We start from the raw sequence: 228819 nt of genomic DNA, 5'->3' as shown, positions 1-228819 counted from the left end.
GCGGCCACCCCGGCCACGCCCAGGGCGACCGAGGAGACGAAGCCGCCCAGGGCTCCGTACCAGGTGAGCGAGCGCAGCGAGGTCGTCCTCGGCAGGTAGCGCGTGTAGTCGGCGGGCATCGGGACGTACGAGAACGGCCCGGCCAGCATCACGACGAAGGCGAGACTCCACCCGGAGGCACCGGGGTGGACCGCCGCCCCGCCGGTGTCGGCTCCCGGCAGCAGGAACACGAGGAGTGCGGCGAATCCGACGGCGAGTGCGTACGCGATCCAGCGCTCGGCGAGCTGGACGGTGGCATGGCCCCAGAGGGCGACGAGGAACGTCAGCGCGAGGGTGATCAGCAGGGCGAGGGCCCGCCCGGTGTGGCCGGAGATCCATCCCAGGTCGGCGAAGAACGCTTCGAGGGCGAGCGTGCCGACGACCGTGTTGAGGATGGTGTAGCCGATGCTGACCACCCAGTTGAGCATTCCGGCGGGCCAGTTGCCGCGGACGCCGAAGGGCGCCCGGGAGATCACCAGGGTGGCGGTGCCGGTGCGTACGCCGCTCAGCCCGGCGGCGCTGATGGCGAAGAACGCCAGTCCGCCGATGACGACGACGCCGGTCGCCTGCCAGAAGGAGAGCCCGAAGGCGACGGCCAGGGCGCCGTTGATGACGTAGGTGAAGGTGAGGTTGGATCCGAACCAGAGCCAGAACAGATCCCTCGCGCCGCCGTGGCGCTCCTCGTCGGGAATGGGGTCGATGCCGTGCGTCTCGACCTGGAAGGCCTGGTCGGTGGCCGCGGTCCCGCCGGGCGCTCTCGCGGTCGTCTCCTGCTGCGTCATGCGGCCTGCCCCTCATCCGTGCGTGCTCCGGGAGCCCCGGAACAGTACTTTGAACGCCGTTCTAAAAGTTAGAACGGCATTCAAGATGTGTCCGCGGGGGCCCGTCAAGACCTCCGCCGAAATCGGCGGGCCGGAGCCGTCCCGTAGGGTCGTCGTGGAGTCCACGGAACAGGAGGGGTGGCGTGGCGGCGACGGCGCGACGGCGGGACGGGCATCTGGCCCGGGAACGCATGCTGGAGGAGGCGATGACGGCCATCGCCGAGGACGGCCTGGCCGGACTGACCATGTCGGCACTCGCCAAACGCCTCGGCACCAGCGGCGGCCACATCCTGTACTACTTCGGCAGCAAGGACCAGCTGCTCCTGGAGGTGCTGGGCTGGAGCGAGAACGCGCTCACCGAGGAGCGCCGGACGCTGCTGGCCGGCCGGGCCGGCGCCGGACGCAAGCTCGGCCAGTTCATCGAGCTGTACCTGCCTGTCGGGCCGCGCGACCCGCGCTGGACGCTGTGGATCGAGCTGTGGGCGCGCACGGCGTCGAACGAGCCGCTGCGACAGGCCCAGGCCGAGATCGACCGCGGCTGGCAGGAGGACCTCGAATCGCTCCTGGCCCAGGGCGTGCGGCAGGGCCGCTTCGCCGAGGACCTGGACACGGCGGCCCGTGCTTCCGAACTCCTGGCCCTGCTCGACGGGTTGAGCACCCGTGTGGTCCTCGGCCAGCGCGGCGCGGACCGGGCGAGCGCACTGCGCATGGCGCTTTCGGCGACCGAGCGGCTGGTGGAGCGGGGTTAGGCTCTCCCGTTCACGTCGCACCGGGCACCCTGGACCCGCCGGCGGCTCGCGCCCCGGGCCTGGGATACGGTTGGTCCGCAACACGGCGTGGAGGGGACCACATTGACGCGGGTTGCGATTGTCGGCGGCGGGATCGGCGGCCTGGCCGCAGCGTTGTTCCTGGGGCGGCGGGGTCATCGGGTGACCCTCTTCGAACGGGACGGCCACCGCCCGGGAACGGATCTTGACCGGGACTTCTTCGACTGGCACCGCCCCGGTGTGCCGCAGGCGGTCCAGCCGCACGGACTCCTGGCCCCGGTCCGGACCGTGCTCGACACGGAGGTTCCGGACGTGTACCGCGCGATGCTGCGCAGGGGCGCCCGGGAACGCAACGAATTGGAGTGGTTCGACGATCGCGGGCCCGCCCGCCCCGGCGACGAGGACCTGGTGACGATCCAGACCCGGCGCATCGTTCTGGAGGCCGCCCTGCACGATGCGGTGCACCGCGAGCCGGGCGTCGAGGTACGCCTCGGGGAGCCCGCCGAGGGGCTCCTGCTCGACCGACGCGGTGACATCCCGCAGGTCACGGGGGTACGGTCCGCTTGCGGGACGCACGATGCGGATCTGGTGCTCGACGCCGGGGGCCGCCGCTCGCCGGTGCCCCGCTGGTTGTCCGGGGCGGGCTGCCGGGACGCCGTCGTGGAGAACCACCGCGTCCCGATCGCGTACTTCTGCCGTTGGTACCGGCTGCGCCCCGACGGGCCGCGTGATGCCGGACGCGTCAAGGCGGGTTCGTCCTCGGCGTTCGCGGTCGGCGGGGTGTTCCCGTCGGACAACGGCATCTTCGCGGCCTCCTTGACGGTGTCCACCGCCGATCCGACCCGCGCGGCGCTGCGGGACCCGGCGGTGTTCGAGCGGGTCGCCCGGTTGTTTCCCGCCATCGCGGCCTGGCTGGCGCTGGAGCCCGAGCCGGTCTCCGGGGTGCTCGCGATGGGGGGCCTGCACAATCGCTGGACCACACCGGCCGACGCCGACGGGCCCGTGGTCACCGGCCTCGTCGGCGTCGGGGACTCGGTCGCGTACACCAATCCCACGATGGGCCAGGGAGTGGCCATGGCCCTGGAAGCGGCACAGTGGGTGGCCCACAACGCCGGAGCCGCCCGTGACCCGGCGGCGTTCACCGGCGCATACCACGCATGGCTGTCGCAGACCCTGCGCCTGCGGTTCGATGCCCAGGTCGCCGCGGACCGGGTGAACGCGGCTCAACTCGGCGATCCCGTACGGGTGTCCACCGATCCCCCCACCGCCGCCGCCCGCGAGCGGGCCGCCCTCGCCGCCTGCGCGTTCGAGGACCCCTTGGTCATGCGCGCACGCGCGAAGGTCCGCCACCTCCAACTCACCGCCGATCAGGCGTACGGCACCGAGGAGGTACGCGCACGGCTGGCCCACTGGCTCGGCCAACACCCGGACTTCGCACCCCGGTTCGACGGCCCCGACCGGGCGGAATGGGAGTCGGCAGTGGGCCGGACGGAGAACGCCGTGGAACAGACGCAGGACATCGACCGTGCCCTGCGCGCCGCCCCGCCCGGCCGCTGACGAGCGCCGGAGGCACCCGGAACCTTTTCGTACCATTTTTACACTGTTATGACCCGTACGGGTGGTGTATCACTGGGGGTGGCCATATGGTCGTCTCAGGGACGACGGCTGGAAGAAGGGCCCACGACCGACGACTGTGCCGGTCGGCGTGGGCCCGGCCTCAGGCAGCCGAGGAGCCGATATGCACACACGCAAATTCAGGACAGCGCTCATGCTGTGCGCCGCCACGGCACTCGCGGCGGCGGTTCCCGTTCCGGCATCCGCTTCCACGCCGGCATCCCCCACCACGGAGTCCCGCCCGTCGGCACGCGTGGTGGCCGTCGACTGCTTCTCGAACCCACAGGTACGGCCCGGCGACTTCCTGCTCGCCTGCGGCGACGGCAACAACCGCCTCATCGACATCCAGTGGTCCCACTGGGGCTCGAATTCCGCCGTGGGCAGGGCACTTGACGCGGTGAACGACTGCGATCCGTACTGCGCGGCCGGCAAGTTCCACACCTATCCCGTCATCGTCCGGCTGGACCGCCCGAAGTCCTGGACGGCCCATCCCGAACTGCGGCAGTTCACCCGCCTGCAGCTCGTCTACACCGAGGGCAGGCCGGCGTACACCGAGCGGGTCGCGACGCACGAGCTCTGGGACTGACCGCTCCCGGGCCCGGCCGCGCCGGAACACCGGCCGCGAGGTGATGTGCGTGAATGCTCGCGAGTGCACAGGGAACACCGGCGGCCGGTGGCGGCCCGGGTACGTGGCCGCCGCATCGGTGTTCGCCATCGGAATGGCCGGCACCACCCTGCCCACCCCGCTGTACGGGCTCTATCAGGAACAGTTGGGGTTCTCGGAGCTGATGGTGACGGTGGTCTTCGCCGTCTACGCGCTCGCCGTGATCACGGTGCTGCTGGTGGCGGGGAACTACTCCGACGAGGCCGGCCGAAGACCTGTGCTGCTGTGCGCACTGGGCCTGTCGGCGGCGAGCGCGGGGTGCTTCCTGGCGGAAGGAGGTCTGCCGCTGCTCTTCGCGGGGCGGCTGCTGTCCGGCTGCGCGGCCGGTCTGCTGAGCGGTGCGGCGACGGCGGCCGTGATCGAACTGGCGGGCCCCGGGCACAAGGCCCGTGCGGGGTTCGCCGCCACCGCGGCGAACATGGGCGGTCTGGGCTGCGGCCCCCTGCTCTCCGGGATCCTCGCGCAGTACACGCCCTGGCCGCTGACGCTTCCGTTCTGGGTCCATCTGGGCCTGGTGACCCTGGCCTGCGGGATCACCTGGCTCCTGCCGGAGACCGTCGCCGAGCCGAAGCACCTGCCACGTCCGAGACCACAGGGGCTGTCCGTCCCCGCCGAGGTGAAGGGGGTCTTCCTGCCCGCCTCGCTGGCGGCCTTCGCCGGCTTCGCGCTGCTGGGCCTGTTCACGGCGGTCGCACCGAGCTTCGCCGCGCGGACGCTCGGTATACACAATCTGGCGGTCTCGGGCGCCGTGGTCTTCTCCGTGTTCCTCGCTTCGACGGTCGGACAGTCCCTGTCCCAACGGATCGGCGCACGACTCGCACTCCCGGTCGGCTGCGGCATCCTCGTCGCCGGACTCCTGCTGGTGGCGTCCTCACTGATCGCCGAATCCCTGCTGCTGCTCGTCCTGGGCGCCCTGTGCGGCGGCACCGGCCAGGGGCTGGCCTTCCGTGCCGCGCTCACCCTGATCAGCGGCGCGGCCCCGGCACGCAACCGCGGCGGCACCATTTCGGCGTTCTTCGTCGTCGCGTACGGCGGGATCTCACTGCCGGTGGTGGGCGTCGGCGCCCTGGCGACCTGGCTCGGGCTGCGCCAGGCCGGGCTGATCTTCGCGGGCTGCGTGATGCTGCTGGCGGCGGGTGCGGGCACGTACGCGGCGCGCAGGCTGCCCCGGGGGCCGGATCTGCAACCGGGCCCACCGCCCACGGCGTCCTCCCGGTTCTGAGTACGGGAAAGCCCCTGCCCGGCCGGAACGGGCGCCGAGGGCCCGTACTTGTATAAGGTGCCGATTCGATATCGGCGTTCTGCGTGGGAGACGTTAGTGATGAGTGGTCAGCAGCCGGACCCGGGAAGGGCCTCCCAGGTCTTCCAACCGCTTGAGGGAGACGACCCGACCACCATCGCCGGATACCGGCTCGCCGCCAAGCTCGGCGCGGGCGGCATGGGCAAGGTGTACCTGTCGTACACCCCCGGCGGGCGGCCGGTGGCCATCAAGGTGATCCGGCCCGAGTTCGGCGAGGACGCCGAATTCCGCCGCCGGTTCGCCCAGGAGGTGAAGTCCGCGCAGCGCGTGCAGGGCCTGTTCACCGCGCCGGTCATCGACGCGGCGACGGACGCCGCGCACCCGTGGCTGGCCACCGCGTACGTGCCGGGTCCCTCGCTCGCCGACGCGGTCGTCGCGCACGGGGCGCTGCCCGTCGAGACGGTGGTGCTGCTGATCGCGGGCATGGCCGAGGCACTGCACGTCATCCACGGCGCGGGCATCGTCCACCGCGACCTCAAACCGTCCAACGTGCTGCTCGCCGCCGACGGCCCCCGCGTCATCGACTTCGGCATCGCCCACGCCGCCGACGCGACCTCGCTCACCGGCAGCGGCGTCACCATCGGCACCCCCTCGTTCATGGCGCCGGAGCAGGCCGCCGGGCGCAAGGTGACCCCGGCCACCGACGTCTTCGCGCTCGGCCAGGTGGCGGCGTACGCGTCGACGGGGACACCGGCGTTCGGCGAGGGGACCTCGCACGGTGTTCTCTACCGGATCGTCCACGAGGAGCCCGACCTCACCCAGGTCCCGCCGCGGCTGATGGAGCTGGTCAGCCGCTGCCTCGCCAAGGACCCGGCGGCCAGGCCGTCGATCGCCGAGGTCATCGCGCTGTGCCAGTCCGCGAACGCGGAGACGGTGCTGCGCCGCCCCGAGGACTGGCTGCCCGCCCCGGTCTCCGCCGACATCACGGTACGCGCGGCCGCCCCGGCCCCGGTCCAGACCCCGCCGCCTCCGGCCGCCGCCCCGCCTGCGGCGTACTCGCCCACCACGCCCGCGAGCCACTCGCCCACCGCGCCGGTGGCCCCGGCGACCCCGCCTCCGGGCTACGGCCCGCCCGTGGCGCAGCAGCTCACTCAGCCGGCTCAGCCCTCTCCCGTCCCGCCCCAGCCCCAGCCTCCGTACCAGGTGCCCCATCCGGCCCAGGGCCAGGCGCACGCCAACGCGTACGCCCCGACCCACTTCCCGACGCAGGGGCAGGCGTACCCCGGCACCCCCGTGCCGCAGGCGCCCCAGCGCCCCCAGGGCTCCGGCAAGCGGCGTGCGGTCACCGCCATCGCCGCCGCGCTGGTCCTCGGTGTCGTGGCCGGCGGCACACTGTACTTCCTGCTCAAGAACGACGATCAGAAGTCGCAGGCGGGCGGCTCCTCGGGCGGGAGGCAGACGAGCGGCACGACCGGCGACCAGAAGCCGAGCGCGGACAAGGAGACCGACTCCAAGCCGAGCACCAAGCCCCGGCCGGAGCCTGCCGAGTTCCAGGGCATCAACCTGCCGGCCGGCTACCACCTGACGCTCGGGGACGACGACGTCCGGCCCCAGAAGGGCGAGGACGGTGAGTACGAACTCTCCTACGACACCGGCGGGTACCTCGACTCCGAGACCACGGGCGGCACTCTCGTGCTGCTCGATCCGGGGCAGGTGGGATCGCTCGACGTCTGCCTCGCGGAGACCCGGTTCACCGAGACCATCGAGCTCAGCACGCTCTCCAAGGGCAGGCAGATCTGCGTCACGACGGGTACCGGGCACATGGGCCTCGTGACGGTCCAGGGGCTCCCGAGCGAGGATTCGCCCAGTGAGTACATGACGCTGGACCTCACCGTCTGGCGCAACGCCGCCGGGTCCGCCGCCGGCGGCTGAGCCCTCCGCAGTACGGTACGTCGCCCCGGCCTCCGGCAGGACAGGGATGCCGGGGCGACGTGCCGGGTACGCCCCGGACAACTCCGGTGTCCTCCCGGTGGCAGGGCCGGCCGGGTCCGGGTCAGCATGGACCCATGTCGCTCGATCAAGGAGACCTCATGCCTACAGCGGTACTCGGCGCAACCGGTGGTCAGGGTGGCGCGGTGGTCGCCGCCCTGCTGGAGGCGGGGCGTGCCGTGCGGGCCGTCGTGCGCGATCCCGGCAGCGGGCGGGCCCGTGCGCTGGCGGCGGCCGGAGTGGAGGTCGTGCCGGGCGATCTGTTCGACGCGGCCTCGCTCGCCGAGGCGTTCCGCGGCGCGAAGGCCGCGTTCGCCGTCACCACCCCGTTCCAGGACGGCCTGGACGCCGAGGTCGCCCAGGGCGCGGCCATCATCCGGGCGGCCGCGGACGCCGCGCTGCCCCATCTGGTGCTGGCCTCCGTCGCCAGTGCGGACCGGGACACCGGCGTACCGCACTTCGAGACCAAGGCCAGGACCGAGGAACTGCTGGCCCGCTCGGGGCTGCCGGCGACGGTGGTGGCACCGGCCTATTTCTACGACAACGCCCTGGGCTCCCGGGACGAGGTGGCCGCCGGTCTCCTCACCATGCCGATTCCCGGTGACACTCCCCTCCAGCAGGTCGCGCGGCAGGATCTGGGACGGGTCGTGGCCGCGGTCGTCGCCGATCCGGACCGCTGGACCGGGCAGCGGATCGAAGTCGCGGGCGACGATCCCACACCGGTCCGGATGGCCGAGGAGATCGGGCGGGCCGCGGGTGGCACGGTGGCGTTCCACCAGTCGTCACTGGAGGAACTGCGCACCGTGAACCCCGACATGTTTGCCATGTACAGCTTCTTCGCGAACGGCGGTTACCAGGTGGACATGGCGGCGCTGCGGGCACAGTTCCCCGCCGTCCCCTGGACCTCCTACGCCACGTGGGCGGACGCCCAGGACTGGCCCGAGCCGCGGGGGTGACTCCCCGCACCCCGGACGCGTGCGCCTACCAGGTCACGGCGATCCGCTGCGGGCTGCGGGAGGTGGTGCCCAGGTGCCATTCGACGCTCTCCGGGGGCTGGGCCAGCCGCAGGCCGGGAAGGCGCGCTGCGAGCCGGTGCAGGGCGAGCCGGAGTTCCAGTCTGGCCAGCCAGGCGCCCAGGCAGTAGTGCGCGCCCGCTCCGAACGCCAGGGTGGGCGCCGCCAGGGGTGCGAACAGGTCGTCGAGCGGCCGGGGCGGGAACACCTCGGGATCGCGGTTGGCCGCGCCGCAGTCGGCGAGCACCACCGCCCCGGCCGGGATCGTCACGCCGCCGACCTCCGTGTCGGTCGCGGCGTGGCGTGCGGTCCCCCGGTCGTCGCCGAGCGGAATCAGGTGCAGCAGGCGGTCCGCCAGGTCGCCGGCGGCCCGTTCGTCCGCTCCGAGACGGGGCCAGACCTCCGGTCGCTCGCCGAGCAGATAGAGCAGTGCATTGCCGAGCATCGTCATCGTGCTGTCATGGCCGCCCACGACCAGCCCGCACACCAGGTCGACGAGTTGACTCTCCGGGATGCCGCCCTCCTCGTCGGCCGCCTGAACCAGCACACTGGGCAGGTCGTCGCCCGGCTCCTTCCGCCGCTCGGCCAGCAGCGCGGCTCCGAAGGCCGCGAACTCCGCCAGCACGGACGCCATTTCCTCCTCGGGGTGGGAGCCGTCCGAGAACGCGTACTGGCTCCAGTGACGCAGCGGCTCCTGGGCTTCGCTGTCGAGGCCCATCACCCTGCTGATCACGGCGACCGGAAGCGGAAGGGTGAAGCCGGACACGAGGTCCGCCGGACGTGCGCTGTCCGCGAGTTCGTCCAGGCGCTGTTCGACGATGTCGGCGATCCAGGGCCGCCAGCGGGCTACGGCCCTGGGCGTGAAGGCGCGCCGCATGGTGCGGCGCAGCCGCAGATGGTCCTCGCCGTCCTGATTGAAGATCAGGTCGATGCTGCTCACCAGGCCGGATTCGCCCGACAGGGACGGGGCGTCCGGCGGGTGGAGCTCGGCGCGTCCGAACCGGCTGTCGGTCAGCACCGTGCGGACATCGGCGTATCGGCTCACCAGCCAGGCCTGGGTCCCGTCGGGTAACACGACGGGCCGGGGCGGGCCGGGTGGGTCGAAGTCCAGCCGGTGCAGCGGGGGCAGGGGCGGACCGGGGCGGGTGTGGGCGTCGGCGGGGCAGGACACGGGGCCTCCTGGCTTGCACGGGTGCGGCGAACTGCTGGGCGCGGGCGGGTGCGGGTGTTGCGCCGGGCCGGGGGTTCAGAGCTCGACGAGCACCTTGCCCCGGTTGGCCCCGCTGTCCCGGTAGAGGCTCCGGTAGGCCTCCGGGATGTTCTCGAAGCCGTGGTGGAGGGTGTGTCCGCAGCGCACCTCGCCGCGCCGGACCAGGCCGCCGAGCTCGTCGTGGAGCGCGCGCCAGTTCTGTTCGGTGAACCATTCCAGCGAGAAGATGCCCCGTACATGTGCGCGCGGGAACATGATGTAGGGCAGCAGTCGCGGTCCCGTGACGTCGCGGCCCACCTGGGTGGCCCACTGCCAGCACACGGCCACCTGGCTGTCGATGTTGAGCATGGAGAACACGGCGTCGGTGACGGTGCCGCCCAGATTGTCGAAGTACTTGTCGACACCGTCCGGCGCGGCCCACAGCAGCGCGTCCCGTACCGCCTCGCTGTTGTCCCCGTGGCGGTAGACGACGACCGCGTCGAACCCCAGCTCGTCGAGGTAGTCCGCCTTCTCCGGCGTCGATGTGGTGCCCACCACCCTGGCCCCCGCGAGCTTGGCCAGCTGGCCGACCAGCGAGCCGACGGAGCCGGAGGCGCCGCTGATCACGACGGTGTCCCCCGGGCGGATCGACATGAACTTGGTCAGGGTGCCCCAGGCGGTCATGCCGGGGCCGCCCATCACACCGAGCGCGGTGGGCAGCGGCAGCACCTCGTCGTACCAGTCGGGGTCCAGGCGGCGGAAGGCCGGGAAGACCATCGGGAACGTGCCGGTCTGCCAGGGGGTGGCGGCGCCGTTGCTGACGAGATGGGTGCGCCAGCCGCCGAACCCCTGCACCAGGTCACCGGGGCGGTGGGCGGCGAGCGGACCCGCCTCCAGTACTTCCATGATCGAGTCGGCGCCCATGTGCGCGCCGAGCGGGGTGTCCAATGCGATGCCCTGGAGGTAGGGGTCCACCGATACGTAACGTGTCCTCAGGAGCATCTCGTCCGGAGCGAGTTCGGTGTCGATCTCCTCCTCGACCTCGCCGTAGACCCGCTCGACGTCGGGGATGCCCTCGATGTGCTCGCGCACGACCCATTTCCTGGCCCTCATCCCGCTACCTCTCTCCCGACGGGGGCCGGTCGGCCCTCCGCGAGGGGCCGCGGCACCGGCCGGGGCCCCACCTCGATGACCCGATGGGTCGGTGCCGGACCGCTTTCGTCGATGGACGCGGTGAACGCGCGGCCGTCGTCGCGGCAGACGAACTGCATGACATGCCGGCCTGCCGCCGCCGCGCGGATCAGGCCGCCGGTGGTCGCCCATACGCCGGACTGGTAGAAGTTCCGCAGCCCCGGCAGGCCGGGGCCGTGCCGTTTCACGAGCTTCTCCAGCGTTTCCCCGCTCTCCACGAACGGCTGCCAGCCGAGGACCGTGCCGTCGTAGTTGCCCGTGTAGCGGACCTGGGTGAGCGGGCTGGACACGTCACGGACGGCGATCGCGTCGGCGATGCCGGGGTGCTGCCGCTCCAGGAACGCGACGAGTGTCTCGCGGGCCCGGCGCTTGGCCGCGTAGTACCCGCGGCCGTGGCGCACCGGGAGCGTGTGCAGCTCCTGCCCGCCCCGGCTGCGGGTCGCCTGTTCCGGGCCTTCGTCCAGGGCGCGCCAGGGGGCGATGTCGCAGAAGTAGGTGACGTACGCGACGCTCGTCCCGGGTGGAGAGAGCTCGGGGTAGTGCTGATTGCGGAACTGGACGTTGATGCTGGGGTGCCGGATGCCGGTCAGTGCGGCCGCTTCCGTCTCGTCGAGCAGGTAGGTGGTGCAGGGGTCGGCGTCGGGGAAGTCGCGGCGCAGGCCGAGGAAGAGCGTGAAGTAGCCGGGGAACACCATGCCCGGTTCCCGGATGGTGCGGGTGTAGAGGCGCCGGTACTCCTCGTTGAGGTAGCGCCCCTTCAGCAGGTCCATCATGGTGGTGCGTCCGTCGCAGGCCGAGACGATGATGTCGGCGCGCAGTTCACGGCCGTCGCTGAGCCGCACCCCGACCGCGCGGTCGTCCTCGACCAGTACTTCCTCGACCTTGGCGTTGTAGGTCACTTCGCCGCCGAGCGCACGGTAGCGCCGTTCGATCGACTCGGCCAGCCCGAGCGAGCCTCCCTCGGGGACGCCCGCGGAGAGGTTGGCGTGCGAGGCGAGCTGGAAGTGGAACGGCAGCACGGGGAAAGCCGGATGCTTCTCGTACAGGATGAAGTTGAACGCCTCGCGCAGCAGCGGGTCCTTGAACCGCGCCGAGAAGTCGGTCATCAGTACGCCGATGGATTTGCGCACGACGTTGAAGTACGGGATGAAGGAGGCCAGCATGCGCCAGCGTTCCGTCGTCGGCATCAGTCCGACCGGCCTGAGGAACGGGTAGACGGCCAGGCACTTGCGGAAGGCGCGCAGTTGCTTGCAGAAGTCCCTGATCAGGGCCGAGTCGGCGGGCGAGAGCTCGGTGAGGTGGGCCTGGAGCCGGTCGGGGTCGGAGTAGAAGTACACGGCCCGGCCGCAGCGGCCGCGTACGACGTTGAACACGTCGAAGTGCCGGATCTCCTTGCCCTGCAACGCGCCGAGCTCCAGCCAGATCTGGTGCATCTCGTTGCCGGGACCGCTGCCCAGGAGCCAGCTGACGCAGGGGTCCAGTCTGAAGTCGCCCCGGTCCCAGGCCGTGCAGCAGCCGCCGGGCAGTTCATGCATCTCCAGGACCTGGGTCCGGTAGCCGTTCATCCGGGCGTAGCACCCGGTGGACAGCCCGCCCAGCCCTGCGCCGATGATGATCATCGACTCTCGTTCGGAACGCGGCATGAACCTGTTCTCCTCGGTACTCATGTGCGGGTGTCACCACGCATGAGCCAGTTGTCGAGCTGGGGCAGCCGGCCCAGCTTGCCTGGGTGCCAGGGTTCGGTGCCCCGGCTCTCGGACGCCGTGAATCCGCGCCCCAGTTCGTCGCAGAGGTACTGGATGACGAAGCGCCCGGTGGACGCGGCGCGGATCAGTCCGCCCATGCCGACCCACTGACCGGCCATCGAGAATCCGCCCAGGCCGGGCAGGCGCATGCGGTCCTTGCCGACCAGCTTGGCCGCGATGTCGTCGGCCTCGGAGAACGCCTTCCAGGCCAGGATGGAGCCGTCGTGGTTGCCGGTGTAGCGCCGGGTCGTCGCCGGGGAGGCGACATCGACCAGTTCGATGCGCTCGCCCGTGCCCGGCAGCCGGCGTTCCAGGAACCTCCTGACGAAGGAGGCCACTTGGCGCTTCTTCTCCCGGTATTCCTTGCGGTCGGCGGCGCGCAGTTCCTTCCAGTACGCGAAGTCGCTGAAGTAGGTGCAGTGGATGACCGATCTTCCGGGCGGCGCGAATCCGTCCGAGTAGTCGGAGCGCATCTGCACCACCACGCTGCTCTGCAGTGCGCCGGGCAGCTGCTCCGCGTCCTGCGGGTCGAGCAGGTAGGTGGTGCTGTGGGCCCGGTCGGGGCCCAGCTCGCCCCGGACCCCGACGAAGGCGGAGACCACCGCGGGGAACAGTGTGCCGGGGCGGTGCAGCAGTTCGTCGTAGAGCTTGTCGATCCGCGGTCCGGTGTACCGGCCCTGCAGCAGGCCGTGGATCGCGGTGTGGCCGTCGCAGGCCGCGACGACGTGGTCGGCGTAGTGCCGTCTGCCGTTGCGCAGCTCGATCCCGACGGCGCGCCCGTCCTCGACCAGGATCCGTTCGACGCGGGCCCGGTAGCTGATCTCGCCGCCGAGCCCGGCGTAGCGTTCCTCGATCGACCGGGCCAGACCGAGCGAACCTCCTTGCGGGAAACCGGCGTTGTCGTGGTGGGCGCCTGCCATGTTGAACAGGTAGGGCAGGAGCGGGAAGCCCTCCGGGTCCTGGAAGAAGATGTTGCGGAACGCCCTGCGGAGCAAGGGGTCCTGGAACCGGTCGGCGAATTCGTGCATCGGTGTGGCCGCGGTGCGCCAGAACAGGCGGAACGCGGGCAGCACGGTGCGCAGCAGCGCCGCTCTCTCCCGTACGGTGCGCAGCGCGGGGGCGGTCAGGAACGGGTACAGCTCGATGTCGGTGAACCGGCGCAGATCACGGCAGAAGGAACGGATGAGCCGGGCGTCGGCGGGCGAGATCTCCAGCAAGTGGTGTTCCAGCCGGTCCGGATCGTTGTAGAAGGTCACCGAGCGCCCGTTCTCGTCGACCACCCGGTTGAACATCTCGAAGTTGGTGATGGTCTTGCCGTCGAGCGCGCCCAGTTCTCGCCACACCTGGTTGGCTTCGTTACCGGTGGCCGTGCCGATCAGCCATTCGATGCAGTAGTCGAAGATGTAGCCGTCGCGCGACCAGGCCGTGCAGCAGCCGCCGGGCAGCACATGCTTCTCGAAGATACGCGAGCGCATCCCGTTCATCTGCGCGTAGCACCCGGTGGACATGCCCGCGACGCCGGCGCCGATCACGATGACCCGGGGGCTGCCGTCCTTCTCCCGTCCGGGGACGCTCCAGTCGTCCTCCGTCTCATCGGACATCGGCGCCGCCCTCCTGGAGGATGCCGCGCACCAGCTCGGCGTTGCGGGCCGCGTGCTTGGGGTCGAGCATGTCGGCGTGGATCCCGGAGCCGCGCAGCAGGGCCGTGGCCGTGGTCGAGCTGCCGTGCCAGGTACCGGACTCGCCGGCGGCGTAGAGCGCCGTCTTCTCCTGGTCGGTGATCACGCTGACCGTCGCGGACACCGTGCCGAGGTTCGGTGTGCGCCCGCAGAAGGCCAGGTACTCCGCGGCGTGGTCGAGGGTCTCGCGGGCCACCGCGTCCGATCCGGTGTGCTTGCGCAGGTGCTCGGCCAGTTCCGCCTCGAAGAACTCGATGTGCTCGGGGCCGGCTTCGTACGGTTCGACGATCCGGTGCGAGTCCAGCACGATCACATGGGCGACCTCGCGTCCCCGGCTCTCCAGTTCCTTGGCCACCTCGAAGGCGAGGTTGCCGCCGAGCGAGTAGCCGAGGAGCAGGCATCTGCCCTCGGGCCGGTGCGACTCGACGAGGTCGGCGTAGCGGGCCACCTTGTCGGCACCGGGGACGTAGTTGAAGGCGATCAGCCGGTACTCGGGCAGTGCGGTGGCGAACCCCCGGTAGACGAGTCCGTGGCCGCCGGCCGGCGGGAAGCAGAACACGGTCCGTTCGCGCTCGCTGTTGAAGGTGAGGCAGGGCAGGTCGTCGGCGATCGATCCGGTGGCCAGGCGTTCCAGTGTGGCGGCCATCCCGTGCAGGGTCGTGACCCGGTACAGCTGGCTGACGGGGATGCCGACGCCGAATTCCTTGCGCAGCCGGTGGATCAGCTCGATCAGTTTGATGGAGCTCCCGCCGGCCTCGAAGAACTCCTGCGTCAGGCCGGCCCTCTCCAGTCCGAGCAGTTCCTCCCAGTGCCGGGCCATGCTCAGCTCGAAGGGTGTGCGCGGCGTCTCCTCGGGTTCGTCGTCCGCGTCGAACCGGGGCGTCGGCAGGGCGGTGGGGTCGACCTTGCCGTTGGCGGTCAGCGGCAGGTGCGGCAGTACGACGAAGTGCGCCGGAACCATGTACGCGGGCAGCCGCTCCCCGAGGAACCGGCGCAGCGCGCGCCGGTCCGGTGCGGCCCCTCGGGCCGGGACGCAGTAGGCGACGAGCACGTCCTCGCCGCGGGCGTCGGGGCGCACCGTGACGACCGTCCGGGCCAGCTCGGGCCGCTGGGCGAGGTGTGCCTCGATCTCGCCGGTCTCGATCCGGTGGCCCCGCAGCTTGACCTGGCCGTCGCCCCGGCCGAGCAGATGGACCCGGCCGTCCGCGTCCCAGCGCGCTGCGTCGCCGCTGCGGTAGAGGCGTACGGGGGCGGCGCCCGGCTCCCGGCTCAGGGTCCGGGTGACGAAGCGCCGGCCCGTCAGCGCGGGGTCGCCGGCGTAGCCGAGGGCGACGCCCTCGCCGCCGATCCACAGCTCGCCGGGCACACCGGGCGGCACCGGTTCGCCGTGCCGGTCGAGCACATGGAGCATGCTGTTGCCCAGGGGCCGTCCGATCGGCACCGTCCGGCCGGGTTCCAGGTCGTCGACGGGTCCTTCGAAGAAGGCGCTGTCGATGGTCGCCTCGGTGACCCCGTAGGAGTTGATCAGCCGGGTCTGCGGCCCGCACAGGTCGTGCAGCCGTCGGTACTCCCCTGCCTTCCACACGTCGGACCCGACGACCAGCAGACGCATGAAGTCCAGGCGCAGGTCCCGGCGTTCGCAGTGGTCCATCAGTCCGCGTACGACGGCGGGCACGAACTCCGCACAGTCGACGCGCTCCTGGCGCATCGTCATGTACAGGCGCTCGGTGTCGAAGAGCAGATCACGGTCGACCAGCACCAGGCTGCCGCCCGAGCACAGCGCCCGCACCACGTCGCCGGTGAAGACGTCGAACGACGGGGCGGCCATCTGGAGGTGTACCCGGACGTCGCGGTCCAGCCGGTATTCCTGGAGCCAGGCCGCGTAGGCCGAGGCGAGGTTGCGGTGGCTGACCTGCACGGCCTTGGGGAGGCCGGTCGAGCCGGAGGTGTGGATGATGTACGCGGCCGAGTCGGGGCCGGTCGGGTCCTCGGCTCCGGCCCGGCCCGCGCTCCGGCCGTCCGGCCCGGGAACGGCCTCCGGGTCCGCCTCGTACAGCTCCCGCAGCGTGCGGGCCGGGACCGGCAGCCCTGCCATCCGGTCCCGGCACGCCTCGTCCTCGACGACGACGAGGGTGGCGCCCGCGGTCCGTACGGTGTGGGCGGCACGGTCGGCCGGGTGGTCGGCCGGGATCGGGAGATAGGCGCCGCCGGCCTTGAGGACCGCGAGCAGTGCGACGACGAGGTCGGGCGACTTCTCCATGCAGAGCGCCACCACCGACCCGGCGCCGGCCCCGAGCGCGCGCAGCCGCCGGGCCAGCTCGTCCGAACCGCGGTCCAGTTCCGCGTACGTCAGCCGGCGCGTCGGCCCCTGGAGTGCCGGGGCCGTGATGGCCACGGCGTCCGGGCAGCGGGCGGCCCTCTCGCTGATCAGCCGGTGCACCGGGCGGAATCCGTCCGTCCCGTCCTCCGCCGCCGCCGGGGGCAGGGCGATGCGTCCGGCGCCGCTCCACTCGCTGATCAGCCGCTCGCGCTCCTGGGCGTCCAGCATCTCCAGGCGGGAGGTGGGCCGGTCGGCCGGGGCGCGGGTCATGCTGTCGAGCAGCGCGGTGTAGTGCGCCGCCATCCGCCGCATGGTCTCCGGCAGGAACAGGTCGGTGTTGTACTTCAGGACGCAGTGGAAACGGCGTTCCGCCTCGTCCTCGTAGACCGACAGTGTCACATCGAACTGCCCCTCTTCTTCAGGGAGTTCGATGTACTGGAGCCGGTAGCCGTACTTCTCGGTGGCGACCTTGTGGGTGAGCAGGATGAACATGGCCTGGAACACCGCGGAGCGGCTGGGGTCGTGCTGGAGCCCGAGTTCGTCGACCAGCAGCACGAAGGGGTACTCCTGGTTGTCCAGGCCGCCCAGCACCGTGGTGCGGACCTCCTGGAGCAGCCGGGCCACCGACGGGTCGCCGGAAAGATCCGCGTGCAGCGGGAGCGGATTGACGAAGTAGCCGTAGACGGAGGCGAAATCCTGCTCGGTCCGGCCGGTCACCGGGCTGCCGACGATGACCTGGTCCTGGCCGGAGTAGCGCTGCAGCAGCAGGTAGTAGGCGCTGAGCAGCACCATGAAGGGGGTCACGTCGTGCTCGCGGGCCAGGGTGTGCACCCGTGCGCTCAACTCGCCGTCCAGGACGAAGAACTCCGAGGCTCCGTTGTGCGTCTGCACGGCGGGGCGGGGTTTGTCGACGGGCAGTTCCAGGGTCGGCACCTCGGCCGGCAGGTGCGAACGCCAGTAGTCGAGCATGCGCGGTGCCGTGGGTCCGGCCAGGAAGCGGTTCTGCGCGTTGAGGAAGTCCAGATAGCGGGCGGTGACGGGCGGCAGCGAGGGGTCCTGCCCCTGGCGGAGCCCCTCGTACACCGCCAGGAGCTCCTCGATGAAGGTGAACGTCGAGATGGCGTCGGAGACGATGTGGTGCACCGCCTTCATGATCACCCAGCGGTCGGGGGCACGCTTGAAGAGGCGGAAACGGAAGAGCGGGTCGCTCTCCAGGTCGTACGGCTTGCGGTACTCGGCGACGATCGTGCGGTGGATGTCCTCCCACTCCTGTTCCTGCACGTCGAACAGTGCGACGTCCGGGCTCGCCTCCGGCGACACCTGTTGCAGCGGCACGCCGTCCACCGTGCGGAAGTTGGTGCGCAGGGCGGGGTGTCGCGCCACCATGCGGCGCACGGCCTCGAACATGAGGTCGGGATCGAGGGAGACCCTGACCTCGACCGCGCCGCCGATGTTGTACGCGTATCCCTCGGGGTTGAGCTGCCTGAGGAACCACAGGGCCTTCTGGTTCTGGGTCAGCGGGTGGCTGAGTTCGTCCTCGAACACCTCCACCTCGCCGGCGTCCGTTCCGCCGCCCTCGTGGGCCACCAACTCTACGAGGGTGTCGTGGAGTTGTGTGATCAGTTCGGCGACCGGGGTACCGCTCAGCAGTGCCACCACCGGCGGGGCGACGCCGAGCTCGGAGCTGATGCGGGCACGCAGCTCCATCGCCAGGAGCGAGTCGAGGCCCAGCGCGTTGAGCCCGGCCTGCGGATCGATCCGTTCGGGGCCGGTCCGCAGCACCGATGCGGTCAGTTCGACGAACCGTCCGGTCACCAGGGACAGGCGCTGCGCCGTGTCCGCGTGACGGAAGGTTTCGAGGATGCCCTCGCCCGGCCCGGTGGCCGTCCTGGAGGGGGCAGCCGCCGCCAGCTCGGCGACGAGCCGGGGCGGGGAGGCGTACCAGGCCTGGAACACCGGCCAGTCGACGACCGTGGCGACGAGCAGCTGGGCGCGGTCCTGGCCGATGACGCGTTCCAGCACGGCCATGCCGACGTCCGGTGCGAGCGAGCTCATTCCCCGGTTGTGGAGGTAGTGGTCGACGAGCCCCAGCTCCTCGATCATGCCGGTGGCCCAGGGGCCCCAGTCCACGCTCAGCCCCGGCAGCCCGAGTGCCCGGCGGTGCTGGGCCAGCGCGTCCAGGAACGCGTTGCCCGCGGCGTAGTTGGTCTGGCCCGCCGTGGTCAGCAGCGAGGCGATCGAGGCGAACAGCACGAAGTGGTCCAGCGGTTCGTCCCGCAGGTGGCGGTGGAGCAGGTGGGCTCCGATGGCCTTGGGGTCGTGGGCCTCGGCGAACGTCCGGTGGTCCATGTCCTCGACGAGTGTGTCGCGGACCTGACCGGCGAGATGGAACACGCCGCGAACCGGCAGCGGATCGGTGCGCCGGTGAGCGTCCAGCCAGTTCGTGAACGCGGCTTCGTCGGTGATGTCGAGCGGTGCCAGGACGACCCGTGCCCCGAGCGCCTCCAGTTCCTTGACGAAGGCGGTGGCCCGGCCCTGGGCGGTGTCGGGGTCGAGCTCCCGCCAGGTGGAGCGCTCCGGCAGTGCGGTGCGTCCGACCAGGATCAGACTGCGCGCGCCACGCCGGACGAGCGTCCGGCACAGCAGCCGACCGAGCGCTCCGAAGGCGCCGGTGACCAGGTAGTTCGCATCGGTGCGCAGGCGCAGCGGAAGGGGGTGTGTCAGTTGTTCGGCCCGTCGGATGCGGCTGGTCCGGCGGGCCGAACCACGGAGCGCGATCTCCTCCTCGTCGTCGGTCAGGAGTTCACGCAGCAGCGCACGGGCCTCGGCCCGGCACTCCTCGTCGCCCGGCACCCGGGGGCCCAGGTCGATCAGTTTGCCGGGGTGGGAGGTGAGTTCCTGGTGCCTGAGGACCCGGCCCACTCCCCACGCCGGTGCTCCCAGCGGCTCCACGGTCTCGCCGGGCTCGACGCGCTGGGCACCGCGGGTCACGATGTGCAGCCGGCCGGCCTTCCCGCGGCGGAGCAGCGTGCGGGCGAGCGCGATCAGTGAGTAGGCCCCGGCGGCGCTGGTCCGTACGAGGTCCTGCGGTGAGGCCTGGGCGAGCGGAGGCAGGTCGAGGTTCCACAGATGCACGATGGGTCCGACGCGCCGCGCGTCGCCCGCGCCGCCGCCGTGCTCGTCCGCCCTGCCTTCGCCCAGGTCGGTGAAGAGCCGCTCCAGGTCGGTGACGGACCCCGGGACGACCGTGAACCCGTTGTCCTCGCCCCCTCGCCGGTACGTGTCGCCCGGACGCACCAGGTGGCAGCGCTCGCCCCGGGCGGCCAGCAGGGCGCTCAGGGCGTCGCCGACGCCCTGGCTGTCGGCGAACACCAGCCAGTCGCCGCCGGTGGACCCGGTGGGGCTGCCTGCGGCGTCGGTGGCAGTGCCCTGCTCGGCCTCGTCCGTGGCGGGGGCGAGGGGGCTGTCGATCCAGACGGTCTCGGCGAGCCAGGAGTCGATCGTGCCGAGTCCGACCGTGGTGGACGCCTTCTCCACGTCGGCGGCGCGGAAGCCGTTGATGCCGCCGAGGGGTTCGCCGCTGTCCGCGTAGACGGCCATGTCCCCGACGAGCTCGTCCGCGCCGTCGCGGGTCACCGTGGCGTGCACCCAGATCGGCCGGTCTCCCACCGGGGCCAGGCGCAGCTCGTCGATCGACAGCGGCAGCCGGATCCCGGTCGTCCGCCGTTCCGGTCCACCGGCAGCCGTGCCGGTGCCTTCGGTTTCGGTTTCGGTTTCGAGCAGCTGTGTCGTCAGCAGCGACTGGAAGCAGGCGTCGAGCAGTACGGGATGGATGTGGTGTCCGGCCGCGTCGTCTCCGATCGCCGCGGGCGGGCGGAGTCGGGCGAGTACTTCTCCGGAGCCGATCCACACCTCGTCGATGGCTCGGAACGCGGGCCCGTAGTGGTAGCCGAGCGCGGCGAGCTCCGCATAGCAGTCCTCGCCTCGCAGCCGGCGCCGGGCGCGGGCCCGAAGGGCTTCGGTGTCGGCGGGGGGCCCGGCCGGCCGTGGCTGCCCCGAGCGCACGACTCCGCTCGCGTGCACCGCCCTGCCGCCCTCGTCCGGCCCCTTGGACGCGATCGTGAACGCCGCGTTCTGCGAGGAGAGGGTCAGCCGGACGGCCCGGTCCTCGCCCTCCGGCAGGAACAGCGCCTTGCGGAACTCGATGTCCGTCAGCACGACATGGGTGCCGCCGGTCAGGGCTCGGACCGCCTGCGTGGCCATCTCCAGGTATCCCGCGGCCGGGAAGACCACCGTGGACTGGATGCGGTGGTCGTCGAGGTAGGGCAGCCGCTCGGTGTCCAGGGCGGCGTCCCAGGTGGGTTCGGTGTCCGCGGTGCGACGGCCCAGCAAAGGGTGGTCGGCGTGGCCGAGACGGACCTGGGCCACCGGTGCGGGTTCCGTCCAGTGGCGGTCGCGCCGCCACGGGTAGCGGGGCAGGACCACCGGTCTGCCCGCCGGGTGCAGGGTGTCCCAGGCGATGGGGACGCCGAGGTTGTGCAGCTGGGCCAGCGAGGCGGCGAAGCGCTCCGGCTCGTTCTCCTGGCGGCGGATCGACGGCAGGGTCCGTGCGGCCGTGCCCCGGTCTTCGAGGCACTCGCGGATGGAGTGGCCGAGCACCGGGTGCGGACCGATCTCCAGGAACAGTCCGTACCCGTCGTCGGCGAGCCGGTCGACGGCCGAGCGGAAGCGGACCCGGTGGCGGACGTTCTTCCACCAGTAGCTCGCGTCCAGCTCGCTGCCGTGCGCCGTGCCCTCCTGCCCGGTCAGGTACAGCGGAATCGTCGCCTCCTGGGGAGCGAGATCCTCCAGCGAGGCCAGCAGTTCGTCCTTGATCACCTCCATGCCCGCGCTGTGGTACGGAACCTGCACCGTGAGGAACTTGGCGAAGATCTGCTCGGCGTGGAGCCGGTCCGCCAGCTCGGCCAGTGCCTCGCGCTCGCCTGCCAGGGTGACCGCCGAGGGGCTGTTGACCGCGGCCACGGACACCCGGTCCCCGAACGCGGCCACCCGGGCCTGCGCCTCGTCCTCGGGCAGGCTCACGGCGAGCATGGTGCCGGTCCCGGTCAGCTTCTGCTGGAGGCGGCTGCGGTGCAGCACCACCTTCACCGCGTCCTCCAGGGAGTAGACCCCGGCCTCGTAGAAGGCGGCGACCTCTCCGGTGCTGTGGCCGACGACGGCGTCGGGCCGCACACCGTACTGGCGCCACATGGCCGCGAGTCCCACCTGGACGGCGAAGTTGGCCGGCTGTGCGAGCCAGGTCTCACCCATGCGCGACCCGGCTTCGTCGGCCCTCATCTCCTCGATCAGGGACCAGCCCGCGATCGACCGGACGACCCGGTCGCAGCGGGTCACGGCTTCCCGGAACACCTCGTCGCCGTCGAGCAGTTGGCGGCCCATCCCCCACCACTGCGGCCCCATCCCGGTGAAGACCCAGACCAGGCCGCGCTGTTCGGTTTCGAGCTGCCGGTCGTGGACGACTCCGGGGTGCGGCTCGCCGCGCAGGTAGGCATTGAGCGCCTCGTCCAGTCCGGTCCGCGAGGAGTACACGACGGAGAGCCGTGACTCCAGGTGCTGGCGGCGGTGGGCCAGTGTGTAGCCGAGGTCGGGGAGCGACGCCCGGGGGCCGTGCGCCCCTGCCAGCTCGCGGCGGATTCCGGCCGCCACCTCCGGCAGGGCTTCCGGGGCACGGGCGGTCAACGGGAGGATGTTCCAGGCCCGTTCGGCGGGCGGGGCCGACGGCGCGCTCCGCTCCGGTGCCTGCTCCAGCACGACGTGCGCGTTGGTGCCACCGAACCCGAACGAGTTCACCCCGGCCCGTGCGGGCCCCTCGTGTGCGGGCCACCGGGTCGGCTCGGTCGGGATGCGGTACGGGGACGTCCCCTGGTCGATGGCGGCGTTCAGCTGCTCCAGGTTGATGTGGGGCGGGATCATGCGGTGCTTGAGGCAGAGCACGGTCTTGATCAGACCGGCGATACCGGCCGCCGATTCGGTGTGCCCGATGTTGGTCTTGACGGAGCCCACGTAGCACGGTGCGTCCGGTCGGCGGCCCTCGGCCAGCGCCCGGCTCAGCGCGTTCGCCTCGATGGGGTCGCCCACGGGCGTGGAGGTGCCGTGCGCCTCCACGTACTGGAGGTCGCCGGGCGTGATGCCGGCCTCGCCGCAGACGCGCCGGATGAGGGAGACCTGGGCGTCCGCGTTGGGCACGGTGATGCCGTTGGTCCGGCCGTCCTGGTTGACCCCCGCGCCGAGGATCACCGCGTGGATGGGGTCGCCGTCGCGCAGGGCGTCGTCAAGGCGTTTCAGCGCGACCAGGCCGACGCCCTCGGCCCGTACGTAGCCGTTGGCCGTGGCGTCGAACGCGCGTGAACGGCCGTCGGGCGACAGGAATCCGCCCTTCGTCTCGGCGATGGTGTACTGCGGCGCCATGTGCAGCAGTACGCCACCGGCCAGCGCGAGGTCGGTCTCCCGGTTGTTGAGGCTCTGGCAGGCGAGGTGCACGGCGACCAGGGAGGAACTGCACGCGGTGTCGAGCGACAGGCTCGGTCCGCGGAAGTCGAAGCAGTACGAGAGACGGTTCGAGACCATCGTCATCATGGTGCCGGTGGCGGTGTGGGCGGCGAGTGACGAGAAGCCCAGGTCGGAGAATTGCAGGATCTTGTAGTCCAGCGTGAACGCACCGACGAACACTGCGGTATTGCTGCCCGCGAGCTCCGCGGGCCGCTGCCCACCGTCCTCCAGCGCCTCCCACGCGACTTCCAGCAGCTTTCGCTGCTGCGGGTCCATGTGGTCGGCCTCGCGCGGGCTGATGCCGAAGAAGGCGGGGTCGAATTCGTCGAAACCGTCGATGTATCCACCACGGCCGCCGATCAGACGCCCCGGTTTCTCCTTGTGTCTGCTGCCGAGACTGCCGACGTCATAACGATCGGCCGGCGTCGGTGTGATGCAGTCCTTGCCCTCCATGAGGTTCTGCCAGTACGCGCGGTGGTCCGACGCACCGCCGGGCAGTCGGCACCCCATGCCGATGATCGCTACTTTTTCGCTCACGGAGGCACTGTTCACGTCGGGCAAGGCTGTAACTCCTCAAGTCGTGACGCCGAGGACCGGCATGGAAGGGCAGTTCAGACAGAACCGGTCCCGGGCCCCTTCGCACGGCGCAAGGGGTGGAGAAGGCTGGCGACGATCTCCCCGGTACGGGGGAAGGCCGCGGGATCGCCGAGCCCGACCGCGACCGGTTCGCGGCCGGGCCGCCAGGTGTAGCTGTCGAAGGCGTGGTCCCAGATCGACAGGTCCGAGCCGTAGTGGCCCGCCTCGGACAGGTCTGTGCTGTGGTGCAGTCGGTGTTGTTCGGGGCTGGCGAGCACATGGTTGAGCCGGCCTATGCGCACGTCGATGTTGGCGTGGATGAAATAGCCCTGGGCGGCCACAAAAAGTCCCACGACGAACACGGATTCCCGGGAGAATCCGACCAGTGCCAGAGCGAGCTGAACGGTTCCCTGCGCGAGAACGATATCGAGGACGTGGTTGACGCCGTTATTGGCGACATTGACCTTTTCCGGCACATGGTGAACACCGTGCAGGCGCCACAATATCGCATTGGTATGACCGAGCCGATGCACCAGGTAACTGGCCAGAGAACCGGTCAGCAACGCCGCCGGTATTTCTGCCCAGAGATTGAGATCCGGCTCACTCGGCGACACTTCGGAAACCACGGTGGAGACAAGGTACTGCGCGAATGCGCTGGAAACCAATGTCAGCACGAAATAGACCCCGTACCAGCACCATTCACCGGCATTCGGATGCCAGGCCCGACGGTGCGGAATCACTCGTTCGAGCACGGTGAAATAGGTAATGACACCGAGCAGGAAGAGCGGGCTCACACGGTCGGGGTCCCAGTCGAGACACAGCGCCGTCGCAGCCACCGTGACCGCGCCCGTCAGCAGGAACGGGTACGCCGCCACACGCAGCACTGCGCGCATGGCGGGCACCGGGGCACCCTTCCCTCCGGCCCGGCCGGAATCCACCTCCGGATCACCGCCGGGCAGCGGTTCACGATTTTCCACTCACAGCACCTTTACGAAAGGAACTGGCACAGCGGAGCGCACTGGCCAGGAAAGAGATACTGATGACCGCATGCGGGCGCACGGGACCGGCACACCGGTCACCACGTGCCAAACGCAAGAAATATGTGCTGGAGCGCGAGAGGGATCGCCTGATGGACCCCACGGACCCGAGAACCCACGCCGGGCCGGCCCGCTCTACTAATTTTTCCCCACCCACCGGCCTCAACCGTCGAATTCAAGCCGCATACTGATACCGGGCGGCGGTCGTGGCGAGAACGGTCGGCGAGGACCGCACCACCGGGACCGCCCGAATCGCCCCGCCCACTTCGCCTGTCCAGTCCGCCATGAATATGAATTACTAGTAATACAGAAACAGGGGGCGACCGCCCGAAGGGGCGCTCAAGCCACCAGGGGGCGGTCGTATGGTGCGATCGGCGCCGGAAGCACCGTGGAGCCGGTCAGATAGCGGTCCGTCGCGGCGGCGGCGGACCGCCCCTCCGCGATGGCCCACACCACGAGGGACTGGCCGCGTCCCGCGTCGCCGGCGATGAAGATCCCGTCCGCCCCGGCTCGGGCCGCCCGCCCGGGCGGCTCCGTCGTCTCGGCCTGGAAGCAGGTGTTCCGGGCGAAATTTCCGCGGCTGTCCAGGGTGAGCCCGAGCTGCCGCATCAACCCCGTGCCGCGTTCGGGGCCGTAGAAACCGAGGGCGAGCAGGACCAGGTCCGCCGGGATCCCCCGCTCCGTCCCGGGGCGCACCCTTCTGGCCTGCGGTTCCACCTCCGCGAGGCGCAGGGCGTGCACCCGCCCGGTCCGGTCCCCCTCGAAGCGGAGGGTGGCCGAGGAGAAGACCCGCGGATCCGTTCCTGCCCGCCCCCGGGCCTCCTCATGGGCGTGGGAGATCCGGTAGACCTTGGGGTGGACGGGCCAGGGCTCGCTCTCGGGACGGTCGTCGCCGGGCTCCGGATTGATGTCCAGCTGCACCACGGACGCGGCCCCCTGGCGCAGCGCGGTGCCCATGCAGTCCGATCCGGTGTCCCCTCCCCCGATGATCACCACACGCTTGCCTTCGGCGGTGACGGCCGGGGCTTCGCAGTCCCCCTCGGTAACCCGGTTGGCCAGGGTCAGATAGTCCATGGCCTGGTGGATTCCGCGCAGTTCACGACCGGGTACGGACAACTCCCGTTGCCCACGCGCACCGACGGCGATGACGACCGCGTCGTTGCGCTCGGCGAGCTCGGCGGCGCCGAGGTCGTCGCCGATGTCCACGCCCGCACGGAATTTGGTGCCCTCGGCCCGCATCTGCTCGATGCGGCGGTCCAGGTGGCGCTTCTCCATCTTGAACTCGGGGATGCCGTAGCGCAGCAGTCCGCCGATACGGTCGGCGCGCTCGTAGACGGCGACAGTATGGCCGATTCTGGTGAGCTGCTGCGCCGCGGCCAGGCCCGCCGGACCGGAGCCGACGACGGCGACGGTCTTCCCGCTGAGCCGCTCGGGCGGCCGCGGTGGGGCGTATCCGCGTTCCCAGATCTGGTCGGCGATGGCCTGCTCCACGTTCTTGATGGTCACCGGGTCGGCGTTGATGGCCAGCACACAGGCGTCCTCGCACGGGGCCGGGCACAGCCGCCCGGTGAACTCGGGGAAGTTGTTCGTCGCGTGCAGCCGCTCGGCAGCGGCGCGCCAGTCCTCCCGCCCGGCGTACGTGTTCCACTCGGGGATGAGGTTTCCCAGCGGGCAGCCGCTGTGGCAGAACGGGATGCCGCAGTCCATGCAGCGGCCGGCCTGCTCGGACACCAGGGGAAGCCGCGCCTGTCCCGCGTAGACCTCGTTCCAGTCGTTCAGCCGTTCCTGGACGGGGCGCGGCGGGACGGACCGGCGGGGGAACTTGAGGAAGCCGTGCGGGTCGGTCATGGGGCCGCCTCCATCGCTCACTCGCGGTGCACAGGCGTTTTTGCCAGCGTACGCCTGCTTTGTCCACCGGCCCACCATGGCGACGGGGCTCGCCCGGCCCGATCGCGGCCGCCATCGGGCCGACGGCCGGCGGCGCATTACTGGTATGGACATGACCAATCGCCCTGGCTAGTCTCGGAGTTGGTCTAGACCTAGTGGGGTGGAGCGCGCCCTCCCCACTCGTCACGCAGCGCCCCACACCTCCTCCAGGAGCGAAGCATGCGCAGAAGGATCACCTCGTTCGTCCTCGGCCTCGGCATCGCCGGGGCCTCCCTCCTCACCACCACGGGCAGTGCTCAGAGCCACGGCTACACCGACGCCCCGGTCAGCCGTCAGCAGCTCTGCGGCATCGGCACCGTGCGCAACTGCGGCCAGATCCAGTGGGAGCCGCCGAGCGTCGAGGGCCCGAAGGGCTTCCCCGCGCGCGGCCCGGTCGACGGCACCATCTGTGCCGGCGGCAACGGCCGGTTCTCCGAGCTCGACGACCCGCGTGGCGGCGCCTGGCCCGCGACGAAGGTCACCGGCGGGCAGAGCTACACCTTCCGCTGGCGCATCGAGGCCCGGCACGCCACGACCGATTTCCGCTACTACATCACCAAGGACGGCTACGACCCCGCAAAGCCCCTCACCAGGGCCGACCTGGATCCGCAGCCGTTCCTGACGGTGCCCTTCGGCGGCCGTCTGCCGGGGTCCACCGTGACCCACGACGGGATCCTGCCGCAGAAGTCGGGCAAGCACCTGATCCTCGGCGTCTGGACGATCGCCGACACCGGCAACGCGTTCTACGCCTGCTCGGACGTCACCTTCTGATCCCGTTCCGATCCGGTCCGCACCCGGTCGACTTCCGCTGCCCTGCACGGGGCCCACCCCGGGTGGCGGAAGTCGTCCGGCGGCGCGCCGGGCCTCCCGGGGAACTCGTCAGCCGATGAGGGCCTCGGTGATCTGGCGGGTGGTCTGTTCGGCGACCCCGGGGTGGTCGGCGGCGTACGCGGTGTAGGCGTTCAGGCCGGTGGCCAGTGCCCAGCCCCGTCCCCTGGTCCAGGTCGCGTCGTCCACGCCCAGCACGTCGCGGAAGACGGCCCGGGTTCCGGCGGACATCAGGGTGAAGGCGACGGTCAGGTCGCAGGACGGATCGCCGACGCCGAGTTCGCCGAAGTCGATGACCGCGCCGAGGCGGCCGTCCGCGGTCAGCAGGTTGCCGGTGTGGAGATCGCCGTGGAACCAGACCGGAGGGCGGTCCCATGCCGGCGCGCCGAGCGCCGCGTCCCACAGCTCGGTCATGGCCACCGCGTCGAACGTGCCGTCCACCGCCGCGATGGCGGCCCGCGTCGCCCTGTCCCGGTCGGCCAGTGACCGTACGGACAGACCCTCGCGGTCCTCGCCCGGCGCGACCCGCTGGAGAGCGGCCAGGAATCGCGCCAGACCGACCGCGGCGTCCGCCGATTCCTCCAGGCCCTCGACGGTCGCCACCTCGCCGTCCAGCCACCGGGACACCGCCCAGGGCCACGGGTAGCCGAAATCCGGCTCCCCCACCCCCCGCGGCACCGGGACGGCCAGTGGCAGGTGCGGGGCGAGCCGGGGCAGCCATGCCGCCTCCTTCCGGGCCTGCCCCATGGCGCCCTGATGGCGGGGCAGTCGGACGGCGAGTTCCTCGCCGAGCCGGTGGATCACATGATCGGAGCCGGCCCGGTCGAGCCGCTTCAGCGGCAGCCCCGCCCACCGGGGGAACTGCGTGTCGACCAGCCGCCTGACGAGTGCGGTGTCGATCACGGGGTGGATGTCCGCGGTTCGCTCCTCGGTCAAGAACGGCTCCCGCCTCCGGCCCGCTCGCAGCGGCGGGCAGTACCGGCCATCACACCCTGCCCGGCACCCGCCTGTCGACGCGTTTTCCCGACCGCCCCGTCAAGGAGTCGCCGCTCCGACTCCGGTGACGGGACCCTCGACGAACACCGGGGACGGGCCCGCCGCCGACGTGAAGCGGCCGTCCGTCGGCTGTCCGACCGGGCGCCGGCCCCAGGAATCGACCAGCGTGACCGGGCCGGTCGCCGAGATCGTGAGGTCACGGGCGGTGGTCGCCCACACCACGCGGGTCGTGCCGCCGCCGGTGAATCGTACGGGGTGGGCCGGTGCGGCAGGCCGTCGTCACCGGCGTACGTCTTGCCACCGAGCAGCCGGGCCACCACCGCCTGGGCGACCGCGGCCGGATTCGGGGCGCTGGCGGTGACCGGGACCGGATTCTCGACGGAGACGGTCACGGGCTGCCGGAGCATGCCGAAGTCGTGCTCCCCGTTGCTCGGCCCGTTGCCGTCGTTGATCAGGTCGTACCAGTAGTAGCGGGCGATGCCCGCGGCCTTGGCCTACAGCAGGGCGCGCTGGTGGTCGGCGCGACGACGGCCGGACCGCAAGCGGAGGGCTGTGCCGGTCCGCCCGGCGGCCCCGCGTTCACTCGGCGGCGGCGAGCCGGGGGCGGGCTGGACGGTGACGAGGGCGATGCCCCCGCAGCACACGGCGAGGAGCAGCAACTCGGCCGCGGAGGGGGCGGACGCGGTGCCGAGCGCCCAGTCGCCCAGCCGCACGGTGAAGGGAACGGCCAGTTGCACGGCGGCCGTGAAGACCGGCCCGCGGAGCAGGATGAGCCGGTGCTGTACGAGGTAGGCGGGCGCGTACACCGCCGCGCCCAGCACGACCGTGCCGCCGATCGCGGCCGGGGTCGGCGGGTGGGAGATCAGCGCGGGCAGCGCCATCGGGAGCAGCAGGCAGGTGGCGGCCGCGAGCAGTACGGGCAGCACCGCGAGGGGCGGGAGCTCCGAGAGCCGCTGCCGGTACAGGAACCCGTATCCGGCGAAGGCCACGGTCGCCGCGGCGACCAGCAGCAGTCCCGGCCCGTCCGCATCGCCCGCGTCCGCGCCGAGCGCCGCGTATCCGACGGCCGCCGCGCAGGCGAGTACCGCCCCCGCCGCCTTGCGCGGCCCGGACCGTTCACCGAAGAACAACGCGCCCACGGCCACCGAGGCGCACGGCATCAGCGCGACGACGAGATTGGTGAGCGAGGTCCCGATCCGGGGGATGGCGAGGAGGGTACCTGCCGCGTACCCGGCGAAGCCGAGCAGGCCCAGCAGCCATACGGTGCCCGGCCTCGCGGCGGCCCGGCGCAGATCGGCCCTGCCCTCGGCGGTGGCCGCCGCGACGGCGGTGAGCACCAGACAGCACACCGCGGTGCGGCCCACGGCGACGATCAGCGGATCGGTCCCGGTGACCAGGGCGCCGGAGAGCAGCCAGGTTCCGGCGAGCAGCAGTACGAGGACGGCCGGCATCGCTCGCCCCTTCCGTGGACGGTGGAGGAACGGGCGGCGGACGCGGAGCCGTTCGACCCCGCACGGCCACTTTCCTGCAGATGCCAACCATAACGACGGGGCGCTCCACCGGAGCGATGAGGTCCGCTCGCCGTCGTCACTCCGGCCAGGCGGAATCAAGGATGGTGTCCACGAAGTTGCCCCGTTCGAACCCGCGCACGTAGCGCTCCAGGACATCGGCCTTCACATTGCCGAACGTGGTGTCCGGCTTGGGTTCGATGCCTTCGGTGAAGGCCTTGAGAATGCGCCGCTTGAAGTCGGGGCGGGGGTGCAGGGCGACGATCGCGGCACGGTCCGCCTCACTGATGTCGTCGTACCCGATGCCCAGTACGTCGTACTCCACCCCCGCCGTCACGAGTGCGACCTCCGGCTCCATGAACGACGGGATCCCCGGCGTCGTGTGGAGTGCGATCGCCGTCCAGACGCGGCGGATGCTGTCCTCGGGCACACCGTGGCTCTGCAGGAACCGCCGTGCCTCGTCGGCGCCGTCCACCTCGAACCGGCGCCCGCTCGTACGGAACTCCTCGCCCAGGCCGAGATCGTGGAACATGGCCGCGACGTAGAGCAGTTCCGGGTCGAAGCCCATCCCCCTGTTGTGTCCCTGGAGACCGCCGAAGAAGTAGACGCGGCGGGAGTGGTGGTAGATCAGGTCGTCGGTGGTGTCCCGGACCAACTGGGTGGCGGCCGAGGCCAGTTCGGTGTCGGGGACCGTCACGGTGGTGGGGGCGGGGAGATCGGCGCTGCCGGCCATGGGAACTCCTTCGGCGTGAGGGACGTAGCGAATCGAATGTAAGGAACCTCGGCGTACGGGACATCGGTGCACGAGGCTTCGGCGCACGAGGCTTCGGCGTACGGGGCTTCGGCGTACGGGGCTTCGCCCTTGCGGCCCGGTTTCACGGGCGGGATCCGGGTGGTGCCGTGTCTGGTCGGCCGCCCTCGGCAGCGTCCCGGTCCGCGGGGGACAGATGGAGGTGGGCCAGGTCGTGCGGGACCGGTCCGTCCGGGCGGAAGAGCGGCGCGCTCGCGCCGTCGGCCGCCGTGGCCGGAGCGTCGGTGAGACGCAGGCGGGTGCGCAGCCGCCCGTAGAAGTCGTGCGCGCCGAGCCTGATGACGCGGAGGCGGTGCGGTGCCGCGTACACCCCGATCCAGTCCCCGGCGTCCAGTACCCCGCGCAGCTGGCCGTCGATGGTCACCGCCCCCTGCCCCGAGTGCGGCAGCACCCGGACGGCGATCGGTTCGTCGGCCGCGGCGACGACGGTACGGTCGAAGGTCATGTGCGCCGCCACGGGCGTGAAGAGGACGGCGTCCATGCGTGGCGAGACCACCGGACCGCCCGCGGCGAAGCTGTAGGCGGTCGAGCCGGTGGGGGTGGCCATGATGACCGCGTCGGCGGAGTACGAGGCGAGGAGCCGGCCGCCGATGTAGACGCCGAGGCTGACCTGGCGGTCGCGGGCGAGCTTCTCCACGACGACGTCGTTGAGTGCGGTGACGTCCAGTGCCACGCCCCAGTCCGCCGCCGCGGCCTCCGCTTCGAGGTCGACGTGCGGGGGCGGCAGCATCGGGCGTCGCCCGTAGGCCATCAGGGCGTCGATGTCCTTGGGCACTTCGAGTACGCGGGAGGCCCGCATCGTCAGGGTCATGCGCTCCTCGACCGCCGCCCGGCCCCGGTGGACGGCGTCGAGCGCCCGGACCACGTCCTTGGCCGGGACCTCGGTGAGGAAACCGACGCGTCCCAGGTCGATCCCGAGGACGGCACCGTCGTTCTTGGCGGCGATCCGGGCGCCGCGCAGGAACGTCCCGTCGCCGCCGAGCGTCACGATGAGATCGGGATTGCCCGCGACATCGGCCTCCTCGCGCCCGCCGCGCCTGTGCCCGTCCTCGCGCCACACGTCGATGTCCGTGCAGGGGATGCCTTCGCGGGCACACCAGTCGCGCACGACGCCCGCCGCGACGACGGCCTCGGGACGGCCCTGGTGTACGACGACTCCGACCCGTGCCACGCTCATCCCGCTCCGACTCCCCGTGTGGTGACGACGGCCTGTCCTCACCCCACTGTGCGGGTGCCGGGGGTGGATCCGCCCGTCGTCGGGCCGTCACCGCGCCCGGTCGGGCGATCCGGCCCGCGGCGGCGGCCCGGACGGACGCGTGCCCGGCGCGCCCGCGGATGGTCTCCGCCGACGGGCCGGGCACGGCACGGAACACGTCCGGGTCAGGACCGCGCGTCCTCCGGAATGCTGACCAGCCAGCGGGTGTCCTTGCGGGGCCGCAGGTAGAACGCCCAGTAGAGCGTGGCGACCGCCGTGATCCCGCCGGTCCACAGCAGGTACTCGGTCTCCTGCTGGGTCAGGATGTACGCCAGCACGGCGATCAGCAGGACCGGGACGGCGGGCCACAGCGGCATGCGCCAGGCCGGCGCCTCGCGGTGCGCGCCACGGCGGCAGAGCAGCGCGGCGACGGCGACCAGCAGGTACATCGCGGTGACGGAGACGCCGGTGACGCCGTACAGGGTGTCGAGGTTGACGAAGCAGAGCGCCGCACCGGGAACGCCGACGACCAGGGTCGCGACCCACGGGGAGCCGAACCGGCCGAGCCGGGACAGGGCGTTGTTGACCGGCTCGGGCCATGCCTTGTCACGGGCGGAGGCGAACAGCACCCGCGAGTTCTGGATGACCATCACGATGCCCGCGTTGATGATCGCGAGGGCGACGCAGAGGCTGACGAAGGTCCCGACGGCCGAGTTGGACCAGGCGGCGACCATGGTGTTGAGGTCGCCCGAGGTCAGTGCCGCCAGGTCGGGGGCGCCCAGCGTGATGGCGATGACCGGGACGAGGATGACGGCCGTGGAGATGGCGAGGGTGGCGAGCACGGTGCGGGCCACGTTGCGCCGCGGGTTCTCCAGCTCCTCCGAGAGGTAGACGGCCGTGGAGAAGCCCTGGGTGATGAAGAGCGCGATGGCGAGCCCGGAGACCACCATCATCGCGGTGACGGTCGAACTCCCGCCGCCCGACGAGGCGACCGAGCCGTGCACCAGTGCCGAGGCACCGCGCTCGGAGTGCGCGAAGCCGAGTACGGCGACGACGGCCGCCGCGATCACTTCGAGGACCAGGAAGATGCCGGTGATCCACGCGTTGGCACGCAGGTCCAGCAGACCGGCGAGGGTGGCGAGCACCATGACGCCGGCACCCGCGACGGAGGCCGGAATGTGCACGAGGGGAGCGAGGTAGTCGGCCGTTCCCATGGCGATGACCGGGGGCACGATCATCACGACCAGCAGCGAGAGCACGAAGACGAGCCACCCGGCGAGCCGCCCCGCCATCGTCGACACCATGGCGTACTCGCCCCCGGCGCTCGGAATGAGCGTGCCCAGTTCCGAGTAGCAGAAGGCGACCGCGATGCAGAGCAGCGAGCCGATGGCGATGGTGAGGGCGGTGTACGTGCCGAGGCTGGAGAACAGGTCCGGTACGACCACGAAGAGGGTCGAGGCGGGCGTCACACAGGAGAGCGTGAGCAGTGTTCCGCCCACGACGCCGATGGAACGCTTGAGCTTCTGTGGAGTGGGGCCGGTCGCTGGTGCGAGCGCCTGGGGAGCGCTGAGCGTTTCGGTCATCGTGCGGTTCCGATCGACAGGTGCGGTGTCTGAGCACGGGAGCGGTATCGCCTCCAGACGAGGACGTGGTGAGTGGTTTCGTCGCTCCCAGCGCGACATGCAATACCGACGTGTTCCGCAGGTCAATAGGCGTTAACCTTCGGAATTCGTCGTCCCGAAGGGCTGATTCGACGATTTGGCGCTAACAACGCGTCAATGCACGGGGATCGGCGGGTGCGGGAACCGCAGCCGGGCCCGGTGGAAAGTTTCCCCCATATCCAGCATCCGGAAGGGCGGGGCGGCCGGACCGGGGCCGGAGTGCGGAGCTCACGGGTCGCGCATCCGCCGCCCTGGTGCCAGCCTGGAGTCATGGCTTGGGCGTCGTGGACGACTTGCGGTGTGTTCTCGGGACGCGGTGGCGTGCTCACGGACGAGGTCGGTGTGCTGTCCGGGGACCTGACGGTTCACACGACCTGGGCGGATGACTCGGCCCAGGTCACCGTGCAGTACAGCGGTGCGATCGACTGGTACACCATGTCGGGCAGTCCGGTGCGGTGCTGTTCGGAGGAGGACAGCCGTCGCCTGCACGACGCGGCGGTGCAGGCGGTCCGGAACGGGGAGGCGGCGACCGTTCCCGTACTGCCCCGCCGGGAACCGCGGCGACAGGCGGCGGAACCCGCCCAGGAGTGACGCGGCCCGGCATCACCCCGGGGCGTCACCGTCACGCCCCCCATGTGAGCCGGGGCCACGAAGGGCCGTGGCGACGAGGCCGGAGATCTCGTCCCTCGGTACTTCCCCGCCGCCCACCAGCCGGTCGAAGACCAGCCCGTCCACACAGGCCAGCAGCGTGAGCGTGCGGCCCTCGGCGTCGGCCACCCCCCGCGCACGCAGGAACGCCCGCACGGCGTCACGGGCCGCGTTCTCCCGCGGCACGAGAATCTCGCGCAGCTCCGGGTGGCGCACGCTCTCGACCGCGCACGCGTAACGGGCGAGCGAGCGCTGCCGCCCCGCTCCGGTCAGCCGCCGCTCGACGAAACCGGCGAGCCCGTCCACCAGTTCACCGGCGTCGCGCATCACCGGCGCCCGCTCGCCGGCCGCCTGGAGTTCCGCCTGGTCGTGCGCGACGAGCCGCCTGACGAGCGCGGTGAGCAGGGCCTGACGGGTGCGGTAGTACGCCGAGGTGGTGCCGGGCGGCAGGCCGGCCGCCCGGTCCACGGCCCGATGGGTCAGGCCCCGCATCCCCTCCTCGGCCAGCACCTGGATGGCGGCATCGGCCAGGACGGTCCGTCGATCTGTGGTCATCACCCCTTTCTACACCTGTAGAGACGACGTAGTACGCTCTTTCTACAGCTGTAGAAGGTCGAGGCAGGGCACGAGAGGGGACCCGGCATGGGCAACGGCGCGGTGGTGGTCGGCGGCGGCATCGGCGGGCTGGCCGCCGCGATCGGGCTGCGGCTCATCGGCTGGGAGGTGACGGTCGTCGAACGCGCCCGCACCCTCGACGACGCGGGCGCGGGCATCTCCCTGCACGCCAACGGCATGCGCGCGCTGGACGCCCTCGGTGTCGGCGCGGCGGTGCGCGCGGCCGCGCGGCCGCAGTACACCGGTGGCACCCGCACCCCGGACGGCCGCCTGCTGGCGCGCATGGACGGTGCGGCACTGGAACGTGAGCTGGGGACCCCGATCATGGGCATCCCCCGGGCCGAGCTGCACCGGTTGCTGCGCGCCGCCCTGCCCCCCGAGTCCCTGGTCATCGGGTCCGAGGTGACGTCCGTCGACCGCTCCGACGCCTCGCGGGTGCGGCTGGCCGCCGGTGACACCCGGCTGGAGGCGGACCTGGTCGTGGCCGCAGACGGGATCAGCAGCCGGTTGCGCGGCCTGCTCTTCCCGGGGCACCCCGGTGCGGCGCACAGCGGGTCGACGGTGCTGCGCGCCATCACGGAGTCACCGGTCGACCTTCGTACCGACTTCGAGCTGACCTGGGGACCGGGGGCCGAGTTCGGTCACATCGCCTTCGCCGACGGCCGGGCCGAGTGGCACGCGGTGCTCAACGCGCCCGCCGGCGTGCGCCACCCGGACCCGCTGGCGGAGGTCCGCCGCCGGTTCGACGGCTGGCACGACCCCATTCCCGCCCTGCTGGCGGCGACCCGGCCCGAGGCCGTCCTGCACCATGACGTCCACGAGCTGGTCGTCCCGCTTCCCTCCTACGTGGCGGGCCGGGTGGCCCTGCTCGGCGATGCCGCGCACGCCATGACCCCGAACCTCGGCCAGGGGGCCTGCCAGGCGCTGGAGGACGCGGCGACACTGGCCGCCGCACTGTCCGGCGCAGCGACCGTCGAGTCGGCACTCGGCCGCTACGACGCGGAGCGCCGGCCCCGCAGCCAGTCGGTCGCACGGGCCGCGCGGCAGGCCGGCCGGATGGGTCAGCAGCTCTCCCACCCGGTGGCCGTCGCGCTGCGCAATACGGCGATGCGTCTCGCGCCGTCCCGTGTCACCGTCCGCGCGGTCCTCCGCCACGCCGACTGGACGCCCCCGGGGCCGGGCTGACCCCGGGGGCGGAGCCCCGGCCGTGCGGCGGTGGTGTCGCGTGCGTCAGTACGCCCCGAAGACGTTGTCGATGGAGCCGTACCTGGCGGCCGCGTAGTTGCACGCGGCCGTGATGTTGGCGACCGGGTCGTAGCTGTCCATCGAGGTCCCGGGCACGTGGTAGGCCCGGAACGTCGGATCGATGATCTGGAGGAGGCCCTTGGACGGCGTCCCGGCGGCGGCGTTCGAGTCCCAGTTGTTGATGGCCCGGGGGTTGCCGGACGACTCGCGCATGATGTTGCGGTGGATGCTGTCGTAGCTGCCCGGGATGTTGTGCTCGGCCATGACGGCCAGCGACTCCTTGATCCAGCCGTCCAGATCGTTGGTGTACGTCGCGGACTGCGCGGCCGGTGCGGCGGCGGACTGCACCGGAGCCGCCGAGGCGGTGTGGGCACCGAGCAGCGGCAGCAGGAGGGCGGCGGCGCCCGTGCCCACGGCTATGAAACCGCGGGTCAGCGGGGTGGACTTGCGACGACGGTACGTACCCGTTGCGGACATGGTGGATTCCTCTCCGTCGCCTGCGAGGTGAGCTGTCGGGTTCAGGCTGGAGATGCCTGGCCGCACACGAGCGCGGCTTCACCCCGAGCCGTTCCGGGTTCCGGACCGGCGGCTTACCTGGGTCCCCCGCTCCTGCCGTACATGAGTGGTCGGATTGCCGGACGGCGGCAGGATTCGGCGTTCCGTCCGGATTGACGGTGACCGTAGGCGAGGAAAGCCGAATGGGACAAGACCCCAATTTCCGAATGCAATTCACCCACAAGATCGATTAACGGGAATTTCGGTAATCCACCTCACACCGCACACCCCACTCCCCTTGTGCGGAACGGGAACCCATTCACGGGGCACGGCTCCCCACGGGCCGAACGTGACTCGCGCCACGAATTCACAAAAGCGGGCATTTCGCCCCGCGATCGCCGAGGCCGGGTGACATTGCCACACCTCCGCCCGGCCGTTACAGTTTTGATGTCCTGTTGTCTCCGATCGAGGTGGACGTTGCGCATCTGAGGTTCGCGAACATCACGCCGTACGGCTTCGCCCGTACGCCCGTCACGCCGTAGCAGTGCTTCGCGCTGCCCGTGACCCCGCGTGGATGCGACCTCGGTGCAGGAGCCGTCCCTCGATCTTCAGGACCGCCGCACCTCCTTCCGCTGCCCGGTCGCCGCGTGGTGCTCGCATACGAAGCCCCCCTTCACTGCGCTTGCGAATGCGAGGAACACCATGGCGACACCCACCACCCCCCACGCCTCCCTCACCTGCTCGGCCCTGGCCTTCCGGTGGCCGGACGGCACCACCGTCTTCGACGGGCTCTCGCTCAGCATCGGCCGGGGGCGCGTCGGGCTCGTCGGCACCAACGGCGCGGGCAAGTCCACCCTGCTGCGGCTGTTCACCGGTCGACTGCGCCCGTCCCAGGGATCGGTGAGCGTCGGCGGTACCCTCGCCCACCTCCCGCAGGACATCACCCTCGACACCACACTGCGGGTGGACCGGGCCCTGGGCATCGCCGAGCGGCGCGACGCGCTGCGCGCCATCGAGACCGGGGACGTCGACGACAAGCACTTCGAGACGATCGGCGACGACTGGGACATCGAGGAACGGGCCCTGGCGACACTGGGATCGCTCGGCCTCGGCGGCATCGAACTGGACCGCACCGTGGGGCAGTTGTCCGGAGGGGAGACCGTTCTGCTCCGGCTGGCCGCACTGCTGCTGGAGCGCCCCGACGTCCTGCTCCTGGACGAACCCACCAACAACCTCGACGCGTTCGCGCGCCGCAGCCTCTACGAAGCCGTCGACTCCTGGCGCTCGGGCGTGCTCGTCGTGGTCAGCCACGACCGGGAACTGCTGGAGCGCGTCGACCGCATCGCCGAGCTGCGCACCGGTTCGGTGAACTGGTACGGCGGCTGCTGGTCGGCGTACGAGGAGGCCGTGGCCGCCGAACAGGAGGCCGCAGGACGGATGTTGCGGGCCGCGGAGGCCGATGTGCGCCGCCAGAAGCGTGAACTGGAGGAGACCCGGGTGAAGCTGGCGCGGCGCCAGAAGAACGGCCGGAAGGCGGAGGCCGAGGGCGGCCTCCCGAAGATCCTGGCGGGCCGCCGGAAGCGAGCGGCGCAGGAGTCGGCGGGCAGGCTTCGCGGCGTCCACGAGGAGCGCCTCAGCGAGGCGCGCGAACGCCGGGAGGAGGCCGCCGACGCGATCCGCGACGACGCCGAGATCCGTGTGAGCCTCCCGCACACGGCGGTGCCCACCGGGCGCACCGTGCTGCGCCTGAGCGAACTGCGCCCCCGGTTCGGCAGGCTGAGCGAGGGCGCCCTCCAGGTGAGCGGACCGGAGCGCGTCGCGCTCGTCGGCCGCAACGGCGCCGGTAAGACGACGCTGCTGCGCACGCTCACCGGTGAGCTGCCCCCGTTGTCCGGCGAGGCCAGGACCTTCGTGCCGGTGCGGTTCCTGCCGCAGCGGCTCGATGTGCTGGACGACGAACTGAGCGTCGCGGCGAACGTGGCCCGGATGGCGCCCGGGGTCACCGACAACCACATCCGCGCCCAGCTCGCGCGCTTCCTCTTCCAGGGCAAGCGCGCGGAACAGCCGGCGGGCACGCTGTCGGGCGGGGAACGCTTCCGTGCCGCCCTCGCGGCGACGATGCTCGCCGCACCGGCCCCGCAGCTGCTGATGCTGGACGAGCCGACCAACAACCTGGACATCGCCAGTGTGCGGCAGCTGACCGGTGCGCTCGACTCCTACGAGGGCGCGCTCCTGATCGCCAGTCACGACCTGGCCTTCCTCGAATCGGTCGGCATCACCAGGTGGCTGCTGGTCGGGGAGGAGCTGCGGGAGACCGACGCGGAGGAGGTGGCGGAACTGCTACGGAGCCCGATCGACTGATGCCGGGGCGATCGGCCCCGTCCGCTTCACAATCGCCGGACGCGCAGCACGCCGGTCAGCATCGGGAGCGTGAACGCGCCGCGGGCGGTCTCGGGCCGGCTTGCGAGGAAGGCGCGGATCCTGCCCAGCAGTGCCTCCCGCTCCTCCTCCGGCATGACGAGCACCCCCGCCCGCGTCCCGATGGTCGCGACGAGGGAGTCGGCGGTGCGGTGCTGCCCGTGCGGGAACTCGGCCTGCTCCGGGGAGCCGAAGCGGGCGGCCCCGCCGGTCCTCGGAAGGTGCATGTCCGCCGTCTCGACGCGCCAGCTGGTGGGCGTGTCCCTCGGGCCGACGGCCGCGCTCCCGCCGATCCGTGCCAGCCCGGCGACCCAGTCGACCCGGTCGTCCATGAGGTTCCACAGGCCGGCCAGGACGCCGCCGGGTGCGAGGACCCTGGCGATCTCGGGTCCGGCGACGGCCATGTCGAACCAGTGCATGGCGTTGCCGGCCAGCACGGCATCGACGGAGGCGTCCGGCAGCGGGATCGACTCGGCGCTGCCCCGCAGGGCACGGACATCCGGCAGCGAACGGCGCAGCTCGGTCAGCATCGCCGGGTCGGGCTCGACCGCGATCACTTCGGCACCCGTCGCGGCCAGGGTGGCGGTGAGTTTGCCGGTTCCGGCGCCGAGGTCGAGCACGCGTGGGCCGGGCGCGGGTTCGAGCGCCCAGCCCACCGCGTCCTGAACGTAGTCCGGGCGGTGCTCGGCGTACGCGACCGCCGCCGCGCCGAACGACGAGGCGTGCAGCAGCTGTTCGTCACGGTTCATTCGGTCACGCTAACCACGCTGTCGGCACTCGGCCACCCCCTGGCCGCAAGTCCGGCGGCGATTCCGGTGGCCGCCGACCGGGCGTCGGTCGGCGGTCGGTCGGCAGTCGGCAGTCGGCGGTCAGCGGTCAGCGGTCAGCGGTCAGCGGTCAGCGGTCAGCGGTCAGCGGTCAGCGGGAAGTGTCCGTACCGGCCGGACCGGGAAAAGGGGTGCGGGCCCCGTGTGCCGACAGCCCGCACCCCTGCCGGGGTCAGAGCCTGTCGATGATCTTGTTCATCTGCTCGATCTCGGCGGTCTGGGCCGTGACGACGGCACCGGCGAGCTTCTTCGCATCGGCGTTGTCGCCGTGCTTCTGCTCGTCCTCGGCCATGGTGACGGCGCCCTGGTGGTGCCCGATCATGAGCTGGGCGAACTTCTTGTCGAAGTCCTTGCCCTTGGCGGCCGTCAGATCGCTCATGTCCTTGTCGGACATCATTCCGGGCATTCCCGAGCCGTCCGAGCCGTGATCCATCCCGGGCATGTCACCCATCGAGGACGAGGGCAGCGGCTTGCCCCACGACGTCAGCCAGCCCTTCATCGTTTCGATCTCGGGGTCCTGGGCCTTCTCGATCGCGGTGGCCAGCTTCTTGATCTCGGGGTCGGCGGCGCGGCCGTCGGCCAGCTTCGCCATCTCGATGGCCTGCTGGTGGTGCGGGATCATCTGCTGCGCGAATTCGACGTCGGCGTCGTTGAACTCGGCGCCGGGGGTGGCCGGTGCGGAGGCTCCGGCCGAGCCGTGGTCCATGCCGGGCATGGACGAACCGTCGGGCTTCGAGCCGTCGGAGGAGCCGCAGGCGGTCAGTGCCAGAGCGAGGGCGGCGACGGTGCCGGCGGCCGCGAGGGTGCGGCGGCGGGCGGCAGAGCAGCGGGAAGCGGACATCAGAGGTTCTCTCCAGATGGATGCACCACGTCCGTGGCGCGCGAATGGGGCAGGTTCGTCCGGCCGGTCCGGCCTCGAAGGGCCGTGGACCGGCGGATTCCTGTCACGTCCGCGCGATGCACACCTGGAGCAGCAGCCCCCTGCCGGCCAACGGCGGTCCCCGCCGGGCCGGTCCGCGTACGGCCGTACGCCGCCCGGCGGGTGCCCGAACGGCCAGGAGCACCAGGCCCAGCGCCATCAGCAGCGGCAGCACCCGGTCACGGGCATGGGTGAATACGCACGACTCGCCGTTCATCCCGGGCATGGCGGCAGCCGCCCGAGCGGAACCGTGCTCGGCCCGCACGGCCGCGTGACCGGCGGTCGCCGGCATGCCCTCGTGACCGGCGGTCACCTGCACGGGCCCTGGCGCGGGTGCGGCCGCCGTGACGGTCATCGCGTCGTGGCAGCCCTCCGCGGCGCTCGCGGGTGCTCCGTGCATGAGGAACAGCCCGAGCAGGACGGCACAGAGCACGAGCAGCCGGGACGCTCCCGGTGTGCGTGTCCGTCCGCGTTCCACGGCTGCCTCGATTGCTCGCTCGTGCGGGTCGACGGGTCCTGTCGTGCGTGCCCGACGATACCCCCACCGGGTTTCCCCAGCCGTACTGCCCCGCCCCCTGCCGGACACCTTGCCCGGCTACGGTGCCCCCGACTGTGTACCTGTGGCGGCTGGAGCGGACGATGACCACATCGACGACGCCGGCGGCGACGGGCGGGCTGAGACGCCGTCTCGGTCTGTTCGACGCCGTGGTGATCGGCCTGGGTTCGATGATCGGAGCGGGCGTCTTCGTCGCGCCGTCGCCCGCCGCGGCCGCGGCCGGATCCGGGTTGTTGCCGGGGCTGGGTCTGGCCGCGCTGGTGGCCTACTGCAATGCGACGTCCTCCGCCCGGCTGGCCGCCCGCCACCCGGAGTCCGGCGGCACCTACGTGTACGGCAGGAAGCGGCTCGGCGAGTTCTGGGGCTGGCTGGCCGGCTGGGCCTTCGTCGTCGGCAAGACGGCCTCCTGCGCGGCGATGTCACTGACCGTCGGTTCCTACGTGTGGCCCGGCCAGGAGCACGCGGTGGCCGTCGCGGCGGTGGTCGCCCTGACCGCGCTCAACTACACCGGCGTGCACAGGTCCGCCCGGCTGACCCGGGTGATCGTCGCGTTCGTCCTCGCCGTCCTCGCGGCGGTCGTCACCGCCTGCCTCGGCAGCGGCACCACGCAGGCCGGGCGGCTGGCCATCGGGGCGGACGTCACCGCCGAAGGTGTGCTCCAGGCCGCCGGTCTGCTGTTCTTCGCGTTCGCCGGTTACGCGCGGATCGCCACGCTCGGCGAGGAGGTCCGCGACCCGCGACGCACCATCCCCCGCGCGATCCCGCTCGCGCTGGGCATCACGCTGCTCGTCTACGCGGCCGTCACCGTCACGCTGCTCGCCGTCCTGGGGCCCGACCGTCTCGCCCACACCCCGGCCGCGCTGGCCGAGGCCGCACATGCCTCCGGGGTCACCGGTCTCGTGCCCGCGGTCCGGACCGGCGCGGCCGTCGCCGCGCTCGGCTCGCTCCTCGCGCTCATCCTCGGTGTCTCACGCACCACCCTGGCCATGGCCCGCGACCACCATCTGCCCCGCGCCCTCGCCGCGGTCCACCCGCGCTTCGGGGTGCCGCACCGGGCGGAACTGGCCGTGGGCGCCGTCGTCGCGGTCCTGGCGGCGACGACGGACGTCCGCGGGGCGATCGGCTTCTCCTCGTTCGGCGTCCTCGCGTACTACGCCATCGCCAACGCCGCCGCTCTGACGCTCGCCCCGGACGAGGGCCGTCCGCTGCTCGCCGTGCCCGTCGTGGGACTGGCCGGCTGTCTGCTGCTCGCGTTCGCGCTGCCGTCGGCCTCGGTCGTCTCCGGGGCCGCGGTGCTCACGGCCGGTGCGCTGGCCCACGGCGTACGCAGGGTGCTGCGCCGCGCACGCCGGCAGCAGTCGTCCGGCAGACCGGGAGCATGACCGTCCGGCTTCAGCCGTCGCTCCCGGCGCGCGTCCAGGCCGCTTCGCGGAGCAGGCGCAGGCCGTTGAGGCCGACGATGACGGTGGAGCCCTCGTGCCCGGCGACGCCCAGCGGGAGCGGCAGCGTACCGACCAGGTCCCAGACGACAAGTCCGGTGATGAAGACGGCCGCGATCACCAGGTTCTGCACGACAAGGCGGCGGCACCGCCGTGAGAGCGCCACGGCGGTGGGCACGGTGGCGAGTTCGTCGCGGACGACGACGGCGTCGGCGGTCTCCAGGGCCAGGTCGGAGCCGGCCCTGCCCATGGCGATGCCCGTGTGGGCCGCGGCCAGGGCCGGGGCGTCGTTCACCCCGTCCCCGACCACCAGCACCTTCCGTCCGGCGCTCGCCAGTTCCTTGACCGCGTGCACCTTGTCCTGCGGCAGCAGACCGGCCCGTACGTCGGCGATGCCGGCCTCGGCGGCCAACCGGGCGGCCGCACGCGGATTGTCCCCGGTGACCAGCACCGGTGCGCCGCCGGTGAGTCGGGTGAGACGGACGACGGTGGACCGGGCGTCGGTGCGCAGCCGGTCCGCGATGCCCAGGACGCCCACGGGAGTGCCGTCGAGCACGACGAGGACGGCGGTGCGGCCGTTCTCCTCCAGCCGCGCGGCGAGTCCGGCGGCCGCTTCGGCGTCGCCGGTAGGGGTGGCCGGCAGGCGGGCCGGGCTGCCGACGCCGACCGTGCGGCCATCCACGGTGGCGGTGACGCCGGTGCCCGGGGTGGAGGCGAAGTCCGCCACCGGCGGCAGGGTGAGACCGCGGGTCCGGGCGGCTTCGAGGACGGCGCGGGCGAGGGGGTGTTCGCTGGGATGCTCGGTTGCCGCCGCCAGCGTGAGCAGGGCGTCCTCGCTCAGGCCCGAGGAGGCGAGCGGACGGATGTCGGTGACGCGTGGGGTGCCTTCGGTCAGGGTGCCGGTCTTGTCGAGTGCGACGGCGTCGATCTGACCGAGGCGCTCCATCACCACGGCGGACTTGATGAGCACACCGTGCCGTCCGGCGTTGGCGATCGCGGACAGCAGCGGTGGCATCGTGGCCAGCACCACGGCGCACGGCGACGCCACGATCATGAAGGTCATCGCCCGGAGCAGCGTCGGTTGCAGTGCCGCGCCGAAGGCCAGGGGCACGGCGAACAGGGCGACGGTGCCGGCCACCATGCCGATCGAGTACCGCTGTTCGACCTTCTCGATGAACAGCTGGGTGGGGGCCTTCGTCCCCGATGCCTCCTCGACCATGGCGACGATCCGGGCGATCACCGAATCGGACGGGTCGCGCTCCACGGCCACCCGCAGCGCCCCGGTGCCGTTCAGGGTTCCCGCGAAGACCTCGTCGCCGGGCTCCTTGGCCACCGGCAGCGGCTCGCCCGTGATGGTTGCCTGGTCCACCTCGCTCGCCCCGTCGAGGACCCGGCCGTCGGCCCCGACGCGTTCGCCGGGGCGTACCAGGATCACGTCCCCGAGCGACAACTCCTGGGTGGGCACGGTCTCTTCGGCACCCGCTTCGCCGAGCCGGGTGGCCGTGGCGGGTGCCAGGTCGAGCAGTTCGCGCACCGAGTCCGCCGTCCGCGCGGTGGCGAATGCCTCCAGGGCGCCCGAGGTGGCGAAGATGACGATCAGCAGGGCACCGTCCAGCACCTGCCCGATCGCCGCCGCGCCGAGAGCCGCGACGACCATCAGCAGGTCGACGTCGAGCGTCTTCCCCCTGAGCGCCTTCAGCCCCTCCCAGCCCGGCTCCCAGCCGCCCGTGACGTACGTCAGCGCGTACAGCGGGCCCCAGGTCCACCACGGGGCGCCGAGCAGGTGCAGGGGCAACGCGGCCAGGAACAGCAGCAGCGCGGCAGCGGCCCAGCGGGCCTCCGGAAGAGCCAGGATCCGGGTGCGCCGCCCAGGGCCTCCCGTCCGGACCGGGCCGGCGGGCGCGACCGGGCGGGTGAGGGTCGAAGACATGGGCGTGATCCTTCACGCGAGAGGGCGGAGTGGTGCGACCCCCGCACCATACAGGATCACATGAACACGCATTCATGTATACATCTCCGTAGGATGAGGGCATGGGCCACGGAGTTGACGCGAAGACCGCCGCCACCGCGCGCGAGCGCCTGGACGCGGTGGGGGCCACCGACGTGGCGTCCACCCTTCAGGCTCTCGCCACCCCGTCCCGGCTCCGCATCCTGGCCCGCCTCCAGGAGGGGCCCTGCCCCGCGACGGAGCTCGCCGAGGCGGTCGGGATGGAGCAGTCCGCCTGCTCCCACCAGTTGCGGCTGCTGCGCAACCTCGGCCTGGTCACGGGCGAGCGCCGGGGTCGCTCGGTGATCTACGCGCTGTACGACAACCACGTGGCCGAACTTCTGGACCAGGCCCTCTTCCACGTCGAGCACCTGCGCCTGGGGCTGCACGACACCCCGGCGCGGGTCACCGCGGGGGCCGACGACGCGGTGGCCGCCGCCGGCCGCTGAGGACGGTTGCGCCCTGCGGGGCGGCTACGGCCGTTCCGCAGGGCGGGTACGGCCGCCCTACGGCGCGGGCACCGCCGCCAGGAAGTCCCCGAGGATCCGGCTGAACACGTCCGGCTTCTCCATGTTTGGGTAGTGGGCGGTGCCCTCGACGAGTACCTCCCGCCCGTCGGCGACCGTCCGCACCAGGCGCCGGGCCAGGGCGAGGTGATCCGCCGCGTCGATGGAACCGTTGACGGCCAGGACCGGAACCGCGATCCCGGCCGCCCGCGCCCAGGTGTCGGGAACGGGCACTCTCGGATCGGCTTCGCCACCGCTGTGCTTGGACAGCGTCCGGGCCGCCATCTCGCGCACCCTCGCCACCACGGCTCGGTCGACGTCGTCGAGCGTGCGGTGCGGGCCCGCCACGAAGAGCACGAAGGCGTCGATCCAGCCCTCGATGTCACCCGCACCCAGGGCGCGGGCCTGCGCGGCCAGGACCCCCTGGGTCCAGGGGTTGTCGAATTCGGGCTCGCTCGTCCCCGCCCCGCCGACGACCAGCGCACGCACCAGATCCGGGTGCTCCAGTGCGGTGTCGACAGCGGTGGCCGCACCCATCGACACTCCGGCCAGGACCGCGGGCCCCGCGTCGAGGTGGCGCAGCAGGGCGGCCAGGTCGTCGGTGTGCCGGAAGGGCCTGGTCGCATTGGCCGATCCGCCGTGTCCACGGGCGTCCGGCACGATCACCCGGTGATGGCGGGACAGTTCCGGCACCTGGTGGTCCCACATCCCGTGATCCAGGAATCCGCCGTGCAGCAGCACCAGCAGTGGGCCCTCGCCGGTGTCCCGGTGGACGAGGCGACCGTCCTCGGTCTCGAAGAATTTCAGCTCGGAAGCAGCACTCATGACAACCAAGGTGCCATCCCCTGGCCACATTGACAACCAAGGTGTCATGATTGCGGGATGACCGATATCGACCCGCCCCTGCCGCCCGAGGAACTGGCCCACCGGCTCACGGAGGTCTTCGCCCTGGTCGGCCCGCTCTACCGGCGCGTGCAGCGCAAGGTGGAACAGACCGCGCCGATCGAGGGTCTGTCCGTCGGTGTACGTGCCGTACTGGATCTGCTGCGCGGGAACGGCCCCATGACGGTCCCCCAAATGGGCCGGGCGCAGGCACTGAGCCGGCAGTTCGTGCAACGGATGGTCAACGACGCCGCGGCCGCGGGACTGGTCGAGATCATCCCCAACCCCGCACACCAGCGGTCGTCGCTGGTCAGGCCTACCGCGAGCGGCCGGGCGGCGATCGACGCCGCTCTGGCCCGCGAGCAGTCGCTGCTGCGCCAGGTGGACGGGGACCTCACCGATGGCGATGTGACGGCGTGCGTACGGGTGCTCGGGCGGATGCTGGAGCTCTTCGACCACGTCGACGTGGACTGAGACCGGGCACCGTTCCCACCCCGGGAGGGGGCGGGAACGGTGTGTATGCCACCGAGTGCGGATCCAACTGCCCCCGTCTACGCTCAAATCTGGATCCATGCCGCAAGAGGTTGTGAATCGACAGGAAGCGAGACCCCATGGGGCGGCTCAAGCATTCGGGGCTCGCCGGGGAACTCTCCGCGGAGTTCCTCGGCACGATGATTCTCATCCTCATCGGTTGTGGTGTGGTGGCCCAGGTCGTCGCGGGGGGTGCGCTCACCGATCCGCCGGGCGGGCTCGGGAATCACGACAGCATCGCCTGGGCCTGGGGGCTCGGAGTCACCCTGGGCGTCTATGTGGCGGGCCGGCTCAGCGGAGCCCATCTCAACCCCGCCGTGACCCTCTCCCTCGCCGCGTTCAAGGACTTCCCCTGGAAGAAGGTGGCGCCGTACTCCCTCGCCCAGGTCGCGGGGGCCTTCGTCGCGGCGCTGCTGGTGCGGTGGAACTACACCGAGGCGCTGGCGAAGGCGGACCCGGGGCACACGATCAAGACGCAGTTCGTGTTCTCCACACTGCCCGCCAACGGCAACCCCGCCCTTCCGGTCCACGAATGGGGAGCGTTCCGGGACCAGGTCATCGGTACCGCGATTCTCGTACTGCTCATCTTCGCGGTCACCGATCTCCTCAACACCCCGCCGGGCGCCAATCTCGGCCCGTTCATCGTGGGCCTCATCGTGGTGGCCATCGGCATGGCGTTCGGCACCAACGCCGGATACGCCATCAACCCGGCCCGTGACCTCGGCCCCCGGCTCGCGAGCTTCCTCACCGGTTACGGCGAGGCGTGGCGGGATCAGTACGGGAACTTCTACTTCTGGGTGCCGATCGTGGGCCCGCTGGTCGGCGGACCACTGGGGGCGTTCGTCTACAAGGTGTTCATCAGCCGCTTCCTCCCCACGGCGGAAGAGGAACCGGAGGGAACCATCCCCGTACCGACGGAGACGTGACGCCCGGTCCCATCACCGAGCCCGGACTCAGGAGAGGCAGCACGCCATGGCGGACTTCATCGGCGCAGTGGACCAAGGCACCACCAGCAGCCGCTTCATGATCTTCGATCATGACGGCAACGAAGTGGCCAGACACCAGTTGGAGCACGAACAGATCCTGCCCCGCCCCGGCTGGGTGGAGCACGATCCGGTGGAGATCTGGGAGCGCACCAACTCGGTGATGCAGAACGCCCTGCGCACCGGTGGTCTCCATGGCACGGATCTCGACGCCATCGGGATCACCAACCAGCGCGAGACGACCGTCGTCTGGGACCCCCGTACCGGCCGTCCGTACTGCAACGCCATCGTGTGGCAGGACACCCGCACCGACTCGATCGCCCAGGCCCTGGAGAAGGAGGGGCACGGCGAGGTCATCAGGCGCAAGTCGGGGCTTCCTCCGGCCACTTACTTCTCCGGCGGGAAGATCAAGTGGATCCTGGAGAACGTCGAGGGGGTCCGCGAGGCCGCGGAGCGGGGGCACGCGGTGTTCGGGAACACGGACGCCTGGGTGTTGTGGAATCTCACCGGCGGCCCCGACGGGGGCACCCACGCCACCGATGTGACCAATGCCAGCCGCACGATGCTGATGAACCTGGAGACGCTCGACTGGGACGACGAGCTGCTGGACATCTTCGGCATCCCCCGGGCGATGCTCCCCACCATCAATCCCTCCTCCGACGCACAGGCGTACGGTCACACCCGCACCTCGCGTCCGCTGCGGGCCGCCGTCCCGGTCACCGGGGTGCTCGGCGACCAGCAGGCGGCCACCGTCGGGCAGGTGTGCTTCGAGCCGGGCGAGGCGAAGAACACGTACGGCACGGGCAACTTCCTGCTGCTCAACACCGGTACGAAGCCCATCCGGTCGCAGCACGGCCTGCTCACCACGGTCGCCTACCGGTTCGGACAGAGCCCGGCGGTGTACGCCCTGGAGGGTTCGATCGCGGTCACCGGGTCCGCCGTGCAGTGGCTGCGGGACCAGATGAAGATCATCACCGATGCGGCGGAGAGCGAACGGCTGGCCCGGTCCGTCGCGGACAACGGGGGGATGTACTTCGTGCCCGCCTTCTCGGGGCTCTTCGCCCCGTACTGGCGCTCGGACGCCCGCGGCGCCATCGTCGGTCTGGCCAGGTACAACACCAGCGCCCATCTGGCGCGGGCCACGCTGGAGGCGATCTGCTACCAGAGCCGGGACGTGGTGGAGGCGATGGAGCAGGACTCCGGTGTCCATCTCGACGTGCTGAAGGTCGACGGCGGGGTCACGGCCAACGACCTGTGCATGCAGATCCAGGCCGATGTGCTCGGTGTCCCCGTCAGCCGCCCGGTCGTCGCCGAGACGACCGCGCTCGGCGCCGCCTACGCCGCCGGTCTCGCCACCGGATTCTGGCGGGACCAGGGCGAGTTGCGCGAGCACTGGCAGGAGTCGAAGCGCTGGGAGCCGCAGTGGAGCGAGGAGCAGCGGTCGCAGGGGTACGCGGACTGGAAGCGGGCGGTGGAGCGCACCCTGGACTGGGTCAGCGTGGGATGACGGTCCGACGCGGTGTGCCGGCGTGGGTCCGGCCGCCGTCGGGGCGCGCGGCGCGGAGCATCGCGAAGGGGACGAGCGCGCCGAGCAGCAGCACACCGGCGAGCACGATCCAGCCGGCCGTACCGAGTGCGAGCACGACACCGGTCATCAGCACCGGGCCCGCGACCCGGTTGGCCACGGTGCGGCTGGTGTTGAACAGCACCAGGTAGGCGCTGCGCGCCCGTTCCGGTGCCAGGTCGAAGGAGAGGGTCCACGAGGCACCGACCTGCAGCAGCTCGGCGAAGGTCAGCAGGACGACGGCCGCACCGAGCACCAGCAGGGCCCGCCGCGCCCCGAAGGCGGGCGCGGCGGCGAAGGCCAGGGCGCCGCAGCCGAGCAGCAGTGCTGCGGCCGCGTACGAGAACCATGCCCGGCGGGTGGTGCTGTAGCAGCGGTTGAGCGGGTACTGGAGGGCGATGCACAACACGGTGTTGACGGCGTACAGGATGCCGACGTAACGCTCCGGTACGTCCGTCCCGGTGACGAGCCAGAGCGGGAAGGCCACGTTGAGCACCGGCATCCAGAGCGACACCAGTGCGTTGTACGCGGTGAAGCCGAGCAGGCGGCGGTCCCTCAGCAGCTCCGCCACCCGGGCTCCGGAGGCCGCCGCCGGGGCTTCCTCCCGCCGCGCGGTGGCGTACACCGCGGCCACCGCCACATAGGCGAGCGCGCCGCCGATGAGCAGTGGCCGGAAGGCTCCGGGGGCGCCGGATCCCAGGGCGATTCCGGCTATCAGCCCGCCCAGGCTGATGCCGAGGTTGACGACGGTGCGCTGCACGGCCATGACTTTCGCGCGCAGGCTCACCGGGGCGCGTGCGCCGACGTACGACTGGACCAGCGGGGGTGAGGACTGCTCGGTGACGGCGATGGCGGCGACCACGAGGAGGAAGCTCCACCAGCCGTCGACCCACAGGTAGCCCACGGTGGCCAGTGCGCGCAGCAGCATCACAGCGATCAGCACCGGCTTGGGACCGAAGCGTCCGGCCAGCCGGGCGATGGGTACGGCGGCGGCGATGGCGACGGCTCCGCCGATGGTCAGGCCGGTGCCGACGGACGCGGTACTGAGATGGGCGACCTTGACGAAGTAGATGGTCGAGACGGCGAGGAAGAGGCCCGTTCCGGTCCACTCGATCAGCGTCGCGCCCTGGACCAGCGGCAGGAACTCCCGGGGACCGGGGCGGGTCCGCGGCCGTGCTGGGGTGCTGCTGGTGCCCATGGTCGGTGCTCCTGGTGCTCCCGGTGGAGGAAGAGCCCTGCGGCGCGCGAGGGCGGGCCGCCGCAGTGGAGGGTTTCGCGGTACTCGGTGCCGTCGGCCCGGCTGTGCGCTCTCAAACCTTAGGCCGGTGGCCCCCGTTGTCACCAGGGCGCCGCCGCACGGATGTCGGGCCGGTTCGCCGGAGACCGGCACGACCTCTCCCGGGGGCCTGTTATCTTTACGTGACTTCGCGACAGAACTCTCGGTCACGCTTTGGCCTTTGATCTGTTGGCGTCGATGTGCCGACGTGTGGCGACGGACGTTCAATGACCACTGCACGGGCACGGCCGCGGTCCGCGGCCGGCCCGGCCTGTCCTGGCTGGACGAAATGACACAGCACAACAGATTCAGCAGGGCGGCGCTGGCCGCGCGAGCGGTGCTGGTTCCGGGTACGGGGCGCCGGAAGCAGACGAAGCGCCCGCGCGCCCGCCGGCTTCGCAGACCGGACTACCCACGCTCGGGACGGAGCGGCTGGCGACGATGGGTGCCCTCGTGGCGGCTGGCCCTGGGCTCGTTCCTGATGTTCACCACGACCCTGGCGACGGTGGTGGGCATCGCCTACGCCCGTACGGACATACCCGAGGACCTCAACGCCTTCGCCACCCAGCAGGACACCGTCTACTACTGGGCCGACGGCACGCCGATGGCCCGGACCGGCTGGGTGAGCCGCCAGGAGATGCCCCTGTCGAAGATCCCCGACCATGTCCGATGGGCCGTACTGGCGGCGGAGAACGCCGACTTCTACTCCGACCACGGCATATCGACGCAAGGGATCACGCGCGCGCTGTGGCGCACCGTCGGTGACGGTGACACCCAGGGCGGGTCCACCATCACCCAGCAGTACGTGAAGAACGTCTACCTTTCGCAGGACCAGTCCTTCTCGCGGAAGTTCACCGAGATGCTGCTGGCGGTCAAACTGGACCGCCGCCTGAGCAAGGACAAGATCCTTCAGGAGTACCTGAACACCAGCTGGTTCGGCCGCGGCACCTACGGTCTCCAGCGCGCCGCGCAGGCCTACTACGGCAAGGAGGTCACCCAGCTGAACGCCAGCGAGGGCGCCTTCCTCGCCTCCTTGCTCAAAGGTGCCTCGCTGTACGACCCGGCCGTCAATCCCCGCAACCGTGAACGGGCCGTCGAGCGGTGGCGGTGGACGCTGGACCGCATGGTGAAGATCGGCAAGCTGAGCCCGGCCGAACGGGCCACGTACACCACCTTCCCCGAGCCGAGACCCCCGCACCGGCCCAACAGCGCGGGCGGGCAGGACGGATATCTCGTACAGCTCGCCGAGTCGTACGCCAAGCGGGCGGGCCACATCTCCGACGCCCGCTTCGACCTCGGCGGCTACCAGATCTACACGACGTTCGAGAAGCCGCGGATGACCGCCCTCACCCGGGCCGTCCGCGATGCGCGCGGCGCACTCGATCCCAAAAAGCGCAAGGCCGACCGGTACGTCCGGTTCGGCGCCTCGACCGTCGCACCGGACGGCCGGATCCTCGCGGTGTACGGCGGACCGGACTTCGAGCGGCAGGCCTTCAACGAATCCAACGCGGGCACCGTTCCGGCCGGTTCGGCGTTCACCCCCTTCGTCTACGCCGCCGGCCTCCAGCACGGTGTGACACACGAACGCAACGGCCCACGTTCCACCGTCACACCGGCGACCGAGTACGACGGCGACGACGGCATCCCCGTCATGACACCCGAGGGCCCCTACTGGGACCGCAGCGGCAGGATGGTCAAGGGCAACAACGACGGCGACAAGTCCTTCGGCCGGATCAGCCTGCACGACGCCATGACGAAGTCCGCGAACTCCCCCTTCCTCCAACTCGGCATGGACACGGGGCTCAAGCTGGTCCGCAGCACCGCCGAGGCATCGGGGCTGCTCCCGGCCAGCTTCGGCCCGCCCGTCCCGGCGTTCGCGATGGGCAACTCCACCCCCAGCGCCATCCGGATGGCCGACGCGTACGGAACGTTCGCGGCCCGCGGCGTGCACACCGATCCGTACTCGGTCCGCAAGGTCACCCGCAACGGCGAGCCGGTCCGGCTCGACCTGCCGCGGCCCAGGCGCGCCGTACGGTCCGACGTCGCCGACGCGATCACCAGATCGCTCACCCGGCCCGACGAGAGGGGGGTCGCCCTGGCCGCCCCGGTCGCCACCAAGGCCGGGACCACCGAGGACGACACCGCGCGCTGGTACGTCGGATACGGCCCGGCCGCGTCCACCGCCGTCGTCGTCTATCGCATGGACCTGACCAAGAGCCTCGCGCCGCTGCCGCTCAAGGGGCTGGCCGGTGGTCCCGAGGACGACGGAGAGCTCCCGGCACGGATCTGGAACACCTACACGGAAGCCACGACGAAGTGACGGATAACAGAGTGAAGTCCACCGCGGCCCGAATACGGGCCCGTCTCACCCCCCGTATCGTCCTGGGGCTCGCGGCATGTCTCGTGGTGTCGGGTTCCGCGGCTCTCGTCCCGCTGCTGTCCGAGGACGCCTCGGACGCCCGGACCCCGCAGGAGGGCACGCGCACCGTCGCCGCGCCGACGCCGACCGCCCGGGAGCACCGCGGGGGCGGCGGGAGCACCGAGGAGGAGGAGTGGGACGGGAAGGTCAAGATCCTGGGGGACGGCTCCACGTCCTACACCGGTCCGCAGCCGGGCCAGTTGAAGGCCGAGCGGCTCAAGCCGGGTGAACGGCCCCCGCAGTTCGTGGTGTTCTCGTGGGACGGCGCGCTGGAGGGCGACGACCGCATGTTCTCGCGCTTCCGCCGTGCGGCGAAGGAGAGCAACGCGCACATGACGTTCTTCCTCACCGGCATCTATCTGCTCCCGAAGGAGAAGCAGGACCTCTACCGGCCGCCCCAGCACAAGAAGGGCGCCGCCGCGATCTCGTACCCGACACGCGAGCACATCCGGATGACGCTGGAGCAGCTCGGTGGCGCCTGGCGGGAGGGCAACGAGATCGGGTCGCATTTCAACGGCCACTTCTGCGAGAAGAAGGGCGGTGGGGACTGGAGCAAGGACGAGTGGATCAGCGAGATCGGCCAGTTCTACTCCTTCGTGCAGAACTGGAAGACGAACACCGGCTTCAAGGACCTCGACCCGCTCCCCTTCGACCCCACCCGCGAGGTCGTCGGCGGGCGGGCCCCCTGTCTGGAGGGCCAGAAGAACCTGCTGCCGGCGTCCAAGCCGTTCGGCTGGCGTTACGACGCGAGCTCCCCGGGCGACTTCCAGATCTGGCCGTCCAAGAAGAACGGCATCTGGGACCTCCCGCTGCAGATGCTGCCGTTCCCCGGCAAGGACTTCCAGGTGCTGTCGATGGACTTCAACTTCCTCTACAACCAGTCCGAGGGCAGCACCGAGGGCGATCCCGCGAAGTACCCGACGTGGCGCGAGGAGGCACGGAAGGCGTACGTGGCGGGGTTCGACCGGGTCTTCCACGGCAGCCGCGCACCGCTGTTCATCGGGAACCACTTCGAGGACTGGAACGGCGGCATCTACATGGACGCCGCCGAGGACACGATGCGGGAGGTCTGCCCCCGCAAGGAGGTCCGCTGTGTGTCCTTCCGTGAACTGACCGACTGGCTCGACGCGCAGGACCCCAAGGTCCTCGCGCAGTGGCGGACCCTCGACCCCGCCCAGCCCCCGAGCTGGAAGCAGTAGACGGCGCACCCTGTCGGCGCGGCTCCCGGTGGACGGGAGTCGCGCCGCAGCCATGCGCGGGGATGTTGTGGGCGGCGGCGGTCAGTTCGCCTTCTCGACGAACTCCGTGGTGTACGTCTTGGCGAGGTCCACCTCGGCGTTCTTCAGGTTCGGGTTGAAGGCCTTCAGGACCCGCTCGACGGTGGCGGGGCCGTCCGCGGGCATGACGCCGTCCTTGGTGAACATGGGCAGTGTGCTCTTGATCGCCTGCGCGTACAGGGCCTTGCCGCCGCCCTGGGCGTAGTCGGCGGGCATCTTCGCGGCAATCTCGTCGGCGCTGTGCGTGGACATCCACTTCAGCGTCCTGACGAAGGCGTTGGCCAGCTTCTGGACGGTCTTCTTGTGGCTGTCGACCCACTCGGTCTGCATGTAGAGGCTGGACGAGGGGTAGAGCCCGCCGAGCGCCTGCTTGGATCCCTCCGGGGTCCGCATGTCGATGAGGATCTTGCCGAGCTTCTTGTCCAGGATGGTGGCGACGGTGGGGTCGGTGGTCATGCCGCCCTCGATGGAACCCTGCTGGAGTGCGGAGATGAACGTCTGCCCGGCTCCGACTGCCACGGGGGTGAATTCGCTGGTCTTCACACCGCTGCTCACGGCGAGGTACTTCGTCAGGAAGTCGGTCGAGGAGCCGATGCCGGTGACACCGAGCTTCTTGCCCTTGAAGTCCTTGGCCGAACGGACCTCCCCCGCCGCCTCGTTGGAGACGATCTCGACCTCGCCGGGGGCCTGGGAGAACTGGACGACCGACTCGACCTGCTTGCCCTTCACCTGGAGATCGAGGGTGTGGTCGTAGAAGCCCACCGTGCCCTGGACGTCTCCGGAGACCAGTGCCGTCTCGGCCTGGACTCCGGCGGGCTCGGTCAGGAGCTGGACCGACACCCCTTCTTCTTTGAAGTAGCCGAGCCGCTCGGTCAGCATCGCGGGCAGGTAGATGACCTTGTCCAGGCCCCCGACCATGATCTTGACCTTGTCGTTCTTGTCCCCGGAGGCCGAGGTGGAATCGCCGCCACAGGCGGTGAGGCTGGTCAGGGCGAGTACGCCGGCGATGGCGAGGGCCGGGATCCGGGTGGATGCACGCATCTGATTCACGTCCTTGTGAGGAAACAGAAGAAACAGTCGGGGACAGTCGTGGTGACGGGGCGTCGGTGGAAGGTGCCGGCTCAGCGGGCGGTGCCGGAGTCCGCCGGCTTCCAGCGGAAGAGCCGCTTCTCCAGGAAGGTCAGCAGCCCCTCGGCCAGCAGCGCGACGATCGCGAGGATGACCATCGCGGCGTAGACACCGGCGGCGTTGAACGTGCCCTGGGAGGCGGCGACCAGCAGGCCGAGTCCCTTGGTGGCGCCGATGTACTCGCCGACGATCGCGCCGATGAGTGCGAAGCCGAAGCTCACATGCAGGCTGGTGAAGATCCACGAGGTGGCGGAGGGGATGACCACCTGCAGGGTGACCTGGCGGTTGCCGGCGCCCAGGATGCGGGAGTTGGCGACGAGGTTGCGGTCGACCTCCCGTGCGCCCTGGAAGGCGTTGAAGAAGACGGGGAAGAACACCAGGACGACCGCGGAGGCCACCTTCGACGCCGGGCCGAGACCGAACCAGATGAGGAAGATCGGCGCGAGCACGATCCGGGGCAGCGCGTTGAGCACCTTGATGTACGGGCCGAGGACATCGGCGGCGAACCGGACGCGGCCCAGGGCGATCCCGAGCAGCACTCCGGCGATCACACCGATGACCCAGCCGAGCAGCGCTTCGTAGAGCGTGTACCAGATCTGTTCCCAGAGGGATCCCTGGGCGGTTCCGTCGACGACCCAGGTGCGGATCTGGTCCCAGATCCTGGACGGCATGGAGAAGTTGAACGGGTCGATGACCGCCGTACGGGCCAGCCATTCCCACAGTCCGACGACCGCGAGGAGCACCGCGATCCGGCTCGCCGTCACCAGGTACTTGCGGTTCCTGGCGGCCCTGGCCCTGGCCCGGGTCCGCTCGGTCTTCGTCACGGCGGCGCTCGCGGTGATGGTGTCAGGCGACATCGAGGGCACCCCTCTCGCGGGTGATGCGGACCTCTTCGCCGAGCGAGGACCAGATCTCCCGGTAGATCTCGACGAACCGGGGCTCCAGCCGCACCTGCTCGACCTTGCGGGGACGGGGCAGGTCGATCTCGAAGACCTCCTTGACCGTGGCCGGTCCCGCGGTCATGACCACGACCTTGTCGGCCAGTGCGATGGACTCCTCCAGGTCGTGGGTGACGAAGACGACGGAGGCGCCGGTACCGGCCCACAGCTCCAGCAGTTCGTCCGACATCAGCGCCCGGGTCTGCACGTCGAGCGCGGAGAAGGGCTCGTCCATGAGCAGGATCTCGGGGTCGTTGACGAAGGTCGCCGCGAGCGCGACGCGCTTGCGCTGGCCGCCGGACAGCTGGTGGGGGTAACGGTCCTCGAAGGAGGAGAGGCCGACCCTGGCGAGCCACTCCCGGGCCCGCTCCTTCGCCTCGGGCCCCGGCACACCGCGGAAGCGGGGCCCCGCCATCACATTGGACAGCACGGTCCGCCAGGGGAAGACGGCGTCCTGCTGGAAGACGAAGCCGACCTTGTCGCCGATGCCGCGCACCGGCTCCCCGGCCACCAGCACCTCGCCCTCGGTGGGCTCCTCCAGTCCGCTGACCAGGGTCAGCGTGGTCGACTTGCCGCATCCGGTGGGACCCACCACGGCGACGAACTCACCGCGCCCGATCGTGAGGTCCAGATCCCGTACGGCGGTGTGGAGCGCCCCCGACGGAGTCCGGAACGCTTTGCTCGCCCCCCGCAGTTCGATGGCGGGGCTCGTTTCGCTTTTCATGGAGCGGGACGCTAGAGGCGCCCCGGAGAACCGGGCACCCTTGCGCCCACAACTCCGGGTTCTGCTCATAACCAGGGGTTCTGCTCGTTCTGCTCGCGCCCCGGCAACGAATGCGCCACGAGGACTGGTCATCGGCGACCACGACGTTTACGTTGCGTTCACACGAGGACGAAACGGAGCAACATGTTCCTGGCGGGCGGAAGGCAGAGGGCGAGCAGATGCGCATTCACTGGCCGCGCCGTGTCTTCGCCCAGGTCCTCCTCACCCAGGTGGTCATCACCACCGGCGTGATCATGCTCGTCACGGGGCTCTTCCTCGCCCCGCTCAGCCATCAGCTCGACAACCAGGCGATGCACCAGGCCCTTTCCATCGCCCAGACCACCGCCGCCGAACCCGGACTGGTACGCGATCTGAGGAGCACCGGCCCCAGCCCCGGCGGACCGGTGCAGGCCGAGGCGGAGCGGATCCGGCGGGCCACCGGCGCGTTGTACATCGTCGTCATGGACACCCGCGGGGTGCGCTGGTCGCACACCGACACCGCGCAGATCGGCAGGCATGTCTCGACCGACCCCAGCACGGCGCTGGGCGGCCGGGAGATCATGCAGATCGACGACGGGACCCTGGGCCGGTCGGCACGCGCGAAGGTCCCGCTCCGCGACCGGGGCGGGACGATCGTGGGCGCCGTTTCGGTGGGCATCGCCTACGACAGCGTCCACGACCGGCTGTTGGGAACCATTCCCGGTCTGCTGCAGTACTCAGGAGCGGCGCTCGCCGTGGGCGTGCTGGCGGCCCTGGCCGTCTCACGGCGGCTCCAACGCTCCACGCACGGGCTCGCCTTCGCCGACATCTCCGCGTTGCTGGACGAGCGCGAGGCCATGCTGCACAGCATCCGTGAGGCGGTGCTCGCGCTCGACGCGCGGGGCCGGATCCGGCTCCTCAACGACGAGGCGCAGCGGTTGCTGGAGCTGGACCAGGAAGCCGTCGGGCGTCCACTGGGCGAGGTGCTGCCGCCGGGCCGTACGGCGGAGGTGCTGACGGGGCGGGTCGACGGCGCGAACCTGATCACCGTCTGCCGGGGCCGGGTGCTGATCGCCAACCGCATGCCCACCGGCGACGGCGGGGCCGTGGTCACCCTGCGCGACCGTACCGAGCTGGAGCTGCTGGGCCGTGAACTGGACTCCACGCACGGCCTGTTGGACGCGCTGCGCGCCCAGGACCACGAGCACGCCAACCGGCTGCACACCCTGCTGGGGCTGCTGGAGCTCGGCCGGCACGAGGCCGCGGTGGAGTTCGTCGAGGAGGTGACCAGCGGTCACCGGGCTTCGGCGGAACAGGTCGCGGAGCGGGTCAACGACCCGCTGCTGTCCGCGTTGCTGGTGGGCAAGTCGGCCATCGCGGCGGAGCGGGGCGCGTCCCTGCGCATCTCGCCGGGCACCCTGCTCCCGGACGTGGTGGTGGACCCGCGCGATCTGGTGACCGTGCTCGGCAATCTGATCGACAACGCGCTGGACGTCGCCACGCTGATCGAGGTCGAACTGCTCGCGGAAGGGGGTACGGCGGTGCTGCGGGTCAGCGACAACGGTCCGGGGGTGCCTCCCGGGATGCGTGAGCAGATCTTCACCGAGGGCTGGTCCACCAAGGAGTCCCCCGCGCACCGCGGACGCGGTCTGGGGCTGGCGCTGGTGCGCCGGCTGGCCGAGCGCTACGGTGGCGCGGCCCGCGTCACGGCCCGGGCCGGCGGCGGCGCGGTCTTCACCGTCGTCCTGCCCGAGGCGCTCACCGTCCGGCCGCTGACAGAAGTGGGAGAGTCGCGATGATCGATGTCCTGGTGGTGGACGACGACTTCCGGGTTGCCGAGATCAATGCCGCGTACGTGGCCAAGGTCCCCGGCTTCCGGGTGATCTCCCGTGCGCACACCGCCGCCCAGGCCCTGGCCTTCCTGGAGCGCGACCATGTCGATCTCGTCCTGCTCGATCACTATCTGCCGGACGAGACGGGGCTGACGCTGGTGCGGCGGCTGCGCCAGCTCGGCCACCCCGCCGATGTGATCATGGTGACCGCGGCCCGGGACGTGACGACCGTCCGGACCGCCATGCGGTACGGCGCGCTCCAGTACCTGGTCAAGCCGTTCAGTTTCAGCGGTCTGCGGTCCAAGCTGGAGAGTTACGCGGCCCTGCGCCGGGCCCTGGAAGGCGTGGGCGGCGGCCGGGGCGAGGCCGGGCAGGAGCAGGTCGACCGGATCTTCGGCGCCCTGCGCACCACGGCGTCCGGCTCCGCGGCCGGGCTGCCCAAGGGCCACTCCGCCCCCACCGCCGACGTCATCCGCCATGTCCTGTCGGCCGCCGAGGGGCCGCTGTCCGCGCACGAGGTCGCCGCCCGGGCCGGCCTCAGCCGCTCCACCGCACAGCGCTACCTCAAGTATCTGGAGGGCGCGGGCCGCATCAGCCTGAGCCTCAAGTACGGCGACACGGGCCGCCCCGAGCACCGGTACGCGTGGGCGAAGGCGAGTTGAGGAACGCCCGGGCCGCCGCGGCCGGGAACTGAACCCGGTGCGCCTCAGCTCGCGGCGAGCGTCCGGTCCGCGAGCGTCTCCAGGGCCGACCTGATCTCGTCGACGCCCCGCCCCCGGTCCCGTTGGTACGCGAAGAGCTCGGGCGCCAGCGGGGCCAGCAGGATGTCGGCGAGCGCGTCGGGGCCGGGGACGCCCGCCTCCTTGACGAGCATGCGGACATGCGCGCGCCAGAAACCGTACGCCCCGGTGGCGAACCGGGCCGAGCCGGACTCGGCGCCCAGCGTGAGATGGATGTGCTGCTCCAGCAGGTCGGTCATCGCCGCGTAGAAGGCGGCCAGCCGCCGCGCGGGCGGCGCACCCGGACCCAGCGGGGGCTCCCCCCGCAGCAGCCTTTCCTGGAGCGAGCGTTCGTGTTCGTCGAGGAGCGCCGTGGCGATGGACGGGATGTCGGGGTACCGGCGGTAGAGCGTGCCCCGCCCCACCCCGGCCTCCCGGGCGATGGCGTCCATCGTCACCTTGCGCGGATCGCCCGCGGCGAAGAGCCGGTTGGCCGCGGCGAGCACCTTGACCCGGTTCCTTGCTGCGTCCGCACGTTCCATGGATCCCACCGTACAGGAATAAGTGGACACGACGTCCGGTTACTCTGGTCGAGCTAACCGGACACGATGTCCACTTACCGATTCCCAGGGGGCACCCATGCCTGTACTGCTGCACATCGCCGCGAGCGCGCGGCGCGACTCCTACAGCCGCGAACTGGGCGACGCCTTCGCCGCCGCCTGGCAGAGCACGCACCCGGCCGGCACGTACGTGCTCCGCGATCTGCGCACCGACCCGGCGCCGCAGATCGACGAGGCCTGGACCGAGCTCTGCGACCACGTCCTGCGGCACGGCATCACCGACATCGCCCGGTACGAGGAGGCGGTGCGCACCCCGGACCAGGCACGGGCCTGGGAGGTGCTGCGGCCGCTGCTGGCCGAACTGGTCGCCGCGGACGTCGTACTGATCTCGACCCCGATGTACAACTTCTCCGTCCCCGCCTCCCTCAAGGCGTGGATCGACCAGGTGACGTTTCCCAAGATGTCGCTGGCGGGGCGCCGCTTCGTGATCGCCTCCGCCCGGGGCGGGGCGTACGGCCCCGGCACCCCGCGCGAACCGTACGACCACGAGGAGCGGTATCTGCGGGACTTCCTCGCGGGCCACTTCGCGATCGACGACCCGGTCTTCCTCGCGACCGAGCTGGTGAACTCCCGGATCGATCCCTCGCTCGCCGCCCGCCGCACACAGCACGACGAGTCGCGCACGGCCGCCCTGACTGCCGCGCGTGAACTGGGCGGAGGCATCGGATGAGCTGGCTGCTGCTGATCTGCGCCGGGCTGGTCGAGATCGCCTGGTCCCAGAGCATCAAGCCGACGCAGGGGTTCACCAGGCCGCTGCCGACACTCGTGTGCGCCGTGCTCATGATCGGCGCGGTGTATCTGCTCTCGCGGGCCATGGAGGGGCTGCCGGTGGGCACGGCGTACGCGGTCTTCACCGGCATCGGGGCGATCGGGGCCATCGCCCTGGGGATCCTCGTCCAGCACGATCCGGTGAGTCCGGGGCGGCTGGCGGCGGCCTCCCTGATCGTCGGCGGGGTGGCGCTGGCACGGCTGACGACACCGTCCGCGTGACCGGCGGGTGCCCGCCCCCGGGGAGGGCGGGCACCCGGCTCCCGCGCGCGGCGGCTTCAGGGCTTGAGACTGCTGACGACGTCGGCCGTGGCCGCCAGGCCGTCCTGGATGGTCGGCGCCATGCTCGTACCCGCGAGGAAGAACCCGAGCATGGCGCAGACCAGCGCATGCGAGATCTTGAGCCCCCCGTTGCGGAGAAAGATCACCGCGAGGATCAGCAGAAGCAGCACCAGTGAGATCGAAATGGCCATGGCCAACCTCCTCCGCCGCGCCGGAATGCGGCATTCGGCCGCCAGTGTGGCGCAGCGGAGGAGCCACCCGGACAGCTGGCGTGTCCGCCATCCGGGTGTTGACTGGCTGTCACGCTCGGGGCGTCACGTCCGGTCGACCACGGGGCCGGACGGCCTCGCTCCGGCCCTACCGGTCGTGGGTGCGCAGAAAGCGCTCCAGACCGGCCAGATCATCGGTGTTGAGGTGGTCGACCCCGGCGGCCAGCAGCTCCGTCCAGAGCGCCTCCCGCTCCGGTCCCGGCGTGTCGGGAGTGGCCCAGAAGCGAATGCGCCGGCCGCTCCGGTGGGCCGTGGCGACGAGCGCGTGCAGTTTGTCCCGCTCGGCCGCGGGGAAGGGGCCCGCGCCGAGCCAGCTGAAGCCGTCGGTCCAGCTGCTGCTGATGAGCGGGACGAACGTGGCGTCGGCCGCGCCCCCGAGGTCCTCGGGCCGCCCGTCGTAGAAGGCGTACCGGGTGCTCTGCGCCTCCATCGGGGCGCGGGCGGCGCGGTCGCCGGAGATGACGGGGGTGATCGCGCCGGCCCGCACCCGGCCGCGGTGGTACGAGGTCAGCATCCGCCGGTAGCTCCAGAGCTGCCGGTCCAGTTCGAGATAGGCGGCGGCTCCGTCCGTCTTGATGTCGATCAGCAGCTGCACGGGTTCGCGGTAGCCGGGGTGGACCGTGCCGTGGTTGGCCCGGACCCTCGCGAGCAGCGGGTCGAGGTAGAGCGAGGCGAGGGTGCGGGTGGGGTCGAGGCCGGTCGCCTCGTGGGCGACCAGCAGCTCCCCGTCCACCAGGAAGATGTCGGCCTCGACGCTGGTGAAGCCGTGCGCGAGCGCGTCGTGCAGCGGGCGCGGGTGCAGGTAGTCGTTGTGCGCGTGGGCCCTGGGCAGGGCGCGGGTGCGGTGGTGCCGCGCGGCCGGGGAAACGACGGCCGCTTCGGAGGCGGCGGCCGTCCGGAAAGGCAGGAACGCGGCCGCGGCCGCGGTGGCGAGCGCGGTGTTGACGACGGATCGGCGGGTCGGGAACGCCATGGATTCTCCCGGGACTCGATGGTGGACCGGACGGGCGGACGCGACCGAGTATGCGACGGTGATCACCTCAACGGGCAGACCCCGCACAAGAGTTGGCCCGGTCGTCGTCCGTCCGTCGGCTGCCGTTGTCTCGATCAGGCCGGGAGCGTCCAGCGCTGGTTGGCTCCGCCGGTGCAGGTGTAGATGCCGAGCGGGGTGCCATTGGCACTGCCGCCCCCGTAGGCGTCGAGACACTTCCCGGTGGCGGGATTCACCAGAGCCGCTCCGTCGGTCCGCCACTGCTGGGCGGCCGAGCCGTCACAGGCCGCGGTCCGCACGGTGGTGCCGCTCACCGCCATGCAGTGGAACTGCGCGCGAAGCGTTCCGTCGGCGGCCCGTACCCAGTTCTGGTTGTTTCCGCCGTTGCAGCTCCAGAGGTTCAGCTGGGCGCCGGTGGTACCGCCGGGGATGTCGACGCAGGCGCCCCCGACGCCGGTGAGGGAGCCGGAGGACGAGTTGCCGATGCCGTCCTCGTGCACGCTGCCGCCGCTCTGGCCCCGCACCGCGGCACCGCTGGAGCACGTACCGCTGACGCTGGTGTTGCCGAGGGCGGCGGTGACGGTCGCGCTGCCGGCCGTACCGGCGGGCAGGTCGAAGAGGGCCTTGGAGTACGGCGAGTCGGCGCAGGTCGCGGCGTTGTTGTTCCAGTCGAAGTACTCGACCCAGTCGACCATTCCGCCGGTGGCGACCTTCGCGCCGGTGCCGGTCTGCAGACTGCCGAGCACGAACGAGGTCCCTGCCGTGGCATCGGTGATCGTGGCCCGGTACCAGCCGGCCGTCGGATCCGGTGCGATGTGGAACCGGTAGTGGTGCCCGGCCGTGAAACGCTCACCGAGCCGGCAGGTGTAGCCGCTGCCGCCCTCGGTGAACGTCTGGCAGTAGGTGCCCGTGCTTCCCGGCCTGCCTCCGGTGGAGTCCCAGAGCGAGAAGAGGAACAGGCCGCCGCCGGAGCGGTTGCGCTGCATGCCGATGTAGCCGCCGACCCCGTTGGTGAAGCCGAACTGATGGGACCAGAAGACGTTGGCCCGGCCGGGGTCGGTCTGGACGGTCGTCCCGAAGGTGACCTCGTCGAGAGCGCTCGTCCCGGCCGGGAACGTGTAGTTGCTGTAGGAACCCGGGGTCTGGCCGGCCGCGGCGGACGGCCCGGCCAGGCCCAGACAGGCGGCGAAGGCGAGGATCACCACCATGACGGTGGCGCGTGCTCCGTGCATGTCCCACTCCTTGTCCGGACGGGCCGACAGGCCGGCGGGGCGACGGGGCGACCCGTCGGTCGGCCACGGACCCGCCCTTGGTCATGGACTTGCCCATTGGTCATGGACTCGTCAAACAGGGTGGGGGCGGTCGACCGCCAGGGGCATGGACTTATCCGGTCGGGCTCATGGACTCCTGCGCCGTGCCGCCCGCCCCGCACACCGTCGCCCAGCCCACCGTCCGGTCGCACCAGCGTTCGAGCAGCACCCGGTCGTGGCCGACGGCCAGCAGTCCGGCCCCGGACTCCCGCCGGTAGGTCTCCACCACCGCGACCAGCGCGGCCGTCGTCGACGCGTCGAGCATCGCGGTCATCTCGTCGCAGATCAGCCACCGCGGCCGCAGGACCAGCGCCCTGGCCAGGCAGGCGCGCTGCAACTGACCGTCGCTCACCTCGTGCGGGCGCCGGCCGAGCAGTTCGGCCGTGAGTCCGACGGCCGGCGCCAGTTCGGCCACCCGGTCCGGCACCTGGGCCCGGCGGCCGGTGGCCCGCAGCGGCTGGGCGATGAGTTCGCGCAGGGTGAGCCGGGGGTCGGCGGCGAGCCGGGGCTGCTGGAAGACGACACCCACGGCGGTGCGCTGCGCGCGCGGGGCGGCGTGCCGCCAGCCGCGTACGGGTTCGCCGTCGAGCACGACCGTGCCCGCGTACGGGCGGTGCAGCAGTGCGGCGACCCTCGCCAGGGTGGACTTGCCGCAGCCGCTCGGCCCCAGCAGCCCGACCGACTCCCCCGCCGCGAGGCTCAGCGACGCCTCTCGGACGACGGGGTCCCGGGGCTCGTATCCGGCGGTGACGCGCGTGAGTTCAAGCACGGACCGGCTCCTCCCCGTCCACCCGCACCGCGTGGTGACAGGCGAGACGGCCGTCGAACGGGGGCGGTTCGGCGCACCGGTCGTCGGCACGGCCGCACCGGGCGGCGAACGCGCACCCCTCGGGGAGCGCCCCGAGTTCCGGCGGCATGCCGGGGATCGGCACGAAGGCGCGCTCCGGCAGGGCGTCGAGAAGGCCGCGCGCGTACGGGTGGCGCGGTCCCGGCTTGCCGAAGAACCCGGCGGCGTCGGCGAGTTCGACGATGCGGCCCGCGTACATCACTGCGACCCGGTCGGCGATCCGCTCGGCCGCCGCGAGGTCGTGGGTGATGAGCAGCAGCGCACGGTCCCCTTCGGTGTGGCGGCGCAGTTCGTCGACGGTCCGCTCGACGAGGTCGCGGTCGAGTCCGGTGGTGGGTTCGTCGGCGAGGAGCAGGGGCGCGTCGCCGATCAGGGCGAGCGCGGTCGCGGCACGCTGGGCGAGGCCGCCGGAGAGTTCGTGCGGGTAGCGATCGAGGTGCCCGGCCGGGAACGAGGCGCGTGCGGCGGCCCGTTCGGCGGCCGGGCGCAGGGCGGGTCCGCGGGTGCCGGTCAGTTCGCGCAGGGTCTCCTCCAGCTGGGCGCGCACGGTACGGACCGGGGTGAGGTGTGCGGCGGGGCTCTGGGGTACGAGTCCTACGCGGCGGCCCCGTACCGTGCGGGCCAGGGTCCGTTCACCGGCGGTGAGGAGTTCGGTGCCGTCGCCGAGCAGCGCGGAGCCCGAGGTCCGCGCGTTGCCGGGGAGCAGTCCCAGCAGCGCGGAGGCCAGTACGGATTTGCCGCAGCCGCTCTCGCCGACCAGGGCCAGGCACTCCCCCGCCGCGAGGTCGAAGTGCGCGTCGTCGACGGCGGCGATGTGCCGCCCGCCGCGCATCCGGAAGCGCACGGAGAGTCCACGGACACGGAGCACCGGCGTCTTCGGGCCGGGGGTGGTCGTCACAGCATCAGCTCCGATCGGCGGCGCGGGTTGATCCGTTCCCGCCAGGCTCCGGCGAGGCCCGCCAGGGCGAGGGTCGGGACGATCAGGAAGAGGCCGGGGAAGAGCGTCGGCCACCAGTCCCCCGCGAGCAGCGAACCGCGGGCCGTCTGTACGAGATTGCCCAGGCTCGCCTGATGGGTGGGCAGTCCGAGCCCCAGGAAGGAGAGCGCCGACTCGTGCCACATGGCGTGCGGCACCATGAGCACCGCGGCGAGGCCGGCCTGCGGGAGCACGGCGGGCAGCAGGTGCCGGGCGACGACCCGGCAGCGCGAGGCGCCGCCGGAGACCGCCGCGTCGATGAACGGGCGGGAGCGCAGCGACAGCACCTCGGCCCGGACGATCCTGGCGGTCGAGAGCCAGTGGGTGAGGGCGACGGACACGATCACCGGGCCGACGCCGGGCCGGAACATCGCGACGATGAAGATGCCCAGCAGCAGATGCGGCACGGACGAGAAGGTGTCCACGAGCCGCATGACGACACGGTCGGTCCAGCCGCCGAAGGCCGCGGCCAGTGCGCCGACCGCGGTCCCGATGACGGTCGCGGTGAGCCCGGCGACGACGCCGACGAGCAGCGAGACACGGAGCCCGTACACGCAGCGCAGCAGCAGGTCGCGCCCGACGTCGTCGGTGCCGAACGGGTGCTCCCAGGACGGTGGCCGGAGCTTGGCGGCGAGGTCGACGGCCTGTTGGTCGAGCTGGACCAGCGGCGGCACGAGCAGGACCGCGAGCAGGACCGCGCCGGTGATCCCGGCGGAGGCGATCACGCGGATGCGGCGGGTGGTGCGACGCGCGGGTCCGAGGTCGGTCTCAGCCATCGAAGCCCACTCTCGGGTCGGCGATCGCGTACAGCAGATCGGAGAGAAGGTTGCCGAGCACCACGGCCGCGGTGGCGAGCACCGTGAGCGCGGCGAGCAGCGGGAAGTCGACGGAGGTCGCGGCCTGCACGGTGGCGGCGGCGATGCCGGGCCAGCTGAAGACCGTCTCGACGAGCAGGGCGCCGGTGATGAGTTCGGGGACCCGGGAGCCGACGAGGGTGAGCATCGGCAGCATTCCGGAGCGCAGTGCGTGGCCGAGCAGTACGGTGCGTTCGCGCAGTCCACGGGCGCGGGCGCCGCGCACCGGGTCCTGGTCGAGGGCGTCCGCGACGCCCTGGCGCACGTAGAGGAAGAACCACGGCAGCTGGGAGATCCCGAGCACGGCCGCGGGGAGCACCAGATGGGTGGCGACCTGCCCGGGGGTGACGGTGTCGCTGGCCGCGTCGGTGAGGCCGCCGGCCGGGAGCACGTCGAGTTCCAGGGCGAAGAGCCAGATGGCGAGCAGGCCGAGCCAGAAGGCCGGGGCGGCTTCGAGGGTGTACGCGGCGGCGCTTGCGCACCGGTCGAGCAGGCGTCCCGGCCGGCGTGCCGCCAGCACGCCGAGGCCCGTGCCGAGAACCACGGCGACGGCGAAGGCGGTCGCGGCGAGCAGTACGGACCAGCCCAGGCGTTCACCGATGACGTCGGCGACCGGCTGGCGCATGACCGCGGAGTCGCCGAGGTCGCCGCCGAGCGCGGAGGTCAGCCAGTTCCACCAGCGGCTGACGAGCGGCTGATCGACGCCGAGGTTGGCCCGCAGCTGGTCGAGGTTGTCCTGCGAGGCGGTGAGGCCGGCGGTGCCCGCGTACGCCTTGACGGGGTCGAAGGGGGAGGCGGCGGCGACGGCGAAGACGCCGAACGTCACGGCGGCCAGGACGGGGACGGCGAGCAGGGCCCGCCGTCCCGCCATCCTGCCCATCGGCCCCCAGGGGAGGCGGTGGTTCACTTCTTCGGCGTCCAGTCCTCGACGTTCCACCAGGGGCCGGAGGCCAGTCCGTGGTCGTGCGGTTCGACCTGGGTGGTGAGGGTGCCGAAGCGGTCCTTGACGACGTAGAGGTGGTCGATGTGAGTGAGGAAGGTGTAGCCGGGGTTCTTCACCAGTTCGCGCTGGACGGTGTCGTAGGCGGCCTTGCGGGCGGCGCGGTCACCGCTTCTGCGGCCCGCTTCCAGGGCCCGGTCGACGGCCTTGTTGTCGTACCACGCCATGTTGTTGAAGCCGTCGCCCGCGAGCGAGGACTTCAGCAGGGTGTACTGGTCGAAGTCGGGGTCGGCGGGTGATCCGCCGCCCGCGAGGACCGCGTCCTGCTTCATGCGGGGCTCGATGACCTCCCAGGTCCCGGCCTCGGTGGTGATGTCGATGCCGGCCTTCTTGGCGTCGGAGGCGTAGGCGAGCGCGTGGTCCTGGCGCAGCTTGTCGCCGGTGAGGTACCAGAGCGGGAAGGCGGCGCGCACGCCGTCCCTGGTGCGGATGCCGTCCTTGCCGGGCTTCCATCCGGCGTCGTCGAGGATCTTCTTCGCGGCGGCGAGGTCGTGGGGGCGCTCGGTGCCCTTGGTGAACCACTCGCTGTCGGTGGGGACGGGTCCGTAGGCGGGGCGGCCCTCGCCGTTGAGGAGGGAGTCGACCATGGCCTCGCGGTCGACGGCGACATCGAGGGCGCGCCGGACGGCGATGTCGCCCGTGACCCTGTTGTGGGTGGGCAGGGTCACGGTGCGGTAGTCGTAGGTGGTGGCGGCGTACGTCCGGGTGCCGCCGGTGCGGGCGAAGCCCTTGGCGAGGTTGGGCGGCAGGATCGCGCCGTCGAGTTCACCGGACCGCAGCCGGGTGGCGCGTACGTCGTCGTCCTTGATGATCGCCATGGTGAACTTCTTCACCTTCGGCGCGCCGCCCCAGTAGCCGGGGTTGGCCTTGAAGGCGATCTTCTCGCCCTTGGACCACTTGGTGAGCAGGTACGGTCCGGTGCCTATGGGGTGGGTGGTGAAGTCGCCGGTGTTGACGTCCTGCTTGCCCGCGATGTGTTCGGGTGCGATGGGCAGGACGGTGCGCTGGGCGAAGGGCGCGTAGGGGTACTTGAGTGTGAAGACGACGGTGTCGTCCCCGGCCGCCTCGACGCTCTTGACCGCGTCGAGTTCGGTGCGGGAAGCGTTGTTGGTCTTCTCGTCGAGGATGGTCCGGTAGGTGAAGACCACGTCCTTCGCACCGAACGGCTGGCCGTCGCTGAACTTCACGCCCTTGCGGAGCCGGTAGGTGTACGTCAGCCCGTCGTCGCTCACCTCGGGCAGGGCGGTGGCGAGCGCGGGCCGCAGCTCCATCTTGTCGTCGAGCGTGAGCAGCCCGTCGAAGATCTTGGAGTTGCCGTCCTTGCCGTAGCCGAGCAGCGGACTGAGGCTGTCGGGCTCGTAGGCGATGCCGACCACCGCCGAGTCCGCCGCGCCCGATCCGGAGCCGCCGTCCGGGCCTCCCGGCTGCGAACAGGCCGTCGCTGCCGACAACAGCACGGTCGCCAGTGTCGCGGCGGCCGCTCCCCGCATCGATCGGGCCGTCATACTCCGCACCCCTTATTCAAGATCAAATGTTATTGCGAACAGCTTGCAATTAAACAGCAGGTAAAGGGGTGCGCGGTACCCCGCCGGACGGGAAACAACGGAAGCGGAGGCGCGTCTTCACACGCCTCCGCTCCAAGTCCCGTAGTTCCGCGGGCCGTTGCCTCTCCTGTCGTTACGGTGCGGGCAGCTCCACGAGCTCGGCGACGGTCGCGCGGTGCTGTCCGGCGGTGCCGTACGCGACCGAGTCGGCCTTGGCCCGCTTCAGGTACAGGTGCGCCGGGTGCTCCCAGGTCATTCCGATGCCCCCGTGCAGCTGGACGCACTCCTCGGCGGCGCGCACGGCGACCCCGGAGCAGTATGCCTGCGCGACGGCCACCGCCAACGGCGTGTCGGGGCTGCCGCTCGCCAGGGCGTCCGCGGCGTTGCGAGCGGCGGCGCGGGCCGACACGACCTCCAGCCAGAGCTGCGCCATGCGGTGCTTGAGCGCCTGGAACGAGCCGACCGGCCGGTTGAACTGGTGCCGTTCCCGGGTGTACCGGACCGTCTCGGCCAGGCACCACTCGGCGAGTCCGAGCTGCTCCGAGGCGAGGAGCCCGGCGCCCGCCAGCAGGCCCCGGCGCACGGCGGAGACGGCGGACGCGCCGTCGGCCAGCCGGGTCCCGGCCGCCCCGCGAAGGGTGACGGTGGCCAGCGGACGGGTCAGGTCGAGCGGTACGAGCGGCTCGACGGCGACCCCCTCGGCGCCCGGCTCGACCGCGTACAGGCCGTCGGTCGTGGGCACCAGCAGCACATCGGCGGCGGCCGCGTCGGCGACGCCGGTCACCGTGCCCTCCAGCGTGTCGGCGACCACGGCGACCGGCTGCGCGCCGCCGGGGCGCCCGGCGGCGAACGGCGCGGCGAGCACCGCGACCCTGCGCCCGGCGGCCAGTTCACCGAGGAGGCCGGCGGCCGGCCCCTCCCGCACGGACAGCGCGAGCAGGGTCTCCGTGGCGACGACCGCACTGGTCAGATAGGGCGCGGGGGTGACGGCGCGGCCCAGCTCCTCCAGCACCACAGCGGCCTCGCGAGGGCCCGCGCCCTGCCCGCCGAGTTCCTCGGGCACCAGCAGCCCGGCGGCGCCGATGTCCGCCGCGAGGGCCTTCCAGAGCTGCGGATCGTACGGCGTGCCGGACTCGACCCGGGCGAGCACCGTCGGCGCGTCGCTCCGGTCGGCGAGCAGCGAGCGGACCGCTGCCCGCAGGTCCTCCTCGGTCTCCGAGTACAGCAGATCGGGTGTCGGGGTCTCTTCGGCCGGTGCGGTCATCGGGCCAGGTCCTTCCAGGGGACGTCCTTGTCGTTGCGCGGCTCGGCCGGCAGACCGAGCACGCGCTCGGCAATGATGTTGAGCAGCACCTCGCTGGTGCCGCCCTCGATGGAGTTGCCCTTGGAGCGGAGATAGCGGTAGCCGGCGTCCCGGCCGGTGAAGTCGACCAGCTCCGGCCTGCGCATGGTCCAGTCGCTGTACAACAGCCCCTCCCCGCCGAGCAGTTCGACCTCCAGGCCGCTGATCTCCTGGTTGAGCCGGGCGAAGGCGAGCTTCATTCCGGAGCCTTCGGGGCCGGGCTGTCCGGCGACGAGCTGCTGGCGCAGCCGGGTGCCGGTGAGCCTGGCCACCTCGGCCTCGACCCAGAGGGTCAGCAGCCGCTGGTGGAGGTCGTGGGTGCGTAGTTCGGGGCGTTCGCGCCAGGTGCGGGCGACCGGGCCGATCATGCCGCCCTCGCGTGGGACGCGTGCCCCGCCGATGGAGACCCGCTCGTTCATCAGCGTGGTCTGTGCGACCTTCCAGCCCTCGCCGACCGGGCCGAGGCGCCTGCTGTCGGGGATGCGTACGCCGGTCAGGAAGACCTCGTTGAACTCGGCCTCGCCGGTGATCTGGCGCAGCGGCCGCACCTCGACGCCGGGGTCGGTCATGTCGCAGATGAAGTAGCTGATGCCGCGGTGCTTGGGCAGGTCCGGGTCGGTGCGGGCGATGAGGATCGCCCAGCGGGCCAGGTGGGCGCTGGACGTCCAGACCTTCTGGCCGTCGACCACCCAGTCCTCGCCGTCGCGGACGGCGCGGGTGCCGAGGGCTGCGAGGTCGGAGCCGGCCCCCGGTTCGCTGAAGAGCTGGCACCAGACCTCCTCGCCGACCCAGAGCGGCCGCAGGAAGCGCTGCTGCTGCTCGTCGGTGCCGAAGCCGAGGAGGGTGGGGGCGGCCATGCCGAGGCCGATCCCGATCCGGCGCGGATCGTTGTCGGGGGCGCCCGCGGCGGCGAGTTCGGCGTCGACGACGGGTTGCAGGGAACGTGGCGCGTCGAGGCCGCCGAGGCCGGCCGGATAGTGCACCCAGGCCAGTCCGGCGTCGAAGCGGGCCTTGAGGAATTCGGTGCGGCCGGTGGTGGCCGGGGGGTGTGCGGCCAGCAGGTCCTGGGTGCGGCGGCGCAGTCCGGCGGCGTCGGGTGCGGTCATCGGGAGGCTCCTGACGGGAGGACGACGATCCGGCCGGTGCTGGTGCCGTCGGCGACCCGCTGGACGGCGGCCGCGGCCCCGGACAGGGCGACGCGTTCGCTGATCAGCGGCTTGATGACGCCCTGCGTGGCGAGCCGGGTGAGTTCGTCGTGGCAGGCGCGGACGGCGGCCGGGTCCTTGGTGTTGTACAGACCCCAGTGGAGTCCGGTGATCGAGTAGTTCTTGACGAGCGCGTGGTTCAGCGCCGGGGCGGGGACGACGCCGCTCGCGAAGCCGACGACGATCACCCGGCCCTCGAAGGCGATGCACTTCACGGACTTGGCGTAGGCGTCGCCGCCGACCGGGTCGTACACCACGTCGGCGCCGCGTCCCCCGGTGGCTTCCTTGACCGCGGCGACGATGTCCTCGCTGTGGCGGTCGATGACCAGGTCGCAGCCGAGCCCGGCGGCGGTCTTCGCCTTCTCGGGGCCGCCGACCACACCGATGACGGTGGCTCCGGCGGCCTTGCCGAGCTGAACGGCGGCGCTGCCGACGCCGCCGGCCGCCGCGTGGACCAGGAGGGTCTCACCCGCCCGGAGGTGCGCCCTGCGGTGCAGGCCGAACCACCCGGTCTGGTAGCCGATGTGCAGGGCGGCGGCCTCGGCGTCGTCCAGGACCTCCGGGGCGGGCAGCAGCGCCGCCTCGTCCGCGACGGCGTACTCGGCGAACCCACCGCCGGGCAGAGCAGGGGTGGCGAGCACCCGCCGGCCGTCCGCCGTCCTGCCACAGATCTCCACGCCGGGCGTGAACGGCAGCGGCGGCCGCACCTGGTACTGGCCGCGGCAGAGCAGCGCGTCAGGGAAGTTGATGTTCGCCGCGAGCACCTCGATGAGCACCTGCCCGTCGCCGGGCGTGGGCCGGTCCGTCTCCTCCAGTCGCATCACCTCGCTCGGCTCACCGTTCCGGTGCACTCGCCATGCCTGCATGAGGGGCCTCCACAACACTGTCGGCATTACCACTGCTCCGGCGCATACTAAGCGGTCGCTTGCCCCTCTGGGAACAACCTGCCGATGCCGGTTCCGTCCGGACCCGGACATGGGTGCGCCCGGTCCGGACCGAAGGAGCTTCGGTCCGGACCGGGCGCGGAACGTTCCAGGCGCGGGACTCAGTCCTGGCCGGCCACCACCACTTCGGCGATCCGCGGTGCCGCCGACCCGGTGTGCCAGACGAGCCGCACCGCCTCGGCCGTGCGGCCGCCCGTGTCGAGCCGGGTGTACGGACCGTCGAGCGTGCCGACGGTCTGCCAGGTTCCGCCGGTCCCCCGCAGCTGGATGTCGGCGCGGCCCTCGGACCCGGCCGGCTGGAGGACGGTGACGGAGGGCACGGCACGCGGGGCGAGGAGCCCCAGCTCCAGCGTCTCCCCGGCCTCCGGGGCGCGGGCCGCCCGGTAGACCGTGCCCGGGTCCCCGTCCGAGGCCGCGCACAGCGAGGATCCGGCCGCGGCCGGCGGTCCTCCGGTCACGGCGCCCTCGTCCGTCGGAATGCTGAACTCCCGTACGACGAGCCAGTTGTCCTGACCCGCGGTCGCCCGCGCCCGCACGTAGCGCGCCTTCGTCCCGGCGGGTGCGGTCGCGGTGACGTCCGGCTTCTGGGAGAAGGCGGTGAGCTGCTGCCAGCTCTGCCCGTCGGCCGAGTACTCCAGCACCCCTTGGTGGAGGTAGTCCTCGGTGCTGCCGGGCTTGCCCATCGCGAGGGCGACGGAGCCGATGTCGCGGACCCGGCCGAGGTCCACGGTGATCGTGTCACCCGCGGCGGGCGCCCCGTCGCTCCAGAAGTAGGTGGAGTCGTCGCCGTCGAGCATCCGGGCGGCGGAGTTGGTCTGGTAGGTGCCCAGGTTCGTCGAGGCCGTGGGCCTGCCGCTCACCCCGAGGATCCGGTCGTGCTCGGCGTTCGCCGCGTCGATGAACCGGTCCAGGACGCCGTCGCCGACGAGGACCGGCACCTTGCGCCCGTCGAGCCCGGTGTACGTGAACGCCTTCGCCTCGGCGACCTGCGCGGGCAGTTGCTGCCGCAGCTCCCAGGCCTGCGCGCCCTTTCCGACGCGGGCCGCCTCGACCATGCGAAGGGCGGTGCGCGCGGCGGTGGCCCAGGACCCGGTGGCGTCCAGCCACGGTCCGGCGTCGGCGACGAAGCCGCGGTCCGGGAGGCCGTCGCGCAGCCGGCCGGGGGCCGCGCCGAGCTCGCCGAGCACGGCGGCGAGCCGGGTGGCGTCACCGGACTTCCAGTAGCGGGCGAACTCCGCCGCCAGTTCGGGTGCCTGCTCCTTGTTGAGGGCCGAGCTGTAGTTCACGTCGGCGAACGCCCGCAGCGCCTGCTGCGTGCGCGGGTCGCCGCCCGCGTACTCCTTCAGCCCCTCGCCCCATGAGGCGCGGGGGTCGTACGCGGCGTCGTTCCACGCGTAGTCGGCGACGGTGTACAGCGCGATCTTCGAGGCGTACGGCTGGATCATCGGGTTCGCCGTGATCCCGGCCAGCTCGCCGGGCAACCCCTTCTCCCGGCCGCTGAACGGGCCGAGCAGCAGACGGTTCGTCGCGTAGTCGTTGACCGGGTAGTTGTCCCAGGTCAGGATCGGGTGGTTGAAGACCGTGCGGGCGGCCTGAGCCTGGGCGACGGTCATGGTCGGCGCGACGACGCCGACGCCCGTCCACTCGACCAGGACATTGGGGTCGAGCTGCTCGGACAGCGCCTTCTTGTACGGCGAGGCGGAGACGTTGTAGTACTCGGTCGGGACCATCTGGAGCGGCTGGGCACCCGGGTGGGTGGCGATGAACTCCTTGTTGACCCGGTTGAGCAGATACGCCTGCGCCGCACCCGCGGCGCCGCCGCCGGTCCCCCACTTCGCCTTGTCCTCGGCGCAGTTCCAGTCGGTGTAGCTGATGTCGTCGAGCGGCACGGCGAAGGTGCGTACGCCGATGTCCCAGATGGTCTGGAACTTGTCGACCAGCGCCTTGGCGTCGGCGTCCGAGCTGTAGCAGACGGAGAGGCCGGGCGAGAGCGCGTAGGTGAACTCCACATGGCGCTGCGCGGCCCGGTCGGCGAGCTCCTTGATCCGATCCAGCTGGTCGGCCGGGTAGGCGTCGCGCCACTTCGCGCGGAGGTACGCGTCGTCCTTCGGCGAGTACACGTAGATGTTCATCTTGTGCTCGCCGTAGTAGTCGAGCTGATCGAGCCGGGCCTCGTGCGACCACGGGGTGCCGTAGAAGCCCTCGATCACACCGCGCAGCGCGGTGCCCGGCCAGTCGCGTACCGCGAGCCCGGCGACCTGTGCCCCTGGACTCCCGGCGTCCGGCAGGATCTGACGCAGCGTCTGCGCGGCGTAGTACGTGCCCGTGATGTCCTTGCCCGCGAGGACGATGCGACCGGCACCGATGCCGAGCACATAGCCGTCGGCGGGCAGCGCGGCCGGGCCGTCGATCCGCTGCGCGGCGAGTGCGGCGGAGTCACCGACGTGGACGGTGAGACCGTTCCGGGCGGGTCTGTCGGCGCGTACGACACGCTGTGCGCCGGCCCGGCGCAGCGCGCTCTCCACGACCTGCAGGGCGGACTCGTCGGAGGTCTTGCCCGCCACCAGAGTGACGGTCGGACTGATGGTGACCCGGTCGGCCCGGGACTTCACGGACTGCGGGGTCGGCGTGATGGCCGGGGCCGGCCGGCTGTCCGCGGCCTTCGCCGGGGTGGCGGGGCGGGTGCTGCCGTCCGCCTGGGCTGGTGGCACGGCGGTCAGCAGACCGCCGACGAGCAGGGTCGCCGCAGTGCCGAGCGCGGCGAGACGGGGTGGGCGAGGCGTCACAGGTCCTCCATTGATCACTCAAGTCACCGGAGTCGCGCAGCAGAACAACACCGAATTCAACATCATGGCGCTTGCATGTCAATGGTCTGGACAACATCGACTCGCGGACCTGCGGTTTTGCCTTCCGAAGCGGTACCCGAGTATGCACGACATCGAACATCCACAGCCGGAACACCGAACAGCCGCGGACCGGAATCAGCGGGTGAAGAGTTCGAAGGCGACGGCCGGGCGGCCACCGAAGCGCTCACCATCGACCCGCGCCCGACCGGTCAGGAAGGTACGGCAGTACGCCTCGGGGTCCTCGTCCGTGAGCCCTTCGATGTACGTGCGGTGCGCCAGCAGCGACTGCACCGAGCGCTCAAGACCGACCGTCGCGTCGACGGCATGGGTGGGCGCGTCCGACCCGGCGACAGCGACCCACCGCACCCCGTTCCACGGCCGGAGCCCCGACTCCGCGAGTTCCGGAAAGATCCAACGATTGCCCGCGTCGGCGGCGGCGTCCAGGGTGGCGCGGCCGACCGCCCGGTGATCGGGGGTGTTCCAGACGGCGCCGCCCCAGGTGTCCCGGTGGTTGAGCGTGATGACCAGTTCGGGACGGTGCCTGCGGATGGCGGCGGCGATGTCCCGGCGCAAGGGGAGGCCGTACTCGATCACGCCGTCGCGATGGTCCAGGAACTCCACCTCGCGGACGCCGACGACGGCGGCACTCGCCCGCTGCTCGCGCTCGCGCAGCGGTGCACACTCCTGCGGCCGCAGCCGGTCGATGCCGGCCTCACCACGAGTGGCGAGGACGTAGGCGACTTCGCGGCCCTCGTCGGTCCAGCCCGCGATCGCCGCCGCACAGCCGTACTCCAGGTCATCGGGGTGCGCGACCACGGCCAGGGCGCGCAGCCAGTCCGTGGGCATGGGTTCGAGCCGCTCCGTCATGTCGGCAGCTTAGGACCCGTCCGGCACCGATCCACCGGACATGCGCCGGCCGTCATCGATCGCCGACACCCCGCACCCTTCGGATTACCCCGACGTAGCGCACGTCTCGCCCGAGGTCAGAAATACCCCCTGGGGTATTGGTGTTAGCCTGATTCAGAGATACCCCCCGGGGTAAAGCATCACGGAAGGAGCCGTGTCGTGTTCTTCGTCGACACCATCGAGACAGCGGGCCTCGGTAACCGCGGCTATCTGGCGGGCGGGCGGCGGACCGCCGTCGTCGTGGACCCGCCGCGCGACATCGACCGGTTGATCGCCGCCGCTGCCCGGCGCGACGTGCGGATCGCCCTGGTGGTGGAGACGCATCTGCACAACGACTACGTGACCGGCGGCCTGGAGCTGGCGCGGGTCACGGGGGCGCGCTACCTGGTGCCCGCCGCCGCGGAGGTCTCCTTCGCCCGGGTCCCGGTCGCGGACGGCGACATCGCCGAGGTCGACGACGGCCTCGCGCTGCGCGCGCTCGCCACCCCCGGGCACACCCCGCACCACACCTCGTACGTGCTGGTGGAGGAGGGCCGCGACGTGGCCGCCTTCACCGGTGGCTCGCTGCTGATCGGCAGTGTGGGCCGGCCCGATCTGGTGGAGCCCCGGCTCACCGCCGAACTGGCCCGCGCCCAGCACGCCTCCGTGCACCGCCTCGCCGACGAGCTCGCGGACGAGGTGCCCGTGCTGCCCACGCACGGCTTCGGCAGCTTCTGTTCGTCCTCGCAGGCCGAGGGGTCGGCCACGACGATCGGCGACGAGCGCCGCCGGAACGACGCGCTGGTCAAGGACGTGGACACCTTCGTCGCGGAGCTGCTCGCCGGCCTCGACGACATCCCCGCGTACTACGCGCACATGGGCCCGGCCAATGCCGCGGGGCCGGTTCCGCTCGACCTGACCCCGCCCGGCCCCGCCGACGCCGGGGAGATCTCCCGGCGGCTGGCCGCGGGCGAGTGGGTGGTGGACCTGCGCAGCCGGGTGGCCTTCGCCGAGGGGCATGTCGCCGGATCGTTCAACTTCGAGGGCGACGGTCCGCTCGCCACCTATCTGGCCTGGCTGATCCCGTGGGGCAAGCCGGTCACCCTGCTGGCGAGCACCGCCGCCGACGTCGCCCACGCGCAGCGGGAGCTGTCCCGTGTCGGGCTGGACCGTCCGGCCGCCGCGGCCACCGGCGGCCCCGAGGACTGGGCGGCCCCGGCGACGCGGCTCCGGTCCTTCGCCAGGTCCGACTTCGCGGGCCTGGCGGCCGCCCGGGAGCGCGGCGAGGACCCGGTGGTCCTCGACGTGCGCCGGAACACCGAGCACCTCGGTGGCGCGATAGCCGGGGCGGTGCACATTCCGCTCCACGAGCTGCCCCGGCGGCTCGTGGAGGTGCCGCCGGGACCCGTGTGGGCGCACTGCGCGGGCGGGGCGCGGGCGGCGATCGCCGCGTCGATGCTGGACGCGGCGGGACGCGAGGTGGTGGCCGTCGACGACGGCTTCGGCGCGGCGGCGGAGGCCGGCCTGGACGTCGCCGCCCCCGTGACCGCGCCCTCCGCGGCATGACCGCGCTGATCGTGGCGCTGGTCGCCGGAGCGGTGGTCGGTCTGGCGCTCGGCGGGCTGGGGGGCGGCGGAAGCGTGCTCGCCGTCCCCGCGCTGATCTATCCACTCGGCTTCGCCCCCTCCGACGCGACCACCGCCGCACTGCTCATCGTCATCGTGACGTCGCTCACCGGGCTGGTCGCCCACGCCCGGGAGGGCGGGGTCCGCTGGCGTACGGGAGGGCTTTTCGCGGCGGCCGGGATCGTGCCGGCCGCGCTCGCCGGAGCGCTGTCGGTGCGGGTCCCGGCCGGGGTGCTGACCGCCGGGTTCGCCGTGCTCGCGGCGGTCGCCGCGGTACGGATGCTCCGGCCGCGGTCCGGGCCGGCACCGCAGGCCGGGCCCGGTACCGGTGGCGCGCCCGCCGGGCGGGTCGCGCGGACGGGCGCCGGGCTCGGCGCGGTGACCGGGTTCCTCGGTGTGGGCGGCGGGTTCCTGGTGGTCCCCGCGCTGGTCACCGTGGTCGCCCTCCCGATGACCGCGGCGGTCGGGACCAGCCTGCTGGTCATCACGGTGAACTCCGTGGCCGCACTGGCCACCCGGCTCGCCACGCCGACCGCGCTGGACTGGGCGACGATCGCCCCGTTCACGGCGACGGCGGTGCTCGGCGCCTGGGACGGGCGGCGGCTGGCCGCGAAGGTGTCCACGGCCGCCCTGCAACGGATCTTCGGTGCGGCCCTGCTGGCGGTGGCCGCGTTCATGCTCGTCGACGCCGTGGCATGAACCACGGCGTCGCCCCCGGCCGGCTCAGGCCAGCGAGAGAAAGAGCTTCTCCAGCCGTGACCGCATCCGGTCCCGGTCCTCCGGTTCACTGCCGCCGTCGGCCATGCAGTGCTGGAGGCCCGTCGCGATGATCGCGAAACCGGCCCGGTCGAGCGCCCGGGACACGGCCGCCATCTGCGTGATCACGTCCTCGCAGTCCCGGCCCTCCTCGATCATCCTGATGACCCCGGCGAGCTGGCCCTGCGCGCGGCGAAGGCGGTTGAGAACCGACTTCAGTTCGTCGGCCGCCATGTCGAGTTCCACAACATCCTCCTCCTGATACCCCAAGGGGTATTCTAGCCCGACCGGGGCAGGGCCTGTCCGACCCTGATCCGCCTGACAGGCCCCGGGACGGACCGAGTCCCTCCCGCCCCCGGTGAACGAAAGGAAACACTGCTCGTGACCAGCCCCGTCTCCCTCTCCCCCGCCCAGGCCGCGGCCCGTCTCGCCGAGTTCACCGTGATCGATGTGCGGGCCCCCGGCGAGTACGCCTCCGGGCATGTGCCCGGTGCGCTGAACATCCCGCTGGACCGCCTCTCCGAGGCCGTGCCCGCGCTGAAGTCCGCCGCCGCGCGCGGCTCGCTGCTGCTGGTGTGCGCCTCCGGCGTCCGCTCCACCCGGGCCTGCGACGTCCTCGCCGCCGCCGACATCGACGCCATGACGCTCACCGGCGGCACCTCGGCCTGGGCCGGCGAGGGACGTGATCTCGACCACCCCGCCGGGGCCCGCGCGACCTGGCCGATGGAGCGTCAGGTCCGGCTCGCCGCCGGTTCGCTCGTGGTGGCCGGCCTGCTCGCCGGGGCGCGGTTCCCGGCGGCCCGCTGGATCTCCGCCGGCATCGGATCCGGCCTGGTGTTCTCCGCCGTGACCAACACCTGCGGCATGGCGGCGGCCCTGTCGAAGCTTCCGTACAACCGGGCCCCGCGCTCGGCCGGCAGCCTGGACGACACGCTGCACGCCCTGCAGAACTGACACCCGCGGTGCCGTGAGCGGGCGGAATCCGGACGGCTCCGCCCGCTCACGGACACGGTCAGACTTCGTCCCGGACCAGGGCCAGCAGCCGGTCCAGCACCCGCGGTCCGCCCGCGCGCAGCCCGTCGTGCTCGTACTCGTCGGTCACCCAGGTGCGCAGTCCCCGGATCGACGCCGCCGTGCGCAGCGCGTGTTCCGTGTCGACGTACATGTCGTCGTGGTAGATGGCCGCCGCGACCGGCACCTGATTGGCCGCCAGGCGCTCGGGGTCGTAGAGCGGCGCCCAGTCGGTGCGGGCGGCCAGCAGGTCGGCGGTCTCGCGCAGCGGGCGCAGCGCCGGGTCCACCTCGAAGTGCCAGGGGTGGATGCTCTCGCCGGTGAAAGGCACCGGGCCGTCGCCCTTGAGTACCGCGGCCGCGTCGAACTGCGGGAATTCTCCACGGATCCGCTCGGCGGACCAGCCGGTGGGCTGCTCGTCCTGACCGTAGATCGCCTCGTGCAGCAGCGCGTACAGCGGGTGCCCGGCGAACGAGTTGGCGGTCCGCATGGCCTCCTGGAAGGTGTCGGAGAGCTCGGTGCCGTGCGGGGTGCGGACGAGGGCGTTCTCCAGCAGGTAGTGCAGCTGGTGGCTGCCGCTGCCGCCGCCGAGCATGATGCCGAGGGACTGGAACCCTTCGGCGGTCAGGCGGTGTCCGGCGCTGTCGGTGGGGTGCTCCAGCAGATGGGCGGTGATCTCCCGGGCCCGCTCGACGTCCTGCGGATAGCGGGCGTAGTGCGCGGCAGTCTTGCGCTCGATGCGGGGGTAGGCGGCCCGGTACACGTCGTCGGCGTGCGCGTCGAGGGAGGGCAGTCCACCGGTGATCAGGACGGCCTTGAGCCCTTCGGGGGCGGCCGACAGATAGCGGACGGCGCAGAAGCCGCCGAAGGACTGGCCCAGGACCGTCCAGGGTTCGCCGCCGGTCAGCTGCGGGCGGATCAGCTCGCAGTCGCGCACGATGCTGTCGGACCGGAAGTGCGTGAGGTAGTCGGCCTGCTCGCGCGGGCCGCCGCGCAGCGGCAGGGTCTGCCGGTTGGCGGGGGTGGAGAGGCCCGTGCCGCGCTGGTCGAGCAGCAGCACCCGGAACTCCTGCACGGCCCGCCCCAGCCAGGCCTCCGCGCCGATGAAGCGCCGGGCACCGAAGCCGGGACCGCCCTCCAGGTACACCAGCCAGGGCAGCTCCTCGTCGGCCCGGCCGCTCGCCACGGCCTGCCTGCCGAAGACTTCGATCTGCTCGCCGCCCGGATCGTCGTGGTCGAGCGGGACCGTGAAATAGCGGTCGGTGAAGACGATGCCGGGGTGCCGGTAGCTGCTCACAAGGTGCTCCTGAATCAGATGTGCCACGGACAGTTCAGCACACGGCACCGACACGGACGGTCGCGGCCCGTGTGCGCGCTGCCCGGACGGCTCCTACCGTGCAGGCATGATCCGGTTCGAGCAGGTCGGCAAGGTGTATCCGGACGGCACGAGCGCGGTCGACGGGCTCTCCTTCGAGGTCGCCGAGGGCGAGCTGGTCACCCTCGTCGGGCCGTCCGGCTGCGGCAAGACGACCACGATGATGATGGTGAACCGCCTGATCGAACCGTCGTCGGGCCGGATTCTCGTCGGCGGCCAGGACATCTCCGGTGTCGACCCGGTGAAACTGCGCCGCCGGATCGGCTACGTCATCCAGCAGGTCGGGCTCTTCCCGCACCGCACGGTCCTCGACAACACCGCGACCGTGCCGGCTCTGGTCGGCTGGAAACGGGCGAGGGCCCGGGAGCGGGCGGCCGAGCTGCTGGATCTGGTGGGCCTCGATCCGAAGACGTACGGTTCCCGCTACCCCGCGCAGCTCTCCGGCGGTCAGCGCCAACGGGTGGGCGTGGCAAGGGCGCTGGCCGCGGATCCGCCGGTGCTGCTGATGGACGAGCCGTTCGGCGCGGTCGACCCGGTGGTGCGCGAACGGCTGCAGAACGAGTTCCTGAGCCTGCAGGCGACGGTCCGCAAGACGGTCCTGATGGTCACCCATGACATCGAGGAGGCGGTCCGGATGGGCGACCGGATCGCGGTGTACGGGGCGGGGCGCATCGAGCAGTTCGACACCCCGGCAGCCGTGCTCGGGGCACCCGCGACCCCGTACGTGGCAGGGTTCGTCGGCGCCGACCGGGGCCTGAAGCGGCTCTCGGTCACCGAGATCGAACCGGAGGACCTCCAGGAGCCGCCGGTCGCCCGGCTGGACGAGCCGGCCGGTGCGGCGGCGGCCCGGCTCGGCGCCACGGGTGCCCGCTGGGCGGTGGTGCTGAACGGCGAGGGCGATCTGCACGGCTGGGTGGCGGCGGACGCGCTGCGGATCGCGGGCGAGCACGGCACGGTCGGCGAACTGGCCCGCAGGATGGATGCGTGGGTGCCGGTCGGCGCCCCGCTGAAGCAGGCGTTCAGCGAGATGCTCCAGCACGACGCGGGGTGGGTCGCGGTACTGGACGGGTCGCGGTTCCTCGGTGTGCTGACACCGGCCAAGCTCCACGAGGCGCTGCGCCGCTCGGTCGACGCGGACGCGCGGGGCGTGGCCCGGGACGAGGTGCCCTTCGACTCGGTCGCGGACGCGTAGGACGTACGGGCGCGGCCGGTGCTACCGCCCGCGCCGGTAACTGCTGCCGTCCTTGGGCCTGACCAGCAGACCGGCGACGACCAGGTAGCGGCGCAGTGCCGAGCAGTCGTCGTGCACCGTGAGCAGGGCCTCGTTGACCTCTCGCTCCGTGTAGCTCCGGTCCCGCTCGAAGAGGGTCTCGGAGAGGTGGACGAGCAACTGCTCCCGGCGGGCCGTCTTCCGGGGGATCGCCGTCAGACGGCCGTGCGAGAAGAGCGCCTCGACCTGGTGCGAGCCGCTTGTTTCGTTGTCGGACATGGACGGGAGGATCGCAGGCACCCGCCCCGCGGGCAACGGGTTTTCTCCCCGCCGCGGCCTGCCACGACCTGCCACGGCCGGCCCGCGGGAACGGGGTGAACGCCTCGGATCAGAGGTAGGCGGCGGCCGTCACGCAGAAGCCGCCGAGAGCTACGGCCCGGACGTAGGACAGCGCGCGGACCATCACCTGCTGCGGGGTGACACCCGCGTACTGCGCGCTCCACACGGTCTGGGTGCTCGTGGGGTCGGCGACGCCGAACGGCTCGCCGGCGACGAGGACTTGAGCCCTGTCCCGGGTGACGGCGTCGACGGCGCCGGACACCTGGTCCGCGTCCTCGGGGTCGGCCACATGGGCGTAGGCGAGCGGGAGCCGTTCGCCCGGGGCGAGTTCGAGTCTGCCGAGCGCGGCGAGCCGACCGCTGAGCACGGCGCCGGGGCCCGTTCCGATGCCGATCAGCCCGACGGTGGCGACGCGTCGATGGGCCCACGTCGATACCGACGCGGATGCGGTGGGTGGTCATGGCTGGGCACCTCCTTGTGCGGTGGGTTGATGCGCGGGCGGGCCGGGTGGGACAGGTGGAGCTGTCCCACCCGGCGTTTCACGGTTGTGGCGCCTTCGGTCAGTAGCCGCGCACGTCGGGCCAGTGGCGCTGGACCCCGTCGCGGTCGAGGAGCCGGGCGAACGCCTCGTACCGCTCGTCCCCGGACTGGACCTGCTGCGGTTCGACGCCCTCGGTGAGGCAGTGTGCGGCCAGGGCACCGGCGACCTCGCCGATGTTCCACTCCACCGGGTGGAGCCGGTAGCAGCCGTTGGTGATGTGGGTGGTGCCGATGTTCTTGCCGGCGGGCAGCAGATTGCGCACGCGGCGCGGTACGAGGGCACCGAGCGGGATCTCGAACGGGACCGAGCCGATGTCGATGTAGTTGTCGCCTCCGGTGGAGGGGTGCAGGTCGATGCGGTAGCTGCCGACACCGACCGCGTCCCGGTGGCGTGTTCCGCCGTGCGGGCCGACGAGGTCGATCGACACGTCCTGCTCGGTGACGGTGGTGACGGCCTTGATCCGGCGGGACTCGCGTATGTACGGGGCCTTGGCGAGGCCGTCGTCGGTGCCGGTGATGTCAGGGCGGATCCGCAGTCCGGGAAAGCCGGTGCCGCCGTCCTGGCGGGGCGCCTCGGTCTGGAGCCAGTACAGCAGCGAGAGTGACAACTGCCGCGCCTCGGCCACCGCTTGGGCAGACACCTCCTCACCGGCGCCGATCAGGGGCTTGAGCCAGTAGTCGTTGAGCGGCCAGTTGACGAGCGTGATGTCGGAGTCGAAGGCGCCGGGGCGGTGCATGCCCCGGGCGAGGATGCGGCGGAAGCCCCACAGCTCCTTGTCGCCCGCGTCCGCGCTCTGGTCGGCGCTGACGGCGAGCGGGTCGACGTCCGGGTTGGGGACGAAGGTGCGCGGTACGGATTCCAGGGAGCGGGGGTCGGGCGCCTGGAAGCCGAGGAGCGGGCCGGGCCAGAAGCCGGGGCGGTAGGAGCGCCAGAAGTCGTAGTCGGCGGGGCGGTCGACGGTGTGGTCCTCGCCCTCGTGGTGGGAGAGCGCGAAGCAGACGGTGATGCCCTGCTGGTTGAGCGGCTGGGCCCGCTCGGGGGCGTGCGGTTCGCCGGATTCACCGCGTGCCTCGGCGCCGATGGCGTGCTCGACGCCGCCGAGATCGAGGAGTTCACCGGTCTCGGTGGCGTCGATGACGTAGCGGGCGGTGAGGACGATGCGGTCGCCGGTGCGCAGGTTCTCCAGGGTGACGGCCCGTATGACATCGTTGTCTGACTCCGCTGTCACGGCCCGGTGCTCGGTGAGCAGGGTGAGGCGGCCCGCCGCCCGGTGCGGTGCGAGCATCGCCTCCAGCACGGCGAGCGCGACGCGCGGCTCGTGGCAGAGCTTGCTGACGCGGCCGGCGCCCGGGTTGAGGCCGGGAAGGGCGAGAGCCTCGGAACGCATCGGGTACCACTGGCGGTAGTACGCCCGGATGCCCTCGCGCAGCGTGCGGTACGAGGCGGTGGTGCCGAACTGCTCCACCCACGGGTGCTCGTCCGGGGGAACGGCCTGGGAGGTGAGCTGGCCGCCGATCCAGTCGGTCTCCTCGGTGAGGACGACGGTGCGTCCGGCGCGGCAGGCGGCGAGCGCGGCGGCGACGCCGCCGAGTCCGGCGCCCACGACGAGGATGTCCGGTTCGGGTGTCACGGGTCTCCTTGAGCTGTGCGTACGGGTGGTGCGGTCGGCCAGTGGTCCTCGGTGACCGGCGGTGTCGTCGGTCAGTGGTCCTCGGCGACGGGTGGCGGGCCCGAGGTGGCACCGGGCCGGAAGGCGCAGGCGACCAGGGTTTCGGTGGCCTCCTCCCCCGCGACCAGCGCGGCGAGCATGCGCACGGCGGCCGCGCCGAGCCGGGTGCGGGGGATGTCGAAACCAGTGGGTTCGGGTCCGTCCGCGAGGTCGGCGGGCGGGCTGCCGAGCAGTGCCAGCGAGGCGTCGCGCGGGCAGTCGATCCCGGCGTCGGCGACCGCCCGGCGCAGGGCGCGCCAGGCGGCCGAGGTGTCGGTCTCCTCGGCGACGAACGCGGTGACGCCGCCGGCGAGCCAGCCGCGCAGCTGCTCCGGGGTGAGGTCTCGTTGCGGGTCCGCGGAACGGAAGACGGTCCCGGGGCCGGCCAGGCCGGCCGCCGCGAGCCCCTCGCGGAAGCCCTGTTCGCGGTCGGTGGAGGCGGGCGCCTCGTCGTCCTCGCGGATCAGCACCATCCGGCGATGCCCGAGGCCGGCGAGGTGGCCGACGACCTCGCGGGCGGCGCTCACGTAGTCGGCGCCGACCCAGTGCAGGCCCTCCGGCTCGTCCCGGCGGCCGAGGTGGACCACCGGGAAGCCGTCGGCGACCAGCCGGCCCAGCTCCTCGGCCGGTGCGTGGCGGCCGAGGAAGAGGCAGCCGTCGGCGAGGCGGACCCGGTTCAGCGCGTCGGGCCCGGCGGCCCCCGCTCCCCCGCTGCTCGACCCGGTGAACAGCACCAGGTCGTAGCCGCGCACCGCGGCCTCACGCTCCACACCCACCAGGAACGGGTAGTACGAGTGCTGCACATCGGTGGGGAACGTCGCGGTGAAGCTGAACACGCCCAGCAGGTCGTTGCGCGCCGCCGCGAGCCTGCGGGCCGCCGGGTCGGGGACGTAACCGAGGGTGCGGGCCGCTTCCAGGACCCTGCGCCGAGTCTCCTCCGAGATCGCGGGCCCCTGTCTCTTGTCCGCGAGCACCAACGAGACCGTGGCCTGCGAGACGCCGGCGAGCCGGGCGACCTCAGCCTGGCGCGGACGGGCCGTGCGGCCCGCCGGTGCGGGTGAACGGCCGGGCCTGGCCCGCTTCCTGGGTTCCTCCACCATGGCTCCTCACATCAATTAATGCGTATTACTCCTGCGCATCGACAAGTACTGTGAGGGTCGGCCCGATGCCGGTCAAGGGGGTGGGCACAACTTCTTCGCCGCGCGCCCCCGTACGGTGTGATCAACCATCCCCGCGAAGAAGGCGGTCCCCCATGTCCCTGTTCGATCTGCCGCTCGACCGGCTGCGCGACTACCGCAGCGGTTCCGCCGAGCCGGAGGACTTCGACGCGTTCTGGACGAAGACGCTGGACGAGGCCCGGTCCCACGACCTCGACGCCCGCTTCGAGCTGCGCACCGGCACCGGGCTGTCCACCGTGGACGTGTACGACGTGACGTTCGCGGGCTTCGGCGGTCATCCGGTCAAGGGCTGGTTCGTCCTCCCGGCGGGCACCACCGAGCCGCTGCCGGTGGTGGTCGAGTTCATCGGTTACGGCGGTGGCCGGGGCCTGGCGCACACCCATCTGCTCTGGGCCTCGGCCGGTTTCGCCCACTTCGTGATGGACACCCGGGGCCAGGGCAGCGGCTGGCTCGTCGGCGACACCCCGGACCCGGTGGGCAGTGCCCCCGCGTACCCCGGTTTCATGACCCGGGGCATCGAGGACCCCGAGTCGTACTACTACCGGCGGGTGTTCACCGACGCGGTGCGCGCGGTGGAGGCGGCGCGCTCGCACCCGCTGGCCGACGCGGCGCGCACCGCGGCCATCGGCGAGAGCCAGGGCGGCGGCATCACGCTCGCCGTGGGCGGGCTGATACCCGACCTGGTGGCGATCGCGCCGGACGTCCCGTTCCTGTGCGACTTCCCCCGCGCCCTCACCGTCACCGACCGGACCCCGTACCGCGAGGTGGGCAACTACCTCAAGACGCACCGCGGCCGGGCCGACCGGGCGCGGGCCACGCTGTCCTACTTCGACGGGGTGCACTTCGCGGCGCGCGGGCGGGCGCCTGCGCTGTTCTCGACCGCCCTGGAGGACATGACCTGCCCGCCCTCGACCGTCTTCGCCGCCTTCAACGCCTACGCCCACCCGGACAAGACCATCGAGGTGTACGACTTCAACGACCACGAGGGCGGCGGGCCGTTCCAGGAGGCCGTGCAGCTGGGCTGGCTGCCGGGGAGGCTTCGGGCCTGACCGCGCGGGGGCGGTCGGCCACGACGGTCGTCCGCGGCGGTGTTCCAGGTCGGTCAGCCGCGCGGGACGAGGTTCTTGGACTCCAGGTAGTTGCGCGCCACGTCCTCGGGCAGCCGCCGCCAGCTGTCGACCTGCTCGTTGAGCCGGGCCAGGTCGGCGGTGGTCAGTACGGTGTTGAGCCTGCCCAGCGCCGCGCGGACGCCTTCGCCGCCCGCCCGGGACCGGTTGACGACGGGGACGAGGTAGTCGGCGTTCTGGAGATGCCTGTCGTCGGCGAGCAGGACGAGCCCGAAGTCGTCGAGGGTGGCGTCGGTGGTGGTGGTCAGCACCATCTGGTCCTGACCGTTGCGGACGGCCTGCTTGGCCTGGGTGGTGCCGACGCCCTTGGGGTCCACGGCGGTGACGCGGATGCCGTACGTCTTCTTCAGCCCGGGTGCGCAGTAGGGGCGCTGTACGCATTCGTCGCCGGCGGCCAGCCGTACGGGCAGCCCGGACCGGCCCAGGTCGCTCAGTGTCCTCAGGTGGTGCTCGGCCGCGTAACGGGCGGCGACCGCGAAGGCGTTCTGGTCGACGGCGCGCCCGGGGTCGAGGACGGTGAGGCCACGGGGTGCGGCCAGGGAGCGCAGCGCCTTCATGGTGACGGCGAGGTCGGGCGAACCGGCCGGGGCGGCGTCGGCGCCGTTCTTCTTGGCGTTCAGCCAGTCGGCGAAGGTCGCGGCGTACTCCGGCACGACGTCGATCTGGCCGCTCTCCAGCGCCGGTTCGTAGATCTCCCGGTTGGAGACGGAGATGATCTTCGTGGAGTAGCCGGCCCGGTCCAGGAGCAGCGCGTACATCCGGGCGAGCAGATCGCTCTCGGTGAAACCCGCGGAGCCGATGGTGAGCTGTCTGCTGTCGCCCGGCGGTGCGGTGATCTCGCCCTGGTTCTCCAGCGAGGGGCCGGTGGTGCAGGCGGCCGCCGGGAGCAGTACCAGCAGCAGGCAGGCGGCCGCTGCCGGCCTCATCCGGAGCCTTTGCCGCGGAGCCGGCCCGGGACGAGCAGCCGGCCCGCTTCGAAGAGCCCTTCGACGATCAGCGCGAAGAGGGCGACGAGCACGGCCCCGGCGACGACCTGCGCGGTGGAGGCGAGGTTGAAGCCCGCGGTGATGATCCGGCCGAGGCCCCCACCCCCGGCCAGCGCCGCGAGGGTGGCGGTCGCGACGAGCTGGACGGCGGCGATCCGTACTCCGGTGAGGATCAGCGGCAGGGCGAGCGGCACCTCGACACCCAGCATCAGCTGTCTGCCCGTCATGCCCATGCCCCTGGCCGCGCGCACGATGTCGCGGTCGACCTCCCGCATGCCGACATAGGCGTTGGTGAGCAGCGGCGGTACGGCGAACAGGACGAGGGCGATGATGGTGGGCCATTCGCCGTGCCCGCCGACCGGGGTGAGCAGGAGCAGCACCAGCACGGCGAAGGTGGGCACGGCCCGGCCGATGTTGGAGACGTTGACTGCGAGTGCGCCGCCCTTGCCGAGATGGCCGAGGACCAGGGCGACGGGCAGCGCGATCAGGCAGCTGATGAGCAGGCAGACGACGGTGAGGAAGAGGTGCTGGCCCAGCCGGTGCCGGATGCCGTCGTCGCCGGACCAGTTCGCGGCGGTGGTGAGCCAGGACCAGGCGTCGGCGAGGGTGTTCACGGCTGCCTCCTGGTCCATGGGGTGAGCATCCGCTGGGCGAGCAGGAGCAGCAGGTCGGCGGCGACGGCGATGACGACGCAGAGGACCGACGCGGTGAGCACCTGGGCCTTGAAGTAGGTGTTCATCCCGGAGTAGATGAGGTTGCCGAGACCGCCGTGGCCGACGATCGCGCCGACCGTGACCAGGGAGACGGCGGACACGGTCGCGATCCGCAGTCCGGCCATGGCGGCGGGCAGCGCGAGGGGCAGTTCCACGGCGAGGAGCAGCCGCAGCGGGCCGTATCCCATGCCGCGTGCGGCCTGCCGGGTCTCCTCGGGCACGGCGCGCAGTCCGGCAAGAATGTTGCGTACGAGAAGGGTGAGCGAGTAGAGCACGAGCCCGGCGACGACGAGCGAGGCGGAGAGTCCGTACACCGGCAGCAGCAGCGAGAACATGGCGAGCGACGGCACGGTGTAGAGGATGGTCGTCACACCGAGCACCGGGCCCGCCGCCCAACGCCGGTGGCGGGCCGCCAGGGCCAGGGGAACGGCGATGACCAGCCCGATGAGCACGGAGACCACGGTGAGCTGGAGGTGCTGCACGACGGCGTCCCAGAGGATCTCGCGACGGCTGGAGAGGTAGGCCCCGCAGAGCCACTCGTTGCGCGCCAGGCAGTCGTCCGGGGGCACGGTCACCCATCCATTGGAGCGCGCGGGACGGCGCGGGCGCGCGTCCTGATCGGCTGTCCGGGGGCACTCCGGTCCCGGGGCCGGACATGCTGCGTACGGGGGGGGGTATCGGCGCGTCTGCCGCCCGGTACGGCCGGCATCCGGCCCGACGGGCCCGCCCGATGGCTTCCGTCTGCTACTGGCAACGAGGGAATTCGTAGGTCGGGGCGGAACCCGGGTGCGCTACGCCCGACCTGCGATCGAGTGCGAACAGACAGCCCTGGCCGACGGACCGGAGGGCGGACTGTCAGGCAACCGGCCCAACTCCGCAAGCGCCCGGGGCGAAGGCCTGGTGAGCTGTACTGGGAGATCGCCGGCGCCTTCATATCCGGACTCCCGGAGCGTATGGAGGAGGATTCCGTGCCGGACTCAACGACGTCGTACACCGACCTGCGCGCCCTGGTGATCAACTGCACCCTGAAACGTTCCCCGGAGCGCAGCCATACACAGGGGCTGATCGACATCAGCACCGGGATCATGGAGCGCCAGGGCGTGCAGGTCGAGGTGCTCAGGGCGGTGGACATCGACATCGCGACCGGTGTCTGGCCGGACATGACGGAGCACGGGTGGGAGACGGACGAGTGGCCGGTGATCTACTCGCAGGTGATGGCCGCCGACATCCTGACCCTGGCGGGGCCTGTGTGGCTGGGAGACAACTCCTCGGTCATGAAGAAGGTGATCGAGCGTCTGTACGCCTGCTCGTCGATCCTCAACGAGCGCGGCCAGTACGCCTACTACAGTCGCGTGGGCGGCTGCCTGATCACCGGCAACGAGGACGGCGCCAAGCACTGCGCGATGAACGTCCTCTACAGCCTCCAGCACCTGGGATACGTCATTCCGCCGCAGGCGGACGCGGGCTGGGTCGGCGAGGCCGGCCCGGGCCCGTCGTACCTCGACCCCGGTTCGGGTGGTCCGGAGAACGACTTCACCAACCGCAACACCACCTTCATGACCTGGAACCAGCTGCACCTGGCCCACATGCTCAAGGACGCCGGGGGCATTCCCGCCCACGGCAACCAGCGCTCCGAGTGGGACGCCGGCTGCCGCTTCGACTTCGAGAACCCCGAACACCGCTGAGCAGGCCGGCGGGGGATACGGATATACGGGTCAATGGTCCGCCTTCGGGGCAGGACGAGTAGGCCAGTGCATTGACGAGGGGGTCTGCCAATCGAAAGGCTCTGTCCCGTATCCGGTGGTGACGAAGGATGACGTTCGCCGTTGACATGTCCTGCGCGATGTCAACGAGCTTGTGCGTGTGGCGTTTTCGGGGCTGTCGGCCCTCGTCGTCGAGGGCGTGGCAAATGAGGGCGGGGTCATCCGGGTGCCGAGTCCGGCGCATGGTCCGTCCGGTCCTTGGTTGCCCGCGGCAGGCGTTCCGCGAACAGGTCCCCGGCCTGATCGAGCGCTACCAGCGGCGTGCGTGCCAGCTCGCCGACCAGCTCAGCGAGATCGTGAAGGAGTCAGCGGGCCGGGCGGGCGCCCGCCTCTCCCACGCACTGGCCTGCGCGATCTCCCGCTCGACCGCGCTGCGGCCCGGGCTCACACCCGACGCCTCGGCCAGCTCCTCCGTCGCCGGACGGCCTCGCTGCCGCAGACCGCGCAGAGCGGTCCCGAAGGACTTCTTCCGGTACACGACTCCTCTCTCCTCCCTGCTCCGGGGAGTGAGTAGGTGCGCTGATTCGGGCAGAACCGCAGGCCGAGGTGGCCCGGTCGGCCGGTCAGCTCGTCGCTCGGACCGCGGCTCTGATCAGGTCGGCGACCCTTGTGGGCTCGGAGAGGGCGACGGCGTGTGAGGCGTCCGGGAGTTCGACGACGACGGCTCCGGCGCGTGCGGCGCCGAAGCGCTGGACCTCGGGGCCGATCGTGCGGTCGGCCCCGGCCACCAGGGCCCAGGACGGTTTTGTCCGCCATGCCGCCACGGCTACGGTCTCGGTGAACGCGGCTGCGGCGAGAGGGCGTTGGGCCGCCGCCAGGACGCCGGCGACATCCTCGGGCACGTCCGCCGCGAAGACCGAAGGAAAGGCCGTCTCCTCGATGATGACCTCGACCGCATGGGCGCCGTCGTGGAGCGGGTAGGTCCACTCCTTCAGGTTGCCCGTCAGGGGAGGATCGGGGAAGCTCCCCTGGAGCCGGCCGAGGCTCTCGCCCTCATGGGGCACGTAGGCGGCCACGTAGACGAGCCCCACGACGTTCTCCGCGGCGCCGGCCACGGTGATCAGCGCACCACCGTACGCGTGGCCGACGAGTACGGCCGGACCCTCGACCTGCGTCAGGACGGAGGCGAGGTAGGCGGCGTCCGACGCCAGGCCCCGGAGCGGGTTCGGCGGGGCGATCACCGGGATACCACTGCTCCGCAGTTCCGCGATGACACCTATCCAGCCGGCCGCGTCGGCGAAGGCACCGTGTACGAGGACGACGGTGGGGTTGGGCATGCGAGTTCTCTTCTCGGTGTCGGGCATGAGGCGCGCACGCGTCTCAGCGCCTTCGCTAGTCCTGGGTGTCGTCGGTCGTCGGCGCGAAGGCCGAGGTAGCCAGCGCCTGCCATTCGGTCGGGCTCATGCCGTAGGCGCCGCGGAACGTGCGGCTGAAGTGCGAGGGGCTGCTGAAGCCCCAGCGATGTGCCATCGCGGCCATCGTGATTCTCCGGGTGGAGCGGCCCAGTTCGAACCGGCAGGACTCGAGCCTGCGCTGCCGCACCCACTGGCTCACCGTGCTGCCGTCGTTCTGGAACAGCTTCTGCAGGTACCGGACGGAGATGTGGTGGGCGCGTGCGATCGACTCCGGTGAGAGGTCCGGGTCCATCAGGTGTTCTTCGATGTGGGCGTGGATACGGGACAGCATCTCGTTGCCGGCCGCGTAGCGGGCGTCGGCCGCGTCCGTCGTGTCCGCTTCGAGGAGCTCCACGACCAGGACGGAGAGGAGGTGTACAGCTGTCCGGGCGCGCCGGTCCCCGATCGTGCACCGGCGGAACTCGGCCCTGGCGGCGAGCGCGGTCAGGAAGTCGGACGCCAGCGCCCCGATGCCCTCCCCGCCGCGTACGGGCACGCCGAGCACCTGGTCCAGTTCCGACTCCGTGACACCCAGATAGCAGCGGGGCACCCGGAAAAAGATCATCTGGCAGTCCTCGCCGAAGCGCAGCAAGTGCCGTCGTGCCGGGTCGCAGAAGACCAGGTCGTTCGGCTCCAGCAGGGTCCTGGCACGCTCGTGGACGACGGTGACGGGCCCACGGACGTGGACGCCGAGGTAGACATGGTTCCGGTCGTTCGTGTCCGGCATCTCGGAGAGCATCTGGACCAGCCGCCCCGAGGGTGAGGAGGGCGAGGTCGGAGCAGTCGCCTGCCGGGGCACCCGTTCGGGCGCACGTGACATCAGTGTGAGGGTCAAGGTGATTCCTAGCCGTGGGTTCGTACAGGCGGAGCGCGGGTTCACGCCCCTGTCGCCGGCTCTTCGGCCAGGAACTCCTCCACCACGGCGTTGAAGGCCGGCGGGTTCTCCAGGAAGAGGAAGTGCGAGCTCGCAACGTCGGAGGCGAAGACGTGCAGGCGCGCGCCGGGAATCCGCTCGGCGACGAAGCGCTGCGAGTCGGGGTGCACATGGCTTCCCTCACAGCCGATCACCAGGGTCGGCACATCGATCCGGGGAAGCACGTCGCGCCAGTCCTGCGCGCAGTGGTCGAACAGCAGAGGTACGCCCGCGCGGGCCGGTGTCGACCTGATCTCCTCGGCTACGAACGCCAGCACCTCGGGGTCGGGTTCGCCGGAGAACATGCCGCGCACGAAGTCGGCGAGGACCGTGTCGCCCTCGGGACCCGCGAGGGCCGCGCCCAGGTACAGCAGCCCCGACACGTCGAAGATGGCGCCGGAGTCGTGCTGTTCCCGCTCGGTCATCCACGGCACGGCGGCGACCGCAGCGGGCTGGTCGACGGTGACGAAGCGCCTGATCCGTCCGGTCCCGTACTGGTCGATGAAGCTCCACCACACCGAGGCGCCCATGCACCAGCCCAGTGCGTCGAAACAGTCGAGACCGAGATGGTCGACGAGTTCGAGCACATCGCGGGAAAGCCGGGCGATGCGGTAGCCGTGACGCGGTGTGCCGGACTTCCCGTGGCCGCGGAGGTCGACGGTGACGACGCGACGACCGGGCGCAAGACCCTCGACCTGGTGGCGGAACATCGCCTGCGTCTGGCCCCAGCCGTGGAGCATCACCAGCGGGGCTCCCTCGCCGCCGGTGTCCTGGTAGGCGAGCCGCGCACCATCCGTCGTGATCAGTTCTTTCATGACCTCTTCCCTGGTCAGAGGCAGTACATCCGCCCCGTCCATCCCGAACATCATCGAATCGGACCCGTCGCCCGCACCACCGCGAACTGTAGGAATCGGGCCGTGGATCCTCCTCGCTCTGTCGAGACGATTCCGGGGTCACAGGGCCCCGTCGGCGCCCGGAGCGAGGAGTTCCTCGATCCTGAGGCCGAGGTGCAGGGTGAACCGGTGGGCGCCGTCGTCGAGGTCGAGTCCGGTCAACTCCTGGATCTGGCGCAGGCGGTAGTAGAGCGAAGTGCGGTGGATTCTCAGCGCGTCCGCCGTCCTGGGAATAGATCCCGCGTGTCCGAGGAAGCAGCGCAGGGTGTCCCGCAGGCGGTCTCCGCCATGAGCCTCGCTCAGGGTGCGGAGCGGCTTCGGGACCAGAGAGGCGTTCAGGGCGTGCTCGGGGAGCTGGAGCAGCACGGCGAGTTCCCCGAGCAGCTCCCAGTCACCGATGCTCTTCAGGGCGGGCAGTCGGCGTGCCGCGCGTGCCGCCACGAGCGCCTGCTCGTACGACGTCCAGGCGTCGTCCAGATTGGGGTGCCGGCCTCCGACGCCGATCACGGGGGCCGCCGACGGGTCCAGGAAGGTGCGGAGTTCGTCGAGGATGCGAGCGGACTGGGCGGCGATCTCGTCCGGGCCGGGCGGCCGGTCGCGGAGCTGGAGCAGCATGGCCCGCTCCTTGCCGATCGCGATGAGGCCCTGGGCTGAGCGCGTCTGCCGGAATCCTTCCAGCGCCGCCCACAGGGCTGCTTCGGACGGCCGGACGAGCTCCGTCCCGCAGCTCAGCTGGACGACGGTGACCAGGACGTGCTCCGCCGCCCCGAGCAGCCCGAGTTCCTTGCCGTGCCGACGCGCGGTGGTGCGTGCGGCGACATCGGCGCCGACGAGTGCGAGGGCCAGGTCCCGTTCGTCGGTCTTCCGGGTGTCGGCGGCGATGTGCTCTCCGTACATCTGGGCCGACATGGCGTCCGCTGCCCGGGCGATGGCGGCGACCTCCGCCTCCCCCAGCGTCTTCTCGGGCACGACCACCATGATCAGACCGAGGAGATGTCCGCGCTCGCGCAGCGGCACGACGTACCGGGGCAGCAGTCCGAGATCGTCACGGCCGTCGATGAACCCGGGCCTCGACCACCGGGTCACGCCCTGGGCGAGGACGTAGCGGATGGCCGCGTTGTCGGCGCGGCCCTGCAGCAGGGTGCCGATGCGCACCGGGTCCTCGTCGCCGAAGTGGCGGCTCGTGCAGACCATGCGGACCAGCGGGTCGTCGACGGCGACGGACCGGCCGAGCCGCTCGGCGAGCTCGTCGACGAGTGCCTGGAGCTCGGGGCTGCCGGGGCGGGCTCGCTGGGGCCTTGCGGTCATGCGCTGTTCCTCTCTCGATCAACTGCCCCGCGGACTTCTGCCGTCCGCGGTTCTTGATCATTCTGAGGAGACGACGACGTCGGCACATCGCATGAATCGTCCATTGCCAAGACGCCCATGTGCGATACGAAGCGACTACTCTCCGTTGTCGCGATGCTTCACCAGCCGGGTCAGCTCGGCGCGCGAGGTGACGTCCAGCTTGGTGAAGGCCCGGCGCAGGTGCGAGCTCACCGTGTGCGGTGAGAGGGAGAGGTGCTCGGCCGCCTGCTGGTTGGTCAGCCCTCGGGCCACGAGCCGTACCACCCGTAGCTCAGCGGCCGTCAACTCGGGCCATGCATCGCTGAGTCCGGTCGTCGAGGGCCGCTGGCGGACACCGGCGGCCCGCAGGCGCCGGCGCACCCGTGCGACGTCCCTCTCGGCGCCCGCTCGCACATAGAGCGCGAGGGCCGTCTCGAAGTACGGGACCGCTTCCGGCGTGCGGGTGGCCGCCAGCTTGCGTCCGGCGTCCTCCAGCGCCGACGCCCGGGCCAGTACCCGAGGGCAGTCCTCGTACAGCCGGACGGCGTGTACGAGAGGGGCGAGGTCGTTGTCGAGGAGCCCCCGGGCGTGCGCGGCGGTGGCGGCGAGGAACGGGAGGTCGGGATTGAGCACGGCTCGCTTCTCGGCCATGGCGACCGCCTGCACGGCCCGTTCGTGCCTGCCCGCGCGCAGCGCCATGCGGACGAGCACCGGGGCGTCGGCCGGGTCGATCAGGCCGGCGTAGGCGGGCCGGTCCGCAGCGGCCGACGTCATCACCGGGTCGAGTTCGGCCATGGCACGGTCGGGCCGGCCTTCGTGGTCGGCCATCAGTGCCAGCATCCAGGTGCCGAAGTGCCGGACGACGGGTGCGTCGTCTCTCCGCATGCGCCTCGCCTCCGCCGCGTACGCCTCCGCGGTGTGCCGGTCGCCGGTGTGGAGGGCGACGCGCAGCATCACGTACCGGAGCGTGACATCGGCGAGGTTGCCCGGGCCGGGTTCGTCGGTCGCCGGGGACGCGGCTTCCGCGTCGGCCCGGGCGTCCGACAGCCGTCCGGTCTCCAGGAGGATGCGGGTGCGGGTCATGAGCCACATGCGGGTGGCGGCCGTCCGGCCCTGCTCCCTGGTGATCCGGATGCCCTCCTCCGCGACGGCGAGCGCCTCCGCGGTGCGTCCGGTGGTGTTCGACAGGAGGGCGTGCCACAAGGCCTCCGGCACCCACAGCGAGGTGCTGACGCCCAGGGCGTCGGCCAGCGCGGCGGACCGCTCGGCCTGCCGGAACGCCTCGGCCAGGTCCATGCGGTGGAAGCTCACGGCCGAGCGGACCGTCGTCAGCGTGGCCTCGGCGGTGCGGTCCCCCGCTGCCGCCGCGGCCTCCCACGCCTGCGCGGCGACCTGCTCGGCCGCCGCGTGTTCGCCCGACATCGACAGGCCGACGGCGAGCATGGCGAGCAGGCGCCCCCTCGCGGTCAGGGAGATCCCGGGCAGTGCTGCCCCGGCGCGGGCCTGCCGGACCGCCTCGGAGAAGTCGAACTGTACGGCGAGGCGTGCCAGGGCCAGGCGTATGAGCGCCTCGTCCTCGGGTCCGAGACCGCCGGCCGCCAGGGCGGTGGCTCCCAGTTCACACGCCTGGGCGGCCCGACCCGTCTGCCAGAGCAGCGGGATCGTCTCGGCGACGACCCGCGGACGCTCCGGAGCGTCCGCCGCGGTGAGCTCCAGGGCCTTGAGGCTTCGTTCCGCGGCGGTTCCGGGAGCGGTGCCCGCGAGTTCCGCCGCTTCGGTGCGCAGCCGGTCGACCTCCGCCGTGTCTCCCGGCGCCGTTCTCCCGGCCTCCGTCGCATCTGCCGGCGCTCTCCCCGGCGGCAGCCCGGCGGCCTGACGGCTCAGGGCCTGGCGCAGGGGGAGGGGGAGGCCGGCCTCCACCGCCTCGCGGATCAGGTCGTGGCGGAAGGCGAGGCGATCGCCGCTCTCGGCGAGCAGATCGGCGTCGAGGGATTCCCGCACGGCTGTGATGAGCGCCGCCGAGGACCTGCCGAGCAGTTCGGCGAGCCGCGCGACGGTGACCGTGCCGCCCAAGGCAGCCGCCGTCTGTACCAGCTCCCGCGCCTCGTCGGACAGCTGGTCGAGGCGGCGCACGACAGAGGGGAGTTCCCGTGGGGCGGGGGGTCCCGCCGACAGCCTGGCCGTGCCGTTCTCGATCGTCACCGCCTCCTCGCGCAGCGAGCCGAGCAGCTCGACCAGCAGCTGGGGCAACCCCTCGGCGCGGTGGGCGAGACGGAGGACGTCCGGATCGGGAGGGGCGCCCAGGACGTCTTCAGTGATCCGTGCGATCGCCCGGTCCCCCAGCGCTCCGAGGACCAACCCGTGTGCGCCCGCCTGACGGATCCTGTCCAAGGTGGTGCGCACCCCGGACGGCACACCGCCGGCGCGCACGGCGACCAGCCACAGGATCGGGTGCGACAGGAGTCCCGCCGCGAGGGTGTGGAAGGTGAGAAGGGTCAGGTCGTCGCACCACTGGAGGTCGTCGAGGACGACGAGCAGGGGTCCGTTCCGAGCCGCCTCCCGCAGGCGGTCCCCCAGCTCCTGAAGCAGCCAGAACCGCTGGCCGGGTGTGGCGGCGAGGTCCCGGAGACGTTGGGCGCCCGACAGCGGTTCCTCGCCGGAGAGTACGCCTTCGAGGAGCGGGCCGAGCGGTACGAACTGTTCGTCGGGGTCCGCCGCCCCCTCGAACACCCGCGTCCCGCGACGCCTCGCGGACGCCGCGGCCTCGGCGAGGATCCTGGACCTGCCGATGCCGGCGGGGCCCTCGACGCGGACGATCCCGCCTTCGCCCCGGCCGAGCGCGTCGAGCCGCTCCTCGATGAACGCCATTTCGGCGTCCCTGCCCCGGAGGGGTGTCCGTACGCCGTCGAGCTCCTCGGGCGCGGTCCTTGTCATCACTCGGTTAACGCTCATACGGCGAAACAGTATGAACCATGTGAATCACCCAGCCCTCGGGGCCGGGGGCCCGGCTCAGTCGAAGCGCAGGTCGGCGAGTTGCCGTTCGAGGACGGTGACGTCGTCCTCGGGCTCCTCCCCGACCGGGCGCGCCGCCATGAGCGCGGCGAGTTCCTCGGCCGCGCGGCGGACGCGGCCGGGCAGGCCGTCGGTGTACTCGTCTCCCCCCGAGCCCCAGTCCTCGGAGGCCGCGAACACGGCGGTGGGGACGACGACGGCGCGGAGGTAGGCGAAGAGCGGGCGTACGGCGTGCTCCAGGACCAGGGAGTGGCGGGCGGTGCCGCCCGTAGCGGCGGTCAGGACCGGTTTCCCGGTGAGTGCGTCCGGGTCGATCACGTCGAAGAAGGATTTGAAGAGACCGCTGTAGGACGCCGCGAACACGGGGGTGACGACGATCAAGCCGTCGGCCGCCGTCACCGCGTCGATCGCGGCGCTCAGTCGTGGCGGTGGGAATCCGGTCACGAGGTGGTTGGCGATGTCGCCGGCGAGTTCGCGCAGCTCCACGACCTCGGTCGACGGCGCCTGCCCCCGGCCGGTGAGTTCGTCGCGGGCCGATTCGGCCAGCCGGTCCGCGAGCAGGCGAGTGGAAGAGGGGGTGCTGAGGCCTGCGGAGACGACGGTCAGCTTCACGCGGCGGACACCTCCCGGGCGGCTCGGAGGGACGCGTGCGTGGGGGCCTCCGGCACGTCGGCCGGACGCCCCTTGGCGAATTCCCGCCGCAGTACGGGCACGACCTCCTCACCGAGGATGTCGAGCTGTTCCAGGACGGTCTTCAGGGGCAGGCCCGCGTGGTCCATCAGGAAAAGCTGGCGCTGGTAGTTGCCGACGGTCTCCCGGAACGACAGGGTCCGCTCGATGACCTGTTGGGGAGAGCCCACGGTCAGCGGGGTCTGCTCGGTGAAGTCCTCGAGCGACGGGCCGTGGCCGTACACCGGCGCGTTGTCGAAGTAGGGCCGGAACTCCCGTACGGCGTCCTGGGAGTTCTTGCGCATGAAGACCTGTCCGCCCAGGCCGACGATCGCGTCCTGAGGCCGGCCGTGACCGTGGTGCGCGAACCGGCGCCGGTAGAGCTGCACCATGCGCCGTGTGTGGTCGGCCGGCCAGAAGATGTTGTTGTGGAAGAAGCCGTCGCCGTAGAAGGCGGCCTGCTCCGCGATCTCGGCGGACCGGATGGATCCGTGCCAGACGAAGGGCGGGACGCCGTCCAGGGGCCGCGGTGTCGAGGTGAAGGACTGGAGCGGCGTACGGAACGTGCCCTCCCAGTCCACGACGTCCTCGCGCCACAGCCGGCGCAGCAGCGCGTAGTTCTCCTTGGCGAGGTTGATGCCCTGGCGGATGTCCTGTCCGAACCACGGGTAGACAGGACCGGTGTTGCCGCGGCCCAGCATGAGGTCGACCCGGCCGTCGGCCAGGTGCTGGAGCATCGCGTAGTCCTCAGCGATCTTCACCGGGTCGTTGGTGGTGATCAGCGTGGTGGACGTGGACAGGATCAGCTTCTCGGTGCGGGCCGCGATGTAGCCGAGCATGGTGGTCGGCGACGACGGTACGAACGGCGGGTTGTGGTGCTCGCCGGTCGCGAAGACGTCCAGGCCGACCTCCTCGGCCTTGAGCGCGATGGCCACCATCGCCTTGATGCGCTCGCGCTCGGTCGGAGTACGACCGTCGGTGGGGTCGGGCGTCACGTCGCCGACGGTGAAGATGCCGAACTGCATGGGGTGTCTGCTCTCCTGAGCTCGTCCGGTTCCCTCGCCGGGGAACCGGGGGGTGACGCCGGGGTTCCGGCGTCACCCCGGCGGGTCAACGGTGCGGTGTCACTTCGCCAGGAAGGCGAGGAGGGCGGTGTTCACCTCCTCGGCATGGGTCCACAGCAGACCGTGCGGGGCGCCCTCGATCTCGACGTAGTCGGCCGACGGAAGCGCCTTGTGGAAGGGGCGCGCCGTGCCCTCGGCCGGGAGGATGCGGTCGGCGGTGCCGTGCAGGATCAGGGCCGGCACGTCGACGGCGGGGATGTCGGCGCGGAAGTCGGTGTACCAGGTCGCCGGTGCTGCGGACGCGGCGAAGGAGCCGCCGCGGGCCGCGGTGTCCCAGCTGTTGCGGACGGCCTCCTCGCTGATGCGGGTGCCCAGGTTCTCGTCGAGGTTGTAGAAGTCGTTGAAGAAGGCCGTGTAGTAGGCGTACCGGTCGGCCTTGACGGCGGCGACGACGCCGTCGAAGAACTCCTTCGGGGCGACGCCGTCCGGATTGTCGTCGCTCTTGAGCAGGCAGGGCTCCAGGGAGGCCAGGAAGGCGACCTTGGCGACGCGGCCGGAGCCGTACGTCGAGACGTAGCGGGCGACCTCGCCCGTGCCCATGGAGAAGCCGACGAGGACGGCGTCCCTCAGGTCGAGGGTCTCCATCACCGTGTTCAGGTCGGCGGCGAAGGTGTCGTAGTCGTAGCCGGTGGTGGGCTGCGAGGACTGCCCGAAGCCGCGGCGGTCGTACGTGATCACGCGGTAGCCGGCGTCGAGCAGAGCGGCGCTCTGGCGCTCCCAGGAGTGGCCGTCGAGCGGGAAGCCGTGGATGAGGACGACGGGCTGCCCGGCGCCCTGGTCCTCGAAGTACAGCTCGATGGGGGTGGTGTTCTCCTGACCCACGGTGATGTACGGCATGGGGGGTCCCTCGTTTCGGGTGGACGGGTCCGCGCGTCGGAGCGGCGCGGTCTGCCCGTCACGCTAGGACCGGTCCCGCACCTCGTGTTGTCGTCCCGCGCACCGCACCTTGCACGGGGGTGCAGAGGTCGCTCAGTCGCCGGTGGCCGATCCGGCGTCGTCCTCCGCGAGGACGATCCGGGCCAGGTGGACCCGGGAGCGCACCGCGAGCTTGCGGAAGATCGACGCAAGATGGGTGTTGACCGTGTGCGGGGAGACGACGAGGGCCTCCGCGGCCGACCGATTGGTGTGGCCCGCGGCGATCAGCCGGGCCACCTTGCATTCCGAGGCCGTGAGGGCGTCCCAGCCCTGGTCGGTGCGTGGCCGGAGGCGTCCGGTGCGCCGGCCCGGGCGGCGTGTGGCCCGTTCCAGATCGGCCCGGATCCGGTAGGTCTCGGCGTCAGCCCCGGCCTGGGCGTAGAGGTCGTGCGCTCTGGTCAGGACGGGTGTCGCAGCGGCGTCGCCGGAGCTCAGCAGCGTGCGCCCGAGGTCGGCGGACGCGGCGGCGAGGGCCAGCGGCCGGGGGCCGGTGAGGAGTATGCCCACCGCCCGCTCCAGGAGTTCGTGGTCGGCGTTCACGAGGGCGGACGCGTGGGCGGCCGCCCCCTGGGCGGTCGGCACGGTGGGGTTGCGGGTGGCGTGTTCGGCGGCCTGGGCCGCGAGGTCCTCGGCCAGCTCCCGGTCCCCGCCGCGCAGGGCGATGTGCACGGCCTGGACGACATGCGGGCGCAGGAGGCGCCACCGGAGGAAGGGGTGGTCGCGCTGCACGGACCGGACGAGTTCGGCCGCTGCCGGATGGTCGCCCTCGGCGTCGGCGACGACGGCCTCGAAGTACTGGTGGGTGGCGTGGTTGCCCGTGTTCGGCCGGTCGGCCACGGTCGCCCGCGCGACGTCCAGGTGTTCCCGCGCGGCGTCGCGGTCGCCGCGCAGCATCGCGAGGAGGCCGCGGTTGACGCGGATGTTGACCAGGTTGCCGGGCACATGGAGGTCCGCTTCGAGACGCTCGGCGGTGACGAAGTCGGCGTCCGCGTCGTCGAGCCGGCCGAGCCCCATGTTCAGGGTTCCCTGGGTCCACATGAGCATGGCGGGGCGCAGGGGGGCATCGCCCGCCGTCCGGAGCAGTCGTCGTACGGCGTCGAACTCGTCCATGTGGATCAGGGCGACGGCCTCCTCGGGGAGGAAGGCCGAGTCGAAAACGCTCAGTGCCGTGTGGTGTTCGACGGCGGCGGCGCAGTCGCCCGCGTTGAGCGCGATCTCGCCGAGACCCCACAGAGCGAGGACGCGGGCCTCCCGGTCACCGGCCCGCTCCGCCTCGGCGAGCGCCCGTTCGCCGGTCTCGCGAGCGGCCCCGAGGTCGCTATCGCGGGACCGGGCCAGGGCCTGCCGGGCGGTCAGCCGGGCCCGGATCGCCGGGTCGGTGACGGCTGCCAGCGCCGTCGTCGTCCGGCGGGTCAGCTCGTGGACGTCGTCGAGGTGCCACAGCGTGTCGCCGAGTGCGCACTGCAGCCGGGCGAAGACGTCCAGGGGAGGCTGTCGGGCGAGCAGCGCGTCGCCGGTGTCCCGTGCCTGCGTGTACCGACCCGCGCGGGTCAGCGCGACGATGGCCCGTGCTCCCACGTCGTACGCCATGGGCGCACGGGGCGGTACGAGTTCCAGGGCCCGTACGGCCAGGTCGGCGGCGAGGTCGGGCATCACGGCGATCACGTCCTCGGCGGCTGTGCCGAGCAGTCCGATCGCCTCCATGTCGCCGGGTTCGGCGCTCTTCAGCAGATGCGGGACCGCGTCGACGGAGCTCCGGCCCGCCGCGACGAGACGGCTCGCAGCCTCCCGGTGCAGTGCCCGGCGTACGGAGGGGGCGAGGTCGGCGTACACCGCCTGGCGGAGCAGGTCGTGGCGGAACAGGAGGCGTTCGCCGTCGTCGTGGAGGAGGGCGGCCGCGATCGCCTCGTCCACTTCGGCGCTGAGTCCGGAGGCGGGGCGGCCGCACAGGGCGGCGGCGTCGGCGAGCGAGAACGCGCGGCCGAGGACCGAGCCGATCCGCAGGAAGTGCAAGGTGTCCGGCCGGAGGTCGGCCAGTCGGCCGCGCACGCCGAGGACCAGCCGCTCGGGCGGCTCCCCGTCCGCGCCCGTCGCCGCGATGCCTGAGAGCATCTCGGCCGCGAGGAAGGGGTTGCCGCCCGCCCCGTCGAGGAGCTCCCCGACCCGCGCCGGCACGTCCCCGCCGAGGGCGTCCCGTGCCAGTTCGGCCAGGGCAGCCTCGGACAGCGGCCGCAGAGGGAGGGTCGTCGTCAGCGGCCCCTGCCCGTGGAGCTCCGGGTCCTCCCTGCTCGTGAGCAGCCAGAGGACCGGGGAGCTGAGCAGCCGTGCCGGCAGGACGCTCAGGGCGAACCGGCTGAGCGGGTCGGCCCATTGGACGTCGTCGACCGCGATCAGTACGGGCCTGCCCGCCGAGCGTTCCTCGATCAGCTGGGCGAGCCGTTCGACGAGCCAGATGCGCTGGTCGTGGCGGCCGGCGAGGTCCGCGAGGTCCGTGCCGGAGAGCAGCGGCGGGTCACCGTGCAGGAGGCCCGAGGCCAGCGAGGCGAGCGGCGCCAGTTCGTGCAGTTCCTCGGCGCTTCCATGGCTGACGAGGAATCCGTGGGCCCGCGCGCGCGAGACGGTCTCCTGGAGCAGCGCGGTCTTCCCGATCCCGGGCTCGCCCAGGATGAGCGCGATCGCTCCTCCCTCGCCGTCGCGCACCGTCTCGACCAGGGCGCGCAGCCGATCCAGCTCGGCTTCGCGGCCTCGCAGCCCGGGCCTGCTCAGCCCCGTCGCCGCGCCCTGTTCCTCGGGCCGGTCGGGGCTCATCCCTTGACCGATCCGGCGAGCAGTCCCCGTGCGAAGTGCCGCCGGAGGGAGAAGAAGACGAGCAGCGGGACGAGCGCCGCCACGAAGGCTCCCGCGGTGAGTCGCTGCCACTCGTTGCCGTAGGTCCCGGCCATGCTCGCCAGTCGGACCGTCATGGGCGCGGTCTCGGCCGTTCCGCCCGACAGTGTCAGTGCCACGAGGAGGTCGTTCCACACCCAGATGAACTGGATGACGGCGAAGCCGACCAGCGCCGGGCGGGCCAGCGGCAGGACGATCCGGAGCAGCAGCGTGCCGTGCGACGCGCCGTCGACGCGGGCGGCCTCGATCAGATCCCGGGGCAGCCCGGCCAGGAAATTGTGCAGGAGGAACACCGCGAACGGCAGCGCGAAGGCCGTGTGGGCGAACCAGACCTGGCCGAACCGCGCGGGACCGGTGAGGTGCCACGCGGGCAGGAACAGCCAGCCCTGGGAGAAGAGCTTCAGGAGCGGGACGAGTGCCATCTGGAGCGGCACGGCCTGCAGCGCGAAGATGCCGACGACGAGCGCGTCGCGCCCCCTGAAGTCGATCCAGGCCAGGGCGTACGCTGCGAGGAAGGCCAGGACGAGCGGGAACAGCACCGAGGGAACGGTGATGACGACGGAGTTGACGAAGTACTCCGCGAGCCGCCCCGCCCCGTTCCCGCCGCCGGAGAGCACCTCGCCGTAGTTGTCGAGCGTGAGGTGCGGCGTACCGAACAGGGTCCACCAGCCCGTCGTCTTGATCTCCTCCTCGGGGCGGAACGAGGAGAGCAGGAGACCGAGAGTCGGCGTCGTCCAGAGGACCGCGATCACCACGGCGGCCCCCGTGAAGGCGCGGGAGGTCAGACGCTCCCGGACGCCGTTCACCCCGTCCTCCGCTGCGCCCGGACCTGGTGGGCCACGAAAGGGATGACGAGGAGGAAGAGGAGCACGGCGAGCGCCGCGCCGCGGCCCGTCTCGCCGTAGCGGAAGGCCTGGTCGTACATCTCGTGGGCGAGGACGCCCGTGTCGAACTGTCCGCCGGTCATGGTCTTGACGATGTCGAAGGCCTTGAAGGTGCCGATCCCCTGGGCGAGGAGCACGACGAGCAGCGTGGGTCTGATCGACGGCAGGGTGATCCGCCGGAAGATCTGCCGGGGGGACGCGCCGTCGAGCCGGGCGGCCTCGGTCAGCTCCGCGGGTACGGCCGTGGTCGCGCCGGCCAGCAGGACGGCCGCGAAGCCCGCCTGTGTCCACACCATCGCCACGATGAGGAACAGGACGTTCCAGGGAGAGTCCACGAGCCACTGCCTCGGTTCGCCACCGAGCGCAACGACGAACTGGTTCAGCAGCCCGATCTGCCCGGCTTCCGCGGGACGGTAGGCGTAGACGAACTTCCAGACGACACCCGCGCCGACGAAGGAGATCGCCATCGGCGTCAGGACGAGGGACAGCGCGAACGCTCTGAACCGCGACCGTGCGACGGCCGCCGCGTAGAGCAGACCGACCGCGGTCGACGTCAGCGGCACGAGGACCACCCACGCCAGGGTGTTGCGCAGCGCCACCAGCGCCCGGTGGTCGGTGAACATCCACACGTAGTTGTCGAAGCCGGCCCATGTGCCGCCCCCGCCGTCGGTGAACGACAGCGCCAGAGTGCGCAGACCGGGCAGGACGAGGCCGACCGCGAGCAGCAGCAGTGCGGGGGCCAGCAGGATCAGGGCTGCGGCCCTCCTCCGCGCCGGCCCCCGGTGCAGTGCGAGCAGGATCAGGGCGACCACCGCCCCGAAGGCAGCGACCCCCTGGAGCAGGTACAGCAGCTTGGACTGCTGGGCGACGGCGTCGAACGACATCAGTGGCTCGGCCAGGAACGTTCGACGGACTCGGCGACCTGCCGGGTGCTCGCGCCACCGATCCAGTCGACGGCTCCCTTCCAGAACGTCCCGGCGCCGACCGACGCCGGCATCAGGTCCGAACCGTCGAACCTGAACTGTGTCCGGGGTTCCTGGAGCAGCTGGATCGAGAGCCGGTCGACGGGGGTCGCGGCGTTCGCCGGATCCACGCCCCTGCGCGCCGAGACGAACGGGCCCTTCTTCATCCGCGCGTTCGCGAAGTCCGCGGAGGCCAGGTACTCCTGGAACGCCCGCACCTCGGGACGGTCGGCGAACGCCGCGGTGAAGACCCCGCCGCCCAGTACGGGGCGGCTGGCCGGGTCGGTTCCTGGCAGGAGGAAGGCGTAGACGTCCTTGTCCGGTCCGATCTCGGTGTCCTTCGGCCACATGTCGGCGTAGAACGAGGCCTGGCGGTGCATCGCGCAGTCGCCGGAGAGGACCGGTGTGCCGGCCTCCTGGAAGGAGATCGACGCCATCGACCGCGCCGGACCGAAACCGCCGTTGGCGTACCGGTCGTTCTTGAGGATGGACCCCACGGTGTCCATGGCCTTGATCACACGGGAGTCGTCGAACGGGATCTCGTGGGCGACCCATTGGTCGTAGACGTGCGTGCCCTGCTGGCGAAGGAGGACGTCCTCGATCCAGTCCGTCACGGGCCAGCCGGTCGCCTCGGCGGACTCGATGCCCGCACACCACGGCTTGACGCCCGACGCCGCGACCTTCTCGGTCACGGCCATCAGCTCGGACCACGTGCGGGGAACGCTCAGTCCCCGGTCGCGGAAGAACTTCGGGGAGTACCAGACGAACGACTTCACGTTCGCGACGAGCGGCGTGCCGTAGAGGGTGCCGTCCACGGTCGCGTAGCTGTTCCAGTCCGCCGACCAGCCCTGCTTGGCGAGGGCCGCGACCCCCGCGCTCACGGGCTTCAGCTTCCCCGCCCGCGCGAAGCGTTCCAAGAGCCCGGGCTGGGGGAAGAACGCCATGTCGGGCGCGTTCCCGCCGTCGACCCTGACCTGGATCTGCGCCTCGAACTCCCCGTCCCCCTCGTACTGGACGTCGATTCCCGTGCAGTCCGCGAAGTCCGCCCAGGTCTCTTCGAACAGATCGGCCTCCCGGTCCCGGTTCTCCGCGTAGACGGTGACCTTGGTGCCGGGGTGCTTGCCGTACCGGGCGTACGATGCGCAGTCCGCGGCGGTGTGCGAGCGCGAACCGCTGTCCTGCGGGGCGCCGCAGGCGGTGGCGGTGACGGCGAGGGTGATGACGGCGAGTGCGAGCCTCGCGCCGAACCTCATGGGTGTGCTTCCTCCGATCGCCCGCCGCATGTTCTCGGCGGGCGTTTCGGAAAGCTACAGCTTTCGAACGACATAGACCAATCGTTCGATGTTCGAGAGTCGGATCGAGGTGGGAATCGGGGTGGGATCAGTGCCCCGTGGACCGGGCCGCGTCCATGATCAGCTCCGCCACGGCCTTGGGCTGGGCGAGCATGACCAGGTGCGAGGAGTCGACCTCGACGGTGGTCATGCCGGCCCGCCGGTAGCCGAAACGCTCCACGTCTGGGTTGATCGTGCGGTCGGCGGAGGCCACCAGGCCCCACGAGGGCTTGGTCTTCCACGCCGCGACCGGCGCCGCCTCCGAGAAGGCCCGCGCGGCCAGGGGTCGCTGGGAGACGGCGAGCACCGCGGCGAGGTCCGGGTCGACATCGGCCGCGAACAGGGCGGGGAACCGGTCGATCGCCACCGAGACGTCGGTGCCGGTCTCGCTGGAGCCGGCCACCGGGAACGGGGTGTGGACGAGCGCGTCGGCGAGACCGGAGTCGGGGAAGCCGCCTTGCAGTTCGCCCAGGCTCTCGCCCTCTTCGAGCGCGTATCCCGCGAGGTACACCAGGGCGCGGACGTTGTCCTCCGTACCGGCGAGGGTGATGACGGCGCCGCCGTAGGAGTGCCCCACCAGGATCACGGGGCCTTCGACGGCACGGACCACGGAGGCGATGTACGCGGCGTCGTCGACGAGGCTGCGGTTGGGCACCGCCGGGGCTATCACCTCCAGGCCGGCAGCGGTCAGCTCGGGGATGACACGGGCGAAGCCGGAGGCGTCGGCGAAGGCGCCGTGGACCAGGACGACGGTGGGGCGGGCGTGTCGCGCCATGGGGAACTCCTCGGAGTGTGGACGGGGAAGGCGGGGGCGGGGTGCTTCACAGGCCGAAGCGGGCGCGGCGCGCCTCGGGCACCAGGTCGGCGTACTCGGGGTGCTTGCCGATCCAGCCCCGGATGAAGGGGCAGTACGGCAGGACGCGCAGCCCGCGGACCCGGGCGTCGTCGAGGGCGCCGCGGGCGAGCAGCCCGCCCAGACCCCGGCCGCCGAAGCGGGGATCGATCTCGGTGTGGATGAAGGCGATCTCGCCGTCCGAGAGGTGGTAATCGGCGAAGCCCGCGGTCTCGGTGCCGTCGTCGCCGGCGAGGATCTCGTACCGGGACTTCTCGGGCTGGTCGGCTACTCGGGGTTCCATGGGTGCTCCTGTGCGGTCGTGGTGTGACGGGGGCGGTGGCGGCGTTCAGAGGGTGCGGCGGACGCCCGCCTGGCGTTCCAGGTTGCGGAGCTGGACGGCGAGGTCGCCTTCGACGGCGAGGTGGGCGGGGCCGCTGCGGCCGATGGGAAGGACCTGCTCGCTGCGCATGTCCTCGAGCATCAGGGCGAACGCCGTGTACATCGCGACGACCGCCACCAGCAGACCGAGCGCCCCGGACGTGCGCGTCAGCCATTCGGCGCCGGTGACGCCGGCGAGGCCGGTGGCCGCCCAGCGGGGCAGGGAGACCGCGAGGACGAGCCACAGCGCCCGCTTGGGTCCGGTCACGGCGGTCATCAGCGCGCCGAAGCAGAGGAGTGCCAGGTTGAAGACGCCGAGGACCTTCAGGCCGTCGGCCGCGCCGCTGAGCATGATGAGCGAGTAGGGCAACCAGCTGCCGGCGAACACCGCCATCAGGGTCGCCGCGATCACGTCACGGGCACCGAAGGCCAGGAAGCTGACCAGGAGTTGGAGGACGAAGGCGGGCAGCACGGTGAAGGCGACGGCGGCACGGGCCTCCTCCCCGAGGATCCCGAGCTGGAGGCATCCCGTCATCACGGACGCGATGGCGATCGTGAAGAAGCCGAGCGGCATGGGTGAGGCGATGGGGCGCAGGTTGATCCGTGTCATCGACCGGAGGTCCGGCTCGAAACGGCGTCCCGGGGGGACGTCCGGCGGGACGGCCCGGGCGTCGTCGCCGCTGTCGGCGGTGGGTGAGGCGTTACTCATCGTGTGGATCTCTCTCAGTGATCGAAGCAGGGGTCGACGAACGACGGCTGTGTGTCGGGGAGGGAGCCGCGCGCGACGCGCCACCGGCGGTGCTGCTCGGACTCGGCGACGGCCTCGGCCACGAGCGAGGCCTGACGGGCACCGCTCTGGTAGCCGCCGAAATGGGCCACGGGGCTCCACTCGGGGGTCACCGCCGGGACGGCCTCGTCGAGACCCTCGTACTCCGCGGCCGCGTAGACGATGCGGCCGCCGACGACGGTGAGGAGGGACTCGATGTCGGGGATGACGTCCTCGGGCACGGTGAGGTAGTCGTCGGACAGGATCGCGAGGTCGCCGTACGAGCCTTCCCGCAGGGTTCCCTTGACGTCCTGCTCGCCGGTGAGCTGCGCCCCGCCCCGGGTGTAGAGGCCGAGGGCGGTCTCCCGGTCGAGCAGGTTCCCCGCCGGACAGAGCGCGGTGCCGCCGACGGTGCGCCCGGTCACCAGCCAGTGCAGCGCGACCCACGGGTTGTACGAGGACACGCGGGTGGCGTCGGTTCCGGCGGCGACCGTCAGGCCGCGGTCGAGCATGGCCCGGACCGGCGGGGTGTGGGCGGCGGCCTCGGCGCCGTAGCGATCGAGGAACGCGGCACCCTGGAAGGACATCCGGTTCTGCACCGAGACGGCGCCGCCGAGGGCGGCGATCCGGTCGAGGCTGCCTGCCGAGACGGTCTCCGCGTGGTCGAAGAGCCAGCGGTTGCCGCCGGGGAAGAGTCCCTCCGCGGCGAGCTTCTCGAAGACGGCCAGGTCGCGGCGGATGGTCTCGTCATAGGTGGCGTGGAGCCGGAAGCCCCAGCCGTTCTCGAGCAGGAGCCGTACGGCGCTCTCGAACTCGGTCTCGTAGCCCGCGGCGAGCTCGGGCCGGGGCTCGGAGAAGTTCTCGAAGTCGGCGGCGGCCCAGGTCAGGTTCTCACCCGCGCCGTTCAGCCGGAGCCACTCGTCCCCGTCCCCGGGCTTGACCATCTCGGTCCAGCGCTTCAGGTCGGCGAGTTCCTGCCCGGCCGTCTGCGGGAAGAGGTGGTAGGCGATCCGGAGGGTCAGCTCCCCCGACCTGGCGAGGTCGGTGACCGTGGCGTAGTTGTCGGGGAAGTTCTGGAAGCCGCCGGCGGCGTCGACCGCGGACGTCAGGCCGAAGCGGTTCAGCTCGCGCAGGAAGTGACGCGTCGACGTCCGCTTGTCGGCCTCGTCCAGGGCAGGTGCCTTGGCCAGCGTCGAGTACAGGACGAGAGCGCTCGGCGCCGCGAGGAGGACGCCGTTGGGTTCGCCGTCCCGGCCCCGGACGATCTGCCCGCCCCGGGGGTCGGGGGTCTCCCGGGTGAACCCGGCCGCCTTGACCGCGGCGCGGTTCATCAGAGCCGACTGGTACAGGTGCAGGACGAACACCGGAGTGTCGGGGGCGGCAGCGTTCAGCTCGGCGACGGTCGGCATCCGACGCTCGGCGAACTGCTCGGCGGTCCAGCCGCCCACCACCCGGATCCACTGCCCCCTGGGCGTGCGGCCGGCCTGCTCGCGCAGCATGGCCAGGGCCTGGCGGAGGCTGCGTACGCCGTCCCAGCGCAGCTCCAGGACGTAGTTGAGGCCGCCCCGGATGACGTGCAGGTGCGAGTCGTTCAGGCCGGGGATCACCCGTCGGCCCAGCGCGTCGACGACCCTGGTCCCCGGCCCGACGAGGTGGGCGAGGTCGTGGTCGTCGCCGAGGGCCGCGACCCGGCCGTCACGGAGGGCGACGGCGCGGGCCTCGGGGCGTTCGGAGTCACCCGTGAACACCTTGGCGTTGCGGACGAGGAGGTCGGCGTGCTCGTGTTCCTGCCGCGGCGCGGGAACGAGGCCCGCGACCGGCATGCTCATGGAGGGCCCGGTCATGCGAGGGCCTTGCGGAGGATGTCGGTGGCGACGCCGATGGCGAGTTCCGCGCCCCGGGTCTCGCGCAGCGCGTTCAGCATCACGAAGTCGTGGATGACGCCCTGGACGCGCAGAGCGGTGACGGGGACGCCCGCGGCCCGCAGCTTCGCCGCGTACGCCTCGCCCTCGTCGCGCAGGACGTCGGCCTCGGCCGTGATGACCAGGGCGGGCGGCAGGCCGGTGAGCTGCTCGGTGGAGCCGCGCAGCGGCGAGGCGGTGATCCGGGCGCGCTCGGCCTCGTCGGTCGTGTACTGGTCCCAGAACCACTTCATGGCGTCGCGGCGCAGGAAGTAGCCCTCGGCGAACTGGTGGTAGGAGTCAGTGTCGAAGCTGGCGTCCGTGACCGGGTAGAAGAGAACCTGCTGGACGAACGTGACGTCGCCGCGCTGCTTGGCCATGAGGGTGAGGGCGGCGCTCATGTTGCCGCCGACGGAGTCGCCGGCCACGGCGATCCGGGTGCCGTCGAGGTCCTTGTGGTGCCCCTCGCGGGCGACCCACTGGGCGACGCTGTAGTTCTGCTCGATCGCGACGGGGTAGCGCGCCTCGGGCGACAGGTCGTACTCGGGGAAGACCACGGCCGCCCCGGTGCCGACGGCGAGTTCGCGGACGAGCCGGTCGTGGGTGTGGGCGTTGCCGAAGACCCAGCCCGCGCCGTGGATGTAGAGGATGACGGGGAGCGCGCCGGTGGCGCCGCGGGGGCGGACGATCCGGGCGCGGACGTCGCCGGTCGGGCCGCCGTGGACGGTGATCCACTCCTCGTCGACGTCCGGCAGGGGGACGCCCTCGCCGTTCTGGACGTCGCCCACGGCCTTACGGCCTTCGGCGACGGGGATCTGGTAGAGGTACGGCGGCTGGGCGGTGGCGTCGGCGAAGGCCTGTGCGGCGGGTTCGAGGACCGGACGGTTCTTCATGAGGGGCTCTCCTTCTAGGGGTGTACGGGGGGGGCGGAGCGTCAGCGGGTCGCCCGCACGGCGGCGAGGATCACGTGGGTGACCACGGCAGGGCGGGAGACCGCCACTGCATGGGACGCGTCCACTTCGGTGATGTGCGAACCGGCACGCCCGGCCATCCACCGTTCGGCGGCGGCCGGGATGTTCTTGTCGGCGGTGGCGATCAGCGCCCAGGACGGGATCGTCTTCCAGGCCGCATCCCCGGCCTTCTCCTCCAGCGCGGCGGTGGCGACCGGGCGCTGGGTCGCGGCCATGACCGCCGCTTCGGCGGCGGGTACGTCGGCGGCGAACTGCCCGTGGAACTTGGCTCGTTCGATGACGAGTTCGGTGCCGGTGCCACCGCCGGGCAGCGGGTACGACCGCGGGTTCACGGTGTCGCCGAGGGTTGAGCCCGGGAACTTGGCGGCGAGCTCTGCCGCACTCTCCCCCTTGTCCGGGGCGAACGCGGCGATGTAGACGAGCGCCTTCACACGGCTGTTGCCCACTGCGGCGCCACTGATGACGGCGCCGCCGTAGGAGTGGCCGACCAGAACGACGGGCCCGTCGACGGCGGCCAGCACGCTGCGCAGGTAGGCGGTGTCCGCGGCGAGACCGCGCAGCGGGTTGGCGGGCGCCAGGACGGGGTAGCCGGCGTGCTGCAGCCGCCGGATCGTGCCGCTCCAACTGGAGGCGTCCGCGAACGCTCCGTGGATCAGGACGACCGTCGGCTTGGGGTCGTGCCGGTCAGTGTCGGCCGCAGCCGGGCGGCTCGCCGGTGCGGCGGGTGCGGCGCCGAGCAGAGCGGCCAGCGTCGCGGGCATGGCGAGGGCGAGGGTGCGCCTCGTGAGCTGCATGGATGGGTGTTTCCTTGTCGGGTGGGGAAGCTCGGGAGTGTGCTCGGTCGAGCGGGAGGGGTGCGCCGCTCGGGTGGAGGGTGTGCGCCGGCCGGGCGGACGGGAGCAGGCTCGGGGGAAGGGACCAGGCATCAGAGGCCGTACGCCTCCAGGAGCCGGAGCCAGACCTCGCTCACCGTCGGGAAGGCGGGCACGGCGTGCCACAGGCGCTCCAGGGGGACCTCGCCCACGACGGCCACGGTGGCCGTGTGGATGAGCTCGGTCGCCATCGGACCGGTGAGCGTGCAGCCGACGACGATCCCTCGGGTCTCATCGACGACGAGCTTCGCGAGGCCGCGGTAGTCGTCCGCGTGGAGCGCGGCACCGGCGACGTCGTCGATGCGGTACTCCACCGCGCGTACCACGAGACCCGCTTCGCGTGCGGCGCGTTCCGTGAGACCGACGCTCGCGACCTCGGGACGGGTGAAGACGGCCCGGGGGACGGCTACTCGGTCGGCCCGCGCACTCCACGCCTGCCAGCCTCCTGTGCCGGCCGGTCGGCCAGCGGCACGCTCGGCGATCGCGGCGCCGCAGGCACGGGCCTGGTACTTGGCCATATGGGTCAGCGGCGCCCTGCGGTTGACGTCGCCGACGGCGTAGAGCCAGTCGCCCTCGACCGCGGTGACCCGACAGGTGTCGTCGACCGGAAGCCAGTCGCCGACCGGCAGTCCCACGGTCTCCAAGCCGAGGTCGGTCGTGCGCGGGCGACGGCCCACGGCGGCAAGGACCTCGTCACAGACCAGGACGGTGCCGTCGTCGGTCTCCACGGTCACGGTACGAGTGGTCCCGTCACGGGCGACCCGGACGGCCGACACCCCGAAGCGGATCGTGACGCCCAGATCGCTCAGCCCCCGGGTGACCTCTTCGCCGGCGCACGGCTCCCAGCCGGTGAGCAGGGCCTGGTCGCGGACGAGGAGCGTGACGGAGGCGCCGAGCGAGCGCCATGCGGTGGCCATCTCGCAGGCCACCACTCCCCCGCCGATGACGACGAGCCGCGCGGGCACCGCGTCGGCGGTGGTGGCCTGCCGGTTGGTCCAGACGCCGATCCGGTCGAGCCCTTCGACCGGTGGGAGCGCGGGCTCCGTGCCGGTGCAGAGCACGACCGCACGCCGGGCCCCCAGGGTGCGGACCGTGCCGTCGGCCCCGGTCACCTCCACCCGGCGCTCACCGGCGAGCCGCCCGTGCCCCCGTACGAGCGCGATGCCCGCACCGTCGAGCCAGTCGGCCTGGCCGGTGTCGTCGCCGCGCCCGGTGAAGCGGTCTCGGCGGGCCAGCACCCGCACCGGGTCGAGTGCCGCCGTGACCGCCTGCCGGGCCCCGTCGACCGAGCCGGCCTCCGCCCGAGCGGCGCCGGGACGCAGCAGGGCCTTGCTCGGCACGCACGCGTGGTAGGAGCACTCGCCGCCGACCGCCTCGGCCTCGACGACGACAGCGGTCAGCCCCGCCCCGACGGCGCGGCCGGCGACGACCTCGCCGGCCGGCCCGCCGCCGACCACGACGACGTCGTACGTGTCCATCAGCCGTGCACCAGAGGGGTGTCCACAAGGTGCTCGGCCAGGAACCACACCTGCGCCTCGCCGGTGCGGATGACGTCGGAGACCAGCAGGTCGGCGCTGCCCTCGTCGCCCTCCTGGGAGAGCCGGGCGGCGGCATCGCGGGCGTCGATCAGGATCCGCTCGTGCGCGTCGAGGAGCCGCGACAGCATGACGGGCACCGGCTCGACGCCGTCCGGCGGACGGGGGATCGCCGTCAGCTCCGCGACGTGGCGCGGGTCCCCGACGGCGACGCCGCCGAGGCTCTGGACCCGCTCGGCCAGCGCGTCCACGATGGCCAGCTGTGCCTCCGCGTGCTTGTCGAGCATCAGGTGGAGCGAGTAGAAGGTCGCCCCGCGCATGAGCCAGTGGTGCTTCTTGTAGAGGGAGTGGAGGATCTGCGTGTCGGCGAGGACGCGATTCAGCCGCTGGCAGGCGTACATGCGGGTGTCGTGGCCGAGGCCGATCGGCAGCTGCTTGAGCGTGCCGAACGCCTGGGTCTCGGCGCCCTTCTGGTGCAGCAGCGGCTGGCCGCCGCCGTGCGGGTTCGTGAGGGTGTCCATCGAGTACTCCTGTACAGGGAGAAGTGGGTGAGTGGGCCCGGCCGCCCGGTCGGGGGGCACAGTCGGCCGGACCCGGTCTGTGGTGCTCGCGCTCAGCGCTCGGCGATCGGCGGGGCGGCGGGAGTCCGGTGCAGGACGAGCCGGGTGAGGAGTCCGCTGCCGAGACCGGCCACGAGCGCGAGGGCGGCCCACCACAGCGGGTACGGCGTGAGGCCGAGTACCGCGTCGAGGGACCAGGCGCCGGGGCCGGTGGCGGCGAGGGCGGCGGCGGTGCCGATGAGGACGAGCGGGTACTCGTACCCGTCGTTCTGCACCCAGAGTCCGTGGCGCCACTTCACGGTGAGGGCGACGGTCATGACGCCGATGGCGCCGGTCGCGGCGAGCGGGGTCAGGAGGCCGGCGGCGAGCAGCAGGCCGGAGCCGATCTGGCCACCACCCGCCGCCAGAGCGGTGAGGACACCGCCTCGGAAGCCGTCGGCGCGGAACTCCGCGGTGCCGCCCTCAAGTCCCTTGCCGCCCAGGTGCGAGCTGACCTTCTGCACACCATGGCCGGCGACGAGCAGTCCCACCAGCAGACGCAGGATCAGAATGCCGGTGTCCACAGGGGTCAGCCGGCCGCGTGCGCGCCGATGACCGACTGCGCGTACACGACACCCAGGCCGTACGCGCCCGCGTGGGCCTTGACGATCTCCATGACGTCGCCGTACGTCTCCTGGCGCGCCCAGTCGCGCTGCAGCTCCAGAAGGACCTGGACCCAGGTCACCGGGACGGCACCGGCAGCGATCATCCGCTGCAGCGCGTGCTCGTGGGCGGCCGGGCTGACACCACCGGAGGCGTCCGTCACGACGTACACCTCGTAGCCCTGCTCGAGCGCCGAGAGCGCGGGCAGCACCAGGCAGACCTCGGTCCACAGACCCGACAGGATGATCTTCTTGCGACCGGTCGCCTTGACCGCCGCGACGAGCGCCTCGTCCTCCCAGGCGTTCATGGTGGTGCGATCGATGATCTCGTTCTTGGGGAACACCTCGGCGAGCTGCGGCAGCAGGGGGCCCGAGAAGGACTCGGCGGCGACCGTGGTCAGGACGGCCGGAACGTCGAACGCCTTGGCCGCCTTGGCAAGACCCACGGTGCTGTTGATGATCGCGGCACGATCGCCGCTGCCGGTGCCGAAGAACATCTGCGGCTGGTGGTCCACGAAGAGCATGACCGAGTTGTCGGGCGTGAGCAGGTCCTTGCTCGGAGCGGCCTGCACCTTGTCGATGTCGAACATGAGGGGTCCTTTCGAAGCCATCGGTGGCGTGCCCACCGCGTCCGCGGCGAGCACTTCTTCAAGCTACGAACGACCCGACCGACCGAGTTGACCTCCTGCGCCCAGGGGTTGGCACGACAGCGCACAACCGGTCGAGGACAAGAGCCGTGCAGCGTCACCGGCACGAACCAGGCAAGGCCACGACGCCGGCACTCCGAGGTGACCGCGTAGAGGACAGCTGCGGTTCAGCCTCGGCAAGCCGCGACGACATCACCGCGCCGGAGCGGAGGCACCGTGCTCCACCGAGGAAGAAAGACCAGATCAGCGCACCCGGCCTCGCGCCTTCAGCTGGGTCGCCGGGACCTCCGGCGCATCGAGGCGGGCACCGGCGTAGCCCTTGACCTCGCCGAAGCGGTCGGACGTCGTCCGGTCGTTTCTCGCCTTGCGGAGCTCCTCGTCCGTGCGGCCCACGAAGTTCCACCACGACGCGGAAATCGCGTTGGCGATCCCATGGGTGAACTGCCGGCCGGAACTGCTGGTCAGACAGGGTGCCAGAGTGTTCCGCCCATCTGGCTGGGTGACAACAGCTCAGTGATGAAGCGGGTCGTCGAGCGCCTCTACGCCTGTTCCAGCGTCCTCAACGACAAGGACCAGTACGCGTACTACGGCCGGGTCGGCGGCTGTCTGATCACCGGGAACGAGAACGGGGTCAAGCACTGTGCGATGAACCTGCTCCACAGCCTTCAGCACCTGGGGTGCACGATCCCTCCGCAGGCCGACGCGGGCCGGATCGGGGAGGCGGGGCCCGGCCCCTCGTACCTGGACCCGGGATCAGGTGGTCCGGAGAACGACTTCACCAACCGCAACACCTCGTTCATGGCCTGGAACCTGATGCACCTCGCCGCGATGCTGAAGCGCGCGGGCGGCATCCCGGCCCATGGCAATCAGCGCTCGGCGTGGGACGCGGGCTGCCGTGCGGACGCCGCCAATCCGGAGCACCGCTGACCGTGCCCCGGCCGCGTGCGGGGGCGCGGGCGGGGCACGGCCCGCGCCTGACCTGCCGCTCGTCGGTGCTGCCCGGCCGCCGGCCGTCAGTGCTGTCCGGCCGCTGGTTCGAGGACGAAGACCGGGATCTGCCGGTCGGTCTTCTGCTGGTAGTCGGCGTAGTCGGGGAACGCCTCGACCGCGCGCCGCCACCACAGGGCCTTCTCCTGGCCCGTTGCCTCGCGGGCGTTCATGTCCTGGCGGACCGGCCCGTCCTGGAGCTCCACCCGGGAGTCGGCCACGATGTTGTGGTACCAGACGGGGTGCTTGGGGGCGCCGCCCTGCGAGGCGACCACGGCGTACGTGCCGTCGTGCTCGACCCGCATCAGCGGGGTCTTGCGGATCTTCCCGCTCCTGGCCCCGCGGGTGGTGAGGATGATGACGGGCATGCCCCGCATCATGGTTCCCTCGGTGCCGCCGGAGCTCTCGAACAGCTCGACCTGGTCGCGGACCCACTGTTCGGGGCTCGGCTCGTACTCTCCCTGCAGAGGCATGGCATCTGTCCCGTCGTCGGCTTCTGGACACCCGGGTGCCGGTGTGTCCCGCTGCTCCGGGAAACTCTCGCACCATTTCGCCCGGCCGGCGTCCGGGTGGGTCCGTGCGGCACGGCGATGGAGTGATCCGGCTCAGGGGCGCGGCGGTCTCAGCCGCAGTTGCAGCATCGCTTCGAACCTCGCCTCCGGGTCGTCGAGATCGATGTCCGCGACCACGGCCAGCCGCTTGAGCCGGTAGCGGAAGGTGTTGGGGTGGATGTGTACGGCGGCTGCGGCGGCGGCCACGTCGCCGAAGGTGCTCAGCCAGGCGTCCAGGGTCTCGGTGAGGGCCGTGTGGTGCTCGGCGTCGTAGGCGAGCAGCCGTATGACGGGGCCGTCCGGCAGATCGTCCTCGGCGGCCATCCGGTCCGTCAGCTCCTCCAGCAACGAGGCGGCGTAGACGTCCGACAGCCGGGCGGCCCTGCGCCGGGTGCGGCCGGAGCCGAGGACCCGCAGCGCACGGTCCGCGTCGGCGCGCGAGCGGCGCAGCTCCACCGGGCGGGCGGCGAGCCGGCCGACCCCGATGACGGCGGGCACCCGGCCGCCGATCCGGCCGAGGAACGCCTCGGCGACCCGCAGCCCCTGCTCGTCCGAACCGGCGGGCAGGACCGCGTAGGTGACGTGGCCGAGCGCGGCCGCGGCGGTGCGCGGGTGGATCGCGGCCAGGTGCAGGGTGAGTGCCTCGGCGACGCGGTGGCCCGCGGCCACCCGGTCGGGCTCGTACTGCTCGCCGGTCACCGCGAGCGCCAGTACGCAGGCGGGCTGCGCGGAAAGCCCGAGCCGGGCGGCGGCCTGCGGCGCGTGCGTACCGCCCTCCAGGACGGTGGCGAGCAGATCCGCGCGCAACCGGCGTTCGGCGTCCTCGCCGGTGCGGCGGCGCAGCAGATGCAGTGCGGCCACCTTCGCCGCCTCCTGGAGGGCCTGCGTCCGGTCCGCGTTCAGCGGTCCGTCGACCACGACCCAGATCGAGCCGAGGACCTCGCCGCCGGCGCGGACGGCGATCGCGACCCGGGGCTTGTCCGAGATGCCGTCCACATAGACGGGTTCCTCCTTGCGGTAGAGGGCCTGGAAGGCGCCGCGCTCCTCCAGGGCACGCAGCTTCTCGGCGGGCACCTGACGGTCCAGGACGGTCGCGATCCGGTCGTGGTCGGCCTCGTCCTGCCGGCTGGAGAAGGCCAGCACCCGGCCGCCGCGGTCCTCCACGGTGACCGGGCCGTCCAGCAGCCCGGCCGTCGCGTTGGCCAGGGCGAACAGGTCCCCGGCGAGCGGCTCGGCACCGTCGGCCTCGTCGGGGCCGCCCACCGTGCCCAGTTCGTCGACCGCGAGCAGCGACCGCAGCAGCGCGGCCACCTGGGCCCAGGACGCCCCGGGGGTCAGGCCCAGCACGGTCAGGCCGGTGCGGGCGGCCGCCTCGGACACGGGACCGTCCACCGGGACCGGGGAGCGGACCACCACGGCCGCCGCGCCGAGTCCGGCGGCCGTGTCGACCAGGGCGGCGACCGGCTCGGCGCCGTACACACCGACGCCGAGCACCACCGCGCCGGGCAGCCTCGCCGGTTCGTCCAGGGGGTCCTGGATGAGCACCCCGGTGACGGTGCGGGCCGGGTCGGCCTCCCCGGCCACCACTTCGATCAGCGTCGACCCGAGATCGTTGAGGATCCGGCCGAGCACGGCCCGTGGCTGCTCCGTCATCATCACAAGGTAGTTGATCGGGGATCGTCCGCGGCGGGGGCGGACGGCCCGGGGCCGGGGCCGGTCATCGGCCGATCCATTCCGTCGATGCGGTCACCTCGGCCAGTTGCCCGGGGACCGGGGAGATCCCGATGCCGGGTCCGCGGGGCACATCGAGATGGCCGTCCCGCAGGGTGAACGGCTCGGTGATGTCGGTCCGGTAGTACCGGTCGGAGGCGGACGTGTCGCCGGGCAGGGTGAAGCCGGGCAGTGCGGCGAGGGCCACGTTGGCGGCGCGGCCGAGTCCGGTCTCCAGCATTCCCCCGCACCAGACGGGGACGCCGTTCGCGGCGCACACGTCGTGGATCCGCCGGGCCTCCAGATAGCCGCCGACCCGTCCCGGCTTGATGTTGACGACCGAGCAGGCGCCCATCGCGATGGCATCGGCCGCCGAACGGGCGGACACGATGGACTCGTCCAGGCAGATCGGGGTGCGGACCCGGCGGGCGAGTTCCGCGTGGCCCCGGACGTCCTCCTCGTCCAGGGGCTGTTCGATCAGCAGCAGCCCGTACGGGTCGAGCCGGGCCAGCTGCGCGGCGTCGGCGAGGGTGTACGCGGTGTTGGCGTCCACCTGGAGCTGTACGTCGTCGCCGAACCGTTCCCGGACCGCGCGCACGGGCGCCACGTCCCAGCCGGGTTCGATCTTCAGCTTGATCCGCAGATAGCCCTCGGCCAGATAGCCGTCGACGGTGTCGAGCAGTGCGGGGACCGAGTCCATGATGCCGACCGACACCCCGGCCGGTACCCGTTCGGCCGTCGCTCCCAGCCACTGGCCCATCGACAGGTCGTGGGCGCGCAGCCAGGCGTCGAGGACCGCCGTCTCCAGCGCGGCCTTGGCCATCCGGTGGCCCTTGAACGCGGCCAGTGCCGGGGCGACCGCCCACGGGTCGAGCGTCGGCAGGGCGGCGAGGGCGGGCACGAAGTAGCTGCGCAGCACGTCCGCGGCGGCCGCGGTGTACTCCGAGGAGTACAGCGGATCGGCCATGGTGACGCATTCGCCGTAGCCCTCGTGGTCCTCGGTCTCGACCCTGACCAGCAGGATCTCCCGGGTGGTCAGCGTGGCGAACGAGGTCCGGAAGGGCGCGACCAGCGGCATCGCGATCCGGCGCAGTTCCACCCCTGCGAGCTTCATGCCTGACTCTCCTGACGTCTGTCGATCACGTACCAGCCGTCCCGGGTGAATCCGGTGACGGTGTGTCCCTCGGCCATCAGGCCGCCGAGCACCTCGCGCAGCGCGTACCGCCATTCGCGGGCCAGGGACGCGTCGGTCCGGCGCAGTTCCTCCGCCTCGGCGGGGATCCGGACCAGGACGGTGTCGCCGTCCTGCCGCCCGACGACGGGGCGGCCGTCGGACCTGGCGTCCAGTGCCACCACGGTGCGGGCTCCCGCGCCGTCGGCGGTGACGATGCGGGGCGTACCCGCGGCGGATCCGACGGCGTGCTCGCCGGTCAGCTCCCAGCGCACCATCAGCCGGTCCGTCTCGGTCCCGGCGTTGACCTCGTCCTGCATGGCCCCGTAGAAGTCGGCCAGGTACTCGCTCGGTTCCGCGCCCAGTTTGGCCAGGTTGAAGTAGGCGTTGCGGCTGATCAGCGGGTCGAAGGTCCAGGTGACGGTGGTGATGGAGCGCTCCAGCGCCCAGGCCCGCTGGTGCTGCTTGAGCGCGAAGCCGGCGTTGCGGCCCCGGACGCTGCCGTCCACCCCGGCGATGTGCGAGTGCAGTCCGGCGCTGGCCAGGAAGCCCAGGCAGAATCCGGCCATCCGGCCGTCCCGGTCGACACCGACGACATAGCTGCCGGAGTGCGCGAGGACCCGCAGCAGCTCCGGGGTGATCAGCGGTTTTCCGGGATCGGGCCGCCAGATCCGCTCCAGCACCCGGCAGGCCTCGTGCATCTCGTCCAGCCCGTGCAGCTCCCGGATGGTGACGCCCGCACGCTGCGCGGCCAGCTCCGCGGCGGCCGTCGCGGAGCCGGCCGCCTGCGCACCGTTCATGGTGTCACCCGGCCGGGGACCGTCTGCGACCCGCGCAGCAGCGAGGCCACCAGGCAGGCCACGAGCGCCGCGCGGCGGGGCAGTTCGGCGACGACCACGTGCTCGTCGTCCGCGTGCGCTCCGCCGCCCACGGCGCCCAGGCCGTCGAGCGTGGGGGTGCCCGCTCCGGCGGTGAGGTTGCCGTCGGATGCGCCGCCCACCGCCATGCCGCGCAGCGGGCCGAAGCCCAGCTCCGCGTAGTGGCCGCGGGCCAGTTCGAACAGTCCGGCCGACGCGCTCGTCGGGAGCGGCGGCCGGTCCGGGCCGCCGGAGGAGGTGAGCGAGGCGCCGTCGAGCACCGGTCGGAGGCCGTGCACGGCGCGGTCCACGCGGTCCTGTTCGGCGGCCGTCGCCACGCGTACGTCGACCATGAGCCGGGCCGTGTCGGGCACCGTGTTGCGGGTGGTGCCGGAGGCGGCCACGGTGGGTGTCACGGTGGTGCCGGCCGCCGGGTCGGCGAGGGCGGACAACGCGAGGATCTGGTGGGCGAGTTCGGTGGTGGTGTTGACGCCCTTGTGGGGTTCCAGACCGGCGTGCGCGGCGCGTCCGGCGACGGTCAGCTCGTAGCCGGACATCCCCTTCCGCGCGGTCTTCAGCGCGCCGCCCTCGCTCGCCTCCAGGACGAGCACGGCGCCGGTCCGTCGGGCCTCGTCCTCGATGAGGCTGCGCGAGGTCGGGGCGCCGATCTCCTCGTCGCCGGTGAGCAGCACCGAGACCCCGTCCAGGTCGTCCAGCACCGACAGGGCGTGGAAGAGCTGCACCACACCGGCCTTCATGTCGAAGCAGCCGGGTCCGGTGAGCCGCCCGCCGGTCACCTCGAACGGGTGCCGGGCCAGGGAACCCACCGGCCATACCGTGTCGAAGTGGCCGAGCAGCAGCACCCGGTCGCCGGAGCCGAAGCGCCAGCGCAGGGCGGGTCGTCCCGAGCCGTCGACCCATTCGGGCGACGCCCCGGTCAGCCGGGTGCCGATCCCGGCGACGGCACGGGCGCACTCGGTGACCGCGGCCAGGTCCTCGCTCGGCGACTCGGTGCGGACCAGCTCCTCGATGTCGGCCAGCAGGCCCGGCAGCCCGGCCGCCAGGGCGGTGGCGATCGCGGTCATGTCAGCCCACCTTGGGGGTGGCCCGGCCACCGTGGTGGAGGTACGGGGTGCCGTCGTCGAGCGTGTAGAACACGACCGGGACCCAGATCCCGAACCCCGGCCGCCGCACGACGAACAGTCCCGGCTCGACGGGATGCAGCTCGTACTCGTTCTCCGTGTCGGGGGTCAGTTCGGCCAGGGGGCCGGTGATCCGGTCCAGCATCACCAGGCCGCCGTCCCGCTCCACGATCTCCATCCGGCTGGAGAGCCGCTGGTACACACCGACGTAGTCGGCGGGGTCCACCGCCACCGGCTCCGTCGCGGGCTCCAGGACGGCGCGCATCGTCACCCCGGCCAGCTCCTGCACGATCTCCGCGAACACGTCCCGGTAGAGACCGGAGGTGTCGCCGCCGTTGGTGAGCAGGCAGATCGCCAGTTCCGCCTCGGGCAGGACCCGCAGGTAGGCGCTCTGTCCGATCGTGCCGCCGTCGTGTCCGTACACCCGTTGTCCGTCCCAGGTGTCGAGGAACCAGCCGAGCCCCCAGGCGTTGCCCAGGATGTACGGGTCGGGCAGTTCGACCTGCGGGGTCTGCATGGCGGCGACGGACTCCTCCGAGAGGAGCTTGGTGCCGTCCGCGGTGACGCCCTTGTCGAGGTGCAGCCGGGCGAACTCCAGTACCTCGCGCGGTGTGGAGCAGATCAGTCCGGCCGGTCCGGCCGAGCGCATCAGCCCCCACATGGGGGCCTGCGCCGGCGGGCTCCCCAGGTGCCCGATGGCGGCGCGGAAGCGCAGCACCTCCTCCGGCAGGGTCGCGGTGTGCGTCAGACCGAGCGGCCGGTACAGGCGCTCGCGCATCAGCTCGTCCCACTGGACGCCGGTGACGGCCTCCAGCACCCGGCCGAGCAGGGTGAAGCCCGCGTTGCAGTACGACATGGTGGCGCCGAGCGGGTGGTTGGGGACGGTGTCGCCCAGCAGTGCGACGTACTTCTCCAGGCAGTCGTCGCCCCGCCCGGTGTCGGTGAACAGGTCGCCGTCGATGCCACTGGTGTGGGTCAGGAGGTGCCGGAGCGTCAGACCTTGGGTCAACTCCTCGTTCGCCAGGCGCAGTTCGGGGAGTACGGAGACGATGGGGGCGTCCAGGTCGAGTACGCCCTCGTCGACCAGGGCCATGGCCACCGTGGTGGTCCAGACCTTGGAGATCGAGCCGATCTGGAAGAGGGTGTCGGTGGTCGCCCCGATCCCGGCCTCGGTGTTGGCCAGGCCGACGGCGGTCTCGGCGACGATCTCGCCGCGGTGCAGGATCGCGAGACCGGCGCCGGGGACGGAGTGACGGGCGGCGAGTTCGGTGAGCCGGGTGGTCCAGCGGGCTGACAGCTCGGTGGTGTCGGTCATGTCGTGCTCCGATTTCCGTTTCGTTCAGCGGTTGGTGTGCGTGGTGACCCAGTCGACAAGCCTGCGGGAGTAGTCCTCCCGGTGCGAGGGCCGGCCGTCCAGGAGGAAGAGATGGGAGCTGCCGGGGTAAACGACCAGCCGGGCCGGTACGTGCCTGGTGCGCAGCGCGTGGAACCACTGTTCGGCCTGGCCGACCGGGCAGGTGTCGTCCGCGCCGCCGTGCAGGATCAGGGTGGGGGCTCGTACGGCGTCGGCGTGGCTGAGCGGCGAGAGTTCCGTCATCCGCGCCGGGTCGCCGATCTCGTGTTCGGCGATCAGGTGGCCTTCCTCGGAGGTGCCGGCCATGCTCCTCAGGTCGACCAGGACACCACCCGGGACGACGGCGGTGAACAGCTCGGTGCGGGTGGAGAGCCAGCAGCTCAGATAGCCGCCGTAGCTGTAGCCGGTGAGGGCGATCCGTTCCGGGTCGACGAGCCCCTCGTCGATCAGGGCGGCGACCGGTTGCAGGACGTCCTGTTCGTCCGTCTCGCCCCAGGCACCGACGGCGGCCGTGTAGAACGCCTCGCCGTAGCCGTCGCTGGCGCGGACGTTGAGCGTGAGGACCGTCCAGCCCTGCGAGGCCAGTTCCTGGTGGTAGAGGTGGACCGGGTCGGAGTGCGGGGCCCAGGCATTGTGCGGGCCGCCGTGCACATCGACCAGGAGCGGGCCGCCCGGGGGTGTGCCGGCGGCGCGGGTGATCATGCCGTGCACGACCGTGCCGTCCGTGATGCGGAACTCTCGTTCGGTGACCGGGTGGAGGGCGATCTCCGGCAGCGACCGGGCCATGTGGCCGGTGAGCCACTCGGGCCGGGCCGGCTCCCCGTCGGCCCAGGCGTCCAGGTCCAGCAGCACGACCTCGGCGAAGCGCGTCGCGTCGCAGACCACGACCGCCGCCCGCCCGGCCCCGGTGACGACCGAGCAGCCGCTGATCCCGGTGCCGACGGGCAGTGGGGAGGCGCTGATCCCGTCGGCGCCCAGCCGGTACAGCCGGGTCGCACCACGGTCGCGGGCGCAGAAGACGATGTCGTCACCGTGGAACTGCGGGAGGGCGCCCGGGTATCCGGGGCCGCCGCCCATGACATTGCGGTCCAGGGCGGCGCCGAGGGACACCGGCGCGGAGCCGTCCAGCGGCTGGCGCAGCAGCTCCGAGTGGCCGACGCCGAACGAGGCACGGCCCACGACGAGCAGCGCGGACCCGTCGGGGAACCAGCCCACCGGACCGGCCAGACCGTCGGCGGGCCCGACCCGGCGGGGCTCGGACGCGTTCTCCCCCACCCCTACGACATGGGCGGCCGAGGGGCCGAAGACGGCCGCGTCCGGGGTGGTCTGCGCCGGATAGGCGAGCCGGGTGCCGTCGGGCGACCAGCTCGGCGGGCCGGCGTGCCGGTCGTCGTGCGTGAGCTGTACGACCTCTCCCGATGCCACCTCCACCACGAACAGCTGGGTCCGCACCGACCCGGTCAGGCCCGCCCCGTCCGCCTTCCAGCCGAGGGCGTCGATGACCACCGGTGCGCTGTCCGCCCGATGTGCCTCGGGGGCGGCGAAGGCGATGTGCGACCCGTCCGGGCTCCAGACCGGGATGCCCGCCCCGGCCGGGCAGTCGGCAGGAGTGGTGAGCGGCACGGCCTCCTCCCCGTCGGCGGGCAGCAGATGGAGCTGCCCCGCGCGCAGGAAGGCCAGCCGCGTCCCGTCCGGGGACCAGCGCGGCGCGGTGTCCGCCGGGCCGCGGGTGCGGCGCCGGGCCGGGCCCCCTTCGCCGCGTACCTCCCAGATCGAGCGGACCACCCGGTCGTTCCCGGCGTCCTGCGTGGTCAGGGTGTACGCGACACGTTCGCCGTCGGGGGACAGCGCGGGATCACCGGGGATCTCGAACCGGTACAGGTCGTCGATCGTCAGCGGTCGGGTCATGACGCCTCCTCGGCGAGGGCGAGTTCGGGTACGCAGGAGATGAGTTCGCGGGTCGTCGGGTGCTCCGGACGCGCCAGCACCCGTTCGGTGGGGCCGCATTCGACGAGGTGTCCGCCGTCCAGCACGGCGACCTGGTCGCAGAGGTGGCGGACGACCGCGAGATCGTGGGAGATGAAGAGCATCGCGAAGCCCAGTTCGCGCTGGAGGCGGCGCAGCAGGTTGAGCACCGCGCCCTGTACGGAGACGTCCAGGGCCGAGGTGATCTCGTCCGCGATCAGCACGGCGGGCCGGGCGGCCAGGGCCCTGGCCAGCGCCACGCGTTGGCGCTGGCCGCCGGAGAGGGCGTCCGGGGTGAGCGCGGCACGCGAGGGGTCGAGGCCGACGAGCTCCAGGTGGCGCCCCACCTCGGCGTCGCGTGCGGCGCGGCGTTCGCGGCCGGGTGTCCGGCGCCCGGCCGCCGCGCCGGACAGTGCCTCGGCGACGGACGCGCCGACGGTCAGGCGCGGGTCGAGCGAGGCGTACGGGTTCTGGAAAACCAGCTGCACGGGGCTGCGCCCGCGCCGGCGCGTGACCTCGCTCCCGTCGACCAGTACGCGCCCCGACCGGGCCGGAGCCAGCCCCACGACGGCCTTGCCGAGGGTCGACTTCCCCGACCCGGACCCGCCCACCAGCCCGGTCACCGTGCCTTCCGGCACCAGCAGGTCGACGTTGTCGACAGCGGTGAAGCGGCCGTAGCGGACCGTGATCCCGCGCAGTTCGAGTGAGCTCATGACGTCGCCTCCGCCGTGTGTGACGTGGCCACGACGACGCCGTCGGCCGCGGCCGGTCCGACCGGGTACCAGCAGGCGACCTGCCGCCCCGGCCCGAGCTCCGTCAGTCCGGGGGCGTCGTCGTGGCAGCGTTCCCGGGCGTGTGCGCAGCGCGGGGCGAACGGACACCCCGGGCCGGTCTCCCCCGGTTCCGGCGGCCGGCCGGGGAGGGTCGCCAGGTCCTTTCCGCGATCCGCGGTCATGGTCGGGACCGCCCCGACCAGTGCCCGGGTGTACGGGTGGGCGGCGCCGCCGAGGAGTTCGGTGACCGGGAGGTTCTCCACGATCAGACCCGCGTACATCACCAGGACCCGTTCGCAGACCTGGGCGACGACGGCGAGGTCGTGGGAGATCAGCAGCAGCGCGGCGCCGGTCTCCTCGCGCACCTCGGCGAGCAGGCCGAGGACCTGTCGCTGGACCGCCACGTCGAGCGCCGTGGTGGGCTCGTCGGCGATGATCAGTTTCGGCTTCCCCATCAGTCCCATCGCGATGACGGCCCGTTGCCGCATCCCGCCGGAGTACTCGTGGGGCCGCTGCCGGGCGCGGCGTTCCGGCGCGGCGATGCGGACGGCGCCCAGCCGGTCGACGGCGCGTGCCGCCGCCTGCGCGCGGCTCGCCCCCAGATGCACCTCGGCCACCTCGGCGAGCTGGCGGCCCACCCGCAGGGCGGGGTTCAGCGAGGCCATCGGGTCCTGGAAGACCATGGCGAGTCCGGTGCCGAGCCGCGGGTCCGCCCGCAGGTCGTCGCCGTCGAAGCGGAGGGTGCCGGCCGAGACCCGGCCCGGGTGGGGAACCAGGTCCGCGAGTGCCAGCGCGCTCAGGCTCTTGCCGGATCCCGACTCGCCGACCAGGCCGACGGCCTCGCCCGCGCCGATGTCCAGCGAGATCCCGCGTACGGCCTGCCGCCCGCCGGGGAACGTCACCCGCAGATCGCGTGCCCGGACCAGGACCCCGTCGTCGCTTTCGGCGGCCGCTTCCCCGGGTGTCGCCGGCAGCCGGCGCGGTGCCGGTTCCGTCCTCTGCGGCGCCCGCCGGCCACCGGCCTGTGCGAGCACCTCGCCGGCCAGGCCGAACATCAGCCCCGTCAGGACGACGGCCGCGCCGGGCGCCAGGGCGGCCGCCGGGTTCACGAAGACGCGGTTCAGCTGTTCGTTGAGCAGCCGCCCCCAGTCGTACTGGGGTGGCTGCACGCCGAGTCCGAGGAAGGAGAGGCCGGAGAAGGCGACCAGGATGCCGCCGGTCGCCTGGGTGGCGAACAGCACCGACGGTTCGGCGATGTTGGGCAGCAGATGGCGCACCACCATCCTGAACCGGCCCACGCCGAGGATCCGGGCCGCCGCCACGTAGTCGGAGCCCGCGACCGACGCCGTCAGGTTCTGCACCAGCCGCGCCATGGGCGGGACCATGGCCAGCCCCACGGCGAACACCGCTCCGGTGGTGCCCACCCCGAAGATCGTGGCGAGGAAGAGCAGGAACAACAGCCCCGGAAAGGCCACCAGTACGCCGACGGTCGCGGTGATCAGTCGGCTCAGCCGGCGGCCGACGACCGCCGGGGCGACGCCGAGGAGCAGCCCGCCGCCGACGCCGATCACGGCGGCCAGCAGGGTGAGCCGCAGGGTCAGCCGGGTCGCCACCACCACGCGGGCGGCGATGTCCCGGCCGAGCTGGTCCGTCCCCAGCCAGTGGGCGGCGCTGCTGCCCTGGTTGATCGCGTCCGTGTCGACCTGCGCCGCCCGGTCGCCGAGCAGCACGGGACCGAGGACGGCGACCAGTGCGACCAGCAGGCAGGCGGTGAGCGCGGTGACGCCGATCGGTGTGCGCAGGGTACGCCCGAGCCGGCGCCGCAGCGAGCTGTCATGGTCGTGATGAGGCATCGTCAACTCCCGCGGACGGTGGACTGGGGGTCGGCGACGGCCACGGCCACGTCGACGACGAAGGTGATCAGCAGCGCGGCCGCCCCGTAGACCAGCACCACGCCCTGGACCAGCGGATAGTCCTTCTCGGTGATCGCCTGGACGATCGTGGTGCCGAGGCCGGGCCAGGCGAAGACGTTCTCGACCAGCACGGTGCCGGCGAGCAGCGAGCTGAAGAGCAGGCCGCCCAGGGTGAGCGAGGAGGTCAGCAGATTGGGCAGTGCGTGCCGCAGATAGCGCAGCCGGGCCGGAAGCCGCTTCGCCCGCGCGGTCCGCATGTAGTCCTCGCCGAGCACCCGCAGCGTCTCCACCCGGACGATCCTCGACAGCGAGGCCGCCGGTACGACGGTGAGGGCCAGCACCGGCAGTACGTAGGAGTCCGCACCGCCCCGCGAGGCGACCGGGAAGAGCGGCCAGGCCACCGCGAACGCCGCGATCAGGCCCACCGCCAGCAGGAATTCGGGTACCGCGCCCAGGATTCCGGTGACCCCGGTGAAGGCGAGTTCGCCGCGCCGTCCGCGGCCGTCCTTGGTCAGCACCGCGGCGGTCATGCCGATGGGCACGGCGATCAGCAGGATCAGTACGAACGCGGGGACGGCGATCTGCAGGGTGGCCGGGAGCCGGCCGGAGATGATCTCGGACACCGGCATCTGGGCGCCTATCGACTCCCCCAGCCTGCCCTGGAGAAGCTCGCCGACAAAGTCGCCGTACTGCTTCGGCAGCGACTGGTCCAGGCCCAGCGACTGTCTGCGGGCGGCGACGAGGGCCGGGTCGGCGGTGGTGCCGAGAGCCGCCCGGACCGGGTCGCCCGGGATCAGGTGGATCATCGCGAACGCGGCCGTGACCAGCGCCGCGAGCGAGGCCAGCAGCCGCCACGTGCGGCGCAGGAGAAATCCGGCCCAGGGGCTGCGGGCCCTCGTCCCCAGGGCGTCCGGGGTGATCGTCGCCATCAGCCGGCGCTCCGGCGCAGGGTGCTCGGGACGATGCCGCTGCCGTCCACCTCGAAGGTGACGCCCTTCGCGTAGTACCGGTTGGCCTTGCTGACGATCGGCGCGATGTCGACGTGCTCGACCAGGGCGGCTTCGGCCGCGTCCCACTGGGCGCAGCCCGAGGCCCCTGGCTTGGCGGCCGCTTCGGTGGCGAGCCGGCGGTAGTCGGGGTTGGCGACGGAACCGAAGTTGTTGCCCTTCGGCGGGGGCGGGCCGTCGTAGAACTGGGTGAGCTGGTCGGGAAGGGTGACTCCGATGGGCGCCCAGGCGATGTCCCAGTCGCCGCCGCCGAGGGTGCTGACGATGCTGCCGGATCCGGTGGGCTTCGCCGTCGCCTTCACGCCGAAGGACGTCCACCGCTGGACGGCCAGTTCGACCGCCGAGGCGACCTGCGGACCCTGGTTGGTCGCGTAGCTGAGCCCGACGGTGAGCGGCTTGCCGTCCTTGGTCCAGGTGCCGCCGCTCCTCGTCCAGCCGGCCGCGGTGAGCGCGGCGGCCGCCTTCGCCGGGTCATGGGCGGGGAGATGGCCCTCGACCGTGTCGCCGGTGCAGGGGGTGGGGGCGATCTCGCCCGTGCGGGTCGGTGTTCTGCCCTTCCCGCCGGTGGCCACGCTGCCCAGTTGCTTCAGGTCCAGCACGGAGACCAGGGCCTTGCGTACCGCGAGGTCGGCGGTCGGGCGGCCGGCCGCCTGGTTGAACAGCAGCTGCCCGAACAGTGCCTCCAGGCTCCGGTACTTCACCTTGGCCGCGTCCAGCCGGTCCTGGTCGGCACCGTTGATGAGGGCGGCATTGATCTGACCGGCCATCAGGAGGTTGGCCGCGGTCGACTCGTTGGTCACCACCTTGACCACCACCTTGCCGGGCAGACCCGCACCGGTGGATCCGCCGGGCCCCCAGCGGTATCCGTCCCGCTTGACGTAGGTGTAGTGGTCGCCCGGAACCGCTTCGGTCAGCCGGTAGGGGCCGCTCGCGTTGGTGGTCCTGGCCAGCGCGGCCGGCTTCGCCAGGTTCTCCTTGCACAGCAGCGGCAGCAGCCGGGCCATCTGCACGATGAACGGTGCGGGCTTCGTGGTGGTGACGGTGACCGTCCGGGCCGCCGTGTCGGCCTCGGCCACGGCGGTGACGGGAACGGAGAGGCCGAGCATCGGCGACTGGTTCCTCGGGTCGGCGATGTGGTTGTACTCGGCGGCCACGTCCTCGGCGGTGAGCGCCGAACCGTCCTCGCAGGTGACTCCGGGGCGGATGGTGAAGGTCGCCGAGGTGGTCGTGGCGGTCCATCTCTCGGCCACTCCCGGCACCGGCGAGCCGTCGGCGTCCAGGTGCACGAGGGTGTCGTACGCGAAGGAGTTCATCGCCAGCGCGGTGCTGGCCAGTGCCGTGGTGGGGCTGAGGCTGCCGGGATCACCGGCCACGGCGACCGTCACCGCCGACCCGTCACCGGTGCCGGATGACGTACCGCCGCCGCAGGCGGTCGCGGTGCCGACGAGGCCGAGCGCCGTGACCACCGCTGCCGCCGCCCGGGTCCCGCGGGCCCTTCTGTTCCTGGTCTGCGTGCCTGCGGTGCCGGCCATGGTCCACCTCCGAGGGAGCGGCACTCCGCCGCCGAGTGAGGGAACAGTAGGCAGCGCCGTACCGGCTCCGACTGGTCGTGGCGCACAAAAAAAGGGGCCCCCGACGGTGCGTCGCACCGAAGACGGACGCGAGGATCCGGTGATCGCAAAGGCAGGAGTTCCGGCGGCCGGAAAACCGATCGCGACGAAGATCCGCCCCGTGAAAACGTCTGGAGCATGACCGCGCAGCACCGGATACGGGCCGACTACGACGCCCGGACGATCGTCGTCTATCAGGCGTACTCACCGGCGGTCGCCGGACCGGCCCTGCGGGCGAACAGGTTCGTCCCGCCGTTCTCGTTCAACCGGATGACCTGGATCAAGCCGTCGTTCCTCTGGCTCATGCACCGCAGCAACTGGGCACAGAAGCCGGGCCAGGAGCGGATTCTCGCGGTACGGATCACCCGGGCCGGCTGGGAGGAGGCGCTCTCCCAGGCGGTGCTGACGACGGCCGACCCGTCAGCTGTCGCCCGGGCCCCCGTGCACGTCCAGTGGGATCCCGAGCGCTCGCTGCGGGGAGCGGCGCTCAATCACTACAGCATCCAGGTCGGGGTGGGACGCGGTCTGATCCGTACGTTCGCCGAGGAGTGGGTCGTCGGCCTCAGCGACATCACGCCCGAGGTCCGGAGGATCGCGGCGCTCAGGCAGGGCGGCCGGAGCGCTCAGGCCCAGCGGCTGCTCCCGCCGGAGCGGATCTGCCCGGTGCCCCCGGCCGTGGCCGAGCGCCTCGGTATCGACGCGTAGGGCTACTGCATCACCTGGAGCGGGGTGTGCGCGAAGGACCGCTCGCAGGAGTAGACCTGCATCGTGTAGCCGCGTCCGATGGTGATCTGGGTGGGTTCCTGCGGCTGCGGGTGGACCACTCCGGGTGCCATGGCCGCGGCTTCGTCCTCGACGGGGCACCAGTGCCGTTCGTTGTCCCATTCGCCGCTGTCGACGGTCAGCAGCGGGCGGACGGGCCCGCCGCAGTCCGGGCACTCCATGGGCCAGGGATCGCAGAAGCTCCAGTTGCCCCAGCCGCCGAGCTTCCATCCGGGTGCCACGGACAGGGCGTCCTGGTACAGGTAGTCGCGCGGCTCCTCCCAGTCCCTGACCCGTTCGGCGAGTTCCTCGGCCAGTTCGTGCGGCGCCGGGTACTCGGTGACCCGTTCGGGGTGCAGGAGGCAGGGGTCGGGCAGGTAGTTGTCGTCCCCGATCACCGACGGTCCGGGAGGCGTGGACAGCGGCGTACCGACGTCCGCGGCCCGCCGCCACACCAGCCGCACCCGCGGCAGGCAGTCCTCGTCGTGGTCGAAGGGGCACCACAGCACCTGGAGCAGATCGGCCTCGGGCGGGCCCGGCCAGCGGCCGCCGCCCTCCGTGCCCTCTGCGCCCTCTGCGCCCTCGGCGCCCTCTGCGGCCTCTGCGGCCTCTGCGGCCTCTGCGGTCGGGAGGTCGCGTGCGTACAGCTGGGCGACCGCCAGCAGCGGGACCGGCCCGTCCTGCGGGATGCGCCGACCGGTGCAGCCGACCCGGTCCACCACTTCCCGCTCCTGCGGGGTGAGGGTCAGGCTGTTTCCCTCCGCCCGTGCCCAGCCCGCGGCCAGGACACGGCGGCTGTCCCGCACCTCCTCGGGTACGTAGCCGACGTGCCACGGGCCCGCGTGCTCCGGGCAGGTGGGCCAGGGTTCGTCGTGTGGCCACAGCAACGGTCCGCCGACGGAGCTGTCCTCGACGGCCGGCTCCCCCGGGCGCGGGTGCAGCCGCACCGCCGTGCGTGCCAGCGGGGCGAGCTCCGGGAACTCCTGGGTGATGTCCACCGGGCGGGGAGGCGTCGTACGAGGCATCGGAGCAGCGTAGTTGCCGCTGCCCCGGCCCGGCCCACCGGCCCCGTCCCACCGAACGCCCCTGCGGCGGTGGGACGGCGACAACACCGGGCCGGGCCGGCCCTCAGCCGGATTTCCGGCGGTGGTGCGCGGCGGACGACCGCCCTACCGCCGCGTCTCCCGCGCGCCGATCATCGCGAGACCGTCGATCGCCGCCGGGGACAGCCGCGACTCCTCCAGGCCCGGCAACGGCATCCAGCCGACGGCCGAGGTGGAGTCGTCGGTCCTGGTGACCGCGAGCTGTCCCGGCTTGAGGTCGACCCGGTAGAAGAGCCCCACCAGATGCCAGTTCACGCCGAGCCGGTGCGCGCTGTACGAGCGGGCGTCCACCAGCTGGGCGTCCAGGAGTTCGAGGCCGGTCTCCTCGTACAGTTCGCGAGCCAGCGCCTGCCGCGGCTGCTCACCGGGATCGATGCCCCCGCCGGGCAGGTGCCACAGTCCGGGCATGAAGACCGGTGAGCTCTCCGAGAGCTGGGTGAGCAGCAGTTGATGGTCCACGACAGCGATCGCATACGCCGATATTCGTGAACGTACGTCACTTCCCACGTGTGCCCTCCGGATCATCGGGGTCCACGGCTCCGGCCGAGCCGTGCGGTCAACCTATCGATCGAGCGGCGGGGCCCGGAAAGGGCACCCGCCGGCTCTGCCGCCTACCGGCGCTCCAGCGCTCCGCGGACGAAGGCGGCCTGACCCGCGTGCTGCAGATCGTCCGAGATGACGCTGATCAGACGCACCCCCAGACTGACCGGCGGGGACCACGCCTCGTCGACGATGCGGTCCAGGGCCTTGTCGTCGAGTCCGCTCACGAAACCGAGGGTCTGTTCGTGGACCGCGTCGTGATAGCCGAGCAGCAGCTCCGCCGAGCCCACCCGCACGGCCGCGACGTCCGCCCTGCTGTGTCCGTACCCGGTGTCCTCCTTCGTGAAGGGCAGATCGAAACGGGAGGCCCAGTCCTCGGAGAACCAGACCTGCTCCACTCCGGCCGCGTCCGAGACGTGGTCGTCCTGGATCCGGGTGAGATGCCAGACGAGCCAGCCGATGGAGTTCGCTCCGTCGTCGAGCCGGGCATGGAGATCGGAGCGCGAAAGGCCCTCGACCGCCGAGTGCACCGTCTCCCGGACGCGGGTGAACGCGTCGGTCAAAAGGTCAGCACTGTTCATGCCCTCACCCTCACCGCTGCGGGTCCGCTCCCCCGATATCGACACGCGCCGTGCCCCGTCGTCCGCGTAGGGTGGGAGCATGCTTTGACGCCTGCCCGCAGCCCGGGCACCACCGCGCCCTCCTTCGTACCCGACCGATTCCGGATCCGACGAAGGAGCGACACATGAGTACGGCACGGCCCATCGACGTCCCCGACGCGTTCGCCGCGTCCTACGGCAAGAACGGCGGTGCGTCCGCCCACGCCTGGCTCGCCGCGCTTCCCGGGCTGGCCGAGGACTTCCTGGACCGCTGGAGCCTGCGGCTGGACGGCCCCTCGGCACACGGCATGGCCTCGCTGGTGCTGCCGGTGACCCGCGCGGACGGCACGCCCGCGGTGCTGAAGCTCCAGGAGGCCACCGAGGACAACATCGACGCGGCGCCGGGCCTGCGCACGTGGAACGGCAACGGAGTGGTGCGTCTGCTCGACCACGACCCGGACACCGGCACCATGCTGCTCGAACGGCTGGACACCGCGCGGCCGCTGTCGGCGCTGGCCGACGAGGCGGCCGCCGTGCAGATCCTCGCCGAACTGCTGGCACGTCTGGTCGCGGTGGAAGCGCCGCCGGGCTTCCGGCAGCTGTCCGACATCGCGGCGGCCATGCTCGAAGAGGTGCCGCGCAGCGTGCCGTTGCTGCGCGACCCTGCCGAACGGCGGCTGGTGCGTACCTGCGCTTCGGCGGTGGCCGAACTCGTCGGCGAACCGGGCGACCGCCTGCTGCACTGGGACCTGCACTACGACAACGTCCTCGCCGGGCAGCGGGAACCCTGGCTGGCCATCGATCCGGAACCCCTGGCCGGCGATCCCGGCTTCGATCTGTGGCCGGCGCTGCACAACCGCTGGGACGACGTCGTGGCGACGGGAGATGTGCCCCGTGCGGTGCTCCGCCGCTTCGACCTGCTGACCGAGGTGCTCGGCCTGGACCGGCAGCGGGCGGCCGGCTGGACGCTGGGGCGTGTCCTGCAGAACGCGCTGTGGGACATCGAGGACGGCGCGACCGCCCTGGACCCGGCCCAGGTCGCCATCGCCGATGCCCTGGTGGGCTGAGGGCTGTCCCGCAATGGCCGGGAGCGGTGCCTCCCGGCCGCGCGCACGTCGCCGGGCAGGCCCCGTTCCGGCCAGGAGGGAGGGTGGGAGTACGCCGATCTCGCCGTCCCTGCGGGTTCCACGGGGCCTGCGCCCTCATGACGGGTCGGTGAACTCCACCCGGCTGCCGGTCTGCGCGCTGCGTTCGATGCCCGCGAGCAGCCGGTGGGTGGCCAGGCCCTCGTCGAATCCGGGGGACACCCTGCCGCCCGTGTTGATCGCCGTCGCGAGCGCGTCGTACATGGCGGCCACGTTCTCCACGGCGCCTTCGGCTCCGTCCGGCGACAGGTTCCTGGTGCCCTCGTGGTCCGTGAGCCGGATCGCCCATGCGGCGATCTGAATGGGGAGAGCGGGCGTCACCGGCTGGATGTCCAGGGTCGCCTCGGAACCCACGATGTGCAGGGAGAAGTGGGCCGCGCCGGGCTGCGCTCCGCCCAGCACGGCGGCGGAGACGACCGCCCCGTCGGTCGACTCGCCTGCCAGCGTCAGCTGATCCGGCACCTCGGCCGTGACTTCCTCTCCGGTCTCCGCCACCCTCACGGTCGGAGTACGGATGCCCGTCGCCGCGGACAGGCTGCGCAACGGCCCCAGCATCGTGGTCAATGCCGCCAGGGCATGCCCCGCTCCGACCGTGAGCAGGTTCGTACCGCTCTCGCGGGTGAGCGTGTGCAAGCGGGTCCGGGGCAGTGTCGCGTTACCGAAGCCCGAGAGCCTGACGGTCAGTGAGGCGGAGAGGACGCGCCCGATGCGCCCCTGCCGGATCAGCTCCTTGGCCTGCAGCGCGCCTCGCGAGCGCGTCCCCTGGAGCCCGACCATGTGCTGCTCGGGAGCGCGCGCGGAGAGCGCGGCCAGCGCCTCGGCCTGCAACAGGTCCGCTGCCAGGGGCCATTCGCAGTAGACGTGCTTGCCGCGCGCGACGGCGGCCCGGACCAGCTCCTCGTGGTGGGCCACCTTGACGCAGATCGACACCACCTGGATGTCCGGATGCTCGATCAGCGTCTCGGCATCGGAGAACGCCAGGGGCGCGTCGAAGGCTTCAGCCGTCGCCCGCGCGCTCTCCTTCCGGCTGCTCCCCACGGCCAGGATGCGATAGGCAGGCAGTCGCCCGAGCGCCGGAAGGTGTGTTCCGGCACCCCAGCTCTTGCCCAGGCTGGCTCCCACCACACCTACTGTCAGCGGTTCCTGCGCTGTCATGCGGATCGTCCCTCCGTTGTTCCAGTCCTCGGTGAAGATGCCGGCACGGGCTCCGCCGGGTCCTCCGGTTCACGGCCCGGCCGCTGCAGCGCCAGGCGCCGGACGGATGGCACCAGAAGCAGCGACAGACACCCGATGACCGTGCACACGGCCCCGGTCATCAGTACAGGCTTACTGCCCAGCGTCTCCGACACCAGTCCCGCGACGGCGCGGCCGACCGGGATGAGGGCGGGCGGCGCGGTACAGCTGCTCACCGAGGCGAAGCCCTGGTCGGTGACGACGCGCAGGAGACGAGCGGGTGTCTCCGCCTTCGGCATCAGCGGCACGAACGCCCATCAGGCGCTCTCCGACGGTGACCGAACGTCAAGCCTCGCCACAGCCTGGCTCGCGAGCATCGGGCACTCGTTGGCAACCGGACGAGCCGCACTGAGCCATCGAGCGGTCGTCGTCGCAAGCAGCATGGACGAACTGCTCCAGGGGCTGAAGGCACTCAAGGACGGTGAGGAGTCCTCAGCACTGATCGCGCACCGCCGCCGAGGAGCGGCGGTGGACTGGCACGCCGTCTTCGAGGGACACGCCACGCAGCGGGTCGATCTGCCGACCTGCGCATTCCAGCGGAAGCGCTACTGGCTCGACCGAGTCGGAGCGGTCATCACCCCGATCCGTGCGGGGTCAGCCGCGCCATCCGCGCCAGACGACGCAACGAGTCGACCAGCGCCGCACGGTCGTACGTACTGGTCGTGACGAGCACCTCGTCGGCACCGGTCTCCTCGATGGCCGTTTCGAGCTCCGTGGCCACCTCGTCCTCGGTGCCGTGGAGGTGGCCGCTCAGCCCGTTCTCGTAGAAACGGCGCTCCTTCTCCGTCATGGTCCGCGCCTCGATCCGCTCGGCGGGGACGAGCGGCGGGAAGTCGCCGTGGGTCCGGGAATGGGCCATCGACCACGCTTCCGGGATCAAAAGCCGCCGGGCCTCCTCCCTGCTGTCGGCGAGCGCGATGGTCCCCGCCACGACGACATAGGGCTCGGCGGCCCAGGAGGAGGGGCGGAATTCGCGGCGGTAGCGCTCGACGGCACGAAGCAGCTTCTCCCGGCCTCTGAGGTCGCCGACCACCAGTGGCAGCCCCGCAGCGGCCGCGATGCCCGCGCCCTCACCGGTGGCCAGCAGGAACGGCGGGATGCGCAGCCCCTCGGCGGGAAGGGCGTGGACGTTTGGGTGGGACCGCTGGGTGCCGTCCAGCCAGCCGAGCAGTTCGGTGAGCTGCCCGGCGAAGTCCTCGGCTGCTGACTTGTCCCGTCCCAGCGCCCTGCGGATGCCGTCGGTGAATCCCACCGAGCGGCCGAGGCCCATGTCGATCCGGCCGGGGAAGAGGGACTCCAGAACGCCGAACTGCTCGGCCACCAGCAGTGGTTGATGATTGGGCAGCATGACGCCGCCGGTACCGACCCTGATGGTGGAGGTGGCGGCCGCGACGGCGGCGGCCAGCACGGTCGGCGCCGAGCCGGCGACGCCCGGAACGCCGTGGTGCTCGGACACCCAGAAGCGGTGGTAGCCGAGCGCCTCGGCCTCCTCGGCGAGGCGCACCGTGTCGCGCAGCGCCTGCGGGCCGTCGTGCCCCGCGCGGATGCGGGAACGGTCGAGCACGGAAAACCGGGTGGATGCGATCACTGGGCTCACACCGTTGTTCAACGCCCGGGGCGTGCGCGCATTCCCCATGCTCCGTCCCCGGTTCCCGCACGGGTGCGGGAACCAGGGGCAGGGCATGCGCCGTGCCTTCCCGGCCTCGCGGGCCTTTCCGGCACCACGGGCCCTTCCGGCCTCGCGGGCCTTTCCGGCTCCACGGGCCTTCCCGGCTTCACTTCATGGGGTAGATGTCCCCACTCGCCATTCCGCTGACCTGCTCACTCTCCGATTCGATCCTGCGGGCCTTCTCCTTCAGGCGCCGGCGCTCCTCGGGATCGGTGGCGCGCTCGGCCTCGGCCTTCAGGTCCTTCGCCTTGGCTCGCATCTGCTGTACGCGATTGCGGAGCTCCTCCGACTCGCTCATGATCACTCCTTGGATGTGCCGGCCCCGACACGGAGCCGGGCGTCGTCCGTACGGTTCGCGGCCGGTCCGTGTCAGCCACGGGACCGGTGCCATGGGCAGCCGGACGCGGCCGTGCGCGACCGGCGTGCGCCGGCGCCCAGGAAGCCCAGGCCGATGCCCAGCATCCAGAAGTCCTTGGCCATCGGGATGCCGTTCTGGGTGGGACGAAGGCTGCCGGGCTCCCGCAGGCCGGGTACCCGCAGGTACAGACCGACCAGTCCCCCGGAGAACCCCGTCAGCGCCAGCCCGGCCAGCCTGGTCGGCACGAAGGGGGCGAGCAGCGTTGCGCCGACCGTGATCTCCGACCAGGCGAGCAGCCGGGTGAACTGCTCCGCCTCGATCTTCTTCAGGAACGGATAGGCGACACAGGCCATGCCATGCAGGCCCTCGGCCGTCTCCGCGTCGGCCTTCAGCTTGCCCAGGCCGGAGTTCAGGATGAACGCGCCAGTGGCGAGGCGAGGGGGGACATCGCGTGGTTCGAGAGTCGTCATGGGAGCCTCCGTCCCGTTCCGGGCCCCTCGTCGAGCTTAGCCAGTGGGCGCCGGTGGCGCTTCACAAGAAGGGGACCGGAACGGCCGTGGTTCCGGATTCAATGATTCAGTCGGCTGCGGACTCAAACGTCGCTGCCGCCGGCGCCGCGTTGCCGGTGACCGTGACCTGCTGCCCCCGGCTCGTGGTCTGCGAGGCGGTGCTCAGGCAGCTCCCGGAGGACGGGTCGGTGACGGTGGGGAGGCTGCCCGTATGGGCGACGCCCGCCTCGGTGCCGACCGGCTTGCCGTACGTCACCGTGATCCGTTGGCCACAGCCCGCGGAGAGGTAGGGCTCGATGAACCCCTGATCGGCGTTCTTGAACCGGCCCGAGGAGGACGGCAGCCCGAAACTGCCGATGTGCGCCACCGACGCTCCTGTCGCGGTCTCGACGACGTCCCCGGTCATCAGCTGCGTCGTACCGTTCACCGCGGCCCGCTTGAGGACCAGGGAGTACATCGTCCCCGGTGTGTAGCGGAACCGGACCGCACAGCTCACTCCGGCACCGCCGTCGGCCCCGTAGGTGCAGTGGTCGTCCGTCGTCGTGGCAGCGGCGTTGAAGGAGCTGAAGACCGCCTGGAGCACACGGTTGCCGGTCGCGTCCACGGGCTTCGGCTGGAAGCCGGCGTAGGGGCGTGTGCCGCTCTCCAGAGTGGTGTAGTAGGCGAAGTAGACACCGGATGCGTCCGGCGCGGAGTCCACGGCCATCGGAAGCGTCAGTGTGGACACGGGAGTGGGTGCGTTCGTGGTCCAGCGGAGGATCGGCGTCGAGGCCCAGGACTGACCCGCCCCACCGACGGCGAGCAGTGCGGTGGCGGCGAGGACCGTTCCCGACCTCATGAGGCCGCGCAGCCGCCTGCGGGCGGGCGTACCGGAGCGGGTCGCTGATGTCACGTTCATGTCATCTCCTTGGTTGGTGTGCCGGGACTGTTGCCGCGCGCCGAGCCGACGTGCGTGGCGATGCGGCGATCCGTCTTCTGTTGCGTACGGTGCCGGACTCCGGTCAGTCGGTGAGCGTGCTGGGATCGACGGGCGGCTTCGGCAGCCCCAGCGCGGCGAGCGCGGCGACGCCCGCGGAATCGATCGGGAGGGCCCACCGATGCACGAAGAAGTCGGTGAGGTCGTATCCGGCGGTGCGGCCGGCGTAGCTCGCCAGGGCCAGGTACTGACGGGCGTTGATGACGGGATCGTGTGTGTAGTCGTCGACCGGGGCGTCGTGCTGGTGCTCACTGCGTACGAGCCGGTGCAGCTCCGGCCAGAAGCCCTCGCCGAAGGCCAGCTCCAACTGCCGGAGCGGGATGAGCTTTTCGTACGCGCCGAAGGTCTTCTCGTAGCTGGTTCCGTCGGCGCCGAGCTTCGGCAGCGCGGTCTGGAACGGATTCAGCCCGGTCTTCGGGTCGACCGTCAGCAGGTTGGAGGGCCGGCCGAGGGTGCGCTGCGCGGCCAGTGAGTAGATGTTGACGGTGACCTCGGTCAACTGGTCCGCCTGGTAGGCGCCTTGCTGGTGGAGGTGGCCGAGCTCGTGGTAGAGCCCCCAGCCCCGGGTGGTGAGGCCCGCCACCGTGCACAACCGGTCCATGTAGGCGCGCGGGAAGCCGTTGTATCCGTGCCAGGCGTAGGCCCCCACCCCGGTGGGCACGACGCTCACCTCGTTGAAGTGGTAGCGGCCCGCCTTGGGCCGGTCGATCCACCCCCTGCCGTCCAGGCCGCTGATGCGGGCATGGCTGTCGATGACGGTGTCGAACAGCCCCATCAGCTCGGCGTGATCCTCGCCGCGGTAGAGCAGCGCGCCTTCGCGGGTGAGGGTGAGGATCGCCTGATCGGTGATCAACTCGACCCAGGGGACGTCGGTCCTCTCGTCGAGCTGCCGCTGGAAGTCGGCCTCATCGGTGCGGCCGAGTTCGAAGAACGCCATGCGCGGGGTGTCGGGGTCGAACGTGACGGCGGCACGCTCGCCCTGGCCCGCGAAGCTCAGATGGACCGGACCGCCGTGGGCGTCGACCACCGTGTTGTGCCCCGGACGCAGCGGAACGGCCCGCGGTTCCTGGAGCGCGGCCTCCTTGTTGTAGTAGTCGAAGGTGCCGATGTGCAGCACCGGTACCCGGCCGCCCGCCGGACGGACCGTCACGGACAGGGGCCTGCCGGGCGGGGCGTACCGGCCGGTGGGAATGAAATCGCTGGAACGAAGAGCGCGGGCCAGTCGCATGCGCTCCTTCTCGGCATCCGGGAACGCCTTGATCAGGAGTGTGTCTCCCGAGCCGAGCCCGGCCTCCCGTCCGTCACGTCTCCCGCTCCGCCGTCCGGTCTGACGGGCGGCGGCCGGACCCGCTCCCAGCAGGGTCGCCGCACCGGCACCGGCAAGTGAGCCGAGGACGGTCCGGCGGCTCAAGGCACGCGGGACGGAACCGTCCGGCATTCCGGGGGCGGGGGTGGTGAACGGTGATCGGGCAGGACGCATCCGGGAACTCCCTTGGGGATCAACGGAATCGGAGGGTCGTGGGGCTGCGCGTCAGCATGTAAGCGATTGCCATAGCACGCAAGAGGCTCTCGAATGTTTCTGTCTTTTACTATGGCCAGGGCATACGAAGGCGACAGTAACCGCTGACACCTCACGGGATTACGGGTGAAGTCCGGGCGGCATTACGGGTGGAGTCGGCGACGCCGGGCGGTTCCGACCCGATGGCCACGCACTGAACACGGGGCCGCGGCCTCGCCGTAGCGGCGATGTCCATTTCTGCCGATCGCGGAGCAACCTCGGGCGCGCGACCGTCGTCTTGATCCACAACAAGCGGCTCGCCACGGGCAACGGTCACGAACGAGAGCCACGAGCAGCCGCCACGTCCGACAGCCCAGACCGACCCCTCGCGAGCACCCGGGTTCATCGACCAGACAGCTATGCACTGAATGTATACATCAAGCGCATAGTGATCCCCTGCCTTGACCCGGCCGCGCACGAAAGGCCCTCATGCACAGCAAGGCACTGGCGCCCGAGTACCAGGGCGCCCTCACCAAGATGTCGGTGAACTCCTCTCTCACAGACGTACTGGCAGAAGGAGTACGCCACTTGAGGGAGGCCGAACTGTCCGGTTCACCGCAGGAGGTGGCCCGGTGCGGGCTCGCCGTCGCCGAGGCGCACCGCCGGCTCGGCAACGTCGAGGAAGCCGATCGGGCCTGGAAGTCCAGCTACCGGTCGGCCCGCTCGGCCGGCGACCTCGGGGCAATGGCCTGGGCGCTCTGGAGCGGCGGGACCCTGGCCCGGCAGCGGGGTGAACTCAGGCTCGCGTTCCGGTTGTTGGGGCTGGCCGCCGACATGGGAAAGCGCGGCGGCGACATAGTCGCCCGCGGCTACTCCCTCGCCGGACTCGCGGAGACCGGCCGGATCCAGGGGGACTACCGCACCGTTGCCGCGCTGCACGAGCAGTTGCTCGCCGAGGCACGGGCGCGCGGCGAGGCGCGTCACACCGTGTGGGCGCTGGAGGGCATCGCGCAGATCCACCGCAACACCGGCTCGCTCGACACCGCCCTGGCCATGTTCGAGGAGGCGGCCGAGCTCGCCGGCAACGCGGACGACCGGCGCGGCCGGGCGTGGGCCCTGCGCGGCATGGCCGACATCATCTCCTTGCGGGACGATCCGGAGCGTGCCCTGGCCCTGCTCGCGGAGGCCGAACTCACCTGCCGTGCGATGAATTTGTCCAGCGCGCTCGCCTACAACCACAAGATGCGCGCCAACGTCCTCTTCCGCGCCGGGCGGTACGAGGAGGCGCGCTCGATGTACGAGGAAGCGCTCGGGGAGTTCCGCGCCATGACCGAACCCCGGGGCGAGGCGCTGGCCCGGCTCGGACTCGTCAAATCGCTGGCCCGCCTCGGCCGCGACCGCGACGACACCGCGGCGGATCTGCACGAGCTGCGCCGCACCCTCAGCCGGATCGGCCTGCTCAACGCCCGCGACATGGTGGACAAGGCGTACGCCGAACTCGGCGTGGCACCGGTCGACGGCGGCACGGGCGAGGAGAGCGGACGACGATGACTCCACCGCCCGCAACCCGGCAGGCCGCGCCGCCGGAGGTGCTCGCCCGCTGCCGCGAGCAGGTCCGCCCGGCGCTCGCACAGGCCGTGCGTCGCCTGCATCCGTGGCACGCGGAAATGGCCGTGTTCTCCCTCGGGTGGGCCACGGCGGACGGCAGCCCCGCCCCGGGCTCACAGGGCAAGGGGGTCCGCCAGGCGCTCGCGCTGCTCAGCGCCGAGGCCGCCGGCGCACCGGCCGAGGACGCGGTCGTCGGGGCGGTCGCCGTGGAACTGATCCATGTCTTCTCGCTCCTGCACGACGACATCATGGACGGCGACGAGACCCGCCGGCAGCGCGCCACCGTGTGGAAGGCGTACGGGACCGGCCCGGCGATCCTCGCGGGCGACGCGCTCTTCGCGCTGGCGGTGCAGACCCTGGCCGAGGCACCCGGAAGACACAGTGCGGAGGCGGTCCGGCACCTCGCCGGGACGCTGACCGAGCTGGTGCGCGGCCAGGCCGACGACCTGCTCTTCGAGTCCCGGCCCTGGCAGGGACCCGCGTCGGTGCAGCCGCACGAGTACCGGTGGATGGCCGAGAACAAGACGGGTGCGCTGCTCGGCTGCGCGGCCGGTCTGGGTGCCGTGCTGGCGGGCGCCCCGGACGCGACCGTCGAAGCGCTCTCCCGGGCGGGCCGGCATCTCGGGGTGGCGTTCCAGGCGGTGGACGACCTCCTGGGGACATGGGGAGATCCCGAGGCCACGGGCAAGCCCGTGCACAGCGATCTGCGTCGGCTGAAGAAGACGTACCCCGTCCTGTCGGCCCTGGCCACGGACCACCCCGCCGCCCGTCGGCTCGCCCTGCTGCTGGGCGCCGGAAACCCGCTCGACGACTCCGACGCCCGGCGGGCGGCCGAGCTCGTCGAGGAAGCCGGCGGGCGCGCCGCCACCCTGGCCGAAGCCCATCAGCAGCTGGACATCGCCCGCCGCGTCCTGGAGGCCGTTCCGCTCGCTCCGGCCGCGCTGGCCGAACTCCTCGCGCTCTTCCCGTACCTCATCGACCGCACGGGGTGACCCGGGCCCGGTCACCGGTCCCCGGCACGGGGTTCGTGTCTGCCGGCCGGCGGTTCACCCGGCGTCGTGGAAGACGAGGCCCAGGGTGCGGCGCCGGCCGGAGCGCACGGTGCTGACTCCGTGCCGCATGGGCGCGGTCGACCAGCCGCGTCTGGAGGCGACCGGCCGGTCACGGGTGGTGAAGACCAGTCCGTGGCCCTGGAGCAGTGTGGTGGCCGTTCCGCGGGACTGTGCCCGGGGCCGCTGTTCGGTCATGAGGAACTCACCACCGGTGTAGTCGGTGCCGGGCGCGTCGAGGCCGATGACGACCTGGAGCGGGAAGAGCAGCTCGCCGAACACGTCCCGGTGCAGGGCGTTCCAGTCCCCGGCACCGTAGCGCAGCAGGATCTGGGACGACTTGGACTGCCCGGCCCCGTGGCACAAGCCGATCCATTCGGCCAGTTCGTCGGGCCACGGTGCGGAAGTGCCCAGCTTCGCGGACCAGTCCCGGGCGATGGGAAGCAGGTGCGGGTAGAACGCCTCCCGCAACTCCCGTACCACTGCGGGCAGATCGTGGGTGAAGTAGCGGTACTGGCCGGATCCGAACCGGTGGCGGGCCATGTCGACGGTGGAACGGAAGCGTTCTGTCTCGTCGTACAGTGCGGCGATCCCCTGGCACTGGGCGGGGGTGAGCAGCCGCCGGGTCGGTGCGCTGCCGTGTGCGGCGATCTCGTCGGTGAGCGCGGCCCAGTCGGTGGCGTCGACCTGCTCGCGCACGGTACCGGCCGGGTGTGTTGTGTCGATCATGAGTCTGGTCCTGATTCCGGTTGCCTGGTTTCTCGGTGGCTCCTGTGATCCATGCTGGCCTGCCCCGGGCATCGGATCCGGCGCTTTTCGGACATCGCGCTGCGCGACGTGCCGCGTACGGCGTCCCCTGCCCGGCGGGCCTCTCGCGCCGGACCCGCCACACGTGGGACGGTGGAAGGGCACCGTGCGCTGCAGGAGGTGCCGCATGCCCGCACAACCGCTCGACGACACGACACTGCGGGAACTGGTCGCCGATGCCACCGCCGCCCCGTCGATGCACAACGCCCAGCCGTGGCGGTTCCGGTACCGGCACACCACCCGGACGCTCACGCTCCGGGCGGAGTTCGACCGGGAGATGCCGGAGGCCGACCCGTCCACCCGCGCCCTGCATGTGGGGTGCGGCGCGGCGCTGCTGAATCTTCGGGCCTCGGCGTCGCACCGGGGCCTCGACCCGGTGACCACACTGCTTCCGGTGCCCGCCGATCCGGCCGTCGTGGCGACCGTCCGCCTGGACGAGTGCTCCGGCGTACCCGTGGAGGCTGCGGATGCGGCCCTGACCGCTCTGCATCCCGCGATCCGGAACCGTCGCACCAGCCGCGCTCCGTTCAGCGACCGGCTCATCCCCGACGACGTCCGCGCGCGCCTCGTCGACGCGGCCCGCGTCGAGGGGGCCGACTTCGCGTTCCTGCCACCGCAACACCTGGAAGCCGTGCTCGTACTGATCCGGGACGCCGAGGGGTTCGGCCTGAGCGACCCGGCGAGGGAGGCGGAGCAGCGCTACTGGACCCGTGACACAGGGGCGGAGGCACCGGTCGACGGCATCCCGGACTACGCCTTCGGCCCCACCGACGCGTCGGGCAGAGTGGTCAACCGGGACTTCGCCGGCAGGGACGTCGTTCCGGGGCGGGCGCGTGCCCTGTTCGAGGACCGGCCGCAGCTCGCCCTGCTCCGTACCGTGCGCGACCGTCCGGCGGACTGGTTGCGTGCCGGTCAGGCCCTGGAGCGCGTACTGCTCACCGCCGTGGTGCACGGGCTCGTCGCCTCGTTCGCGACGCAGCCCCTGGAATGGCCGGAACTCCGGCACCTACTGCGCGACCCGGCCATCGGCACGGGGCATCCGCAGATGATCGTGCGCCTGGGGTACGGGCCCGAGGGGCCGCGCACGCCTCGCCGCCCCGTGGCCGAGGTGCTGGGGATCGAGCCCTGACGGCCGGAGCGCGCTGCCGCCGGGAGCGGCGGAACGGAACGGAGGAGCCGCCGGCGCAGCGGCCATGGCTCCCCGGTGGCTGCTCGATCGGCGGCAGCATCCGCTCCTGGGCGCTGCACCCGGTCCACGCGCCGTACGGCAGGCTGATCCGGGACCAGGCCGCCGCGGGCGTACCGGTCGGCACCCGTGAGGTGTGGAAGTCCCGCGCCGGCACCGGCTGCCCGGCCGTGGGCATCGGCGGCGGCGCGGCGGGGCTGTGGATGGTCCACCCGGACGAGCGGCCGGACCGGCTGCCGGCTCCCGGCCCCTCAGGCGCTCTCGGGGGCGCGGGCGGCGATCGCGTCCAGCATCAGGTCCAGGGCGAAGTGGAAGTTTGCGTCGTCGTCCACCGAGGCCAAGTAGGGGGCCGCCGCCGCGATATGGGGGTGGGTGGCGGCGGGAACCGCCGCGTACTCGCCGGACCAGGCGGACTCGTCGTCGCGGCGGGTGTGCGCGTCGAGCGTGCAGTAGGTGGCGTCCATGCACGACCAGGCCAGCAGGAAGTCCACCAGCGCCCGGTAGTGGCGCACCGCCTGCTCGGGCGGGAATCCCGCGTCGGACAGCGCGTTCAGGGTCATCTCGATCACCCGCATCTCGGCCGGGCGCCGTGTGATGCGTACCGTGGCGAGCACGGCGGCCCGCGGGTGCGAGAGATAGACCCCGTGCATGCGGATGAACAGTCTGCGCAGCGTCTGCCGCCAGTCGTCGGAGGGCTCGAACCCTTCGATGCTCTCCTCCAGCAGATGGTCCGCCACCGCCAGCAGCAGATCGTCCTTGTTGCGGAAGTGCCGGTAGAGCGCCGTGGGATCGGCACCCAGCTGGGCGCCGATCCGGCGGAACGTCAGGGCGTCGGCACCTTCGGCGTCCATCAGTTCGAGGCATGCCTCGACGATCAGCCGGGGACTGAGCGACGGCCGGGGGCGGCCGGAGTCGGCACGCTTCCCCTTCTCCGCCTTCGCCGCCGCGGCCCGCTTCCCCGTACGTGACTCCACTGCGCACTCCCCTCGCTCCGGTCGGGCCCCATTGTGCCGTCAGCCGCGCCCTCGCACGTCATACCCTCACCCATTCGGAGTCAACCTCGTTGTCATCACCGTTGACTTTCGTGTCGCCGCCCTGCCACGCTGCCGCCACCCGCACCACACCACGGCGCAGCGCGCCACGGCACGGCACATCGCATCACCCTCTTCAGAAGGTCAAGGAGAAGCCCATGCCCGGTCACCCGCCCCCTTCCTCCCCGGCCTCCGGCACCACGGTCCCGGGCACCGCGTCGCAAGTCCCCGCGGAGCTGCCCAAGGTTCTCGGAGTGCTGGACGGGGTCGTGCTCTCCCTGTCCAACATCAGCCCGACCTTCAGCATCGGCGTCGGCCTGGGCATCATCGGCGCCTCGGTGGGCGTGGGGATCCCGGCGGCCTTCCTGCTGGGTCTGCTGCCGATCCTGGGCATCGCCCTGGCCTACACCAAGCTGAACCAGCGCGAGGCCAACTGCGGCACGGCGTACGTGTGGGTGGGCAGGGCGGTCGGGCCGATGCCCGGGTACATGATCGGCTGGGTCACCGTCGTCACCCAGGTGCTGTTCCTGTCCTACGCCATCCCGCTGATGGGGCAGTACACACTGCTCGCGGTCGACTCGATGGGACTGCACCGGGTGGCGGGGGTGAACGTGGCCGACGCCCCCGCGTTGGCATCGATAGCGGTCGGCCTGGTCCTCACCGTCGGACTCACCGCGTTGGCGATCCTCGGTGTCGATGTCGCCGCACGCTTCCAACTGGTCCTGATCGGCCTGGAGTTCGTTGTGCTCCTCGCCGTCTGCCTGTGGGCCGTCGTCGCCGGTCGCGCGGCCGACTTCGACCTCGGCTGGTTCTCGCCGACGGTCTTCTCCTCGCCGTCGGTGATGGCGATGGGCATCCTGCTCGCGGTGTTCATGTACTGGGGGTGGGAGACCGCGTTCTCGGTGACGGAGGAGAACGCCGACGCACGCACCTCGGCGCGGGCCGGCATGTGGTCGCTCGCGGCGGTGGCGGGGCTGTTCCTGCTCGCGGCCGTGGCCTTCCAGCGCGCCCTGACCCCCGAGGAGCTCGTCGCCAACGGGGAGCGCGGCCTGCCCTACATCGGCCAGATGGCGGCCGGGGGCGTCGGTCGGGCGGTGACCACCGTCGTCCTGCTGTGCTCCATCGTCGCCTGTGTGCAGTCGGTACTGATCGGCTCCGCACGCCAGACACTCGCGATGAGCCGGGACGGCGTGCTCGGGGCCGGCTGGGCCGCGGTGCACACCCGCCGCCGCACCCCGCATCTGTCGACCCTGCGGATCGCCGCGCTGTCGGCGGTGCTGGCCCTGCTGTCGGCCGGTCTGGGCAGTCTGCAGGACATCATCGTCGGCTCCGTCACCTCCGTCGGCATCCTGATCTCCCTCTACTACGCGTTCGCCGCCCTGGCCTGCGCGATCACCTTCGCTCCGGACGCCCGGCGGGACCCGCGCATGCTGGTGGTCACGGTGCTGGTCCCGGTCGTGTGCGGGCTCGCGCTGCTCGGGCTCGGCTGCTACATGGTCTACAGCCTGTGGACGTCCTCCGGGCACTTCGCGTTCGCCGCCGACAACGGCCGCTTCCTGACCCTGGTGCCCGTGGTCATCCTGGTCACCGGCGTCCCGGCCGCCCTGTGGGCCAAGTACGGGCGGCGCGCACCGTACTTCCACCGCGACCGGGCGTCCGCACCCCGCGCCCCGAAGGCGCCGGTGCCCGCCGGGAGCGACGCCGCGCCGACCGTGTGACAGGCCGGCCCCGTGACGAGCCGGCCCCCGCACCTTCCCACCGCGCGGGACGGCCCCATGAACCAGCACCACGAGGAGTACCCCCGATGAACCACGCAGATCTCGTCTTCACCTCAGGCTCCGTGATCACCATGGACCCCTCGCACACCGTCGCCACCACTCTCGCGGTGACCGGTGAGCGGATCACCGCGGTCGGCGGCGAAGAGGTACGCGAACTGATCGGTCCGCGCACCCGGGTCGTCGACCTGGCGGGGCGGGCACTGCTGCCGGGCTTTCAGGACGCCCACGTCCACGCCGTGTTCGGCGGCCTGGAGCTGGGGACCTGCGACCTGACGGGCACGACGGACCCGGCCGAGTACCGCCGCCGCATCGCGGACTACGCCGCCGCCCACCCCGAACGGCCCTGGATCACCGGCGGCGGCTGGTCGATGGAGAGCTTCCCCGGCGGCCTGCCGACCCGGCGGATGCTCGACAAGATCGTGCCCGACCGGCCCGTGCTGCTGGTCAACCGGGACCACCACGGCGCCTGGGCCAACACCCGGGCCCTGGAGCTGGCCGGGGTGACCGTCTCGACCCCCGACCCCGCCGACGGACGCGTCGAACGCGAGGCCGACGGCACACCGTCGGGCATGCTGCAGGAGGGGGCGGTCGAACTCGTCGGCCGCGCCGCGCCCCGGCCCACCACGGCGGACCTGGTCGACGGCCTGCTGCGGGCCCAGCGGCTGCTGCACTCGTACGGCATCACCGCCTGGCAGGACGCCCTGCTCGGCGAGTACGGCGGACACCCCGACGTCTCGGCCGCCTACGTCACGGCGGCCGGACGCGGCCTGCTCACCGCCCGGGTCAACGGCTCCCTGTGGTGGGACCGGGACGTCGGCGCCGAGCAGATCCCCCACCTCGTCGAACGCCGCAGGACCTTGCGCACGGGCCGCTTCCGCGCCGACACCGTCAAGATCATGCAGGACGGCATCGCCGAGAACCACACCGCGGCCATGACCGCCCCGTACAAGGACGCCTGCGGCTGCACCACCACCAATTCCGGCCTCAGCTTCGTCGACCCGAAGGCGCTGCGGGGGTACGTGACCGAGCTCGACGCCCTGGACTTCCAGGTCCACTTCCACGCACTGGGCGACCGGGCCGTCCGCGAGGCGCTCGACGCGGTCGAGGCGGCACGGAGGGCCAACGGACCGCGCGGCAACCGCCACCACCTGGCCCACCTCCAGGTCGTCCACCCGGACGACGTGGCGCGCTTCGCGCGGCTGGAGGCGGTCGCCAACCTCCAGCCGCTGTGGGCGGCGCACGAGCCGCAGCTGGACGAGCTCACCACCCCGTTCCTCGGCGACGGGCTCGCGGCCCGGCAGTACCCCTTCGGCGACCTGCACGCAGCCGGCGCCCCGCTGGCCGCCGGGAGCGACTGGCCGGTCAGTTCCGCCGATCCCCTGGAGGGCATCCACGTGGCGGTCAACCGGATCGTTCCCGGCGGGGACAGGCCGCCGTTCCTTCCCCACCAGCGGCTCGGCCTGACGACCGCCCTGCGCGCCTACACATCGGGCTCCGCGTACGTCAACCGGCTCGACGACACCGGCGTTCTGCGAGCGGGCCGACTGGCGGACCTGATCGTGCTCGACCGCGACCCCCACACCGTGCCCCCGGCCGAACTGGCCTCGCTGCGTGTCGAGGCCACCTATGTCGGCGGGCAGCAGGTCTTCGGTACCGCCGCCGGGTGGTGAGGGGCGAGGTGATCCCGGGTCGCCTCGCCCCTCGCCCCGTCACAGGCCGGTGTCGCGGTACGTGGTGCGGCCGTCCACCACGGTGAGCAGAACGGGAAGACCGGCCAGGTCGGTGGCGGGCGTGGCGAGCGGGTTCTCCGCGAACACGGTGAGGTCCGCGCGGTGGCCGATGGCCAGGCGCCCCGACTCGTGTTCCGCGCCCGCCGCGCGGGCCGGATTGAGGGTCATGCCCTGGAGCGCTTCGAGGGCGGTGAGCGCCTGTGCGGGGTTGTGCGGGGGCTGGGTGAGATCGCGGGTGGGGCGGCGGTGGCGGGCGCCGGCCATGACCGTGAGCGGAGGGTAGGGGGCGATGGGCCAGTCGGAGCCGAGTACGACGGTGGCTCCGGAGTCCCACAGGTCGCGGCAGCGCCAGGCGTGCGCGGCACGCTCCTCGCCGAGCCGCCGGGACCAGTTGTCGGTGTGGTCGGCGCGGGTGAAGTCGCAGCAGTGGGTGGGCTGCATGGACGCGATGACATCGAGCTCCGCGAACCGGCGCAGGGTGTCGTCGGGGACGGTCTCGATGTGCTCGATCCGGTGCCGTACGCCTCGGTACTCCGCACGCGTCGCCGCCTCCACGGCGTCGAGGACGTGGCGCACGGCGGCGTCGCCGATGGCGTGGGTGGCGGTGGGCACACCGGCCCGGTGGAGTTCGTCGACGATCTTGGTGAAGGACGAGGGGTCGGGCCAGAAGGCCTGCGTGGACTCGCCGTGGCAGTCGGGCCGCTCCAGCCAGGCGGTGCCGTTGTCGATCGTGCCGTCCATGAACAGCTTGACGCCCGCCACCTCCCACAGCCGGCTGCCCCTGCCCTGCTGGGCGATGAGCTCGGCCACGGCCTGGCCGTCGGCTCCGGGCTGGAGCCAGGGCGCGACCCTCAGGCGCAGCGGCAGTTCGCCCGCCTCGTCGAGCTCGGCGTACAGCGGCAGGCTCTCCCCGTTGGCGTCCATGGCGTGCCCGCCGGTGAGCCCGGAGGCGGCCACCTCGCGCAGCGCCGAGGCGAGGCGGGCCCGGCGCTCGGCGGGGGCGACCGGCGGTGCGGCCCGCTCGACCAGTTCGCAGGCGGCGTCCTCCAGCAGCAGACCGGTGGGTCGGCCCGCCTCGTCGCACACGATCTCGGCGTACTGCTCGAACCGGCGGGGTCCGTCGACGCCGGCGAGCTCCAGCGCACGGGGGCTGGCGATCATGGAGTGGGCATCGAAGAGCAGCAGGACGGCCGGGACGCCGTCCAGGACCGGTCCGATGGTGGCGGACGCGACGGGCCGGTCGCCGAAGACGTTCGGGTCCAGGCCCCAGCCGTGCAGCCAGGCTCCGGGCGCCAGCGATGCGGCCTCCCGGGCCAGGGCCTGACGCACCTCGTCGAGTGTGGTGCAGCCGGACAGGTCCAGGCCATGGGTGAGTTCGGCGCCCATGAGCGGATGGATATGCCCGTCGACGAGGCCGGGCGTCACGACGGCGCCCCTGAGATCGATCACCGTGGTCGCCGGTCCGGCGAGGGCGCGGATCCGCTGGTCGTCGTCGAGTGCGGCGATCCGGCCGCCGGAGACGGCCAGGGCGGTCTGCGGGAGCAGTTCGCCGGTGACGACGTCGAGGAGGCGGGCGGAAAGCAGTACGAGGCCGGGGTGCGCGGGCGGTCTCCTTGAGTGCTGGTCAGTGGGTGGCGACGAGTGCGGCGGTTCGGTGTGCCGGGCGCTTCCAGCCGAGCCGGTCGCGAGCGCGAAGGAGTGTGCGAGGTGTTCGACGGCGACACCCTCCGCCCGGCCGGGCGGAATGAGAGTGCCCGGTTCGGCACCGGCGACCTTGCCGAACGCCCGCTCCCACCGGTTCGTCCACCACGGGGAAAAGTGACCGATCGGCCCTCGAAGCACATCGAGGCGCTCACCGATCCACCGCGGGGTGTCGCCCTCCGGCCCTCCGGCCAGGTTTTCCGAGGCGACCACGTCGGTCGTTTCCGCAGGTCGATCAGTGAGTGACTGCCGAATTCGTGGCCGGTGAACTCTTGACGCCATGAATCCGATGTTATTGGGTGCATGACCAATAGACAAATGTATGGGCACGCCCAGCAGGCGGAGGCGCGCATGACTTCCACAGCCCCCGGCCTTGAGGCGGATACCCCGTGCCATCTCCCGGATCTCGCCCCGACATCCGATCCGGCGGCATCCGTCCTCCGTGTCAGCACGGAGCTCTGCCTGGGCCCGCCGGCCCCGAGGGGCAGGCGGACTCGATCCCGCCCTCCCGGTCGGCAGGGTCGTCGCCGCCACCGTCCACGCCCTCGGGATGCGCCGCCGCCTCGCCGCAGCAGCTCTCCGGCCGCGCCGACCGCCCGCATCCGGCCCGGCCGCCGACCGGACGGACGCGATACGCTCGATCTGTAGGCAGGCGTCCCGACTACGGAGGCTGCCATGAAGGAGAACATCGAGTACCCGACCCCGTCGCAGGCCGAGGGCGAGAGGCTGGACGAGGACAGGGATCCGGCCGAGGAGCGCCACCCCGCCACCATGCGCACCCAGCCGTCCCAGGCGGAGGGTGAGCGCCGCGCGGAGGACGAGGAAACCTGACACGGGCCGCGCGCCGGCCCGTGTCCGTCTCCGGGCCGGGGCGCGGGGCGTTCCGGACAACCGGCGGCACGCCCTCCCGTACGTACGCCTCACCGCATCCGAATGGCAGCTCGTGGGCGGAGCGCCTCCCGGTTTGGGGCGGGGCGGATCCGGTTCATGAGCTCCGTGGCTGTCAGCCCCGAGCCATGGGTTCGAGGTCGCCTTCGAGGACGGTCTGGATGATCCGGGGCCGGTCCCAGAGGGCGAGGAGTTCGTTGGCGATGCCCACGATGGGCCGGGGGTCCCGGGTGCCGTGCACCGTGATGGCGGCGGCCGACAGGCTGCGCGGGACGGCTCCCGCGTCGAGCAGGACGCGCCATTCGTCCGGGCCGAGCTCCAGGAACTCCAATGCGCTGAGGCCGGCGATCTCCAGAGGGTCGGCGAGCGTGCCGGGGTAGGCGACCAGGGTCCGCAGACGGGGCAGCTCCATGACCGGGGCGAGGCTGAGCGGCTCGGCCTCCCACGCACCGATGTGCAGGACCTCCAGACCGGGGTGCGCGGCGGCCTCGATGCTCGGCAGGCTCCGGATGTTGACGTGGGCCACGGCCGGCGGCCGGTCTCCGTCCGCACCACCACCGTGTCGCTCGCTGCTCCGCCTCATCACGAGGTCGGTGAGCGAGTCCGCGACCAGGCAGGCTCCGATGTTCTCCTCGTGGCTGAGGATGATGATCTGCCCCGTGTGCCCACGCGGGCCGGGTGTCAGATCGACCGCCAGCCGGTCGCCGCCGCCGTTGTCCCCGAAGACGATCCAGCCGGGCGAGCCGACCACCCCCTGCACCGCTGCGTCGGGTGGGGTGACGACCGCCTCCATCGCCGCGAACTTCCAGAGGCAGTGACGGGACGACGCCTCCGCGATGTACAGGCCGTCCAGGGCGAAGAGCTCGCAGCCGACCGCCACGCATTCCCGTTGCGCCGCTGAATGGTCGTCGACGTGGTCCTCCCACCGTGCCCGTGTCACCCGGTAGAGCGCCTTGAGCTCCTCGGGCAGGGCGACGCCGAGTCGGGATTCCGCAGCGGCGATCTCCGCCTCCGTCGCGCCGACGGCTTCGGGCAGGCGCTCACGGAGGGTCCGCTCCAGCAGCGCCGGATCCGCCGACGGTGCCGGCACCGCCCCGGGCACCGGGTCGGGAAGGTGGAGCCAGGGCCGGGGAACGGCGTCCTCGACCAGGATGAGCGTCCCCGGGTGCGGGTTGCCGAGGCCGGGTTCCACTGCGGGACTGGCCCCGAACAGGCGGAGCCCGGCCTTCCCGCCCGGAGATATCTCCGCCGTGAACGCGACGTCGTCGACACCGGCGTCCGCGAGGGCGCGCTGCACCCGCTCCACCGCCTTCATCTCGTCCCGCATGTCATCGGCCAGGGCGGCCCTGCCGGGTCCGGGCGACTGTCGTCGCCGGGGCAGACTCCAACTCCCCCGGCCGACGCGTCCCGCGAATCGGACGGAGTGCGCAGCCTGTTCCTGCTCCCCGCCGTCCCACAGGAGTCGTAGCACGGGCTGCCACGTGGCGAAGTCGTGCAGCAAAGACGAGCGAGATCTCTGATCAGCCATGCGCAGACCCTACGCGCGGTCACTGACAACGGAGTTCCGCCGCGGGCATATCAGGTGTTCGGAGTGCTCGGAAAACGCAAGCGCCGGTAGGGGAAGTGATGCCAGGCTGCCTGGTATCTCCGGCTAAGCCTTGATTGATGCGGCCGATCTGGCGGCCTGCTCGATCTTCGCGCAGTAGGCTGCACGGGCTTCCTCGTCGATCCGCTGCTCGTGTTCGGGGCGCATCCCGGTCCGGCCGTCGAGGCCCTCGCGCAGGATGTCGGCGTGCCCGGCATGCCGGTTGGACTCCCCGAGGACATGGACCATGATGGCGAACAGGTTCGTGTTGGGACAGGGCTCCGTCCACCACGGCACGTGGCCGGGGGCGTCGAGGGGAAGCTCGTTGATCGTCGCGTCCGAGTGTTCCCACGTGCGCCGGTAGAACCCGATGATCTGATCACGGGTCTCGTCCTCGGAAGCCCACTGATCGTTGCCGTCGTAGTCCTGCCACCGGGGCAGCGGTTCCGGGGACGGACGGTCGAAGACCTCGCCGAAGTACCTGGCCTCGACGGTGGCCACGTGTTTGACCAGGCCGAGGAGGTTGGTCCCGGTCGTTGTCAAAGGTCGGCGGGCGTCGTATTCGGACAAGCCGTCGAGTTTCCAGAGCAGGGCCTTGCGGTCCCGCCGCAGTCTCCCGTGCAGGTTGTCCTTGGCGAATTCATCGATCATGTGGCATGAGCCTTCCATGGGCTGTTCGTGGTCTCAAGATCCCGTACGTGGTTTGCAACGGCTGGCAGAGCCGGGGCTCAGGACTCCTCTCACAATGAGCTGCCGGGATTGATGGTCTGCCAGAGGGATGCGGGGGGTGCGTGACGGCTCGCGGCCGGCCCGGACTGCGACGGTTACTGCGCAGGAGCACTGCTCGCATGCTGTTCGGTGTTGTTCTCCGATCTCATCGAGTAGTTCGGGACGGGGACCGGGAAGGCGGGCGGATGCCAGGTGAGAATCCATCCGGCGGTGAGCGCCGCCGCGCCGCCTGCCAGGGCGATTGCGCCGCCTGTTCCGATGCCTGCGGCCACCGAGCCGAAGCAGGCCGGCCCGACGCCCTGCAGCGTCATGCTGCCGGAGCCGAGCAGACCGAAGGCCTGGCCCTGGCCATCCTGCGGCAGGGCGTCCAGGAACGGCCGTTGCAGGCCGAGACCGTAGGCGAATCCGAAGCCGCAGAGCAGCAGCAGACAGGACGAGACGCCCACTCCGGGCTCGGCAGCGAAGCCGACCAGCGGCAGTCCCATCAGCGCAATCAACGGGACTACCAGTCGCTCCCGGGCGGGTGGCCGTAGGAGACGGCCCACCAGCAGGTCACCGACAAGCATGCCGACCGGCAGACAGCCCATCAGCACCGCGTACCGGCCGGGCGCGAAGTGGCGTTCTCCCGCGTAGGCGACGATCAGTCCTTCCGCGCCCGCTACGAACGCCGGCGGTAGCCACTGGGCCAGCATCAGTCGTCGTACCGTGTGTCCGCGCAGCAGCAGGCCGGCACCGTGCAGGCTTGCCCGGACGGCACCGCCATCGCCCCGTGCGCTGCCGGGTGTGCCGCCGGACTCTCCCGGCTCCAGCCGGGGTAGCCGGATGCGGATGGCGAGCGCGCAGCCGAGGTAGAGCGCGGCGCTCACGGCGAGTGCCCGGTGCGGGCCGAGTGCCGCGACGACCGCACCTCCCAGCGCCAGACCGAACAATTGCGCACCGGAGGCAGCGATGTTGTTCAGTGAACGGCCCAGTACATAGGCATCGCCTTCCAGCCACTGCGCGACCAGCCGGCTCGACGCGCCGCCGAACACCGGTGTCACGAGGGCGACCAGCGCCACGACTCCGAGGCTTGCCGCGATCGGCATCCGCACCAGGGCGAGCAGCAGGGCGGCGGCGCACTCCAGGGCGTAGCCGCCGGCGATGAGCGCGCGGGGCGGCAGTTGGTCGGCCAGTGAGCCCAGCAGCAGCGAGCCGAACAACTGCGGGAGGAAGCCGATGCCGAAGGCCAGTGCGCTCAACAGCGCGGAGCCGGTGGCCGCGAAGACCAGCACCGAGAACGTGGTGATCCGCAGCGAGCCCGCAGTGATCGCGACCGTGCGGGTCGAGAAGAGCAGCCGGAATCGCGGCTCGGCCAGCACCTCCCGGTAGGTGGCACGGTGGTTGCCCTGCACGGGGCCGGCGGTTGGGGTCATGACGCCCAGCCTCGCCGTGCGCCCACGCCACTCACCAATGATTCGTCGCTGGACGAATCGAAACAGACGTCCGGCGGTAGCATGGCTGGGTGCTCCGCTTCGAAGTCTCCGTCGAGGACCTGCTGCGCAGCCGCTTCGCACTGTCGCCCGCGCTGGATCTCTGCTTGCTGCTGCGTTCGCTCATCGGCCAGAACCGGCCGCTGCCGCGAGCCTGGGCCGACCGGCTCCTGCCGGTCTTTGAACGGCTTCGCCGTGAGACCGAACTGGACGCCGCCCTCGCCCTGCAGACCCCACGAGGCGGACCGAACTTCGTCGCCCCGCCCCCGCGCGGACTCAACCAGACCTGGGCGGACGACCTGGCCATGATCCGGGCCGCACCGCTGGAAGCGGCCCGCCAGGAATTCGCCACCACCGCGACCGGCCCGTCCGCCCGTGATCCCCGCGTACGCGCAGTGCTGGACTCGACGGACGCCGTCTCCAGGATCGCCGAGGCGATGGACCAGGCGTGGCACGGGCTGCTCGCCCCGGACTGGCCGCAACTGCGCGCGATCTGTGAGCGCGACGTCGTGCACCGGGTGGGGGTGATCGGCGAACACGGATGGACCACGACCATCGAGAGCCTGCACCCGAGCATCGCCTGGCAAGCCGGCGGCATCGAGATCGGCCACTTCCCTCAAGTCGGAACAGTCCGCCTCGCCGGCGACGGGCTCCTGCTGATCCCTTCGGTCTTCGTCGCGAACATCGCCGCCCACCTCGAAGACCCCTGGCCCAGGACCTTGGTCTATCGTGCCCGCGGCACCGCCGCCCTGTGGGGCGAACAGGAGACCGTCCCCCAACCGGACGCGCTGACCGCTCTGGTCGGCCGGGCCCGAGCCCGGCTGCTGGTGGCGCTGGACTCCCCGGCCAGTACCAGCCACCTCGCCCGAAGCCTCGCCATGGCACCCGGCGCGGTGGGAGACCACCTCGCCATCCTGCGGGGCGCGGGGCTGCTCGTCCGCGCCCGGTCCGGACGGTCGGTGCTCTACCGGCGCACCCCGCTCGGCGAGGCGCTGGTCGCCGGTTCGGGCTGAGGGCGAGGGGGCAGCCGGCGCAGAAGTGCGAAGGCCGTTTCGACGACGCAGCGGCGTCCAAATTCTTTCCGGTCTCACTAAAACCGGCCAGGCCGAACAGTTCAGGCCAGAGTCATCTGCGATATCCCAAGGGTCCATCCCGAGCAGCGACACTCCCTCTGTCCCATCCGCACGGGGGCGTACAGACGAAGGAAGTTCCAATGGATCGCAGATCGTTCATGGCCACCACAGGCACCGCGTCCCTGGTGGGCGGTGCCCTTGCCGCCGGGGCCGGACTCGCGGCACCCGCGGCCGAGGCCGCTCCTTACCGGCCCGGCAAGGGCCGGACGGTCCGGTTCAACATCATCAGTGACGTCCAGGGCGATCTGACGGACTTCGGCAAGGCCCTCGACGATCTGCACCGCATCAACCCCGACAGTGCGGGCCTCGGCATAGCCGGCGACATCACCCCGCGCGGCTACGACTTCGAGTACGCGGCGGTCCGCCAGACCCTTGAGCGGCACCCGCATCCCAAGAACGTCGCCTGGGCCATCGGCAACCACGAGTTCTACGTGCCGAAGTACAGCGACCCCAACACCCTGGCACAGGCGACCTGGCCCAACGGCACGACGGAGGACTCCCTCTTCCGCAGCTTCTACAACTTCGCCGGCCGCAACAAGGTCTACTCCGAGACGTCGTTCGGTGGCGTGCCCGTGCTCAGTCTCGGGACCGAGCGCTACTCGCACTACCACGACGCGAAGCTGTGGGACGAGGTGTGGATCAGCGACGAGCAGTTCGCCTGGCTGGAGGACCGTCTCGCGTACTGGGCCCGCCGCCGCAGGCCCGTGATGGTGATGACCCACCACCCGCTGCCCAACACCGTGTCGGGCACCCACAACAAGCTCTACCTCAACGACTACCTCCAGCCCGACCGGCTCCTGTCGATCCTCGGCCGGCACAAGGACGTGTTCCTCTTCTCCGGGCACACCCACTGGGACCTCAACCTGTCCGACTGGGTGGTGCGCCGGGTCGTCCCCGGTACCGGCAACCTCGAAGGCTTCACCGTCGTCAACACCGCGGCCGTCCAGGTGGGCTGGAAGGACGACGGCAAGGGCGGCGAGGTGTCCCTCGGCGATGCCTTCAACCAGGGGCTCCAGGTCGAGGTCGGTCCCCACTCCGTCGTCATCAAGGCCCGTGACTTCACCACGGGTACCTGGCTCAAGCAGCTGACGGTTCCGCTGCACACCAGCGCCTGACCCGCCGCAGCGCACACACCGTGCCGTGCTGTGCCGAGATCCGGTACGGCACGGCACAGCACGTGGTCGCGGTTCACTTCGGCAGCCACGCCCGCCAGGTGGACTCGTTCCTCCTCACCCAGCGCTCCGCGGCCTGTTCGGGCGGGAGCTTCTGGTCCGCAATCATCAGCGCCACCTCGTTCTGGGCCCGGGTCGTCCAGCGGAAGTTCTTCAGGAACTCGGCGGCCCGGCCGCCCGAGTCGGCGAACCGGGCGTTGAGGAACTTCCGCAGCGGGGTGTGCGGATACGCGCACGCCACCTTCTCCGGGTCTGCGTCGCAGCCCTCCTCGTACGCGGGCAGCTCCACCTCCGTCATGGGAACCTGCTCGAACAGCCACTGCGGCTTGTACCAGTAGGTCAGGAAGGGTTTCTTCTCCTTGGCGAACTGCTTGATCTGGGTGATCTGCGCCGCCTCGGAGCCGGAGAAGACGACCTGGTAGTCCAGGTCCAGGTTCTTCACCAGCGCCCTGTCATGGGTGACGTACGACGGTGAGCCGTCCAGGAGCTGGCCCTTTCCGCCGCTCTCCGCCGTGCGGAGCCGGTCGGCGTACTTGTTCAGGTTCTTCCAGTCCGTCACGTCGGGGTTCGTGTCGGCGAAGTACTTCGGCACGAACCAGCCGATGTGGCCGGTCACACCGAGTTCCCCGCCCGGCGCGATCGTCTTCTTGTCCTCGACGTACCGCTGCTCCTGCTCCGGGTGGCCCCAGTCCTCCAGGATCGCGTCGACGCGACCCTGGCTGAGGGCGTCCCAGGCGGGGACCTCGTCGATCTGGACGGTGTCGACGCGGTAGCCCAGCTCGTGTTCGAGCAGGTACCGGGCAACGGCGGCGTTGGCCTGAGCGCCCACCCAGGACTGGACGGACAGCGTCACGGTCTTCGCGCCGTGGGCGTCGGCGTACGGGGACGCCTGCTTGGTCATGTCCGCCGCTCCGCAGCCCGTGAGGGCCAGCAGACCGAATGCCGTGGCAGCGGCGGCGAGGGTACGGCTACGCATCGCGGGTCTCCTTTCCGGCGGGCTGGGTGACCCGGTCCAGCATCAGGCCGAGGCACACGATGGCCACGCCCGCGACCAGCCCGGACGCCAGGTCGCCCTGGGCCAGCCCGAACACCACGAGGTAGCCGAGCGCACCGCCGCCGACCAGGCCGCCGATGATGACGACGGCGAGGACGAGGACCACGCCCTGATTGACGGCCAGCAGCAACGCGGGCCGGGCCAGCGGCAGTTGGACCTGGCGCAGCTGCTGCCAGCCGGTCGCCCCGAGCGAACGGGACGACTCCAGTACGACCGGGTCCACGGCCCGCATGCCCTGGGTGGTGATGCGGACGACGGCGGGCAGCGCGTACACCACCGCGGCGGCGACGGCGGGTGCCCGGCCGACGCCGAACAGCGCGACCACCGGGATGAGGTACACGAACTGCGGCATCGTCTGGAAGACGTCGAGCACCGGCCGCAGCAGCCGCTCCAGGCGTGGGCCGCGCGCCGCGGCGACGCCGACGGCCACACCGGCGAGGAGGGTGACGGCGACCGCGGCCAGCACCTGCGAGAGGGTGTCCAGTGCCGGTTCCCATGCCCCGAGCACCCCGATCGCGGCCATCGCGAGCACGGCGGTCAGCGCGGTGCGCCAGGTGCCGACGAGCTGGGCGAGTACGGCCACCAGCAACAGTACCGACCACCAGGGCAGCCACTGCAGGCTGTCGCGGACCGGGTCGAGGACCCAGCCGGTGAAACGGCCGGCCCAGTCCGCGGTGCCGCCGACGACGGGCACCCCGGAGTACAGATGCGTGGTCATCCAGTCGACGGCGCGGTTGACGGACGCGGCGACGTCCACGGTCCAGGTGTCGGGCCACGACAGCCGGCCGGTGTGGCGGCCGACGAGTACGACGGCGGCCGTCACGGCCGCGGCGACGGCCCAGCCCGGACCGCTCCGCCGGGAGGGCGCGGCGCCGATCCGCTCCCCCGCCGCGGCGGTGACACGGTCGAGGACGACGGCCAGGAGCACGACCGGCACACCGGCGGCCAGCGCGGCGCCGACATCGACGGAGGCCAGGGCCTGGTACACGCGGTCGCCGAGGCCGCCCGCGCCGATCACGGAGGCGATCACGGCCATCGAGAGTGCCATCATGATCGACTGGTTGACGCCGAGCAGCAGTTCCTTGCGGGCCAGCGGGAGCCGGGCGGTCAGCAGCCGCTGCCGGCCGGTCGCGCCCAGCGAGGCCGCGGCCTCCAGCACCCCGGCGTCCGCGCCGCGCAGCCCGAGCGCGGTCAGCCGGGCCATGGGCGGTGCCGCGTAGACGACGGTGGCGAGGACGGCTGCCGGGACGCCGATGCCGAAGACCAGCACGACCGGGAGCAGATACGCGAACGCGGGCAGCACCTGCATGGTGTCGAGCACCGGGCGCAGCGCCCGGTGCACCCGGTCGGACAGTCCGGCGGCGAGCCCGAGCACGGCGCCGAGCAGCACGGACGCGGTGACCGCGACGGCCATCAGCGCGAGGGTCTGCATGGTGGGGACCCACATGCCGAGCAGCCCGCACACGGCGAACGCGGCGACGGCGGTGAACGCCGGGCGGATGCCCGCGAGGCGCCAGGCGACGAGGCCGGCGACGGTCGTGACCCCGGCCCAGCCGGCGGCGAGGAGCACGAGGTAGACGGCACGTACGGACAGGACGACGACGTTGCTGATGTGGCCGAAGAAGTACAGGAAGAGCGAGTGGCTGTCCCGGTTGTCGATGATCCAGTCGCTGGCGTCGCCGAGCGGCCCGGACAGGTCGACGGACAGGCGTGCGGGCCAGGTGCCGCCGCCCAGGAACAGGGTGCCGAGGAGGAGCGCGACGAGCGCGGCACCCGCCACGAGCGCGGTGCGGTACCGGGCAAGGGTGTCGCCCAGCGGCACCCGTGCCGCGGGCGCGCCCGCCTCGGCGGCGGTGGTGGTGGTGACGGTGGTGCTCATCGCGGCAGCCTTCCCCTCGCGTCCGAGGCACGGGAGGGCGCGGGCACGGCGCCGGGGCCCGGCGGGCCCCAGGTGGTGTGCGCGGGCATCAGGCCGCCTCCTTCTGCGGGGCGAGTCCCGCCACCACACCGAGCAGGTCCGCGTGGCCGACCACGCCGACGCAGCGGCCGTTCTCGACGACCCGGGCGGTCCCGCCGCTGCGGACCACGGCCTCGATGGCCTCGTGGACCGTGGCACCGGGGGCCAGCGCCGGGCCGCTGTCCGCCTCGGCGGCCTCGGCCGGGCGCATCGCCGTGCGCACGGTCATGACGTGTTCGCGCGGCACGTCGCGGACGAAGTCGCGTACGTAGTCGTCCGCGGGGGCGCCCACGATCTCCTCGGGCGTGCCGAGCTGCACGATCCGGCCGTCCCGCATCAGTGCGATCCGGTCGCCGAGTTTCAGGGCCTCGCCGAGGTCGTGCGTGATGAAGACCATCGTGCGGCCCTCCTCGCCGTGCAGCCGTACGACCTCCTCCTGCATGTCGCGTCTGATCAGTGGGTCCAGCGCGCTGAACGGCTCGTCGAACAAAAGCACCTCGGGGTCGACGGCCAGTGCGCGGGCCAGTCCCACCCGCTGCTGCTGGCCGCCGGACAGCTGGCCGGGGCGGCGGCCTTCCAGGCCTTCGAGGCCGACCTTGGTGACGAACTCGGCCGCGCGCTCGCGCCGTTCGGCGCGCGGGACACCCTGGATCTCCAGGCCGTACGCGACGTTGTCGATGACCGACCGGTGCGGCAGCAGCCCGAAGTGCTGGAAGACCATGGCGGCGCGGTGACGGCGCAGTTCGCGCAGCCGGGACGCGTCCATCGACAGCACGTCCTCGCCGTCGATGGCGATCGAGCCGGAGGTGGGCTCGATCAGTCTGGTCAGGCAGCGCACGAGCGTCGACTTGCCGGAACCCGACAGCCCCATGACGACGAAGACCTCGCCCCTGCGGACGTCGAAGGACACATCGCGCACGGCGGCGGTGCAGCCGGTGCGTTCGCGCAGCTCGGCGGGGGCGAGAGCGGCGAGCGCCGGATCCTCGGGAACCCGTTCGGCCTTCGGGCCGAAGACCTTCCACAACTCGCGTACGGAGAAGACAGGCGGCTCGGCGGTCATCAGGCGTTGCCTCCCAGGAGGTCCGCGCATTTCTCCCCGATCATCAGCACGCCGATCATCGGGTTGACGGTCGTCATCGTCGGGAAGACGGACGCGTCGGCGATCCGGATGCCCTCCAGGCCACGGATCCTCAGATCGGGTGACACCACGGCGAGTTCATCGGTCGGGGCGCCCATCCGGCAAGTCCCCGCCGGGTGGTAGACGGTGTGCGCGACCTTGCGCGCGTACTCACTGAGCTCCTCGTCGGAGGTGACCCCGGGCCCCGGACAGACCTCCCGCTTCAGCCAGCCGGCGAGCGGCTCCTGCTCGGCGATGCGGCGTGCGATGCGGATGCCGTCGACGAGGGTGCGGCCGTCGTAGTCGTCCTCATCGGTGAAGTACCGGAAGTCGAGGGCGGGTTTGACCTCGGGGTCGGCGCTAGTCAGGTAGAGGCGGCCGCGGCTGCGGGGCTTGGGGATGTTGGGGGTCATCGACACACCGTGCGGGGGCCGCTCGTACCCCAGCCGCTCGGGATTGTCGGTGAACGGGATCTGGTAGAAGTGGAACATCAGGTCCGGCCCGTCGGCGTCCGGGTCCCTGCGTACGAACAGGCCCGCGTCGCTGTCCATCGCGGAGTTCTCCGGGATCGGCCCGTCGGTCTCCCAGACGATGACGGATTCGGGGTGGTCGAGGAGGTTCTCGCCGACGCCCGGCAGGTCGTGCACGACGGGGATGCCGAGCTTCTCCAGGTCGGCACGGGGCCCGATGCCCGAGTGCAGCAGCAGCCGGGGGGTGTCCACGGCGCCCGCGCAGACGAGCACCTCGCGCCGGGCCCGCACGACGTGCTCCTCGCCCTCCTTGGTACGCACCCGCACACCGGTGGCCCGGGTGCCTTCGAGCTCCAGCCCGAACGCCCAGGTCTCCAGGGCGATATGCAGGTTGGGCCGGTCCAGGAACGGGTGCAGATACGCCACGGAGGCGGAGGAGCGCCTGTTGTTCTCCGGGTGGTACGCGAGGTCGAAGAAGCCGACGCCTTCGTGGAACGGCTGCTTGTTGAAGCCCTCGACGCGCGGCACGTCGAGTGCGGTCCGGGCGGCCTCGACGAAGTCCCGGGCGATGGCGTTGCGGTCGGCCTCGTCCACCGGGACGATGTTGTTGCGCAGCCGGGCGAAGTACGGATCCATCGACGCCGCGTCCCAGCCCTCGGCACCCGCGTCGGCCCACTCGTCCCAGTCGGACGGCAGGGGCTTGAAGGCGATGAGGGTGTTGTGGGACGAGCAGCCGCCGAGCACGCGGGCCCGGCTGTGACGGATGTGGGAGTTGCCGCGGGGCTGCTCGGTCGTCGGGTAGTCGTAGTCGAGTTCACCGCCGAGGAGGCCCATCCAGCGACGCAGGGTGAGGACGTCGTCCCGTCCGACGTCGCTGGGGCCGCCCTCGATGACGGCGACCGTGGTGCCGGGGTTCTCGGTGAGCCGGGAGGCGATCACCGATCCGGCGGTGCCGCCGCCGATGACGACGTAGTCGTAGACGTGTTGGTCGGTCATGTGCTGGTTCCCTCTGCTCCGTTGTGTGCGTTGCGTCGGTGGCGTAAGGCTGCGCCCGCCGCACGTGCCGCGGGCGCGTCGCGTCGCGCGTGCTTCAGCCCGCGAACCAGCGCACGGGGCGCGGGGCGAGGTTCTGGTAGATGTGCTTGGCCTCGCGGTACTCGGCGAGCCCGGTCGGGCCCAGCTCACGGCCGGTGCCGGACTTCCCGAAGCCACCCCATTCGGCCTGCGGGAGGTAGGGGTGGAAGTCGTTGATCCAGACGGTGCCGTGGCGCAGCCGTCCGGCGACGCGCCGGGCGCGGCCCGCGTCGGCGGTCCACACGGCGCCGGCGAGCCCGTACTCGGTGTCGTTGGCGAGGGCGACGGCCTCCTCCTCCGTGCGGAAGGTCTCGACGGTCAGGACGGGGCCGAAGACCTCCTCCCGGACGACGCGCATCCGGCGGTCGCACCGGTCGAGGACGGTGGGGCGGTAGAAGTAGCCGGGGCCGTCGGGCCGTCGGCCGCCCGCCCGGAGCACCGCACCCTCCTCGATGGCGGACGCGACGAAGTCCTCGGTCCTCGCGAGCTGCCGCGCGGAGACGAGCGGCCCGCATTCGACGCCGGGGTCGGTGCCCCGGCCGAGGCGGATCCGCTCGGCGCGGCGGGCGAGTTCGGTGACGAACCGGTCGCGCAGCGGCTCCTCGACGATGAGGCGGGACCCTGCGGAGCAGACCTGGCCGCTGTGGATGAAGGCGGCGTTGAGCGCCTGGTCGACGGCGGTGTCGAAATCCGAGTCGGTGGCGCAGGCGTCGGCGAAGACGACGTTGGGGTTCTTGCCGCCGAGTTCGAGAGCGACCTTCTTGACGGTGTCGGCGGCGGCCCGCGCCACCTTCGTACCGCTGGCCAGGCCGCCGGTGAACGAGACGAGGTCGACGTCCGGGTGCTCGGCGAGGCGGGCGCCGACGGTGGCACCGGCGCCGGTGACGATGTTGGCGACGCCCTGCGGCAGCCCGGCCTCCATCAGGAGCCCGATCAGTGCGACGGTGGTGAGCGGGGTGATCTCGCTGGGCTTGATCACGAAGGTGTTGCCGGCCGCGAGGGCCGGGGCGATCTTCCAACTCGCCTGGAGCAGCGGGTAGTTCCAGGGGGTGATCAGTGCGCACACGCCGACGGGTTCGTGCACGACGACGCTGTGGACCTCGTCGTTCCCGGCGTCGACGACACGTCCGCCGCTCTCGTTCATGACGAGGTCGGCGAAGTAACGGAAGGCGTCGCGCACGCAGTCGACGTCGACGCGCCCTTCTTCGAGGGTCTTTCCGGCGTCCTGGCTCTCCAGGGCGCCGATCTTCTCCCGGTCCCGCTCCAGCAGGTCCGCGACGCGACGCAGCAGGCCGGCCCGTTCGGTCACGGGGGTACGCGGCCAGGAACCGTCTTCGAAGGCGGCACGCGCGGCGGCGACGGCGGCATCGGTGTCGGCGATGTCGCCCTCCGACACGACGGCGAAGACGCTCGCGTCGACGGGGTCGATGATGTCGCGCGTGGCGCCGGAGACGGCCGGTCGCCACTCCCCGCCCACATGGATGGTCTGTTGTGCTGCCGACACGTCGTATTTGGCCCTTCGGTTCCGGAATGCCTGGTGCGCCGATCGCACACCGGCGATCTGGCCGCATGCCCCGGGTCCGGAGAACCATGTCCCTCGCCGCACGGAAAGTGACCGGCCTCACGCTCGGCACGGGTCAACCGACGTGCGCAGTCAGTGAATGCGCACGTGGGCCTCCCCCCTGCTCCGTGAGAAGGGGGAGGCCCACGTGGGTCCGCGGCCGCCGACGGTTCTGCCGCCGCACGCCCGCCAGGAGTTACAGGACAGCCCTGAGCCAGGCATCGGCGATGATCCGGTGGCCGACGGGGCTCGGATGGACGCCGTCCCGGGCCAGCTCCCCGGCCTCGTGCTGCTCGGCGGCGCGGCGGAGCGCGAGGTCCGCGCGGACGAGTTGGGCCCCGTTGGCCGTCGCGGCACGCAGGACGGCTTCGGTACGGGGCGTGAGGTCCTCGAACCAGTCCTCCTGGGCCGCGGTGACCGGCAGCAGGAACGGGGTGATGACGACCAGTCGGGCGGACAGCTGCCGCGCGGTGTCCGCGAGGAGGCGGTCGAGGCAGGCCTCGAACTCGTCGACCGGGCTCATGATTCCGCTGTCGTAGCGCCGCCAGGTGTCGTTGATGCCGATCTTCACGGTGACCACGGTGGGCCGGTGCTCGATGACGTCGGTGGTCCAGCGGGCTTCGAGGTCGTACACGCGATTGCCGTTGAGGCCCTTGTTGATGACGGCCGGCCCGGGTCCGCCGCTCGACCGGTCGTGCAGGGTCCGGGCGATCTCGTGGACGTATCCGCCGCCGAGCGATGCGGAGTCCGTACGGTCGCGGCCCGCGTCGGTGATGGAGTCACCGATGAACAGAAGTGTGTCCGTCTCCTCGATGCGCGTCTTCTTGATGTGCATGTCCACGTTGTGCTTGTCCTCGCTGTGCATGGTGCCGTCCTGACGGTGGGGTGGTGGCTCGGTGGCCGCTGGTCGAGTGTGCCTCGTACGCCGGTGCCCTACTGGAGCACGCCCCGGGACTGCGGCCCCTGGCGGTGATCCGCCACGCGCCGCAGCGTCGCGGCCTCGTGCGCCAGCACGTCGGGGTCGTCGCCGGGCACGAACTCCAGCAGCGCGTCCATCGGGACGCGTCGTTCGTTCAGCAGGTCGAAGACCCCGGTCCACAGCTCCGCACGCTCGGCCAGCCGCAGTCGGCGGTTGCCCGGCCACCACGAGAAGACATGGACCGCGCTGACCCGGTCGACGAGCTGGGAGAGCCCTGCCAGCGCCTCCTCGTCGGGGGCGTCCAGCGGCGGCTGCCAGTAGGTACGGAGGTTATCCGCACCGACCTCGTCCAGCAGCCGGAGCGTCGAGGCGACGGTGTCGGTGAGGGTCCTGGAGTGGAACTCCAGAGCGAGTTCCAGCCCGTGGTCCGCGCCGATACGGGCCGCCTCCCGCAGACAGGCCACGGTTTCGCCCCGCTCCTGCGGTGTGACGGCCGCCGATCCGGCCCCGCCCGCCCAGACCCGTACCCGTGGCGCCCCCAGCAGGACGGCGGCACGGGCGGTCCAGGGGAACGCGGCCAGCTCGTCCCGCGTGGCGCGGAAGTAGGAGCCGTACGAGCAGCAGGTGAGCCCGTGGCTGTCGCCGGCCTCGCGGGCGGCGCGGAGCGTGTCGGGCTCCGTCGCGGGTGCGTGCACGTCCGCCCCCCACTCGACCGTTTCGAGGCCCGCGTCCGCGGCCCGGCGTGCGACCTCGGCCGCCGGCAACTGCCGGAAGGTAACCGAGCACAGTCCCGGTCTGGTCACGGTGGTGCCCGGGGCGCGGTCCCGGGTTTCGCTGCCTGTCACGACGTTCCCTTCCTCCGGCCGCCTCGTGGCGGCCCTCCTCCGCGGGACGGCGCCCCGCCCCGCCGTGGAGCCCGGCAAGGGCCTGCGGCCGGGCTCCACCGGACTGACCGTCCCACCGGTGGCGCCGTCGCCACCGGTGTCACCTCACGATGCGTTCGGACCGACGTCCGCGGCGGTGAGGGGGTGGCGGAGCGCGGGCGCGGTCGAGTACTCGTCGGCGCCGATGTCCCGCGTACTGCCCCGGGTGTCACCGTCGATGTCGTCGGCCACGGCGGGGCTGCCCAGGGTGGCCGCGCCGATCGCCGGGCTGCCCGCCGACAGCCGGGCGATGCCGTCCGTGCCGGTCACCAGCTTCGGGTCGACGCGGGTGTAACCGCCGGAAGGGATGTTTCCGTTGGCGGCCGCGCCCCACAACATGTTGGTCTGCCAGGTGAAGCCGGTGGTCGTCCCCATCGCGACGAGGCTGCCGGAGTCGCCGACGAGCAGGTTGTCGGCGATGACGACGTCGCGGGGCTCGTACGTCCGGGTCTCGCCGGAGAGCGTTTCGGAGTTGCCGATCAGGGTGTTGTGCACGATCACCGCGCGGTCGCAGGCGTCGTTGCCCCGCCGCTCGTCCTGTGTCTCGCCGGAGTTGTGGTCGCGGGTGGTGCCGCTGCCGACGACCAGGGCCCGTGCGGACAGTCCGCCGAGGTAGTTGTTGACGATCACGTGGTCGTTGCCGTACAGCCGTACGCCCTCGCTGCCGCCGATCAGGTAGTTGCCCTCCACCCTGGAGCGGTTGCCGTGCCGCAGCACGATCCCGCCGCGGCTGTCGCGGATGGTGTTGTAACGGATGGTGTTGTCGGAGGACTTCACCGAAATGGCTTCGGGGTCGCCGTCCGCGTGCTCGAACAGGTTGTACTCCACGACCGCGTGGGCGCTGGACAGCGCCCGTCCGCTGACGCCGAGCCGGATCGACTCCCCGCCGTTGTCCCCGGCGAAACCGTGGTCGGAGAAGTGGTTCCTGAGGATCTGGATGTTCTGGGCCATGTCGGTCGAGCCGGGGCCGTCGACGACGAGGAAGATGCCGGCGGTGGTCTTGTCGTGGAAGTGGTTCCGGTCGATCTTCGTGTTGTTCGCCCGTACGACGACCCAGTACGGGTCGCCGGTGTCCACGTGCTGGAAGTCGTTGCGGGTCAGCCGGATCGACGAGCAGCTCGCCGGGATCTCCAGCGTGGTGCTCTGCCGGAAGGCGAAACCGCTGATGGTGATGTTGCTGGAATCGGCGAGGACGAAGCTGCGTTCACCACGCAGCACCGCACCGCCGCGGGACTTGGAGACGATGGTGATCTGCGCGGCGCTGGTGCCGTTCTTGCCGGACACATTGATCGCACCCCCCGACGGCACGGTGTACGTGCCGTCGGCCACGATGATCCGGTCGCCGGGTACGGCGGCGTTGATCGCGCTCTGGAGTTCGGCCAGGGAGCCGACCGGCTTGTCTGCTGCCGAGGCGTCGACCGACATCGAGGTGCCGAGTGGCACGGCGGCGAGTGCTGCCACCGCGGTGCCCCTGAGGAACGTGCGTCGTTGCATGGTGCCTCCTGCGTTGTGGGGGGGATCTGGTCAGCGGGCGTCGGGGCCGACGTCGGCCGTGGTCAGTGGTCCGCGCCGGGGCGGCCGGGGCGAGTACTCGTCCGCGCCCACGTCCCGGTGCCGGCCGCGCGGCTCTCCGTCGATGTCGTGGGTGACCGGTGGCCGCCTGAGCGTGCCCGCGTCGATCACCGGACTGCCCGCGCCCGGCCGGGCGATGCCGTCCGGGCCGGCCACCAGCTTCGGGTCGACGCGGGTGCTGCCGCCGGAAGGAATGTTGCCGTCGGTGGCGGCACCCCACAGGATGTTGCCGGACCAGTTGAACCGCACGGTGTTCGCCATCGCGACCAGTTCGCCCGAGTCCCCGACGAACAGGTTGTCGGCGACGGTCACATCGCGCGGCTCGTGGGGGCGTTGGCTTTCGCCGGAGAGCGTGCCCTTGTTGTTCGCCAGGGTGTTGTACGCGATGAGGACCCGGTCGGGTGCGTCGTTGCCGCGGCGGGCGTCCGGCGACTCGCCGGGCAGGTGGTCGCGCTCCGAACCGCTGCCGATCACCATGGCCCGGCCGGAGAGACCGGCGAGGTGGTTGTTGACGATCACATGGTCGTTGCCGTAGATCCGTACGCCCTCCGTGCCGGCGACGAGGTAGTTGCCGTCCACCCGGTTGCGGTTGCCGTGCCGCAGGACGATTCCGCCGAGGCTGTCGCGGATGGTGTTGTGCCGGATGACGTTGTCCGAGCTCTTGACGGAAATGGCCTCCGGGTCGCCGTTGGCGCGCTCGAACAGGTTGTACTCCACGACGGCGTGGGCGCTGGACAGTGCCCGTGGGCTGACGCCGAGCCGGATCGGCTCTCCGCCGTTGGAGCCGGCGAAGGTGTGGTCGGAGAAGTAGTTCCTGAACACATGGACGCGTTGGGCCATCTCCCCCGTGCCCGCGCCCTCGATCCCGAGGTAGATGCCGAGGGTGGATTTGCCGTGGAAGTGGTTGTGGTCGACCTTGCTGTCGTCGGCACGCACCATCACCCAGTGCAGGCCCTCGATGTCGGCGAGCTGGAAGTCGTTGCGGGTCAGCCTGATGTGCGAGCAGTTCGGGGGGATGTCCAGGGTGCTGCTCTGGCGGAAGGAGAAGCCGCTGAGTGTGATGTGGCTGGACGCGTCGAGGACGAAGCTGTGTTCGCCGTCGAGGACGACGCCGCCGCGGGAGGCGGCGACGATGGTGATGGGCGCGCGCTCGGTGCCCTGCTTGTTGCTGATGGTGAGGGGCCGGTCCGGCGGAACGGTGTAGGTGCCGTCGGCCACGACGATACGGGTGCCCGGCCGTGCCCGGTCGATGGCGGCCTGGAGCTCGTCGAGCGACCCGACGGCTGCCGGGGCGGCCGCCGCGCTCGCGGTCGGGAGAGGGCCGGTGGGGGCGACGGCGAGCGCCGCCCCCGCCGCGGAAGCCATGAGGAACGTGCGGCGTTGCATGGTGCCTCCGTAAGTGTGGTGGTGGATCGAGGGGGCGGGGGCCGGGGCCGGGGCCGGTGTCAGCCGTCGGCCCGGTCGGCCGGGGTGTCCAGGAACAGTTCGATGACCGGCACCGGGGTGTCGGGGCGCTGGACGGGGATTTCGAGAGTGAGCGTTCCGGCGGGCTGCCCGCCCATCTCCGTGTTCATGGCGGGCCGGTCCGGGTCGATGTGGACCTGGATGATCTCGGAGGCGTCGTTGAGCAGTTGGGCGTAGCGCACCCGGCCCGCGAGCCCCGGCAGGTGCAGATGGCGCAGCGGCCAGGCGAGCAGGTGGACGTAGAGCCGGTCGCCGCGCTGGGTGTACCGGCACTCGGCCGGTGCGGTGTACGGGGAAGGGCCGCAGCCGCGGATCGACCGCTCGTGCAGGTCCATCCACCGGCCGATCTCACCGAGGACGGCGACGGCGCGCGGTTCGAGGTCGCCGCGGCCGGTCGGGCCGACGTTGAGCAGCAGGTTGCCGTCCTTGGACACGCCGTCGACGAGCATACGGATCAGCAGGTCGGCGCTCTTGTGGTCCAGGTTGTCGCGGTCGTAGCCCCAGCTCCCGTTGAGCGTCTGGCACGCCTCCCACAGCACGGGCCGGCCGTCCTTGGTCATGGGGCCGGAGGGCTGGTACTGCTCGGGCGTGATGAAGTCGCCGGGCAGGCCGGTCCGGTCGTTGACGAGGATGTGCGGCTGGAGTTCGCGGACCGTCTCCAGCAGCTTCGGGGAGTCCCAGTCCTCCGGGCCCTTGCCGCCCCACCAGGTGCGTCCCGCGTACGAGAAGTCGAAGAACAGGTAGTCGACGCGTCCGAAGGAGGTCAGCAGTTCGCGGACCTGGCCGTGCAGATAGCGCTGGTAGTCGCGGATGTCGCGGCCGGCGGCCGCGGCCTTGAACTCCTCGTCGTCGCGCTGCGGATGGGTGCCGTCCACCGGGAAGGACGGGTGGTGCCAGTCGATGAGGGAGTAGTAGAGGCCGACCTTGAGCCCTTCGGCCCGGCACGCCTCGACGAACGGTCCGACGAGGTCGCGGCCGTAGGGGGTGTTGGTGACCTTGTACTCGGTGAGGGCGCTGTCCCACAGGCAGAAGCCGTCGTGGTGCTTGGTGGTCAGGACGACGTAGCGCATGCCCGCCGCTCTGGCGGCCCTGGCCCACTGGACCGGGTCGTAGCGGTCGGGGTCGAAGTGGTCGAAGTAGACCTGGTACTGCTCGTCGGTCAGCTTCTCCCGGTTCTTGACCCATTCGTGCCGGGCGGCGAGCGAGTACAGGCCCCAGTGGACGAACATGCCGAACCGGTCGGTGGTGAACCAGGTCGTGTCCGGGGCGGCGGGCGCGGGCACCTGGGTCTCGGCGCTCGGGGTCATGGGGCATCGTTCCTTGTCGTCGGCGTCCGGTGGCGTGGTCGGTGCGCCGCCGGGCGGCTGGTCCTACGGGTCGTACGGGGGAGGTTCGCGCGCGGACAGCCTGCCGGTTCAGCCCTTCAGGGCGCCGGAGGACAGGCCGTGCACGAAGGAACGCTGGAAGAACAGGAAGACGATCACGGAGGGGAGCAGGGCCAGCAGGGAGGCGGCCATCACCACTCCGGGGGTCACGGCGGGGTCGATCCGCAGGGTCCGCAGCGCCAGCGGGAGCGTGTACGAGGAGGAGTCCGTGGAGACCAGGAGGGGCAGCAGGTACTGGTCCCAGATCATGGTGAAGCCGAAGACCCCGATGACCCCGAGCGCGGGCTTGCACATCGGCAGGATGATCTGGGCGAAGATGCGCAGGTCACCGGCGCCGTCGATGCGGGCTGCCTCTTCGAGTTCCCGGGGCACGTCCTTCATGAACTCGGTCATCACGAGGATGGAGAATCCCCAGGCGCCCAGCGGGACGATCATTCCGGCCAGGGTGCCGATGAGGTTGAAGTGGACGACCGGCAGGTCGGAGAGGATCACGGAGAGCGGGAGCGCCAGGATCTCCTCGGGCAGCATCAGCGTGGCGAGGATGGCTACGAGCACCAGCGTCATCCCGGGGAAGCGTTTCCTGGCCAGTGCGTACCCGGCGAGGACGGAGACGGCCACTTGGAGCAGCAGCCCGAAGCCGACCACGAAGAACGAGTTCAGCAGGTATCCGAGCACGCCCTGGTCGAAGGCGATCCGGAAGTTGTCCAGCGTGGTGCCCGAAGGGATGACGCTGAGCTGGGTCGGGTCCTTGACGTGGCTGAAGGCGCTGACCAGCAGGGCCAGCAGGGGGCCGGCGAAGACGATCAGGACCAGCAGGTAGGTGACGGCCTTCAGGATCCGTCCGCCCGGACTGCGGCTCTCCGTCAGGCCCAGCGCGGTCTCGGTCGGCGCGTTCATTTGCTCTCTCTCCGTCGCAGCAGGTGGACGACGACTGTCAGGATCAGCGTCGCGATGAACAGCAGGACGGCTCCCGCCGCGCCGACGCCGAGTCTGTTCTGTTCGAGGCCGAGCTTGTAGATCAGGGTCATCACGACCTCGGTGGAGCCGTCGGGCCCGCCGTTGGTGAGCAGGAACACCTCGGTGAACACGCGCAGTCCGCGGATCGCGGCGAGGATGAACAGGATCGAGAACACCGACCGCAGTCCGGGCACCGTCACGTGCCAGACCCGTTGCAGTCTGGAGGCGCCGTCGACCTTCGCGGCCTCGTACAGGCCGCGGTCCACGCTGGTGAGGCCGGCGAGGAAGATCATCATGTCGTAGGGGGCGCCCCGCCAGATGCCGGTGAGCATGATGGAGGCCATCGAGGTGTCGGGGTCGTTGATGAATCCCGAGGGGCCGAATCCCACCAGGCCCAGGATGGAGTTGAGCATGCCGTCGGCGGTCGGGTGGTACATGATCCGCCAGAGTTCGGCGACGACCGCGAGCGGCACCACCACCGGCAGGAACGCCGCGGAGCGCACGAATCCGAGCCGGCGGCCCTGTCCCTCCATCAGCAGCGCGAGCGCGAGGCCGAGGACCATCGAGCCGGCCGTCTGTCCGGCGGCGAGGACGACGGTGTGCCAGGCGGCCTCGCGGAAGCCGTCGGACTGGAGCACCGTGGAGTAGTTCTCGGTGCCGACCCACCTGTTGCCGAGGTAGGGCTGGACGTCCTGGAAGGACATGGTCAGCGCGCTGACCATGGGGATGAACTTGAAGTACAGGAAGAGGAGCAGTGCCGGTGCGAGGAACAGCCATGGCGTCCACCACCGGCCGGCCCGGCGGTCGTGCCCGCGGCGGCCGGTGGCCGCGCGGCCCGTTTTCCGGGTGGCGGGCCCGGCCGCCGGGAGGGCGGCCGGGTCCGCCTGGTCAAGACTCATGACGCGGCGATTCCCTGTTCCTTGAGGATGTCGGCGAGCTGCTTGTCGAGCTCCTTGAGCTTGGTCCCGGTGTCCAGGTCGCAGTCGGCCATCAGGGCGTTGACGGTCTCCGCGGTCGTCTGCCGGACGGGGGTCCAGTTCGGGACGGACGGCGCGTACCGGCCGGCGCTCCGGTAGACCTCGGCGTAGGTCTTCCAGCGGGGGTCGGGGCGCACCTCGGAGATGTCCACCGTCTTGTTGACGGGCAGCTGCACGGTGAATCCGGTGTCGCCCGCCATCCCGGTCTTCTGGCCCTCGGCGGAGATGGCGTAGTCGGCGAAGGCGTCCTGGCCGGCCATGTTCTCGGAGCCCGCCATCAGGTAGATGGACCCGCCCTCGGCGAGCACGGTGGCGTCCTTCGGACCCTTGGGCATCGGGACAACCTCGTACTTGTCCTTGCCGAGGGTCTCGTCGAAGCGGGGCAGCAGGTACGGGCCGACGACGAACATGCCGGTCCGGCCGGCCTCGAACGTCTCGTTGGTGGGCGGGGTCTCCATGGTCACGGCGCCCGGCTGGATGACCTTGTTCCTGCAGCCGAGGTCGCGGAACCACTGCACGGCCTGAACCGATTCCTTCGTGGTCATCGCGGGCTTGTACTTGCCGCCCCCGGCGTCGGAGATGAAGTCTCCGCCCGCGGCCCAGAGGAAGTTGGAGAAGTACCAGGAGGCGTATCCGCGCTTGGTGGACAGCGGTGCGGCGAGACCGTAGGTGTTCTTCTTGCCGTCGCCGTCGGGGTCCTTGGCGGTGAAGGCCTCGGCCATCGCGGCGAAGTCGTCCCAGCTCTGCGGAACTTCGAGCTTCAGCTTCTCCCGCCAGTCCTTGCGGATGAGCAGCGCGGACGCCTGCGCCGAGTACGGCAGGCCGAACTGCTTGCCGTCCACGCTCTTGCCGGAGTCCAGCCCCTGGCCGACGATCTGCCCGGCGTTCTTGACCTTGTCCAGGTCGATCTCCCGCAGCAGGCCCTGGCTGTGCATGGCGCCGAGCTGCGTCACGTCGTTCATGACGATGTCGGGCAGTTTCTTCTGCGCGGCCCGCTGCTGGAGCTTGGTCTCGAAGTCGTCGAAGATCGCCGTGACCTCGACCTTGTAGCCCGTGGCCTTCTCGAAGGCGGCGGCGAGCTTGAGCGCTCCCTGCTCTCCCGGGCCACCCGGTGTCGTCCGGGTCCACAGTTCGAGCGGTGCCTTCGAGTTCTGCTTGGCGTCCACTCCCGCAGGCCCCGATGTACAGCTGGTGAGGACAAGTGCGGAAGCGAGAACACCCGCACCGATCCACCGCGATCTCTGCATGACAACTCCTGTTTCGCCGCATCACAGCTGGCCTGGAAGCGCTTGGCCACAGCTGGCTTGGAAAGCGCTTGCAGGGACGCTAACGGCGTCCGAATCCTTGGTCAATAGTCCGATGAATACAAAACCCTCGCGATGGCCCACAACAGCCTTGCCAAACCTGCCCCCACACCCGTCCCCCACCATCCGCCATCTCGGAACGCGACCGGAGCGACGGGCGAAAGTCCCTGGTGGGCCAGCATTTTCACCGCCCGATGCACCGATGGACCGACTGCGGACCGCCGGCAGGCGAACGTGACCGCCTGCGGTCCGGCGAGTTCCAGGTGACCGGTCTTCACCCGAGGACTCCCCAATCATCCGATGTATCGTGCCTGCAAGCACACCAACCAAGGCAACGAACAAGCCACATCAACCTTCAACATCGGGTCAGACATTTCCCCACGCACCCGACCAGGGGTCACGAGTGGAATCACTGACTACCCGTCAGCGAAGAGCCGAGGAGCACAACACCATGAACGAGCCGGCCCGCAGACCGACAGCCCTGTTGGTCATGGAGGAAGAACGCAGGGCGGACGTCTATCCCCGCGAGGTCCTAGCCGAAGTGGAACGTCTCGTACACCTGCAGGGTCCGCCCCTCACCCGCCAGCAGCTCGACGAGGATCCCGGCGTGCTGCGACAGGTCGATGTCCTGCTCACGGGCTGGGGCGCGCCCGTGCTCGATGCCGCCTTCCTCTCGTACGCACCCCGGTTGCGGGCAGTCTTCGTCGCCGCGGGCTCCGTGCGGCACCTGACCACACCGGCCTTCTGGGTACGTGGCGTCCCGATCGTCTCCGCGGCCGCGGCCAACGCCGTCCCGGTCGCGGAGTTCACCCTCGCCCAGGTCCTCCTGGGCCTCAAGCAGGTGCATCGCATCGCCCGGGAGGTCGCGAGCAGCCGCCGTTTCCCGCACAACCCCCAGGTGCCGGGGGCCTACCGGTCACGCGTGGGCCTGCTCGGGCTCGGGCACATCGGCCGTCTCGTCGCGGCCCACCTCGGTCGCTTCGACATCGAGGTCCTCGCCACGGATCCCCTCGCCTCCCCCGACCCCGCCCGGCAGGCGGGCGTCCGGCTGGTGGGCATCGAGGAACTGTTCGCCACCTGCCATGTCGTCAGTCTCCACGCACCCCTCCTGCCCGAGACCCGCGGCACCATCGGGGCACGGCTGCTGAACTCCCTGGGGCCGGGCGCGACGCTGATCAACACCGCACGCGGCGCGCTCATCGACGAGACCGCCGCGGCGCGGGTCCTGCACGCCAGACCCGACCTCACCGCCGTACTCGATGTCACGCACCCGGAGCCTCCCGCCCATGACTCGCCACTCTTCACCCTTCCCAACGTCGTCCTGACACCCCACCTCGGCGGTGCCCTCGGGGCCGAACGCCATCGCCTCGGAGAGCTTGTGCTCGACGAACTCCGACGCTTTATACATGACCAACCTCTCCAGCACGTGATCGACCCCGCCCGCGCCGCCTCGCTGGCCTGAGGCAGCGGCGGCAGGCCCGGGACGTCAGCGAAACGTCAGCGAAACGTGCGTGGAACGTCAGCGCGGGACGGGAGAGTTCGGGGTCCGGCCGAGCTGTCGGCTCCGGCTTGTGGCGCGCTCGTGGGTTGGCGTGTTGTGATCGCGAGTCGGGGTTGGGGTATGGCGTCCCGGGTCCAGGTGCCGGGATTCCGCGCGTCGGGTTTTCGCGCGTCGGGTTCTGGTGTGCCGGGCTTTGGTGTGCCGGGCCCCGGTACGCCGGGTTTTTGAACGTTGGGTTTTTGGCCGTTGGGTTCTCGGACGGTGGGTTTTCGGACGATGGGCGCGGGGCGGGCGGTGGGCGCGGGCCCACCGCCCGCCCCGTCCGCCCCGCACGGTCGCTGCGGGGCGACTCTCAGTGCGGCCTCCAGTGGAATTTGCCGCCCCCCACCCACCGCACCACGTTCGGGTCGTCGAGGTCATGGACCTTGATTCCTGCGGCCGAGGCGGCGGCGAGCACATCCACCATCGATGTTGCCTCGCTCACCACCTCCCCGTCGATCTCCACGAGGCGGAAGGGCGGGTCACCGGGCTGCACTGCGAGCACGGTGATCCGGGCCGACGAGATGTAAGGGCTAGCACTTTCGGTCATGCGTAGATCGCTTCCACGCCACGGGCGACACTATGCCCGGCGGCAGGACGGGTGACGCCCCTTCGCCGGACAGTGCGTCTACCTGGGGCAATGGGGTGACGTCCCCGGGGCCCCGTCACCCGACTGCGAACGCTGGTCCGGGACCGGGCCCCGGGAGTCAGTCCTCGCCCTCCAGGTCGCCCTCCGTCTCCAGGTACGCCTGGCGCAGGGCGGCGAGGATCGCCGGGTCGGGCTTGGCCCACATGCCGCGGGACTCCGCTTCCAGGAGGCGTTCCGCGATGCCGTGCAGAGCCCACGGGTTGGCCTGCTGGAGGAACTCGCGGTTGGTCGGGTCCAGGACGTACGTCTCGGTGAGCTTGTCGTACATCCAGTCGGCGACCACGCCCGTCGTCGCGTCGTAACCGAAGAGGTAGTCGACGGTGGCGGCCAGCTCGAAGGCGCCCTTGTAGCCGTGCCGCCGCATCGCCTCGATCCACTTGGGGTTCACCACCCGGGCGCGGAAGACCCGGGAGGTCTCCTCCACCAGGGTGCGGGTGCGGACCGTCTCGGGGCGGGTGGAGTCGCCGATGTACGCCTCCGGGGCGGTGCCGCGCAGGGCACGGACGGTGGCCACCATGCCGCCGTGGTACTGGAAGTAGTCGTCCGAGTCGGCGATGTCGTGTTCGCGGGTGTCGGTGTTCTTGGCCGCGACCGCGATCCGCTTGTACGCCGTCTCCATCTCCTCGCGGGCCGGGCGGCCGTCCAGCTCGCGTCCGTAGGCGTAGCCGCCCCACACCGTGTAGACCTCGGCGAGGTCCGCGTCGGTGCGCCAGTCGCGGGAGTCGATGAGCTGGAGCAGACCGGCGCCGTACGTGCCGGGGCGGGAACCGAAGATGCGGGTGGTGGCACGGCGTTCGTCGCCGTGGGCCGCCAGGTCGGCCTGGGTGTGGGCGCGTACGTGGTTCTGCTCGGCCGGCTCGTCCAGGGAGGCGACCAGGCGGACCGCGTCGTCGAGCAGGCCGATGGTGTGCGGGAAGGCGTCGCGGAAGAAGCCGCTGATGCGCAGGGTGACATCGATGCGCGGGCGGCCGAGCTCGGCCGGCGGGATCGCTTCCAGCCCGGTCACGCGGCGCGAGGCGTCGTCCCAGACGGGGCGGACGCCGAGCAGGGCGAAGGCTTCGGCGACGTCGTCACCGGCGGTGCGCATCGCGCTGGTGCCCCACAGGGACAGGCCGACCGAGGTGGGCCAGTCGCCGTTGTCGGTGCGGTAGCGCTCCAGGAGCGAGTCGGCCAGGGCCTGGCCGGTCTCCCAGGCGAGACGCGAGGGTACGGCCTTGGGGTCGACGGAGTAGAAGTTGCGGCCGGTCGGCAGGACGTTGACCAGGCCGCGGAGCGGGGAGCCGGAAGGTCCGGCGGGAACGAATCCGCCGTCCAGGGCGTGCAGGGCGTGGTCGAGTTCGTCGGTCGTGGCGGCCAGCCGCGGGACGACCTCGCGGGCGGCGAAGGCGAGGATGTCGGCGACCGCCGCCGGGTGCCCGGCCGCCACCTCGGCGACGGCGTCCGGGGACCAGTCGGCGTCCTCCATCGCCTGGACCAGCGCGCGGGCCCGCTCCTCCGCCTCGTCGGCGGTGACCCGGGTCGCGGCGGACTCGTCGAGCCCGAGGGCCTCGCGCAGGCCGGGCAGGGAGGCGGTGCCGCCCCAGATCTGGCGGGCCCGCAGGATCGCGAGGACGAGGTTGACCCGGTCGGCGCCGGCCGGGGCGCCGCCCAGCACATGCAGGCCGTCGCGGATCTGGGCGTCCTTGATCTCGCAGAGCCAGCCGTCGAGATGCATGATGAACTCGTCGAAGCCCTCGTCCTCGGGGCGGTCCTCAAGCCCCAGGTCGTGGTCGAGCTTGGCGGCCTGGATCAGGGTCCAGATCTGGGCGCGGATCGCCGGGAGTTTCGCCGGGTCCATCGCCGCGATCTGGGCGTGCTCGTCCAGGAGTTGTTCGAGGCGGGCGATGTCGCCGTAGCTGTCGGCCCGTGCCATCGGCGGTACGAGGTGGTCCACCAGCGTGGCGTGGACGCGGCGCTTGGCCTGCGTCCCCTCGCCCGGGTCGTTGACCAGGAACGGGTAGATCAGCGGCAGGTCGCCGAGTGCGGCGTCGGGGCCGCAGGCGGCGGAGAGGCCGGCGTTCTTGCCGGGCAGCCACTCCAGGTTGCCGTGCTTGCCCAGGTGGATCATGGCGTCGGCGCCGAAGCCGTTGTCGTCGGCCCGGGCGGCGATCCAGCGGTAGGCGGCCAGGTAGTGGTGCGAGGGCGGCAGATCGGGGTCGTGGTAGATCGCGATCGGGTTCTCGCCGAAGCCGCGCGGCGGCTGGATGAGGATGAGCAGATTGCCGCGGCGCAGGGCGGCGAGCACGATGTCGCCGTCCGGGTTGCCCGACCGGTCCACGAACATCTCGCCGGGGGCGGGGCCCCAGTGCTGCTCGACGGCCTCGCGGAGCTCGGCCGGGAGGGTCGCGTACCAGCGCCGGTAGTCGGCAGCCGGGATGCGGACCGGGTTGCGGGCCAACTGCTCCTCGGTGAGCCACTCCTGGTCGTGGCCGCCGGCCTCGATCAGCGCCCGGATCAGCTCGTCGCCGTCGCCCGACACGAGGCCGGGGACCTCCTCCGCACCGAAGTCGTATCCCTGGTCGCGGAGTCGGCGCAGCAGGGCGACGGCGCTGGCCGGGGTGTCGAGACCCACGGCGTTGCCGATCCGGGAGTGCTTGGTCGGGTACGCGGACAGCACGAGCGCGATCCGCTTCTCGGCGGCCGGGATGTGGCGCAGCCGGGCGTGGCGCACGGCGATCCCGGCGACGCGGGCGGCGCGCTCGGTGTCGGCGACGTACGCGGGCAGGCCGTCCTCGTCGATCTCCTTGAAGGAGAACGGCACGGTGATCAGGCGGCCGTCGAACTCGGGGACCGCGATCTGGCTGGCGGCGTCGAGCGGGGAGACGCCCTCGTCGTTGTCCTCCCAGTCGGTGCGTGAACCGGTGAGGCAGAGCGCCTGGAGGATGGGGACGTCGAGGCCGCTGAGGACGCCCGCGTCCCAGGACTCGTCGTCGCCGCCCGCCGATGCCTCGGCGGGCCGGGTGCCGCCCGCGGCGAGGACGGTGGTCACGATCGCGTCGGCGGCGCGCAGCGCTTCGATGAGCTCGGGCTCGGGGGTGCGCAGCGAGGCGACGTACAGCGGCAGCGCGCGGGCGCCCGCGTCCTCGACGGCGGTGCACAGGGTGTCCACGAACGCGGTGTTGCCGCTCATGTGGTGGGCGCGGTAATAGAGCACGGCGACGACCGGGCCGTCGGTGCGGCGGGCGGTGCGCTCCAGCGGGCCCCAGGAGGGTGCCGGGGCGGGCGGTGCGAAGCCGTGACCGGTGAGCAGGACGGTGTCGGAGAGGAAGCGGGCGAGCTGGTCCAGATTGGCCGGCCCGCCGTGGGCCAGGTAGGCGTGGGCCTCTGCGGCGATGCCGATGGGGACGGTGGAGGCGGCCATCAGCTGGGCGTCGGGGGCCTGTTCGCCGGTGAGGACGACGACGGGGCGTCCGGTGGCGAGGACTTGGTCGAGGCCGTCCTGCCAGGCGCGTACGCCACCGAGGAGGCGTACGACGACCAGGTCGGCGCCGTCGAGGAGCTCGGGCAGGTCCTGGAGCGGGAGCCGGGAGGGGTTGGCGTAGCGGTAGGAGACCGGGCCGTCCGAGGCGCGGGCGCTGAGCAGGTCGGTGTCGGACGTCGACAGGAGCAGGATCATGCGGCGTCGGGCCTTCCTCGGGGTGTCCACGCCCCGGGCGGTGTCGGAATGGAGTCTCCCCTGCTCGACGGAGTCGAGGGCCGGGGAAGGGAGTTCCTGACTCGCCCGGCCGGGGCCGGGCTCACAGTGGCGGGACCGTGCCGGAATCGCACCGGACTTCCTCCCCTGTCGCCGTCTGTGGCGACGACGGGCCGGATGGCCCGTCACAGGCATAGTAAGGGCCGGTCAACTGATGGAGGCATACGGATCCGGTCGGATCGTCGGTATGCTCGCGGCCATGCCCCCACCTGCCACTTCGCCTTCGCTGCCCGCAGACACGTCTGCCCGGGGCCGCGGTGACGCCTGCCCCGGCACGTTGCGGCTGCACCGGGCGGACGACGGCGCGCTGGCCCGGGTCCGGGTGCCCGGTGGTCTGCTGACCGCAGTACAGGCGGATGCGCTGGGGGCGGCCGCGGAGAGCCTGGGCGATGGTGAGTTGCATCTCACTTCGCGCGGCAATGTCCAGTTGCGCGGTCTGAGCGCGGACTGCGGTGGCGAACTGGCCGGCCGGCTGGGCGACGCGGGGCTGCTGCCCTCCGCCCGCCACGAGCGGATACGCAACATCGTGGCGTCGCCGCTGTCGGGGCTCGACGGCCGGGGCGCGCGGGACGTCGGACCGTGGCTGTCCGAGCTGGACGCGCTGTTGTGCGCGAGCGACGGGGCGGCGGACCTGTCGGGCCGGTTCCTGTTCGTGCTCGACGACGGTCGTGGCGATGTGGACGCGCTGGGCGGTGATGTGACGCTGCTGGCGCGGGACGGCGGCGCGGCGCTGCTGCGGATCGGCACGGACCGGACCGTGGTTCGGATACCCGGCGCGCAGGCGCCGCGGGCCGCCCTCATGGCGGCCGAGGTCTTTCTGGAGCGGGCGGCCGGCACCGGTGCCTGGCGGGTGAGGGATCTGCCCGGCGGCGCCGGCCCCCTTCTCGACGAGGTCGTGCGGCGGTTGCGGGAGGAGGGTTCCGGCGCCGCCACCGAGGACCGTGACTGCCCGCCGGGCTCGGACGGCCCCGCCCCGGGCGTGGTGACCGGCCCGCACGACGAGGCCGCGCTGTCCGTCGGCATCCCGCTGGGGCGCTTCACCCCGGCGCAGTGGCGGACCCTGACGGAGACGGCCCGGCACGGTGGGCGCGGTGAACTGCGGCTGACACCGTGGCGCGGGGTCGTCGTACCAGGGGTGGAGCGGCGGGCGGCGGCAGGTCTGCTGGACATTCTGGGGGCCACCGGCCTCGTCACCGGGCCCGACTCCCCCTGGACCGGGGTGGGTGCCTGCATCGGCCGGCCCGGCTGCGCGAAGTCGCTGGCCGATGTGCGGGGCCGGGCGGCGGCCGCGGTGGGGCCGGTGGGTCTGCTGCCGGTGTACTGGTCCGGGTGCGAACGCCGGTGCGGCCATCCCCGCGGCGAGTGGGTCGACGTCGTCGCCACCCCCGACGGGCACCGGATCTCCCTCGTACGGGGCGAGGAGCGGGGTGCCCCCGTGAGCGTCCCCGACAGCCCCGACCGGCCCGGCCGGCTCGCCGCGGCGGTGGCCGCGGCCCGCGGTACGCGCGGCTGAGCCCGTACGCCCGACTCCCCCTGTACCCGACTGCACCCGACCGTTGCACGCCCGAGGAAGAGAGCGAAAGCACTGTGCACCAGTACGAGAAGGACGGACCGGCGATCTACCGCCAGTCCTTCGCCACGATCCGTGCCGAGGCGGACCTCGCGGGCCTGCCCGCCGATGTGAGCCAGGTCGCGGTCCGCATGATCCACGCCTGCGGGATGGTCGACCTCGTCCGCGATCTCGCTTTCACCCCGGACGCGGTCGCCCACGCCCGCGCCGCGCTGCGGGCCGGCGCACCCATCCTGTGCGATGTGGCGATGGTCGCCAGCGGTGTGACCCGCAAGCGGCTGCCCGCGGACAACGAAGTGGTGTGCACCCTGTCCGACCCGTCGGTGCCCGGCCTGGCGAAGGAGCTGGGCACCACCCGAAGCGCCGCCGCCCTGGAGCTGTGGCGGGACCGGCTGGAGGGTGCGGTCGTGGCTGTCGGGAACGCGCCGACCGCCCTGTTCCGGCTGCTGGAGATGATCGAGGAGGGCGCGCCCCGCCCCGCCGCCGTCATCGGTGTCCCGGTCGGCTTCATCGGTGCCGCCGAGTCCAAGGACGCCCTGGCCGCGCACCCGTCCGGGCTGGAGCATCTGATCGTCCGGGGCCGTCGCGGCGGCAGCGCCATCGCGGCCGCCGCCCTCAACGCGATCGCCAGCGAGGAAGAGTAGACGTGAACGAGCAGAAGACGGGCCGGCTGTACGGGGTCGGGCTCGGCCCCGGTGATCCGGCTCTGATGACCGTACGCGCGGTGGAGATCATCGCCGAGGCCGATGTGATCGCCTATCACAGCGCCCGGCACGGGCGGTCCATCGCCCGGTCCATCGCGGCGAAGCACATCCGGGCCGACCATGTCGAGGAGCCGCTGGTCTACCCCGTCACCACGGAGACCACGGACCACCCGGGCGGCTACCGGGGGGCGATGGAGGAGTTCTACGCCGAGGCGGCGGCCCGGCTGGCGGCGCACCTCGACGCCGGGCGGACGGTCGCCGTGCTGGCCGAGGGCGACCCGCTCTTCTACGGCTCGTACATGCACATGCACAAGCGGCTCGCCGACCGCTATCCGACCGAGGTGATCCCGGGTGTCACCTCCGTCAGCGCGGCCGCCGCTCGGCTCGGCACCCCGCTCGTGGAGGGCGAGGAGGTGCTGACGATCCTGCCCGGCACGCTGCCCGAGGACGAGCTGACCGCCCGTCTCGCCGCCACCGACGCGGCCGTGGTGATGAAGCTGGGCCGTACGTTTCCCGCGGTGCGCGGCGCCTTCGAGGCGTCCGGGCGGCTGCCCGAGGCGCGCTATGTGGAGCGCGCCACGATGGCCGGGGAGCGGGTGGGCGAACTGTCCGGGGTCGACGCCGACTCGGTGCCGTACTTCGCAGTCGCGGTCCTGCCCAGCCGGATCGGGGCACCGCGTCCCGAAGGCGCCCCGGAGGGTGGCGAGGTGGCCGTGGTGGGTACCGGCCCGGCCGGGCCGCTGTGGCTGACCCCCGAGACGCGCGGGGTGCTGGCCGCCGCCGACGACCTGGTCGGCTACACCACGTATCTGGACCGGGTGCCGGTGCGGCCGGGGCAGGTGCGTCATGGCTCGGACAACAAGGTCGAGTCGGAGCGTGCCGAGTTCGCCCTCGATCTGGCCCGGCGCGGGCGGCGGGTGGCCGTGGTGTCGGGCGGTGACCCGGGGGTCTTCGCCATGGCGACGGCCGTCCTCGAAGTGGCTTCGCAGGACACGTACGCGCGGGTGCCGGTGCGGGTGCTGCCAGGGGTGACGGCGGCCAACGCCGCCGCCGCGCGGGCGGGTGCGCCACTGGGCCACGACTACGCGACGATATCGCTCTCCGACCGGCTCAAGCCGTGGGAGGTGATCGCGGAGCGGCTGCGCGCGGCCGCGACGGCGGATCTGGTGCTCGCGCTGTACAACCCCGGTTCACGCAGCCGGACCTGGCAGGTCGGCAAGGCCCGTGACCTGCTGCTCGAACACCGCTCGCCGGACACGCCCGTGGTCCTCGGCCGGGATGTCGGCGGGCCCGCCGAGAGCGTGCGGACGGTGCGTCTGGGCGATCTCGACCCCGCCGAGGTCGACATGCGCACGATCCTGCTCGTCGGGTCCTCGCAGACCCGCTGGGTCGAGCGCGGTGACGGGCGGCAGATCGTCTGGACGCCCCGCCGCTATCCGGAGGGCTGAGAGTCTGCCGGGTGGCCTCTGACCGGGCGGCCACGTGACAGGCCCTGAGCCGGGGCGCGGCCGTCGGCTACCTGGCGCGGAGGATGTGTGCGCGGAGCCAGGCGACGGCCTCTTCCGGGTCTTCGACGACCGGGATGCCCTCGGGCACGGGGGGCCGTCGCACCACCACCACCGGGATCCGCGCCTCGCGGGCCGCGGCGAGTTTGGGGGCCGTGGCGGCGCCACCGCTGTCCTTCGTGACGACGACGTCGATGCGATGACGGCGGATCAGCTCGCGTTCCCCGTCCAGGGTGAACGGGCCCCGGTCGAGCAGCACCTCCATGCGGGCGGGGTACGGGGCTTCGGGGGCGTCCACCGAACGCATCAGGAACCACAGCTCGTCGAGCCCCGCGAAGGCGGCCAGTCCCATCCGTCCGGTCGTGAGGAACACCCGCCGGCCCAGCGCGGGCAGCGCCGCCGCGGCCTCGGCGAGGGAACCGGCCGGGTGCCAGTCGTCGCCGTCACCGGGCACCCACCCGGGCCGGCGCACGGCGAGCAGGGGAACATGGGCGGCGGCGGCGGCTGCGGCCGCGTTGAAACTGATCGTCCCGGCGAAAGGATGGGTGGCGTCGATGAGCGCGTCCACGTGGTGGGTACGCAGCCATGCGGCGAGTCCGTCGGCTCCGCCGAAACCACCGATGCGGACCTCGCCGGGCGGCAGCCGCGGGCCGGCCACGCGTCCGGCGAGCGAGCTCGTCAGCCCGGCACCGGCCGGAAGCACCTCCACCAGCAACTCGGCGAGGCGGCGGGCCTCCGTCGTTCCGCCGAGTACGAGTACATGCATCGGATCCATCCATGGGTGAGATTGAGGGCGGACGCAGCGCCCAGCTGAAACACACCGGTCTGCGGCCCGGCTGGACCACCGGCGCCTGTGCGACCGCGGCGGCCACCGCCGCGTACACGGCCCTGCTGACGGGCGACTTCCCCGACCCGGTGACGATCACCCTACCCAAGGGGCAGACGCCCGCCTTCGCGCTCGCGGTGGAGGAGCTGGCCGAGGGGCGGGCGACGGCCGGGGTGGTCAAGGACGCGGGGGACGACCCCGACGTGACGCACGGCGCTCTGGTCCGGGCCACCGTGCGGCGGCTGCCGCCCGGCTCGGGTGTGGTGTTCCGGGCCGGGCCCGGGGTCGGTACGGTCACCCTTCCCGGACTGCCGCTCGACGTCGGGGAGCCGGCGATCAATCCCGTGCCGCGTCAGTTGATCCGCGACCATGTCGCACGGGTCGCCGCGGAGCACCGGGGGGCGGGGGACGTGGAGGTCACCGTTTCGGTGGACCACGGCGAGGAGATCGCCCGCTCCACCTGGAACCCGCGCCTCGGCATCCTGGGCGGTCTGTCGATCCTCGGCACGACCGGTGTGGTGGTGCCGTACTCCTGCTCGGCGTGGATCGACTCCATCCGCCGCGGTGTGGACGTGGCCCTGGCCGCCGGGCACACGCATGTGGCCGGGTGCACGGGTTCCACCTCGGAGCGGACCGTGGTGTCCGAGTACGGGCTGCCGGAGATCGCGCTGCTCGACATGGGCGACTTCGCGGGCGCGGTCCTCAAGTACATCCGCCGTCATCCGGTGGACCGGCTCACGGTCTGCGGCGGGTTCGCGAAGCTGTCTAAGCTCGCCGCCGGCCACCTCGACCTGCACTCGGGCCGGTCGCAGGTGGACAAGCCGTTCCTGGCCCGCCTGGCCCGGCGCGGTGGTGCGGACGAGGTGCTGGCGGCCGAGGTGGCGGTCGCCAACACGGGACTCGCGGCGCTCCAGTTGTGCCTGGCGCGGGGTGTTCCGCTCGGTGACCTGGTGGCCGTGGCGGCGCGGGACGAGGCGCTTTCGGTGCTGCGGGGCGCGCCGGTCGCCGTCGATGTCATCTGCATCGACCGGGCGGGCACGGTCGTCGGGCGCAGCGAGGTGCGCTGACCGGCCGCCCGCCCGGTGCGACGGCTGCCGAAGGGCTGTCCCGTGGTCCCTGGTGGGCCACGGGACAGCCCCCGGTCAGCAGACGTGGCGTTCGCGTGCGGGCGAGTAGAGGTGGCTGTCGCGGAACTGCTCGGCGCCCAGGGTCCGGCCGACCATGATGACGGCGGTACGGATCACGCCCGCCGCCTTCACCTGCCCGGCGATGTCGTCGAGGGTTCCGCGCAGCACGATCTCGTCCGGGCGGGAGGCCAGCGCCACCACCGCGGCCGGGCAGTCGGCCCCGTAGTACGGCAGCAGTTCCTCGACGACGCGGTCCACGTACCGGGCGGCGAGGTGCAGCACGATCAGGGCGCCGCTGCGGCCCAGGGTGGCCAGGTCCTCGCCCTTCGGCATCGCGGTCGCGCGGTGGGCGATGCGGGTGAGGATGACGGTCTGGCCGACGGTCGGCACGGTCAGTTCCCGCTTGAGCGCCGCAGCGGCGGCCGCGAACGCGGGTACGCCGGGCACCACTTCGTAGGGCACCCCCGCCGCGTCGAGCCGGTGCATCTGCTCGTTGACCGCGCTGAACACCGAGGGGTCCCCCGAGTGCAGCCGGGCCACGTCGTGACCGGCCTCGTGCGCTGCCAGCAGTTCGGCGGTGATCTGGTCGATGTCGAGCTGCGCGGTGTCCACCAGGCGGGCGTCCGGGGGGCATTCGGCGAGCAGTTCCCGGGGCACCAGGCTGCCCGCGTACAGACACACCTGGCAGGAGGCGAGGAGGCGGGCGCCGCGCACGGTGATCAGGTCGGCGGCCCCCGGGCCCGCGCCGATGAAGTACACGGTCATGTGTTGTCTCCTGGGTGTTGCGCGGGCTCGGTTGCCGAGGGTGCCGCTTCGGGACTGGTCAGGGGTTTGCGTACGGACCACTGGGTGACGGGCATGGCCTGCCGCCAGCCGGTGAACCCGCCGACCGGCACGGCGTGCGCGACCGCGAGCCGGACCAGTTCGCCGCCGTGTGTACGGTGTGCCTCGGCGAGCAGCGCCTCGGACTCCAGCGTGACCGTGTTGGCGACCAGTCGTCCGCCGGGCGGCAGCGCGTCCCAGCAGGTGTCGAGCAGGCCGGGCGCGGTCAGCCCGCCGCCGATGAACACGGCGTCGGGCGTGGGTAGTCGGGCCAGGTTGCCGGGGGCGGGTCCGGTGAGCACACGCAGGGCCGGTACGCCGAGCCGGTCGGCGTTGCGTGCGATGCGCCCGGCGCGTCGCGAGTCGCGTTCGACGGTGATCGCGCGGCAGGAGGGGTGGGTCCGCATCCATTCGATGGCGATGGATCCCGAGCCTCCGCCGATGTCCCACAGGAGTTCGCCGGGGGCGGGTGCGAGCACACCGAGCGTCGCGGCCCGGATGTGCCGCTTGGTGAGCTGCCCGTCGTGTTCGTACGCCGCGTCGGGCAGACCGGGTACGGCGCCGAGGCGCAGGGCTTCGGGGGTGCGTCGGCAGTCGATCGCGATGATGTTCAGCGGGTCGCCCGGTGGGTGCGGCCAATGGTCCGCGGTGCCCTCCAGGCACGCTTCGTCCGCTCCGCCGAGCTGTTCGAGCACGCGCAGCGGGCTCGGTCCGAAGCCCTGTTCGCGCAGCAGCCCGGCCACCGCGGCCGGGGTGGCCGCGTCCGCGCTCAGGACCAGGACGCGCCGGCCGTGGTGCAGGGCGGCGGCCAGCCGGGCGGCGGGGCGGCCGACCAGGGTGACGACCTCGGTGTCCTCCACCGGCCAGCCGATCCGGGCACAGGCGTAGGACACCGAGGACGGGTGGGGCAGGATCCTCGGCGCACCGGTGCCGAGCACTTCGGTGAGGGCCCGGCCGATGCCGTAGAACATGGGGTCGCCGCTGGCCAGCACGGCGATCCTGCTCCCGGCGTGCGCGGCGAGCAGACCGGGGACGGCGGGCCGCAACGGCGAGGGCCACGGCACCCGTTGTCCCCGGCAGGACGGCGGGAGCAGGCCGAGTTGCCGCTCGCCGCCGATGAGGACCTGTGCGTCGACCAGCTCCGTGCGCGCCGCGTCGGTCAGTCCCGCCCATCCGTCGGCGCCGATTCCCACGACGGTCACCGCAGGTGGGACGGGTTGTTCGGGTGGTGCGAGAGTCACGGACGGTACCTCGGTGTTCAGTGGATGACGCAGCCGAACTCTACTGTCCGGCCGTGAGGGGGCAGCGGCCGGGCGGCCGCCCCGGAGCCTCGCTCAGGAGGTCGCTTTCCGCAGGTGTGCGGCGGGTGGACCGATGGGTGTGGCCACGGGCGGTCATCGCTTTCGCTTCGGGCCGTGCGCCTACGTGATCAGAGGAGCAGCCCGGGCGCGGAGCGCCCTGCGCAGCACCACTCGCAGTCCACGGCGAATTGACAGGAGCCTTCGCCACCGCGGGTGATCGGGCTCGCGGGGCCCGATGTCGGGCTCCGCCCACCGTTGCGGGTCAGCGCCGGATTTCGACCGGACTTCCCCCGCGGGGCACGTGCAGCTTATAGCTCGCGCGGACAGGCGGTGCGGGACACCCCCGCAACGGGGCGGGGGCAGGCGGACCTCCGTGCGACCGGGGGCGGCTCCGCGGAGGCCCGCGCCGCGGATCACGGGTCGGGGTGGGCGGTGCCCAGTTGCGTGGCGCGGCCGGGTGGTCGATCCGGGTCGGGATCGGGTCTCCGGAGTCCGAGCCGGATTCGTGCCGTGCTACGAATGCGACGGTCCGGGTCGGTGCCCCTGCCCGCTGCGGAGTTGGACCGGGAGCGGCACGCTGTCGCCCTGACGCGCCTGAGCGCGGCGACCGGTCCGGAGGTCGCCGCGCCGTGGGCGCGGAGGGTGATGATGGACGGTGCACCGGGCAGGTGCGCCGTCCGGCACGGGATGGTCCGGATCAACTCGCGGTCCGGCACGCGCTGTTCCGGATCAGTTCGCGGTCCGGCACGCGATGTTCCGGACCGGCTGGCGTCAGGATGCGGATGCGCCCTGGACCAGCAGGCCCGCCCGCACCACGCGCTGCGGTCGCTTGAGCACGGTCACATCGGCCAGCGGGTCGCCGTCCACGACGATCACGTCGCCCGCGAAGCCGCGGGCGAGCCGGCCCACCGTGTCTTCCAGGCCGAGGAGCCGGGCGGCCCGGGTGGTGGCCGTGCGGATCGCGTCGAGTGCGGTGAGGCCCGACGCATGCATCAGTTCCACCTCGCGTCCGATGGGCTTGACCTTGCCGCCGGAGGAGTCGGTGCCCGCCACCACCAGGATCCCCATCTGGTGGGCCGTTCGCACCGCCTCCTTCAGGACCGGCAGATACGCACGCCCGCGCTCGGCCAGCACCGGGTCCGACGAGTCGGCGAGTCCGGCGATCGCGCTCAGCGTCGGCGTGAAGGCGGTGCCCCTGCGCCGCATGTCGTGCAGGGTGCGCTCGCCCACGAACACCCCGTGCTCCAGGGAGCGCACGCCGGCCCGGACCGCGTCGTCGCAGCCGCGCTCGCTGTAGCTGTGGCACAGCACGCCCTTGCCGCCGCGCCGTGCCGCCGCCACCACCTCGGAGAGCTGCTCGTACGAGTAGACCTGGGCCAGCGGGTCCTGTTCCGGCAGACCCGCGCGCTCGTTGACGCGCGTCTTGATCACGTCGGCGCCACGGGCGACGTTCACCTCGACGACCCGGCGCAGCGCCTCGGCGGACCGGACGCCATCCTTCGAACGCGCGAGGGGCGTGAGGTCCGGGTCGGCCAGGATGGTGTCACCCAGGTCGGGGGTGACGAAGACGCCGGCTGCCCGCAGGCGCGGGGCCAGGGCGGGGGCCTGGCGGGCCAGTTCCCGTACGGCGATGTCCTGGTAGAAGTTCGTGGAGCCGCTGCGTGCGCTGGTGGCGCCCTGGCGGACGGCGTCGAGCGCCTCGGTGGCGGTGTTCAGGTGGATGTGCGCGTCGACGAGACCGGGGAGCACCCAGCTGCCGTGCGCGTCCAGGACCGGAACGCCGTCCGGGATCTCGACCCGGTCGCGCGGCCCGGCCGCCCGCACCCTGCCGGAGCGGATGACGACGACCGCGTCCTCGGTGACATGGCCGGTCTCCGGGTCGAGCAGCGTGCCGCCCTCGACGACCAGGTCGCCCGAGTGCGCGGGCGTGCTGCCCGGTGTTCTCGGCTGGGCCGCCACCGCGGACGGTGCCACCGAAAGGGCGGCTGCCGTACCCGCCAGTGCTGCGGCCCCTGCCAGCACACCACGGCGCGTGAGTCGGCTGGAGGGGGGCGGGACGGACTCGACACACATGGCGGGCTCCTCGTATCCGATGTATCCGATACACAACCGGGAGCCATTTTGTATACCACGATGAATGGCGAGGCAAGGGTTCACCGAGATCCTGCACGGAACAGGCCACTCCCTCACGCATCGCTCGCCCGTTCGGGACTTCTTGGTATACGACTGGGACAAGGTGCCCGCGCTGTGCATCAGCCGATCGGTCGACCCCGTTGTCGTCCCAACGTCCGCACATCGCCATCCGGTTCAGCGACGGCGTGGGCCTTCGGGCTCGCCCACCATGGATGCTGCGGGACCCGCAGCATCCGGGGCCCGCCACCCCATGGATTGAGAGGAACCATGTCTCCGACACGACGCGCCGCCCTCCTGATCGTCCCGCTCCTCGGCCTGGCCGCGCTGGCGACCGCGTGCGGCGCCCCGTCCGACGGTGATGCCGCCCGGCAGAGGCCGTCGGTCACCGGCTCCGGCCCCCTGTCCCCCACCGGGGGATCCGGGAAGCAGTCGGCCGCCGACCGGGAGCTGCTGGAAGCCGCACGTTCCGGCGACGTCGGCGCGGTGCGCGGTGCGATCGAGCGGGGCGCCGATCCGGAGACCCGTGACAACGACCGCCGTACCCCGCTTCTCCTCGCGGCCACCGGTGATCACGTCAAGGCCGCCGAGATCCTCGTCGACGCCGGGGCCGATCCGGACGCCCTGGACCAGCAGCACGACACACCGTGGCTGGTGACGGGCGTGACCGGCAGCGCCGCCATGGCCCGGACCCTGGCTGCGGCCGATCCCGACTACACCATCGTCAACCGGTACGGAGGCACCTCCCTCATCCCGGCGGGCGAACACGGCCACGTCGGCTACGTCCGGGAGGTGACCACCAACCCGGACATCGACGTCGATGTCAACCATGTCAACAACCTCGGCTGGACCGCCCTGCTGGAGGCCGTCATCCTCGGCGACGGCGGGAAGGACCACCAGGAGACCGTGGAGCTCCTGCTGGCGGGGGGGGGCCGATCCCTCCATCGCCGACAAGACCGGCACGACCGCACTCCAGCACGCCCGGCAGCGCGGGTTCGACGAGATCGCCCGGCTGCTGAGCGAGTAACGAGCGGGTGGCCGGACGGCCGAACAGCGGGACGGCCGGAAAGCGGAATGCGAGCGGCCCAACTCCTGTGTCACACACGGGGGTTGGGCCGCTCGCCCGGATGACCTACGTTGCCTGGACGGCGGCAGGACGGGCAAAGGAGGCTCGCTCGATCACGACATGGACGAGCAGCGCCACGACGAGGCCGCTCACCGCGTCGGAGAGCTGCGGCGCGAACCAGTGGACGAGTCCGCCGGCGGCGGCACCCGCGAACCAGGCGATGAAGGCGGTGGGGCGCACCGCCGCGTCCGGGCGGTCCTTCAGCCGGCTGCGCAGGAGGACCTGGTCGGCGATGAGCACTCCACCGAGGGGCGGGACGAACACACTGAGGACGACCAGCCAGTCGAGGAAGTGGTTCCAGACCCCGGCGAGTGCGGCGGCGGTTCCGATGATGCCCAGGACGAGGGTCATCAGGCGCATCCGGGTATTGGTCAGGTGCGACCAGCTCAGGGCCCCGTTGTAGAGGCAGTGGCTGCAGACCGAGCCGAGGTTGACGAAGACGAACACCGCGGCCAGCGTGCTCAGGAGGGCTCCGTGGCCGCTGGTGAGGATGGGCAGGAAGTTTCCGCCGACGGTCCGGGCCGAGGCGATCGCTCCGGCCGCCACGACCAGGCCGCCGGTGATCTGGGCGACGAGGCTGGCTATGGGGAACGCGGTCGCGGTGGCGAGGACGGCTTCCCTGCCGTTCCTGGACCAGCGGGTGAAGTCGGCGGTCATGGTGCCGGAGTCGGCGAAGGTGGCCATGATGAGGGAGACGGCGGCGCCGAAGGTCAGTGTGCTGTTCCCCGGGGCGCCCTGGTAGTCGAGGACCGCGCCGAGGTCGTGGTCCCTGGACACGATGACGAGGGCGATCACACCGACGACGATGAACAGGGGTGCGGCCACGGCGCCCAGCCACGACAGGGCACGGATGCCCAGATACGTGATCGCGATGAACGCGGCCCCGGCCAGTACGGCGACGAGTTGCTCGTGCCAGCCGAAGGCCTGGTGGAGAGTGGCACCAGTGGCGCCGGTGTTGAAGGCGAACCAGCCGACGACGATCGTGGCGAGGAAGCCGGACGCGATGACGTAGCCGATCCTGCCGAACGTCCGGGTGGCCTGGAGGGCGAAGCTCTCGCCGGTGCTGCCGGCCCGGTGGCTCAGCAGTCCGACGTAGACGAGCATGACGAGGTTGGCGGTGAGGATGGCGGCCAGCCCACGCCAGAAGCCCAGGACGGCGACGACCACCCCGCCGGGGACGGCGTTGGTCAGGATCATGGGGAATCCGAACCAGACGGCCGACACGGTCAGCAGGGATTTGCGGCGCTCCGGGGGAACGGGAGTGTGCTCGTACTCGGAGTCGAGTGCGGCGTCCGTTTCCGCGGTGTCCTGCGCTGCGGGTTGACGACTGCTCATGGCTGGTCTCCTGGGTGGGCTGGCACGCGGTCAGGACAGCTTGGCTGCGAAGGCCACGAGGGCCTGGTCGAAGACTTCGACGGGCGGGTGGGTGATGCCGGCGCCGATCATGCCGATGCCCGCTTCCTTGTGGGCGATGGCGGTGTTGATGACCGGGAGGATTCCGGTGGAGAGCACTTTGCGGATGTCGATGCCGGTGGGAATGCCCTGGAAGTCGAGCATCGGGATGGTGACGTTGGGGTTCTGGGCCGTCGTGATCTCGCCCATGTCCCGGGTGAAGCCGATGGCTTCCTGCACGGTGCCGCCGACGAGCGGCACGATGGCCGGTGCGGTGGCCATGGCGAAGCCGCCGAAGCCGTAGGTCTCGCTGATCGCACTGTCACCGATGTCGAGGCCGGCGTCCTCGGGCCGGTAGCCGGCGAACATCGGTCCGACGACCGGCTGGGCGGGGCCGGTGAACCACTGGTTGCCGGGAAGTCCGCTGACCCGGATGCCGAACTCGACGCCGTTGCGGGCCATCGTGGTGACGATCGTCGAGCCCTCGATGCCGTGGGCGGCGTCCATGGCCGCCTTGGCCATGGCCAGCCAGGTGGGTCCGGAGAAGTAGTCCGAGCCGGCGATGAAGTCGAAGACTTCCTTCTTCTGCTCGGTGGTGAAGCCGGTCTGCAGGAGCGACGGCGCGAGCGCCTGCATGAGCAGGAGGGTGCCGGCGCCATTGCGGTTGTGGCACTCGTCGCCCATGTGCAGGGCCTGGGAGAGCAGCAGGCGCAGGTCGACGGGGCCGCCGATCTCCATGGCCTCCTTGAGCATGGGGCCGAGAACCTCACGCATCCAGACGAGGCGGTCGATCACCGACTGGTCGTTGGCGCCCATCCGCAGGATCTTCGCCATCTGCTCGGACAGGTTGGTGTAGGCGGTGTTGCCGTACGTCTCGTTGTGGACGATGTGCATGTACATCGAGGCGGAGGTGACACCGGCCATCGAGCCGACACAGCTGTGCTCGTGGCAGGGCGAGAAGGTGATCTCGCCGGATGCCGCGAGGGCGGCCGCCTCGTCGAGGTCGGCGGCCAGGCCCTCGAAGACGAGGGCCCCGGTGACGGCGCCCTTCATCGCACCGGCCATGCGCTCCCAGGTGATGGGCGGGCCCGCGTGCAGGATCGTCGTCGGGGTCATGCCGGGCACGACGTCGAGGGCGCGGCCGAAACCGACCAGCATGGGGCGGGAGTTGGTGATGCGCTCGACGGCCTCGGCGTTGGCCGCCTCGATGCGCGCCGCGGCGGCGGGCTCCTCCATGGCGTCCAGTACGGCGAGGATCTCCGGGTTGCCGCCGGCGGGCGGGGTCCAGTCGAGCGTCGTGACGTTCGCGCCCTGGGCGGCGATGTCCCCTTCGAACATGGCCAGCCCGACGTTGATGACGTCGAGGTCGGCTGCGAAGAGCTGGGTGATGGGGCTGGTCATGCGGTCTGTACCTTCCTGGCGATCTCACGGGCGAAGGCGCCCGTCTCGGTGCTGCTTCGGGTCACGGTCACTCCGGCGGCGGCCAGGGCCGCGACCTGCTCGTCGAGTGCCGGGGTGTCGAGGTCGGTACCGAGGACGTAGCCGACGATCTCCAGGTGGCGGCCGTCCCGGGCCGCGATCTGCTGGGCCTGTGCGATCGCCGGCAGGGTGACGCCGACCGGGTCCTCGTGGGCGCCGAAGCCGAGTACGAAGTCCATGACGATGACGGCGACCCGGGGGTCCTTCGCCTCTTCGACCAGGCGGGCCAGGCGCAGGGACGGGTCGATCATCGGGTGCGGGCGGCCGTCGGTGAAGTCGTCGTCACCGAAGTCGAGGAAGGTGTGTCCGGTGCTGGGGCTGTCGGCGGTGAGGCGGCGCTCGGGGCTCTTCTGGATGTTGCTCCACACGTTGTCGCTGATCTCCAGCAGGGCGTACATCGACTCGTCGCACAGGGTGCCGCCGCAGAACAGTCCGCGGACGAACCGCTGGTCCGGTGCGAGGCGGGAGACCACCTCGTCCACCCGCCCGCTGTCGAGGGGCTCGACGTCCGCGCGGGGGTCCACACCGAGGCGGACGGCCTGGAGGGCCGCGTCCTGGCTGCCGGCGGCGAAGTGTCCGCCCGCCTCGGCGACGGCGTCGCGGGAGCCGCCGACGAAGTAGACGACGACGGGCTTGCCGGCGGTGGCGATCTCGGCGAGGACCTTCTTCTCCACGGCCGGAGCCGGCGGCTTGGAGACGAGCACGATCACATCGGTGGCCGGGTCGGCGGCCAGTGCGCGGATGCCGTCGATCATCATGATGCCGCCGACCTGCTCGCTCAGGTCACGGCCGCCGGTGCCGATGAGCTGGGAGATCCCGGCGCCCAGCGCGTGGATGCGGACGCTGACCTCCTGCGCGCCGGTACCCGACGCGGCGACGACTCCGACGCTGCCGGGGCGCACCGCGTTGCCGAAGCACAGGGCGACGTTGTTGATGATGGCGGTGCCGCAGTCCGGTCCCATCATGAGCAGCCCGTGGTCGTGGGCGTACCGCTTGAGGGCGATCTCCTCCTCGACGGGGACGTTGTCGCTGAACAGCATCACGTGCAGGTTGTTCTCCAGGGCCTTGCGGGCCTCGCGTCCGGCGTAGGCGCCGTTGACCGCGATCACCGCGAGGTTGGCGTCCGGGTTGTCCGCCGCGGCCGCCGCGACCGTCCGGTGGGTGACCGTGTGGGCCCCGCCGGCCGGCTTCTTGTGCACGAGGAGGGCTTCGACCTCGGTCAGCACCTGCTCGGTGTCGGTGTCCTCGCGCGTTTCGAGGACGATCATGAGGTCGCCGTTGGTGGCGGCTTCGAGCTCGGTCGTGAGGAGGCCGAGGTTGTTCAGCACACCTTTGTTCATCTCGGTGCCCATGGCCACGAAGGCCTGGTCCACCCCGTCCAGGGTGTTGGCCTTGGTGGAGATGGACATCAGCGACACCGAGTCGAAATAGGTGTTCTTCTTGATGACTGCTGTGATGCTCACAGCGAACCTCGCAGTTCTCTTTCCAGGTGGAGTCCGGTCAGCAGGCCGGACAGGGTGTCGGTGCCGGAGGTGTGGCCGATGGCCAACGCGCGGCGGACCGGGTTGCGGAGGGTTTCGGTGACCTGCGCCTCGCCGCGGCCGGCGGTGGCGACGAGCGCGTGCAGCACCGCCGGCCAGGGTTCGCGTACGCGCCCGGCCAGGGCTTCGCGCAGGGTCGCCAGGCTCAGCGTCGTCGTCCGCCCGGGGTGGTCGCCGAGCACTGCGGCGAGGGTGCGGGCGAAGGGGCGCAGGCGGGTGCCGGTCAGCGAGGACAGCAGGGCCGGCCCGGTGAGGAAGTCGTCGCCGGCCGGGGTCAGGCCCGGCCCCAGTCCCAGGAGGCCGAGTACGGCGCGGCAGGTGCCCGCGTCGTCCTGGAGCGTCACCGCGTGTACGAACGCGTCCCGTCCGGCGGCGAGTGCCCGGCCGACGGCCGCGTCCATGGGCGGGGCGTCCGGTGGGCCGGCGAGCATGCCGCCGGGCACTCCGTGGGAACGCAGCAGGTGGTCGAGGGCGCGCGTGGCCACGGCGAGGTGGTCCGTGCCGAGGTGTGCCAGGGAGACAGAGATGGGATTCCATCGTCGCGCCACCCGGGTGTCGATCCGGAGTTCCCCCGCGGGGGCCGGGAGCAGGACCGAGTCCACCCCGAACCGCACCACCTGCCCGGCCTCGACGGCACTGCCGCTCCAGTCCTCGACGTCGACGACAAGGGTCCAGGGGGCGTCGCCGTTCGACCGGGAGGCGAGTGCGATGAGCTGCCCGTCGACGGTCAGCACATTGATGACGTGCCGGAACACGGTGTCGACACGACCGTCGGCGCCGGGTGTCCGCAGACGGTCCAGGAGAACCGCGTCCGCGGACCGCGCGCGCAGTACGGCGGCGTCGCACCGGGTGGACGTCATGGGCGCACCCTCCTTGTCGGGACTTCGCCGGTCCAAGCGATCCCCGGCGATGTACTGTTTCTGGTATACCATTTGACCTATGCAGGGGCCTACACGTCTGAGGAGGAATTCCATGCGCATCGTGGTGGCTCTCGGTGGCAACGCACTGGCCCGGCGGGGGGAGCCCATGACGGCCGACCGGCTGCGGGCGAACGTCCGAACGTCCTGCGAGGCCCTGGCCGGCCTGGCCCGCGAGCACGAAGTCGTCATCACCCACGGCAACGGGCCGCAGGTGGGACTTCTCGCGTTGCAGAATCTCGCGTACCAGGACGTCGCGGCCTACCCCCTCGACATACTCGGCGCGGAGACGCAGGGGATGATCGGCTATGTCATCCAGCAGGAGCTGTCGAACGCCCTCGCCGGTGAACGCGAGGTCGCGGCGGTACTCACCACCACCGAGGTCGACGAGAACGACCCCGCGTTCGAGCACCCCACCAAGCTGATCGGACCCCAGTACTCGGCACAGGACGCGGCCGAGGCCGCGGCCGAGTACCGCTGGACCATCGCGCGCGACGGTGCCGCCTTCCGCCGGGTCGTGCCCTCCCCCTCGCCCGTACGCATCGTCCAGGCTCCGCTCGTGCGCACACTGCTGGAGAGTCGGCACCTCGTCGTCTGCGTCGGCGGTGGCGGCGTGCCCGTACGGACCGACAGCAAGGGGCGGCAGACCGGCCTGCAGGCAGTCGTCGACAAGGACCTCGCCTCGGCGGCCCTGGCCGCGGAGCTCAAGGCGGACATGCTGGTGATGCTGACGGACGGCGATTTCGTCAGCGAGAACTGGGGGACGGCCGAGCAGCGGGACATTCTCACGGCCTCACCGGAGGCGATCTCCCGGCTGGCCTTCGCCGAGGGGTCGATGAAGCCGAAAGTCGACGCCGCCGTACGGGTCGCCCAGGCCGGCGGGCGGGCCCTCATCGGCCCCCTCGAACGGCTCGACGACCTCCTCGACCGGAACATCGGCACGGAGATCCGCCCGGATGTCCCGGACGGCATCGTCTACGTCTGAGGGCGCCAGGTCCCTTCGTCCGGATCAGGCCGGGGCACACGAGCCCGGCCTGGTCCGGACGAAGGGACCTGGGGGCGGCTCGCCGCCGGCGGCGCCGCGCCGGCGGGGCCGCCGCGCTCAGTCCTTGGACCTGCGTCGCGCGGCAGCCGCGTTGCGGCCCGTCACCAGGTGCTTGCTGGCCAGCTGTTCGACGCTTGCGACGTCCCGCTCCGCGATCGCCTGGTACAGGCCCTCGTGCTCCTGCGCGACGCCCTGCAGGTCGTCGTGCTGCCCCAGCAGCCAGCGCATCCTGCTTCGCAGCGTGCTCTGGAGCTCGTTCAGGAGTTCGTTGTCGGCGAGCTCGGTCACCGTCTCGTGGAAGTCGGCGGCGGCACGGTGGGCCCGTACGGCGTCACCCTTCTCCGCCGCCTTCAGCTCGGCGTCGAGATCCGAACGGAGCTTCTCCAGTCCCGCGCGGGTGCGCCGCTGGGCGGCGAGCCGGAAGGTCAGCGTCTCAAGGGCCGCGCGGACCTCGTCCAGGTCCTCGACGTCCGCCGGTGTGAACTCCCGTACGACGGCCCAGGTTCTCGGCCTCGGCGTGACCAACCCCTCGGTGACCAGTGCCTTCAGGGCCTCTCGGATGGGCAGCCTGCTCACACCGAGCTCCGCGGCGAGCTCGCGCTCGACGAGTTTACTGCCCGGCTCACGCACACCGTCGATGATCTCGTCACGCAGCAGGCGCGTGACCCGCTCCGACTCGGGCTCGAACTCCCCAGACCCTGTCATGTCCTCAATTCTCTCATCACTCGAAGTCGTTGTTCGGTTCGCCGTCCGCGGGACGGGTTTCTCAGGCCGGTGCGTAGCCGCGTGCGCGGACCAGGTCGTGGGCGATCCGGGTGAAGGCGCGGGCGGCGGCGCTCTCGTAGGCGCTCTCCCGGTGCAGCAGGGTGGCGACCCGGGCGGGCATCGGAGGGTCGATGGGAATCGGCCTGAGGTGCGGGTGGTCGTCCGTGACCGCGTCGGGCAGCACGGTGGCCAGCCGGCCGGTGCGCCGGACGATCTCCGTCAGGGCCTGGATGGTGTTGGCCTCCACGGCGATCGGCGGGCTGACGCGATGCCGTGCGAAGTAGCCGTCGATGTGGATCCGGGTGGCGAAGTCGCTGCTGAGCAGCGCGAGTTGCTGGTCCACCAGGTCACGTACCGGCAGCGGCCGCTCACCTCGGTCCTGGGCGCGGTCCGTGGTGACGACGAGGCTGAGGGTCTCGGTGAACAGCGCGGCCGCGGTGATGCCGGGCAGATGGGTTCCGGCGAAGGCGATCCCGAGGTCGAGATCGTCGGCCAGCAGACTCGCCTCGATGCGGTCCTGAGTCATTTCGCGCAGGTCCAGCGTGATGCCGGGGTGGTGCGTGTGCAACGCCTCCACCAGTGGGCCGATCAGGTACGCGGTGAACGTCGGCGTCACCGCGAGGCGCAGATGCCCCCGGGAGAGGTCGGCGACATCGAGTACGGCACGGTCGGCGGCGGCCAGCTCGCGCAGCGCCCGCTGCGCGTAGTGCACATAGGCCTCGCCCGCGTCGGTGGGGCGGACGCTGCGGCCGCTGCGGTCGAGCAGCTGGACCCCGACGACGCGCTCCAGCTGCTTGATCTGCTGCGACAGCGTCGGCTGGGAGATGCGCAGTTCTTCGGCGGCGCGCGTGAAGTTGCCGTGCTCGGCCACCGCGATCAGATAGCGGAGGTGACGTAGTTCCGGACCCATTCTCCGAGTATAGAGAAGCCCAATCGATATCCCCACGAGGGCGTATCACCGCCTATGGCGCCCTGGTCGGCAGGTCCACCCGCCCACTCCCCTAAGCCATTGACATGACCTATGGAAATTATGGATAGCAAGACTTGGACACTATAGGTGGAGCTCATGCATGGTGGATCTCGTCAGCCCGTCGGGCCGACATTCACCGAAGGGAGTGACCGATGCACGACCTCACGGACGGCCTCGCACGTTTCCGCCGCGATGTCTTCCCGGCAAAGGCCGAGCTCTTCGCCGGCCTGGCCACCACTCACCGGCCGAAGACGCTGTTCATCGGCTGCTCCGACGCCCGAGTGGTCCCCGAACTGATCACGCAGAGCGACCCGGGCGAGCTGTTCGTCATCCGCACGGCCGGCAATCTGGTCCCGGCCCACTCCGCCGGCCCGGACGGCATCGCGGCCAGCATCGAGTACGCCGTCACCGTGCTGCACGTGACCGACATCGTCATCTGCGGCCACTCCTCCTGCGGCGCGATGACCGCCCTGGCGGAGGGGCACGACCTGAGCGCGGCACCGGTCGTCGCCGGCTGGCTGCGGCACGCGGACGCCGCGCGGGCCCGCGCCGCCGCCGCACCGGCCGAATCCGGACCGGCCAGGGTGGCCGCCCTGGTGCGGGCCAACGTGGCCGCACAACTGCAGAACCTCACCACGCACCCCTCCGTGGCCCGCGCCCTGACCGACCGCACGCTCACACTGCACGGCTGGGTCTTCGACATCGCCACCGGGACCGTCGATCCGGTCGACGCCGCCCTGGTAGCGGCCTGACCACCCCCACCCACACACAGAAACCCACCCGGCCATACCCGAGGCCGGTGCACCGAACCGAAAGGCCCCTCATGACGCACGCCCAGTTCGACCCCACCGCCCGCCAGCTGCTCGCCGCCGCCGCCGTCGAGGCCAAGGTCCGCAAGGACCTGTCGTGGCAGCAGATCGCGGACGCCGCCGAGCTGTCGGTCGCCTTCGTCACCGCCGCGGTCCTCGGCCAGCACGCCCTCCCGGCCGCCTCCGCCGAGGCCGTCGCCGAGCTCCTCGGCCTCGACGAGGACGCGGCCACACTGCTCCAGACCATCCCGACCCGCGGCTCGATCCCCGGCGGCATCCCCACCGACCCGACCATCTACCGCTTCTACGAGATGCTCCAGGTCTACGGCACCACCCTCAAGGCCCTGGTCCACGAGCAGTTCGGCGACGGAATCATCTCCGCGATCAACTTCAAGCTCGACGTCAAGAAGGTCGCCGACCCCGAGGGCGGCGAGCGCGCCGTCATCACCCTGGACGGCAAGTACCTCCCCACCAAGCCCTTCTGATGTCTCATCAGCTCACGATCGGGCGGCGCCGGCCCACACCGTGCGGCCGGGCCGGCCCCGCCCGCCGACCCCGGCACTCGCGCCGACACCTGCCGTCTCTCACCGGAGGCTCCACCATGGACTTCGCCCAGCGCACCATCGACATCGCCCGCAAGAACGTGGAGGAGGGCGGACGCCCCTTCGCCACTGTCATCGTCAAGGACGGCGAGATCCTCGCCGAGAGCCCCAACAAGGTGGCCCAGACCAACGACCCCACTGCCCACGCCGAGATCCTCGCCATCCGGGACGCCTGCCGGAAGCTCGGTACCGAGCACCTGGTCGGCACGACCATCTACGTGCTCGCCCACCCCTGCCCGATGTGCCTGGGATCGCTGTACTACTGCTCCCCCGACGAGGTCGTCTTCCTCACCACCCGCGACGCCTACGAGCCGCACTACGTGGACGACCGCAAGTACTTCGAGCTCGACACCTTCTACGGTGAATTCGCCAAGGACTACACCGAGCGGCGCCTCCCCATGCGCCACGAGCCGTCCGACGCCGCTGTCGATGTGTACCGGCTCTGGCAGGAGCACAACGGCGGCAGCCGCCGCGTCCCCGGTGCACCGACGGCCGCGTAACCCCTGATCAGCCTGCCAGGCCGACCGCCGCCCCCGGGCGCCGGTCGTACTGCTTCCGCGCCGTGTGTGGGAGTGTTTTCACCACTCCCACACACGGCGAATCACAACACAACACCATCCCGATAACCGAAGACTTGCCCCGATTCGCCCGGCCCGGCATGTCAGGCATACGTCACCACTGGAGCGCATTCGCCTAGGTCGCGGACGGTATGTCCGCTTGCCGAAGTCATTACCTCCAAACCCTTGACGGTGGAGTTGGCTAAAACTACGTTTTTGGCCAACGGAAGTTCACTTCCATTATGTGGAAACTTTGAAACATTCCCCCATCGCCACTCCCCGGAGCTCCATATGACTGCCGTGGATGACCGATCGTCCGTGGAAACCAACGGCACCGCCAGTTCTGGTCTGTACACGTACGATCTCGCCCCGACGAAGAAGGAAGGGCGCCGTTGGGGCGCCTACAACGTCTTCACCCTGTGGGCCAACGATGTACACAGCCTCGGCAACTACGCCTTCGCCATCGGGCTCTTCGCGCTCGGGCTGAACGTGTGGGGCATCCTGGCCGCCTTCGCGCTCGCTTCCGTGCTGCTCTTCCTCCTGCTGACGCTCTCGGGCTTCATGGGGCACAAGACGGGCGTCCCCTTCCCCGTCATGAGCCGCATCGCCTTCGGTATCAGGGGGGCGAAGATACCGGCCGTGGTGCGCGGTCTCGTCGCCATCGCCTGGTTCGGTATCCAGACCTACCTCGCGTCGTCCGTGCTGAGCACGCTCCTCGTGACGATGTTCCCGGGGCTCAAGTCCCTGGACACCAACTCCCTTCTCGGCCAGTCGACGCTCGGCTGGATCACCTTCCTGGCGTTGTGGGCCCTGCAGGTCCTCATCGTGAGTTACGGGATGCAGATGATCCGGCGGTACATGGCCTTCGCCGCGCCCACGACCCTGATCACCATGTGTGCCCTCGCGGCCTGGATGTTCTGGCGGGCGGACGGCTCGATCTCGATGTCCATCGACTCCCCGCTCAGCGGCGGCGAGATGTGGCTCCAGATCCTGCAGGGCGCCGCGCTGTGGGTGGTGATCTACGGAACGTTCGTGCTGAACTTCTGCGACTTCACCCGGTCCGCCCGCAGCCGTGGCTCCATCGTCCGCGGAAACGTGATCGGTATCCCGGTGAACATGCTGTTCTTCGCCGTGATCGTCGCGGTGCTCAGCGGGGCGCAGTTCAAGCTGGACGGGCACGTCATCACCAGCCCCACGGACATCGTGCGGACGATTCCGAACATGTTCCTGCTGGCCATCGCCTCGCTCGCACTCATCGCCCTGACCGTCGCGGTGAACCTGATGGCCAACTTCGTGGCACCCATCTACGCCCTGGTCAACCTCTTCCCGCAGCGGCTGAACTTCCGCCGGGCCGGCATGGTGAGCGCCGTCGTGGGCCTGGTGATCCTGCCCTGGAACCTCTACAACAGCCCGGTCGTGGTGAACTACTTCCTCGGCGGGCTCGGGGCCCTGCTCGGGCCGCTCTTCGGTGTGATCATGGCCGACTACTGGCTGCTGCGGAAGGCCCGGGTGAACGTGCCCGACCTCTACACCGACGGTGTGCAGGGCGACTACCACTACCGTCACGGTTTCAACCCCCGGGCCGTCTGGGCCTTCGTACCCAGCGCCGCGATCGCCGTCGTCGTCGCGCTGGTGCCGTTCTTCAGCGCCGTGGCCGGATTCTCCTGGTTCGTCGGCGCCATCCTTGCCGCCGTGCTGTACGCGGCCATCGCCGACCGCAGCGTGCAGACCCGCGACGTGGACGGCGAGTCCATCGCCGTCGCCGCCGAATGAACCATCCAGCAGAGAGCCGAACCATGCGCATCCTCGTCGTGAACGTCAACACCACGCAGTCCATCACCGACTCGATCGGTGAGCAGGCGGCCGGTGCGGCGTCACCCGGTACCGAGATCGTTCCGCTGACCCCTGCCTTCGGGGCGGAGTCGGTCGAGGGCAACTACGAGAGCTACCTCGCCGCCATCGCCGTGATGGAGGCCGTCCGCGCCTATCCGGAGCCGTTCGACGCCGTGATCCAGGCCGGGTACGGCGAACACGGCCGGGAGGGGCTGCAGGAGCTGCTCGACGTACCGGTCGTCGACATCACCGAGGCGGCTGCGAGCACCGCCCAGTTCCTGGGCCGCACCTACTCCGTGGTCACGAGCCTGGACCGTACGGTCCCGCTGATCGAGGAGCGCCTCCACGCCGCGGGCCTGAGCGCCCGGTGCGCCTCCGTGCGCGCCAGCGGAATGGCCGTGCTCGACCTGGAGCGGGACGAGAAGGCCGCCGTGGACGCCATCGTCGAGCAGGCCGCCCGTGCGGTGGAGGAGGACCGCGCCGAGGTGATCTGTCTGGGGTGCGGCGGCATGTCCGGTCTCACCGAGCGCGTCATCGAGCGCACCGGGGTTCCCGTCGTCGACGGGGTGACCGCCGCCGTGACGATCGCCGAGTCCCTCGTCCGCCTCGGCCTGCGCACCTCCAAGGTACGCACGTACGCGACGCCTCGCCCCAAGAAGATCCTCAACTGGCCGCCGCGGGTGTGACGGTGTGACGTCGCGGGTCACACCGGACCTGACCGGCGCGTAGTGGCCGCCGCTCCCCGGGCATCCGGCCGGGGAGCGGCGGTGGACGGAGAAACAACACAGGAGGAGGGGCATCCGTTGCCCGACGTACAGCTCGTACTGCGCTCCACGCGCGTCATCACTCCCGAGGGTGCCCGCCCCGCATCCGTGACCGTCGCCGACGGCCGGATCGTGAACGTGCTTCCGCACACCGTCGAGGTACCGGCCGGGGCGCGGCTGGAGGACGTCGGCGACGACGCCGTGCTGCCCGGCCTCGTCGATTCCCACGTCCATGTGAACGACCCCGGCCGCAGCGAGTGGGAGGGCTTCTGGACCGCCACCCGGGCGGCCGCCGCCGGTGGCATCACCACGCTCGTCGACATGCCGCTCAACTCGCTGCCGCCGACCACCACGGTCGAGAACCTGCGGGTCAAGCAGGAGGTCGCCCGCGCGAAGGCGCACATCGACACCGGGTTCTGGGGCGGCGCGATCCCGTCCAACCTCAAGGACCTGCGGCCGTTGCACGAGGCGGGGGTGTTCGGCTTCAAGTGTTTCCTCTCGCCCTCGGGGGTCGAGGAGTTCCCGGAGCTCGACCCGGCCCGGCTGGCCGCCGCGATCGCGGAGATCGCCTCCTTCGACGGGCTGCTCATCGTGCACGCGGAGGACCCGGGCCATCTGGCCGCCGCCCCGCAGAACAGCGGTCCCGCCTACGCGGGCTTCCTCGCCTCCCGCCCCCGCGCGGCGGAGAACGACGCCATCGCCCTGCTGATCCGGCTCGCCCGGGAGCACGACGCCCGGGTCCATGTGCTGCACCTCTCCTCCAGCGACGCGCTGCCGCTCATCGCCGCGGCCAGGCGCGAGGGGGTCCGCATCACCGCCGAGACCTGCCCGCACTTCCTCACCCTCACCGCGGAGGAGGTCCCGGACGGCGCGACCGAGTTCAAGTGCTGCCCGCCCATCCGCGAGCGCGAGAACCAGGACGCCCTGTGGCAGGGCCTGGCCGACGGCACCCTCGACTGCGTCGTCTCCGATCACTCGCCCTGCACCACCGACCTCAAGACCCCCGACTTCGGCACGGCCTGGGGCGGCATCTCCTCGCTCCAGCTCGGTCTGCCCGCCGTCTGGACCGCTGCCCGCGAGCGCGGTCACAGCCTGGAGGACGTCGTGCGCTGGATGTCGGCCGGCCCCGCCCGGCTGGCGGGACTGACGGGCAAGGGCGCCATCGCCCCCGGCCACGACGCCGACTTCGCGGTTCTCGCCCCCGAGGAGACGTTCACCGTCGACCCCGCCCGGCTGCACCACCGCAACCCGATCACCGCGTACGCCGGGAAGACACTGCACGGTGTCGTCCGCGGGACATGGCTGCGCGGTGAGCGGATCGCCGAGGACGGCGACATCACCGGGCGTTCCGGGCGGCTGATCGAGAGGCCCCGGGCCTGACGGGGGCGCCCTCCGGGGCGCCCGCACCTCTTGCGTACCTTCTGGAACCCGGTGGGCCGGCCCCGCCGGGTTTCAGGCCGTCTGCGGCAGCAGCCGCAGATCGGTGGTCACGGTGGTACCCGCGGCGCTCGTGCGGACGGCGGGAACGCCGCTGTACGCGGCGACGATGTCCAGCCCGCGACCGCATTCCGCATCGGCGGGGGCCGGACCGGGACGGTCGTGTCCCTCCGGCCGCCAGTGCCCCCGGTCCCGGACCTCGATCGTCAGCACGCCGTCACGGATGTGCAGGCAGAGGGTGACGTCGTCGCTGGCGGTGTGGACGACGACATTGGTGACGAGTTCGGCGACCACGACGGCCACGGCCTCGCGGACATCGCCGGAGAGTTCCCACCGGTCGGCGGCCGCCCCGGCGAAACGGCGCAGGAACGGTACGGACGACGGGACCGCCTCCCGTGTGCAGACGGCCCGGAACGGCGCCTCCTCGGTGGCCGGGCCGCGGCAGGGTGACGTGATGGTCATGGGGTACTCCGTCGGTGCTCGTGTGCCCGGCGGTGCGGGCCGGCGGCCGGTCGCCTGCGCCCTGCTCGGACGGGACCGGCATGTCTCCCACGATGCCTTGTCCACACCGATGGAGTCCAAGACTCACTTCCCATGGATGGCATTGTCGGCATCTATGGCTCTGCGGCTCGCGGGGCGGCCGGGGCCGGACGGGGCGGGCCGGGCCGGCGTGCGGGCGAGCACGGCCGTCACGACTGCGGCGAGCAGCAGAGCGGCCAGCGGGTACCGGACGGCGGCGGTGAAGCCGTGCAGTGTGGCCGCCCGCGCGCTGCCGTGGAACGCGGTCGCGGCGCTCGCCGCGACGGTGTTGAAGACCGCTGATCCGATGGAACCGCCCACCTGCTGGGCCGAGTTGACGGAGGCCGAGGCGATTCCGGCGTCCTGCGCGGGTACGTTGGAGGTCGCCCCGGTCATGATGGCGAGGAAGCTGGCGCCGTTTCCGACGCTGAAGGTGACCAGTGCGGGAAGGACATTCGCGGCGTAGCCGGAGTCCGGTGTCAGGAGGGCGAGCTGGAGCAGACCGCAGGCCGAGATGGACAGTCCCGCCGTCATCATCACTCGGGGACCGAGCCGGGGCAGCAGCCGGGTACCGATCTGGGTGGCCGTGGCGGTGGTGACGAGGCTGATCGGCAGGAAGCCGAGACCGCTGGCCAGTGCGGACCAGTCCAGGACGGTCTGCAGGTAGTAGGTGAGGAACAGGGAGACCGAGAGCTGTCCCGTCATGAGCGCTCCCCCGGCCACCAGCGAGGCCACCCGGCGGCCGTCGCGCATCAGCCGCGGCGGCAGCAGGGGCGCCTCGGCACGGGTCTGCCAGTACGCGAAGGCGATGAGCAGTGCGGCGCCGCCGGAGAGGGTACCCAGCACCGAGGGGGCCGACCAGCCGTGCGCCTCGGCCTGGCTGCAGCCGTACACCATGGCCGTCAGCCCGCCGCAGCCCAGCACGGCGCCGGCGACGTCGATGCGGCCGTGCCGACGCTGCGAGTGGTCCGGTGGCATCCAGGTGGTGCCGAGGAGCGCGGTGAGGGCGATCGGCACATTGACCAGCAGGCACCAGCGCCATCCGAACCACTGGGTGAGCGCCCCGCCCAGCACGACGCCCAGGGATGCTCCGGCTCCGCCGAGGGCGCCGAAGAGGGCGATCGCACGGCGTCGCTCGCGGGGGTCGGTGAAGGTGGTGGCGACGAGCGCGAGGGCGGAGGCGGCGAGCAGTGCGGCGAAGGCACCCTGGACGGCTCGGGCGGCGAAGAGGGCCTGTGCGGTGGGTGCCGCGCCCGCCGCGGCGGAGGCGACCGCGAACCCGAGCAGGCCGGCGGTGAACACCCGCTTGCGCCCCAGGTGGTCGGCGAGCCTCCCGGCGAGCAGCAGCAGCCCGCCGAAGGCGACGGTGTAGGCGGTGACCACCCAGGGGCGGTCTCCATCGCTCATGTCCAGTTCGCTCTGCAGCGACGGCAGGGCCACGTTCACGATCGTGCTGTCCAGCAGAATCATCAGCTGGGCCAGCCCCAGAACGCCCAGGGCCCACCAGCGCGTGGGGTGCGGGGGCGGGGACGGCGGGGAACTGTGGGGAGACACGGAACCAGGCATGGCTTTTTTGTATACCAAATGACGACCCTTGGGTAAAGAAATCCCTTGGCAGGAGCTCGAACCCGACCACGGAGGTCACAAGTCGATGGATGATGGGATACTAAATCTGCCGCCGGAAGCTCCGCCGGTGCGGGTGGGCGGCCGGGGGCGTGGCTGGTACCGCGGTGACTGCCATGTGCATTCGGTGCACTCGGACGGCGAGCTGACACCGCAGCAGCTCACTGCCGCTGCCCGGTCGGCGGGGCTCGATTTCCTGGCGACCACCGAACACAACACCGCCGCGGCGCACGGCGTCTGGAACCGGCCCGCCGGTGACGATCTGCTGGTGATCCTCGGCGAGGAGGTCACCACCCGGACGGGGCACTGGCTCGCGCTGGGGATCCGCCCCGGACAGGTCGTCGACTGGCGGTACGGGGTGCGGGACGGGCGGATCGACGGGCATCTGGACGAGGTGCACCGGGCCGGTGGGCTGTGCGTGGCCGCCCATCCGCACGCACCGTACGCCTCGGGCACCTTCATGTACCCGTACCAGGGGTTCGATGTGGTCGAGGTGTGGAACGGGGCGTGGAGCTCGGACGTGCCGTGGAACGCCGACAACGAGGCGGCCCTGGCCGAGTGGGGGCGCGGCCTGGCCGCGGACATCCACCGGGGGCACTGGCGCCCGGCCATGGGCAACAGCGATACGCATCTGGCGGGCCAGATGGGGATCCCGCACACCGTCGTGCTGGCCGAGGAGCTGAGCGCCGAAGCGGTCCTCGCCGGGATCCGGGCCGGCCGGAGCTGGATCGCCGGATCGGCCGCCGTCGACTTGTCGTGCACGGCCTCGGCCGGTGGCCGCAGCGCCGGAATCGGTGAGCGGCTGATGGCGGGCGACGCACCGGCCGAGGTGCGGGTGGACGTACGGGGCGTGCCCTCGGGCACGGTCGCCTTCCACACGGAGCAGGGTGTGGCGCATCGCGCGTCGTTGCCCGGGTCGGGAACGGGCACCGTGGAATGGCGCACCCGTACGGCGGACTCCGCGTTCGTCCGCGTCGAGGTGCGCCATCCCGACGGGCGGATGGCGGCGCTCTGCAACCCGGTCGTCCTGGCCTGAACGAACCGGGACGCCGGCTATGCCGGTGACGCCAGGTGCTGCCACAGGAAGGTATGCGTCAGGGCCTCGTTGTGGGCGGCCTGTTCGTTGTCTCCGGCGCCCGCGTGCCCACCGCCGGTGTTCTCGTGGAACAGGACCGGGTGACCGAGTTCGCGCAGCCGTGCCGCCGCCTTGCGGGCATGGCCGGGGTGGACCCGGTCGTCACGGGTGGAGGTGGTCAGGAGTACCGGCGGGTAGACCCGGTCCGCGGCGAGCCGGTGGTACGGGGAGAGCGCGCGAAGGTGCGGGAGGTCGGCCTCGTTGTCCGGGTTGCCGTACTCGGCGGTCCAGGACGCGCCGGCCAGGAGCTTGTGGAAGCGGAGCATGTCCAGGAGCGGTACCTGGGCGACGATCGCGCCGAACAGGTGCGGGTAGCGGGTGAGCATCGCGCCCATGAGCAGGCCGCCGTTGCTTCCTCCCGCGGCGCCCAGCATGGCCGGGGTGGTGATGCCGCGTGCGACGAGGTCCGTCGCGACGGCCGCGAAGTCCTCGAAGGCCCGCGGCCGGTCCGCGCCCAGCGCGGCCTGGTGCCAGTCCGGTCCGTACTCGCCGCCGCCCCGGATGTTGGCGATCACGTGGGTGCCGCCGCGCTCCAGCCACGCCCGGCCCGTCACCGCGTCGTAGGAGGGGATGAGCGATACCTCGAAGCCGCCGTAGCCGTAGAGCAGCGTGGGGCCGGGGGTGGCGGGAGAGTGGCCGGGGCCGATCACGAAGTAGGGCACCCGGGTGCCGTCCTGGGAGGGCGCGAAGTACTGCTGCACCGTCAGGCCGGCCGTGTCGAAGCGGGCCGGGGCCTGCTTGAGGATCTCGGACTCGGCGCCGATCCGCCCGTGGTGGAGGGAGGACGGCTGGAGGAACCCGGACACGTCCAGGAAGTACTCGTCGGAGACGTCGGGGTCCGTGTCCACGACCGTGACGCGGGACAGCGCCGGGACGTCCGCGAGCGGACGGCGCTCCCATCCGCCTGCGGAGGTGGGGGTCAGGACCTCGATGTGGGTGCTGACGTCGCGCATCGTCTCCAGGATCAGATGGTGGCGGGTCCAGGAGTGCCCGGCCAGAGCCGTCCGCGCGTCCGGAGTGAACAGCACCTGTGCGGTGCGGTCGCCGGCCAGGAAGGCATCGAAGTCGAACGCCAGCAGAGAGCCCGCAGGCTGTCCGAGCCAGTCGGACTTCAGGGCGACGATCAGATGCCGACGGTGGGCGTAGGCGTTGGCGTCGTCGGGGACCTCGATCCTGACGAGCGAGGCGTCGGGGGTCAGGAGGTACGTCTCGCTGCGGAAGAAGTCCAGCCACCGGGAGACGAAGTCCCGCTCGAAGCCCGGCGTGCTGTCGTGCCGGCCCCAGGCCGCCACGTCCGCTGTCCCTGCCTCGAAGACCAGCGTGGCCTCTTCCAGGGGTGTGCCGCGGCGCCATCTGCGTACCGTGCGCGGATAGCCGGCCTCGGTCAGCGAGTCGGGGCCGAGGTCCGCGCCGATGAAGACGGTGTCGGCGTCGATCCACCCGATCCGCGTCTTCGCCTCCCCCACCCGGAACCCGTCCTCGACGAAGGTCCGGGTGGCGAGGTCGAACTCGCGGACCACGACGGCGTCACCGCCGTCGCGCGACAGACACACCAGTGCCCGGTCGTGGTCGGGGCGGCGCACCTGCGCGCCCGCCCACACCCACTTCTCGCCCTCCGCCGCGGCGAGCGCGTCGACGTCGAGGAGGACCTCCCAGTCGGGCGAATCCTTGCGGTACTGCTCCGGCGAGGTGCGCCGCCACACACCGCGCACCTGCCCGGCGTCCTGCCAGAAGTTGTAGAGGAAGGCGCCGCGGCGGACGGTGTAGGGAATCCGGTCCGAGGCGTCCAGCGCTTCCCGCAGGCGCTCCTTCAGGCCGGCGAACCCGGCGTCGGCGGCCAGCGCCGCCGCCGTCTCGGCGTTCCGCTCGGCCACCCAGGCGAGCGCGGCCTCGCCGTCGATGTCTTCCAGCCACAGGTACGGATCTTCATCAGTCACGAGTCGAATTGTGCAGGCACGGCCCGCGTACCGAGAACACATCCACTCGTCCCGCGCCCGGTCGGCGCCGCACGCCGCCGACCGGGCGGGGCTTCAGCGGCGGGTCCGCTGCGGCTTCCAGCCCGGGTGGGGCACCGCGGCCGGCAGGGCCTTGGTGTACTCCGTCTCCGGCGCGCGCAGCAATGAGGGTGTCGGACCGCGTTCCACCACCCGGCCGCCGCGCATCACGATCGCGGTGTCACTGATCTGATGGACGACGGCCAGGTCGTGGGAGATGAAGACATAGCTGATTCCGCTCCGCTCACGGATGTCGGCGAGGAGGCTGAGGATCTGGGCCTGGATCGACACGGATCACCCGGGGTACCTGGCAGGTGGGCGACCGGATCCCCACCGAGAGCCGGCTCGCCGGGATCTTCGGCGTGAGCCGGCTCTCGGTCCGCGAGGCGGTACGCGTGCTGGTGCACGCCGAGCTCCTGACCACCCGCCAGGGCAACGGCACCTTCGTGACCGCCACCGACGAGGGCCGGATCGCGCTCCGCCGCCGTCTCGACCGTGCCAGGACCGCCGACATCCTCGATGTGCGGCGTGGTCTGGACATCGTGGCGGCGCGGCTGGCGGCCACCATGCGCACCGAGGAGGATCTCGCTTCTCTCCAGGAGGCGATGGAACGCCGCACGGCGGCGGGCCGGGCCGGTGACCTGGGCACCTTCACCGACGCCGATGTCGATTTCCACCTGCGGATCGCCGAGGCCTCCCACAACCCGCTGCTCAGCGACCTCTACCGGAACATGAGCGACGCGTTGTGGGAGACCGTCGAGGCGAACCAGTGCATCGACGAGGCGGGTGAAGATCCGTTCCACACCGCTCTGTACGAGGCCGTGCGCGGCGGTGATCCGGCGGCCGCCACCGCCGCCGCGCCGGCCATCCTGGACGACTACTCCGCCGAAGAGGCCGAAGCGGGTGAGTGACGGCGGCATTCGCTCCTACCCACGCGGAAACACCGGCGGAAACAGTTCGTCCACGGGGCGGCGGCAGTGGTCGCGCTCCGGATAGGCCGCGCGCATCGTGTCGAACAGTTCCTGGCCGGCCCGCCGCAGCGCGGCGAGATCGACGCCGGGGACGGCTCCGTCGCGCATGACCACCCTGCCCGCGACCATGGTCAGCACCGCGTCGCGGGCGGTTCCGTTGAGGACGAGGGTGCGCAGCGGGTCCTCGGTGACGCCCATGCGGAAGTCGTCCAGGGCGAACGCCGCCAGGTCGGCGGTGGCCCCCGGGGCCAGTCGCCCGAGGTCCGGGCGGTGCAAGGCGGTCGCCCCACCGGTCCACAGCGCGTCGAAGTAGCCGGTGAGCTGCCCCTGCCCCAGGTCACCGGCCTGGAGCTTGGCGATCTGGGTGCCCACGTCGATGCCTCTGATCAGGTCCGGCGGGAAGGAGTCGGTGCCCAGGCACAGGTTGACCCCCTGCTCGCGGTAGCCGGCGAAGGTGTGCAGGTTGTGGGCGTACCGGGCGTTGGTCAGCGGGCAGTGCACGATCGAGACCCCGGAATCGGCCAGTACGGCCACATCACCGGTGTCGGTACCGAGTACGTCGGGGTGCACGTCCAGCACCACGCCGTGCGGCACGATCAGCCGGTCGGACAACAGCCCGGATTCCGCGATGAGTTGCAGCGGGGTGCGGCCCCCGTGGGTGCGCTGGACGAAGTCCCGCTCCCACTGGCCCTGGAGTGCGTGCAGGCGCACCAGCGCGTCTCGTCGGTGCGCGGCCTCGGCGATGTCACGGAGCAGGTCCGGGGTCAGGGTTTCGATCCGGCACGGGAGCAGCACCCCGGTCACCAGGGGATCACCGAGGCGCTCGGTGCGGTCCAGGAACCGGAGCGCGTCGGCCAGGCCGCGCCGGCCCGCCTCCTCGTCGAAGAGCACGGTGCGCCTGCCGTCGTCGCCGACCACGTTGACCCCGGAACGGAACGACGGCCCGAGGAAGGCGCGCAGCCCGAGCCGGGTGGAGACCTCGGCCGTCGCCACGAAGTCCTCGTACGTCTCCGCCCAGTCGCTGTGCACCTCTGAGGCGATCGGCATGTAGCTGGTGATGCCGTGCAGGGCGAGCTGCACCAGCGCGTACTCGCGCACCGTGCGCCGCTGGGCGGCGTCGAACACCGCGCGGGGCGCGGCGAAGTACCCGGCCGACCAGGTGAAGCCGTCGGCAAGCTCCGGGGACGCCCATGAGTCGAGGATCAGGTGGTCGATGTCGGTGAGGGCGTCCAGGTCGATGAGGCCGGGGGTGATCACGGCGTCACCCAGCTCGATGTGTTCGTCGGGCCGGTGCCGGCCGAGTTCGGCGCGGCCGCCCACGTCGACGACGGTGTCTCCGTCGATCAGCACGGCGCCGTCCGGGATCTCCACGTGCGAGCGTCCGTCATGGGCTATCACCCAGGAGGCGGTGACCAGGGTCCTCATCGATTCCCTTTCACGTTTGGTACACCAAATCGCAGAACAGGCCGCCCGGGATCTGCGCACGATCGACGCGTCACGAACCGGGCAGACCTTCGGGACAACGCTCACGCAGCTCGCACCGCTCCCAAGAACACACAGATCAACGGAGATTCGAGGTGCTGCACGGCGCGGGTCGCGGGTTGTCCCGGATGTCGCCGAACCCTAGTAGAAATCACGATCCTTGGTATACCGTCTCGGCAACTCGCACCCCCGAGCACCGAAGGACCGACGTGCCGGATCCACAAGAGCCACCCGTCCCACTGCCTCGCGCCGGCGCGCCGGAGCCCACTGAGGGGCCGGTGGCCACCCTGCCCCCACCGGACGCCGAAGCCGTACCGGCCGGACGCGGACCGGAGGCGGAGATCGCCACCGCACGGTCGCTGCTGGGCACCGCGTGGCTCCGGATCCGGCGCAGCCGGATCGCCGTCGCGGCGTTGGCCGTGGTGGTCCTGATGGTGCTGTTCGCGGTCATGGCCCCGGTGCTGGTCTCCATCGAGGGCTCGGATCCGTTCACCCCCCGGATCGGCCCGGACTTCCTGGACGACCTCTACACACCGGGGCTGCCATTGCCGTACTACCGCTTTCCGTCCGGCGAGCACTGGCTCGGCCTCGAACCGGGCCTGGGCCGTGACATCTTCGCCCGGATGGCCTTCGGTGCCAGGATCTCGCTGACCATCGCGCTGCTGTCCACCCTGGTCTCGGTGGTCCTGGGCACCGTACTCGGTGCCGCCGCCGGCTACTTCGGCGGCAGGGTCGACATGGTGATCAGCCGGGTGATGGATCTTTTCCTGGCCTTCCCGCACCTGTTGCTGGTGCTGTCGCTGACCCCGATCCTGCAGTCCCGGCTGCGGGGCACCGCCCTCGACTCGGGCAGCCTGGTGCCGATCGCCTCGCTGGTGATCATCCTCGGCTTCTTCGGGTGGGCCTACCTCGCCCGGGTGGTGCGCGGCCAGGTCCTCTCCATCCGCGAGCAGGAGTTCGTCGAGGCCGCCCAGGCGTACGGAGCCTCCCACCGCAGCATCATCTTCCGGCAGATCATCCCCAACGTCATGGGCGTCGTGCTGGTCTACGCGACGATGATGATCCCCACCAACATCACCGCCGAGGCGGCCCTCTCGTTCCTCGGTGTCGGGGTCAAGGACCCCACTCCGTCCTGGGGCCAGATGCTCAACGCCGCCCAGGCAGGCAACTGGTACCTGTCCGACCCGTGGTTCCTGGCCGTCCCGGCCGGCGCGCTGGTCATCACCGTGCTGGCCTTCAACCTGCTCGGCGACGCGGTCCGCGACGCGCTGGACCCCAAGTCGTCCCGCGGCTGATCCGCCCTGCCGCACCACCCCTTACGCACTCGCAAGGAGACTCCAGTGAAGAGAACCACCGTGGCGGGACTGGCCCTGACGGTCACCGCCGGGCTGGCCCTCACCGCATGCGGCGGTGCCAAGCCCGCCCCCGGCTCCGGCTCCGGCCGCCCGGCCGACGCCTTCGCACCGGTCACGATCGGGAAGGGGAACACCGCCAGGGGCGGGAACGTCAATGTCCTGATGTCCTCGGACTTCCAGACGCTGGACCCCGGCAACAGCAACTACGTGCAGACCGCCGATGTGGGGCAGCTGTACTACCGCACCCTGACGATGGCCAAGGAGACCGCGGGCCGGCCGCCGACCGTCGTGCCGGATCTCGCCACCGACCTGGGCAAGCCCTCCGCCGACGGCCTCACCTGGACCTACACCCTGAAGAAGGGGCTGAAGTTCGAGGACGGCACGCCGATCACCAGCAAGGACATCAAGTACGGCGTCGAGCGCACCTACGCCCGCGACGTCTTCACCCAGGCACCGCAGGAACTGAACTCCGCGCTTGCCGACGACACTTACAAGGGCCCGTACGCCGGTGGGGACTTCAAGGGCATCGACACCCCGGACGACCGCACCGTCGTCTTCCACCTCAAGCAGCCGTTCGCCGAGTTCCCCGCCCTGGTCTCGCGCTCGAACACGGCGCCGGTACCGCGGGGCAAGGACACCAGGCTCGACTACACCAACCACCCGGTCTCGTCCGGCCCGTACAAGATCGCGTCGTACGACCGCGGCCGGTCGATGAAACTGGTCCGCAACAGCCAATGGGACCCCGCCACCGATCCGAACCGGCCCGCCCGCCCGGACACCTTCAGCTTCACCCTGTCCACCGCCCAGGCCACCATCAGCCAGCAGCTGATCGCCGACTCGGACCCGACCGCGATCACCCTGGACAGCAACGGCGGTCTGCAGGCCTCCGACGCCGCCAAGCTCAACGATCCCAAGGTCAAGGCGCGCACCGCGGCCGGTCTGCTGGGCTGCACGGACGTCCTGAACCTCAACACCGAGACCATCAAGGACCCTCTGGTCCGCAAGGCGATCGCGCTGTCCATCGACCGGAGCGCCATCCAACTGCAGTACGGAGGCGGCCGGTTCGGCAAGCTGGCCCAGTCCTACATCAACCCGGCGCAGCGCGGCTACACCGAGCAGCACACCGACCTGGACCCCACGGGCAAGCCGAAGCTCGCCGAGGCCAAGAAGGTGCTCCGGGGCAAGACGGTCCCCAAGACCCTCGTGTACGGGTACGCCGACACCAACGCCCGGTACAAGAACGTCGGCACCGTACTCCAGCAGAACCTCAAGGCGCTCGGCATCGACCTGCAGCTGCGCCCGATTCCGGCCGCCAACTACTACACGGTGCTGGCCGGTGACCAGATGCCGGACATCGCCCGCAGCGGCTGGTGCGGCGGCGCGGACAGCGGCTCGGTACGCACCACCATCGACCCCAACCTGGGCCCGAGCCTGGACGGCAGGACGTACGGCTTCTCCAACATCCCGCGCTACCACGACCCGGAGATCTCCGGCGCCATGTACCGGCTCCGCGGCACCAACGGGACCAGTGAGGAACTGGGCAAGAAGTGGGCCGCCCTCTTCGACCGGGCCATGCAGGAGTACCCGCTCGTTCCGCTGGTGCGCAGCTACACCAGCAGCGTGGTCGGCTCCAAGGTCCGCAACGCGCAGGTGGGGTACTTCTTCGGCGCCATCGACCTGTCGGTCGTCGGCGTAGAGCACTGACGGCGACGCGACAGCAGGCGAGAGAGGTACAACGGTGAGTCCATCCCGAGTCGGCGGGCCACGCCCATGACCGGTTTCCTGTTGCGGCGGATCGCCGCGATGAGCGTGCTGCTGATCGTGATCAGCTTCGCGACGTTCACCCTGTTCCAGCTCGGTCCGGCGGACCCGGCCGGGGCGGCCTGCGGTCAGGAGTGCACTCCGCAGCGCATCGCCGAGGCCCGCGTCGCCCTCGGGATGGACAAGCCGTTCCTCACCCAGTACGTCACCTACATGTCCGGGCTCGTGGGCAGCCACCCGGTCGGCGCGCCCGGTGCCGAGACCCTGTGCTCGTGGCCCTGTCTGGGCAAGTCGTTCCAGACCAACGAGGACGTCACCGCGATCATCGGGCGGGCCCTGCCCTACACGCTGTCGGTGGCCAGCGGCGCGATCGTGCTGTGGACCGTCGCCGGCGTCGGGCTCGGTCTGCTGGCGGCCCTGCGCAAGGGCCGGCTCACCGACAAGCTGATCGTCGGCGCCGCCTCGGTCGGGGTGTCGCTGCCCATTCCGGTGACCGGGCTGCTGTTGCTGCTGCTGTTCGTCAGCACACTGGACGTACTGCCCTTCACCACCAACGAAATCGCCTCGCCGTTCGGCGCCGCGGGGCCGGGTGGCTGGCTCCTCAACTACCTGCTGCCCTGGGTGGCGCTGGCCGTGCTGTTCAGCGCCCAGTACATCCGGGTCACCCGCAGCAACATGCTGGAGACCTTCGGCGAGGACTTCATGCGGACCGCCCGCTCGAAGGGCCTGTCCCGGCGGAGCATCGTGTTCAAGCACGGGACGCGGGCCGGGATCACCCCGGTGGTCACCATGCTGGGCCTCGACATCGGCGGACTGCTGGGCGGCGCCGTGCTCACCGAGCAGATCTTCTCGGTGCCGGGTGTCGGATTCACCGCGGTGCACGCGGCACAGGCCGGCGACCTGCCGGTCACCATGGCCATCACCATGATGGCCGCGTTCTTCATCATCGTCGCGAACGTCCTGGTCGACATCGCCTACGCGGTGATCGACCCGCGAGTGAGGATGGCCTGATGACCACGCCCGAGCCGGCTCCCCTGCTGGCCGTCCGCGATCTGCGGGTGAGCTTCCCGACCGACGACGGCGTGGTGCACGCGGTCAACGGAATGGACCTGACGCTGGCGCGCGGGGAGACCGTCGGTGTCGTCGGCGAATCCGGGTCCGGGAAGACCGTCACGAGTCAGGCCCTGATGGGGCTGCTCAAGGGCACCTCGGCCACCGTCACCGGGCAGATCCTGCTGGACGGACAGGACCTCAACGCGCTCGACGAGGCACGGATGCGTGCCTATCGCGGCAAGCGGATCGCGATGATCTTCCAGGACCCGCTTTCGGCGATGCACCCCTTCTACCCGGTCGGAGCACAGATCGCCGAGGCCTACCGGGTGCACAACCACGTGTCCAGGAAGGCCGCGGCGGCGGTCGCCGTCGACATGCTCGGCCGGGTGGGGATTCCCGATCCGGCGCGCCGGTACTCGGCGTACCCGCACGAGTTCTCCGGCGGCATGCGGCAACGCGCGATGATCGCCATGGCGCTGGTCTGCGAACCCGAGCTCCTGATCGCCGACGAGCCCACCACCGCGCTGGATGTCACGGTGCAGGCCCAGATCCTCGATCTGCTGGGCGAGTTGCAGGCCGAGACCGGGGCCTCGGTGATCCTGGTGACCCATGACCTCGGTGTGGTCGCCGAGGTGTGTCACCAGGTCGTGGTGATGTACGGCGGTCAGTGCGTGGAGCGGGCGACCGTGACCGACCTGTTCCGCGAACCACGACACCCCTACACCCAGGGGCTGCTGACCTCCATGCCGTCGCTGGCGCGGCGCTCCGAGCGGCTCAGCCCGATCCCGGGCTTCCCGCCGTCGCTGCTGGCGCTGCCCGAGGGCTGCCTGTTCGCGGACCGCTGCCCGAAGACGCACCTGGTGCCGGACGGAGCCTGCGGAACCCGGCGGCCGGCCCTGACCGGCCTCGACGGGCACCTTTCGCGGTGCCACCTGAAGAGCCCGCAACCGGCCGGAGAGGCGACCCGATGACACCGCTGCTGCAGGTCACCGATCTGACCAAGCACTTCCCGATCCGTTCCGGCGCGTTCCGGTCCGGTGCCTTCCGGTCCGGCGGCGGCGTGATCAAGGCCGTCGACGGTGTCAGCTTCTCGGTCGGGGCCGGGCAGACCCTCGGCCTGGTGGGCGAGTCCGGCTGCGGCAAGTCGACCACCGGCCGGCTGCTGATGCGGCTGCTGGAGCCCACTTCCGGGAGCATCCGGCTGGAGGGCCGGGAGATCGCCGAACTGCGCCGCTCCGAACTGCAGGAGTACCGGCGCCGGGTGCAGATGGTGTTCCAGAACCCCTCCTCCTCGCTCAATCCGCGCCAGTCCGTGGGCAGTGCGATCGCCGCGCCGTTGGTGGCCCAGCGGATCACACCGGCCGGCGGGATCAAGGCCAAGGTGCGGGACCTGATGGACCGGGTCGGACTGCGCCCCGACCACTACAACCGCTTCCCGCACGAGTTCTCCGGCGGCCAGAAGCAGCGCGTGGGCATCGCCCGGGCCCTCGCCCTGGACCCACGTCTGATCATCTGCGACGAGCCGGTTTCCGCCCTGGACGTCTCGGTGCAGGCACAGGTGATCAATCTGCTGGAGGACATCCAGCGGGACACCGGGGTGGCGTACCTCTTCATCGCTCATGACCTGTCCGTGGTCGACCACTTCGCCGACCGCATCGCGGTGATGTATCTGGGCCGGATCATGGAGCACGGAGACACCGCCGGGGTTTTCGACACCCCGCGGCATCCCTATACCCGGGCGCTGCTGTCGGCCGTCCCGCAGCCGGATCCGACGGCGGACCGGAGCGGACGGATCCGGCTGTCCGGCGATCTGCCCAGTTTGGCCGACCCGCCGCGCGGCTGCGTGTTCCGCTCCCGGTGCCCGGCGCATCCGCTTCTCGGCCCGGAACAACGGCAGTTGTGCACGGACCGTGTGCCCGGTGGCGACATCGCCTGCCACCACACCGATGCCGTCGCCGCGGCCCTGGCTCGACAGGTCTCGTCCCTTCGATCCGACGGAGGGCGTACGGAGTCGGACGAGGGTGTGCGGCAGGCGGGTGGCGCGGTCATCGACAAGCCCTCGCGATGAGGTCGTCTACCGCCTGGACCACCGCGTCCGCCCGCTCCTCGTGCAGCCACCCGTGCCCCGCGTCGTCGAGAACCCTCTGTTCTCCTTGCGAAGACTCGGCGGCCAGCTCGGCGTGCAGGGAGCGCTTGCTCTCGTTGATCTCCCGCAGCACTTCAGCGGGCCACAAGTGGGCCTGGGTGGCGTCGTGCCCCATGGCCGTGAGCACGATGAGCGGCACGTCGGGGGTGGCCGCGGCCTGCCGGAACTCCTGGGCGACCTTGTCGTAGAGGTTCTGGTTCTCGCGCGAGGCGGCCCGCCAGGTGGCGAGGTGGTGCGTGGCCAGGGGCTCGCGCACCGGCTCCGGCCAGGTGGCGAAGTGCTGGATCATCTGGGCGCGGGACTGCTCCAGCTGTTCCGGCGTGGGGTCGGCCGCCTCGTGGCTCCCCATCTGTTCCAGCATCTCGTCGAGCTGCTCCCGCACCTGCCGGGGAGCGCGGTCCGCCAAGTCCTCGTGGAAGGGGTCGAGCAGGAGCAGCCCTGCCACCTCGTCGGGGAAACGTCTGGCGTAGTGGCGCGCGTAGGCCCCGCCCAGGGAGTGGCCGATCAGCAGGTAGGGGCCGGGAATGCCGGCGGTACGGAGCAGTTCGCGCAGTTCGTCGGTGACTTCCGACGCTGTGCGGGGCAGTTCGGCGGGGTAGCTCCAGCCGTTGCCCCCGCGGTCGTAGAGGACACTCGTGGTCAACTCGGCGACGCGATGGTGGATGTTCAGGTAGTCCAGGCTCATCAGCCCCACCCCCGCCAGGAATACCGCGGTCGGACCGCCCGCGCCGGAGCGGTGCAGCATCAGGTGCCGGTCGCCGCCGATGTCGTGCAGGCGGCCAAGGGGAGGTGGTGTGCGGGTCATGGGGTGTTCCTCTGCAAGCGGGTGCGATGGGCCGGTGACCTTTATTCTCAAGTATGAGAACGGTATCAGCCGTGAGACCGTGTGCCCATGGATACGGTCGACCTGCTCCTGCACCCCGTACGACTGCGCGTCGTGCACGCCATGTCCGGCGGCCGGACACTGACCACCTCGCAGTTGTGCGCGCTGTTGCCCGACGTGTCGAAGGCCACCGTGTACCGGCATGTGGGCCTGCTGGCCGACGGCGGCCTGCTGGACATCGAAGGCGAGCAGCGGGTGCGCGGCGCCGTCGAGCGCCGCTACCGGCTGCGGCGTGAGCGGGCCGTGATCGACGCCGACGCCGCTGCTTCGGTTCCTCTTGAGGACCACCGGCGGGCGTTCGCCGTGGCGATGGTGACCCTGCTGGCCGAGTTCAACACCTACCTCGACCGGCCCGGGGCCGCTCCCGCCGCCGACCTGGTGGGTTACCGCCAGCACGCGATGTGGCTCAGCCGGGACGAACTCACCGCGCTGATCGACGAGATGCGCGACGCTCTGGTGCGCCGTATCACCAATGAGCCCTCGCCTGAGCGCACTCGCTACCTGATCAGCCCGATCCTGTTCCCCGCCGAGGAACCACCCGCGGCCGGCGGCGAGGACCAGAGCCCGTCTCCTTGAACCTGCTGATGTCCGCACTACGGTCGGCCAGTAGAGTCGCCCTCATGGCGACACCGGTACTGCGGGCGATCGAGTGGGACGGGACGTCGTGGGACGACCCGTCCGACGACCAGCTGCACGATCTGCTGGCCGACATGAGCTTGACCTGGCGGTTTGTCATGGTTCATCGACTCGGCCTCGAACCGGCAGGCCAGCACTACATGCAGGTCCATCTCAACGACGACCTCAGCTACCAGGTCGAATACCGCGACGGCGGCTCGGACCGGCACTTCCACGCCCATGTGCCGCGCGCACACGAGGTGTTCGCCGTGGAACCTGTTGCTGAAGTGCTTCGGGACTGGGCCCGCGGCCGGCCGGGCTGGCGTGAAGCACTTCCCTGGGCTCCGTGGCCACCCGTGGAACCAGTGCGATGAACCTCGGACGGCGCGATGTCCGCGCCGCAACCGTCACATCCACTCATCGATGACGGCGATGGTGACGGTGGCCTCGTCGCAACAGTGGCTCACCCTGCCCGGCCCCGGCCTTCTGCGACACGCTTCGGGTACGAGACCATGTGCACGCTGATGCGCAAGGACTTGTCGTAGGGGGACGCCGCGTGGCGACGGAAGTGTGGGCACCGCTGTTTTCACTCGTAGGCGTCGCCCTCGGCGGCGGCCTGACGGCGCTCTCCCAGCGCGCCACTCAGCGCTCCGCCGAACGGTTGGAGCAACGCCGCCAGGCATCGGCCACCAGCGAGGCGCGCCGGACCGAGCGGCTGCAGGCGATCAAGGACTTCATCACCTGCGCACAGGATGCTGAACGAGCGGCCTACAGACGTCCCGAGGCGTGGGGCGATGACGATGACTGGACGGCCGCTGCTTCGGCGGCCATGACGAGGCTCTGGATCGCCGAGCGGCACCTCGTTCTGGTCGGCAGCGCCCGCCTCCACGCCCCTGTGCACAGCTATGGTCGAGCACTCAACCAGGCAGTGTGGCGGGAGATCGGCGATGTCGAGGTCAACGAACACCTCGAGGAACAGAAGACGGCCTTCATGAGCGCAGCACGCGCGAGCCTCGCCTCCGCTTGACCCCGGACAACCCGGTAGGGGTTCCTCCATCCATCATTGGCGGCTGATCGCCCTGGAGACCCCGGCGGTCACCGTCGTGGCCAGGACCCATCCTGCGACGGTCAGTCCGTAGGCGAGCCACTGGCCGCCGCCCTGCGGTGCGAAGGCAGCCTTCTGGCCGAAGCCGATGATGGGGATCAGGAGGTCGAGCACGTAGAACACCGGGCTGAACGGAGGGGCCTTTGCCGCTTCGAGCGGGGCGGGGGGATGCGTCGCGAAGAAGGACGTGCCCAGTGCGAGCAGCGCCAGGAGCCAGAGGGCGGCGCGAGCGGGCCGGTAGCCGTAGCCGACGGTGGCATCCTGGACGTAACCCCAGACGCGGGTGTGCGCGGGGAGTCCGGCACGGCGGTGACGTTGCTTGGCGAGGAGCACCGTACGGGCTTCGTCTTCGTGGCCGAGGCGCCGGTAGGTGGCTGCGAGCTGTTCGTAGGGCTGCGGAAGGTAGCCGTCGGTGCTGCGCCGGACCCATTCGAGCCGTTCGAGGGCGGTGAGCGGGGCGGCGAGGGCGTCGTACGCGGTCTCGGACAGCCGAAGACGTGCGGGCCAGGTGCCGGGCGCGTCGTAGAGAGTGCCCAGTTGGGCGTTGCCGGCGTCGACGATGCCGTGGATCGGCTGCCGGGTGCGCAGATCGGTCTCTCGTGTCTGGACCAGGCGCAGGGACAGGGCGGTCCCGGTGGGATGGGTCAGGGTGGCGTCGTGGAAGCTGAGCCGGGTGCCGACGCGGCTGCCGTCGAGCTTGATGCCGCCGCTGACGGTGAGACCCGCACCGAGGTCGAAGTTGCGGCTGACGGTGACGTCGACGGCTTCGAGCGCGATGTCGCCGGGGTTCTTCAGCCGCGCGCCGCAGAAACCGATCGCCGCCGCCACACTGGCGCCCGACAGGATGATGCGCCCCTCGGCGCTGAAGCCGGGGTGGAAGGTGAAGTCCTCGGCGATCTGGATGTGATAGGCGTCGAGGGCGTCCAGGCCGGGGTTGCTCAGGTGGGCGCCTTCCAGATCGAACTCGCCGGATATCGAGGCCGCCGAGAGGCGGAAGCCTCCCTGGACGGCCAGGTCGGTGCACAACAGGTCCCCACCCGTGCTCAGGCGTACGGCGGATATCGCCTCGCCGCCGGGGGCGGTGATCACGGTGTGGCTCAGGTCCAGGTCGCTGTGGATCTGGGCACGGGTGAGTGCGAGAGGCCCGCTCAGGTGGCAGTGCGACAGCACGAGCCGCCCGTCGACCTGGGCCATGTCGGCGGTCAGACCGGGCAGTACGCAACCTGTGAGGGCAAGTTCACGGAACCTGGCGCCCCGCAGGAGAGGCGCTTCGTCGAAGTGACAGTCCGTCAGGACGACGGGTGCGGAGATCTCGGCGAACTGCAGGTCCAGCCTGCCCGTGACGGACGCGCCGCTCAGCCGCAGCGCGGGGCGCTCACCGGGGGCGGGCTCGGGGCCGGCACCGAGGAGCAGGGCCATGATGCACTCGGCTCGTACGGTCGGCCGGACAACCTCCGCGGAGTCATGACGGACATCGACAGGCCGACCCTGCGCATAGGAATCCCACAACTGGCGTTCACCGGCATCGAGTTCTTCGAGACGCATGATCGGTGATCATTCCAGTGCGGACGGGTCCCGTACAGGCCCTGCCGAGGGTCCGCATCCGGGTGGGGATCGGATCTCGACGGCGCGCCGGTCACCAGCAGGCTCCGAGCCTCGCCCGGGACATGACAACGGCTCACAGACCGATGTCGCGGCCGTTGATGTCGGCGAGGGATTCACGGCGGACCAGCAGCCGTGCGCGGCCGTCCGTGACGGCGACCACCGGCGGGCGGCCGACCGCGTTGTAACTGGATGCCATGGAGAGGTGGTACGCGCCCGCGACCGGAACGGCCACCAGGTCCCCGGGGCGGATGTCGCCGGGCATGGTCACATCGGCGGCGAGCACATCGCCCGCCTCGCAGTGCCGGCCGACGACGGTCGCGGTGCAGGGCCCGGCCGTCGAGCGTCGCCCGACGAGCCGGGGTGCGTAACGCACGCCGTACAGCGCGGGCCGTGGGTTGTCGCTCATTCCGCCGTCCACGGCCACGAACGTGCGACCGCCGGTCCTCTTCACCGCGAGCACCCGGTACAGCGCGACGCCTGCGGGCCCGACCAGCGCACGGCCGGGCTCGATGGTGAGCCGGGGTACGGGGATGCCGGCCACGGCGCAGTTCGCGGCCAGTTCGCGACGGATGCGGGTGCCGAGGGCCGGGATGTCGAGCGCGGCCTCCCCGGGCCGGTAGGCGACGGCGTGTCCGCCGCCCAGGTCCAGTTCCGGCAGCACCGTTCCGTGCTGGTGGCGGATCTGGGCCAGCAGCCCGACGACGCGTCGCAGCGCGGTCAGGTAGGGCTTGACGGTGGCGATCTGGGAACCGATGTGGCAGTGCAGGCCCACGAGTTCGAGCCGTGGCTGGTCGAGAATCCGGGCGACGGCGTGCCCGGCACTCCCGTCGTTGATCGACAGCCCGAACTTCTGGTCGTCCGTGCCGGTACGGATCGCGGTGTGGCCGCCCGCGCTCACCCCCGGAACCACGCGCACCAGCACCTTCTGACGGGCGCCGTCCGGGATGAGCGCGGACAGTCGGGCGATCTCCCACGCGCTGTCGATGACGATCCGTCCGACGCCCAGGCGCAGCGCGGTGTCCAGGTCCTCCGGGCTCTTGGCGTTGCCGTGCAGCACGATGCGCTCGGGCGGGAAGCCGGCGGTCACGGCGAACTCCAGCTCGCCCGCGGAGCAGACGTCCAGACCGAGGCCCTCCTCGCGCACCCAGTACAGCAGGGCGCGGCAGAGGAATGCCTTGGCCGCGTAGACGACGTCGGTGTCCGGGAAGGAGCGCAGATAGGTGCGGCAACGTTCGCGTACTTCGCCCTCGTCGAGGAGGTACACGGGTGTGCCGAACCGCTCGGCCGCCTCGACGAGCGAGACGCCTCCCACCGCGACATCACCATGGGAGGTGAGCCGCGCCGACGCGGGCCAGACGGACAGTCCCGCGGCGGCCGGTGCCCTGGACGGGACCGAAGCCGGAGAAGGGGCCGGAGACGGAGCCGGCAGTCCGGGCATTGTTGTGGTCATGGTGTTCCCCTCAGCCGATCAGGAGGTTGCCGCAGGGGACGGCTGCCGCCGGCAGGTCGCGTTGTGGCGCGGCGGCCGTACGGCGGGGGCGCTTCACAACAGGGGCGGCGGCATCGGGCCCCGGGACGGCGAACAGTGGATCGACGACGAGGTCGACGACCCCCAGGGGCGCGACCAGGGCACGCACCGCCGGCTCGGAGAGGCGGATCCAGGGCTGGCGTCGCCCGAGGGCGCGGGTCAGCTGCCGGTCATCGGTGAAGGCGACGGCGGTGCGTACACCGAGGGGCGTACGGAAGAGGCGGGCGCAGTGGCCCGCGGGCCCCGGCCGGACCGGAACGAACAATGCTCCGGTCCGGCTCGGTCGAAGGGGGTCGGGGTCCTCGGCAGGCCGGCTGTCGTTCATGGCACTCCTCGTGGAGACGGGTACATCGCCCCCGGACCACTGGCGATCCGGGGCATGCAACGACGCTATGCCCGCTCCTGCGGGGCCGGACGTCTCCGTTAGCGGTCCCTTGATCCCGCAGGTCCGACCCTTGACGCGCGGTTGACGACAGCCACCCGCCCGTACATCCGCCCCGGTCCTACCTGCTGTGCACGATCTGGATCAGGTTGCCGCAGGTGTCGTCCAGCACGGCGGTGGTGACCTGGCCCATCTCCAGCGGGTCCTGGGTGAAGCGCACCCCGAGCCCGCGCAGCCGGTCGAACTCCGCGGTCACGTCGTCCACGGCGAAGGACGCGGCCGGGATGCCGTCCTGGACCAGCGCCGTCTTGTACGGCTGCACCGCGGGATGGCCGTCGGGCTCCAGCAGCAGTTCGGTGCCGTCGGGGTCCTCGGGCGAGACCACGGTCAGCCACCGGTCCTTGCCCAGGGGGACCTCGGTCTTCTTCACGAAGCCCAGCACGTCCGTATAGAAGCGCAGGGCCTTGTCCTGGTCGTCGACGAAGACACTGGACAGGTGGATCCTCATGGGGTGCTCTCCGGATCGCCGGGCCTGAGCCACCGGGTCACGATGCGCTCAAGGGGTCGGGTGTTCAGGTCGTGGAACTTGTAGCGGCCCTGGCGCCGCGTACGGACCAGGCCCGCGGACTCCAGCACGGCCAGATGCTGGCTGATCGCCTGGCGGGACAGCCCCAGACCGTGCTTGGTCACCAGCCGTGTGCATATCTCGAACAGGGTCTGGCCGTCCCGTTCCACCAGCTCGTCAAGGATGCGCCGACGCGTCGGGTCGGCCAGCGCCTTGAAAACATCATCCGCCACACCCCACACCGTAGGCAAGCATCGACTTGCCTATCAAGCGGGGGCCTCAGCCCCCTACGCCCTCCGACCGACCGCAGGACGACGAGCCGGGCACCACCCGGCCGGTTGTCCTCGATGTGTGCCACCTCTACTCGTCGGGGAACGAGAAGTAGAGCGCCTCGCTGTAGAAGGAGGCGAAGTGGTTCTGCCAATCGGCCCGGAGGGACGCGAGCCACGCGTCGTCCTCCCCGGCGATCGCCGCCTCGGCACGGGCCACGGCGTCGGGGATGTCGCGGGAGACCAGGTACCGCACGGCCTCCTCGGGATCGTCGTCGCCGAGCGCGACCATCTCCCCCGTCTCCAGTACGAAGTACGTGTCCCGCTGCTTGTCCAGGTGTGCCGTGGTCCTGGCGGCGCACTCGGTGAAGTCGCCGTCGTCCGCGAGCCCGTGCCCGACCACGCGCAGGAGATCGCCCAGCAGGGCGGCGCCGCCCGCGAAGTCCGCCGCGATGCCGATGCGCATGTTCCAGAGCATGGACGGGACTATGTTCGTCCCACGCCCGACGAGCAGTTTGTGCGCCAGCGGAATACTCCAGTTGTGCTCGGAGATGCACCGGATCTTCTCCGGATTCGCCGCCGCAGTCGGCAACGTACCCGCTGAATAGAGATAAGAACGGTTGGCCATGGTGGTGACCCTAGGCCCACCCACTGACAACGCGATCCGGGGCGGTGGCGAAGCCCGACTGCGCACAGGGAGCCGGGAGGCGTGCCGGACACGGTGCCATGCCCCGGACAGGCCGGCACGCCCCGCTTTCACGCAGGCCCTGACCCGGTTACGGGTGCCAAGAAAGACGGGCCGCCCCAGAACGACTCCTGATGCGGTGCGGGGCGACAAGACATCCCACGCCGATAAGCGTCAAGCCGCTGCTGCAGCGAGTTCGGGTGACGGCTGCGGGAAGGCGATTGCTTCGTCGT

Annotated in this window: 194 protein-coding genes, 3 pseudogenes and 3 riboswitches (1 of these 200 only partly in view); of the genes and pseudogenes, 62 read left to right on the top strand and 135 right to left on the bottom strand. The window is 71.5% G+C overall.

Features of this window, described 5'->3' with window-relative positions; all coding sequences use genetic code 11:
- Window positions 1–821, bottom strand: partial view of a purine-cytosine permease family protein gene (locus tag ACFYY1_RS27685; protein WP_388590434.1) — the 5' portion only. It extends 595 nt beyond the left edge of the window; only the first 821 of its 1416 coding nucleotides appear in the window; the start codon lies at window positions 819–821; the stop codon falls past the left edge of the window.
- A gap of 182 nt (window positions 822–1003) precedes the next feature.
- Here ACFYY1_RS27685 and ACFYY1_RS27680 point away from each other — a divergent pair, with 182 nt between their 5' ends.
- The 6 genes from ACFYY1_RS27680 (at window position 1004) to ACFYY1_RS27655 (ending at window position 8090) form a co-directional block, all read left to right on the top strand.
- Entirely contained in the window at window positions 1004–1609 is a 606-nt protein-coding gene (locus tag ACFYY1_RS27680; protein ID WP_388590433.1) for a TetR/AcrR family transcriptional regulator, read from the top strand.
- 102 nt (window positions 1610–1711) lie between these two features.
- The gene (locus ACFYY1_RS27675; RefSeq protein WP_388590432.1) at window positions 1712–3184 is read left to right on the top strand and encodes an NAD(P)/FAD-dependent oxidoreductase; all 1473 of its coding nucleotides are present in this window, start codon (window positions 1712–1714) and stop codon (window positions 3182–3184) included.
- 181 nt (window positions 3185–3365) lie between these two features.
- A complete protein-coding gene (locus ACFYY1_RS27670; protein WP_388590431.1) occupies window positions 3366–3827 on the top strand; it encodes a hypothetical protein in 462 nt (153 codons plus the stop codon).
- A 43-nt stretch (window positions 3828–3870) separates the two neighbouring features.
- A complete protein-coding gene (locus ACFYY1_RS27665) occupies window positions 3871–5127 on the top strand; it encodes an MFS transporter (protein ID WP_388590430.1) in 1257 nt (418 codons plus the stop codon).
- A gap of 99 nt (window positions 5128–5226) precedes the next feature.
- Complete coding sequence (locus ACFYY1_RS27660) at window positions 5227–7077, top strand: serine/threonine-protein kinase (protein WP_388590429.1); 1851 nt, start codon at window positions 5227–5229, stop codon at window positions 7075–7077.
- 158 nt (window positions 7078–7235) lie between these two features.
- On the top strand, window positions 7236–8090 hold the full coding sequence (locus ACFYY1_RS27655) for an NmrA family NAD(P)-binding protein (RefSeq protein ID WP_388590427.1): 855 nt from the start codon (window positions 7236–7238) through the stop codon (window positions 8088–8090).
- A 25-nt stretch (window positions 8091–8115) separates the two neighbouring features.
- On the opposite strand, the gene ACFYY1_RS27650 is transcribed toward ACFYY1_RS27655, so the two are convergent.
- The 7 genes from ACFYY1_RS27650 to ACFYY1_RS27620 form a co-directional block, all read right to left on the bottom strand.
- Window positions 8116–9318, bottom strand: coding sequence for a cytochrome P450 (locus ACFYY1_RS27650; protein ID WP_388590426.1), 1203 nt, complete (start codon window positions 9316–9318; stop codon window positions 8116–8118).
- Between the two features lie 75 nt (window positions 9319–9393).
- Window positions 9394–10449: an MDR family NADP-dependent oxidoreductase gene (locus tag ACFYY1_RS27645; RefSeq protein WP_388590424.1), complete on the bottom strand. Its 1056-nt coding sequence runs from the start codon at window positions 10447–10449 to the stop codon at window positions 9394–9396.
- On the bottom strand, window positions 10446–12170 hold the full coding sequence (locus ACFYY1_RS27640) for a phytoene desaturase family protein (RefSeq protein WP_388590423.1): 1725 nt from the start codon (window positions 12168–12170) through the stop codon (window positions 10446–10448). Before ACFYY1_RS27640 ends, ACFYY1_RS27645 begins: the two co-directional genes overlap by 4 nt.
- A 20-nt stretch (window positions 12171–12190) precedes the next feature.
- Window positions 12191–13873, bottom strand: coding sequence for a phytoene desaturase family protein (locus tag ACFYY1_RS27635; RefSeq protein WP_388590421.1), 1683 nt, complete (start codon window positions 13871–13873; stop codon window positions 12191–12193).
- Window positions 13863–23381 carry an amino acid adenylation domain-containing protein gene (locus tag ACFYY1_RS27630; protein WP_388590419.1) on the bottom strand — a complete coding sequence of 3173 codons (9519 nt, stop codon included), beginning with the start codon at window positions 23379–23381 and terminating at the stop codon, window positions 13863–13865. Before ACFYY1_RS27630 ends, ACFYY1_RS27635 begins: the two co-directional genes overlap by 11 nt.
- Window positions 23382–23431: 50 nt before the next feature.
- Window positions 23432–24289 carry a sterol desaturase family protein gene (locus ACFYY1_RS27625; protein WP_388590459.1) on the bottom strand — a complete coding sequence of 286 codons (858 nt, stop codon included), beginning with the start codon at window positions 24287–24289 and terminating at the stop codon, window positions 23432–23434.
- 483 nt (window positions 24290–24772) lie between these two features.
- Window positions 24773–26281, bottom strand: coding sequence for a glutamate synthase subunit beta (locus ACFYY1_RS27620; RefSeq protein WP_388590418.1), 1509 nt, complete (start codon window positions 26279–26281; stop codon window positions 24773–24775).
- A 258-nt stretch (window positions 26282–26539) separates the two neighbouring features.
- Between ACFYY1_RS27620 and ACFYY1_RS27615 the strand changes: the two genes are divergently transcribed.
- Complete coding sequence (locus ACFYY1_RS27615) at window positions 26540–27130, top strand: lytic polysaccharide monooxygenase (protein WP_388590416.1); 591 nt, start codon at window positions 26540–26542, stop codon at window positions 27128–27130.
- A gap of 108 nt (window positions 27131–27238) precedes the next feature.
- Here ACFYY1_RS27615 and ACFYY1_RS27610 read toward each other — a convergent pair whose 3' ends face one another.
- The 6 genes from ACFYY1_RS27610 to ACFYY1_RS27585 all read right to left on the bottom strand — a co-directional run bounded on the left by ACFYY1_RS27610 (window position 27239) and on the right by ACFYY1_RS27585 (window position 33280).
- On the bottom strand, window positions 27239–28123 hold the full coding sequence (locus ACFYY1_RS27610; protein ID WP_388590415.1) for an aminoglycoside phosphotransferase family protein: 885 nt from the start codon (window positions 28121–28123) through the stop codon (window positions 27239–27241).
- Window positions 28124–28222: 99 nt separating this feature from the next.
- On the bottom strand, window positions 28223–28402 hold the full coding sequence (locus tag ACFYY1_RS27605) for a hypothetical protein (protein ID WP_388590413.1): 180 nt from the start codon (window positions 28400–28402) through the stop codon (window positions 28223–28225).
- Window positions 28403–28677: 275 nt separating this feature from the next.
- Window positions 28678–29634 carry an EamA family transporter gene (locus ACFYY1_RS27600; RefSeq protein ID WP_388590411.1) on the bottom strand — a complete coding sequence of 319 codons (957 nt, stop codon included), beginning with the start codon at window positions 29632–29634 and terminating at the stop codon, window positions 28678–28680.
- 136 nt (window positions 29635–29770) lie between these two features.
- A complete protein-coding gene (locus tag ACFYY1_RS27595) occupies window positions 29771–30424 on the bottom strand; it encodes an HD domain-containing protein (protein ID WP_388590409.1) in 654 nt (217 codons plus the stop codon).
- Between the two features lie 142 nt (window positions 30425–30566).
- On the bottom strand, window positions 30567–31679 hold the full coding sequence (locus tag ACFYY1_RS27590) for an NAD(+)/NADH kinase (protein WP_388590408.1): 1113 nt from the start codon (window positions 31677–31679) through the stop codon (window positions 30567–30569).
- A gap of 203 nt (window positions 31680–31882) precedes the next feature.
- Window positions 31883–33280 carry an APC family permease gene (locus tag ACFYY1_RS27585; RefSeq protein ID WP_388590407.1) on the bottom strand — a complete coding sequence of 466 codons (1398 nt, stop codon included), beginning with the start codon at window positions 33278–33280 and terminating at the stop codon, window positions 31883–31885.
- Between the two features lie 348 nt (window positions 33281–33628).
- Between ACFYY1_RS27585 and ACFYY1_RS27580 the strand changes: the two genes are divergently transcribed.
- Window positions 33629–33949 (top strand): hypothetical protein, encoded by a 321-nt coding sequence (locus ACFYY1_RS27580; protein ID WP_388590405.1) that lies wholly within the window; start codon window positions 33629–33631, stop codon window positions 33947–33949.
- Between the two features lie 12 nt (window positions 33950–33961).
- Here the strand turns inward: ACFYY1_RS27580 and ACFYY1_RS27575 are convergent, their stop codons facing one another.
- A complete protein-coding gene (locus tag ACFYY1_RS27575; RefSeq protein WP_388590403.1) occupies window positions 33962–34561 on the bottom strand; it encodes a TetR/AcrR family transcriptional regulator in 600 nt (199 codons plus the stop codon).
- An 87-nt stretch (window positions 34562–34648) separates the two neighbouring features.
- Here ACFYY1_RS27575 and ACFYY1_RS27570 point away from each other — a divergent pair, with 87 nt between their 5' ends.
- Window positions 34649–35806, top strand: coding sequence for an FAD-dependent monooxygenase (locus ACFYY1_RS27570; RefSeq protein WP_388590401.1), 1158 nt, complete (start codon window positions 34649–34651; stop codon window positions 35804–35806).
- A gap of 45 nt (window positions 35807–35851) precedes the next feature.
- On the opposite strand, the gene ACFYY1_RS27565 is transcribed toward ACFYY1_RS27570, so the two are convergent.
- Window positions 35852–36343, bottom strand: coding sequence for a transglycosylase SLT domain-containing protein (locus ACFYY1_RS27565; protein ID WP_388590399.1), 492 nt, complete (start codon window positions 36341–36343; stop codon window positions 35852–35854).
- A gap of 4 nt (window positions 36344–36347) precedes the next feature.
- A riboswitch (cyclic di-AMP (ydaO/yuaA leader) is annotated at window positions 36348–36533 on the bottom strand.
- Between the two features lie 530 nt (window positions 36534–37063).
- On the opposite strand from ACFYY1_RS27565, the gene ACFYY1_RS27560 reads away from it, so the two are divergent.
- A complete protein-coding gene (locus ACFYY1_RS27560; protein ID WP_388590397.1) occupies window positions 37064–38722 on the top strand; it encodes an ABC-F family ATP-binding cassette domain-containing protein in 1659 nt (552 codons plus the stop codon).
- Window positions 38723–38748: 26 nt separating this feature from the next.
- On the opposite strand, the gene ACFYY1_RS27555 is transcribed toward ACFYY1_RS27560, so the two are convergent.
- From ACFYY1_RS27555 to ACFYY1_RS27545, 3 genes are all read right to left on the bottom strand, one after another.
- A complete protein-coding gene (locus ACFYY1_RS27555; RefSeq protein ID WP_388590395.1) occupies window positions 38749–39528 on the bottom strand; it encodes a class I SAM-dependent methyltransferase in 780 nt (259 codons plus the stop codon).
- Between the two features lie 250 nt (window positions 39529–39778).
- Window positions 39779–40447 carry a DUF305 domain-containing protein gene (locus ACFYY1_RS27550; RefSeq protein WP_388590393.1) on the bottom strand — a complete coding sequence of 223 codons (669 nt, stop codon included), beginning with the start codon at window positions 40445–40447 and terminating at the stop codon, window positions 39779–39781.
- A gap of 103 nt (window positions 40448–40550) precedes the next feature.
- Complete coding sequence (locus ACFYY1_RS27545) at window positions 40551–41003, bottom strand: hypothetical protein (protein ID WP_388590391.1); 453 nt, start codon at window positions 41001–41003, stop codon at window positions 40551–40553.
- 161 nt (window positions 41004–41164) lie between these two features.
- Here ACFYY1_RS27545 and ACFYY1_RS27540 point away from each other — a divergent pair, with 161 nt between their 5' ends.
- Entirely contained in the window at window positions 41165–42463 is a 1299-nt protein-coding gene (locus ACFYY1_RS27540; protein WP_388590390.1) for an APC family permease, read from the top strand.
- A 10-nt stretch (window positions 42464–42473) separates the two neighbouring features.
- Here ACFYY1_RS27540 and ACFYY1_RS27535 read toward each other — a convergent pair whose 3' ends face one another.
- Window positions 42474–44450, bottom strand: a complete 1977-nt coding sequence (locus tag ACFYY1_RS27535) for a heavy metal translocating P-type ATPase (RefSeq protein WP_388590389.1) — start codon at window positions 44448–44450, stop codon at window positions 42474–42476.
- Between the two features lie 101 nt (window positions 44451–44551).
- Between ACFYY1_RS27535 and ACFYY1_RS27530 the strand changes: the two genes are divergently transcribed.
- Window positions 44552–44956, top strand: coding sequence for an ArsR/SmtB family transcription factor (locus ACFYY1_RS27530; protein ID WP_388590388.1), 405 nt, complete (start codon window positions 44552–44554; stop codon window positions 44954–44956).
- Between the two features lie 57 nt (window positions 44957–45013).
- On the opposite strand, the gene ACFYY1_RS27525 is transcribed toward ACFYY1_RS27530, so the two are convergent.
- Window positions 45014–45838 (bottom strand): alpha/beta fold hydrolase, encoded by an 825-nt coding sequence (locus ACFYY1_RS27525; RefSeq protein ID WP_388590386.1) that lies wholly within the window; start codon window positions 45836–45838, stop codon window positions 45014–45016.
- Window positions 45839–45895: 57 nt separating this feature from the next.
- Between ACFYY1_RS27525 and ACFYY1_RS27520 the strand changes: the two genes are divergently transcribed.
- From ACFYY1_RS27520 to glpK, 3 genes are all read left to right on the top strand, one after another.
- A complete protein-coding gene (locus ACFYY1_RS27520) occupies window positions 45896–46369 on the top strand; it encodes a MarR family winged helix-turn-helix transcriptional regulator (RefSeq protein WP_388590385.1) in 474 nt (157 codons plus the stop codon).
- A gap of 137 nt (window positions 46370–46506) precedes the next feature.
- On the top strand, window positions 46507–47352 hold the full coding sequence (locus ACFYY1_RS27515) for an MIP/aquaporin family protein (RefSeq protein WP_388590384.1): 846 nt from the start codon (window positions 46507–46509) through the stop codon (window positions 47350–47352).
- A gap of 46 nt (window positions 47353–47398) precedes the next feature.
- Window positions 47399–48916, top strand: a complete 1518-nt coding sequence (gene glpK, locus ACFYY1_RS27510; protein WP_388590383.1) for a glycerol kinase GlpK — start codon at window positions 47399–47401, stop codon at window positions 48914–48916.
- Here glpK and ACFYY1_RS27505 read toward each other — a convergent pair.
- Window positions 48903–50171 (bottom strand): MFS transporter, encoded by a 1269-nt coding sequence (locus tag ACFYY1_RS27505; RefSeq protein ID WP_388590382.1) that lies wholly within the window; start codon window positions 50169–50171, stop codon window positions 48903–48905. The genes glpK and ACFYY1_RS27505 overlap by 14 nt on opposite strands.
- Window positions 50172–50538: 367 nt before the next feature.
- Between ACFYY1_RS27505 and ACFYY1_RS27500 the strand changes: the two genes are divergently transcribed.
- Window positions 50539–52569, top strand: coding sequence for a transglycosylase domain-containing protein (locus tag ACFYY1_RS27500; protein WP_388590380.1), 2031 nt, complete (start codon window positions 50539–50541; stop codon window positions 52567–52569).
- Window positions 52566–53867, top strand: coding sequence for a hypothetical protein (locus ACFYY1_RS27495; protein WP_388590378.1), 1302 nt, complete (start codon window positions 52566–52568; stop codon window positions 53865–53867). Before ACFYY1_RS27500 ends, ACFYY1_RS27495 begins: the two co-directional genes overlap by 4 nt.
- Window positions 53868–53948: 81 nt before the next feature.
- Here ACFYY1_RS27495 and ACFYY1_RS27490 read toward each other — a convergent pair whose 3' ends face one another.
- From ACFYY1_RS27490 to ACFYY1_RS27480, 3 genes are all read right to left on the bottom strand, one after another.
- Window positions 53949–54986 carry an ABC transporter substrate-binding protein gene (locus tag ACFYY1_RS27490; RefSeq protein WP_388590377.1) on the bottom strand — a complete coding sequence of 346 codons (1038 nt, stop codon included), beginning with the start codon at window positions 54984–54986 and terminating at the stop codon, window positions 53949–53951.
- Between the two features lie 80 nt (window positions 54987–55066).
- Window positions 55067–55930: an ABC transporter permease gene (locus ACFYY1_RS27485; protein WP_388590376.1), complete on the bottom strand. Its 864-nt coding sequence runs from the start codon at window positions 55928–55930 to the stop codon at window positions 55067–55069.
- Complete coding sequence (locus tag ACFYY1_RS27480; protein WP_388590374.1) at window positions 55920–56735, bottom strand: ABC transporter ATP-binding protein; 816 nt, start codon at window positions 56733–56735, stop codon at window positions 55920–55922. Before ACFYY1_RS27480 ends, ACFYY1_RS27485 begins: the two co-directional genes overlap by 11 nt.
- Window positions 56736–56953: 218 nt before the next feature.
- On the opposite strand from ACFYY1_RS27480, the gene ACFYY1_RS27475 reads away from it, so the two are divergent.
- Window positions 56954–58552, top strand: a complete 1599-nt coding sequence (locus tag ACFYY1_RS27475) for an ATP-binding protein (protein ID WP_388590372.1) — start codon at window positions 56954–56956, stop codon at window positions 58550–58552.
- A complete protein-coding gene (locus ACFYY1_RS27470; RefSeq protein ID WP_388590370.1) occupies window positions 58549–59247 on the top strand; it encodes a response regulator in 699 nt (232 codons plus the stop codon). The genes ACFYY1_RS27475 and ACFYY1_RS27470 overlap by 4 nt, the downstream gene beginning before the upstream one ends.
- Before the next feature lie 44 nt (window positions 59248–59291).
- Here ACFYY1_RS27470 and ACFYY1_RS27465 read toward each other — a convergent pair whose 3' ends face one another.
- Window positions 59292–59846, bottom strand: a complete 555-nt coding sequence (locus tag ACFYY1_RS27465) for a TetR/AcrR family transcriptional regulator (protein WP_388590369.1) — start codon at window positions 59844–59846, stop codon at window positions 59292–59294.
- Between the two features lie 97 nt (window positions 59847–59943).
- Between ACFYY1_RS27465 and ACFYY1_RS27460 the strand changes: the two genes are divergently transcribed.
- Both ACFYY1_RS27460 and ACFYY1_RS27455 read left to right on the top strand, forming a co-directional pair.
- Entirely contained in the window at window positions 59944–60594 is a 651-nt protein-coding gene (locus tag ACFYY1_RS27460) for an FMN-dependent NADH-azoreductase (protein ID WP_388590367.1), read from the top strand.
- Window positions 60591–60914, top strand: coding sequence for a DMT family transporter (locus tag ACFYY1_RS27455; RefSeq protein WP_388590365.1), 324 nt, complete (start codon window positions 60591–60593; stop codon window positions 60912–60914). The genes ACFYY1_RS27460 and ACFYY1_RS27455 overlap by 4 nt, the downstream gene beginning before the upstream one ends.
- A gap of 56 nt (window positions 60915–60970) precedes the next feature.
- Here the strand turns inward: ACFYY1_RS27455 and ACFYY1_RS27450 are convergent, their stop codons facing one another.
- From ACFYY1_RS27450 to ACFYY1_RS27390, 13 genes are all read right to left on the bottom strand, one after another.
- Complete coding sequence (locus ACFYY1_RS27450) at window positions 60971–61165, bottom strand: hypothetical protein (RefSeq protein ID WP_124720290.1); 195 nt, start codon at window positions 61163–61165, stop codon at window positions 60971–60973.
- 166 nt (window positions 61166–61331) lie between these two features.
- Window positions 61332–62216, bottom strand: coding sequence for a phosphatidylinositol-specific phospholipase C/glycerophosphodiester phosphodiesterase family protein (locus ACFYY1_RS27445; RefSeq protein ID WP_388590363.1), 885 nt, complete (start codon window positions 62214–62216; stop codon window positions 61332–61334).
- Window positions 62217–62350: 134 nt separating this feature from the next.
- Window positions 62351–63466 carry a ricin-type beta-trefoil lectin domain protein gene (locus tag ACFYY1_RS27440; RefSeq protein WP_388590361.1) on the bottom strand — a complete coding sequence of 372 codons (1116 nt, stop codon included), beginning with the start codon at window positions 63464–63466 and terminating at the stop codon, window positions 62351–62353.
- A 151-nt stretch (window positions 63467–63617) separates the two neighbouring features.
- On the bottom strand, window positions 63618–64313 hold the full coding sequence (locus ACFYY1_RS27435; RefSeq protein ID WP_388590359.1) for an ABC transporter ATP-binding protein: 696 nt from the start codon (window positions 64311–64313) through the stop codon (window positions 63618–63620).
- A complete protein-coding gene (locus tag ACFYY1_RS27430; protein ID WP_388590457.1) occupies window positions 64306–65223 on the bottom strand; it encodes an ABC transporter ATP-binding protein in 918 nt (305 codons plus the stop codon). The genes ACFYY1_RS27435 and ACFYY1_RS27430 overlap by 8 nt, the downstream gene beginning before the upstream one ends.
- A 62-nt stretch (window positions 65224–65285) precedes the next feature.
- Window positions 65286–66143, bottom strand: a complete 858-nt coding sequence (locus tag ACFYY1_RS27425) for an ABC transporter permease (protein ID WP_388590357.1) — start codon at window positions 66141–66143, stop codon at window positions 65286–65288.
- Window positions 66136–67101, bottom strand: a complete 966-nt coding sequence (locus ACFYY1_RS27420) for an ABC transporter permease (protein ID WP_388590455.1) — start codon at window positions 67099–67101, stop codon at window positions 66136–66138. Before ACFYY1_RS27420 ends, ACFYY1_RS27425 begins: the two co-directional genes overlap by 8 nt.
- Before the next feature lie 23 nt (window positions 67102–67124).
- On the bottom strand, window positions 67125–68726 hold the full coding sequence (locus ACFYY1_RS27415) for an ABC transporter substrate-binding protein (RefSeq protein ID WP_388590355.1): 1602 nt from the start codon (window positions 68724–68726) through the stop codon (window positions 67125–67127).
- A gap of 172 nt (window positions 68727–68898) precedes the next feature.
- On the bottom strand, window positions 68899–70029 hold the full coding sequence (locus tag ACFYY1_RS27410) for an acyl-CoA dehydrogenase family protein (RefSeq protein WP_388590354.1): 1131 nt from the start codon (window positions 70027–70029) through the stop codon (window positions 68899–68901).
- The gene (locus ACFYY1_RS27405; RefSeq protein ID WP_388590352.1) at window positions 70026–71213 is read right to left on the bottom strand and encodes an acyl-CoA dehydrogenase family protein; all 1188 of its coding nucleotides are present in this window, start codon (window positions 71211–71213) and stop codon (window positions 70026–70028) included. The genes ACFYY1_RS27410 and ACFYY1_RS27405 overlap by 4 nt, the downstream gene beginning before the upstream one ends.
- On the bottom strand, window positions 71210–72178 hold the full coding sequence (locus ACFYY1_RS27400; protein ID WP_388590351.1) for an NADPH:quinone oxidoreductase family protein: 969 nt from the start codon (window positions 72176–72178) through the stop codon (window positions 71210–71212). Before ACFYY1_RS27400 ends, ACFYY1_RS27405 begins: the two co-directional genes overlap by 4 nt.
- A gap of 179 nt (window positions 72179–72357) precedes the next feature.
- Entirely contained in the window at window positions 72358–75042 is a 2685-nt protein-coding gene (locus ACFYY1_RS27395) for a beta-N-acetylglucosaminidase domain-containing protein (protein WP_388590349.1), read from the bottom strand.
- 195 nt (window positions 75043–75237) lie between these two features.
- On the bottom strand, window positions 75238–75969 hold the full coding sequence (locus ACFYY1_RS27390; protein WP_388590347.1) for a PIG-L deacetylase family protein: 732 nt from the start codon (window positions 75967–75969) through the stop codon (window positions 75238–75240).
- 198 nt (window positions 75970–76167) lie between these two features.
- Between ACFYY1_RS27390 and ACFYY1_RS27385 the strand changes: the two genes are divergently transcribed.
- Entirely contained in the window at window positions 76168–77553 is a 1386-nt protein-coding gene (locus ACFYY1_RS27385) for a rhodanese-like domain-containing protein (RefSeq protein ID WP_388590345.1), read from the top strand.
- Window positions 77550–78311, top strand: a complete 762-nt coding sequence (locus ACFYY1_RS27380; RefSeq protein ID WP_388590343.1) for a sulfite exporter TauE/SafE family protein — start codon at window positions 77550–77552, stop codon at window positions 78309–78311. Before ACFYY1_RS27385 ends, ACFYY1_RS27380 begins: the two co-directional genes overlap by 4 nt.
- Window positions 78312–78335: 24 nt before the next feature.
- Here ACFYY1_RS27380 and ACFYY1_RS27375 read toward each other — a convergent pair whose 3' ends face one another.
- The gene (locus tag ACFYY1_RS27375) at window positions 78336–78614 is read right to left on the bottom strand and encodes a metal-sensitive transcriptional regulator (RefSeq protein ID WP_266727223.1); all 279 of its coding nucleotides are present in this window, start codon (window positions 78612–78614) and stop codon (window positions 78336–78338) included.
- Window positions 78615–78749: 135 nt separating this feature from the next.
- On the opposite strand from ACFYY1_RS27375, the gene ACFYY1_RS27370 reads away from it, so the two are divergent.
- Window positions 78750–79322, top strand: coding sequence for a rhodanese-like domain-containing protein (locus tag ACFYY1_RS27370; RefSeq protein ID WP_388590341.1), 573 nt, complete (start codon window positions 78750–78752; stop codon window positions 79320–79322).
- Window positions 79323–79380: 58 nt separating this feature from the next.
- Here the strand turns inward: ACFYY1_RS27370 and ACFYY1_RS27365 are convergent, their stop codons facing one another.
- The gene (locus ACFYY1_RS27365) at window positions 79381–80676 is read right to left on the bottom strand and encodes an alpha/beta fold hydrolase (protein ID WP_388590340.1); all 1296 of its coding nucleotides are present in this window, start codon (window positions 80674–80676) and stop codon (window positions 79381–79383) included.
- A gap of 106 nt (window positions 80677–80782) precedes the next feature.
- On the opposite strand from ACFYY1_RS27365, the gene ACFYY1_RS27360 reads away from it, so the two are divergent.
- Window positions 80783–81946: an ABC transporter ATP-binding protein gene (locus ACFYY1_RS27360; RefSeq protein ID WP_388590338.1), complete on the top strand. Its 1164-nt coding sequence runs from the start codon at window positions 80783–80785 to the stop codon at window positions 81944–81946.
- 21 nt (window positions 81947–81967) lie between these two features.
- Here the strand turns inward: ACFYY1_RS27360 and ACFYY1_RS27355 are convergent, their stop codons facing one another.
- From ACFYY1_RS27355 to ACFYY1_RS27340, 4 genes and pseudogenes are all read right to left on the bottom strand, one after another.
- On the bottom strand, window positions 81968–82243 hold the full coding sequence (locus ACFYY1_RS27355; protein ID WP_388590337.1) for a DUF2087 domain-containing protein: 276 nt from the start codon (window positions 82241–82243) through the stop codon (window positions 81968–81970).
- Window positions 82244–82352: 109 nt separating this feature from the next.
- Window positions 82353–82502: pseudogene (locus tag ACFYY1_RS27350) on the bottom strand (transporter); the annotation flags it as partial.
- Window positions 82503–82863: 361 nt separating this feature from the next.
- A complete protein-coding gene (locus tag ACFYY1_RS27345; RefSeq protein WP_388590336.1) occupies window positions 82864–84474 on the bottom strand; it encodes an FAD-dependent oxidoreductase in 1611 nt (536 codons plus the stop codon).
- Window positions 84475–84545: 71 nt separating this feature from the next.
- Window positions 84546–85652 carry a LacI family DNA-binding transcriptional regulator gene (locus ACFYY1_RS27340; RefSeq protein ID WP_388590334.1) on the bottom strand — a complete coding sequence of 369 codons (1107 nt, stop codon included), beginning with the start codon at window positions 85650–85652 and terminating at the stop codon, window positions 84546–84548.
- A gap of 152 nt (window positions 85653–85804) precedes the next feature.
- Here ACFYY1_RS27340 and ACFYY1_RS27335 point away from each other — a divergent pair, with 152 nt between their 5' ends.
- The gene (locus ACFYY1_RS27335; protein ID WP_388590333.1) at window positions 85805–86779 is read left to right on the top strand and encodes an acetylxylan esterase; all 975 of its coding nucleotides are present in this window, start codon (window positions 85805–85807) and stop codon (window positions 86777–86779) included.
- A 53-nt stretch (window positions 86780–86832) separates the two neighbouring features.
- Here the strand turns inward: ACFYY1_RS27335 and ACFYY1_RS27330 are convergent, their stop codons facing one another.
- The 3 genes from ACFYY1_RS27330 to ACFYY1_RS27320 are packed head-to-tail and all read right to left on the bottom strand — an operon-like array spanning window position 86833 to window position 89131.
- Complete coding sequence (locus ACFYY1_RS27330; protein ID WP_388590332.1) at window positions 86833–87783, bottom strand: ABC transporter substrate-binding protein; 951 nt, start codon at window positions 87781–87783, stop codon at window positions 86833–86835.
- A complete protein-coding gene (locus ACFYY1_RS27325; protein WP_388590453.1) occupies window positions 87780–88457 on the bottom strand; it encodes an ABC transporter permease in 678 nt (225 codons plus the stop codon). The genes ACFYY1_RS27330 and ACFYY1_RS27325 overlap by 4 nt, the downstream gene beginning before the upstream one ends.
- Window positions 88454–89131: an ABC transporter permease gene (locus tag ACFYY1_RS27320; RefSeq protein WP_388590330.1), complete on the bottom strand. Its 678-nt coding sequence runs from the start codon at window positions 89129–89131 to the stop codon at window positions 88454–88456. Before ACFYY1_RS27320 ends, ACFYY1_RS27325 begins: the two co-directional genes overlap by 4 nt.
- A 393-nt stretch (window positions 89132–89524) precedes the next feature.
- On the opposite strand from ACFYY1_RS27320, the gene ACFYY1_RS27315 reads away from it, so the two are divergent.
- Window positions 89525–90241, top strand: a complete 717-nt coding sequence (locus ACFYY1_RS27315) for a flavodoxin family protein (protein WP_388590328.1) — start codon at window positions 89525–89527, stop codon at window positions 90239–90241.
- Window positions 90242–90569: 328 nt separating this feature from the next.
- On the opposite strand, the gene ACFYY1_RS27310 is transcribed toward ACFYY1_RS27315, so the two are convergent.
- The 24 genes from ACFYY1_RS27310 to ACFYY1_RS27195 all read right to left on the bottom strand — a co-directional run bounded on the left by ACFYY1_RS27310 (window position 90570) and on the right by ACFYY1_RS27195 (window position 116127).
- Window positions 90570–90797 carry a hypothetical protein gene (locus tag ACFYY1_RS27310; protein WP_388590327.1) on the bottom strand — a complete coding sequence of 76 codons (228 nt, stop codon included), beginning with the start codon at window positions 90795–90797 and terminating at the stop codon, window positions 90570–90572.
- A gap of 85 nt (window positions 90798–90882) precedes the next feature.
- A complete protein-coding gene (locus tag ACFYY1_RS27305; RefSeq protein ID WP_388590325.1) occupies window positions 90883–91596 on the bottom strand; it encodes an alpha/beta fold hydrolase in 714 nt (237 codons plus the stop codon).
- Window positions 91597–91651: 55 nt separating this feature from the next.
- Window positions 91652–92533, bottom strand: coding sequence for a helix-turn-helix domain-containing protein (locus ACFYY1_RS27300; protein WP_388590323.1), 882 nt, complete (start codon window positions 92531–92533; stop codon window positions 91652–91654).
- Window positions 92534–92589: 56 nt separating this feature from the next.
- Complete coding sequence (locus ACFYY1_RS27295) at window positions 92590–93441, bottom strand: alpha/beta fold hydrolase (RefSeq protein WP_388590321.1); 852 nt, start codon at window positions 93439–93441, stop codon at window positions 92590–92592.
- A 138-nt stretch (window positions 93442–93579) separates the two neighbouring features.
- Window positions 93580–94827 (bottom strand): PucR family transcriptional regulator, encoded by a 1248-nt coding sequence (locus tag ACFYY1_RS27290; RefSeq protein ID WP_388590319.1) that lies wholly within the window; start codon window positions 94825–94827, stop codon window positions 93580–93582.
- A 135-nt stretch (window positions 94828–94962) separates the two neighbouring features.
- Window positions 94963–97797, bottom strand: a complete 2835-nt coding sequence (locus ACFYY1_RS27285; RefSeq protein ID WP_388590318.1) for an AAA family ATPase — start codon at window positions 97795–97797, stop codon at window positions 94963–94965.
- Between the two features lie 57 nt (window positions 97798–97854).
- Window positions 97855–98469: an FMN reductase gene (locus ACFYY1_RS27280; RefSeq protein WP_358946934.1), complete on the bottom strand. Its 615-nt coding sequence runs from the start codon at window positions 98467–98469 to the stop codon at window positions 97855–97857.
- A complete protein-coding gene (locus tag ACFYY1_RS27275) occupies window positions 98466–99551 on the bottom strand; it encodes an LLM class flavin-dependent oxidoreductase (protein ID WP_388590316.1) in 1086 nt (361 codons plus the stop codon). The genes ACFYY1_RS27280 and ACFYY1_RS27275 overlap by 4 nt, the downstream gene beginning before the upstream one ends.
- Window positions 99552–99650: 99 nt before the next feature.
- The gene (locus tag ACFYY1_RS27270; RefSeq protein WP_356084533.1) at window positions 99651–100487 is read right to left on the bottom strand and encodes an alpha/beta hydrolase; all 837 of its coding nucleotides are present in this window, start codon (window positions 100485–100487) and stop codon (window positions 99651–99653) included.
- A gap of 132 nt (window positions 100488–100619) precedes the next feature.
- Window positions 100620–103373, bottom strand: coding sequence for an ATP-binding protein (locus tag ACFYY1_RS27265; RefSeq protein ID WP_388590314.1), 2754 nt, complete (start codon window positions 103371–103373; stop codon window positions 100620–100622).
- Entirely contained in the window at window positions 103370–104257 is an 888-nt protein-coding gene (locus ACFYY1_RS27260; RefSeq protein ID WP_388590312.1) for a carbohydrate ABC transporter permease, read from the bottom strand. The genes ACFYY1_RS27265 and ACFYY1_RS27260 overlap by 4 nt, the downstream gene beginning before the upstream one ends.
- Window positions 104254–105219, bottom strand: a complete 966-nt coding sequence (locus ACFYY1_RS27255) for a carbohydrate ABC transporter permease (RefSeq protein WP_388590310.1) — start codon at window positions 105217–105219, stop codon at window positions 104254–104256. The genes ACFYY1_RS27260 and ACFYY1_RS27255 overlap by 4 nt, the downstream gene beginning before the upstream one ends.
- Window positions 105219–106550 (bottom strand): ABC transporter substrate-binding protein, encoded by a 1332-nt coding sequence (locus ACFYY1_RS27250; protein ID WP_388590309.1) that lies wholly within the window; start codon window positions 106548–106550, stop codon window positions 105219–105221. The genes ACFYY1_RS27255 and ACFYY1_RS27250 overlap by 1 nt, the downstream gene beginning before the upstream one ends.
- Window positions 106551–106677: 127 nt before the next feature.
- Window positions 106678–107403, bottom strand: a complete 726-nt coding sequence (locus ACFYY1_RS27245; protein WP_388590308.1) for an alpha/beta fold hydrolase — start codon at window positions 107401–107403, stop codon at window positions 106678–106680.
- A 46-nt stretch (window positions 107404–107449) separates the two neighbouring features.
- Window positions 107450–107764 carry a GNAT family N-acetyltransferase gene (locus ACFYY1_RS27240; protein ID WP_388590306.1) on the bottom strand — a complete coding sequence of 105 codons (315 nt, stop codon included), beginning with the start codon at window positions 107762–107764 and terminating at the stop codon, window positions 107450–107452.
- 45 nt (window positions 107765–107809) lie between these two features.
- Window positions 107810–108550 (bottom strand): GPR1/FUN34/YaaH family transporter, encoded by a 741-nt coding sequence (locus tag ACFYY1_RS27235; protein WP_388590304.1) that lies wholly within the window; start codon window positions 108548–108550, stop codon window positions 107810–107812.
- 14 nt (window positions 108551–108564) lie between these two features.
- Complete coding sequence (locus tag ACFYY1_RS27230) at window positions 108565–110451, bottom strand: amidohydrolase (protein ID WP_388590303.1); 1887 nt, start codon at window positions 110449–110451, stop codon at window positions 108565–108567.
- Window positions 110448–111401, bottom strand: coding sequence for an alpha/beta hydrolase (locus tag ACFYY1_RS27225; RefSeq protein WP_388590301.1), 954 nt, complete (start codon window positions 111399–111401; stop codon window positions 110448–110450). The genes ACFYY1_RS27230 and ACFYY1_RS27225 overlap by 4 nt, the downstream gene beginning before the upstream one ends.
- Before the next feature lie 41 nt (window positions 111402–111442).
- The gene (locus ACFYY1_RS27220) at window positions 111443–112273 is read right to left on the bottom strand and encodes an alpha/beta fold hydrolase (protein WP_388590299.1); all 831 of its coding nucleotides are present in this window, start codon (window positions 112271–112273) and stop codon (window positions 111443–111445) included.
- Between the two features lie 131 nt (window positions 112274–112404).
- Window positions 112405–113829 (bottom strand): dihydrolipoyl dehydrogenase family protein, encoded by a 1425-nt coding sequence (locus ACFYY1_RS27215; protein WP_388590297.1) that lies wholly within the window; start codon window positions 113827–113829, stop codon window positions 112405–112407.
- Complete coding sequence (locus tag ACFYY1_RS27210) at window positions 113829–114407, bottom strand: Dps family protein (protein WP_116157572.1); 579 nt, start codon at window positions 114405–114407, stop codon at window positions 113829–113831. Before ACFYY1_RS27210 ends, ACFYY1_RS27215 begins: the two co-directional genes overlap by 1 nt.
- 92 nt (window positions 114408–114499) lie before the next feature.
- Window positions 114500–115009: a DoxX family membrane protein gene (locus tag ACFYY1_RS27205; RefSeq protein WP_388590295.1), complete on the bottom strand. Its 510-nt coding sequence runs from the start codon at window positions 115007–115009 to the stop codon at window positions 114500–114502.
- A 5-nt stretch (window positions 115010–115014) separates the two neighbouring features.
- On the bottom strand, window positions 115015–115677 hold the full coding sequence (locus ACFYY1_RS27200) for a hydrolase (protein ID WP_116157574.1): 663 nt from the start codon (window positions 115675–115677) through the stop codon (window positions 115015–115017).
- A 300-nt stretch (window positions 115678–115977) separates the two neighbouring features.
- Window positions 115978–116127 carry a pirin gene (locus ACFYY1_RS27195; protein ID WP_388590293.1) on the bottom strand — a complete coding sequence of 50 codons (150 nt, stop codon included), beginning with the start codon at window positions 116125–116127 and terminating at the stop codon, window positions 115978–115980.
- 93 nt (window positions 116128–116220) lie between these two features.
- Here ACFYY1_RS27195 and ACFYY1_RS27190 point away from each other — a divergent pair.
- A pseudogene (locus ACFYY1_RS27190) lies at window positions 116221–116661 on the top strand (flavodoxin family protein); the annotation flags it as partial.
- 86 nt (window positions 116662–116747) lie between these two features.
- Here ACFYY1_RS27190 and ACFYY1_RS27185 read toward each other — a convergent pair.
- The 11 genes from ACFYY1_RS27185 to ACFYY1_RS27135 form a co-directional block, all read right to left on the bottom strand.
- A complete protein-coding gene (locus ACFYY1_RS27185; protein ID WP_388590291.1) occupies window positions 116748–117194 on the bottom strand; it encodes a nitroreductase family deazaflavin-dependent oxidoreductase in 447 nt (148 codons plus the stop codon).
- A 132-nt stretch (window positions 117195–117326) separates the two neighbouring features.
- Window positions 117327–118925 (bottom strand): PucR family transcriptional regulator, encoded by a 1599-nt coding sequence (locus tag ACFYY1_RS27180; protein WP_388590289.1) that lies wholly within the window; start codon window positions 118923–118925, stop codon window positions 117327–117329.
- Between the two features lie 64 nt (window positions 118926–118989).
- Window positions 118990–120096, bottom strand: coding sequence for an o-succinylbenzoate synthase (gene menC / locus ACFYY1_RS27175; RefSeq protein WP_388590288.1), 1107 nt, complete (start codon window positions 120094–120096; stop codon window positions 118990–118992).
- On the bottom strand, window positions 120093–120953 hold the full coding sequence (locus ACFYY1_RS27170) for a GNAT family N-acetyltransferase (RefSeq protein ID WP_388590287.1): 861 nt from the start codon (window positions 120951–120953) through the stop codon (window positions 120093–120095). Before ACFYY1_RS27170 ends, menC begins: the two co-directional genes overlap by 4 nt.
- Window positions 120950–122095: a M20 family metallopeptidase gene (locus tag ACFYY1_RS27165; RefSeq protein ID WP_388590285.1), complete on the bottom strand. Its 1146-nt coding sequence runs from the start codon at window positions 122093–122095 to the stop codon at window positions 120950–120952. The genes ACFYY1_RS27170 and ACFYY1_RS27165 overlap by 4 nt, the downstream gene beginning before the upstream one ends.
- A 1-nt stretch (window position 122096) precedes the next feature.
- Window positions 122097–123467 carry a serine hydrolase domain-containing protein gene (locus tag ACFYY1_RS27160; RefSeq protein WP_388590284.1) on the bottom strand — a complete coding sequence of 457 codons (1371 nt, stop codon included), beginning with the start codon at window positions 123465–123467 and terminating at the stop codon, window positions 122097–122099.
- Between the two features lie 24 nt (window positions 123468–123491).
- Window positions 123492–125414 (bottom strand): S9 family peptidase, encoded by a 1923-nt coding sequence (locus tag ACFYY1_RS27155; protein WP_388590283.1) that lies wholly within the window; start codon window positions 125412–125414, stop codon window positions 123492–123494.
- Window positions 125411–126184 carry an ABC transporter ATP-binding protein gene (locus ACFYY1_RS27150; protein ID WP_388590281.1) on the bottom strand — a complete coding sequence of 258 codons (774 nt, stop codon included), beginning with the start codon at window positions 126182–126184 and terminating at the stop codon, window positions 125411–125413. The genes ACFYY1_RS27155 and ACFYY1_RS27150 overlap by 4 nt, the downstream gene beginning before the upstream one ends.
- The gene (locus ACFYY1_RS27145; RefSeq protein ID WP_388590279.1) at window positions 126181–128097 is read right to left on the bottom strand and encodes a dipeptide/oligopeptide/nickel ABC transporter permease/ATP-binding protein; all 1917 of its coding nucleotides are present in this window, start codon (window positions 128095–128097) and stop codon (window positions 126181–126183) included. The genes ACFYY1_RS27150 and ACFYY1_RS27145 overlap by 4 nt, the downstream gene beginning before the upstream one ends.
- A 2-nt stretch (window positions 128098–128099) precedes the next feature.
- On the bottom strand, window positions 128100–129086 hold the full coding sequence (locus tag ACFYY1_RS27140; protein ID WP_388590277.1) for an ABC transporter permease: 987 nt from the start codon (window positions 129084–129086) through the stop codon (window positions 128100–128102).
- A complete protein-coding gene (locus ACFYY1_RS27135; RefSeq protein WP_388590275.1) occupies window positions 129086–130696 on the bottom strand; it encodes an ABC transporter substrate-binding protein in 1611 nt (536 codons plus the stop codon). Before ACFYY1_RS27135 ends, ACFYY1_RS27140 begins: the two co-directional genes overlap by 1 nt.
- 216 nt (window positions 130697–130912) lie before the next feature.
- Here ACFYY1_RS27135 and ACFYY1_RS27130 point away from each other — a divergent pair, with 216 nt between their 5' ends.
- The gene (locus ACFYY1_RS27130; RefSeq protein ID WP_388590273.1) at window positions 130913–131479 is read left to right on the top strand and encodes a DUF4291 domain-containing protein; all 567 of its coding nucleotides are present in this window, start codon (window positions 130913–130915) and stop codon (window positions 131477–131479) included.
- A 2-nt stretch (window positions 131480–131481) separates the two neighbouring features.
- Here the strand turns inward: ACFYY1_RS27130 and ACFYY1_RS27125 are convergent, their stop codons facing one another.
- From ACFYY1_RS27125 to ACFYY1_RS27115, 3 genes are all read right to left on the bottom strand, one after another.
- A complete protein-coding gene (locus ACFYY1_RS27125; RefSeq protein WP_388590271.1) occupies window positions 131482–132561 on the bottom strand; it encodes a hypothetical protein in 1080 nt (359 codons plus the stop codon).
- 144 nt (window positions 132562–132705) lie between these two features.
- Complete coding sequence (locus ACFYY1_RS27120; protein WP_388590270.1) at window positions 132706–133164, bottom strand: NUDIX hydrolase; 459 nt, start codon at window positions 133162–133164, stop codon at window positions 132706–132708.
- Window positions 133165–133250: 86 nt separating this feature from the next.
- Complete coding sequence (locus ACFYY1_RS27115; RefSeq protein WP_388590268.1) at window positions 133251–133760, bottom strand: DUF664 domain-containing protein; 510 nt, start codon at window positions 133758–133760, stop codon at window positions 133251–133253.
- A gap of 164 nt (window positions 133761–133924) precedes the next feature.
- Here ACFYY1_RS27115 and ACFYY1_RS27110 point away from each other — a divergent pair, with 164 nt between their 5' ends.
- Window positions 133925–134845 (top strand): aminoglycoside phosphotransferase family protein, encoded by a 921-nt coding sequence (locus tag ACFYY1_RS27110; protein WP_388590266.1) that lies wholly within the window; start codon window positions 133925–133927, stop codon window positions 134843–134845.
- 135 nt (window positions 134846–134980) lie between these two features.
- Here ACFYY1_RS27110 and ACFYY1_RS27105 read toward each other — a convergent pair whose 3' ends face one another.
- The gene (locus tag ACFYY1_RS27105; RefSeq protein WP_388590265.1) at window positions 134981–136078 is read right to left on the bottom strand and encodes a Gfo/Idh/MocA family protein; all 1098 of its coding nucleotides are present in this window, start codon (window positions 136076–136078) and stop codon (window positions 134981–134983) included.
- A 135-nt stretch (window positions 136079–136213) separates the two neighbouring features.
- Between ACFYY1_RS27105 and ACFYY1_RS27100 the strand changes: the two genes are divergently transcribed.
- Entirely contained in the window at window positions 136214–136822 is a 609-nt protein-coding gene (locus ACFYY1_RS27100; RefSeq protein ID WP_388590263.1) for a hypothetical protein, read from the top strand.
- On the opposite strand, the gene ACFYY1_RS27095 is transcribed toward ACFYY1_RS27100, so the two are convergent.
- The 5 genes from ACFYY1_RS27095 to ACFYY1_RS27075 form a co-directional block, all read right to left on the bottom strand.
- Window positions 136731–137744, bottom strand: a complete 1014-nt coding sequence (locus ACFYY1_RS27095) for an MsnO8 family LLM class oxidoreductase (protein WP_388590261.1) — start codon at window positions 137742–137744, stop codon at window positions 136731–136733. The two genes, ACFYY1_RS27100 and ACFYY1_RS27095, sit on opposite strands and share 92 nt — an antisense overlap.
- A gap of 187 nt (window positions 137745–137931) precedes the next feature.
- Entirely contained in the window at window positions 137932–138123 is a 192-nt protein-coding gene (locus ACFYY1_RS27090; protein ID WP_388590259.1) for a DUF6381 family protein, read from the bottom strand.
- 71 nt (window positions 138124–138194) lie between these two features.
- Entirely contained in the window at window positions 138195–138653 is a 459-nt protein-coding gene (locus ACFYY1_RS27085; RefSeq protein ID WP_388590258.1) for a hypothetical protein, read from the bottom strand.
- A gap of 106 nt (window positions 138654–138759) precedes the next feature.
- Window positions 138760–139590 carry a hypothetical protein gene (locus ACFYY1_RS27080; RefSeq protein WP_388590256.1) on the bottom strand — a complete coding sequence of 277 codons (831 nt, stop codon included), beginning with the start codon at window positions 139588–139590 and terminating at the stop codon, window positions 138760–138762.
- A gap of 103 nt (window positions 139591–139693) precedes the next feature.
- A complete protein-coding gene (locus ACFYY1_RS27075) occupies window positions 139694–141148 on the bottom strand; it encodes a M60 family metallopeptidase (RefSeq protein WP_388590255.1) in 1455 nt (484 codons plus the stop codon).
- Between the two features lie 507 nt (window positions 141149–141655).
- On the opposite strand from ACFYY1_RS27075, the gene ACFYY1_RS27070 reads away from it, so the two are divergent.
- Together ACFYY1_RS27070 and ACFYY1_RS27065 are read left to right on the top strand one after the other, a co-directional pair.
- The gene (locus ACFYY1_RS27070) at window positions 141656–142717 is read left to right on the top strand and encodes a tetratricopeptide repeat protein (RefSeq protein ID WP_388590254.1); all 1062 of its coding nucleotides are present in this window, start codon (window positions 141656–141658) and stop codon (window positions 142715–142717) included.
- Window positions 142714–143766 carry a polyprenyl synthetase family protein gene (locus ACFYY1_RS27065; protein ID WP_388590252.1) on the top strand — a complete coding sequence of 351 codons (1053 nt, stop codon included), beginning with the start codon at window positions 142714–142716 and terminating at the stop codon, window positions 143764–143766. Before ACFYY1_RS27070 ends, ACFYY1_RS27065 begins: the two co-directional genes overlap by 4 nt.
- A 54-nt stretch (window positions 143767–143820) precedes the next feature.
- Here ACFYY1_RS27065 and ACFYY1_RS27060 read toward each other — a convergent pair whose 3' ends face one another.
- Window positions 143821–144552 carry a 2OG-Fe(II) oxygenase gene (locus tag ACFYY1_RS27060; RefSeq protein ID WP_388590251.1) on the bottom strand — a complete coding sequence of 244 codons (732 nt, stop codon included), beginning with the start codon at window positions 144550–144552 and terminating at the stop codon, window positions 143821–143823.
- Between the two features lie 205 nt (window positions 144553–144757).
- Here ACFYY1_RS27060 and ACFYY1_RS27055 point away from each other — a divergent pair, with 205 nt between their 5' ends.
- Window positions 144758–145759 (top strand): Acg family FMN-binding oxidoreductase, encoded by a 1002-nt coding sequence (locus tag ACFYY1_RS27055; RefSeq protein ID WP_388590250.1) that lies wholly within the window; start codon window positions 144758–144760, stop codon window positions 145757–145759.
- A gap of 308 nt (window positions 145760–146067) precedes the next feature.
- Here ACFYY1_RS27055 and ACFYY1_RS27050 read toward each other — a convergent pair whose 3' ends face one another.
- A complete protein-coding gene (locus tag ACFYY1_RS27050; protein WP_388590248.1) occupies window positions 146068–146790 on the bottom strand; it encodes a TetR/AcrR family transcriptional regulator in 723 nt (240 codons plus the stop codon).
- 215 nt (window positions 146791–147005) lie between these two features.
- On the opposite strand from ACFYY1_RS27050, the gene ACFYY1_RS27045 reads away from it, so the two are divergent.
- The gene (locus ACFYY1_RS27045) at window positions 147006–148565 is read left to right on the top strand and encodes an APC family permease (RefSeq protein ID WP_388590246.1); all 1560 of its coding nucleotides are present in this window, start codon (window positions 147006–147008) and stop codon (window positions 148563–148565) included.
- An 86-nt stretch (window positions 148566–148651) separates the two neighbouring features.
- Window positions 148652–150295, top strand: coding sequence for an amidohydrolase (locus ACFYY1_RS27040; protein WP_388590245.1), 1644 nt, complete (start codon window positions 148652–148654; stop codon window positions 150293–150295).
- A gap of 39 nt (window positions 150296–150334) precedes the next feature.
- Here the strand turns inward: ACFYY1_RS27040 and ACFYY1_RS27035 are convergent, their stop codons facing one another.
- Window positions 150335–151939 carry an amidohydrolase gene (locus ACFYY1_RS27035; protein WP_388590451.1) on the bottom strand — a complete coding sequence of 535 codons (1605 nt, stop codon included), beginning with the start codon at window positions 151937–151939 and terminating at the stop codon, window positions 150335–150337.
- 792 nt (window positions 151940–152731) lie between these two features.
- Between ACFYY1_RS27035 and ACFYY1_RS27030 the strand changes: the two genes are divergently transcribed.
- Window positions 152732–152887, top strand: coding sequence for a hypothetical protein (locus ACFYY1_RS27030; RefSeq protein ID WP_266727286.1), 156 nt, complete (start codon window positions 152732–152734; stop codon window positions 152885–152887).
- A 172-nt stretch (window positions 152888–153059) separates the two neighbouring features.
- On the opposite strand, the gene ACFYY1_RS27025 is transcribed toward ACFYY1_RS27030, so the two are convergent.
- From ACFYY1_RS27025 to ACFYY1_RS27015, 3 genes are all read right to left on the bottom strand, one after another.
- Window positions 153060–154472: an SMI1/KNR4 family protein gene (locus tag ACFYY1_RS27025; protein WP_388590243.1), complete on the bottom strand. Its 1413-nt coding sequence runs from the start codon at window positions 154470–154472 to the stop codon at window positions 153060–153062.
- Between the two features lie 123 nt (window positions 154473–154595).
- Window positions 154596–155180, bottom strand: a complete 585-nt coding sequence (locus tag ACFYY1_RS27020; RefSeq protein ID WP_388590241.1) for a DinB family protein — start codon at window positions 155178–155180, stop codon at window positions 154596–154598.
- Window positions 155181–155353: 173 nt separating this feature from the next.
- Window positions 155354–156670 (bottom strand): MFS transporter, encoded by a 1317-nt coding sequence (locus ACFYY1_RS27015; RefSeq protein WP_388590239.1) that lies wholly within the window; start codon window positions 156668–156670, stop codon window positions 155354–155356.
- A gap of 89 nt (window positions 156671–156759) precedes the next feature.
- On the opposite strand from ACFYY1_RS27015, the gene ACFYY1_RS27010 reads away from it, so the two are divergent.
- Complete coding sequence (locus ACFYY1_RS27010) at window positions 156760–157740, top strand: ArsR/SmtB family transcription factor (RefSeq protein ID WP_388590238.1); 981 nt, start codon at window positions 156760–156762, stop codon at window positions 157738–157740.
- A 200-nt stretch (window positions 157741–157940) separates the two neighbouring features.
- Window positions 157941–158975 carry a metallophosphoesterase family protein gene (locus ACFYY1_RS27005; RefSeq protein ID WP_388590236.1) on the top strand — a complete coding sequence of 345 codons (1035 nt, stop codon included), beginning with the start codon at window positions 157941–157943 and terminating at the stop codon, window positions 158973–158975.
- A gap of 73 nt (window positions 158976–159048) precedes the next feature.
- On the opposite strand, the gene ACFYY1_RS27000 is transcribed toward ACFYY1_RS27005, so the two are convergent.
- The 13 genes from ACFYY1_RS27000 to ACFYY1_RS26940 form a co-directional block, all read right to left on the bottom strand.
- On the bottom strand, window positions 159049–160008 hold the full coding sequence (locus ACFYY1_RS27000; protein WP_388590235.1) for an ABC transporter substrate-binding protein: 960 nt from the start codon (window positions 160006–160008) through the stop codon (window positions 159049–159051).
- Window positions 160001–161965 (bottom strand): ABC transporter permease subunit, encoded by a 1965-nt coding sequence (locus ACFYY1_RS26995; protein ID WP_388590234.1) that lies wholly within the window; start codon window positions 161963–161965, stop codon window positions 160001–160003. Before ACFYY1_RS26995 ends, ACFYY1_RS27000 begins: the two co-directional genes overlap by 8 nt.
- A gap of 88 nt (window positions 161966–162053) precedes the next feature.
- Window positions 162054–163103, bottom strand: a complete 1050-nt coding sequence (locus ACFYY1_RS26990) for a glycine betaine/L-proline ABC transporter ATP-binding protein (RefSeq protein WP_388590232.1) — start codon at window positions 163101–163103, stop codon at window positions 162054–162056.
- Window positions 163103–164626, bottom strand: a complete 1524-nt coding sequence (locus tag ACFYY1_RS26985; RefSeq protein WP_388590231.1) for a GMC family oxidoreductase — start codon at window positions 164624–164626, stop codon at window positions 163103–163105. The genes ACFYY1_RS26990 and ACFYY1_RS26985 overlap by 1 nt, the downstream gene beginning before the upstream one ends.
- 94 nt (window positions 164627–164720) lie before the next feature.
- Entirely contained in the window at window positions 164721–166208 is a 1488-nt protein-coding gene (locus ACFYY1_RS26980) for an aldehyde dehydrogenase family protein (RefSeq protein WP_388590229.1), read from the bottom strand.
- Window positions 166209–166461: 253 nt separating this feature from the next.
- Window positions 166462–167130, bottom strand: coding sequence for an SGNH/GDSL hydrolase family protein (locus tag ACFYY1_RS26975; protein ID WP_388590227.1), 669 nt, complete (start codon window positions 167128–167130; stop codon window positions 166462–166464).
- Between the two features lie 68 nt (window positions 167131–167198).
- A complete protein-coding gene (locus ACFYY1_RS26970) occupies window positions 167199–168029 on the bottom strand; it encodes a sugar phosphate isomerase/epimerase family protein (protein WP_388590225.1) in 831 nt (276 codons plus the stop codon).
- 144 nt (window positions 168030–168173) lie between these two features.
- On the bottom strand, window positions 168174–169601 hold the full coding sequence (locus tag ACFYY1_RS26965; protein WP_388590223.1) for a chondroitinase-B domain-containing protein: 1428 nt from the start codon (window positions 169599–169601) through the stop codon (window positions 168174–168176).
- Window positions 169602–169631: 30 nt separating this feature from the next.
- Window positions 169632–171065: a polysaccharide lyase 6 family protein gene (locus ACFYY1_RS26960; RefSeq protein WP_388590221.1), complete on the bottom strand. Its 1434-nt coding sequence runs from the start codon at window positions 171063–171065 to the stop codon at window positions 169632–169634.
- 59 nt (window positions 171066–171124) lie between these two features.
- The gene (locus ACFYY1_RS26955; protein ID WP_388590219.1) at window positions 171125–172450 is read right to left on the bottom strand and encodes an alpha-L-fucosidase; all 1326 of its coding nucleotides are present in this window, start codon (window positions 172448–172450) and stop codon (window positions 171125–171127) included.
- Between the two features lie 108 nt (window positions 172451–172558).
- Window positions 172559–173425 carry a carbohydrate ABC transporter permease gene (locus ACFYY1_RS26950; protein ID WP_388590217.1) on the bottom strand — a complete coding sequence of 289 codons (867 nt, stop codon included), beginning with the start codon at window positions 173423–173425 and terminating at the stop codon, window positions 172559–172561.
- The gene (locus ACFYY1_RS26945) at window positions 173422–174384 is read right to left on the bottom strand and encodes a carbohydrate ABC transporter permease (RefSeq protein ID WP_388590215.1); all 963 of its coding nucleotides are present in this window, start codon (window positions 174382–174384) and stop codon (window positions 173422–173424) included. Before ACFYY1_RS26945 ends, ACFYY1_RS26950 begins: the two co-directional genes overlap by 4 nt.
- A complete protein-coding gene (locus ACFYY1_RS26940; protein WP_388590213.1) occupies window positions 174381–175628 on the bottom strand; it encodes an ABC transporter substrate-binding protein in 1248 nt (415 codons plus the stop codon). The genes ACFYY1_RS26945 and ACFYY1_RS26940 overlap by 4 nt, the downstream gene beginning before the upstream one ends.
- A 589-nt stretch (window positions 175629–176217) precedes the next feature.
- Here ACFYY1_RS26940 and ACFYY1_RS26935 point away from each other — a divergent pair.
- A complete protein-coding gene (locus tag ACFYY1_RS26935) occupies window positions 176218–177228 on the top strand; it encodes a hydroxyacid dehydrogenase (protein WP_388590211.1) in 1011 nt (336 codons plus the stop codon).
- A 391-nt stretch (window positions 177229–177619) separates the two neighbouring features.
- On the opposite strand, the gene ACFYY1_RS26930 is transcribed toward ACFYY1_RS26935, so the two are convergent.
- Together ACFYY1_RS26930 and cobN are read right to left on the bottom strand one after the other, a co-directional pair.
- Complete coding sequence (locus ACFYY1_RS26930) at window positions 177620–177856, bottom strand: hypothetical protein (protein WP_388590209.1); 237 nt, start codon at window positions 177854–177856, stop codon at window positions 177620–177622.
- A 157-nt stretch (window positions 177857–178013) separates the two neighbouring features.
- On the bottom strand, window positions 178014–181610 hold the full coding sequence (gene cobN, locus ACFYY1_RS26925) for a cobaltochelatase subunit CobN (protein ID WP_388590450.1): 3597 nt from the start codon (window positions 181608–181610) through the stop codon (window positions 178014–178016).
- A gap of 90 nt (window positions 181611–181700) precedes the next feature.
- A riboswitch (cobalamin riboswitch) is annotated at window positions 181701–181773 on the bottom strand.
- Between the two features lie 102 nt (window positions 181774–181875).
- On the opposite strand from cobN, the gene cobG reads away from it, so the two are divergent.
- From cobG to ACFYY1_RS26910, 3 genes are all read left to right on the top strand, one after another.
- Window positions 181876–183201 carry a precorrin-3B synthase gene (cobG, locus tag ACFYY1_RS26920; RefSeq protein ID WP_388590207.1) on the top strand — a complete coding sequence of 442 codons (1326 nt, stop codon included), beginning with the start codon at window positions 181876–181878 and terminating at the stop codon, window positions 183199–183201.
- Window positions 183202–183275: 74 nt separating this feature from the next.
- Window positions 183276–183902, top strand: a complete 627-nt coding sequence (locus ACFYY1_RS26915; RefSeq protein ID WP_388590205.1) for a precorrin-8X methylmutase — start codon at window positions 183276–183278, stop codon at window positions 183900–183902.
- Between the two features lie 2 nt (window positions 183903–183904).
- On the top strand, window positions 183905–185410 hold the full coding sequence (locus ACFYY1_RS26910) for a precorrin-2 C(20)-methyltransferase (RefSeq protein WP_388590203.1): 1506 nt from the start codon (window positions 183905–183907) through the stop codon (window positions 185408–185410).
- Window positions 185411–185477: 67 nt separating this feature from the next.
- Here ACFYY1_RS26910 and ACFYY1_RS26905 read toward each other — a convergent pair whose 3' ends face one another.
- Window positions 185478–186233, bottom strand: coding sequence for a cobalt-precorrin-6A reductase (locus ACFYY1_RS26905; RefSeq protein WP_388590202.1), 756 nt, complete (start codon window positions 186231–186233; stop codon window positions 185478–185480).
- A gap of 11 nt (window positions 186234–186244) precedes the next feature.
- On the opposite strand from ACFYY1_RS26905, the gene ACFYY1_RS26900 reads away from it, so the two are divergent.
- Window positions 186245–187360, top strand: a complete 1116-nt coding sequence (locus tag ACFYY1_RS26900) for a cobalt-precorrin-5B (C(1))-methyltransferase (protein WP_388590200.1) — start codon at window positions 186245–186247, stop codon at window positions 187358–187360.
- A gap of 75 nt (window positions 187361–187435) precedes the next feature.
- On the opposite strand, the gene cobM is transcribed toward ACFYY1_RS26900, so the two are convergent.
- The 3 genes from cobM to ACFYY1_RS26885 form a co-directional block, all read right to left on the bottom strand.
- Complete coding sequence (gene cobM, locus ACFYY1_RS26895; RefSeq protein WP_388590198.1) at window positions 187436–188185, bottom strand: precorrin-4 C(11)-methyltransferase; 750 nt, start codon at window positions 188183–188185, stop codon at window positions 187436–187438.
- Window positions 188182–189483 carry a precorrin-6y C5,15-methyltransferase (decarboxylating) subunit CbiE gene (cbiE, locus tag ACFYY1_RS26890; protein WP_388590196.1) on the bottom strand — a complete coding sequence of 434 codons (1302 nt, stop codon included), beginning with the start codon at window positions 189481–189483 and terminating at the stop codon, window positions 188182–188184. Before cbiE ends, cobM begins: the two co-directional genes overlap by 4 nt.
- A 250-nt stretch (window positions 189484–189733) precedes the next feature.
- A riboswitch (cobalamin riboswitch) is annotated at window positions 189734–189856 on the bottom strand.
- Window positions 189857–190314: 458 nt separating this feature from the next.
- Window positions 190315–191616, bottom strand: coding sequence for an amidohydrolase family protein (locus ACFYY1_RS26885; protein ID WP_388590194.1), 1302 nt, complete (start codon window positions 191614–191616; stop codon window positions 190315–190317).
- A gap of 459 nt (window positions 191617–192075) precedes the next feature.
- Here ACFYY1_RS26885 and ACFYY1_RS26880 point away from each other — a divergent pair.
- Window positions 192076–192700, top strand: a pseudogene (locus ACFYY1_RS26880) (ankyrin repeat domain-containing protein).
- 105 nt (window positions 192701–192805) lie between these two features.
- Here ACFYY1_RS26880 and ACFYY1_RS26875 read toward each other — a convergent pair.
- From ACFYY1_RS26875 to ACFYY1_RS26860, 4 genes are read right to left on the bottom strand one after another with little or no spacing between them, the layout of a single operon-like run.
- A complete protein-coding gene (locus ACFYY1_RS26875; RefSeq protein WP_388590192.1) occupies window positions 192806–194134 on the bottom strand; it encodes a cytosine permease in 1329 nt (442 codons plus the stop codon).
- 30 nt (window positions 194135–194164) lie between these two features.
- Window positions 194165–195592, bottom strand: coding sequence for a DUF1116 domain-containing protein (locus tag ACFYY1_RS26870; protein WP_388590191.1), 1428 nt, complete (start codon window positions 195590–195592; stop codon window positions 194165–194167).
- Window positions 195589–197133, bottom strand: a complete 1545-nt coding sequence (fdrA, locus tag ACFYY1_RS26865; RefSeq protein ID WP_388590189.1) for an acyl-CoA synthetase FdrA — start codon at window positions 197131–197133, stop codon at window positions 195589–195591. The genes ACFYY1_RS26870 and fdrA overlap by 4 nt, the downstream gene beginning before the upstream one ends.
- A complete protein-coding gene (locus tag ACFYY1_RS26860; RefSeq protein WP_388590188.1) occupies window positions 197130–198071 on the bottom strand; it encodes a DUF2877 domain-containing protein in 942 nt (313 codons plus the stop codon). The genes fdrA and ACFYY1_RS26860 overlap by 4 nt, the downstream gene beginning before the upstream one ends.
- Window positions 198072–198183: 112 nt before the next feature.
- Here ACFYY1_RS26860 and ACFYY1_RS26855 point away from each other — a divergent pair, with 112 nt between their 5' ends.
- Window positions 198184–199113, top strand: coding sequence for a carbamate kinase (locus tag ACFYY1_RS26855; protein WP_388590186.1), 930 nt, complete (start codon window positions 198184–198186; stop codon window positions 199111–199113).
- Between the two features lie 117 nt (window positions 199114–199230).
- Here the strand turns inward: ACFYY1_RS26855 and ACFYY1_RS26850 are convergent, their stop codons facing one another.
- Both ACFYY1_RS26850 and cynR read right to left on the bottom strand, forming a co-directional pair.
- Window positions 199231–199878: a GntR family transcriptional regulator gene (locus ACFYY1_RS26850; RefSeq protein ID WP_388590185.1), complete on the bottom strand. Its 648-nt coding sequence runs from the start codon at window positions 199876–199878 to the stop codon at window positions 199231–199233.
- Window positions 199879–199939: 61 nt separating this feature from the next.
- On the bottom strand, window positions 199940–200848 hold the full coding sequence (gene cynR, locus ACFYY1_RS26845) for a transcriptional regulator CynR (RefSeq protein WP_388590183.1): 909 nt from the start codon (window positions 200846–200848) through the stop codon (window positions 199940–199942).
- A 212-nt stretch (window positions 200849–201060) separates the two neighbouring features.
- Between cynR and ACFYY1_RS26840 the strand changes: the two genes are divergently transcribed.
- From ACFYY1_RS26840 to allB, 6 genes are all read left to right on the top strand, one after another.
- Window positions 201061–201660: a carbonic anhydrase gene (locus ACFYY1_RS26840; RefSeq protein WP_388590181.1), complete on the top strand. Its 600-nt coding sequence runs from the start codon at window positions 201061–201063 to the stop codon at window positions 201658–201660.
- A 71-nt stretch (window positions 201661–201731) separates the two neighbouring features.
- Window positions 201732–202202: a cyanase gene (gene cynS, locus ACFYY1_RS26835; protein WP_388590179.1), complete on the top strand. Its 471-nt coding sequence runs from the start codon at window positions 201732–201734 to the stop codon at window positions 202200–202202.
- Window positions 202203–202318: 116 nt separating this feature from the next.
- On the top strand, window positions 202319–202819 hold the full coding sequence (locus tag ACFYY1_RS26830; RefSeq protein ID WP_388590178.1) for a nucleoside deaminase: 501 nt from the start codon (window positions 202319–202321) through the stop codon (window positions 202817–202819).
- A 348-nt stretch (window positions 202820–203167) separates the two neighbouring features.
- Window positions 203168–204649, top strand: coding sequence for an NCS1 family nucleobase:cation symporter-1 (locus ACFYY1_RS26825; RefSeq protein ID WP_388590177.1), 1482 nt, complete (start codon window positions 203168–203170; stop codon window positions 204647–204649).
- 23 nt (window positions 204650–204672) lie between these two features.
- Window positions 204673–205395 (top strand): aspartate/glutamate racemase family protein, encoded by a 723-nt coding sequence (locus tag ACFYY1_RS26820; RefSeq protein WP_388590176.1) that lies wholly within the window; start codon window positions 204673–204675, stop codon window positions 205393–205395.
- Window positions 205396–205512: 117 nt separating this feature from the next.
- On the top strand, window positions 205513–206853 hold the full coding sequence (allB, locus tag ACFYY1_RS26815; RefSeq protein ID WP_388590175.1) for an allantoinase AllB: 1341 nt from the start codon (window positions 205513–205515) through the stop codon (window positions 206851–206853).
- Between the two features lie 72 nt (window positions 206854–206925).
- Here the strand turns inward: allB and ACFYY1_RS26810 are convergent, their stop codons facing one another.
- Together ACFYY1_RS26810 and ACFYY1_RS26805 are read right to left on the bottom strand one after the other, a co-directional pair.
- Window positions 206926–207372, bottom strand: a complete 447-nt coding sequence (locus tag ACFYY1_RS26810; protein WP_388590174.1) for an ATP-binding protein — start codon at window positions 207370–207372, stop codon at window positions 206926–206928.
- A gap of 123 nt (window positions 207373–207495) precedes the next feature.
- Complete coding sequence (locus ACFYY1_RS26805; RefSeq protein ID WP_388590173.1) at window positions 207496–208995, bottom strand: MFS transporter; 1500 nt, start codon at window positions 208993–208995, stop codon at window positions 207496–207498.
- A gap of 85 nt (window positions 208996–209080) precedes the next feature.
- Here ACFYY1_RS26805 and ACFYY1_RS26800 point away from each other — a divergent pair, with 85 nt between their 5' ends.
- Entirely contained in the window at window positions 209081–210088 is a 1008-nt protein-coding gene (locus ACFYY1_RS26800) for a CehA/McbA family metallohydrolase (RefSeq protein WP_388590171.1), read from the top strand.
- A gap of 17 nt (window positions 210089–210105) precedes the next feature.
- Here ACFYY1_RS26800 and ACFYY1_RS26795 read toward each other — a convergent pair whose 3' ends face one another.
- Window positions 210106–212166: a prolyl oligopeptidase family protein gene (locus tag ACFYY1_RS26795; RefSeq protein WP_388590169.1), complete on the bottom strand. Its 2061-nt coding sequence runs from the start codon at window positions 212164–212166 to the stop codon at window positions 210106–210108.
- A 51-nt stretch (window positions 212167–212217) separates the two neighbouring features.
- Window positions 212218–212472: an ABC transporter ATP-binding protein gene (locus ACFYY1_RS26790; protein ID WP_388590168.1), complete on the bottom strand. Its 255-nt coding sequence runs from the start codon at window positions 212470–212472 to the stop codon at window positions 212218–212220.
- Window positions 212473–212495: 23 nt separating this feature from the next.
- On the opposite strand from ACFYY1_RS26790, the gene ACFYY1_RS26785 reads away from it, so the two are divergent.
- Entirely contained in the window at window positions 212496–213092 is a 597-nt protein-coding gene (locus tag ACFYY1_RS26785; protein WP_388590166.1) for a FadR/GntR family transcriptional regulator, read from the top strand.
- Window positions 213093–213107: 15 nt separating this feature from the next.
- On the opposite strand, the gene ACFYY1_RS26780 is transcribed toward ACFYY1_RS26785, so the two are convergent.
- Window positions 213108–214577: a chlorohydrolase family protein gene (locus ACFYY1_RS26780; protein ID WP_388590165.1), complete on the bottom strand. Its 1470-nt coding sequence runs from the start codon at window positions 214575–214577 to the stop codon at window positions 213108–213110.
- Between the two features lie 344 nt (window positions 214578–214921).
- Between ACFYY1_RS26780 and ACFYY1_RS26775 the strand changes: the two genes are divergently transcribed.
- The 5 genes from ACFYY1_RS26775 to ACFYY1_RS26755 all read left to right on the top strand — a co-directional run bounded on the left by ACFYY1_RS26775 (window position 214922) and on the right by ACFYY1_RS26755 (window position 220871).
- Complete coding sequence (locus tag ACFYY1_RS26775; RefSeq protein WP_388590448.1) at window positions 214922–215929, top strand: ABC transporter permease; 1008 nt, start codon at window positions 214922–214924, stop codon at window positions 215927–215929.
- Window positions 215930–215974: 45 nt separating this feature from the next.
- Window positions 215975–217693, top strand: a complete 1719-nt coding sequence (locus ACFYY1_RS26770) for an ABC transporter substrate-binding protein (RefSeq protein ID WP_388590163.1) — start codon at window positions 215975–215977, stop codon at window positions 217691–217693.
- A 66-nt stretch (window positions 217694–217759) separates the two neighbouring features.
- The gene (locus ACFYY1_RS26765; RefSeq protein ID WP_388590161.1) at window positions 217760–218761 is read left to right on the top strand and encodes an ABC transporter permease; all 1002 of its coding nucleotides are present in this window, start codon (window positions 217760–217762) and stop codon (window positions 218759–218761) included.
- Window positions 218761–219774 carry an ABC transporter ATP-binding protein gene (locus ACFYY1_RS26760; protein WP_388590159.1) on the top strand — a complete coding sequence of 338 codons (1014 nt, stop codon included), beginning with the start codon at window positions 218761–218763 and terminating at the stop codon, window positions 219772–219774. The genes ACFYY1_RS26765 and ACFYY1_RS26760 overlap by 1 nt, the downstream gene beginning before the upstream one ends.
- A complete protein-coding gene (locus tag ACFYY1_RS26755) occupies window positions 219771–220871 on the top strand; it encodes an ABC transporter ATP-binding protein (RefSeq protein ID WP_388590158.1) in 1101 nt (366 codons plus the stop codon). The genes ACFYY1_RS26760 and ACFYY1_RS26755 overlap by 4 nt, the downstream gene beginning before the upstream one ends.
- On the opposite strand, the gene ACFYY1_RS26750 is transcribed toward ACFYY1_RS26755, so the two are convergent.
- Entirely contained in the window at window positions 220849–221754 is a 906-nt protein-coding gene (locus tag ACFYY1_RS26750) for an alpha/beta fold hydrolase (protein ID WP_388590157.1), read from the bottom strand. The two genes, ACFYY1_RS26755 and ACFYY1_RS26750, sit on opposite strands and share 23 nt — an antisense overlap.
- An 87-nt stretch (window positions 221755–221841) precedes the next feature.
- On the opposite strand from ACFYY1_RS26750, the gene ACFYY1_RS26745 reads away from it, so the two are divergent.
- The 3 genes from ACFYY1_RS26745 (at window position 221842) to ACFYY1_RS26735 (ending at window position 223474) form a co-directional block, all read left to right on the top strand.
- The gene (locus ACFYY1_RS26745) at window positions 221842–222408 is read left to right on the top strand and encodes a helix-turn-helix domain-containing protein (protein ID WP_388590156.1); all 567 of its coding nucleotides are present in this window, start codon (window positions 221842–221844) and stop codon (window positions 222406–222408) included.
- Between the two features lie 44 nt (window positions 222409–222452).
- Entirely contained in the window at window positions 222453–222821 is a 369-nt protein-coding gene (locus ACFYY1_RS26740) for a hypothetical protein (protein ID WP_388590155.1), read from the top strand.
- Window positions 222822–223003: 182 nt separating this feature from the next.
- Complete coding sequence (locus tag ACFYY1_RS26735; RefSeq protein WP_388590154.1) at window positions 223004–223474, top strand: hypothetical protein; 471 nt, start codon at window positions 223004–223006, stop codon at window positions 223472–223474.
- A gap of 33 nt (window positions 223475–223507) precedes the next feature.
- On the opposite strand, the gene ACFYY1_RS26730 is transcribed toward ACFYY1_RS26735, so the two are convergent.
- The 6 genes from ACFYY1_RS26730 to ACFYY1_RS26705 form a co-directional block, all read right to left on the bottom strand.
- Window positions 223508–225097, bottom strand: a complete 1590-nt coding sequence (locus ACFYY1_RS26730; RefSeq protein ID WP_388590151.1) for an oxidoreductase — start codon at window positions 225095–225097, stop codon at window positions 223508–223510.
- Between the two features lie 133 nt (window positions 225098–225230).
- Window positions 225231–226607 carry a diaminopimelate decarboxylase gene (gene lysA / locus ACFYY1_RS26725; protein WP_388590148.1) on the bottom strand — a complete coding sequence of 459 codons (1377 nt, stop codon included), beginning with the start codon at window positions 226605–226607 and terminating at the stop codon, window positions 225231–225233.
- A 10-nt stretch (window positions 226608–226617) separates the two neighbouring features.
- Window positions 226618–227010 carry an SAV_915 family protein gene (locus tag ACFYY1_RS26720; protein WP_388590145.1) on the bottom strand — a complete coding sequence of 131 codons (393 nt, stop codon included), beginning with the start codon at window positions 227008–227010 and terminating at the stop codon, window positions 226618–226620.
- 178 nt (window positions 227011–227188) lie between these two features.
- Complete coding sequence (locus tag ACFYY1_RS26715; protein ID WP_388590143.1) at window positions 227189–227575, bottom strand: VOC family protein; 387 nt, start codon at window positions 227573–227575, stop codon at window positions 227189–227191.
- Complete coding sequence (locus tag ACFYY1_RS26710) at window positions 227572–227865, bottom strand: ArsR/SmtB family transcription factor (protein ID WP_388590140.1); 294 nt, start codon at window positions 227863–227865, stop codon at window positions 227572–227574. Before ACFYY1_RS26710 ends, ACFYY1_RS26715 begins: the two co-directional genes overlap by 4 nt.
- Before the next feature lie 127 nt (window positions 227866–227992).
- A complete protein-coding gene (locus ACFYY1_RS26705) occupies window positions 227993–228529 on the bottom strand; it encodes a hypothetical protein (protein ID WP_388590138.1) in 537 nt (178 codons plus the stop codon).
- Window positions 228530–228819: the final 290 nt, after the last annotated feature.

Origin of the sequence: Streptomyces sp. NPDC001890 (genome assembly GCF_042891445.1) — a bacterium.
Lineage (GTDB): Bacteria > Actinomycetota > Actinomycetes > Streptomycetales > Streptomycetaceae > Streptomyces.
Note: the sequence above shows the minus strand (reverse complement) of the source record. Positions and strands in the feature narration are given on the sequence as shown.

Coding starts and splice junctions, on each gene's coding strand:
- ACFYY1_RS27040 (WP_388590245.1), top strand. CDS start 148,652: ATGAACCACGCAGATCTCGTCTTCACCTCAGGCTCCGTGATCACCATG.
- ACFYY1_RS26885 (WP_388590194.1), bottom strand. CDS start 191,616: ATGTGTGTCGAGTCCGTCCCGCCCCCCTCCAGCCGACTCACGCGCCGT.
- ACFYY1_RS26830 (WP_388590178.1), top strand. CDS start 202,319: ATGGACTTCGCCCAGCGCACCATCGACATCGCCCGCAAGAACGTGGAG.
- ACFYY1_RS27600 (WP_388590411.1), bottom strand. CDS start 29,634: ATGCCGGCCGTCCTCGTACTGCTGCTCGCCGGAACCTGGCTGCTCTCC.
- ACFYY1_RS27505 (WP_388590382.1), bottom strand. CDS start 50,171: ATGGGCACCAGCAGCACCCCAGCACGGCCGCGGACCCGCCCCGGTCCC.
- ACFYY1_RS26755 (WP_388590158.1), top strand. CDS start 219,771: ATGACACCGCTGCTGCAGGTCACCGATCTGACCAAGCACTTCCCGATC.
- ACFYY1_RS27025 (WP_388590243.1), bottom strand. CDS start 154,472: ATGGCTGATCAGAGATCTCGCTCGTCTTTGCTGCACGACTTCGCCACG.
- ACFYY1_RS27425 (WP_388590357.1), bottom strand. CDS start 66,143: ATGGCTGAGACCGACCTCGGACCCGCGCGTCGCACCACCCGCCGCATC.
- ACFYY1_RS27360 (WP_388590338.1), top strand. CDS start 80,783: ATGATCCGGTTCGAGCAGGTCGGCAAGGTGTATCCGGACGGCACGAGC.
- ACFYY1_RS27405 (WP_388590352.1), bottom strand. CDS start 71,213: ATGACCGCACCCGACGCCGCCGGACTGCGCCGCCGCACCCAGGACCTG.
- ACFYY1_RS27270 (WP_356084533.1), bottom strand. CDS start 100,487: ATGCCGTACATCACCGTGGGTCAGGAGAACACCACCCCCATCGAGCTG.
- ACFYY1_RS27300 (WP_388590323.1), bottom strand. CDS start 92,533: ATGTCACGTGCGCCCGAACGGGTGCCCCGGCAGGCGACTGCTCCGACC.
- ACFYY1_RS27355 (WP_388590337.1), bottom strand. CDS start 82,243: ATGTCCGACAACGAAACAAGCGGCTCGCACCAGGTCGAGGCGCTCTTC.
- ACFYY1_RS27670 (WP_388590431.1), top strand. CDS start 3,366: ATGCACACACGCAAATTCAGGACAGCGCTCATGCTGTGCGCCGCCACG.
- ACFYY1_RS27500 (WP_388590380.1), top strand. CDS start 50,539: ATGACACAGCACAACAGATTCAGCAGGGCGGCGCTGGCCGCGCGAGCG.
- ACFYY1_RS27410 (WP_388590354.1), bottom strand. CDS start 70,029: ATGACCGCACCGGCCGAAGAGACCCCGACACCCGATCTGCTGTACTCG.
- ACFYY1_RS27590 (WP_388590408.1), bottom strand. CDS start 31,679: ATGAGCGTGGCACGGGTCGGAGTCGTCGTACACCAGGGCCGTCCCGAG.
- ACFYY1_RS27460 (WP_388590367.1), top strand. CDS start 59,944: ATGCCTGTACTGCTGCACATCGCCGCGAGCGCGCGGCGCGACTCCTAC.
- ACFYY1_RS27155 (WP_388590283.1), bottom strand. CDS start 125,414: ATGACCCGACCGCTGACGATCGACGACCTGTACCGGTTCGAGATCCCC.
- ACFYY1_RS27485 (WP_388590376.1), bottom strand. CDS start 55,930: ATGTCGCCTGACACCATCACCGCGAGCGCCGCCGTGACGAAGACCGAG.
- ACFYY1_RS27465 (WP_388590369.1), bottom strand. CDS start 59,846: ATGGAACGTGCGGACGCAGCAAGGAACCGGGTCAAGGTGCTCGCCGCG.
- ACFYY1_RS27200 (WP_116157574.1), bottom strand. CDS start 115,677: ATGTTCGACATCGACAAGGTGCAGGCCGCTCCGAGCAAGGACCTGCTC.
- ACFYY1_RS27635 (WP_388590421.1), bottom strand. CDS start 13,873: ATGTCCGATGAGACGGAGGACGACTGGAGCGTCCCCGGACGGGAGAAG.
- cobG (WP_388590207.1), top strand. CDS start 181,876: ATGCTCGCGGCCATGCCCCCACCTGCCACTTCGCCTTCGCTGCCCGCA.
- ACFYY1_RS27170 (WP_388590287.1), bottom strand. CDS start 120,953: ATGAACGGTGCGCAGGCGGCCGGCTCCGCGACGGCCGCCGCGGAGCTG.
- ACFYY1_RS27555 (WP_388590395.1), bottom strand. CDS start 39,528: ATGAACCGTGACGAACAGCTGCTGCACGCCTCGTCGTTCGGCGCGGCG.
- ACFYY1_RS27595 (WP_388590409.1), bottom strand. CDS start 30,424: ATGGCCGGCAGCGCCGATCTCCCCGCCCCCACCACCGTGACGGTCCCC.
- ACFYY1_RS27230 (WP_388590303.1), bottom strand. CDS start 110,451: ATGACCGGGCCCTCCATGAGCATGCCGGTCGCGGGCCTCGTTCCCGCG.
- ACFYY1_RS27140 (WP_388590277.1), bottom strand. CDS start 129,086: ATGGCGACGATCACCCCGGACGCCCTGGGGACGAGGGCCCGCAGCCCC.
- ACFYY1_RS27645 (WP_388590424.1), bottom strand. CDS start 10,449: ATGAGGGCCAGGAAATGGGTCGTGCGCGAGCACATCGAGGGCATCCCC.
- ACFYY1_RS27475 (WP_388590372.1), top strand. CDS start 56,954: ATGCGCATTCACTGGCCGCGCCGTGTCTTCGCCCAGGTCCTCCTCACC.
- ACFYY1_RS27305 (WP_388590325.1), bottom strand. CDS start 91,596: ATGCCCAACCCCACCGTCGTCCTCGTACACGGTGCCTTCGCCGACGCG.
- ACFYY1_RS26905 (WP_388590202.1), bottom strand. CDS start 186,233: ATGCATGTACTCGTACTCGGCGGAACGACGGAGGCCCGCCGCCTCGCC.
- ACFYY1_RS26990 (WP_388590232.1), bottom strand. CDS start 163,103: ATGACCGCCGAGCCGCCTGTCTTCTCCGTACGCGAGTTGTGGAAGGTC.
- ACFYY1_RS27060 (WP_388590251.1), bottom strand. CDS start 144,552: ATGATCGACACAACACACCCGGCCGGTACCGTGCGCGAGCAGGTCGAC.
- ACFYY1_RS27655 (WP_388590427.1), top strand. CDS start 7,236: ATGCCTACAGCGGTACTCGGCGCAACCGGTGGTCAGGGTGGCGCGGTG.
- ACFYY1_RS27145 (WP_388590279.1), bottom strand. CDS start 128,097: ATGCCTCATCACGACCATGACAGCTCGCTGCGGCGCCGGCTCGGGCGT.
- ACFYY1_RS27165 (WP_388590285.1), bottom strand. CDS start 122,095: ATGACCGCGATCGCCACCGCCCTGGCGGCCGGGCTGCCGGGCCTGCTG.
- ACFYY1_RS27185 (WP_388590291.1), bottom strand. CDS start 117,194: ATGCCTCTGCAGGGAGAGTACGAGCCGAGCCCCGAACAGTGGGTCCGC.
- ACFYY1_RS27520 (WP_388590385.1), top strand. CDS start 45,896: ATGACCGATATCGACCCGCCCCTGCCGCCCGAGGAACTGGCCCACCGG.
- ACFYY1_RS27080 (WP_388590256.1), bottom strand. CDS start 139,590: ATGAACGTGACATCAGCGACCCGCTCCGGTACGCCCGCCCGCAGGCGG.
- ACFYY1_RS27045 (WP_388590246.1), top strand. CDS start 147,006: ATGCCCGGTCACCCGCCCCCTTCCTCCCCGGCCTCCGGCACCACGGTC.
- ACFYY1_RS26995 (WP_388590234.1), bottom strand. CDS start 161,965: ATGAGCACCACCGTCACCACCACCACCGCCGCCGAGGCGGGCGCGCCC.
- ACFYY1_RS27400 (WP_388590351.1), bottom strand. CDS start 72,178: ATGCAGGCATGGCGAGTGCACCGGAACGGTGAGCCGAGCGAGGTGATG.
- ACFYY1_RS27285 (WP_388590318.1), bottom strand. CDS start 97,797: ATGAGCGTTAACCGAGTGATGACAAGGACCGCGCCCGAGGAGCTCGAC.
- ACFYY1_RS27240 (WP_388590306.1), bottom strand. CDS start 107,764: ATGGAACCCCGAGTAGCCGACCAGCCCGAGAAGTCCCGGTACGAGATC.
- ACFYY1_RS27640 (WP_388590423.1), bottom strand. CDS start 12,170: ATGCCGCGTTCCGAACGAGAGTCGATGATCATCATCGGCGCAGGGCTG.
- ACFYY1_RS26780 (WP_388590165.1), bottom strand. CDS start 214,577: ATGAGGACCCTGGTCACCGCCTCCTGGGTGATAGCCCATGACGGACGC.
- ACFYY1_RS26750 (WP_388590157.1), bottom strand. CDS start 221,754: ATGACCCGCACACCACCTCCCCTTGGCCGCCTGCACGACATCGGCGGC.
- ACFYY1_RS27575 (WP_388590403.1), bottom strand. CDS start 34,561: ATGACCACAGATCGACGGACCGTCCTGGCCGATGCCGCCATCCAGGTG.
- ACFYY1_RS27005 (WP_388590236.1), top strand. CDS start 157,941: ATGGATCGCAGATCGTTCATGGCCACCACAGGCACCGCGTCCCTGGTG.
- ACFYY1_RS27565 (WP_388590399.1), bottom strand. CDS start 36,343: ATGTCCGCAACGGGTACGTACCGTCGTCGCAAGTCCACCCCGCTGACC.
- ACFYY1_RS27470 (WP_388590370.1), top strand. CDS start 58,549: ATGATCGATGTCCTGGTGGTGGACGACGACTTCCGGGTTGCCGAGATC.
- ACFYY1_RS27220 (WP_388590299.1), bottom strand. CDS start 112,273: ATGCAGCTCACGAGGCGCACCCTCGCCCTCGCCATGCCCGCGACGCTG.
- ACFYY1_RS27380 (WP_388590343.1), top strand. CDS start 77,550: ATGACCGCGCTGATCGTGGCGCTGGTCGCCGGAGCGGTGGTCGGTCTG.
- ACFYY1_RS27550 (WP_388590393.1), bottom strand. CDS start 40,447: ATGTCCGCTTCCCGCTGCTCTGCCGCCCGCCGCCGCACCCTCGCGGCC.
- menC (WP_388590288.1), bottom strand. CDS start 120,096: ATGAAGCTCGCAGGGGTGGAACTGCGCCGGATCGCGATGCCGCTGGTC.
- ACFYY1_RS27430 (WP_388590457.1), bottom strand. CDS start 65,223: ATGCGCGGCGGGCGGCACATCGCCGCCGTCGACGACGCGCACTTCGAC.
- ACFYY1_RS27535 (WP_388590389.1), bottom strand. CDS start 44,450: ATGTCTTCGACCCTCACCCGCCCGGTCGCGCCCGCCGGCCCGGTCCGG.
- ACFYY1_RS27015 (WP_388590239.1), bottom strand. CDS start 156,670: ATGACCCCAACCGCCGGCCCCGTGCAGGGCAACCACCGTGCCACCTAC.
- ACFYY1_RS27330 (WP_388590332.1), bottom strand. CDS start 87,783: ATGAGGCCGGCAGCGGCCGCCTGCCTGCTGCTGGTACTGCTCCCGGCG.
- cobM (WP_388590198.1), bottom strand. CDS start 188,185: ATGACCGTGTACTTCATCGGCGCGGGCCCGGGGGCCGCCGACCTGATC.
- ACFYY1_RS26860 (WP_388590188.1), bottom strand. CDS start 198,071: ATGACGTCCACCCGGTGCGACGCCGCCGTACTGCGCGCGCGGTCCGCG.
- ACFYY1_RS26960 (WP_388590221.1), bottom strand. CDS start 171,065: ATGCAACGCCGCACGTTCCTCATGGCTTCCGCGGCGGGGGCGGCGCTC.
- ACFYY1_RS26745 (WP_388590156.1), top strand. CDS start 221,842: ATGGATACGGTCGACCTGCTCCTGCACCCCGTACGACTGCGCGTCGTG.
- ACFYY1_RS26985 (WP_388590231.1), bottom strand. CDS start 164,626: ATGACCGACCAACACGTCTACGACTACGTCGTCATCGGCGGCGGCACC.
- ACFYY1_RS26955 (WP_388590219.1), bottom strand. CDS start 172,450: ATGACCCCGAGCGCCGAGACCCAGGTGCCCGCGCCCGCCGCCCCGGAC.
- ACFYY1_RS27340 (WP_388590334.1), bottom strand. CDS start 85,652: ATGGTGGAGGAACCCAGGAAGCGGGCCAGGCCCGGCCGTTCACCCGCA.
- ACFYY1_RS26765 (WP_388590161.1), top strand. CDS start 217,760: ATGACCGGTTTCCTGTTGCGGCGGATCGCCGCGATGAGCGTGCTGCTG.
- ACFYY1_RS27265 (WP_388590314.1), bottom strand. CDS start 103,373: ATGAGCCCCGACCGGCCCGAGGAACAGGGCGCGGCGACGGGGCTGAGC.
- ACFYY1_RS26730 (WP_388590151.1), bottom strand. CDS start 225,097: ATGCGTCTCGAAGAACTCGATGCCGGTGAACGCCAGTTGTGGGATTCC.
- ACFYY1_RS26975 (WP_388590227.1), bottom strand. CDS start 167,130: ATGCACAGCGAGGACAAGCACAACGTGGACATGCACATCAAGAAGACG.
- ACFYY1_RS27235 (WP_388590304.1), bottom strand. CDS start 108,550: ATGAGTAACGCCTCACCCACCGCCGACAGCGGCGACGACGCCCGGGCC.
- ACFYY1_RS27445 (WP_388590363.1), bottom strand. CDS start 62,216: ATGGCGTTCCCGACCCGCCGATCCGTCGTCAACACCGCGCTCGCCACC.
- ACFYY1_RS27455 (WP_388590365.1), top strand. CDS start 60,591: ATGAGCTGGCTGCTGCTGATCTGCGCCGGGCTGGTCGAGATCGCCTGG.
- ACFYY1_RS27440 (WP_388590361.1), bottom strand. CDS start 63,466: ATGCACGGAGCACGCGCCACCGTCATGGTGGTGATCCTCGCCTTCGCC.
- ACFYY1_RS26810 (WP_388590174.1), bottom strand. CDS start 207,372: ATGACCATCACGTCACCCTGCCGCGGCCCGGCCACCGAGGAGGCGCCG.
- ACFYY1_RS26825 (WP_388590177.1), top strand. CDS start 203,168: ATGACTGCCGTGGATGACCGATCGTCCGTGGAAACCAACGGCACCGCC.
- ACFYY1_RS27570 (WP_388590401.1), top strand. CDS start 34,649: ATGGGCAACGGCGCGGTGGTGGTCGGCGGCGGCATCGGCGGGCTGGCC.
- ACFYY1_RS27215 (WP_388590297.1), bottom strand. CDS start 113,829: ATGGACACGTACGACGTCGTCGTGGTCGGCGGCGGGCCGGCCGGCGAG.
- ACFYY1_RS27130 (WP_388590273.1), top strand. CDS start 130,913: ATGACCGCGCAGCACCGGATACGGGCCGACTACGACGCCCGGACGATC.
- ACFYY1_RS26870 (WP_388590191.1), bottom strand. CDS start 195,592: ATGACCAGCCCCATCACCCAGCTCTTCGCAGCCGACCTCGACGTCATC.
- ACFYY1_RS27660 (WP_388590429.1), top strand. CDS start 5,227: ATGAGTGGTCAGCAGCCGGACCCGGGAAGGGCCTCCCAGGTCTTCCAA.
- ACFYY1_RS27160 (WP_388590284.1), bottom strand. CDS start 123,467: ATGACCGACACCACCGAGCTGTCAGCCCGCTGGACCACCCGGCTCACC.
- ACFYY1_RS27090 (WP_388590259.1), bottom strand. CDS start 138,123: ATGAGCGAGTCGGAGGAGCTCCGCAATCGCGTACAGCAGATGCGAGCC.
- ACFYY1_RS27530 (WP_388590388.1), top strand. CDS start 44,552: ATGGGCCACGGAGTTGACGCGAAGACCGCCGCCACCGCGCGCGAGCGC.
- ACFYY1_RS26720 (WP_388590145.1), bottom strand. CDS start 227,010: ATGAACGACAGCCGGCCTGCCGAGGACCCCGACCCCCTTCGACCGAGC.
- ACFYY1_RS27055 (WP_388590250.1), top strand. CDS start 144,758: ATGCCCGCACAACCGCTCGACGACACGACACTGCGGGAACTGGTCGCC.
- ACFYY1_RS26795 (WP_388590169.1), bottom strand. CDS start 212,166: ATGTGTTCTCGGTACGCGGGCCGTGCCTGCACAATTCGACTCGTGACT.
- ACFYY1_RS27255 (WP_388590310.1), bottom strand. CDS start 105,219: ATGTCGTTCGACGCCGTCGCCCAGCAGTCCAAGCTGCTGTACCTGCTC.
- ACFYY1_RS27250 (WP_388590309.1), bottom strand. CDS start 106,550: ATGAGGTTCGGCGCGAGGCTCGCACTCGCCGTCATCACCCTCGCCGTC.
- ACFYY1_RS27540 (WP_388590390.1), top strand. CDS start 41,165: ATGACCACATCGACGACGCCGGCGGCGACGGGCGGGCTGAGACGCCGT.
- ACFYY1_RS26855 (WP_388590186.1), top strand. CDS start 198,184: ATGCGCATCGTGGTGGCTCTCGGTGGCAACGCACTGGCCCGGCGGGGG.
- ACFYY1_RS27275 (WP_388590316.1), bottom strand. CDS start 99,551: ATGCAGTTCGGCATCTTCACCGTCGGCGACGTGACGCCCGACCCCACC.
- ACFYY1_RS26805 (WP_388590173.1), bottom strand. CDS start 208,995: ATGCCTGGTTCCGTGTCTCCCCACAGTTCCCCGCCGTCCCCGCCCCCG.
- ACFYY1_RS27110 (WP_388590266.1), top strand. CDS start 133,925: ATGAGTACGGCACGGCCCATCGACGTCCCCGACGCGTTCGCCGCGTCC.
- ACFYY1_RS27085 (WP_388590258.1), bottom strand. CDS start 138,653: ATGACGACTCTCGAACCACGCGATGTCCCCCCTCGCCTCGCCACTGGC.
- ACFYY1_RS26930 (WP_388590209.1), bottom strand. CDS start 177,856: ATGACCGAAAGTGCTAGCCCTTACATCTCGTCGGCCCGGATCACCGTG.
- cynS (WP_388590179.1), top strand. CDS start 201,732: ATGACGCACGCCCAGTTCGACCCCACCGCCCGCCAGCTGCTCGCCGCC.
- ACFYY1_RS27115 (WP_388590268.1), bottom strand. CDS start 133,760: ATGAACAGTGCTGACCTTTTGACCGACGCGTTCACCCGCGTCCGGGAG.
- ACFYY1_RS27150 (WP_388590281.1), bottom strand. CDS start 126,184: ATGAGCTCACTCGAACTGCGCGGGATCACGGTCCGCTACGGCCGCTTC.
- ACFYY1_RS26965 (WP_388590223.1), bottom strand. CDS start 169,601: ATGCAACGACGCACGTTCCTCAGGGGCACCGCGGTGGCAGCACTCGCC.
- ACFYY1_RS27515 (WP_388590384.1), top strand. CDS start 46,507: ATGGGGCGGCTCAAGCATTCGGGGCTCGCCGGGGAACTCTCCGCGGAG.
- ACFYY1_RS27020 (WP_388590241.1), bottom strand. CDS start 155,180: ATGATCGATGAATTCGCCAAGGACAACCTGCACGGGAGACTGCGGCGG.
- ACFYY1_RS27585 (WP_388590407.1), bottom strand. CDS start 33,280: ATGACCGAAACGCTCAGCGCTCCCCAGGCGCTCGCACCAGCGACCGGC.
- ACFYY1_RS26760 (WP_388590159.1), top strand. CDS start 218,761: ATGACCACGCCCGAGCCGGCTCCCCTGCTGGCCGTCCGCGATCTGCGG.
- ACFYY1_RS27105 (WP_388590265.1), bottom strand. CDS start 136,078: ATGACAGCGCAGGAACCGCTGACAGTAGGTGTGGTGGGAGCCAGCCTG.
- ACFYY1_RS26715 (WP_388590143.1), bottom strand. CDS start 227,575: ATGAGGATCCACCTGTCCAGTGTCTTCGTCGACGACCAGGACAAGGCC.
- ACFYY1_RS27625 (WP_388590459.1), bottom strand. CDS start 24,289: ATGCGCGCAGTGCTGCGTGTGGCGGCGTACCCGTTCCTGCTGACGGGC.
- ACFYY1_RS27075 (WP_388590255.1), bottom strand. CDS start 141,148: ATGCGTCCTGCCCGATCACCGTTCACCACCCCCGCCCCCGGAATGCCG.
- ACFYY1_RS27210 (WP_116157572.1), bottom strand. CDS start 114,407: ATGGACACCCTCACGAACCCGCACGGCGGCGGCCAGCCGCTGCTGCAC.
- ACFYY1_RS26935 (WP_388590211.1), top strand. CDS start 176,218: ATGAACGAGCCGGCCCGCAGACCGACAGCCCTGTTGGTCATGGAGGAA.
- ACFYY1_RS26740 (WP_388590155.1), top strand. CDS start 222,453: ATGGCGACACCGGTACTGCGGGCGATCGAGTGGGACGGGACGTCGTGG.
- ACFYY1_RS26705 (WP_388590138.1), bottom strand. CDS start 228,529: ATGGCCAACCGTTCTTATCTCTATTCAGCGGGTACGTTGCCGACTGCG.
- ACFYY1_RS27295 (WP_388590321.1), bottom strand. CDS start 93,441: ATGAAAGAACTGATCACGACGGATGGTGCGCGGCTCGCCTACCAGGAC.
- ACFYY1_RS27180 (WP_388590289.1), bottom strand. CDS start 118,925: ATGACGGAGCAGCCACGGGCCGTGCTCGGCCGGATCCTCAACGATCTC.
- glpK (WP_388590383.1), top strand. CDS start 47,399: ATGGCGGACTTCATCGGCGCAGTGGACCAAGGCACCACCAGCAGCCGC.
- ACFYY1_RS27225 (WP_388590301.1), bottom strand. CDS start 111,401: ATGAAGAACCGTCCGGTCCTCGAACCCGCCGCACAGGCCTTCGCCGAC.
- ACFYY1_RS27335 (WP_388590333.1), top strand. CDS start 85,805: ATGTCCCTGTTCGATCTGCCGCTCGACCGGCTGCGCGACTACCGCAGC.
- ACFYY1_RS26950 (WP_388590217.1), bottom strand. CDS start 173,425: ATGAACGCGCCGACCGAGACCGCGCTGGGCCTGACGGAGAGCCGCAGT.
- ACFYY1_RS27665 (WP_388590430.1), top strand. CDS start 3,871: ATGTGCGTGAATGCTCGCGAGTGCACAGGGAACACCGGCGGCCGGTGG.
- ACFYY1_RS27000 (WP_388590235.1), bottom strand. CDS start 160,008: ATGCGTAGCCGTACCCTCGCCGCCGCTGCCACGGCATTCGGTCTGCTG.
- ACFYY1_RS27480 (WP_388590374.1), bottom strand. CDS start 56,735: ATGAAAAGCGAAACGAGCCCCGCCATCGAACTGCGGGGGGCGAGCAAA.
- ACFYY1_RS27390 (WP_388590347.1), bottom strand. CDS start 75,969: ATGACGGAGCGGCTCGAACCCATGCCCACGGACTGGCTGCGCGCCCTG.
- ACFYY1_RS27415 (WP_388590355.1), bottom strand. CDS start 68,726: ATGACGGCCCGATCGATGCGGGGAGCGGCCGCCGCGACACTGGCGACC.
- ACFYY1_RS27420 (WP_388590455.1), bottom strand. CDS start 67,101: ATGGGCAGGATGGCGGGACGGCGGGCCCTGCTCGCCGTCCCCGTCCTG.
- ACFYY1_RS26945 (WP_388590215.1), bottom strand. CDS start 174,384: ATGAGTCTTGACCAGGCGGACCCGGCCGCCCTCCCGGCGGCCGGGCCC.
- ACFYY1_RS26820 (WP_388590176.1), top strand. CDS start 204,673: ATGCGCATCCTCGTCGTGAACGTCAACACCACGCAGTCCATCACCGAC.
- ACFYY1_RS27125 (WP_388590271.1), bottom strand. CDS start 132,561: ATGCCTCGTACGACGCCTCCCCGCCCGGTGGACATCACCCAGGAGTTC.
- ACFYY1_RS27290 (WP_388590319.1), bottom strand. CDS start 94,827: ATGACCGCAAGGCCCCAGCGAGCCCGCCCCGGCAGCCCCGAGCTCCAG.
- ACFYY1_RS27490 (WP_388590377.1), bottom strand. CDS start 54,986: ATGCGTGCATCCACCCGGATCCCGGCCCTCGCCATCGCCGGCGTACTC.
- ACFYY1_RS27245 (WP_388590308.1), bottom strand. CDS start 107,403: ATGGCGCGACACGCCCGCCCCACCGTCGTCCTGGTCCACGGCGCCTTC.
- ACFYY1_RS27450 (WP_124720290.1), bottom strand. CDS start 61,165: ATGGCCATTTCGATCTCACTGGTGCTGCTTCTGCTGATCCTCGCGGTG.
- ACFYY1_RS27030 (WP_266727286.1), top strand. CDS start 152,732: ATGAAGGAGAACATCGAGTACCCGACCCCGTCGCAGGCCGAGGGCGAG.
- ACFYY1_RS27100 (WP_388590263.1), top strand. CDS start 136,214: ATGACCGTGCACACGGCCCCGGTCATCAGTACAGGCTTACTGCCCAGC.
- ACFYY1_RS26840 (WP_388590181.1), top strand. CDS start 201,061: ATGCACGACCTCACGGACGGCCTCGCACGTTTCCGCCGCGATGTCTTC.
- ACFYY1_RS27070 (WP_388590254.1), top strand. CDS start 141,656: ATGCACAGCAAGGCACTGGCGCCCGAGTACCAGGGCGCCCTCACCAAG.
- ACFYY1_RS27525 (WP_388590386.1), bottom strand. CDS start 45,838: ATGAGTGCTGCTTCCGAGCTGAAATTCTTCGAGACCGAGGACGGTCGC.
- ACFYY1_RS27560 (WP_388590397.1), top strand. CDS start 37,064: ATGGCGACACCCACCACCCCCCACGCCTCCCTCACCTGCTCGGCCCTG.
- cobN (WP_388590450.1), bottom strand. CDS start 181,610: ATGATCCTGCTCCTGTCGACGTCCGACACCGACCTGCTCAGCGCCCGC.
- ACFYY1_RS27135 (WP_388590275.1), bottom strand. CDS start 130,696: ATGGCCGGCACCGCAGGCACGCAGACCAGGAACAGAAGGGCCCGCGGG.
- ACFYY1_RS27615 (WP_388590416.1), top strand. CDS start 26,540: ATGCGCAGAAGGATCACCTCGTTCGTCCTCGGCCTCGGCATCGCCGGG.
- ACFYY1_RS26900 (WP_388590200.1), top strand. CDS start 186,245: ATGGGTGAGATTGAGGGCGGACGCAGCGCCCAGCTGAAACACACCGGT.
- lysA (WP_388590148.1), bottom strand. CDS start 226,607: ATGACCACAACAATGCCCGGACTGCCGGCTCCGTCTCCGGCCCCTTCT.
- ACFYY1_RS26850 (WP_388590185.1), bottom strand. CDS start 199,878: ATGACAGGGTCTGGGGAGTTCGAGCCCGAGTCGGAGCGGGTCACGCGC.
- ACFYY1_RS27580 (WP_388590405.1), top strand. CDS start 33,629: ATGGCTTGGGCGTCGTGGACGACTTGCGGTGTGTTCTCGGGACGCGGT.
- ACFYY1_RS27120 (WP_388590270.1), bottom strand. CDS start 133,164: ATGATCCGGAGGGCACACGTGGGAAGTGACGTACGTTCACGAATATCG.
- ACFYY1_RS27620 (WP_388590418.1), bottom strand. CDS start 26,281: ATGACCGACCCGCACGGCTTCCTCAAGTTCCCCCGCCGGTCCGTCCCG.
- ACFYY1_RS27065 (WP_388590252.1), top strand. CDS start 142,714: ATGACTCCACCGCCCGCAACCCGGCAGGCCGCGCCGCCGGAGGTGCTC.
- ACFYY1_RS26875 (WP_388590192.1), bottom strand. CDS start 194,134: ATGAGCAGTCGTCAACCCGCAGCGCAGGACACCGCGGAAACGGACGCC.
- ACFYY1_RS26800 (WP_388590171.1), top strand. CDS start 209,081: ATGGATGATGGGATACTAAATCTGCCGCCGGAAGCTCCGCCGGTGCGG.
- cynR (WP_388590183.1), bottom strand. CDS start 200,848: ATGGGTCCGGAACTACGTCACCTCCGCTATCTGATCGCGGTGGCCGAG.